Below are 230,686 nucleotides of genomic sequence, written 5' to 3'. Positions count from 1 at the left end.
GGTCGGAGACGGCGACCGTGGGGCGCATGCCGTCGAGGTTTCCGAGATCCCCGGGCAGGTCGAGGTTCTCGTCGCCACGGAGGTGACCGAGCGTCTCGCCGAGCACGCCCGCGAGACCGGCATCACCTTCAACACCATGCTCCAGGTGAGCTGGGCCATCGTCCTCGCCCGACTCGTGGGTCGCGACGACGTCGTGTTCGGCACCACCGTCTCTGGTCGCCCGCCCGAGGTACCCGGCGTCGAGACCATGCTCGGACTGTTCATCAACACCGTCCCCGTGCGGATCACGATGCACGACTCCGACGACGTCGCCGCGCTCTGCAAACGCGTCTCCCACGAACAGGCCGAGCTGCTCGACCACCACACCACCGGTCTCGCCGACATCACCGCGGCCGGCGATCTCGACGTCCTGTTCGACACGATGATGGTCTACGAGTCCTACCCGCTCGACCGCGAGGCGCTCGCCGCGGCGGCATCGGTGGACGGGATGACCGTCACCGACGCCGATGTCGTGGACGCGACGCACTATCCGCTGACCGTCATCGCGATCACCGACCCGGACCTGCGGTTGTCGGTGAAGTACCTGCCGTCGATGGTCGACGCCGACCGTGCGCGCTCGGTGCTCGACATGCTCGTCCGTGTTCTCACAGGTGTCGCCGACAGCACGACATCGCGCGCCGTCGACATCGACGTGCTCTCCGCCACCGACCGCGCGGAACTGCTCTCGCGCAACGGCTCCGGTGAGGTCCCCCCGGCCCGTCCGCTGGCCGGTCTGCTAGCCGACGCGGCTCGCGCGGGTGCGGACCGGGCCGCGGTGGAGTCGCCGGACGGATCGATCACCTACGACGACCTCGACGCACGGTCGAGCGCGCTCGCCCGCGTCCTGATGGCTCGGGGCATCGGCCCCGAGCAGATCGTCGCCCTGGGCATGGGACGCTCGGTGGAGTTCATGGTGGGACTCTGGGCCGTCGCGAAGACCGGAGCCGCATACCTCCCGGTGGACATGCGGTACCCCACTGAACGCATCGAGCACATGCTCACCGACTCGAGTGCGGTCGTGGGCATCTCGACGAGCGGTTGGGCGCAGGTGCGACCGGCGACGGTGGAATGGCTCGACCTCGACGACCCGGCGACCGCCGAAGCGATCGCGGCACAGTCGACCTCACCGGTGACCGACTCCGATCGCGTCGCGCCGGTGAGCGTCGCGAACCTCGCCTACATGATCTACACGTCGGGGACGACGGGTGTCCCCAAGGGCGTCGCGGTCACCCACGGCGGGCTGGCGGCCCTGATGGCCGAGCAGTCCGACCGCTTCGTCCTCGGCCCGGAATCCCGCACACTGCATTTCGCCTCCCCGAGCTTCGACGCGTCGGTCCTCGAGGTGCTGCTCGCCCTCGCCCACGGGGCGACCATGGTGATCGCCCCGACCGAGGTCTACGGCGGTCAGGACCTCCACGACCTGCTCGCGCAGTTCCGGGTGACGCACGCCTTCATCACCCCCGCCGCACTGGCGTCGTTCGATCCTGCCGGACTCGAGGACCTGCAGTCCGTCGTCGTCGGAGGAGAGGCCTGCCCGCCGGAATTGGTTGCCCGCTGGGGCGTCGGGCGTCGCATGTTCAACGGCTACGGGCCCACCGAGGCCACCTGCTTCGCCGACATCGCCGGCCCGATGGTGCCCGGCGAACCGATCACGATCGGCCGCCCGGTCCGCGGACTGACGTCGATGGTCCTCGACCGTCGACTCCAGCCCGTCCCACCCGACGTCGACGGGGAGCTGTACCTGTCCGGTCCGGCGCTGGCACGCGGGTACCACGACCGGCCCGGGCTCACCGCCGACCGGTTCGTCGCGAACCCGCACGGCGACAACGGCTCCCGCATGTACCGCACCGGTGACGTGGTGCGGTGGGTCCGCGCTGCCGACGGCGGCTGGGAGATCTTCTACGTCGGTCGCAGCGACTTCCAGGTGAAGGTCCGAGGCTTCCGCATCGAACTCGGTGAGGTCGACGCTGCCGTCGCGACCCACGCCGACGTCGCGTTCGTGACCACCGTCGGGACGCCCATGCCCGCCGGGACCACGGCCCTGGTGTCCTACGTCGTACCCACCCCGGGGGCGACGATCGATCCGGCCGCGATCCGGGAACACGTGGGCCGCACGCTGCCGTCGCACATGGTGCCGTCGCTGGTGATCGCGCTCGACGAGATCCCGCTGACCCGGACCGGGAAACTCGACCGGGCCGCCCTGCCGGCACCGGACCCCGCTCAGATGGCGGGCACCGGCGAGGCGGTCGCACCGCGTACCGCCGTCGAGTCGCGGTTGGCCGAGGTCCTCGCCGACGTGCTCGGTCTGCCCGAGATCGGTGTCACCGACTCGTTCTTCGACCTCGGCGGCAACTCGCTGGTCGCCACCCGCGCCGCGGCGCGACTGTCCGCGGAGGCCGGACGGCGGGTCGCCGTCCGCGAGATCTTCGACAACCCCACCGTGGAATCGCTCGCGACGGTGGTCTCGCTCGGCGAGCCCGGCTCCGACGCCGTCGCCGGCGAACCCGCTCTCGTCGCCGGAATCGCCGGTGAGAGACCGCCTCTCGCGCCCCAGCAGCAGCCGCTGTGGTTGATCAACCGTCTGGCCCCCGAGGTCGCTGCCTACAACATCCCCCTGGTGGTCCGGATGCGGGGCCCGCTCGACCGGGCTGCGCTCCGTGCCGCGGCCGGCGACGTCGTCGCGCGGCACGAGACGCTGCGTACCGTGCACCCCAGCGGCAGCGACGGTGTGTTCCAGGACGTCCGACCACCGACGACCGTCGCGTTCGCCACCGAGGACGTCACGGCCCACGACATCGGTTCCGCCGTGAGGCGTCTCGCAGGCGAGGGATTCGACCTGACCACCCAGACGCCCGTTCGCTTCGGGCTCCTGCAGATCGACGATCAGGACGCCGTGGTCGTGGTGGTGGTCCACCACATCGCGGCCGACGGGGCGTCGATGGCGCCACTGGCCCGCGACGTCATGGCGGCCTATGCGGCCCGGACGGCGGGCATGGAGCCGACCTTCGCCCCGTTGCCGCTGAGGTACGCGGACTGGGCACAGTGGTCACGGGATCGCCTCGGGTCGGTCGACGACGACGATTCCCTGGCGCGCAGGCAGATCGATCATTGGCGCGGCACGCTGGCCGGCCTCGCCGAGGTCGTCGACCTGCCGACCGATCGCCCCCGTTCGGCCCGCCGGTCCTCCGAGGGTTCCGCCGTGCTGTTCGACATCGACGAGGCGCTGTATCAGGCCATCGTGGACGTGAGTGCGTCGACGTCGACCTCGGTGTTCATGGTCGCACACGCCGCGCTGGCGCTGGTGCTGGCGCGAACGGCCGGTGTCGAGGACGTGGTGATCGGGACGCCGCTGGCGAACCGGGCGCGGCCCGAACTCGCCGAGATGGTGGGCATGTTCGTCAACACCGTCGCCCTGCGGACCGCCGTGGATCCGGATGCCTCGGCCGATGACCTGCTCGCGACCGTCCGTCGCGCGGACCTCGATGCCTTCGACAACGCCGACGTCCCCTTCGACGCCGTCGTCGACGCGCTCGGGATCCCCCGGTCGACCGCCTTCACGCCGGTGTTCCAGGTGATGCTCGCCCTGCAGAACACCGAGCGCGTGACGTTGTCCCTCGGCGACGTGACCGCCGAGATCGGCGAGGAGAACACCACCGGCGCAGCGCAGTTCGACCTCTCGGTCGGCCTGTCGGAGGTCTTCGGCGACTCCTCGGATCGACCCGTGTCGCTGCGCGGCACACTGACCTTCGCCACCGACATCTTCGACCACGCGACCGCCGAGGTGTTCGCGACGCGCTTCGTCGCCGCCCTGCGCGCCATCACGGCGTCGCGGACGACCGCGGTCGGTGATCTCGACATCTGGGGCGAGCCCCCCGTCGTCGAGGCGGTCGCGGCCCCCGAGCCCGCGAGCAGGGCCACGGTTCTCGACCTCGCCCTCGCCGCGGCGACGCGTTCACCGTCGGCGACAGCCGTCGCACACGGTGATGTCGAGGTGAGCTTCGGCGAACTCGCCGATCGCCTGCGCCCGCTGCTGCCCATGGCGCAGAGCGGTCTGTCGGGTGACGCCGTGGTGTCCGTGGCGCTGTCGACCATGGTGCCCGACGCCGCGGCGAACGGATCCCTGCTCGCGGTGATCGACGAGATCATCCGGCGTGCACAGGAACTCGCGTCCCCCGACAGCGGTGCGCAGACCACCGACGACACCCTGTGGACGTCGTTCGTGCGTCGATGCGAGACCGATCCCGATGCGGTCGCCTTCGTCGCCGACGACGTCGAGTACTCGTTCGCGGAGATGCGGCGACGTGCCGAGACCCTCGGGCGGCGACTAGTCGAGATCGGGGTCGGGCCGGAGGTGACGGTCGCCGTGGCCATCCCGCGAGGCATCGACATGGTCGTCGCCGCCTACGCGACCCTCGCCGCCGGCGGCGCCTACGTCCCCATCGACCTCGACCACCCGACGAACCGTCTCCTGCACATCCTGCGGACCGCCGCGCCGGCGTGTGTGCTGATCGGGACCCGTGGGCTCCCCGGCGATCTCGAGGTCGACGTCCCCGTCCTGACCGTCGACCGACCGAGCGCCGACGACACGGCCGGCCTCCCCGCAATCGTGCGGTCGCCCGACCATCTCGCCTACGTGATCTTCACGTCGGGATCGACCGGGATGCCCAAGGGCGTGGCCGTCACCCATCGGTCGGTGGTGTCCGAACTCGCCTGGCAGGCGGACTTCTTCGCGCTGGGCCCCGACGACGTCGGGTTCTTCAAGACCACGCCCACCTTCGATGCCTCGGTCACCGAGATCTTCGTCGGCGCGGTGAGCGGCAACCGGGCCGTCATCGCCCCCGAGGGTGTCCACCTCGACCCCGTCCGCATGCTCCGCATGATCCGCGAGCACGCGGTGACGTTCGTCCAGTTCGTGCCCTCGGTGCTCCGACAGGTGCTCGCGGAGGCCGATCCCGACGATCTCGTGTCGGTCCGTGCGCTCGTGTCGGGCGGCGAGGCCATGGACGGCGCACTGGCGCACCGCTGGCGCGAGCTCACCGACGCCCGGCTCTACAACCTCTACGGGCCGACGGAGACGACCATCAACGCGACCCGGTCGCTGGTGCGGGTGGAGTCGGTGTCGGTGGCCACGGCATCGGTGCCGATCGGGGACCCGGCGCCGGGTGTGACGGCCTTCGTCCTCGACGGGCGGCTGCGCTCGCTGCCCCAGGGCGTCGTCGGTGACCTCTACATCGCGGGGATCCAGGTGACGCGGGGGTACCTGCGTCGGCCCGATCTCACCGCCGGTGCCTTCGTCGCGGCACCCGGCTGGCTGCCCGGGGTGCCGCCCGGCGCACGGATGTATCGCACCGGCGACCTGGTGCGGATCAGGACCGACGGGGAGATCGACTACCTCGGCCGCAGCGATCTCCAGGTCAAGCTGCGCGGTCTGCGCATCGAGCTCGGCGAGATCGAGTCGATCCTGGGCTCGCTGCCCTCCGTCGCCGGCGCCGCCGTCGCCGTCGCCGGGGAGGGTGACGGCCAGCGACTCGTGGGATACGTGGTGACTGTCGACGGTGCGGAGCCGGACGTACCGGTCCTGCGCCGACAGCTCGCGGAGAGCCTGCCCGACTACATGATCCCGACCACCTACGTCCGGATCGACCGGATGCCGGTCACCGCCAGCGGCAAGTTGGACCGTCGCGCACTCGAGGCCGTCGACATCCGCGTGGAGCCGGCGGAGCACGTCGAGCCACGTACGCCCACCGAGGCGGCCATCGCCGCCGCGATCGCCGACGTCGTCGGGGTCGAGCGCGTGGGTGTCACCGATTCGTTCTTCGCGCTCGGCGGGAACTCGTTGTCCGCGGTGCGCCTGACGTCGGCCCTCGCCGACGCCACCGGTGTCGAGGTGGCGATGCGCGACGTGTTCGAGGCGCAGACGGCGGAGACGCTGGCGCAACTCGTCGAGTCGCGGCGTGGCGAGGGGCCCGGGACGTCGAGGACGGTCCGGTTCGCGGTCCCCGACGGCCCACGGCCGGAGCGTGTCCCGCTCTCGCTGGCGCAGCAGCGGCTGTGGTTCGTCAACAGGTACGACCCGACATCCGGTGCCTACAACATCCCGATGACGGTGACCTTCCGCGGACCGCTCGACATCGAGGCACTGCTCGCGGCCGTCGTCGACGTGGTCGATCGGCAACACGCGATCCGCACCATCTACCCGGAGGGCCGCGACGGTCCCGAACAGCAACTCGTCCCCACCATCGAGGCGCTGCCACCGTTCGTCCTCGACACGGTGGCCCCCGATGCGCTGTGGGATCGGCTGCTCTCCATCGCCTCGCCCGGGTTCGACGTGACGACCACCGTCCCGTTCCGCGCCGCACTCCTCGAGGTCGAGTCGACCGACGACGACGATCTCCGCACCTATGTGCTGTTGGTGGTCATCCATCACATCGCCTCCGACGGCCTGTCGATGGGTCCGTTGGCGACCGATCTGATGACCGCCTACAGCGCGCGGCACGCCGGACGGAACCCCGACTGGGCGCCGCTGCCCGCGCAGTACAGCGACTTCGCCATCTGGCAGAACCGGGTGTTCGGTGACGGGTCGCCGGACGGTCCCGGTGCTCGGCAGCTCGATCACTGGCGTCGTGCGCTGACCGGACTGCCCGAGGTCATCGGAGTGCCCACCGACCGCCCACGGCCCCCCGTCAGGGACGGCGCCGGGGGATCACGGGTCTTCTCGGTCGACGCCGAGATCCACCGGCGGCTGACCGATCTCGCCGGTGCCCGGAAGCTGTCGGTGTTCATGGTGGCCCACGCCGCGCTCGCGGTCGTGCTGTCGCGGTCGGGTGCCGGTGACGACGTCGCGATCGGCACCCCCGTCGGTGGACGGGTCGGGCCCGAACTCGACGGTCTGGTCGGCATGTTCGTCAACACGCTGGTGTTGCGGACCCCGGTTCGCGCGGAGGTCACGTTCGCGGATCTTCTCGACGCCGTCCGGCGGATCGACCTCGACGCCTTCGCCAACGCCGAGGTCCCGTTCGAGCAGATCGTCGACGCCGTCAGCCCCCAGCGCAGTGGCTCCTACTCCCCACTCATCCAGGTCGTCCTGGGCGTGAACAACAGTGCCGCACCGACGATCGAGGTGGACGGGCTCGAGGTGATCCCGGGTGCCGTCGACACCGAGCTGAGCAAGTTCGATCTCGCGTGGGAGCTCACCGAGCAGCACGACGACCTCGGGGCGGCCGCCGGGATGTCGGGCTTCCTCGGCTTCGCGACCGACATCTTCGACGCGGACACGGCACAGGCGCTCGCCGACCGTCTCGTGGCGGTCCTCGCGGCGGTGAGCGTCGACCCCGACGTGGTCGTCGGCGACATAGACCTGATGGGACCCACGGCGGCGGCAGAACTCGTCCCGGTGCGAGGACGCGAGCCCGCGCCGCCGCGGACCCTGATCGAGATCCTCGACGACGCCGTCCGTCGGGGCGGCGACGGCGTCGCCGCGGTGTGCGGGGACGAGTCGATCACGTACCCCGAGATCGACGCCCGCTCGAACCGACTGGCGCGCGCCCTGATCGAGCGTGGTGCCCGGCCGGAATCGGTGGTCGCGATCGGTGTCGGACGGAGTATCGAGTCCCTCGTCGCGCTGTGGGCCGTGGTGCGCAGCGGCGCCGCGTTCGTCCCCGTCGACCCGACCTACCCCGCCGACCGGATCGCGCACATGGTGACCGACTCGCGCGCGATCGTCGGACTGACCCGACGCGCGGACGCGCCCGGACTGCCGGACTCCATCGAGTGGATCGACGTCGCGGACCCCGACCTCGACGCCCGTGACCCCGGCCCGGTGACCGACGAGGACCGTCTGGGCCCGGTGCGGATCGCCGGATGCGCCTACATCATCTACACCTCCGGCACCACGGGTAAGCCCAAGGGCGTGGAGGTCACCCACGCGGGACTGGCGCCGTTCTCCGACGAGCAGCGCCGTCGCTACGAGACCCGGACGGATTCGCGGGCACTGCATTTCGCGTCACCCAGCTTCGACGCGTCGATACTGGAGCTGCTCCTGGCCACCGGCGCCGGCGCCACACTGGTGATCGTCCCACCCGGCATCTACGGGGGCGAGGAACTCCACGACCTGCTGGCCCGGGAGAAGGTCTCACACGCGTTCATCACCCCGGCGGCCCTCGCCTCGGTGGACCCGGCGGGACTGCCCGCGCTGCGCGACCTCGCGGTCGGTGGAGAGGCCGTGCCCGCCGACCTCATCGACAGGTGGTCGCAGGGACGACGTCTCTACAACGGGTACGGACCCACCGAGACGACGATCATGACCAACATCGGCGATCCGCTGAGCCCGGGTCGGCCGATCACGATCGGTGGGCCCGTGGCGGGTGTCGCCGCCCTCGTCCTCGACGAGCGACTCCACCCGACGCCCGTCGGGGTCCCGGGGGAGCTGTACATCAGCGGACCGGGGGTGTCGCGGGGCTACCGCGACCGCCCGGGTCTGACCGCGGCCCGGTTCGTCGCGAACCCGTACCTGCCCGGCGGTGAGCGCATGTACCGCACCGGTGACGTGGTCCGGTGGGTCCGCACGCCGCGCGGCGACGGGACGACGACTCTCGAGATCGCCTACATCGGCCGCTCCGACCTGCAGGTGAAGGTGCGCGGGTTCCGTATCGAACTCGGTGAGATCGATGTCGTCATGGCGAGTCACCCCGCCGTCGACTTCTGCGTCACCCTCGGCGTGCCGGGTCCCTCCGGCGACACCGTGCTCGCGTCCTACGTCACCGCCGCCGGCCGCTCCGTCGTCGATCCCGACGACCTCGTCGCGCACGCGTCGCGATCGCTGCCCGGACACATGGTCCCGTCGGCGATCACCGTCCTCGACGAGATCCCCCTGACGCCCGTGGGCAAGGTCGACCGTCGAGCCCTGCCGACACCGGAGTTCATCACCGCCGGCGGCGAATTCGTCGAACCCCGGACACCGATGGAACACGTCGTCGCGACCGCCTATGCAGACGCGCTCGCCGCGGATCGGCCCATCGGCGCCACCGACTCGTTCTTCGACCTCGGCGGCAACTCGCTCGGCGCGACCCGGGCGATCGCCCGGATCAACGAGGCGCTCGGCGTCCGGCTCGGTGTGCGCATGCTGTTCGAGACACCGGTCGTCGCGGACATGGCCGCGGCGATCGAGGCGTCACCGGACCTGCACGCGATGCCGGTGGCCCCGCTCACGGCCGGCCCACGCCCCGACCGCATCCCGCTGTCGCTGGCGCAGCAGCGGATGTGGTTCCTCAACCGCTTCGATCCGACCGCGGCCGACTACAACATCCCGCTCGGGCTCGCGCTGCGCGGCGACCTCGACGACGCCGCGCTCACCGCCGCCCTGCGCGACGTCGCGGCGCGACAGGAGATCCTGCGGACGGTGTATCCCGACTCCGTCGACGGGCCCTATCAGCGAATCCTCCCCGTCGACGCGGTCGACCTGCCGTTGCGCCGGCGCACGGTGACCGCGCGGTCGCAGATGTACGAACTGTGCATGGACGCCGCGGCGGAAGGCTTCGACGTCACGGTGGCCCCGCCCCTGCGGGCGTGGCTCTTCGAGATCGCCGAGACCCCCGACGGTGTCGCCGAACACGTCCTGCTGCTGGTGATCCACCACATCGCCGCAGACGGTTCCTCCCTCGTCCCCCTCGCCTCCGACCTCATGACCGCCTACAGCGCCCACGTCGCGGGGAACACGCCGCGCTTCCGTCCGCTGGGCGTGCAGTACGCCGACTACGCGATCTGGCAGCAGACGGTCATGGGGTCGCCCGATGATCCGACGTCGCTGACGGGCCGCCAGCTCGCGTTCTGGCGTGACCACCTCGCCGGGATGCCGGCGTTGCTGGAGATCCCGACCGATCGTCCACGCACGGAACGTCGGTCGATCGAGGGCGGTGAGGTGGTCTTCACCGTCCCGGCGGAACTGCAGGAGCGGTTGCACGCGATCGCCGCCGAGTCCGAGACGACCATGTTCATGGTCGTGCACACGGCCTTCGCGGCGTTGCTCGCACGGATGGCCGGGACCTCCGACGTCGCGGTCGGCACACCCACGGCGGGCCGGACCGCCTCGGCGGTCGACGGTCTGGTCGGGATGTTCGTCAACACCCTGGTCATGCGCACGCAGATCCCGGGGTCGGAGACCTTCCGCGCGGCGCTGTCGACCACCAAGGCCGCCGATCTGGAGGCGTTCAGCAACGCCGACGTCCCCCTCGAGCAGGTGGTCGAGGCGGTGGCACCGGTCCGCAGCCGCGCGTACGCACCGCTGGTCCAGGTCAACCTGACCATGCAGAACATCGACATCCCCACCGTCGAACTGCCCGGTCTCTCGGTCAGCCCGCTGCAGTGGGACGTGCGGTTCGCCAAATCCGATCTCGGTCTGACGGTGTCGGAGTCGTTCGGTGCCGACGGTCGCGGCCGGGGGATCGAGGCGATCCTCGACTACGCCCGCGACATCTTCGACGAGTCGACCGTGACCGCGATGGCCGAACGGTTCACCACCGTGCTGCGCGCCGTCGCCGACGACCCGGACGTGACGCTCGGGGACATCGACATCCTCACCGAGGCCGAACGCGAACAGATGGATCGGCGCGACGACACCGGCACCGGCGTCTCGGCGGTGTCGACCGACGGGCGGCCGCTCGACGAGCTCCTCGCCACCGCGGCACGGATCAACCCCGACGGCATCGCGCTCTCGCACGAGGGCACCGACGTCACCTACGCCGCGCTGCAGGCGAAGGCGGTCGAGCTGCAGACCACCCTCGCCTCGGTGGGCATCGGACCCGAGGCCGCGGTGACCGTCGCGCTGTCGACGCTGCTGCCCGGTCTCCTCGACGACGCCGGCGGCACCTTCGCCGACCGGTTCTCGGCGATGCTCGCCGCGGTCATCGCCGAGTCCGGCGAGGCGCCGGCCGCCGATGCCGTCACCCTCTACGACCTGTTCGTCGAGCAGGTCCACCGGACGCCGGAGGCGACGGCCCTGGTGTTCGAGGGCGAGTCCCTCGACCACGCCGGGTTCGCTGCGCAGGTGCACCGGCTCGCGCGGCACCTCATCGACGCCGGTGTGGGCCCGGATGTCCATGTGGCGCTGGCGATGCGACGCTCCTTCGACCTCCTCGTCGGCATGTACGCGGTCGTCGCGGCGGGCGGCGCCTACGTCCCGATCGACCTCGACCACCCCGCCGACCGGATCGCCTACATCCTCGACAGCGCGCGCCCGGCGGCCGTGCTGACCACCACCCGCGACGCGTTCGCGCCCGGGATCGACGTGCCGGTGCTGACGATCGACACCCTCGACCTCTCCGACCGCCCCGCCGGGGTGCTGACCGACGCCGACCGCAGGACATCACTGCGTCCCGACCACACGGCCTACGTCATCTACACCTCCGGCTCCACCGGTCGACCCAAGGGCGTGGCGATCACGCACCGCGCCATCGTCAACCGGCTGCAATGGATGCAGGCCGAGTACCCGATCGGCCCCGACGACGCGGTGATGCAGAAGACGCCGGCCACGTTCGACGTCTCGGTGTGGGAGTTCTTCTGGCCGTTGCAGACCGGCGCCCGACTGGTCATCGCGACACCCGACGGCCATCGCGATCCCGCCTACCTCGCGCGGCTCATCGACGAGACCGGTGTCACGACACTGCATTTCGTGCCGTCGATGATGTCGGCGTTCGCCACCGCCTCGGCCGACGACGGCGGGGCGTCGCTGCGCACCGTCCGGCAGATCTTCGCCAGCGGCGAGGCGCTCCCGCCGGGTGTCGCGGCGCGTATGGCGGCGGTGTCGGGTGCCGCGATCCACAACCTCTACGGACCCACCGAGGCCGCGGTGGACGTGACGTACCACGAGTACACCGCGGCCGACGTCGACACCGTCCCGATCGGTCGCCCGGTCGCCCACACCGGCGTCCACGTCCTCGACGACCGCCTGCGACCCGTCCCGCCGACGGTGTCCGGCGAGCTCTACCTCACCGGCGTGCAACTGGCGCGGGCCTACGTCGGTCGCCCCGACCTGACCGCCGACCGCTTCGTCGCCGACATCACCTCGGCGACCGGTGAGCGGATGTACCGGACGGGCGACGTCGTGCGTCGCCGGTCCGACGGCGAACTCGAGTACGTCGGCCGCTCGGACTTCCAGGTCAAGCTGCGCGGGCTGCGCATCGAACTGCCCGAGATCGAGGCGGCGATGACCGCCTTCGAGACCGTCACCGACTCGGTGGCCGTCGTGATCGAGGCCGCGGGCGACGCACAGCTCGTCGGCTACGCGACCGGTCCGATCGCCGCCGAGGCGCCGGGCGAGCTGCCCACCGCCCACCCCCTCTTCGACCATCTGCGGACACGGCTGCCGCAGTACATGGTCCCTGCGGCGATCGTCGCGATGGCCGACCTGCCGCTCACCGCCAACGGCAAGCTGGACCGCCGGGCCCTGCCCGCTCCGGCGTTCGCCGGCACCGAGGTGGAATACGTCGAGCCGTCGTCGGACACCGAGCGGACCGTCGCGCAGGTCTACGCCGATGTCGCCAAGCGCGACGCGGTCGGCGCCCGGGACTCCTTCTTCGACATCGGGGGCACCTCGCTCGGCGCCACCCGCGTCGCCGCGCGCGTGCAGGCCGCCCTCGGCGTCGAGGTGGGCGTGCGCGACGTCTTCGACCACCCCACGGTCGAGGGGCTCGCGACGCTGCTCGACGGCCGCGACCGGTCGGTGCGCCGCCCCGTGCTGGCCCCGCGCGCGAGGCCCGACGCCGTGCCGCTCTCGCCCGCGCAGGCACGAATGTGGTTCATCAACCAGTTCGACCCGTCGTCACCGGCGTACAACCTGCCGTTGCCGATCCGCCTGCACGGCACCCTGGACCTCGCCGCACTGCGGGCGGCGGTCGGCGACGTGGCGCAGCGTCATGAGTCGCTGCGGACGATCTATCCCGACTCCGCCGACGGACCGCGCCAGGTGGTCCATCCCGCCGACGAGGCGCTGGCCGCGATGTACCGCGAGGCCACCGTGCAGCCCGAACTCGTCGAACAGGAGATCGTGCGCGTCGCGACCGCCGGGTTCGACGTGACCGTCGGCTTCCCGGCCCGCGTGGTGGTGATGCGCATCGACGACGACAGCGCGCCCGAGGACACCGAATGGGTGCTCATGCTGGTGGTGCATCACATCTCGGCGGACGGCGCATCGCTGGCACCGCTGTTCCGCGATCTCGTCGTCGCCTACGAGACGCGTCGCTCCGGGGTCACCCCCACCCAGCGGGCCCTGCCGGTCCAGTACGCCGACTTCTCGCTGTGGCAGCACGACCTGCTGGGCGACGAGGGCGATCCCGAGTCGTTGGCGGCACGGCAGGTGGCCTTCTGGCAGCGCACCCTGTCGGGGATCCCCGAGACGCTCGACCTGCCGACCGACCATCCCCGCCCGGCGGTCGCATCGCTGCGCGGCGACGTCGTCCGGTTCTCCGTCGAGCCGGCGCTGCGACGCCGCCTCGCCACGGTGGCCCGCGACCACGACGTGAGCCTGTTCATGATGATGCACACGGCGCTCGCCGTGCTCCTGGAGCGACTGTCGGGGTCGACCGACGTCGCCATCGGCACACCGGTCGCCGGACGCGGCGAGGAGGCCCTCGACGAGCTCGTCGGCATGTTCGTCAACACCGTCGTGCTGCGGACCGAGGTCGATCCGGAACTGACCGTGGCACAACTCCTCTCGGCCGTGCGCACGAGTGACGTCGACGCGATGGCCCACGCGGACGTGCCGTTCGAGCGCCTCGTCGAGGTGCTCGACGTCCCCCGGTCCACCGCGCACCACCCGCTGTTCGGGATCGCGCTGTCCTTCGACAACAACGAGGCGCCCGAACTGCTCCTGCCCGGCCTGCGCGTCGAGGTCGTGCAGCCGGACTTCGAGGTGGCCAAGTTCGACCTGCAGCTCACAGTGGGGGACAACGCACCCGAGGACGAGCCGGCGCCCGCGACCCTCACCTACGCCACCGACCTCTTCGACGAGTCCACCGTCCGTGGTTTCGCCGACCGGTTCCTCCGCGTGCTCGACGCGATCGCCTCCGACCCGACGGCACGGGTGGGCGCCATCGACATCCTCGCCCCCGCCGAGCGCGCCGACCTGGTGGCCGTGTCGGGCCCACCGGCCCTCGACCCGCAGACCCTGCCCGACCTCCTGCGTCGCGGCGTCGCCGTGTCGCCCGACGGGCCGGCCGTGATCTACGGCGACACCACGCTGACCTACACCGAACTCGATGCGCTCACCGACGACGTGGCCCGCGCCCTGATCGCGCTCGGGGCCGGTCCGGGCGGGGTCGTCGCCCTCGGACTGCGACGGTCGCTGTCGTCCGTGCTGGGGATATGGTCCGTCGCGAAGACCGGTGCGGCCTACCTGCCGATCAACCCGGAATACCCCGACACCCGGATCAGCGGGATGCTCACCGACTCGCGCGCGGTCCTCGGCCTCACCGTCTCCGGTGATCGCGACGACCTCCCCGACGATGTCGTGTGGCACGATCTCGATGCGCTGGTCACCGAGGCCCGGGCCGGGGACGACCGGTCGCCGCGCCCGATCACCGACGCCGATCGTACTGCGCCGCTGCACATCTCGGACGCGGCCTACCTGATCTACACCTCCGGTTCGACGGGTGTCCCGAAGGCTGTCGTCGTCACCCACGCCGGGCTGGCGAACCTCACCGCCGACGTGGTGGAGCACTATGCGGTCCGCGCCGATTCGCGCGTGCTGCACGTCGCGCAACCCAGCTTCGACACCTCCGTCGGCGAGATGCTGGCCGCGTTCGGAGCGGGTGCCGCTCTGGTCGTCGCACCGCAGGACGTCTTCGGCGGTGACGAACTCGCGCAGCTGATCGCCGAGCAGCGCGTGTCGATGGTCGTGATGACGCCGACCGCACTCATGACCGTGGACCCGTCGGGGCTCGACGGGGTCGAGTCCCTCGTCGTCGGTGGTGACGTGTGCACCCCCGAGCTCACGGCACGGTGGGCGCCCCGGCTCCGTAACGCCTACGGCCCCACCGAGACCACCGTCATCACCACGATCACCCCCGGACTGCGGCACGACGACCGGGTCACCATCGGTGCACCGCTGCGCGGAGTCGCCGTGCGCGTCCTCGACACGCGGCTGCGGCCCGTTCCGCGCGGCGCCGTGGGCGAGCTCTACCTCGCCGGCCCGGGCCTGGCGCGCGGCTATCACGACCGTCCCGGCACCTCCGCCGAGAGATTCGTCGCCGACCCGTTCGGCGCCGCCGGGAACCGCATGTACCGCACCGGCGACCTCGTCCGCCTCAGCCTCGACGACAGCGTCGCCCCGAACTCGCTGGAGTACGTGGGCCGCAGCGACTTCCAGGTGAAGGTGCGCGGGTTCCGCGTCGAACTCGGTGAGATCGACCGCGCCCTCGCCGACTCCGCCGACGTCTCCTACGCCGTCACGATCGGCGCCACCGGACCCGACGGACAGACCGCACTGGTGTCCTATGTCCACCGATCGCCCGGTGCGACACCGGATCCCGACGCCCTGCGCGAGGCCGTCGCGGCACGTCTGCCGCAGCACATGGTGCCCGCGGTGATCACCGTGCTCGACGAGATCCCGCTGACCCCCGTCGGGAAACTGGATCGACGCGCCCTGCCCGCGCCGGAGTTCACCGTCGTCGAGCGCGAGTACCGGGCGCCGCGAACCGCGGTCGAGCAGACCCTGATCGACGTGTTCGCCGAGGTCCTCGGCATCGACCCCCACGGTCCGCACCCGGTGGGTGTCGACGACAGCTTCTTCGACCTCGGTGGCAACTCGCTGAGCGCGACGAAGGTCGTCAGTCGCGCATCGGCCGCGCTCGACACCACCATCGGCGTCCGTGAACTCTTCGCCGCGCCCACCGTCGCCGGACTCGCGGACCGTCTCGCCGCCGGCGAGGTCGGCCGCCCGGCCCGCCCGCCGCTCGTCGCCCGGCCCCGCCCGGACCGGATCCCGTTGTCGCTGGCGCAGACCCGCATGTGGTTCCTCAACCAGTTCGACCCCGGGTCGGCGGCCTACAACATCCCCGCCGCGGTCACTCTGCGCGGGGACCTCGACCTCGGCGCGCTGCGGGCGGCGGTCGCCGACGTCATCGCGCGGCACGAGTCGCTGCGCACGGTCTACCCCGACTCCGCCGCCGGCCCGCACCAGGTGATCCTGCCCGCCGACCAGGCGATCCCCGAGGTGTCGGTCACCGACGTCGCCCTGGCCGACGTACCCGAGACGTTGCGTGCGTTCCTCTCGGCCGGGTTCACCGTCACCGACGCGGTCCCCGTGCGGATCACCGTTCTGCGCGTCGCCGCCGACCAGCACGTGTTGGCGATGGCCGTGCACCACGTGGTCGCCGACGGGGAGTCGATGGCGCCGTTCGTGACCGACCTCGCGCTGGCCTACGCCGCGCGTGTCGAGTCCACCGCGCCGGCGTGGCACCGGCTCCCGGTGCAGTACGCCGACTTCGCGATCTGGCAGCGTGAGCTCCTCGGGGACGAGGACGACCCGACCAGCCTGCTCAGTGCCCAGATCGCCTTCTGGAAGACGACTCTCGCGGCTCTGCCCGATCAGCTCGAGCTGCCCGTCGACCGCCCGCGCCCACCGGTGCAGTCGCTGCGCGGCAGCCAGCACGCGTTCACCGTCCCCGCCGACGTCCACCACCGCATGGCCGACCTCGCCCGCGCCCACAACGCGAGCACCTTCATGGCGTTCCACACCGCGTTCGCGGTGGTGCTCTCCCGACTGTCGCGCAGCCGCGACATCATCGTCGGGACACCGATGGCCGGCCGTAACGAACGCGAGCTCGACGGCGTGATCGGCATGTTCGTCAACACCCTCGCCCTGCGTGTCGACGTCGATCCCGCCACGCCGTTCGACCGTCTGCTCGAGACGACCCGCGATCGCGACGCCGAGGCGTTCAGCCACTCCGACGTCCCGTTCGAGCGCCTCGTCGAGGTCATCAACCCGGTGCGGTCGACCGCCCGCCACCCGATCTTCCAGGTGGGGCTGTCGTTCCAGAACATCGACCGCGCCTCACTGGATCTCGCCGGTCTGCGCATCGAACCCGTCGAGCTGCCCGACGGCGTGGCGCAGTTCGACCTGCACCTGATCCTGTCGCCGGAATACGACGAGCACGGCGCACCGGCCGCGGTCGAGGCCGTGCTCACCTTCGCCGACGACCTCTTCGACAGGGAGACCGTGCAGGGCATCGCCGCACGGTTCACCACGCTGCTCGACTCACTCCTCGCGGCACCGGCCACCCCCGTCGGCGACCTGCCGCTGATGTCGCCCGCCGAGATCGAGAGCGTGGTCGACGGGCGCAACAACACCTCGGTCGTGTTGGCGCCCAGCACACTTGCCGACATCCTCGCGTCGTCGTTCGCGGCGTACCCGACGCGCGTGGCGCTCGACTCCGACGACGGTTCGCTCGACCACGCCGCGCTCGCCGCACGCGTGAACCGCCTCGCCCGTGCGCTCATCGACCGCGGCGTGGGACCCGAGGTCGTCGTCGGTCTGGCGATGCACCGGTCGATCGACCTGGTCGTCGCGATGTACGCCGTCACGGTCGCCGGCGGCACGTACCTGCCGATCGATCCCGACCATCCCGCCGACCGCGTGGCCTACATCCTCGACCACGCCGCGCCGACGCTGGTGCTGGTCTCCGACGGCACCCCCGAGGTGATCGGTGATCGGGTCGACGTCATCGACGTCGCCGAGGTCGACCTCGCCGCCTACGCCGCGACCGAGGTCGACGACTCCGAGCGACTGCAGACGTTGCGGCCGTGGAACACCGCCTACGTCATCTACACCTCGGGTTCCACCGGCCGACCCAAGGGTGTGGCCGTGCCGCACTCGGCCATCGTCAACCAGCTCAACTGGCTGTCGGTGGAATTCCGGCTCGCCTCCGACGACGCGTTGCTCCTGCGCACCCAGGCCACCTTCGACCTGTCGGTGTGGGAGTTCTGGTGGGCTGTCACCGCAGGTGTCCGGCTGGTGGTCGCCGGGCCGACCGCGCACCGCGACCCCGCCGTCCTCGCCGACCTGATCGAGCGACGCCGGGTCACGGTGACCACGTTCGTGCCGTCGCTGCTCGCGGCGTTCCTCGCCGACGTGCGACCCGAGCAGGTCGCCGGGCTGCGCCAGATCCTCTGCATCGGTGAGGCGTTGACCGCCGACGTCGTCCATCGACTGCGCGCGGTGTCGTCGGCGTCGGTGCACAACCTCTACGGTCCGACCGAGGCGGCGGTCAGCGTGACCCACCAGCCGGTGCCCGCCCACGTCGACGCCGTGGTGGGAATCGGACGGCCCGAGTGGAACACCCGCGTCCACGTCCTCGACGACCGACTGCACCCGGTCCCCGATGGGGTGACCGGAGAGCTGTACCTCGCCGGTGATCAGCTCGCCCGCGGATATCTCGCCCGCCCGGACCTGACCGCCGACCGCTTCGTCGCCGATCCCTCCGGACCGGCGGGCACGCGTATGTACCGCACCGGCGACCTCGTGCGGTGGGCACGCGTCGGCGACGACCCCGTCCCGACCCTGGTCTACATGGGGCGCAGTGACTTCCAGGTGAAGGTGCGCGGTCTGCGCATCGAGCTCGAGGAGATCGAGCGGGTGCTCGGTGCCGCGCCGTCGGTGCGCAGCGCCGTCGTCACCGTGTACCGCGACCCGCGGTCGGGCGAGCACCTCGTCGCCTATCTCGTGCCCGCTCCGGGGGCGACGATCGACGAACGCGCCGTCCTCGATGCCGCCGCCACCGACCTGCCGTCGTACATGGTCCCGACCGTCACGATGGTCCTGGAGACGTTGCCGCTCAACATCAACGGCAAACTCGACCGTCGTGCCCTCCCCGAACCGGACCTGCGCGGGGGCGTCGACCACACGCCGCCGAGCGGGCCGGTCGAGGAGATCGTCGCCGGCCTCTACGCCGACCTCACCGGTGTCGAGACGGTGGGTGCCCACGACAGCTTCTTCGCGATCGGCGGCAACTCCCTGTCGGCGACGCGGGCGATCGCACGCATCAACGCCGCGCTGGGAACGGACCTCACGGTCCGCGACCTGTTCACCGACCCGACCGTCGCCGGGGTCGCGGCGGCCGCCGAACGCAGCGCGTCGTCGGACCGTCCGCGCCTCGTCGCCGGACCGCGGCCCGCGCAGATCCCGTTGTCGCCGGCGCAGAGTCGGATGTGGTTCATCAACCAGTTCGACACCTCCTCGCCCGCCTACAACATCCCCTCGGTCATCCGGCTCGTCGGGGAACTCGACGTCGACGCGCTGCGGTCCGCGGTCGCCGACGTGGTGGCCCGGCACGAGATCCTGCGCACGCACTACCCGGCCGACGCGCAGATCGGCGGCAACGACCGCGCACCGCGCCAGTCGATCGCCGAGCACGACGACGCCGCGGCCCGGGATCTGTTGTCGGTGGGGACGGTCGCCGACCATGACGCGCTGCACGCCGAGCTGATCCGTCTCGTCTCCACCGGTTTCGACGTCGCCGCGCAGGTCCCGCTGCGCATGGCGTTGCTGTCGGTCGCATCCGGGGCCGATGCACCGTCAGGCGCCGGCGACGACAGCGAGGGTCCGCGTCGCGACGAACACGTCCTCGTGGTCGTCGTCCACCACATCAGCGGTGACGGGTCGTCGGTGACGCCGCTCGCGCGCGACGTGATGACCGCCTACAGCGCGCGTCGCGGCGGCGAGGCGCCCGGGTGGCCGCCACTGCCGGTCCAGTACGCCGACTACGCGCTGTGGCAGCGCGAGCTGCTGGGCTCGGAGGACGATCCCGAATCCCTCGCCTCGCGTCAGATCGACTACTGGAGCACGCGTCTCGACGGGCTGCCCGACGTCATCGACCTGCCGACCGACCGTCCGCGCCCCGCGGTCGCCTCCACCGCGGGAGCGAACGTCGAGTTCTCCGTCGACCCCGAGATCCACGCCGGCCTGCAGCGCCTGGCCGGCGCACACGGGGCGACGTTGTTCATGGTGGTGCACGCGGCGTTGGCCGTGCTGCTCGCGCGGTCGGGCACCACCGACGACATCGCCATCGGTACGGCGATCGCCGGTCGTGGCGACGCCGATCTCGACGACCTCGTCGGCATGTTCGTCAACACGTTGGTGCTGCGCAGCGAGATCGACCCGGCCGAGGCCTTCACGGACCTGCTCGAGCGGGTCCGCAGCACCGACATCGCGGCGTTCACCCACACCGAGATCCCCTTCGAGCGTCTGGTGGAGAAGCTCGCACCCGAACGCACCACCGCGTACTCGCCGCTGTTCCAGGTGGTACTGGCCTTCGGCAACACCGCGGGCGACGCCGAGTTCGAACTGCCCGGGCTGACCGTGTCGGGACTCGAGACCGACATCACGACCACCAAGTTCGATCTGCAGCTGACCGTCGCCCCGACCGCCGGGGCGTCCGGCGGCCTCGATGCGGTGTTCACCTACGCGACCGCGCTGTTCGACCGCGGGACCGTCGAGGCCATGGCGGAGCGGTTCGTCGCGGTCCTGTCTGCGGTGGTGGGCGATCCGACGGTGCCCGTGGGCGACATCGGTCTGTTGTCGCCGGCGTGGACCGCACAGCTGTCGTCGATGACCGGGACACCCGCGGCGCCGTCGCGCACCCTCGGCGTGATCCTCGACGACGCGATCGCCACCAACCCCGACGGCACCGCCGTCGTCGCCGACGGTGCGACGATCACCTACGCCGAACTCGACGGCCGCATCACCGATCTGGCCGCCGTGCTGCGTGCGCGGGGAGTCCGCACGGGCTCACCGGTGGGGTTGGCGATCGGGCGGTCGATCGAGTCGGTCGTCGGGTTCTGGTCGATCGTGCGGGCGGGCGGCGCCGTGGTGCCCATCGACCCCAACTACCCGGCCGACCGCATCGGCTTCATGGTCGACGACGCGGCCATCGAGATCGGCCTGACCGTCGACGCGTTGCGCGACCGCCTGCCCGACACCGCGCAGTGGCTCGCCCTCGACATCGAGGACACCGTCACCGCCGCGACCGCCGAACTCGCGCCGGTGGCCGTCCCGCACCTCGACGCGACCGCGTACGTCATCTTCACCTCCGGGTCCACCGGTCGTCCCAAGGGTGTCGCGGTGCCCCATCGCGGGCTGGCCGACGTCGTCGCGGAGATGAGGAACACCTTCGCCCTCGGCCCGGACTCCACGACACTGCACTTCGCCTCACCGAGTTTCGACGCGTCGGTCTTCGAGATGCTGTTGGCCGTGGCCGCGGCGTCGACGCAGGTCATCGCTCCCACCGACATGTTCGGTGGCGACGAACTGGCCCGGTTGCTCGTCGAACGTCGCGTCACCCACGCCTTCGTCACCCCGGCGGCGCTGGCGACGGTGCCGACCGACGGCGTCGAGCACCTGCGGGTGATCTGCGTCGGTGGCGACACCTGCCCTCCGGACCTGGTGCGGCGCTGGGCCGTCGGCCGCTCGATGTTCAACCTGTACGGGCCGTCGGAGGCGACGATCTGGTCGACGCGCAGCGCCGCGATGGACCCCGACCTGCCCCCGACCATCGGTGGACCCATCAGCGGTGTCCGCGCCACCGTGCTCGACGAGCGACTGCAACTCGTGCCGCCCGGCGTTCCCGGCGAGCTGTACGTGTCGGGCCCCTCGGTCGCTCTGGGCTACCTGACCCGCACCGCGCAGACCTCGGCGTCGTTCGTCGCCGACCCGTTCGGCCCGCCCGGATCCCGGATGTACCGGACCGGCGACCTCGTCCGCTGGCGCGCCGACGCCGACGGCCGGTGGGAGCTGGAGTTCAACGGACGCAGCGACTTCCAGGTCAAGGTCCGCGGCTTCCGCATCGAGCTCGGTGAGATCGACGCCGTCATCGGTCGCCAACCCGACATCGCGTTCACCACGACGCTCGGTGTGCCGCACCCGGTGTCGGGTCAGACGATGCTCGTGTCCTACGTCCGCGGCCACGGCGGTCGCGAGGTCGACACCGCGGACCTCACCGCACGGATCGCGCAGAGCCTCCCCTCGCACATGGTGCCGACCGCGATCGTGGTCCTCGACACCGTGCCGCTGACCCCCGCGGGCAAGTTTGACCGGAAGGCGTTGCCCGCGCCGACGTTCGTCGCGGCCGACCGTCCCGCGCGGGCCCCGGTCTCCGACATCGAGGAACGCCTGTGTGCGCTGTTCGCCGAGACCCTCGGGGTGCCCGAGGTCGGCGTCGACGACTCCTTCTTCGCGCTCGGCGGTGACTCGATCATGGCCATCGGGCTGGTGTCGCGGGCTCGCGACGCCGGCCTCACCTTCGCCCCGCGTGACGTGTTCGACCGTCGTACGGTCGCCGAACTGGCGCCGATCGTCGACACCGAGGGCGGCGCCGCCGACGCGGTGCTGCCCGAACTCGACGGCGGCGGTGTCGGATCCCTGCCGCTGACGCCGATCATGCGGTGGCTCGTCGACACCCGCGGGGAGTACCGCACCTTCTCGCAGGCGACCTTCCTGACGCTGCCCGCCGACCCCGGTCACGACCGACTGGTCGCGGCACTCGACGCGGTCCTCGACCGTCACGACGCGCTGCGGGCGCGCCTGGTCCTCGACGGCGACGGCGACGGTGATCGCCTCGAGATCCCCTCCGCCGGTTCGGTGGTCGCCCGCGACGTCCTCACCCGCGTCGTGGTCGACAGCCTGCCCGGCACCGCCGAGTTCACCGCCACGGTGCAGGCCGGGGCGGCCGAGGCGATCGATCGCCTCGACCCCACGGCCGGACGCATGATCTCGGTCGTCTGGTTCGATCCCGCCGAGGAGCTCGGTGCGGACGCACGCGGACGTCTCTACGTCGTGATCCACCACCTCGTCGTCGACGGTGTCTCCTGGCGGATCCTGCTGCCCGACCTCGCCGTGGCGTGGGGACTGTCGGGGCCGCACGGCGCGCCCGCCGACGCCGTCCGCCCGATCGGGACGTCGTTGCGCACCTGGGCCCACGCCCTGCCCGGCGCGGTACGGGCACGTCACGACGAGCTGCCCCACTGGACCGCGGTCGTGGCCGCCGCCGATCCCGACCTCGGCGACCGGCCGATGGACCCTGCGCGCGACGTCGCGGCGACACTGCGCCGCGTCGAGGTCGCCTTCGACGTCGACGTCACGCAGTCACTGCTGCGCGGCGTGACCGCGACCTACCGCGCCGGCACCGACGACGCGCTGCTCACCGCGCTGGCGTTGGCCGCGCGGCGGTGGCGGCAGGCACGGGGCGTCGACGCCTCGTCGCTGCTCATCGAGCTCGAGGGCCACGGTCGCGAGGAGGACGTCGTCGCCGACGGCGCACGCGCCGACCTGTTCCGCACCGTCGGGTGGTTCACCTCCAAATACCCGGTGCGGATCGATCTCGACGGCATCGACGTCGACGACGCCCTTGCCGGCGGGCCGGCCGCGGGCACCGCGTTCAAGGCGGTCAAGGAGCAGCTGGCGTCGGTCCCCGACAACGGCATCGGTTTCGGATTGCTCACCACCTTCGGCGGCGCCGATGCCGACGCGCTCCGCAGTCGCTCGGAACCGCAGATCGCGTTCAACTATTTGGGCCGCAATGAGTCCGGGGCGTCCGATTCCGCCACGGATGACGACACCGACTTCGGGTGGCAGGCCGCCGACGACGGTGGGCCCCTCGGTGGTGCGATGGACGACGCCATGGTGGTGCCTGCCGTGCTGACGATCAACGCGGTCACCGACGAGACCCCCGAGGGCCCGCGTCTGTCGGCGTCGTTCGCCTACGCCGGCGAACTCCTCGACCACGACGACGTCGTGGCGTTGGCGGACGAGTGGCAGCGTGCGGCGGCAGGTCTCGCGGCGCACGGGAACAGTGCCGGCGCCGGTGGGTTGACCCCGTCCGATGTGCCGTTGGTCCCGGTGTCGCAGAACGACATCGACGTCATCGAGGCCGCACACGGTGGTGTCGAGGACATCTGGCCGCTCGCCCCGCTGCAGTCCGGTCTGCTCTACCACGCCCAGCTCGCCGGCGAGGACGCCGTCGACATCTACACCGCGCAGGTGGTCCTGGAACTCCGCGGCCCCGTCGACACCGACCGGATGCGGGCCGCGGTCAGCGCCCTCGTCGCGCACAACCCGGTGTTGCGCAGCGCCTTCCACACCGCCGGCGACGGCACCCCGGTGACCGCGATCGCCGGTGCCGTCGAGGTGCCGTGGCGCGTCGTCGATCTCACCGGACATCCCGATGCCGCCGCCGAGGCCGACCGCCTGCTGCGCGCCCACCGCCTCGACCGGTTCGACATGGCGGCGCCGCCGCTCATGCGGTTCCTCATGCTGCTCGTGCCGCCGGGGGACGACGGGGCGCCGGTGGCGCGGCTGTCGATGACCAACCATCACATCCTGCTCGACGGGTGGTCGGGTCCGATCCTGCTGCAGCAGTTGTTCGCCCTCTACGCGATGGGCGGTGTCGACCACCTGCCGGTGTCCGACAACGACTATCGCGACTTCCTGCGCTGGCTCTCGCGGCGGGACCCCGCGGCCGCGATGACCTCGTGGCGCCACGCACTGAGCGATCTCGAGAGCCCGACCCTGCTCGTGGAGCGTCCCGCGTCCGGATCCGACGGTGCCGGTTCCGAACTGAGTCCGGACGACATCGTCCCGGTGGAGTACCCGCTGGCCATCGACCCCGAGACCGCGGCAGGCCTCGCCGAGCTGTCCCGTGAGCGCGGGCTCACCATGAACACGATGGTGCAGACGGCATGGGGACTGGTCCTGGCCCGGTCCACCGGCGCCGACGACGTCGTGTTCGGTGTCACCGTCTCGGGTCGTCCCCCCGAACTGCCCGGCATCGGCGGGATGCTCGGCCTGTTCATCAACACCATCCCGGCGCGGGTGCGACTCGATCAGCGCGAGACGGTGATCGGTCTGCTCGAACGCGTGCAGTCCGAGCAGGCCGGACTCCTCGAGGCCCATCACGTCGGACTGCCGGCGATCCAGCGCGACCTCGGCGTGCCCGCGCTGTTCGACACGCTCGTGGTGTTCGAGTCGTACCCGGTGGACCGCGAGGCGCTCGAGAGCGGCTCGCAGATCGACGGGATGTCGGTCGACGGCGCACAGATCAACGACGCCTCGCACTACCCGATGACCGTTCTCGCACAGTCGGATCCGCATCTCTCGATCTCGCTCAAGTACATCCCCGCGCTCATCGGCCACGACCGCGCCGAGGATCTCGGACAGCGCGTCGTGCGGGTGCTGCGCGCCTTCGCCCGGGCCGGCGCGACACCGGTGCGCGACCTGCACCTGCTCGACGCCGACGAGGTCGCGGGCCAGCTCGAGTCGTGGAACGACACCTCCGTCGCCGTCGGCGACGCGACGGTCACCGAGATGTTCGCCCGGCGCGTGCGCGAGACCCCCGACGAGGTCGCGTTCGTCGACGCGGAGCGGACGGTCACCTTCGCCGAGTTCGACGCGATGGCCAACCGCCGTGCCCGCGTGCTGATCGCGTACGGCGTCGGCCCCGACGACCTCGTCGCCGTGGCGATGCCTCGGTCGCTCGAGCAGCTCGCCACCGTCTACGGCGTCGGCAAGGCCGGGGCGGCGTACCTGCCCATCGACGTCGACGCCCCCGCCGACCGGATGACCACCCTCGTCGCCGAGGCCGGGGTGCGCTGCGTCGTCACCGACGCCGGTCGCCTGTCGGCGATCCGCACACTGGTGGCGCCGATCGCGTGCCTCGACCTCGCGGCGCCGGCGTTGCGCCACATCTCCGACGCGCCGGTCCGACCGACCGAGATGCGGGGCCGGGTACGCGCGGCGTCGCTCGCGTACGTCCTGTTCACCTCGGGATCGACGGGTCGTCCGAAGGGTGTCGCGATCACCCAGCGCGCCCTGGCCAACCAGGTGCGGTGGATCGCCGAGGAGTACGGCCTCGGCCGCGACGACGTCGTGCTGCTCAAGACGCCGTTCACCTTCGACGCCTCGGTGTGGGAGATGTTCGCGCCGGCACTGGCCGGTGCCCGCACCGTCATCGCCGGCCCGCGCGCGCACACCGACGCCACCGAACTCGTCTCCCTCGTCGAACACCACGCCGTCACGGTCGTGCAGTTCGTCCCGTCGGTGCTCGCGGTGTTCGCCGAGTCGGCGGGCCCCGACGCCCTCGACTCGCTGCGCACGGTCTTCTCCGGCGGTGAGGCGCTGCCGATCTCGCTGGCCCAGCAGGTGGCCTCGACGTCGGGTGCCCAGGTCGTCAACCTCTACGGACCCACCGAGGTCACCGTCGACGCGACGTCGGCGGTGGTCGTCGCGGCCGCCGGTGCCTCAGTCCCCGCGACGACCGATGTGGTGCCGATCGGCCGGCCGGTGTGGAACACGCGGGGCTGGGTCCTCGACCGGTGGCTGCGTCCGTGTGTACTCGGCGCCGTCGGCGAGCTGTACCTGTCCGGCGACCAGCTGGCCCGCGGATACCTCGGCCGCGCCGATCTGACCGCGGAACGGTTCGTGCCCAGCGTGTTCGGGCCGGCGGGCACGCAGATGTACCGCACGGGCGACCTGGTGCGTCGCCTGCCCGACGGGACGCTCGACTACGTCGGCCGCGTGGACTTCCAGGTGAAGGTCCGCGGACTGCGGATCGAGCTCGAGGAGATCGAGACCGTTCTCGCCCAGCATGATTCGGTGGCGCAGTCGGCGGTCATCGCCCACGAGACCGACAGTGGCACCCGCCTCATCGGGTACGTGATCGGCCACGGCGACGCCGAGGTCGACGCGGTCGGTGTCCGCGACCACGCGGGTCGTGTGCTGCCGCCGTACATGGTCCCCGACGTCATCGTCGTGCTCGACGAGTTCCCGCGCGGTCGCTCGGGCAAGATCGCCCGCCGCGAGCTCCCGTTGCCGGAGATCGAGCACGCGCCGCGCCGCGCGCCGGCGACCGAGTCCGAGGCCGTCCTGTGCGGCATCGTCGCCGACCTGCTGGGCACCGAGGTCGGTGCCGACGATTCGTTCTTCGACATCGGCGGCGACAGCATCGGCGCCATGCAGTTGGTGACGCGGGCGCGGTCGGCGGGCATCCGGTTCACCGCCCGCGACGTGCTCGAGAAGCGCACGATCGCCGCCCTCGCCGCCGTCGCGTCCACGCCGGAGCTGTCGACGACCTCCGATCTCGCCGGTGTGCACGCCGGTTCGGCACCGCTGACCCCGGTCATCGAGAAGATGCTCGAACGCGGCGGGGACATCAGCCGCTTCGTCATGCCGATGGTGTTCACCGTCCCCGCCGACGTCACCTCCGAGCAGATCGTCGCGGCGATGACCGCCGTGATCGATCGGCACGACGTGATGCGCTCACGGCTCGACATCGCCTCGCGGACACTGGAGATCGCCGCGCCGGGCACCGTCGACCCGTCCGCCGCCCTGACCCGGATCGATCTGGACGCCGGCGAGGTGCCCGGCACCGACGCCTACGCCGCGCGTCTGCGCACCGCCGTGGCCGACGCGATCGACGACCTCGATCCCGAGTCCGGTGCGATGCTGCGCCTGGTGTGGCTGGCGACGCCGTCGGGTGGGGCCACCGGGCGCCTGGCGGTGGTCGCCCACCACCTCGTCGTCGACGCGGTGTCGTGGCGGATCCTGCAGTCCGACATCGCCGTCGCGGGCAGTCAGGTGTCGGCCGGTCACGCCGTCGACCTCCCCGACGCGGGGACGAGCTGGATCGCGTGGAGCGCGGGACAGATGGCAGCGGCCGCGGGGCGTCGCGCCGAACTCGATCACTGGGTCGCCGTCCTCGACGGACCCGACCCGGCGCTGGGCACACGACGACTCGACCTCACGACCGACCGTGTCGACCGCCTGGCGCGTGCCGAGCTGGTGCTGCCCACCGAGATCGTGGGCCCGCTGTCCGCGAGCCTCGCGGCGACACAGGGGAGAGGGGCCGGTGAGGGGACGACGATGGCCGATCTGCTCGTCGCGGGTCTGGCCACCGCGGTCGTCGGATGGCGCCGCGACCGGGGGTACGACGTGACCTCGACGCTGCTGACCCTCGAGGGTCATGGTCGGGAGGAAGCCGTCGTCGACGGTGCCGACCTGTCCCGCACCGTCGGCTGGTTCACGTCGATGTTCCCCACCCGTGTCGACCTCGACGGACTGGACCTGCCGGAGATCTTCGACCGTCCCGAGGTGGCCCACGAGGTCGTCGCGCGCACCCGCGCCGCGATGACCGCCCACCCCGACCGCGGCATCGGCTACGGGATGCTGCGTCATCTCGATCCCGACGGTCGCGAGCGGCTCGGTGGGTTCGCCGACCCGCAGATCGTCTTCAACTACATCGGGTCGGTGCCCGGCTCCGATGTCGCCGGAGCCGTCGACGACGTGCCGTGGTTCCCCGACATGCGCGGACCGGAACTGCTCGACGTGAACGATCCCGAGGCGCTGGCGCGCGGCAACCGCATGCCCGCGCAGGCCGAGATCGACATCCAGTCGATGTCGACCGTGTCCTCCGACGGCCCGATCGTGCGAGCCCTGGTCACCTACCTCGACGACGCCATCGACCGCGGCGACCTCGACGAGCTGTTCGAGCACTGGATGCTGGCCCTGCGGGCCATCGCCGACCGGGCCTGACCTGACCGGCGGGCGACCGGCCCACCGAGTGACCGGCCGGGAGGGCTCAGCGGCAGGGTGCGGGGTGTGTCGCCCGATAGGTCGGGTCGAGGGCGTCGAGCACGATCCACACCGCACGGGCGTCGCTCGTCATCTGCATGTGGTCGACCTGCCGCGTCCCGCAACCGTCCTGCACCCAGGTGTTGCGGACCGTGGCGCCGGGACCGGCGCGCAGGAAGGTGCGTTCGGGCGGGGTGACGATGGTGTCGTCGCGGGTCCCGACGACCACGTAGCGGATGCCGGGTCGGGTGTCGCCGCCGGCGTTGAGCCGATCGAGGAACGGGGAGCCCACCATCTGTTCGACGTACGACGGGCCGACGGTGGTGGCGGCCAGGCGCACCACCGGGATGCCGAGCATCTCGCCGAGGGCGCCGATGGTCTGGTTCAGGTCGAAGGTGGTGCCGTGGTTGGTCCCCGCCAACGTGACCACGGTGTTCACGGTGTTGCGAGCGGGGTCGCCGGGCGCACCGCCGTCGAACTTCAGGTACTGCCGGATGACGAGGGCGCCCTGCGAGTGGCCGACCATGTCGACCCGCGCGCTGCCGGTCTCGCGGCGCACGCGGTCGACGAACCGCGCCAACGTCACGGCCGACCTGGTGATGGTGTCGCCACCCACCAGATCCATGAGGTTCTCGGTGCTGCCCGCCGCGCGGCGACCGTAGTCGACCGCGAACACGCAGTAGCCCTGTCCGACGAGCGCCGGGGCGAGGGTCTGCCAGGTCTGCGCCGAATCGGTCCAGGTCCCGTGGACCAGGATCACCGGGCGCGGATGCGCGGGAGCGGGTCGACACGAGGGGGAGTTGTACCCACCGACCGCGGGCGTCGACGGTGACGGACCCGGGGCCGCCCCGGCCGGAGCGATCGCGCCGAGCGGTCCGGCGATCGACACCAGGGCGATCAGGACGAGTCGGGCGAGGAATCCACGGTCAAACCCGAGGCTCACACGCCTCATCAGTACCTCCAGCAACATCAGCCCCAACCGCTCTCGAGGCTACCGGCGCGCGAGAGGGCTGCCCACCGCGGTCAGGGTGATGCACCGATTCGCGATCAGATGGTTGCGGAGACGTGATGTGGCGCTGAGGTGACGAGGCAGCGCACGGCGTTGTCGGGAGCGGCGGTCGGGTCAGTGGGCGCCGGCGGGAACCGGGTCGGCCTTGAACACCATGCGCGGCGTCTCGGTGCGCAGCACCGAGTCGTCGGCGAGACTGCGGACCTCGAAACGCTGTGTGACGACGTCGTTTCGCCACTTGTTGCCGTAGAGCTTCTTGAGCCCACGGGCCATGTCCTTACCGCCGAAGAACTTGTAGCGGCGTCGGCCGGCGACGGCGTCGGCGGTCTTGCGTCCGAAGTGGTTGAGGAAGCTGCGCTCGGTCGCGCAGATGCCGAAGCCCGCCGCGCGCAGGCGCATGCACAGGTCGAGATCCGCGCCCCATCCGAAGCGTCCGAAGCTGCGCTCGTCGAGACCGCCGGTCGCCACGAACGCGTCGCGGGTGAGCATGAGCGCGGTGCCGTCGACGGCCGGCAGTCGGCGGTAGGCGTCGCGCGGGGTGTAGTCGGCGGCCGGTCCCTCGTAGTCGGCGAGCAGGGCCGGGTGGGCACCGGCGTCGTCGTAGAGGCCGACGACTGCGCCCGCGTCGGACGGGAGTCGGTCATCGAGCAGGCCGGCGAAGTAGCCGTGGGACAGTCGGACGTCGTTGTTGAGCGTCATCGCGGCGTCGTACCCCTCGACGAATGCCGTGCGCAGCCCCAGATTGGAACCGCCCGCCCAGCCGGTGTTGGTACCGGGGGTGACCACCCGTTCGTCGCCGATCGGCTGATAGTCGCCCTTGTTGTCGACGATGAGGTAATCGGCCTTCTCACGCTCGAGGTCCTCCACCAGAGCGTGGGTGTACTCGATCTGGCCGTACACGGGAACGGTCACAAGGAGGGACTTCGACATATTGCACATTGTTTCGTACATGCGCACCGTAAGTCTTGCGAATTAGCAAGGTTCATCTGAACGGGCGAAGAAACCTTGACGTCTCACAGTCGCTGGAAGCCCGACAGCACCCCGGTGTACTGCTTCGCGGGGGGCCGCGAGTACTCACCACTGGCCGGTCCCGGGAACCCGGCGACCGGGACGAGCGCCTCGGACAGGCGGACGGCGGCCGCCACGCCGTCGATGACCGGCGCCCCGATCTTCGCCGAGATGCGTGCGGCCAGGTCGGCCATGCCGCCGCACCCGAGCACGATCGACTCCGAACCGTCGTCGGCGAGGGCGCGGGCGCAGGCGTCGGTCAGGACGACCTCGGTGTCGGGGTCGGTCTCGAGTTCGAGCACCGGGATGTCGCAGGCGTGCAGGCCGCGGCACAGTCCCGCGACCCCGTAGCGGTGGGTCAGTTCGTCGGCGCGACCGACGGTCCGCGACAGCGTGGTCACCACCGAGAAACCGCCGCCGACGAGGGCGGCCAGTGACATGGCGGCCTGCGCGATCCCCAGCACCGGCGCGCCGGCGATCTCGCGGGCCGCGTCGAGGCCGGGGTCACCGAAACACGCCAGAACATAGGCGTCGCACGGGGTCTCGCCGTCGCGGTCGGCGGCGATGGCCGCGAGCACGCCCGGTACGGCCAGAGCCTCGTCGTAGTGGCTCTCGATCGACGCCGGGCCCATCGAGGAGGTGACCCCGACGATCTCGGTACCCGGTCCCGCGGCCGCCCGCGCCGCCCGGACCATGAGATCGGTCATCGACGTGGTGGTGTTCGGGTTGATCAGGCAGATCCGCATGACCCCAGTCTGGCCTCTCAGGCGGACACGTCGGCGGCGGGTGCGGTTGTCGCGACCGGCGCGGGCGGGTTGTCGTGGATGAAGGTCGCGGGCAGGTACCGCATGCCCAGCCAGTAGATCGCGAATCCGAGTCCGGCACCGACGAACCAGGTGTAACTGGCCATGTAGGTGGTGCCCTCGACGACGATCGCGATACCCGCGGCCGCGGCCACGACGGTGGCGATGACGGCAACCGGGTTCACGCCGCCGCGGAACCAGTACCGGCCGGTCGGCGACATGCTGAACAGGTCGTCGACGACGATCTGCTTCTTCTTCACGAGGTAGAAGTCGGCGATCAGCACGCCGAACAACGGTCCGATGACCGCGCCGAGGGTGTCGAGTGTGTAGTGGATCGCCGAGGGGTTGTTGAACAAATTCCACGGGGTGATGAGCACCGAACCGATCGCGGCGATCATGCCGCCCATGCGCCAGCTGATCTTGGTCGGCGCCACGTTGGAGAAGTCGAAGGCGGGGGAGACGAAGTTCGCGACGATGTTGATGCCGATGGTCGCGATGGCGAAGGTGAGCACACCGAGGACCGCGGCGGTGGTGTTGTCGATGCGATCGACGATGTGCACCGGGTCGGTGATGATGTTGCCGTCGGCGTCGCGGCCGATGACGGTGGCGCCGGCGGAGACGGTGCAGACCACGAGGATCGAGAAGAACAGGAAGTTCACCGGCAGGCCGAGGAAATTGCCCTTCTTGACGTCGCCGAACGTGCGGCCGTAGCGGGAGAAGTCGCCGAAGTTCAGCATCGGCCCCGAGAAGTACGACACCACCAGGGCGATCGCGCTGATCAGTGCGGTGATCGACGCCCAGCCGCTCTTGTTCGGCCCCGACGAGAGGTCGAAGTGCACGTTGCTCCACCCGGCCTTGTAGATCAGGTAACCCGCGAGGATCACCATCACGACGTAGACCGCGGGACCGCAGAAGTCGATGAACTTACGGATGGTCTCCATGCCGTTCCAGAACACGATGGCCTGCAGGACCCACATCAGGACGAACCCGGCCCATCCCAGCAGCGACAGGCCGAGGAAGCCGTAGTCGTCGACGGAGTCGAACCTCGCCAACGACGGCCAGAACTTCAGGGCGAGCAGACCGAACGCGACCGAGGCGAGGTAGGTCTGTATGCCGTACCAGGCGACGGCGATGAGGCCGCGCAGGATGGCGGGGAGGTTCGCGCCCCGGACACCGAACGCGATGCGGGTCGTCACCGGATAGGGGACACCCGCCTGCTGGGACGGTCGGGCCACCAGGTTGCACAGGAAATAGACCATGAAGATGCCGACGAGCAGTGCGATGAGCACCTGCCACGCCGAGATGCCCAGCGCGAACAGGCTTCCCGCGAACACGTACCCGCCGACGCTGTGCACGTCCGACATCCAGAACGCGAAGATGTTGTAGGAGGTCCAGCTCTGCTTCTTCAGCGGGGCGAGGTCCTCGTTGGTGAGGTTCTGGTGGTAACCGACCTTGATGACGCTCTCACCCGCCGCGCTGACACGTGTCGGTTCGACGACGGCGTCCGGTGTCCTGATGTCGGTCATGGCATCTCCTGGAATCGATGAATTCCACTGAGATTAGGACCGAAGGATTTCTGATGCGTTACTTCGAGAGTATATTTTCGTCCGCCTCGACGGTGGCGTCAGCGCTGGTCGGCGATGTCCGATCCTGCTGCGGTGCCGACGATCATCGTCTCGAGCCGGGCGTGGTGCTCGCCGGCGGTCGTGATCAGCGACGCGGTGTCGCGCTCCGCCATCGCGGTCATCATCGCCTCGTGATCGGCGTGGAGTCGGGTCTGCATCTGCGGGGTCGCGGTACGCATCAGTTGGAACGGTTCGGTGATGTTCCAGGTCGACTCGAACATGTTGATCAGTCGGTGCATCCCGCACGGCGCGATCAGCGCCTGATGAAACCTACGCGAATTGATCTGGTAGGCACGCAGATCCGCTGCCGCCGTCGCCTCGAGGAGTGCGTCGTTGGCCGCGCGGGCCGCAAGGAGGTCGTCGGCGGTCACCTTCTCGATCGCGCGGCCCAGCGCCGCCCGCTCGAGAACGCCTCGTACGTAGTAGATCTCACGTAGTTCGTCGCCGGTCAGTTGCGCGACGAAGTAGCCGCCGTTCGTCTCGTGCCCCACGAGGCCCTCGCCGACGAGTGTCTTGAGCGCCTCACGCACCGGGATGGGACTGACGCCGAACACCCCGGCGACCTCGCCCACCGGGATCGGTGATCCGGGCACGGCGACACCGTCGAGGATCACCCTGCGCAGCCCGTCGAGGACGCTCGCCTGGGACGGGCCCGTCGGGATGGCCGACAGGGCGTCGAGCAACACGATGTGGCGGCCTCGTCCCGGCATCATCTGCGCTCCTCATCCGGTGCGACGACCGGCCGTCGCACACTCGACGATTGTCGCAACTCGCGCGGCCGGATGCCGGACGAAACAGAGCTACTTGGGCGTCACCCGGCAGGTGATGTCCGCTGGGGATGCCGTCGGAGGCCGGGGTGATCGGGCGAACGCTACTTCGGCGTCACCCAGCAGGTGATGTCACAGTGGACGACCTCGAGGCCGGCCTTGTCGGTGATGGCGATGGCCACCACGACGTCGGCTCCGGTGCCGATGGTGGCAGGGTCGATCGGCTCGTCGAGGGTGGCCACGGCGCGCAGTCCGGTGGTCGCCTTCGCGAGGTACTGCGACTGCATGCCCTTGGGCAGCCAGCGCAGGCCGTCGGGCACGGTGGCCTCCATCAGCATGCCCATCGCGCATTCGGCGATGTTGCAGGCGGCGATGGCGTGGAAGGTCCCGATGTGGTTGTGCACGCCGAACCACTTGGGTGCGGTGACGACGCACCGACCGGGCTCGAGTTCCTTCACCGACGGCACGATGGTGCCGAAGTAGGGGACGCGGGCGACCATGCCGAGCGAGAACACGGCGGCGCCGATCGCGTTCTGCGGCAGCCGACGCCACAGCGCGTAGGTCGAGTTGGTCGTCGCGGGGCGGACGGGGGTGGTGGAGGCCTCGGTCATGGCCGACACCGTACCGCTCACCGCGGCGCGCACGTCGTCTTCGGTGTGACGCCGGCTGCCCTCAGGGCGGTGCGGGCGTGCGCCCGGCCGAGGTCGAGGTCGGTCCACCGTCGGTTGTCGTGTACGTCGGCGGTGATGGCGGCGAGCGCGCAGTCGCGGATCGGCGCGGGGAGGTCCAGCAGTTCCTCGGTCGCGTCGGGTGACAGTCCGGTGAGGTAGTCGATGTCGATGCGGCCGGTGTCGGACCAGCGGTCGACGTTGGTCGCGGCGATGCGCGCGTCGGGGTTCGAGACGGCGAAGGCCAGTGCGGCGCCGATGGTCACCGCGGCGACGACCCGGGGCACGTGTCGGGTCCCGAGCCCGGCGCCGGCGGCCATGAGCACGAGCACGACGGCGGCGAACCACCACTCGACGGCGCTTGCGCCGATCCGTAGCCGGGTCGCGCCGAACGCCTCGGTGTAGAGGTCCATGCGGTGCAGGGCCGAGGCGACGACCGCCAGCGTCGCGAGACAGAGCCCGCCGAGGATGCCCCGGGCGAGGACCCGTTCGGCGCGGGTGTCGCGGGCGCTGCGGCGCCACGCGATCGAGACCACGACGATGGTGAGACCGGTGACGACGAACAACTGCCAGAAGCCCGACCGCGCGTAGTCGGCGTAGGTGAGGCCTGCGGTGGTCTGGACGTAGTCGTCGCCCCCGAACAGCGCCGGGGCCTGGGTGAGGAGGAAGGCGACGCAGATCGCCAGGACGGTGCCTGCGGGAACGGCCCACATCCAGGTGTCGCCCAGCGGTCGGGGTGCCGCCGGGCCGTGCACCGATCGCGGCCGCACCCAGCGCAGGTGGGCGCCGACGGCGACGATCAGTGCCGCCGCGAGTCCCACCACGATCTGCGGGCCGACATCCACCGGGCCGAGGTCGGGGGTGATGTCGTCGAGGAGGTCGGCGAATCGGGTGTCGGCGGTGGCGAACAGGGCTCCGAAGACCACCGCGAGCAGGGCCGTCACCGCGGTGACCGCGGCGACGCCCCGGACGTTCTCGACGCGTCGGCCCGCCCCGGCGTGGGCGACGGTCCGCGAGATCCACCGCAGGGCAAGCGGTACGAACACGATCGACGTGACGGCGCCGAACGCCGTCTCCCGCAGCGATCGGGCATCGACCACCATCGCGAGCGAAGTGACGACCGCGAGTGCGAGGCACACCGCACCGACCCACCCGGCGCTGCGCCACGCGGTGACCGACAGCAGGGCGAGCACCGCGACCACGGCGAGGACCCCGGCCACCGAGGGGCGGCGCGGCGATCCCACCAGCACCGCGGAGATCACGGCGAGGCCGATGAGCGGCACCCCGATCCCCGCGGCCTGCGACGGCATCGTCACCGCCGCCGCGATCGCGGCGATCATCACCACGACGCCGACGCGTGTCGGGGCCCGCGACGGGACACCGGGAGCGGTCTCGACGGCCCACCACCGCGTGTCGGCGGCGTACGGGTCGTCACCCCACGGGAGGCCCGGTGGTGGCATCGGTGCGTTGGTCCGGGGTGTGTCGATCGGGCCTGTTTCGGGCATGGGGGTATCGCCTCTCATCGAACGGGTGTGGTGGGTGCCGTCCGGAACGGGACGGCGAACGTCGGGGCGGAACGCCTCAGCGGGCGGCGGGGAGCCGTACCCGGATGCGGCAGCCGTCGGGATCGTCGACGACCTCGATCTCGCCGTCGTGGAGGGCGATCGCCCAGCGTGCGATCGCCAGTCCCAATCCGGTCTGACCGTCGCGCGACCCGCCGCGGGTGAACCGCTCGAAGATGCGGGTCCGCTCGGCCGGTGCGACGCCTGAGCCCTGATCGGCCACCTCGATGACCGTCGCCGCGGGTTCGGACCGCGCGGCGATCTCGACGGTGCCGCCCGGTGGGGAGTGGCGGGTGGCGTTGTCGAGGAGGTTGGCGAACACCTGGTGCAGCCGCGCCTCGTCGGCCTCGACGGTGAGGTCGGCGGGGACGGCGTTGCAGAACACGACGTCGGTGCGGGATCCGCCGCTGCTCAGGTTGCGGAGGCGACACTCTGCGACGGCGTCGGAGGCGAAGCGGTGCAGCGTGACAGGACCCCGGTGCAGGGCGACGGCGCCGCCCTCGATCCGCGACAGGTCGAGGAGGTCGGTGATGAGCCGGCCGAGCCGTTCGGTCTGGTTCAGTGCCAGTTCGAGGGTGTCGCGATCGGGGGTGCGGACGCCGTCGACGAGGTTCTCCAGCACGGCGTGCAGCGCCGCGACCGGCGTACGCAGCTCGTGGGCGACGTTGCCGACGATCTCGCGACGGTAGGTGTCGGTCTCGGCGAGGTCGGCGGCCATCTGGTTGAACGCGGTCGCGAGGGTGCCGATCTCGTCGCGGGAGGTGGCCCGCACACGTCCGGAGTAGTCGCCCTGCGACATCCGCCGCACCGCGCCGGTCATCTCCCGCAGCGGTGAGGTCATGCCGTGGGCCAGCACCCAGGTCACCACGAACGCGACCGCCAGGGCCATCAGCAGCGCGTACCGGAACTGCCACTGCGCGGTCACCCAGAACGACACGCTCGAGGTGAACAGCGCGGTACCGACCACCACGGAGGTCTTGAACTTGAACGACCGCATCGCGTCGAGCGGTCGCGGCAGCCCCGGCGTCACGTCCGGGCGGTCGCGTCGGGGCGGGCGTCGAGCGCGTAGCCGACCCCGTGCACGGTCCGGATGCGGTGCGCACCCACCTTCTGTCGCAGCGACCGGATGTGGGAGTCGACGGTGCGGGTCTCGCCGGCGTCGGCCCATCCCCACACCGTCTCGAGGAGCTGTCCGCGGCTCAGCACGGCGCCGGGATGGCGTGCGAGGGTGGCCAGCAGGTCGAACTCGGTGCGCGTGAGGTGCACGGCCGCGTCGGCGACGGCGACCTGTCGGGCGCTGTGGTCGATGCGCAGGTCCCCGAACGCCGCCACGTCCGCCCCGGCCGGGGTGACGTCGGGGGAGGGGTAGCGCTCGGCGCGGCGCAGCAGCGCGCGGGTGCGGGCGACGAGCTCGCGCATCGAGAACGGCTTGGCCAGATAATCGTCGGCACCCACCCCCAGACCGATGACGAGGTCGGTCTCCTCCGACCGCGCGGTCAGCATCAACACCGGTGTCGGGGTGTGGGCCTGCATCTGCCGGCACACCTCCAGGCCATCGATCCCGGGAAGCATGAGGTCGAGGATGACCACGTCGGGCACCGACTCGCGGTGTCGGTCGAGGGCGTCGGGGCCGGTGTCGGCGGTACGGACGTCGAATCCCTCCGCACGCATCCGCTCGGCGATGGACGTACGGATCACCGGTTCGTCGTCGACCACCAGCACCGACGGCCCCGCCGCGATCTCGCCTGCCGCGATCTCCTCTGGCTTCATGGCTGAGACGGTAGTGACCGGTTGTCGATGTGCCGCGCAGATCATGTGCAGACACTGTGAAGACCCGCTCGAGCGTGGGTCGCACGCCCGGTCGTCGGCCCCGTCGGAGCAATTTGGCCTCGACCGGCATCTGTTGCATACTGTTCGGGTTGCCCTGATCGGGTTCGCGTCTTCGTGCGGCCTCGATCAGGTTCGAGTGTGGCTGACGGAGCAAGCGGAGACGAACTGCTTCGGGCATCGGACCGCACTCGTTCGACAAGCACGGATTTCCGGTCTCGGCGCCATCATGTGGCCGGATCGGTGAGGTTCACGGCAGATGACGCAATCGCCCGAGCACGTCGCCACAGATGTGTTCGAGCGAACGACACGCCCGACCTCGGGTGTCGGAGAGATCCGCACCCGGCCAGCTCGACCAGGCCCGCATCGACGCATGTCATGGCGGGTCGAACGCACAACGACAGATGAACAGTGTCGATCACCACCGGCGAGGGTTCGCCGGCAGCGCGCAGGACGACTGCGCGCGGTGGTCATCTGTGGCCGCGCTCGCGCGGCGATCTGCCGACTAGACACCAGACGGAAGAGGACACAGCGTGGCGGGACAAAAGATCCGCATCAGGCTCAAGGCCTATGACCATGAGGCGATCGACGCTTCGGCGCGCAAGATCGTGGAGACCGTGACCCGTACCGGGGCTCGCGTGGTCGGCCCGGTGCCGTTGCCCACCGAGAAGAACGTGTACTGCGTGATTCGTTCGCCGCACAAGTACAAGGACTCTCGCGAGCATTTCGAGATGCGGACGCACAAGCGTCTGATCGACATCCTCGACCCCACGCCCAAGACCGTTGACGCCCTGATGCGCATCGATCTGCCGGCCAGCGTCGACGTCAACATCCAGTAGACGAGCCAGAGCGCCGAAGAGGGACTGACACAGATATGACACAGAAGAACGGAAAGGGAATCCTGGGCACCAAGCTCGGGATGACCCAAGTCTTCGACGAGAACAACCGGGTTGTCCCGGTGACCGTCGTCAAGGCCGGACCGAACGTGATCACGCAGATCCGCACGCAGGAGACCGACGGCTACGTGGCCGTCCAGCTCGCCTTCGGTGCGATCGATCCGCGCAAGGTGACCAAGCCGGTCGCAGGGCAGTTCGCCAAGGCCGGCGTCACGCCGCGCCGCCACCTGGCCGAGCTCCGCGTCGACGACGCGTCCTCCTTCACCGTGGGCCAGGAGCTCACCGCCGAGATCTTCGCCGACGGCGCCGTCGTCGACGTGACCGGCACCTCGAAGGGCAAGGGTTTCGCGGGCGTCATGAAGCGTCACGGCTTCAAGGGCCTGGGCGCGAGCCACGGTGCCCACCGCGTCCACCGCGCACCCGGCTCGATCGGTGGCTGCGCCACCCCGGGTCGCGTGTTCAAGGGCATGCGGATGGCCGGACGTATGGGCAACGAGCGCGTCACCACCCAGAACCTGACCGTGCACAAGGTCGATGCCGAGGCCGGCCTCCTGCTGATCAAGGGAGCGATCCCGGGTCGCAAGGGCGGCGTCGTGATCGTCCGCGACGCAGTGAAAGGCGGTGTGACCGTATGAGCGTCAACACCACGAAGTCGACGGGTGACGCAGCCACCAAGCTGACCCTCGACGTCAAGACGGCCGACGGCAAGACCGACGGCACCGTCGACCTGCCCGCCGAGATCTTCGACGCACCGGCGAACATCGCGCTGATGCACCAGGTGGTCATCGCGCAGCAGGCCGCCGCACGGCAGGGCACGCACTCGGCCAAGACCCGCGCAGAGGTCTCCGGCGGTGGCGCGAAGCCGTACCGCCAGAAGGGAACCGGCCGCGCCCGTCAGGGCTCGACCCGCGCACCGCAGTTCACCGGTGGTGGCGTCGTGCACGGCCCGAAGCCGCGTGACTACAGCCAGCGCACCCCCAAGAAGATGAAGGCCGCCGCCCTGCGCGGAGCCCTCTCCGACCGGGCGCGCAACGAGCGCATCCACGTGATCACCGAACTCGTCGCCGGGCAGGACCCGTCGACGAAGGCCGCGCGGACGTTCCTCGAGGCGCTGTCGGATCGCCGCAAGTTCCTGGTCGTCATCGGCCGCGAGGACACCGCGGCGTGGAAGTCGGTCGCGAACCTGCAGTACGTGCTGCCGATCACGCCCGATCAGCTCAACACCTACGACGTGCTCGATTCCGACGAGGTCGTGTTCAGCGTCGAGGCGCTCAACGCGTTCGTCTCGCGCGCGGTGAAGACAGACGAGAAGGAGGCCTGAGATGACTGTTGAGGCAGATCCGCGCGACATCATCCTCGCGCCGGTGATCTCGGAGAAGTCCTACGGACTGATCGAGGACAACGTGTACACGTTCATCGTGCACCCGGAGTCCAACAAGACCCAGATCAAGATCGCCATCGAGAAGATCTTCGATGTCTCGGTCGTGAGCGTGAACACCGCCAACCGTCAGGGCAAGCGCAAGCGCACCCGGTCGGGCTACGGCAAGCGCAAGGACACCAAGCGCGCCATCGTCACGCTGACCGCAGACAGCAAGCCCATCGAGATCTTCGGAGGACCGGTCGGCTGACGCCGCCGGTACCCCTGGGAAGAAGTAGAGGACAAGAAGACTCATGGCCATTCGTAAGTACAAGCCGACGACACCGGGCCGCCGCGGCGCCAGTGGCGCCGACTTCGCCGAGGTCACCCGTGACCACCCGGAGAAGTCGCTCGTCCGCCCGCTGCACGGTCGCGGCGGTCGTAACGCGCACGGACGCATCACCACCCGGCACAAGGGTGGCGGGCACAAGCGCGCCTACCGACTGATCGACTTCCGTCGCAACGACAAGGACGGCGTCAACGCCAAGGTCGCTCACATCGAGTACGACCCCAACCGCACCGCGCGCATCGCGCTCCTGCACTACCTCGACGGCGAGAAGCGGTACATCATCGCGCCGAAGGGGCTCAACCAGGGCGACGTCGTGGAGTCGGGGGCAACCGCCGACATCAAGCCCGGCAACAACCTGCCGCTGCGCAACATCCCGACCGGTACCCAGATCCACGCCGTGGAGCTGCGTCCCGGTGGTGGCGCGAAGATGGCCCGCAGTGCCGGCGCCTCGATCCAGCTGCTGGGCAAGGAGGGTGCACACGCCACCCTGCGTATGCCCTCCGGTGAGATCCGCCGCGTCGACGTGCGCTGCCGCGCCACCGTCGGCGAGGTCGGCAACGCCGAGCAGAGCAACATCAACTGGGGCAAGGCCGGCCGTATGCGCTGGAAGGGCAAGCGCCCCACCGTCCGTGGTGTCGTCATGAACCCGGTCGACCACCCGCACGGTGGTGGTGAGGGCAAGACCTCCGGTGGTCGCCACCCGGTCAGCCCGTGGGGACAGCCGGAAGGCCGTACCCGCCGCAACAAGCCCAGTGATCAGTTGATCGTCCGCCGCCGCCGTACCGGCAAGAACAAGCGATAAGCAGGAGGGAGTAGCAGATGCCACGCAGTCTGAAGAAAGGCCCGTTCGTCGACGACCACCTCCTGAAGAAGGTGGACGTCCAGAACGAGAAGGGCACCAAGCAGGTCATCAAGACCTGGTCGCGCCGCTCGACGATCATCCCCGACTTCATCGGTCACACCTTCGCCGTCCACGACGGTCGCAAGCACGTGCCGGTGTTCGTCTCGGATTCGATGGTCGGACACAAGCTCGGTGAGTTCGCACCGACGCGCACGTTCAAGGGACACATCAAGGACGACCGGAAGGCGAAGAGGCGATGAGTGCAGCCAAGAGCCCGGAGACTCTGAACCCGACGGCCAAGGCCACCGCGAAGTTCGTTCGCGTCACGCCGATGAAGGCTCGCCGCGTCATCGATCTCGTTCGCGGTAAGAACGTCGACGAGGCGCTCGACATCCTGCTGTTCGCGCCGCAGGCCGCGAGCGAGCCCGTCGCCAAGGTCGTCGCGAGTGCCGCGGCCAACGCGGAGAACAACCTGGGACTCGACCGGCGGACGCTGGTCGTCTCGCAGGCGTTCGCCGACGAGGGCCCCACGATGAAGCGTTTCCGTCCGCGTGCCCAGGGGCGTGCGTTCCGGATCCGCAAGCGCACCAGCCACATCACCGTGGTTGTCGAGAGTGTCACCGCCTCGGCCCCGTCGGGTCGCAGCCGGTCGAAGACACCCAAAAAGGCCGCCGCGAAGACAAGCAAGGGAGCTCAGTAGTGGGCCAGAAGATCAACCCGCACGGCTTCCGTCTGGGTATCACCACCGACTGGAAGTCGCGGTGGTACGCCGACAAGCAGTACGCGGACTACGTGAAAGAGGATGTCGCCATCCGCAAGCTCCTGGCCACCGGCCTCGAGCGCGCCGGCATCGCCAAGGTGGAGATCGAGCGCACGCGTGACCGCGTCCGCGTCGACATCCACACCGCCCGTCCGGGCATCGTCATCGGTCGCCGTGGCGCCGAGGCCGACCGGATCCGTGGCGACCTGGAGAAGCTGACCGGCAAGCAGGTGCAGCTCAACATCCTCGAGGTCAAGAACGCCGAGTCCGAGGCGCAGCTGGTGGCACAGGGTGTCGCCGAGCAGCTCTCGAACCGTGTCGCGTTCCGTCGCGCCATGCGCAAGGCGATCCAGTCGGCCATGCGTCAGCCCAACGTCAAGGGGATCCGGGTGCAGTGCTCGGGTCGTCTGGGCGGCGCCGAGATGAGCCGCAGCGAGTTCTACCGCGAGGGCCGCGTGCCCCTGCACACGCTGCGTGCCGACATCGACTACGGGTTGTACGAGGCCAAGACCACCTTCGGCCGCATCGGCGTGAAGGTCTGGATCTACAAGGGCGACATCGTCGGCGGCAAGCGCGAGCTCACCGCCGCGTCGGCCCCGGCCGGCGACCGCCCCCGCCGTGAGCGTCCGGCCCGTCCGCGCCGCAGTGGTGCCTCGGGCACCACCGCGACCAGCACCGAGGCCGGCCGCGCAGCAGCCGACACCGCGTCGGTCGCACCGGTCACCGAGGCCCCGGTCTCCGTGCCCGCGGGCGCCGATGTCCCGGCGACCCCGACAGAGAACCAGGAGGGCTGACCCATGCTGATCCCACGCCGGGTCAAGCACCGCAAGCAGCACCACCCCAGCCTCAAGGGGCAGGCCAAGGGCGGCACCAAGGTGACGTTCGGTGACTACGGCATCCAGGCACTGGAGAGCGCGTACATCACCAACCGCCAGATCGAGTCCGCGCGTATCGCGATCAACCGGCACATCAAGCGTGGCGGCAAGGTGTGGATCAACATCTTCCCCGACCGCCCGCTGACCAAGAAGCCCGCCGAGACCCGCATGGGTTCCGGTAAGGGTTCGCCCGAGTGGTGGGTCGCGCCGGTCAAGCCCGGTCGCGTGCTGTTCGAGATGAGCTACCCCGATGAGCACACCGCTCGCGAGGCCCTGCGCCGCGCGCAGCACAAGCTGCCCATCAAGACCCGCATCGTGACACGAGAGGAGTCGTTCTGATGGCACTCGGTATCGCTGCCGCCGAGCTCCGCGAGCTCGGTGACACAGAACTCCTCGAGCGTCTCCGCGAGTCGAAGGAGGAGCTGTTCAACCTGCGCTTCCAGATGGCGACCGGACAGCTCGACAACAACCGCCGTCTGCGGCTGGTCCGTCGCGAGATCGCACGCGTCTACACCGTGATGCGTGAGCGCGAGCTCGGACTCGCCGGCGGCCCCGACTCCGACGCGACGGTCGGTGACGACGCATGAGCGAGAAGGACACCACTGTGAGCACTCCCGAAACGAAGCCGCGCGCACAGCGCAAGGTGCGCGTCGGTTATGTCGTGAGCGACAAGATGCAGAAGACGATCGTGGTCGAGCTCGAGGACCGCGTGAAGCATCCCCTCTACGGCAAGATCATCCGCACCACCTCGAAGGTGAAGGCCCATGACGAGCAGGAGATCGCCGGCATCGGCGACCGCGTGCGCCTCATGGAGACCCGCCCGCTGAGCGCCACCAAGCGCTGGCGCCTCGTCGAGGTCCTCGAGAAGGCCAAGTAGGCCCTCTCGCATCACGACCCACGTAGAGCGGAACGACCCGCCACCGGATCGGCGGTGGCGGGTCGTTCTGTCTCTGCCGCAATTCTCAGAAATCGGTCGGTGAGCTCAGTCCGACCGCGACGATGAGCACGATCAGCAGCACCAGCAACACGAGGCTGATCGCCCCGCAGATGATCCCGGCCGTCGCCTGACCGGTCCCGCGGAAGCGGGCGGGCTCGCGGGTGATCTGGCCCCGCGCGAGGAAGCCGGTGATCAGTGCCGCGATCGCCAACGGCACCCCGAGGTAGCAGAGCAGCAGTGCCGGGATCGACAGGATGCCGGTGACCAGCGAGACCACGCCGAGCGTGTTGTTCTCCTGCGCACCGAAAGCGGGCACCCCGAATCCGGGCGCCCCGAACTGTGCCTGACCGAACTGCGGTTGGCCATACGGCGGCTGCTGTCCGTACTGGGGCTGGCCATACGGCGGCTGCTGTCCGTACTGGGGCTGCCCGTAGGGCGGCTGCTGTCCGTATTGGGGTTGCTCGTACTGGGGTTGTCCGTACGGGGACTGGCCGGGCGGAGGCGGATACACCGGTTCCGAGGCGCCGGGATACGGCGGGGGAGTCGATTTCCGGAGGTCGGGCTTCTCGTCGTCGTTCGACCAGGGGTCGTTCGGTGTGCTCATCGGAGCGTTGTATCACAGGACGATTGACCGACACCGGATTCGCGCGGGCGGCGTCGGTTACCATCGTTCGTCGTATCGGCGGGGGAGCCGATCGGGGAGGGGATGGCCGTGACCGAGGCCGTGGGAACACCGGAGGAGCCCGTCCTGTTCGGGCCCGACACCTTCGGATTGACGGCCGCCCAGGAGGAGATGTGGGCTGCCGAGCAGTTGCAGGACGACTACTCGGTGACCGTCGCGCACTATCTCGACATCGTCGACGACGAGGGCGATGGGGGACACCGCTTCGATCCGGAGGTGTTCCGCCGCGGCGTCATCGAGGGCGCACGGCTGCTGGAGACGGCGTACTCCCGCTTCGTCCTCGTCGACGGCCTACCGCGACAGCTCGTCGATCCGGACGTCCCGTTCGACGTCGCCACGGTGGACCTGCGCTCGGAGCCCGATCCCCTGGCCGCCGCGCAGGAGTGGATGCGCGCCGACCACACCGCACCGATGGACCTGACCGCCGATCCGATGGCGGTGTCGGCCTTCATCCGTGTCGCCGACAACCGCACCTTCTGGTACCTGCGCGGTCACCACATCGCCTTCGACGGGTTCGCGGCACTCACCTGCCTGCACGAGGGCGTCGACCGCTACAACGCGGCGATGTCGGGCCGGGAGTACGAGGTCGCGCCGCGGGCGACGCTGGCCGAGGTGACCGCCGACGACGAGCGCTATCGGTCGGGCTCCCGACGCGAGGCCGACGGCGTGTACTGGGCCGAGCGTGTCGCCGATCTGCCGGCTCCGGTGTCGTTGGCACGCGAGCACTCCGGTCGTCTGCACCCCGATCACGCGATCGCCGGCCGCGAGTTGTCGGCCGACACCCGCGCCGCGCTCGACGCGCGGGCCGAGCAGTTCGGCGGGTCCGCCGCGGCGCTGCTCGCGTCGGCCTTCGGCGCGTACCTCGCCGTGGTGACCGGCCGCGACGACATCGTCCTCACCCTGCCCATCACCGGGCGGGTGACGGCAAAGATCAAGCGCGCGGGCGGCATGGTCGCGAACATGCTGCCGGTCCGCGTCGACGACGTCGCACGCCACACGCCCGAGACGTTGGTCGCTGCCGTCGGTGCCGAACTGACCGGATGCCTGCGCCACCAGCGGTACCGGTTCGCCGACATCGCCCGGATCGCCGATATCGACGAGCGCCGCGTCACCTTCGGGCCCATCGTGAACCTCGTCTTCTTCGACAAGCCGCTGGACCTGCACGGTGCTCGGGTGAGCTACCACATCGTGTCCTCGGGGATCCTCGAAGACCTCCGTGTCAACCTCTATCAGGCCGGCGCGGGCCTGCCCATCCGCGTCGATCTGCACGGCAACTCGACCATGTACTCCCAGGCCGAGATCGCCGCCCACCTCGACGGTTTCCTGGACTTCCTCGACGAATTCCTCGCCCGGCCCGGTGACCCGATCGCGGCCATGGGCGTGGCGGCGAGGCGTGACGGCCTGACGGTCCGCTGAGAGTCACCTGTCAATCCCGGTGGCCCGGATTGCCGGACAACACCCATCTGCACAGATCGAACGTTCGGTGCCCATGAGGGTGATGAGGCATGTGATGCGCATGTGGCGCAATATGATTCGCCGCGCAAACGGCTGGGGACTCATGACACCATCGATGGCCTGTACCGGTACTGCGAACGAGTGAACTTTGGACAACTGCACAGTCGCGCTCGGTATGCTGACCGAGCCGGAGAGCGCAGGCGGGGGCATGCGTAGAGAAATCGACCCGAGCAATCGGTTACGTAGGTCCCGACAGAAACGATGAACAAACCAATGTGTGCGTACAGCGATGGGGGTGTGAGCCCCGGCACCAGCGGTCGAGGTGACCGCATCCCGATGACCGCGGCGCAGCGGGGGATGTGGTTCGCCGAGAACCTGCAGCGGGACTATTCGGTCACCGTGGCGCACTACCTCGACATCACCGACGTCGACCGCCCCCTCGACCGCGACCTGTTCCGCCGCGCCGTGCGCGAGGCCGCCCGTTCGCTGGAATCGGCGTACACCCGCATCGAGCTCGTCGACGACGTGCCGATGGTGCTCGTCGACCCCGACATCGACTTCGACGTCACCGAGATGGATCTGCGCTCCGATCCCGACCCCCTGGCCGCCGCGCAGGCGTGGATGACCGCCGACCACCGCCGCCCGATGGATCTCACCCGCGATCCGATCGCGATCTCCCGCCTCATCCGTGTCGCCGACGACCGGGCGCTGTGGTACCTCCGCGGACACCACATCGCGTTCGACGGGTACTCCGCGCTGAACAGCCTCCACGAGGCGGTCCACCGCTACAACGCGATGTCGCGCGGCGAGGAGTACGTCCACCCGCCGCGCGCGTCGCTGGCCGAGGTCGCCGCCGACGACGCCGCCTACGGCGACAGCACCCGTCGGGACGGCGACCGCCGGCACTGGGTCGAACGCGTCGCGGACCTGCCCGAACGGGTCACCCTCGCCCGTCGCGCCACATCGGCCCGACTCTCTCCCGCTAACGTGGTGGCCAGCACCCGCCTGGACCCGACGACACAGGGGGCGATCGAGGCCTCCGCCGCCGAGACCTCGAGTTCGGTCGCGACCGTGCTCACCGCGGCGTTCGCCGCGTATCTCGCCGCGGTCACCGGCACCGACGACGTCGTGCTGAGCCTTCCCGTCACCGGCCGCGCCGCGGCGAAGATGAAGCGCGCCAGCGGAATGGTGTCGAACATGCTGCCGGTCCGGGCTGGTGACCTCGGCACCATCTCCGGGCGCGCACTGATCCGCGACGTGCAGACCGAGCTGACCGGTGTCCTACGCCACCAGCGCTACCGCTACGAGGACATCCGCGGCCACGCCGGCCTCACCGACGCGAGCGCGGCATCGTTCGGTCCGATCGTGAACCTCGTGTTCTTCGACCGACCGATCGCGATCGACGGTGCGCGCACCGACTACCAGATCCTGTCCTCGGGGATCCTCGACGACCTGCGGGTCAACCTCTACTCCGCCGGACCGGGTGAACGGCTCGTCGTCGACCTGCACGGCAACCCGAACCTGTACTCCCACAGCGAACTCGACGAACACCTCACGCGTTTCCTGACGTACGTCGAACGACTCCTCGCCGATCTCGACCGACCCGTGCGCACAATCGAGCTGCTACTGCCCGGCGAACACGACGCGGTGCTCGATCTCGGACGCAACAACGCTGTGTCGCACACCGATTCGCCCGCCGCCGACACCCACCTGCTGGCGCCCTTCCTCCGCGGCGTCGCGCGCACCCCGGACGCGCCGGCGCTGGTGACCGACGACGTGGTGCTGACCTACCGCGCCGTCGACGACCGGCGACGAGAACTGGCCGCGCAGCTCGTCGACGCCGGTGTCGTACCGGGCGACCGTGTGGTGATCGCACTCGAGCGCGGTGTCGAGCAGGTGTGTGCGGTCTACGCGGTGCTCGGTCTGGGGGCGGTGTACGTACCGGTGGACCCCGACGAGGCGCGCGACCGCCGGACCGCGATCACCGCGATCGTGCAGCCGAGGGTGACCATCGACGGCGGCTGGACCCCGCCTCGCCCACCCGCCGAGCACGCGCGTCGCGTGGCCGATCGCCTCGTCGGCGTCGGACCCGCCTACGTCATCTTCACCTCGGGGTCGACCGGCGTCCCCAAGGGTGTCGTGGTCGACCACGCGGCGGTGCTCACGCGGCTGTGGTGGATGCAGTCCGACCACCCGGTGTCGGCGACCGACGTGATCCTGCACAAGACGCCGACCACCTTCGATGTCTCGATCTGGGAACTGTTCTGGCCGTTGATGACCGGGGCCACGATGGTCATCGCGCGCCCCGGGGGGCACCGCGACCCGCGGTACCTACACGAGATCATCTCCCGCCACGACGTCACCACCGTGCATTTCGTCCCCGCCATGCTCGACGTGTACCTCGACGCCGAGCAGGTCCTGCCCGCATCGGTGCGGCAGGTCTTCACCTCCGGTGAGGCGCTGTCGGTGTCGGCGGGGCGGCGACTGCTTGCGGGGTCGTCGGCGACGCTGGTGAACCTGTACGGCCCCACCGAGGCCGCGGTCGACGTCACCGCGCACACCGTGGACGGGCACGCCGACATCGTGCCCATCGGTCGGCCGGTCGCGGGCACCGACGTCTACGTCCTCGACCCGGCGCTGCGGGTGGTGCCGGTCGGCGTGGTCGGCGAACTGCACATCGCCGGACGCCAACTCGCCCTGGGCTACGTCGGCGCCCCCGACCGGACCGCCGAGCGGTTCGTCGCCGACCCGTACGGCGCACCGGGTGATCGCATGTACCGCACCGGTGATCTGGTGCGCTGGAACGACTCCGGCGTACTGGAGTACCTGGGTCGCGACGATCACCAGGTGAAGATCCGTGGACAACGTGTCGAGCTGGGCGAGATCGAGTCGGTGCTCGAGTCCGTCGACGGGGTCGACGCGGCCACGGTGATCGCCCGGACCGATCTCGGTCCCGCACCGCTGCTGGTGGCGTATGTGCGCGGTGACGCCGCCGCCGGTGACGAGCACCGGGTGATGGCGTCGGCCCGGCGCAGGCTGCCCGCCCACATGGTGCCCGGCGCCGTCGTCGTCGTCGACGAGTTCCCGGTCACGTCGTCGGGCAAGGTCGATCGTCGCGCGCTGCCCGAACCGACCGTCCGCACCGGGGTCGAGCACGCGCAGGCGGAGTCCGAGGTCGAGATCGCCCTCGCCGCGACGATCGCCGATCTCCTCGGGCGCGAGCAGGTCGGCATGCGCGACAACCTCTTCACGCTCGGCGCCGACTCCCTCGTCGCCGCCCGGCTCGTGTCGATGATGCGGTCCCGACACGGCCTCGACCTCGCCCTCACCGACGTCTTCGACGCCGCCACCATCGGGGAACTGGCCGAACGGGCCCTGCACGTCTCCGAGGTCGACGGGGCCGACGGGGTGGTCGCTATGGCACGACCCGCAATCCTGCCGTTGTCGCCGGCACAGACCCGCCTGTGGTTCATCAACCGGATGGCGCCGCACGAGCCGACCTACAACATGCCCGGCGCGCTGCGCCTACCCGGTGACACCGACACCGACGCCGTGATCGCCGCCGTCGGCGACGTGGTGGCGCGCCACGAGATCCTGCGCACCCGGTTCCCGTCGATCGACGGTGAACCGGCGCAGGAGATCACCGCCGCGCCGGAGGCGGTCACCGGCGTCACCGCCGACATCGGGGACGTCGTCACCGTCGCGGCCGACCGCCTCGACCACGCGATCGGCGAGATCGTCGGGCGTGGCTTCGACCTGACCCGCGAGCTGCCGGTCCGGGCGCGGCTGCTGCGGGTCCCCACCCCGGGTGTCGTCGACCACCCCGGCGTCGCCGAGTCGACCGCCACCACGGCCGACGAGAACTCCTCGCCGGCAACCGATGTCGTCGTGGTGGTCGTGGTCCACCACATCGCGGCCGACGGCCAGTCACTGCCGCCGCTGCTGGCGGACCTGATGACGGCGTACACCGCGCGCCGCGCGCACCGGGCGCCGGACTTCGCGCCGCTGACCCTGCAGTACGCCGACGCGACCCTGCGCAGTCGCGCGCGCCTCGGTGACGTCGACGACCCGACCCCGGCAGCCCGGGCCGAGCTGGACTTCTGGCGAAACGAACTCGAGGGCGCGCCGGAGATCCTGACGCTGCCGACCGACCGCCCACGCCCGCAGATCCCCAGCGGTGCCGGCGATCACGTCGACGCCGTGATCCCGGCCGCACTGGCCGACGGTGTCCGCGACCTGGCCGGCGACCTGTCGGTTACGCCGTTCGCCGTGGTCCACAGCGCGCTGGCCGTCGTCCTCGGCCGTCTCGCCGGCACCGACGACGTGTGCATCGGCACCGCCGTCGCAGGTCGCGACGACCCGGCCACCGCCGGACTGATCGGGATGTTCGTCAACACCGTCGTCCTGCGCAGCCGCATCGACCCCGTCGTGTCGGTCGCCGAGCACATCGCCGTCTCCCACCGCACCGCCGCGCGGGCGATCGCCCACGGCGCCATACCGTTCGAGCGGGTCGTCGACGCCGTCGCCCGGCGTCGTGGATCATCACACCCGCCGCTCGTCGGCGTCGCCCTCACCATGCAGGTGGACCCGCTGGCCGCGCTCGACCGGGTCGGGGCCATCCCGCTCACCGACCGATCCCGCGTCCGCGCCGCGAAATACGATCTGACGCTCACCCTGACCGAATCGGCGGACCGCATCGCCGACGCCGCCTACCGCCTCGAGATCACCTACGCCACCGACCTGTTCGACCGAGAGACCGCCGTCGAACTCGGACGGCAGCTGCAGCGGGTGCTGCAGACCATGGTCGACGCACCCACGCGGCCGGTCGGACGTATCGACCTCGTCGCGCCGGACCGCATCGCCGCTGCGGCCGCACCGCCGCTGGTGTCGGCGTCGCCGCAGCCGCTGCGGCATCTCCTCGCCACCGGTGCCCGGGTCGCCGATCCCGACGCCCCGGCCGTCTCCGGCGAGATCACCATGGCGTGGTCGGTGTTCGAGGCGTGGACCAATCAGATGGCGCGCGAACTCCTCGCGCGCGGCGTCGGGCCCGGGGACGTCGTCGCCATCGCCATCGCACGCTCGGCGCACTCGGTCGCCGCACTGGTCGCCGTGGCCAAGACCGGCGCCGCGTTCGTCACCATCGACCCCGCCAACCCGCCGGCCCGGCGGGCGCAACTCGTCGCCGACAGCGCCGCCGTCCTCGGGCTGACGGTGCGCGACGCCCTCGGCGAGAACACCGTCGAGGACTCCGCCTCCTCGGTGCCGTGGGTGGCGATCGACGACGTCGCCTTCGAGTTGGCGCTCGCGGGGTACAGCGGAGCGCCCGTCCGCGACGAGGAGATCCGCCGCCCGGTACGCATCGACGACCTGGCCTATCTGCTCTACACCTCGGGCTCCACCGGGCGACCCAAGGCCGCCGCGATCACCCATGCCGGGCTCACCGCGATGGTCGACGGACAGCGCTCCATCATGGGCGCGAACCCGGGTGGGCGACACCTGCACGTGGCGTCGCCGAGCTTCGACGTCTCGGTGTACGAGATACTCATGGCGCTGTGTGCCGGTGGCGAACTCGTCATCGCTCCGCCCGACGTGTTCGCCGGCGACGAGCTGACCGCACTGATGGTCCGCCACCGGGTTACCCATGCCGTGGTGACGCCGCTGGTTGCCGCGACACTCGACCCCGCCGCCCTCACCGAGGTGACGCTGATGGGGTTCGCCGGCGAGAAGGTCCCGCCGGAACTGGTCGCACAGTTCGACGCCCCGCACCGGTCGCTGTTCAACATGTACGGGCCCAGCGAGGCCACCATCTGGACCACGGTCGCGCGCCTGCGTCCCGACGCCCCCGTCACCATCGGCCGTCCCGTCCCCGGGTTCGCCGCGCTCGTCCTCGACGACTGGCTGCGGCCCGTGGCCGGCGGGGTGATCGGCGAGCTCTACCTGGCCGGCGCGGGCGTGGGCCGCGGATATCACGAACGTCCGGCGCTGACGGCGACGCGTTTCGTCGCGCATCCGTTCCTGCCCGGCGTGCGGATGTACCGCACCGGCGACCTCGTCTCCCGGCATCGCGACGGCGCACTCGTCTACCACGGCCGCAACGACTTCCAGATCAAACTGCGCGGCATGCGGATCGAACCCGGTGAGGTCGACGGCGTCCTGCGCCGCCACCCCGGTGTCGACCGTGCGGTGAGCGTCGGTGCCACCACCACCCACGGCGAGACCGTGCTCGTCACCTACGTGACGCCGAGCGACGGTGCGGTGCTCGTCCCCGAGCAGATCGTCGACCACGCCCGCCGACACCTCCCCGCGCACCTCGTGCCGCACACCGTGATGGTGATCGACGACCTGCCACGCAACCGCTCGGGCAAGGTCGACCGGTCGGCACTGCCCCCGGTGGAGCTGCGATCGGGACACGACTTCGTCGCCCCCCGCAGCGAACTCGAGACGATCGTGGCCGGGGTCATGGAGTCGGTCGTCGGCGTCGAGCAGGTCGGGGTCCACGACGACTTCTTCGCCATCGGCGGCAACTCGCTGTCGGCGACCAAAGTGGTCTCGCGACTCGAGCGACTGCTCGATCGTCGCCTCCCGCTGCGGATCCTGTTCGAGAACCCCAGCGTCGCCACGCTCGTCGGTGCGTTGGGATCGAGCGCGCCCGGGTCCGGCGCCTCGGCCGCGGGTGACGACGCCCCGCCGCTGACCACCCGACGTCGCTCCGAGGTCGTGCCGGTCTCCGGCGCCCAGCGCGGCATGTGGCTCGTCAACAACGCCGACCCGACATCCGGGTCGCACAACATCTCCCTGTCACTGCACCTCGCCGGTGCACTCGACGTCGAGGCGCTGCGCGCGGGCGTCGTCGACCTCGTCGCACGCCACGAGACGCTCCGCACGGTGTACCCCCTCGTGGGATCCGAACCCGCGCAGGTGATCCTGCCCGCCGAACTGGTCGCCTCCCACTTCGAGGTGTCGATCATCGACACCGATCCCGCCGAGGAGGCGTCCGCGGTGGCCGCACTGTGCGACCGTGGCTTCGACCTCACCGCGGAGTTGCCGGTGCGGGCGGCCGTGGTGCGCCGCGGCACCGACGACCACGAGCTGGTCTTCGTGGTCCACCACATCAGCGCAGACGGGGTGTCGCTCCGTCCGCTCGGACGTGACCTGGTGCGCGCCTACCTCGCCCGCCGCGACGCTGTTCCGCCGAGCTGGCCTGCGCTGCCGCTGCACTACGCCGACTACGTGTCGTGGCACCGAGAGCGTCTCGCGGCATGCGACGCCGACGGGGTGTCGCGCGCGCAGCGCCAACTCGACCATTGGGCGCGGCGCCTGCACGCCGCTCCCGGCCCGGTCGCGCTGCCCACCGACCGTCCCCGACCGGCCGTCGCGTCCGATGCCGCGGCGGCGGTCGATCTCACGATCCCGGCCGACCTCGTCACGACGCTGTCGGCCGTCGCACGGTCGACGGGCACCACGCTGTTCATGGTCGTCCACGCCGCCTACGCGGTCCTGCTGTCGCGGTTGAGCGGTCGGGGCGACATCGTCATCGGCACACCGTTCTCCGGTCGCCTCGATGAGGCACTCGACGATGTCGTCGGCATGTTCGTCAACACCCTCGCGCTGCGCACCGAGATCGATCCGGGGGAGCGGTTCACCGATCTCCTCGACCGTGTCCGCGCCGACGACCTCACCGACATGGCCCACGCCGACGTGGCCTTCGACGACGTCGTCGCCCGGGTGTCGGGTCCGGCGGTGACGGGGAGGGCGACAGGGTCACCGAACCCGCTGTTCTCGGTCATGCTCGCATTCCAGAACCTCGAGTTCCCGGTGGTCGAGGTCGAGGGTCTTCGGATCGCCCCGCAGGTCACCGACACCGTCGCGGCGAAGGTCGATCTCGAGCTCATCCTGTTCCCGACCGACCCCACCGGGCGTCGATCCGACGGGGCGATGACCGGGCGCATGATCTACGCGACCGACCTCTTCGACGACGAGACGGTGCGGCGGCTCGTCGATCGGTGGACACGTCTGCTCGCCGACATCGGTGCCCATCCCGACCGGGTGGTCGGCGATCTCGTGTTCTCCGACGGCCCCACGGCGGAACCGGTCGCCGAGGTCGATGCGCTGCCTGACCTCGTCGCCGTCGCGTCGTCGGTCGACCCCGACGCCGTCGCCGTCGAACTCGACGGCACCACGGTCAGTTTCGGCGAGATCGACTCGATGGCCGCGGCGATGCAGATCACGCTGCCCGACGGGGACGCCTACACCGCACTGACCGTCGCGCTCACCACGGTGGTGCCGGTCCTGGGCCAGGGTGACGTCAGGATCCTCGACGAGGCCCTCGATCAGTTGCAGTCGAACGCCCGCCGCGTCGCCGGTGTCGCGGATGCCCCGGCCTCACCCATGCACGGACACTCGTCGGACGGAACCGGCCGGGAGTGACGACCACCGGACCAGGCGTGCCCGGCGCGCCGGAACCTCGTCGTGCCGCCCCCACCACGACCGTGCGCGGCACGACTGCCCGTCTGTCGGACCCCCGGGCGGCGAACCTGCGTCCGCCGACGCCGCGACTCGTCGCACTCGCCGCCGGTCTCGAGCCCGACCGGGTGGTCGTCGACGGAGCCACCGGACCGGTCACCCTGGCCGCGCTCTCGGCGAAGATCACCGCCACGGTCCCGATGCTGACCGCGCGGGGCATCGGCGCCGAGGCGGCGGTCGGTGCCACGGTCACCGGTCTCCTTCCGCGACAGGGTCTGTCGCCGGCGCAGATCGGCTCCGCGACCGCCGCGGCGCTCGCACGGATCGCCGCGATCGCCGACGAGGTCGCCGGCACCACGGACTGGGGCTCGGTCCCCGGTCGCTTCCGGTCCGCGGTGCACCGCGCCGCGACACACGGTGCCGGGGGTGGGGGCCGGGTCGCGGTGTCGGACCTGCGCGGTGTGGCGCTGACCTATCCCGAACTCGACGAACGCTCCGACCGCCTCGCGCGTGGGCTGATCCGCGCGGGAGCGGGGCCCGAGACGCTCATCGGTGTGGCCCTGCCCCGCGACGTCGACCTCATCGTCGCGCTGCTCGGCGTCCTGAAAGCCGGTGCCGCGTACCTCCCGCTCGACCGCACCCACCCGGTGCGTCGATCGCAGACCATCGTCGCCGCGGCCCGACCACTGATGATCCTCACCGCCGACGACACCGCGTCGGACTGGTGCGCGGAGATCGGCGCGCCCACCGCGACGGTCGCCGACATCGCGCGCGAGAGCGACCGCGAATCCTCGCCGCCGCTGCCCGAACGCATCGACAGCCGCCACGCCGCGTACGTGATCTTCACGTCGGGATCGACCGGTGTGCCCAAGGGTGTCGTGATCACCCACGAGCAGATCGTGGCGATGCTCAACGCCCTCGACGAGCTGTACGACACCACCGCCGACGACGTCTGGACGATGTTCGCCTCGTACGCCTTCGACGTCTCGGTCGGCGAGATCTGGCCCGCGTTGGCCGCCGGTGGTCGCCTCGTGGTCCTCGACCACCTCACCACGCGGTCACCCGACGACATGGTCGCGGTCCTGACGCACGAACAGGTCAGCATCCTCAACCTCACCCCCTCGGCGTTCTACCAACTGGCCGCCGCGCTGCGCGGCGGGGGAGACGACGCAAGCGCGCCACGACTGTCGCCGTCGGTGCGCGAGATCATGTTCGCCGGGGAACGCCTCGACTTCGAACAGGTGCGGCGCTGGTACCGCGACCGCATCGCGATCGACGGCCACACCGGTCCCGCGCTGAACAACATGTACGGGCCCACCGAGACCACGGTGTACATGACGCGTCGGGCCGTGACATCCGAGTTCGCTGCGGCGACAACTGTGTCCGACATCGGTGTCGCGTTTCCCGGGACCCGGACGGTCGTGCTCGACGCGCGTCTGGCCGCGGTACCCGAGGGCGTGCCCGGGGAGCTCTACGTCTGTGGGCCGCAGGTCGCCCGCGGCTACCTCGGACGGGGTGATCTGACCGCGGGTCGATTCGTCGCCGACCCGTTCGGTCCGCCCGGTGCGCGGATGTACCGCACCGGCGACCTCGTTCTCGAGCGCAACGGGTCGCTGGAGTTCCTCGGCCGGGGCGACGACCAGGTCAAGCTGCGCGGTTTCCGTATCGAACTGGGAGAGATCGAGGCCGCACTCGCCGCCGTCGACGGTGTCGACGCCGCGGCGGCGGCGGTCCGCACCCGTGACGACCAGCCCGAACAACTCGTCGGTTACATCGTCGCGAAATCGGGCGCCGGTGAGAACACTGCGCCGCACCAGGATCCGCGCGACACCGACCGTGACACCGAGCTGGTCGCCGCGGCACGCGGCGCCGTCGCGGCGCGGGTCCCGGAGTACATGGTGCCGTCGGTCGTCATGGTCGTCGACGCGCTCCCGCTGACCGTCAACGGCAAGGTGGACCGCGACGCCCTGCCGACCCCGCAGGCGCCGGTCGAGACCGGACACACCGAACCGCCCGCCACCGACACCGAACGCGTGATCGCCGCGCTCGTCGCCGAGGTCCTCGGACTCGACCGGATCGGTGTCACGACATCACTGTTCGATCTCGGCGGCACATCGCTGGCGGTCGCGCGGATCGCCGCGGAGATCGGTCGACAGCTCGACGTCGACGTCAGTGTGCGCGACGTCTTCGCGCAGCCGACCGTCCGCGGTCTCGCCGGCGTGGTGACCGATCGCGGCGCCGCCGACCGGCCGCTGCTGCTGCCGGTCGAGCGCCACGACACGATCGGTCTGTCCGACGCCCAGCGCCGGATCTGGTTCCTGTCCCGCCTCGATCCCGACAGCGCCGCCTACGTGATCCCGTTGGTGCTGCGCTTCTCCGGTGACCTGCGGCCCGGCGCCCTCGCCGCCGCCGTCGACGACGTGATCGCCCGCCACGAGTCGCTGCGGACCCGTTTCGTCGCCACCGACGGCATCCCCGCGCAGGTGGTGATGCCCGCCGCGGGACACCGCAGCGACACGGTCATCGACCCGCCACGCGACCTCACCGCCGGCGATGTGCTCGCGATCGAGAGCGCGATCACCGAGATCGTCACCGCATCCTTCGATCTCGAGGCGCACCCACCGGTGCGGGCACGGCTGCTCCGGGTCGCGCCGGAGGACGCCGCGGGCACCGGTGGCGAGTACGTGTTCGTGCTCGTGGCCCACCACGTGATCGCCGACGCGGCGTCGCTGGCGCCGCTGGCCCGAGATCTGATGTCCGCCTACACCGCCCGGGTCGCAGGTCGTGCGCCCGATCTCGCGCCGCTGCCGGTGCAATACGCCGACTACACCGTGTGGCAGCGCGCGGTGCTCGGCGACATCGACGACCCGACGTCGACCGCGGCGCGGCAGTGGCACCACTGGCGCGAGCACCTCGCCGACCTGCCCGAGGTGACCGACCTCCCCGTCGACCGGCCCCGACCGGCCGTGGCATCCGGACGCGGAGCGCAGTACCACCTCGACCCGGCACCGGACGTCATCGGCGGTCTGCTGCACCTGGCGCAGAACCACGGGGCGACCCCGTTCATGGCGTTCCACGCGGTGTTCGCGGCCCTGCTCGCGCGGTCGGGTACCGACGACGACATCGCGATCGGCACCGCCGTCGCCGGTCGCGACGCCGCCGAACTCGACGACCTCATCGGGATGTTCGTCAACACCCTCGTGCTGCGCACCCGCGTCGACCGGTCGGCGGGCTTCGCGGCCCTCCTCGACGACGTGCGTGCCACCGACGTCGCGGCCCTCACGCACACCGACCTCCCGTTCGAGCGACTCGTGGAGCACCTCGCCCCGGATCGCAGCGCAGCGCACTCGCCGCTGTTCCAGGTGGCCCTCAACCTCGTCGACGCCGACCGCTCCGCCTTCGCCCTGCCGGGTGTCGACGTCCACGCCGTCGACCCGCCCGTCACCACCACGCAATTCGACCTGTCGCTCACGGTGTCCACCGGTGACGCCGATGGGGCCGGGACCCCGCGCATGGTGTTCACCTATGCCACCGACCTCTTCGACGAGGCCACCGTCGCCGACCTCGCCGACAGGTTCGTCGCTCTGGCCGCCGCCGCGGTCGCCGACCCCACCCGCCCGGTCGGCGACATCGACCTGATCGGATCCGACACGCAGGCGGGCCACGAACTCGCGACGCCCGGCGACAGCGCGCCGCGGACGTTCGCCGAGATCCTCGCCGACGCCGTCGCCGCGAATCCCGACGGTGTCGCGGTCGTCGACGCCACGACGCGCTGGACGTACCGCGAGCTGTCCGAGCATGCCGATCACGTTGCCGCGCACCTGCATCGCCGTGGTGTGCGTCCGGGTGACGTTGTCGCGTGTGCGATACCGCGATCGGCCGCGGCGACGCTCGCGCTCTGGGGAATCGTCCGTGCGGGCGGCGCGGTGCTGCCCATCGACCGCGATCACCCCGCCGAGCGCGTCGCACAGATGCTCGCCGACAGCGACGCACGCATCGGGGTGACGGAGTCCGGCGGCAGTGGTGTCCTGCCGTCGCACATCGAGTGGCTCGATCTCGAGACTCTCGCCCGGCCCGGCCCCCACGACCCCGGCACACCGACGACGGCGCGCATCGACGACACCGCCTACGTCATCTTCACCTCGGGATCGACCGGACGACCCAAGGGCGTCGCGGTCACCCACCGCGGCCTCGCGAACGTGGTGAGCGAGATGCGCGGTCGGTTCGCGCTCACCCCGACCGCGCGGGTCCTCGCGTTCGCCTCGCCCAGCTTCGACGCCTCGATCTTCGAGACGCTCCTCGCGGTCGCCGCCGCCTCGACACAGGTGATCGCGCCGACCGACATCGTCGGCGGCGACGAGCTGGCACGATTCGTCGCGACCGAGCAGATCACCCACGCCTTCGTCACACCCGCCGCGCTGTCCACCGTCCCCGCCGACGGTCTCGACGCGCTGGCGATCCTCTGCGTCGCCGGCGACACCTGCCCGCCCGAACTGGTGCGCCGGTGGGCGCCGGGACGGCGAATGTTCAACCTCTACGGCCCGTCGGAGGCGACGATCTGGTCGACGTCGACCGCCCCACTGCGCGAGGCGGACACCGACGACCGGCACGCGGGTGCACCGCGTGCGGTCCCCATCGGTGTTCCCGTCACCGGCGTACGCGCCCACGTTCTCGACGACCGCCTGCGGCCGGTGCCGCTCGGGGTCACCGGGGAGCTCTACCTGTCCGGGCCCGCGCTGGCACGCGGTTACCTCGGTCGGCCGGGGCAGACCTCCGAACGGTTCGTCGCCGATCCCTTCGGTCCGCCCGGCGGCCGCCTGTATCGCACCGGTGACCTCGTCCGACTGCGGCGCGGCGCGCCCGATGTCGACGACATGGCGACCCACGAATTGGAGTTCCGGGGTCGCAACGACTTCCAGGTGAAGATCCGCGGCTTCCGCATCGAACCGGGTGAGGTCGACACCGTCCTCGGCGCCCATCCCGACGTCGCGTTCGCGACCACGCTCGCCCGCACCGATCCGCGATCCGGGCAGACCATGTTGGTGTCGTACGTCCACCCGCGGCCCGGACGTGCGCTCGACACCGCCGACCTCGGCACCGGTGTCGCAGCACGCCTGCCGCGACACCTCGTACCGGCGTCGATCATGGTGCTCGCATCGGTACCGCTCACCCCCACAGGCAAACTCGACCGCCGCGCGCTGCCCGCACCGGTGTTCGCGGGATCGGGCCACGACGGCGACGTGGTCGCGCCGGCCACCGACACCGAACGACTCATCATCGCCGTGTACGCCGACGTCCTCGGTGTCGACGAGGTGTCGGCGACGGCCGACTTCTTCGAGCTGGGTGGCAACTCGCTCGCCGCGACCCGTGTGGTGGCCCGGGTGGGCCAGGGACTGCGCCGCGATCTGCGTGTCCGCGACCTGTTCGACGACCCCACCCCGCGCGGATGGGGGGCGGTCCTCGACGCCACGGCGACTGATCCCGCCGACAACCCGCCGGGGGCCGGGGGCGGCCTTGTCCCCGTCGCACCCCCGACACCCCGCGATCGCCCGGCCGAGATCCCCCTGTCGTACGCGCAGCGCCGTATGTGGTTCATCAACCAGTTCGACCCGACGTCGGCCGCCTACAACATCCCGGTCGTCGTCGCCCTGCGCGGACACCTCGACGTCGACGCCCTCCGCGAGGCCGTCAGCGACCTCGTCGAACGACACGAGGTGCTGCGCACCACCTACCCGACCGGTGGCGACGGCGCGCCGATGCAGTTCGTGGATGCGCCCGACCACGCACGGACACAGCTCGACTGGGCGATCGCGGCCACCGACGACGAGGCGCGGGTGATCATCGGCCGCGGATTCGACGTCGCGACCGACCTGCCGCTGCGCGTACGGCTGCACAGCGCAGATCCCTCGCGCCACCTGCTCGTCGTCGTCGTCCACCACATCGCGGCCGACGGCCAGTCCGCGCCGGTCCTGGCCCGCGACATCGCCCACGCCTACACCGCGCGTAGTGCGGGCGGCGTGCCCGAGTGGACGCCGTTGCACGTCCAGTACGCCGATTATGCTCTGTGGCAACGGGACCGGCTGGGATCGGCCGGCGACCCCGGATCACCGATGGCACACGATCTCGCCTGGTGGCGCTCCACGCTCGCGGGGTTGCCCGAGGTGCTCGGGCTCCCGACCGATCGGCCCCGTCCCCCCGTACCCGACGGCCGCAGCGGCACCGTCGAGTTCGGCCTCGACGCCGCGACCACGAGTGCGGTGCGACGACGCGCGGCCGCCGCCGGTGTCACCACCTTCATGGTCGTCCACGCGGCCCTGGCGGCGGTGCTCGCGCGCCTGTCGTCGTCGACCGACATCGCCGTCGCCATCCCGGTGGCCGGTCGCGGTCACGCCGACCTCGACCCGCTCATCGGCATGTTCGTCAACACCCTGGTGCTGCGGACCGAGATCGACCCCGCCACAACCGTCGTCGACCTGCTCACCGACGTCCGCCGCGTCGATCTCGACGCGTTCGCCCACGCCGAGGTGCCCTTCGAGCGTGTCGTCGACGCCGTCGACCCGGTGCGGTCGGAGGCGTTCGAACCGCTGGCCTCGGTGCTGCTCGTGCACGACACCGACGCACCGGTGTCGGCCGACCTCGGTGACATCGCGATGGAACTCCAGCCCGCCCGCGACGACGTCGCGAAGTTCGACCTGACCGTCGGCGTCACCGACAACGACGCCGAGCTGACGGGCGTGTTCCTCTATGCCGCAGCGCTGTTCGACCACGACACCGTAGAGTGGTTCGCCGCCGCCTTCCGCCGCGTCCTGACCGCCTTCGCCGACGACCCCGCGACACCGGTGGGGGACATCGCGATCCTGCACGACACCGAGATCGCCGCGCAGGTCGCCGCGTCGCGGGGCCCGGAGGTGTCGGTGCCCGCGAGCACCCTGGCCGAGGAGAGTCGCCGCCACGGCGACGCCCACGCCGACGCGATCGCGCTGGTGACCACCGACGGTTCCGGGCGCACGCTGACCCACGGCGAGTTCTGGGCGCGGGTGTCGATGCTGGCGCGCGATCTGATCGACGCCGGTGTCGGTCCCGACGACGCCGTCGCGCTGTGTCTGCCGCGCTCACCGGAACTCGTCGTCGCCGTCCACGCCGTCCTCGCCGCAGGCGGTCAGTACGTCCCCATCGACGTCGCGACCCCCGCCGACCGCGCCGAGTACATGATCGACACCTCCGGGGCGAGCGTCGTGCTGGTCGGCCGCGATCACCGTCCCGCCTGGGTGTCGCAGGCCGATCACCACCTCGCGGTCCTCACCGTCGACACCACGGCCGACATCGCCGGTGTCGACCACGGGACCGACCGTGTCGCGCCGGTCACCGACGCCGACCGACGTCGTCCGCTGCGGCCCGATCACGCCGCGTACACGCTGTTCACCTCCGGGTCGACGGGCCGCCCCAAGGGCGTGACCGTGACGCACCGGGCCGTGCTCAACCGACTGCGGTGGGGACTCGACGCCTTCCCCCTGGGGTCCGCCGACGCGGTGCTGCTCAAGACGCCCTACACCTTCGACGTCTCGGTACCGGAGCTGTTCGCGCCGTTGATGTCCGGCGCCCGGATGGTGATCGCCGTCGACGGCGGGCACACCGACCCCGAGCACCTCGTCGACGTCCTCGTGACCCATGCGGTGACGTCGGTGCACTTCGTCCCGTCGATGCTGTCGGTGTTCCTCGACGTCGTCGACACCGCGACCCTGCAGCACTGGACCGCGCTGCGTCATCTGTTCTGCTCCGGTGAGGCGCTGTCACCGGGTCTCGCCCGCGCGGCCCGCGCCGCACTGCCCCACGCCGCCCTCCACGATCTGTTCGGCCCCACCGAGGCCGCCGTCGAGGTCGCCCACCACACCCTCGACGTCGTCGGCGACGTGGTGCCGATCGGGCGACCGGTGTGGAACACCCGCACGGTGGTCCTCGACTCCCGGCTGCAGGTGGTCGGCCCCGGCGTCACCGGCGAGCTCTACCTCGGCGGACCGCAACTCGCCCGCGGGTACGCCGCCCGGCCGGACCTCACCGCCGACCGTTTCGTCGCCGACCCCGCCGGTGGTGGCGAGCGGCTGTACCGGACCGGTGATCTCGTCCGACGCAACCGCCGGGGCGACCTGGAATACTTGGGACGCAGCGACTTCCAGGTCAAGCTCCGGGGGCAACGCATCGAACTCGGCGAGATCGAGGCTGTGTTGGCCGGTGCGCCGGGCGTCGTGCACGCCGCCGCATCGGTCGTGACCGCGCCCGGTGGGGCACAACATCTCGTCGCCTACCTCGCCGGTCGCGACGCCGAGACCCTGGTGACGGCGGCGAGCGCCGCCGCGGAGACATCGCTCGCCGAGTACATGCGGCCCGGCATCTGGATCACCCTCGACGACATCCCGCGCAACGCCGCGGGCAAGCTCGACCGACGTGCCCTGCCCGCACCCGACTTCGGTGCGGCCGTCGCCGACCACGTCGCGCCCGCCACCGACGACGAACGGGTCATCGCCGACATCGTGGCCGCCGTGCTCGGTGTCGACCGCGTCTCGGTCACCGATTCGTTCTTCGCCCTCGGCGGCGACTCGATCCTCTCGATCCGACTGACGTCGCTGCTGCGCGGCGCCGGCTACGCGATCAGCCCGCGCGACATCTTCACCCATCGCACCGTCCGCGGCCTGGCCCACACCACCGCCGGCGACACCGCCGACACACTCGCCGAATACCCCGACGGTGCCACCGGACCCGTGGCGCCGACCCCCGGCGTCGGCTGGATGCTCGACCTCGTCGACCACCCCGACCAGTTCGCCGACTTCTCCCAGTCCGCGGTGCTGGTGCTCCCACCCGACGCCGACGTCGCCGAGCTGCGCGCGGCGATCGGTGCCGTCGCCGACGCCCACCCGATGCTCACCGCGTCCCTCACCGTCGACGACGGTCGACCGACGGTGCTCGCCGGTGCCGGGAACGTCGAGGACGTGCACGTCGAGATCGTCGCCGCCCCGGATGCGACGACCGACGCCGCGATCGGTGACGCACACCGCCGGGCGTCCGCCCGGCTCGACCCGTCGACCGGGCGTCTCGTCGCCGCGGTCGGGGTCCGTGACGCCACCGGGATCGGCCGACTCGTCGTCGTCATCCACCACATCGGTGTCGACGCCGTGTCGTGGCCGACCATCGTGTCCGGGATCGGCGCGGCGTGGTGGCACCTGCGCGCCGACCGGCCACCGACCGTCGCCACCACCGGCACCTCGTTCCGCCGGTGGGCCGGCGTCCTCACCGATCTGGCCGAGCGGGAATCGGAACTGGCGCTGTGGGATCGGCACCTACCCGCCGACGGCGTGCCGACGGCGATCGCGACCGATCGCCACCGTGACCGTCTGGGCACGGTCGAGACCGTCGGTGTGGTCGTGCCCGCCGCGGTCGCCGACCCGATCCTCACGTCGGTCCCCGAGGCGTTGCGCGCCCGCGTCGACACGACGCTGATCGCCGCGCTGATGCAGGCGCTCGCCGACGTGCGGGCGACCGGGGCCGACGCACCGGTCTCGGTGCTCCTCGAGAACCACGGCCGCGAGGAACATCTCGCACCGGGCGCCGATCTGTCGGAGACCGTCGGGTGGTTCACCAGCTTCGTCCCGCTGACGCTCCCGGTTGCGCCCGTCGACAATGACGCGGCCGGACCCGACGCGGTCGTCGCCACGGTGAAGGCGGTCAAGGACGCCGTCGCGCGGATGCCCGACGGGGGCATCGCCTTCGGACCGCTGCGCCACCTCCGGCCCGGATCGCCGCTGCGCCACCGGCCCCTGCCCTCGGTGAGCGTCAACTACCTGGGGGTGCGCTCCGGGCCGGGCGAGCCCGGTACCGCCCACGAGTCACCCTTCGCGCCGGTCGCCGGCACGCCGACCCTGCCGCCGTCGGTGCGTGCCGAGATGTCGGCGCTCGCGGCGCTCACCGTCACCATCGGCGCGGTCGTCCCCGCAGGCGACGCCACCGCCGGCGGCGGACGGGAACTGCAGGCCGAGTTCGCCTTCGCGCCGGGTGCGATCGACCGAGACGAGGTCGTCGCGATCGCCGACCGGTGGGCCGCGCACCTCGACGCGATCGTCCGGCGACTGGGCGAGGGTCCCGTCGGTCCCAGTGAGACCGATCTCGCGACCACCGGCCTCACCCAGTCCGAGATCGACGCGGTGCTCGCCGCGCACCCGGGTGCCGACCTCTGGCCGCTCACCCCGTTGCAGCAGGGCCTGTACTTCGAATCGGAGTTCGCCGGCGGCGCCGACGTCTACGTCACCCAGTCGACGATCACCGTCACCGACACCTTCGACACCGACACCGCCCGGCGGGCCGCGCAGACACTCGTCGACCGACACCGCGTGCTGCGCACGGCGTTCGTGCGCAGCAGCTCCGGCCGGCCTGTCGCCGTCGTCGCACCCGAGGCGACTCTCCATTGGCGCACGGTCGATCTCGGCGACACCGCACCCGCGGACGCGGTACGGCGACTCGAGCAGATCGCCCATGACGACCGCGTCGCGGGCTTCGACCTCGCCGGCGGCGGGCTCATCCGGTTCGTCCACGTGGCGCACATCGACGCAGACGCACACCCCGCGGTGTCGATCGTGATCACCGCCCACCACCTCGTCGTCGACGGGTGGTCGGCGCCGATCCTCCTGGGCGAGTTGCTCGCTCCGCTGTTCGGTGGCCCTGCCCTTTCCGCCGACCCGGTGCGTCCCGACTTCGGGGACCACCTCGACCGGCTCGCGACCCGCGATCGCGAGGCCGCGCTCACCGTCTGGCGCGACGCCCTCGCCGACGTCGACGGTCCGACGCTGGTGGCCCCGGGATACACGACGAGCATCGACGCCCCGCCCCGCGACCTGCGCGTGGACCTCACCCGCGACCTGACGGCGGCGTTGACCGATCGGGTCCGCGATCTCGACGCCACCATGGCGACGGTCCTGCAGGCCGCGTGGTCGATCCTGCTGAGCCGCATCACCGGACGCACGTCGGTGGTGTTCGGGGAGACGGTGTCGGGACGACCGCCCGACGAGCCCGGGGTCACGCAGATGATCGGGTTGTTCATCAACACGGTGCCCGTGGCCGCACGCGTCGACCCCGGCACCACTCCGGCCGATCTCGTCACATCCCTGCACCGCTCGAAGGCGGCGGTGCTCGACCATCAGTACGTCGGACTCGCCGACATCGCCGACGCGATCGGCCACCCGACGCTGTTCGACACCCTGACGGTCTACGAGTCCTACCCGGTCGATGCGGCCGTCGCCGCCGCGGCGAGTGGGGGAGCGGGTCCGGTGCGGGCCGTGTCGTCCACCGACGCGACGCACTACCCGCTGAACCTCGTCGCCGCCCCCGCCCCCACGTCCGCGTCCGACAGGGACACCGACGGGCCGGGGCTGACCCTCACGCTAAAATATCTGCCGTCGGCGTTCGACGACGACATGGTGGCCGTCATCGCCGACGCCATGATGGCGCTGCTCGCCGCGATCGCGCACGACCCGCACCGCCGCGTCGACGACATCGACCTGCTCTCACCCGCGATGGCCGAACGGATGCACGGGTGGTCGACCGGCGCCCCGCTGCTCTCGGGGGCCCAGACCTCCGCCGTACTCCCCGATCTCGTCGCGGCCCAGGTGGCCCGGACCCCGGATGCCGTCGCGCTCCGCGTCGACGGCACGTCGATGACGTACCGCGAGTTCGGGATCCGGGTCGATCACCTGGCCTCCGACCTCATCGGTCACGGGGTCGCGCCCGATGTCGCTGTCGGCATCGCGATCCCGCGATCGACGGAACTGCTCGTCGCCATCCACGCGGTCGTCGCCGCGGGTGGGCAGTACGTCCCGCTCGACCCCGACGCGCCCACCGACCGCATCGACCACATGCTCACCACCGCCGGCGCGCAGATCGTGCTCGTCCCGGCCGGTACTTCCCCGGTCGTGCCGGGCGACCGCATGATCATCGAGATCGACTGCGCCGCAGCGACCGTGCCCGACGACGCGATGTCGCGCGCCGTGGTCGAACACCGTCGCGGTGTCGGTGTCGACCACGCCGCCTACACGCTGTTCACGTCGGGATCGACCGGTCGGCCGAAGGGGGTGACGGTGTCGCACGCCGCCATCGTCAACCGCCTCCTCTGGATGCAGGAACAGTTCGCACTCACCGACACCGACGTCGTCATCCAGAAGACCCCGGCCACCTTCGACGTGTCGGTGTGGGAACTGTTCTGGCCGTTGATGACCGGAGCAAGTCTCGTGGTGGTTCGCCGCGACGGCCACCGCGACCCCCGACACCTCGCCGAGCTCATGGCCGCCGAAGGGGTGACGGTGGCCCACTTCGTCCCGTCGATGCTGTCGGTGTTCGCTGACGTCCTCGACACCTCGTCGCCCGCGGATCTGGCGGGCGTGCGGGCGGTGTTCGCCTCGGGGGAGGCGTTACCGGCCGCGGTTGCCGCGTCCGCATTCGCCGGTCTGCCGAACGCACGCCTGCACAACCTGTACGGGCCCACCGAGGCGGCTGTCGACGTCACCTGGCACGAGGTGCTGCGCGGCGACACGACCGTGCCCATCGGTACGCCCATAGCCGGGACCGTCACCCGCGTCCTCGACGACCGACTCCGCCCCGTGGCTCCCGGTGTCGTCGGCGAACTGCACCTGGGCGGTGTGCAACTCGCGCGCGGATACGCCTCGCGGGCCGATCTCACCGCCGAGCGGTTCGTCGCCGACCCGTACGGCCTGCCGGGCGAGCGTCTCTACCGCACCGGCGACCTCGTGCGCTGGACCGCCCACGGCGAGATCGACTACCTCGGTCGCGCCGACACGCAGGTCAAACTCCGCGGCCAGCGCATCGAACTCGGTGAGATCGAGGCCGTTCTCGCCGCGGCACCCGGTGTCGTGGCCGCTGCGGTCACCGTCGCCACGCGCCCCGACGGTGGTGACCACCTCGTCGCCCACCTCGCCGGTCATGTCGAGGGCCCCGAGGGCGTGTCCGACCTCACCGAGATCGTCACCGCCCACCTGGCCCGTGCCCTCCCGGCCTTCATGCGACCGTCGATCATCACCGTGTCCGAGACGCTGCCGACCACACCCTCGGGCAAAATCGACCGTCGCGCACTGCCCGAGCCGGTCTTCCCGGGCGCCGACCTCGAGATCGTCGCGCCCGCTGACGCTCTCGAGGCCACCGTGGCCGGGGTGTTCGCCGACGTCCTCGGTGTCGACGCGGTATCGGTGACCGACAGCTTCTTCGACATCGGCGGCAACTCGCTGTCGGCGACGCGGGTCTCGGCACGGGTGTCGGACGCCCTTGCGGTGCGGGTCGGCGTCCGCGACGTGTTCTCCGCACCCACCGTCCGCGCCCTGGCGGCGCTCGTCGGTGACATGACGCGGGGGAACGCGTCCGACGGCGTCGAACCTCTGCGTGCGCAGGCCCGCCCGGATCGCATCCCGCTGTCGCCCGCACAGCAGCGGATGTGGTTCATCAACCGGTTCGACCCGACGTCGCCGGCCTACAACATCGCCTTCGCGTTGCGCCTGCGCGGCACGCTCGACACGATGGCCCTGCGCGTCGCGGTCCGTGACGTGATCGTGCGCCACGAGACGTTGCGCACCACCTACGTCCAGGACACCGACGGCGACGCCCACCAGGTGATCGGAGACCCCGCATCGATCGACGACGACCGGTGGTGGTGCGAAGCCGACGTCGCCGGGTTGCCCACGCGGCCCTTCGATCTCGCCACCGAACTGCCCATCCGGGTGGGACTCGTCGCGTCGGACCGCGTGACCCCCGGCTCCACCGACACAGACCGTGTGGACACCGACCACCTCCTCTACGTGGTGATCCACCACATCGCCTCCGACGGGGAGTCCATCGCCCCGCTCGTCGCCGACCTCGTGACCGCGTACGCGGCCCGGGTCGCCGGAGTGGCCCCGACCTTCGCGCCGTTGGCGGTGCAGTACGCCGACGTGACCCTGTGGCAGCAGCGGGTTCTCGGCGCGGTCGACGACCCGACGTCACCTCTGGGCGCGCAGGTCGATCACTGGCGTGAACGCCTCGCGGGACTGCCCGACGTCGGTGACCTGCCGACCGACACGCCGCGCCCGCCGGTGGCGTCGATGCGCGGGGCGGCGGTGGACATCGATCTCGGGTCGGCCGTGCTCGCCGACCTCGAGGCGCTCGCCGCCCGGCATCGCGTCACGCTGTTCATGGTGCTCCACGCCGCCCTCGCGGTGGTCCTCGCGCGGTCCTCGGCGAGCACCGACATCGCCGTCGGCACACCGGTCGCCGGTCGTGGCCGGGCCGAACTCGACCCGCTGGTCGGGATGTTCGTCAACACCCTCGTGCTGCGGACCCGGATCGATCCCGCCGCGTCGTTCGCCGACCTGCTCGACCTCGTGCGCGACGTCGACCTCGACGCCTTCGCCCACGCCGACGTCCCGTTCGAACATCTCGTGGACGTTCTCGCCCCCACCCGGTCGGAGGCCTTCGCGCCGCTCGCCCAGGTACTGCTCACCCTCGAGCAGTCGGCGACCCCCTCCATCGACGTCGCGGGCGTCGAGATCACGCCCGTCGATCCGGGCGACCCGCCCGCGCGCTACGACCTCACCGTCGGGTTCACGGCGTCGCGTGACGACCGCGGCGCGCTGCGGTCGCTGAGCGGGTCGATCATCTATGCGACCGACCTGTTCACCGAGCCCAGCGTCGAACGCCTCGCCGAACGGTTGTGCGCGGTCCTGACGGCCGGTGTCGCGACACCCACGGTGCCGATCGGTGACATCGACATCGTCGCCCCTGCGGAGATCCGCCGGGTCGAGGAGTTGTCCGACGGGGGACCCGCGCCCCGGATCGACCCCGGCGCCGTCGATCTCGCCTCCTCCGTGGCCCGGCAGATCGCGGCGACCCCGTCCGCCACCGCGATCGTCGACGGCGACCGCGAGGTGTCGTACGCCGAATTCGGTGCACGCACCGCATCTCTGGCGCGCACCCTGATCGCACGCGGTATCGGCCCCGACGACGCTGTCGCGATCTGCCTGCCACGATCGGCGGAGTTGCTCGTCGCCGTACACGCGGTCGCCGCCGCGGGGGCCCGCTACGTCCCCGTCGATCCCGACGCCCCTGTGGCGCGTACGGCGTCGATGCTCGCCACCGCGCGGGTGTCTCTCACCCTCGTCGCCCCGGGGCCGACGCCGTCGGCGCTCGGCGACCATCCCGACGCGCTCGTCGTCGTGGACTGCTCGGGGCCGGTCGAGGGGGACACCCGCGCCGTCGCCGACAGGGATCGACGCGCCCCCCTGCGTCCCGACGACGCCGCCTACACCCTGTTCACCTCGGGATCGACCGGAGAACCCAAGGGCGTCACCGTCTCCCACCGCGCCATCGTCACCCGCCTGGCGTGGATGCAGGACCGGTTCACCCTCACCGCGGCCGACACCGTCGTCCAGAAGACCCCGGTCACCTTCGACGTGTCGGTGTGGGAGCTGTTCTGGCCGTTGATGACCGGCGCACGGTTGGTGCTCGCGCAACCGGGTCGGCACGGAGACCCGGTCCACCTGTGTGCACTCGCCGACCGCTGGGCGGTCAGCGTCGCGCACTTCGTGCCGTCGATGCTCTCGGCGTTCCTCGACGTCCTCGCGACCTCCGGCACTCCTGCGCCCCGGAGTCTGCGGCTGGTGGTCACCTCCGGTGAGGCGCTCGCCGCGCCCACCGCACGCGCAGCCCTGGCCGCGATGCCCGCCGCGACCCTGCACAACCTCTACGGACCCACCGAGGCCGCCGTCGACGTGACCCACCACGTGGTCACCGGCGACGAATCCGTCGTTCCCATCGGCCGTCCCGTGCCCGGCACGACGACCGTGGTCCTCGACGACCGGTTGCATGTCGTGCCCGTCGGTGTCGCCGGGGAGCTGTACCTCGGGGGTGTGCAGCTCGCCCGCGGATACGAGTCACGGCCCGACCTCACCGCCGACCGCTTCGTCGCCGATCCGGCCGGCACCGGCGAGCGGCTCTACCGCACCGGCGATCGGGCTCGGTGGAACCGCTCCGGTGAGCTCGAGTACCTCGGACGCAACGATCTCCAGGTGAAGCTGCGCGGGCAGCGCATCGAGCTGGGCGAGATCGAGGCGGTGCTCGCCGCCGCGCCCGGGGTCCGCGGTGCGGTGGTGTCGGTGCTGAACGACGCCACCGGCGACGACCACCTCGTCGCCCACGTCGCCGGCGCGTTCGACCCCCCGGTGCCGACCCCGCTGGTCGACGCGGTGCAGGTGCTGCCCGCGCACATGCGGCCGACGCGGTGGGTCGTCCTCGACACCCTGCCGCTGACCTCGAGCGGCAAGGTCGACCGACGTGCGCTGCCGGCCCCCGACCTCGCCTCCGACGCGGGCGCGTACACCCCACCGGCCGATGCGACCGAGGAGATCATCGCCGCGGTCGTCGCCACGGTTCTCGGCCTACCGACGGTGTCGGTGACCGAGGGGTTCTTCGATCTCGGCGGTACCTCCCTGTCGGCGACACGCGTCGCCGCGCGCGTGGCCGATGCGCTGGGCGCCGACATCGGGGTCCGAGATGTCTTCGAGGCACCGTCGGTGCGGGAGCTCGCGCAGCGCGTCGCCGACGCCTCCGTCACCGAGGCCGGGCCCGCGCGGCCGCTGCGGCCTATGGCCCGGCCCGAGCGGATCCCGTTGTCGGCGGCGCAGCAGCGGATGTGGTTCATCAACTCCTGGGACCCGTCGCAACCGACCTACACCATCCCGCTGGCGCTGCGCCTGCGCGGTGACCTCGACATCGACGCCCTGCGTGCGGCGTTCGTCGATCTGGTGACCCGCCACGAGGTGCTGCGCACCCTCTACCCGGTCGGCACCGACGGTGCCGTGCACCAGCAGATCCTCGCCCCGGACACGCTCTCCGGGCCCCACGGCGTCGACGTGGCGGTCGTCGACTCCGAGGACGAGGCGATGGCCGTGGTGCGTCGTGGTTTCGATCTCACCACCGACCTGCCGCTGCGCGCGCGCATCGCGGGGTCGGGGGGCCACGCCGTCGTGGATGAGGCACTGCTCGTGATCGCGCTGCACCACATCGCCGCCGACGGCGAGTCGATGCCCGTGGTGGCCCGAGACCTGATGACCGCCTACGCGGCTCGACGGACCGGGGCAGCACCGGACTGGCCACCCCTGGCCGTGCAGTACGCCGACCACACCCTGTGGCACCACGAACGCGACGGCGCGCCCGACGGTGCGGGCGGGTCCGCGCACCGCGCCCGCCTCGACCACTGGGCGCAGGTGCTGGCCGGGGCCCCCGCCGTCATCGACCTCCCCACCGACCACCCCCGCCCACCGGTCGCCTCGACCGACGGCGCGACCGTCGACATCCACATACCCGCCGACATCGCCGACGCCGCAACCCGATTCGCGCGCGAGCACGGCGTGACCGTGTTCATGCTGCTCCACGCGACCCTGGCCGCGGCGTTGGCCCGCATCGCCGCCACCGACGACGTGGTCATCGGGACACCGGTCGCCGGGCGGGGCCGCGCCGAACTCGACGACCTCATCGGCATGTTCGTCAACACCGTCGTGCTGCGCACACCGGTCGACCCGACGACGGAGTTCACCGACCTGCTGGCGCAGGTGCGCCGCATCGACCTCGACGCCCTCGCGCACGCCGACGTCGACTTCGACGACCTCGTCGACCGACTCGACCCGGTGCGCTCGGAGGCCTTCGCCCCGCTCGTCCAGGTCCTGTTCACCGTCGGCGACGGCGGCGGCGCCACGCGCGTCGACGGCGCCCGTGACCTCGGCGACGGGATCGTCGTGGAGTCGGTCGACCTCGAGATCACCACCGCCAAGGTCGATCTCACCATCGGTGTGCAGACCCCGCCCGTGGATGCCGAGGGCGCCCACGCGTGGCGGGGGAGCATCACCTACGCCACCGCGCTGTTCGACGAGTCGACGGTGCGGACCTTCGTCGATCGGTGGACGCGCCTGCTCGCCACCGTCCTCGACGCCCCGCGCAGCACCGTCGGTGACATCGACATCCTCACCGACGCCGAGCTTCTCGCGGTACACGACGTCGATCCGGTGCCCGGTCCGATGCTGCTGGCCGACATCCTCGCCGCCTCCGCGACCCGCGATCCGGCCGCCCTCGCCGTCGTCGACGACCGGATGGCGCTGACCTATGCCGACCTCGACCGTGTGAGTTCGGCACTCGCCCGCGATCTCATCGCCGCCGGCATCGGCCCCGACGACGTCGTCGTGAGCGCGATCCGTCGCTCCGCCCACGTACAGATCGCGCTGTGGGCGATCGCGAAGGCCGGAGCGGTGTACTGCCCGATCGACCCGCGGTACCCCGCCGACCGCATCCGCCAGGTCGTCACCGACAGTTCCGCGCGCATCGGGTTCGTCGGCGGCGACGTCGCATCCGACGCCACGGCCATGCCGCCCGGTCCACGGTGGATCACCCTCGACGACACCATGATCGCCGCGACCACCGCCCGGATCGACGCGGGTCGGGTGTCGGGTGCGCCGGTCACCGACGCCGAGCGCATCGCGGCGCTGCGACCCGACAACGGCGCCTACATGATCTTCACGTCCGGATCGACCGGCGTGCCCAAGGGTGTGCTCGTCACCCACACCGGACTGGCTGGCGTCGCGCAGACCCTGCGCGACCACCACCGCTCGGAGCCGTCGTCGCGATGGTTGGGTATCAGCTCCCCGGCGTTCGACGCCGCCATGCTCGAGGTGCTCGGCACCTACATCGCCGGCGCGACCATGGTCGTGACCCCGCCCGACATCGTGGGCGGTGACGAACTCGCCGAGTGGATCACCACGAACGCGGCCACGCACGCGTTCCTCGTCCCCTCGGTCGCGGCGTCGCTGCCGGACCCCGCGCGGGTGTCGTTGACCCACCTGCTCGCCGGCGGTGAGGCGGTCACCGACGCCGAGATGGCCCGGTGGGCGGGCACGCGGGAGTTCTTCGACGCCTACGGCCCCACCGAGGCGACGATCATCTGCATCACGTCCGCACCGTTGACGCCGGGATCACCGGTGCCGCTGGGCCTGCCGATGCCCGGTACCCACGCGATCGTGCTCGACGACCGCCTCCGGCCGGTGCCGACCGGGGTGCTCGGCGAGCTCTACCTGATGGGGCCGTCACTCGCGCGGGGATATCACCGCCGCCCGGGCCTGTCGGCGGAACGATTCGTCGCGGCACCCTTCGGCACACCGGGCAGCCGCATGTACCGCACCGGAGACCTCGTGCGCCGCAGCGCCACCGGTCAGCTGTCCTACGCCGGGCGCTCGGATTTCCAGGTCAAACTCCGCGGCCAGCGCATCGAACTCGGCGAGATCGAGTCGGTGTTGCTGACGCACCCGCACGTACGTCGTGCCGTCGTCGTCGGCGCCGGCGTCGGGGTCGGGGTCGGCTCGCAGATCTTCCGGGGGAGCGGCCCCATCACCGCCCTCGCGGCGTATGTGGAACACGACGGTGCGGTGCCCGACACCGACGACGTCCGTGCCCATCTCGCCGCGGCGCTGCCCGCGCACATGGTGCCGAGCACCATCACCGTCCTCGACGCGATGCCACTGACGCCGGTGGGCAAGATCGACCGCGCCGCACTGCCGGCACCCGACCCCCGCAGCGCCGCCGCCGACGTGGTCGAACCTCCCAGCGGGGACGACGAGGTCGCGGTCCGCGCGGTCGTCGCCGACGTCCTCGGCACGGACGCCGACGCGGTGGGGGTCACCGCGGACTTCTTCGCCCTCGGCGGCAACTCGCTGTCGGCCACGCGGGTCACCGCCCGTGTCGGCGACGCGCTGGGTGTCGCCGTCGGTGTGCGTGACCTGTTCGAGGCACCGACGGTGCGCGGACTCGTGGCGCGTCTGCGTGCGGCGACGGGTGGTCCCGAGGCGGGGGTGGCCACGCCACCGCTGCGGCCCATGCCGCGCCCGGCGCACATCCCGCTGTCCGCCGCGCAGCAGCGCATCTGGTTCCTCAACCGGTTCGCACCGACGTCGACCGCCTACGTCATCCCGGTGCTCGCCCACCTGCACGGTCCCCTCGACGCCGCCGCGTTGCGACAGGCCCTCCTCGACGTGCTGGACCGCCACGAGATCCTGCGCACCACCTTCCCGGAGACGAACGGGCGCCCCGGACAACGGATCCACGATCTCGAGGTCGCCGAGTCGATGCTCGACTGGGCCGAGGCCGGGACGGGGGCCGGCGCAGAGGACGAGATCGAGGCCTTCCTCGACACCGGGTTCGACGTCACCGAGGACCTCCCGGTCCGCGCGCGGCTGACCGCGCTCGGCCCCGACCACCACCTCCTGGCACTGTCGGTGCACCACATCGCCGTCGACGGTGAGTCCCTGACACCCTTGATCGGGGATCTCGCGACCGCCTACTCCGCGCGAAGGGTCGGCACACGTGCCGACACCCCGCCGCTGTCGGTGCAGTTCGCCGACGTGGCCCTGTGGCAGCAGGAGGTCCTCGGTTCCGCCGACGACCCGACGTCGATGCTGGGACAGCAGGTCGCGTACTGGCTCGAGCATCTCGCCGATCTCCCCGACGTGCTCACCCTGCCCACGGATCGACCGCGACCGACGCCTGCCTCGCAGAACGGCGGCCGCATCACGTTCTCGATCCCTGCCGACGTCGCCGACACCGTCCGTACCTTCGCCCGCGCCCGCGGCGCCACCGATTTCATGGCCGTGCACACCGCGCTCGCGGTGGTGCTCGCGCGACTGTCGGCGACCGACGACATCGCGATCTCCACCCCCGTCGCCGGCCGCGGCCAGGCCGCGCTCGACCCCATGGTCGGGATGTTCGTCAACACCCTGGTGCTCCGCAACCGCATCCGCGGCGACCAGACGATCGGCGCGGTTCTCGACGACATCCGCACCGTCGACCTCGACGCGTTCGCCCGCGCGGACGTCGCCTTCGAGCACCTCGTCGAACTCCTCGCCCCCACCCGGTCGGAGGCGTTCGCGCCGCTGAGCCAGGTGATGCTGTCGGTCGCCGCGTCCGACGGACCATCCCGCGGCATCGAGGCCGGCGGACTGCGTATCGATCTCGCCGATCCCGGAACGCCACCCGCCCGACTCGATCTCGCGGTCAGCGTCGGTACCGCCCCGAGCGGATCGGACTGGCAGGGCGAGATCGTCTACGCCGCCGACCTGTTCGACGAGGCGACCGTGGAGACCCTGGCCGACCGATTCGTGGCGGTGCTCCACGCCGCGGTCCGCCCCGACACCCCGGTCGGCGACATCGACCTGCTCACCGCCGCCGAACGCGCCGCCATCGCCGTGCGCAGCGTCGGCCCCGACGCCGACCTGCCGTCGGAGACGCTGGCCGACGTCGTCGCCCGCCGGATCGCCGCGACACCCACCGCGACCGCACTCATCCCCGACACCGACGCCCCCGCGTCGGTCGAGAGCGGTGCCGCGGCAATGGACTACGCCACCTTCGGTGCCCTCGTGAACCGACTGGCCCGCCGCCTCGTCGCCGCCGGTGTCGCACCGGAGACGGCCGTCGGCATCCGCATGGACCGCTCACCGGCGATGGTCGTCGCCGTCCACGCCGTGATCGCTGCGGGTGGGCAGTACGTGCCCATCGATCCCGCCGCCCCCGCCGACCGCGTCGCGTACATGGTCGACACCGCCGCCGTCCGCCTCGTCCTCGTCGACGCGACACCGCCCGACGCCACCCCGACCGATCCCGCGCAGCCGGCGCCCGTCGGTGTCCCGACCGTGGTGGTCGATCTCGCAGACACCACCGACCCCGCCGAGGCAGGGCCGGTCACCGACGCCGAACGGCACACACCGCTGCGACCCGACCACGCCGCCTACACCCTGTTCACCTCGGGATCCACCGGTCGCCCCAAGGGTGTGACGGTGTCCCACCGGTCGGTGCTCAACCGCCTCCGCTGGGGGCTCGCGACCTTCCCGCTCGACGCCGACGACACGGTGATCCTCAAGACCCCCACCACCTTCGACGTGTCGGTGCCCGAGCTGTTCGCGCCGCTGATGGCCGGCGCTCGGATACTGGTCACCCGGCCCGGCGGTCACACCGACCCCGATCACCTCGCCGACCTCCTCGCCCGGCACCGGGTGTCGTCGGTGCACTTCGTGCCGTCGATGCTGTCGGTGTTCCTCGACGTGGTCGACGCCGACCGGCTCGACCGGCTCATCGCGCTGCGATACGTGTTCGCCTCGGGCGAGGCACTGTCGCCGGGCGTGGCCGCACTGGTCCGCACACGCCTCCCGGGGGCGGACCTGCACGACCTCTTCGGCCCCACCGAGGCCGCGGTCGAGGTCACCCACCAGCCCATCGACACCGTGGGTGCGGTGATCCCCATCGGCCGTCCGATCGCCAACACCGTCACCCGTGTCCTCGACGACCGACTGCGTCCGCTGCCGGTCGGCGTCCCCGGCGAGCTGTATCTCGGCGGTGTGCAGGTGGCCCGCGGATACGCCGCGCGGCCCGACCTCACCTCGGAGAGGTTCGTCGCCGATCCGCAGGGGCCGGCCGGTGCCCGTCTGTACCGCACGGGCGACCTCGTCCGGTGGAGCGCCGACGGCGCGTTGGAGTACCTGGGACGCACCGATTTCCAGGTGAAACTCCGCGGTCAGCGCATCGAGCTCGGCGAGATCGAGGCGGTGATGACCGCGGTGGACGGGGTGGTCCACGCCGCGGCGTCGGTCGTCACCGGTGACGTCTCCGACCCGACACACCCGATGGCGACCCAGCATCTCGTGGCGTATGTCGCCGGGACCCCGGGAACACCGCCCGACGTCGACGCCGTGCGCGCCGCCGTCGAATCGGCCCTCCCGGAATACATGTGGCCGTCGATCTGGGTGACGCTCGACGACGTGGTGCTGGGCAGCGCCGGAAAGCTCGACCGCCGCGCACTGCCGCGCCCGCGGTTCGACGAGACCGACGCCGACCACGCACCGCCCGCGACCCCCGACGAGCGGGTGATCGGTGAGATCGTGGCCGCCACCCTCGGTGTCGAGAAGGTCTCGGTCACAGCCTCGTTCTTCGCCCTCGGCGGCGACTCGATCATGTCGATCCGGCTGTCGTCGCTGCTCCGTGCGGCGGGGTTCGCCATCAGTCCCCGCATGATCTTCGAACACCGCTCCGTCCGCGCGCTGGCCGCGGCGACCGGCGCCGGCGTCGTTCTCGACGAATACCGTGGTGGCGCAACCGGACCGATGCCCATCGGGCCGGCGATCGCCTGGATGCTCGACCTCGTCGACACCCCGACCGATCACGCCGACTTCTCGCAGTCGGCGTTGCTGTCGCTGCCCACCGAGGCCACCGAGGCCGATGTGCACGCCATCGTCTCCGCGGTGGTGGCGACGCACGCCATGCTGTCGGCGACGCTGCGGCGGGTCGTGGGGGAGTGGGAGCTCACCGCGGGCGCGGGATCGGCCGACGACGTGTTCGTCCGGATCCTCGAGCAACCCGCGACCGCCCCGGCCGGCGCCGACCCGCATGCCGCCATCCGCAGAGCCCACGAGATCGCGCTGGCCGCACTCGATCCCGAGGTCGGGCGACTCGTCGCCGCCGTCGGTGTGCGCGACGTCGATCCGTCACGTCCCGGTCGACTGGTGCTGGCGATCCACCACATCGGCGTCGACGCCGTCTCGTGGACGACGGTGCTGACCGCAGTGGCCACCGCATGGTGGCAACATGGTTCCGGCGAACCGATCCGCGTGGTCCCGCCCGTGACGTCGATGCGTCGCTGGACCGGGGTGCTGACCGATCTGGCCGACCGCGACATCGAGATCCCGCTGTGGGCCGAGCATCTCGCGGTGGCGACCCGCTCACACGGACGCCTGGAACTCGACCGCGACCGCGACCGGCAGTCGACCGTCATCTCGAGCACCGTCGATGTCCCCGCCGACGTCAGCGACGCGATCCTCGGATCGGTACCCGATGCCTATCGTGCCGGGGTCGACGCCGTGCTCGTCGCCGCGTTGGTCACCGCGCTGCAGGAGTCGTTCCCCGACGACGCGGGTGTCTCGGTGCTCCTGGAGAACCACGGCCGCGAGGAACAGGTGGCGCCCGGAGCGGATCTCTCGGGCACCGTCGGCTGGTTCACCGCGTTCGCGCCCCTGTCGGTGTCGGATCGTCTCGGATCCGTGGACCTCACCGTCAAGGCGGTCAAGGACGCGCTGGTGCGGATGCCCGACCGCGGCGTCGCCTTCGGACCCCTGCGATACCTGCGAGACGGGTCGCCGCTGCGCGACGCCGCCCTGCCCCCGGTGACCCTGAACTACTTCGGCAACACCGCGAGCGACGCCCCCGGCACCGCCGGCGGCTTCGCGCCGGTGGCCGACGGCCCGGCACTGCCCCCCTCGATCACGGGCGCGATGGTGGCGACGTCGTCACTCACCGTGTCGGTCAGCACGATCGCCACCGCCGAGGGTCGCGTGCTGCGCGCCGACTTCGCCCACCCCGCAGCCCTCCTCGAGCGCGACGAGGTCGCCGCCCTCGCCTCGCGGTGGTCGTCGGCTCTCGCCGAGATCGCCGCCCTCGTCCACACCGTCGGCGATCCCGGCCCCAGCGAGACCGACCTCGCCGCCACCTCGATGACGCAGTCCGAGATCGACACCCTGCGCGCGACCGAACCCGGCGCGACACTCTGGCCGCTCACGCCGCTGCAGCAGGGTCTGTATTTCCAGGCCGAGATCGCGGCCGGCGCGCACCTCGCGGACGACGCCGACCCCGGTCGGCGCGACGAGATCGACGTCTACGTCACGCAGTCGGTGGTCACTTTCGGTGGTCCGGGCGCGACCGGCGACGACGCGGACGAGGCGATGCGCGCGGCCGCACGACTCCTCCTGCGACGCCACCGTGTGCTCCGGTCCTCGTTCCGGCGCACCGCGGCCGGTCATGTCGTGGCCGTGGTCCCCGCGATCGTCGAACCGAACTGGCGCGTCGTCGATCTCACCGACCTCGAGGCCGATGCCGCGGTCGTAGAGGTGGACCGCATGGCCCGCGCTGAGCGGGCGACACGCTTCGACCTGGCCGTGCCGGGCCTGATGCGGTTCGTGTGGGTCCGACACCGCCTCGACACCGACGGCCGCGCCGCCGCCCTCCCGGAGATCGGTGCATCGCTCATCATCTCCGCACACCACCTCCTGCTCGACGGATGGTCGGCGCCGCTGGTGCTCGGCGAACTGCTCGCCGCGCGCGGTGACATCGATACCCGCCCGCCCGTCGACACCCGCCGACTCGACGGTCGTGATTTCGCCGTGTACCTCGACTGGCTGTCGCGTCGTGACCACGCCGCCGCGCTCGTGGCCTGGCGCGACGCCCTCGAACCGGTGGACGGATCGACCCTCGTCGCGCCCGGTGCCCGGCCTCGTACCGACGTCGCGCCCGCGGAACGGTCGCTGCACCTGCCGACAGACACCGTGCGTGGCCTCAGCGCGGCCGGTCGCCGCGCCGGCGCCACCACCTCGACGGTGCTGCAGGCGGTCTGGGCGATCCTCGTCGCCCGCATGACCGGCCGCGAGACCGTCGTGTTCGGTGAGACGGTGTCGGGCCGTCCTCCGGAGATCGACGGCGTCGAGACGATGATCGGTCTCTTCATCAACACCCTGCCCGTCCCGGTGACCGTCCGCCCCGACGACACCGTGACCGATCTGCTCGGTGCGCTCCAGCAGTCGAAGGCACGCCTGCTCGACCACCAGCACGTCGGTCTGGCCGAGATCGCCTCGGCCGTCGGCGATGCCGCGGTGTTCGACACCCTCGTCGTCTACGAATCGTTCCCCGTCGACCGAGTCGCGATCACGGCTGCGGGGGGAACCGGCACGTCAACATCGGGACTCGACATCCGTGGCGTCACCTCCGCCGACGCGACCCACTACCCACTGACCCTCGTCGCCGTCCCCGACGGCGAGGAGATGGTCGTGCGGGTGAAGTACCTGCCGTCGCTGTTCGACGACGACCGGATCGCACAGATCACCGACGCGGTGTCCACGCTCATCGAGGCGGTCGCCCACCGCCCCTCGGCGATGATCGCCGACCTCGATCTCATGACGCCCGACGTCGCCGCCCGTGTCGACGCGTGGTCGGCGGGACCGATCACAGCGATGCCGTCGACGTCCACCGGTTCGGTGGTCGCCGGTCTGCGCCGGCAGGTCCGCGACACCCCGGACGCGATCGCGCTGCGGTCGGGTGGACGTGCGGTGCGCTACGCCGAGTTCGGGTGGCGTGTCGCCGCGCTCGCCGCGACCCTGCGCGCCCGGGGTGTGCAGCCCGGACATGCGGTGGCCGTGGCGATCCCGCGGTCGGTCGAGATGGTCGTCGCCATCCACGCCGTCCTCGCCGCCGGCGGACACTACGTCCCCCTCGACACCGATGCCCCGCGCGACCGCATCGCCTCCATGCTCGACACCGCGGGCGCCGCCCTGGTCCTGGTGGGACCCGACGGTGCACCACCGGCGGTCGCCGCGATCGCCGGCGACCTCCTCACCGTCGACGCGGGCACCCCGGTCGCGACCGACGCCGCCGGGACGGACGACACCGAGGACCGCGACGACGCCCAGGTCCGCGACGACGACGCCGCCTACACCCTGTTCACCTCCGGGTCGACGGGTCGACCCAAGGGCGTCACGGTGTCCCACGCCGCGATCGGCAACCGCCTGGCCTGGATGCAGGACCGGTTCCCGATCACCGGCGACGACGCTGTCCTGCTCAAGACCCCGGTCACCTTCGACGTGTCGGTGTGGGAGCTGTTCTGGCCGGTGATCACCGGGGCCACCATGGTGATCGCAGACCCCGACGGGCACCGCGACCCGCGGTACCTCGCCGACCTCATCGAGCGGACACACGTCACCACCGTGCATTTCGTGCCCTCGATGATGGCGGCCTTCGTCGACGTGCACCGGGACGCGGTGCCCGCGGGGGCGCTGCGGTCGGTGCGGCAGGTGTTCGCCTCGGGTGAGGCGCTGCCCCCGGCCACCGCCCACGCGATGGGCGCCCTCACACCGGCGGCGCGTCTGCACAATCTCTACGGGCCGACCGAGGCCGCGGTCGACGTCACCCACCACGAGGTCATGGGCGACGACCTCACCATCCCGATCGGTCGTCCGGTCGACAACACCGTCACGCGGGTGCTCGACGCACGTCTGCGACCGGTCGCCCCGGGCATCGTCGGCGAGCTGTACCTCGGCGGTGTGCAGCTCGCCCGCGGATACGCATCGCGCCCCGACCTGACCTCCGAGCGGTTCGTCGCCGACCCGCTGGGGATGCCCGGTGAACGGCTCTACCGCACCGGTGATCTCGCCCGCTGGACCCCGCAGGGTGACCTCGAGTACCTCGGACGCAGTGACTTCCAGGTCAAGATCCGCGGCCAGCGTCTCGAACTCGGCGAGGTGGAGGCGGTCCTCGCCGCGGCGCCCGGTGTGGTGGTCGCGGCCGCGACCGTCGTCGGCGGTGGCGGGGACGAACGCCTGATCGGCTACCTCGGTGGCGCCATCGACCTCGACGCCGTCGACCGGTACGCGCGCGCCGAGCTCCCGACCTACATGTGCCCCGACACCTACGTCGTCGTCGCCGACATGCCGCTCACCGTGACCGGCAAGATCGACCGCCGGGCGCTGCCCGCCCCCGATCTCGCCGGTGGCCCCGACGGCAGTGCTGCGCGTACCGAGCCGGCCACACCGACGGAGAGGGCGATCGCCGAGGTCGTCGCCGGCGTCCTCGGCACCGACCGGGTGTCGGTGACCGCGAGCTTCTTCGACATCGGTGGCAACTCGCTGTCGGCGACCCGGGTGGTGGCGCGGGTGTCCGACGCCGTCGGGGTACGGGTCGGCGTCCGCGACCTGTTCGATCACCCGTCGGTGCGGTCGCTCGCCACGCGCGTCGACGTCGCGCGGGCGAGTTCGGCTACAGCAGCAGTCAGTTCGGCGCCGTTGGTCCGGCGGGCCCGTCCCGACGCTGTTCCGCTGTCGCCTGCGCAGCAGCGGATGTGGTTCATCAACGTCTTCGACCCGACGTCCCCGGCCTACAACATCCCGTTCGCGCTCCGCCTGCGCGGCACCCTCGACGTCGACGCGCTGCGCACCGCACTCCACGACGTGATCGCCCGCCACGAGACACTGCGCACCGTCTTCCCGGCCGACACCGACGGCGTCGCGCACCAGCACATCCTCGACCCGCACACCGTCACCGACGACCTCGTGTGGCGCACCGACGGGGTCGAGGACCTGCCGTCGGAACCGTTCGACGTGACGCGTGAGCCACCGATCCGTGCCGGTGTCGTCGCGACCGGTCCGGACGAACACCTGCTGATGGTGGTGGCCCACCACATCGCCTCCGACGGCGAGTCGATCACCCCGCTCGTCACCGACCTCCTCACCGCCTACACCGCGAGGATCGCCGGTGCGGCCCCGACCTTCGCCCCGTTGCCGGTGCAGTACGCCGACGTCACGCTCTGGCAGCGGGAGGTGCTCGGCGCGGCCGACGACCCGACGTCGGTGCTCGGTGCGCAGACCGAATTCTGGCGCGAACGCCTCGCCGGACTGCCCGACGTGCTCGACCTGCCGACCGACCGACGTCGGCCCGCGGTCGCGTCGCTGCGGGGCTCGGGGGTCGCGATCAGCATCGACGGCGACCTCGCCGCCGCGCTCGACCGGTTGTCCCGCGCCCACGACGCGACACTGTTCATGGTCCTGCACGCAGCACTCGCCGCGATGCTCGCGACACTGAGCGGATCCGACGACATCGCCGTCGCGACACCGGTCGCCGGGCGCGGGCGCCCCGAACTCGATGGTCTCATCGGCATGTTCGTCAACACGCTGGTGTTGCGCACCGCGGTCGCGCCCACCGACGACCTCGCCGCACTGATCACACGCGCACGCGAGGTCGACCTCGACGCGTTCGCCGCGGCCGACGTCCCGTTCGAGCACCTCGTCGACGTCCTGTCGCCGGTGCGGTCGGAGTCGTTCGCGCCGCTCGCACAGGTGATGCTGACCCTCTCCCAGCGCGGCGACGACACCATCGAGGTCCCCGGGCTCATCGTGACGCCGGAGGATCCGGGTGTGTTGCCCGCGCGATTCGATCTCACCGTCGGACTGTCGACCATCCGCGACGCCGACGGGACCCTCACCGCCCTCGACGGTCGACTGGTCTACGCGACAGACCTCTTCGACCTCGATACCGCGACCGCGATCGCCCGGTCCTACGTCGAGGTGCTGCGGGCCATGGTCGCCGACCCCGGCGCCGCGGTCGGCGACATCGATCTGGTGTCGCCGGAACAGCATGCCGCGGTGCATGTCTGGTCGCGGGGCGTGCGGGTGTCGATGGCACCCGAGACGCTCGCCGACATCGTCGTCCGACCCGTACTCACTCCCGATCACCCGGCGCTCGTCGTCGGCGATCGACATCTGACCCGTGGCGAACTCGCCGCGCACGTCGCCACGACCGCGCGCAGGATGATCGCCCACGGTGTGGGACCCGAGGTGGGGGTGGCGATCTGTATCGACCGGTCGGTGGAGTCGATCGTCGCCGTGCACGCCGTCGTCGCCGCAGGTGGGCGTTTCGTCCCTGTCGACACCGACGCCCCGCCGCAGCGCGTCGCCGACATGATCGGCACCGCGGCGGTGTCGTTGGTACTCGTCGGACCCGCCGCCGAGCCGGTGGCGTTGCAGGACACCGCTGTCCCTCGCATGGTCGTCGACTGCACCGAACCGGCGGCCGACACCGCATCGCTCGCATCCTCGGAACGTCTCGGCGTCGTCACAGCCGACTCGGGCGCGTACACGTTGTTCACCTCCGGCTCGACCGGACGTCCGAAGGGCGTGACGGTGTCGCACGCCGCCATCGTGAACCGTCTGGCGTGGATGCAGGCGACGTTCGTGCTGACCGGGACCGACGTGGTGCTGCACAAGACGCCCACGACCTTCGACGTGTCGGTGTGGGAACTGTTCTGGCCCCCGATGTCCGGCGCGACGCTGGTGGTCGCCCGGCCCGACGGCCACCGCGACCCGCGATACCTCGCCGATCTCATGACGCGCGAACGGGTGTCGGTCACGCACTTCGTCCCGTCGATGCTCGCCGCCTTCTGTGAGTCGGTCGGCGGCACCGACGGCGCCGACCTGTCCGGTGTGCGTGCGGTGTTCGCTTCGGGGGAGGCGCTGCCGCCGGCGACCGCGGCGGCGGCCGTGGCGCTGATGCCACGAGCGTTGCTGCACAACCTCTACGGTCCGACCGAGGCCGCCGTCGACGTCACGTGGCACGAGGTCCGTGACGGCGCGGCACTCGTCCCGATCGGGCGCCCGGTGTGGAACACCGACACCCGTGTTCTCGACGCGCGGCTGCGTCCGGTGGGCCCCGGCGTCGTCGGCGAGCTCTACCTCGGCGGGGTGCAGCTCGCGCGCGGATATGCAGGGCGTCCCGACCTCACCGCCGAACGGTTCGTCGCCGACCCGTTCGGCGCCGACGGAGCGCGGTTGTATCGCACCGGCGACCGCGTCCGCTGGACCCGCGACGGTGAGCTCGACTACCTCGGCCGCAACGACTCGCAGACCAAGATCCGTGGCCAGCGCATCGAACTCGGTGAGGTCGAGGCCGTGCTCGCGACGATGCCCGGCGTGACCGGCGCCGTCGCCTCGGTCCGCGACGACCGGCTCGTCGCGCATGTCGCCGGCGCCGCCGTCGATCTCGACGACATGCGTGTGCAGGTCGCCCGTCTGCTGCCCGCCGCGATGCGCCCCACCGCCTGGGTGCGTCTCGACGCGTTGCCGCTGACCGGCTCGGGCAAGGTCGACCGTCGACGGCTCCCGGCGCCCGGTCCCGCGACCGCAGCGGACATCGTCGCCCCGACGGACGCGACCGAGGCCGTGGTGGCGCAGGTGTTCGCCGACGTGCTGGCATCCGACGCGGTGTCCGTGACGGACGGCTTCTTCGACCTCGGTGGCAACTCGCTGTCGGCGACGCGTGTGGCCGCCCGTGTCGCCGACGCCCTGCGCGCCGACATCGGTGTGCGCGACGTGTTCGAGGCGCCGACCGTGCGCGAGCTCGCACACCGCGCCAGGGCGGCGACGGGGGCATCGAGCCTCGTCGAGCCGCTGGTGGCAGCCCCGCGTCCCGACCGTATCCCGCTGTCGGACGCCCAACGCCGCATGTGGTTCATCAACACCTTCGACCCGACGTCGCCGGTGTACCTGATCCCGTTCGTGCTGCGACTGCGGGGAACTCTCGACGTCGATGCGCTGGCCGCCGCGGTCGGTGACCTCGTGGCGCGGCACGAGACCCTGCGCACCACCTACCCGCAGGCCCCCGACGGCACGGTGTGGCAGGAGATCTGGCCGGCCGACCGGGCGATGGCGTCGATCGACTGGGCGGTGGTCGCCGACGACACCGAGGCGCTCGCCATCACCGGACAGGGCGTCGACACCCGCACCGAGATGCCGATGCGTGCCCGCCTCGCGGTCGTGACCGCCGGGGAGGCGCTCCTCGTCGTCACCGTCCACCACATCGCGGCCGACGGTGAATCGACCCCGATCCTCGCGCGAGACCTGTTCGCCGCGTACGCGTCCCGCCGTGCCGGCGCCGCCCCGCAGTGGGCACCCCTGGCGCTCCAGTACGCCGATCACGCACTGTGGCAGAACCGTGCGCTGGGCCACGACGGCGGGTCCGCCGCGGATTCCATGGCGGCGCACCTGGATTACTGGGACACCCAGCTCGCCGGGATCCCGCCGCTGCTCGAACTCCCCACCGACCGGCCACGCCCGGCCACGGCGTCGATGCGTGGTGCTGCGGTCGACGTCATCATCCCGGACGAGGTGTCGCGCGCCGCCCGCGTCGTCGCGCGGCGGTACGGGCTCACGCCGTTCATGCTGCTGCACACCGCGCTCGCCGTGGTGCTCGCGCGGTCGAGCGGCACCGACGACGTCGTCGTGGGCACCGCGGTCGCCGGCCGCGGCAGGCGCGAACTCGACGACATCGTCGGCATGTTCGTCAACACGCTGGTGCTGCGTACCCCGGTCAGCGGTGCCGCGCGGATCGACGACCTGCTCGCAGAGGTCCGTCGCGTCGACCTCGATGCGATCGCCCACGGCGACGTCCCGTTCGAGGACCTGGTGGACCGGCTCGACGCGACGCGTTCGGGCGCCGTCCGATCGGGCGCGTTCGCCCCGCTCGCGCAGGTGCTGCTGACGGTCGCCGACGCCGCCGCGGACGCCGACGCCGAGCTCGTCGCGGCATCGACCGGGCTCGACATCGAGGTCCTCACCACCGAGACCACCACCGCCAAGGTCGATCTCACCGTCGCTGTCACGACCGGCGACACCGAGCCGTGGCGGGGGACCGTCGCCTACGCGACCGACCTCTTCGACGAGTCGACCGCCGCGGTCTTCGCCGAGCGTCTCGTACGGGTGCTCGCATCGATCGTCGCCGACCCGACCGGCCGGGTGGGCGACGTCGACATCCTCACCCCCGACGAGACGACCGGTCTCGTCGCGCCACTCGAGCCGGCCGCGCGGCCCGTGCTGCTGCCCGACCTGCTCGCGTCGGCCGCCGCGCTGCGGCCCGCATCGGTCGCCGTCGTCGATGCGCATCGGTCGATGACCTACGCCGACCTCGACGCCGTGAGCTCGGTCCTCGCCCGTGACCTCATCGCGCGGGGGATCGGCTCCGAGGACGTCGTGGCGAGCGTGCTGCCCCGTACCGCCCTGGTGCAGGTGTCGCTGTGGGCGATCGCGAAAGCCGGTGCGGTGTACTGCCCGATCGACCCGCGATACCCCGCCGCGCGGATCGCTCGGACCCTCGCCGACAGCGGCGCCACGCTCGCCCTGCGGGCCGAGCCGATCGGGGTGGAGACGACGCACATCGGTTGGATCACGCTCGACGACACCATGATCGCCGACCTGCGGGCACGGGCGACGCAGGACCCGTCGCTCGCGGCACCGGTGACCGATGCGGACCGCCGTACAACGGTGCGTGAGAACAACGCCGCCTACCTCGTCTTCACCTCCGGATCGACCGGCGTGCCCAAGGGCGTGTGCGTGAGCCACACCGGCATCGCCGGCATGGCCGCGACGCTGCGCGACCGCCACCACAGCGATGCCGACGCACGGTGGCTGGGTATCAGCTCACCGAGCTTCGACGTCGCCATGCTCGAGGTGCTCGGCGCGTTCGGTGGCGCCGGCACCCTTGTGGTCACCCCGCCCGACATCATCGGCGGGACCGAACTCGCCCGGTGGATCACCGACCACGACGTCACCCACACCGCCATCGTCACCAGCGTGCTGGCGTCGATGCCCGACCCCGCGCGGGTGTCGCTCCGTCACGTCCTCGCCGGCGGCGAGGATGTTCCCGACGCGGAGATGCGTCGGTGGGCGTCGACGCGAGCGTTCTACGACTCCTACGGACCGACCGAGACCACGATGGCGTGCCTCACCTCGTATGCGATCGCCCCCGACGACACGGTGCCCCTCGGGCATCCGATGCCGGGGTCGGCGGTGGTGGTGCTCGACGAGTTCCTGCACCCGGTTCCCGTCGGGGTCGTCGGCGAACTGTACGTGCGCGGAGCGGCCCTGGCCCGCGGCTACGCGGGACGTCCCGATCTCACCGCCGAGCGCTTCGTGCCCGACCCGTTCGGTGACAGTTCGTCGGGGGCGCGCATGTACCGCACCGGCGACCTGGTGCGCCGCACCCGATCCGGGGAGCTGATGTACGCGGGCCGCACCGACTTCCAGATCGCGATGCGCGGCCTGCGCATCGAACTCGGCGAGATCGAGGAGGCGCTGCGCACCCACCCGGCCGTCCGGACCGCCGGCGTCGTCGGGATGGGCGACCCTGTGACCGCACTCGCAGGGTTCGTCGAGACCACCGATCCCGACCTCACCCCGCGGACGCTGCGCACGCACCTCACCGAGCGACTCCCGAGCCACCTCGTGCCCGCGACACTGACGGTCCTCGATGCGTTGCCGCGCACCCCGGTCGGCAAACTCGACCGGACGGCACTGTCGACGCTCGACGTCGGCCCAGCCCACGACCTGCCCGTCGAGCACCCCGCCGACGACGACGAACGCCTGCTCGCCGGCATCGTCGCCGACGTGCTCGGCCGACCGGTCACCGAGATCGGTGTCACCACACCGTTCTTCGACCTGGGCGGCAACTCGCTGTCGGCGACCCGCGTCACCGCGCGGGCCTCCGAGGCGTTCGGGACCGCCGTGGGTGTGCGCGACCTGTTCGACCATCCCGACGTTCGCGGGCTCCTCGGTGTCATCCGTTCCGATCACCGCGCCGGCGCGATCGTGATGCCGCTGGTGGCCGACGAGCGGCCCGATGTCATCCCGCTGTCCAACGCGCAGCAACGGATCTGGTTCCTCAACCGGTTCGACCCCGACTCGACCGCGTACACGATCCCGGTGGTGTTGCGGTTGCGCGGCGCCCTCGACATCGGCGCCCTCCGCGCCGCGCTGCTCGACGTCGTCGACCGCCACGAGGTGCTCCGCACGGTGTACCCGGCGACCGGCGGATCACCCCGTCAACAGATCCTGGACATCGACACCGCGGTCGACCGCCTCGACTGGCACGTCGGCGACGACGAGACCGCGCTCGCCACGCTGCTCGTGCGCGGCTTCGACGTCACCACCGATCTCCCGGTCCGCGTCCGCGTGGTCGCCGTCGCGGCGGGGCCGTCGCGAGGCGAGGAGCATCTCGTCGCTCTGGCCATGCACCACATCGCGGTCGACGGGGAGTCGATCCGTCCGCTCGTGTCCGACCTCGTCGCGGCCTACGGCGCGCGGTCCGCGGGCACCCCGCCGACATGGGCCGGACTGCCCGTGCAGTTCGCCGACCACGCGGTGTGGCAGCAGCGGGTCCTCGGTGCCGCCGACGACGCCCACTCCGCTCTCGCACGCCAGATCGATTGGTGGACCTCGCGGCTCGACGGCATCGCCGACAGCATCGATCTGCCGTCGGATCGACCGCGCCCACCGGTCGCGTCCCACCGTGGACGGCGTGTGGCGTTCACGGTGCCTTCCGCGCTCGCCGACGCGATCCGGCGGACGGCCCGCGCGCATCGGGCCACCGAGTTCATGGTGGTGCACGCCGCGCTGTCGGTTCTGCTCGCCCGCCTGGCGGCCACCGACGACATCGTCGTCGCGACACCCGTCGCCGGCCGTGGCCGCGCCGAACTCGACGCCCTGGTCGGCATGTTCGTGAACACACTCGTGCTGCGCGCCCGCGTCGATCCGGACGACACCCCGACGGCGATCCTGAACGCCCTGCGCGAGAACGACCTCGACGCCTTCGCCCATGCCGACGTCCCGTTCGAGCTCCTCGTCGACCGGCTCGCCCCCACCCGGTCGGAGGCCTTCGCCCCTCTGGCGCAGGTGATGTTGTCGGTCGTCCAGCCCGCGGGTCCCGCGTCGCACGGGCCCGCGACGGGCGACCTCGTGATAGAGGAGGTCGACCCCGGCGATCCCCCCGCGCGCCTCGACCTCACCGTCACGGTGACCACCACCCCCGCCGGCGGAACGTGGACCGGCGAGATCCTCTACGCCACCGATCTGTTCGACCACGACACGGTGTCGGCGATGACCGACCGCCTCCTCGCCGTCCTCGCTGTGATGACGGCGCCGTCGCACACCCACGTCGCGGTCGGCGACATCGACCTGCTCGACGCCGACGAACGGACACGGATCGCCGCGTTCTCCACCGGCTTGTCGATGTCGTACCGGGAATCAGGGGCGGACGGCGGAACCGGCGACACGCTCATCGACCTGCTCACCGCACAGCGCGCCGCCACCCCGGAGGCACCCGCCGTCACCATCGGGGACCGAACGCTCACCTACGCCGAGTTCGGGACGCACGTCGACGCACTGCGCGCGCGACTGTGGGCACAGGGCGTGGCGCCGGACGACGCCGTCGCGGTCTGCATCGACCGGTCGGTGGAGATGATGGTCGCGATCCACGCCGTCGTCACCGCCGGCGCGCAGTACGTCCCCGTCGACGTCGCGGCGCCGGTGGAGCGCGTCCGGTCGATGCTCGACACGGCGGCGGTGACCACGGTGCTCGTCGCCGCCGGTACCGGTCCGCCCGCCGTCGCAGCAACCGACACGATGACGGTGCTCGAGATCGACTGCAGCGCACCGATGCCTGTGGCGCAGGCGCACACCCCGCACGGTCGCGTCACCGCCGACAGCGGCGCCTACACCCTGTTCACCTCGGGCTCGACCGGCCGCCCCAAGGGCGTGACGGTGTCGCATCGCGCGATCGTGAACCGACTGCGATGGATGCAGTCCGATCATCCGATCGGCAGTGCCGACGTGGTGCTGCAGAAGACACCGATCACGTTCGACGTGTCGGTGTGGGAGCTGTTCTGGCCGTTGATCGCCGGCGCACACCTCGTGCTCGCCGAGCCGGGTCGGCACGGGGACCCGACCCATATCGCGGGACTCGTGGCCCGCCACCGGGTGACCACACTGCACTTCGTCCCGTCGATGATGGCCCTGTTCGTCGACGTGCTCGGTCCCCACGACGTCGGGGACCTCGACTCGCTGCGGTACGTGTTCGCCTCGGGTGAGGCCCTGCCGTCGGCGACGGCGCACGCGATGGCCGCCACGGTTCCGCAGGCGAGCGTCCACAACCTCTACGGCCCCACCGAGGCCGCCGTCGACGTCACCCGCCACACCGTGGTGGACGGCGAGACGACCACGCCCATCGGCGCACCCGTCACCGCGACCACGACGTGGGCGCTCGACGGACGTCTGCGGCCCGTCCCGATCGGTGTCACCGGCGAGCTCTACCTCGGCGGCGTGCAGCTCGCCCGCGGATACGCCGGCCGGCCCGATCTCACCGCCGATCGCTTCGTCGCCAACCCGCTGGGCGCGCCCGGTGACCGGCTCTATCGCACCGGCGATCTCGTGCGGTGGAACCGTGACGGTGAGCTGGAGTATCTGGGCCGCAGCGACTTCCAGGTCAAACTGCGTGGACAGCGGCTCGAGCTGGGGGAGATCGAAGCCGTGCTCACCGGGGTCGTCGGCGTCACCCATGCCGCCGCGGCGGTCGTGGCGACACCGGCCGGGGACATGCTGGTCGGCTACCTGGTCGGGACCGCCGACGATGCCACCGTCGCCGACGAGGCCGCGCGGTTGCTGCCGGGGTACATGCGCCCGACGCGGTGGGTTCGTCTCGACGAGTTCCCGCTGACCAGCTCGGGCAAGGTCGACCGCCGCGCCCTGCCCACACCGGGTGCGGTCGACTCCGCGCCCACCCCGCCCGCCGACGCTGTCGAGGCGGCCGTCGCCACGATCGTCGCCGACGTGCTGGGGGTGTCGGCGGTGTCGGTCACCGCCGGCTTCTTCGACCTGGGCGGGAACTCGCTGGCCGCGATGCGGGTGGTCGCCCGCCTCGACGAGATGTTCGGCACCGACCTCGGTGTGCGCGAGATCTTCGACCACCCCACGGTGCGCGAGCTGGCACCGCGCCTGCAGACCTCGCGCCCCGCGTCGGTCGACCTGAGACGTGGCCCCCGGCCCGACGACATACCCCTGTCGTTCGCGCAGCGACGCATCTGGTTCATCAACCAGTTCGACGTCACCTCCGACGTCTACACCATGCCCGTCGTCCTCGACATCCACGGGGCGCTCGTCCCGGAGACGTTGCGCGGGGCGGTGATCGACGTCCTCGGCCGACACGAGGCACTGCGGACCACCTATCCGCTCACCGACGACGGACGACCGGTGCAGTGCATCGCGTCGGTCGAGGAGGTGGAGCGAGTGTTCGCATGGACGGCACTCGATCCCGCGCCGGCGGACATCGATCCCGCGCTCGACCGCGCGATGGCGCTGTGCCACCAGGGCTTCGACGTCACCATCGACCTCCCGATCCGCGCCGCGGTCGTCCGCACCGCCGCCGACACGCATCGACTCGTCGTCGTGATCCACCACATCGCGGGCGACGCGGTGTCGCTGCAGATCCTCGCCCGCGACGTCCTCGACGCCTACGGTCGACGCCTCGCCGGGGCGCCGCCCGCGGAACCGACCGCGGTCGGCTACGCCGATCACACACTGTGGCAACACGAGACGCTGGGTGATCTCGACGACCCGGCCTCGGTGCTGGCCGCGCAGGCGCACTACTGGTCGGTGCGTCTCGCCGGGATCCCTGATCGCATCGACCTGCCCGTGGACCGTCCCCGACCGCCGGTGATGGACACGACCGGCGGCCGGATCCCCCTGCGGCTGGGCGCCGATCGCAGCGCGCGCATGGCCGACCTCGCAAGGCAGACGGGTGCGACGACGTTCATGGTCGCGCACGCAGCGCTGGCGGCTACCGTCGCGGCGCGTGCCGGTGTCGCCGATGTCGTCATCGGTACCCCGGTCGCCGGACGTGGTCATGTCGCTACGGCCGACGTGATCGGCATGTTCGTCAACACCCTCGCCCTGCGCACCGAGCACCGGCACGACGACACGGCGACGACCCTGCTGGGCCGGGTGCGCCACGACGACGTCGATGCCTTCGCGCATGCCGATCTGCCGTTCGAGGTGCTGGTCGACCTGGTGACGCCGACCCGATCGACCTCCCACGCCCCGATCTACCAGATAGCGTTGAACTACCTCGTCGACGGCGACAGCGGCACCGATCCCGACGGGGCAGATCGTGTCGGGGCCGGTTTGCGCGTGGTGCCCGTCGACCCCGGATCGGAGCCCGCCAAGGTCGATCTCGCGGTGGGACTCGCGCAACGCACCAGCAACGGTGTCACCGAGATCGACGGCTCCATCACCTACGCCACCGCACTGTTCGACGAGGCGACGATGCGGGACCTGGCCGCGGAACTCGTCGCCATGATCGACACGATGACCGCGGACCCGGATGCTGTCCTGACCCCGGACGTGCCCGCCGGAACGCGTCCCGAGCGGTCGTCGATCCCGACGATCAGCCATGGTCGGCGGCCCGAGTTCGTCGCGCCCACCGGTCATCTCGAGGAGCTGATCGCCGGGGTGATGGCCGAGGTCACCGGGGCGTCACGGGTCGGTGCGACGGACAGTTTCTTCGACCTCGGCGGCAACTCGCTGGCCGCTGCGCGTGCCGCCGCACTCATCCGTCGCCGCACCGGCCTCGAGGTGGAGTTGGCGTGGATGTTCGCCGACCCGACGAGCCGCGGGTTGGCCGGACGCATGGCCGACACCTCGGGTCCGCGACTGACCGACGAGGTGCTGATCGCGTTGCGTGCGAGCGGAACCCGTGCGCCGCTGTTCTGCGTACACCCCGCCGGTGGCCTCGCCTGGTTCTACGGCGGCCTCGCGCCGTACCTGGCCGACCGTCCGATCTTCGGTTTGCAGGACCCGCACGTGGTGGGCGGCGAGCACGCCGCGGCGTCGGTCATCGACCTCGCCGCGCGGTACGTCGCCGAGATCCGGCGGGTCCAGCCCAGCGGTCCCTACCACCTGCTGGGGTGGTCGGTCGGTGGGTACATCGCGCAGGCGATGGCGACGCACCTGCGTTCCGCGGGAGACGATGTGGCGTTCCTCGGTGTGATGGACGCGGCCCTCGACGCCCCCGATGCCCCGGGCGCAGACGCCTCCGGTGAGGCGTCCGATGCGGGGGCGGCGTCGGGTGTCGCGGACCTGCTGGGTGGGTGGCGGACTCTGTTCGACATCGACGAGTCGATCTCTGCGGCGGACACCGATCAGGTGGCCACCGTGGTCCGCGACCAGATCACTGGACTGGGTCTGCTCTCGAGCGATCAGGTCGACCGCATCATGACCAGCTTCGACACCTCCGCACGCATCGTCGCCGCGCACCGGCCCGACGTGTTCGACGGATCGATGCTGGTGTTCGTCGCCACCGCCGACAAGGACGATCCGGTCGCGGTGGGCGAGAGCTGGCGCCCGTACGTCACCGGTACGGTCACCGCGGTCGACGTCGACACCCACCACCTCGGCATGGCCGACACCGCATCGCTGCGCGTCATCGGGCCCGAGATCGCTCGTCGACTCGACTGACCGAACCCCGCCGACTCGGCCGGGTCAGCTGCTCCCGAACTGCGGGGCCGTGGCCGGGGTCGAGGCCACCGGGGTGGTCGGCTGCGACGACGTGCTGGGTGGGGTCGAGGTGCTGGGCGGTGTCGACGTGCTGGGTGGGGTCGAGGTGCTGGGCGGGGTCGAGGTGGACGGGGGAGTGCTCGCAGCCGTGAAGTCCTTGACGGTCTGATAGGACTTCTTCGGCGTGAAGTTGTTGCGCAGCAACCCGAAGTTCTGCTCGATGTCGTTGGTGTTCGTCCCGGTGTCACGGATGTTGTAGATGAAAGCCGGTCCGACCCAGGCGGTGTCGCGTGCCGAGGCGAGCAGGATCTGGATCGTCTGGGCCTGCACGTCCTCGCTCACGGCGACCGAGTTGGTGCCGGTGGGGGCGCCGGACTCGGTCATCCACAGGAGTTTGCCGCCGTCGCCGTTTGCGGTCATGAAGTCGTGCATGTCCCACATCCGCTGGAAGGTGCTGTAGGAGCGGGTCGACGGATCGTTGGGCAGTGCGGGAAAGGTGTACGGGTGCACCGCGACCGCGTCGAACGTGTTCTTCAGGTTGGCGGTGTAGAGCGCCTTGAGGAAGGTCAGCGGTGCGATGTCGCGGCCGTTGTCGACCGCCGGCGCGAGTCCGCCGCTGATCACCGTGGGCGCCGGCGACAGCGTGCGCAGCGCCGCCGAGGCCGCCGAGAGCAAGCGGCCGTAACCGGCTGTGTCGGGTGCCGGCTTGTAGAAGATGTTGAGGTTCGGTTCGTTCCAGATCTCCCAGATCCCGATCGAGTTCTGGTAGCGGATCGCGGCGTCTTTGGCGAAGGCGGCGAAGGTCGCCGGGTCGGCGGGCCGGAAGTGGCTGTCGGTGGGGTTGTCCGAAGAGTTTTGCGCCCATCGCGGGGTGTAGGCGACGACGCCCGTCGGGCACATCCCGAGGCTGGTGATCTTGTTGACCACGCGGTCGAGGGACGTCCACGTCCGGGCGCCTCGCTGCGGTTCGATGACCGACCAGTCGACGTCGACGCGGACCAGCCCGACGCCGGCGTCGCGGGCGGCAGTGAGTTCCCTGGTGAGGTCGGAGTCGTTGAGGCCCAGGATGCCTGCGCCCGGCGAGACGCCGACGCGTCCCTTGGCGGCTGAGCCCTGACACGTCGAGGGAGCGGCGGTGTGTGCGGTCGGCACGAGAACGGTTGCGGCGCCCACGGTCAACGCCACGATAAGGGCGGCCCGGGCGACAAGGGAGCGGCGAGAACGAGCGGGTCGTGCAGTGGACATGGGGACCTCTCCGGTGCGGCTGCATGGGCGTCTACTGCAGAGGTGGTGGCCCAGTCCCCCCGAACACACCGGCCACAACCTTCTCGAACGAAAGCAATAGTCACATCAGTCACAGCACATATCGGCGCCGGTGACCGAAACTGAGCCGATCCGAGAGCGTTTCGTGACCACTTCTGGATACTGAAGAACGGACATCCGCTCGTTCCGGTCGCGTGAAAAGTCGGTGGTGCTGAGTGTGTGGAAAGTCGAGCCGAGTGTGCTGACCACTCCACGCGAGCCGACAAGCAGACAACGCACACTCGGCGAAGGCTTTCCGCACAGTCAGCGGCGGTAAGACACCACCACAGCTCAGGCCGCCGGGTAAAGGTGAGCCCGCGGCCAGGTGATGTCGAACGCCCGACTCAACGCAAGGACGGCCTCAGGTGGGTTCCGGTACCGCTCGAGGAGTTCGTCGATCCGGTGTAGCTGGTTGGCGCGGAGGGCGTCGGGTGGGTCGGTGTTGTGTCGCCAGCCGTAGCGGCCGCGGTCGGGTCCGTCGGTGATCTTCTCGGTGGTCCACTGGTGGGGTTCGTTGCCGACGGCCCGGTTGTGCGGTCCGCATGCGGGTGCCATGTGCGACGAGTCGGTGAGTCCGCCGTCCGCCCAGTCCTGTTCGGCGTGGTGCATTTCGGTGTGGGCGAACGGGACCTGGCAGTTGTCTTTGCTGCAGCCGCCGTATTTCGCGAACGCCATCAGCCGTTGCGCGGGTGAGGCGAGGCGCCGGGACCGGCCGAAGAAGAGTGGCTCGTTGGTGACGTCGCTGAACACCGCGAGATGGGTCTGCGCGTTTGCGGCGAGCTTCACGACCTCCGAGATTGGGAGGTCGGTCCCGGTGGCGGTGCGTGCGACGCCTGCGTGCTCACGTAATTGGGCGTCGGTGATCGAGACGATGATCTGTGGCGGCAGTCCGCGATGCGACTGACCGAGGAGTCCGCCGGTGACGGCGGCGTCGAGGAGGGCTTTCAGCGCATCGTGATTGCGCTGGGACTGCGACCGGCAATCACGGTCAGCCGCTTGTTTCAGCAGCTCTGCATTGGCGTCGCCGTGATCGCCCTTGGGTGACTGGTCGTCGTCGGGGTTGTTCATGCCGGGTGCCGCCCATTTCGCGAGAACCACATCGAACAAGGCGCGCGTGATCGGATCCAGCGTCGCGGTGAGCTTCGACATCAACTGGCTGTCCTGGCAGCCGACGTTGAGTTTCCGATTCCGTGCTCGGTCACGGTCGTCGGTGAGGGTTCCATCGGGATCGAGGTGAGCGAGGATCCGCACCCCTGCAGCGGCGATCTCTTTCGGCGTGAGCGTCGTGGCGAACTCGGCCAGCGTCTTCTCCGCGAACGCCCGGTGCTCAGGGTCGACCGCGGTGGGGATCTTGGCCATCACGTCGAGCACTGCGTGGACGTGGTCGGGGCCGATCGAACCTGCGGCCAATTCTCGTGCGGTGTTCGGGCATACCGGTGGGAGTTTCTCGCCGGTCAGCGCGTGCATCGGTTCGAGTGCCTGTACTTCTTTGAGACGCTTCTTCGGTTGTGTGATGCGCAGTTTCGTCTGCAGGAACTCGGTGAGGGTCACGCATCCAACGGCGCGGTGCGCATCGCGGTCGGAGACCTCGAGAATGCGGCGATTACCGATTGCCTCCATCCGCCGGGTGATGCGTTCGTGACGGATCGCTACCTCGGCGACGGTCGCCTCGTTGTAGGTGTCGGAGGAGGAATCATCCACCTGGTCCAAGAGTTGCTCGAGGGCAGCGTATTTCGCCAAGAGATCACTCACCGCTGCCCCCTCCCCAGGTGGTTCTGTACATCCAGGTTAGCACGGATGTTCGAGGGATGGGCGATTGATTTCAGTGAATAGTGTTGAACGCTGGTGTATTTCGCTCTTCTGGTTGCGATCTACTACCGCTGACTGTGCGGAAGCCGGTCGTCGAGTGTGCGTTGTCTCGCCGTCGGCTCACGCAAGGCGGTGAGCACACTCAACGGCCGTTTCCACACAGTCAGCACAGCCAGCGCGACTGTGGACTGGTCAGCGCTGGGGGCGGTGGGGGAGGATGACCTGCTGGTCGTCGATGAGCGACACCGTCATCGGCAGACCGTATGTGGTGGTGAGGAGTTCGGCGGTGAGGGTGGATCGCGGCGGTCCGCTCGCGACGACGCGACCGTCGGCGATCACCACCACGCTGTCGCTGTAGGCCGCGGCCATCGTGAGGTCGTGGACGACCGCGACGACGGCGTCACCGCGGGCGGCACGCTCGGTGACCAGGGCCATGACGGTCTCCTGGAAGTGCGGGTCGAGCGCGGCGGTCGGCTCGTCCAGCAACAGGACCGGCGTCTGCTGGGCGAGGACCCGCGCCAGTGCCACCCGCGCACGTTCGCCGCCCGACAGCGTCGCGAACGGGCGGTCGGCGAAGTCGACGACATCGCACTGCGTCATGGCGTCGGCGACGGCGGTCTCATCGTCGGCGTTGGCGGGGGTGCGGTTCCACGGATGTCGTGCCATCTGCACGACCTCTCGGCAGCTGAACGTTCCTCCCACCACGTGGTCCTGCGGGAGCACGGCGCGCCGACGGGCCTGCTCGAGGGTCGACAGGCGCGCGATCGGGTCACCCTGCAGCACAATGCGTCCCGCGTCGAGCGCCACCGACCCGGCCAGCGCCGAGAGCAGCGTCGACTTGCCCGCGCCGTTCGGACCGACGATGCACAGCACCTCGCCGGCGTCGACCGTCAGATCCACGTGGTGCAGGACCGGCCGGCCGGATCGGCTGACCGACACCGACTCCGCACCGATCAGCGGTGCGACCGTCATGCCCATCCGCCCTGACGGGAACGGGTGCGGCGCAACAGCAGGAGGAACACCGGACCGCCGACGAGGGCCGTCAGCATGCCGATCGGGAGATCGGCGTAGTCGACGAGTGTGCGGGCGGCGAGATCGGCGAGGACCAGCAGGATCGCACCGGCCAGGGCGCTCGCGGGCACCAGCACCCGATGCGCGGGGCCGACGACGATGCGCATCAGGTGCGGGATCACGAGACCGACGAACAGGATGATGCCGCAGAACGACACCGCGGCGGCCGTGAGCACGGCGACGATGACGACGGCCACACGTCGCAGCCCCTCGACATCGACGCCGAGGTGACGCGCGGAGTACTCGCCCAGCGCCAGCAGGTCCATCCGGCGGGCGATCGTCAGCGACGCAGCGATGCCGACCACGACGAGTCCGACCACCAGGTACACCTGATCCCACGTCGCCCGATTGAGACTGCCCAACTGCCAGAACACGATCTGGTCGCGTGCTGTCGGGCTGGCGCTGAACGTGAAGAACGCGATCAACCCGCCGGCAAAGGCGTTGACCGCGATACCCGTCAGCACCAGCGTGACGACCTCGGTACGCCCCGCCGATCGCGACAACAGGTAGACGATCCCGGTGGTGGCGAGTCCGGCGGCGAACGCGCCACCGGCGACCGCGTAACCGGCGACACCGAGCCCGCCCACGGCGATCACCCCCGACGCGCCGGCGGCAGCACCCGACGACACCCCGATCACCCCGGGTTCGGCGAGGGGGTTGGCGAACACACCCTGCAGCACCGCGCCCGCGCATCCGAGAGCGGCGCCGACGAGCAGCGCCAACACCACCCGCGGCAGTCGGACGTTCCACAGGGTGTTCTCGCCGACCTGGTCGGGTAGCGGGCCGATCGCGAGGTGCAGGTGGTGCAGCAGTGAGCCGAGCACCTGCAGCGGCGGGATGTGGTTCTGTCCGATACCCGCGGCGACGACCACGGCGACCGCGAGGACCACCAGACCCACCGGTGCGACGACGGCGAGCGGTACCCGGCGCAGTGTCGGCACGCGTTTCCCGCCGCGGACCGTGCGAAGCCGTTCGGCGAGAGCGGGACTCACGAGCGCCCGTAGAGGGTGCGAGCGAGCGCCACGGCGACATCGCCGGTGCGCGCCCCGAACGACAACAGCTCACCGTCGTCCATGTCGACGATGCGTCGGTCACGCCCCGCCGGTGTCTCGCTGACGCCGGGGATCTTCTCGAGCCCGTCGACGCCACCGACCGACGCCAGGCCGTCGGTCATCATCAGCAGGACATCGGGCCGGGACTTGATGAGCCCCTCGGAGGTGAGTGAGGTGAACGCGTCGGTGAGGCCGGCCGCGGTGCCCGCGTCCTCACCGCCGACGGTGTCGATGAGGGAGTCCGCACCCGAGCCGGGGCCGCCGAGGATGAGCAGGCCGGTGCCGCGGGCATAGACGAAAGCGATCCGTGGCCGGTCGGCGTCGCGGGGGACCAGGGCGCGGGCGGCCGCGATCTGCGCGTCGGTGCGGGCGGCGAGGGCGTCACCGGCCGCGGGGACCCCCAGTGCGGTGGCGATCGACCGCAGTTGTGCGTCGGTCCCGGCGACCGTGCGTTCAGGGGTGCCGGTGACCACGGGGATGCCTGCGGCGGAGAGCTGACCGCTGAGCACGTTCGCCGACGGCAACGAGGCGTCGGTCAGGACCACCGTCGGTCGGAGGGCGATGATCGCCTCGGCGTTCGCGTCGGTACCGCCGGTGGTCACCACCGGGATCGATGCGGCGGCAGGGAACTTGGTCGCGATGTCGCGTCCGACGAGGTTGCGGCCGAGCCCCAGCGCGAACACCGCCGTGCCGTACGTCCCGTAGCGGTCGAGGGCGACGATCCTGCTGACGTCGGTGACCGTGACGCGCCGGTTGTCGGCGGTGGTCACCGTCACCGGCAGCTGTGGTGCCGCGGTGGTCGACACCGGTATCGGATCGGCGGACGGGAGCCGCGCGGTGCGCGGACCGTCGGGGAGCGACACCGACGACGGCGACGCGCCCGAGGACCCGACGTCGAGTGGTGCGGTGGAGCACGCCCCGACGGCCGTCGCGACGACGACCGCCAGCGCGAGGATCGGCGCGACGACGCGCGCCGACAGCGGCGTCAGCGTGGTCCGCTCGCCATGCCGAGCAGAGCGGTGACCGCACTCGACGACAGCTTCCACGTGCCACCGCTCTTGGTGTAGCCGTAGTCGATGCTGACCGGTGCGGGGGTGTGCGGGCTGGCCACGGCGACCTTCGCGGTCGCGGCGTCGGTGCCGTCGGCGGCGACCGAGGTCACCGAGAACACGCCGGGGGTGTACCCGCCTGCGCTGGCGCCCTTGGCGAATCCGTTGAGCTTCTGGCCGATGGTCGGGTCGGTCGAATCGACCAGTCCGGCAACCTGTTCGGGTGAGCTGGCCGGGTCGACGACGGTGCGCAGGATCTGCTGCGCGGCGGCCGCGTCCAGATCGGCCGGCGCCTGGGCGGTCGAACTCGATGCCGTGTCGGTCGACGATGCGCCGGCGGCCACGCTGCTCGCCGCGGTGCTCGTCGAGTCGTCGCTGCCGCATGCGGTCGCACCGGTCACCACCACTCCGGCGATGACGGCTCCGATGGCGAGTCTCCGGATCTGCATGTGTGCGCCTTCCCTGTTCGGTGGTAAGGCAATACTAACCATCCGCCCGTCGCGGCTGATCAGGGCCGTGCGCCGGTGAGGACCTGTCGGAGGAGGTGGAGCGCCACGCTGGTCGAGCGGTCGCGGACGTCGGCCCTTGACCCGGGGAGCACGAGGGTGCGCGTCACCACGGTGCCGTCACCGAGCGCGATACCGAAACACACGGTGCCGACCGGCTTCTCGGGTGTACCGCCCCCGGGCCCGGCGATACCGGTCGTCGAGATCGCGGTGTCGGCCCCGAACCGCCGAAGCGCTCCTGTCGCCATGGCCGCGGCGACCTCTTCGGACACGGCGCCGTGTGCGGCGATGAGGTCGGCGTCGACGCCGAGGACCTCGGTCTTGATCTCGTTGGAGTAGGCGACGGCGCCACCGACCACATACGCCGACGATCCGGCCCGGTCGGTGAGTCGCCCGGCGACCAGTCCCGCGGTGCACGACTCGGCGGTCGCGATGAGTCGGCCCGAGAGCAGGTCGGCGACCTGGTCGTCGACCGTCGAGCCGTCGACGGAGAAGATCTGCCCGCCGTGTTCGGCCCGCATCAGATCGAGGAGTGCGGCGTAGGCATCGTCGGCGCCGGCGTCGATGCGGGTGACGATCTCGAGTTCGGCGCGGCGCAGGCACGTGGTGATCTCGAGGCGGTCGAAGCCGTCGATGGACGTCTCGGCGGTCCGCAGGGTGACGGCGAGCTCGGACTCGGGGACGCCGATCATGCGGACGGTCTCCTGGCGTTGCCGTGGCGCCGAGGCCAGGATCGCGGCCACGGCGGGGACCTCGACGATCGCCGGCCACATCGCCTGCAGCTCCGGCGGCGGACCCGGCAGGACCACCACGGTCGGGGTGGTGTCGGTGCCGGCGACGACGACACCGGGGGCGGTGCCCGTCGGGGTGACCCACTGCGCACCGTCGGGGATCATCGCCTGCTTGCGGGTCGCCGCGGCGACGGAGTCGAGTCCGCTCGCGTCGCCCCGCGCCGCCATCCAGCGGTTCACGATGGCGGTGATGGTCTCCTCGAGCGCGGTGTCGAGGACGAGGTCGCGTCCGGTGAAGCGCGCGACGATCTCGACGGTCAGGTCGTCGGCGGTGGGACCGAGTCCGCCGCTGGTGAGGATCAGGTCGACACCGTCGTCGGCGAGGAACCGCAGCTGCGCCTCCATGTCGGCTGGTCGGTCGCCGCAGACGGTGATGTGGGCCAACTCGATGCCCGCGTCACCCAACCTCCCGGCCAGCCATGGACCGTTCGCGTCGGCCACCCGCCCGGTCAGCACCTCGGTACCGGTCACCACGATTCCTGCGCGCACACTCACGATTCCCGAGCCTACGGGGCGGGATGCGACCGCTCGCCGACGTCGGCGTCGGGCCCGGTCCCGCCCGGCGAGGTCATTCCGCGCGATGCAGGAAGGTCAACACGGTCAGCGCGAGGATCTTGAGGTCGAGCAGCACCGACCAGTTCTCGATGTAGTAGTTGTCCCATTCGGCGCGATCGGCGATGGAGGTCTGGCCCCGCAGGCCGTGCACCTGCGCCCACCCGGTGACGCCGGCCTTCACGCGGTGGCGTTCGCCATAGCGGCGGATCTGCATGTCGAACAGCTCGACGAACTCGGGGCGTTCGGGACGGGGACCGACGAGGCTCATGTCCCCGCGGACCACGTTGATCAGCTGGGGCAGTTCGTCCATCGAGGTCGACCGCATGATCTTCCCGATCTTGGTCCGTCGATCGACGCCCTCGACGCCGCCCGGTGCGGCGCCGGCCGTCAGCTCGAAGGTCTTGTCGGCCTCGGTCGGGGGGCGCATCGACCGGAACTTGAGACAGCCGAACACCTTGCCGTTGCGCCCGACGCGCTGCTGCGAGAAGAAGATCGGGCCGGGTGAGCTCAACCGGACCAGCAGCATCAGGGTGAGGAACAGGGGGGAGATGAGGAGCAGACCGAGGGAGGCGGCCAGGCGGTCGACGCTGTGCTTCACCGCGAACTGCCAGCTGCGCGGGTTGACGCGCGGCAGGATCAGCAGAGGCACGCCGCCGAGGTGATCGACGCGTGCCCGTGCCCCGACCGCGTCGTGCGCCCGGGGCAACACCCACGCCCGGATGCCGCGCCGGTGTGCCGCGCGGACGACACGGGCGAGCTCGTCGTCGTCCATGTCCTCGGCCGCGACGACGACCTCCTCGGCGTGTGTCGCCGCGATCGCGTCGGCGATGGCCTGCGGCGGGCCGAGCCGGGGCACGTCGGTCGAGTCGGGGTCACCCGTCGCGACGTCACCGGCGAGCCGCAGCGGTGTCGCGGCGAGGATGCCCACCGGCCGTAAGCCGTACTCGGGCATGTCGCGCATGCGATTGATCAGCTGGTGTGCGATCGGCCCGTCGCCGATGAGGAGTGTCGGCGCGAGGGATCCGTGTCGGGTGCGCAGGTTGCGCTGGATCACGACTCGTGCGAACCGACCGCCGGTGACGAGGACGACGGCGCAGGCCCACACCTTCGTCGTCGTGACGCCGGTCTGGGACGCCTGGGTGAGGAACGTGACGATGAAGCCGAGGGTGAGGACCGAGGCGACGGCCAGGGTGGTCTGCACGCGGGGGAGTTCGTCGAGGAAGTTGCGGCGCAGCTGTTTGCGGTACATCTGCTGCAGCGCGAACGTCATGACGACCGTCGGGACGAACAGCCACAGGGACCACAGTGGCGGATGCACGTCCTGGGTGGCGTCGGCCCAGAGCGACCCGACGGCGACGGCGGCCGAGGCGGCGAGGACGTCGATGACGACCGTGACGATCGAGTGCCCCGGATCCCTGCGGATCTGGCGGAGGAAGCCGGAGCCGGCGTCGCGTGCCGGCGGCGAGGCCGAGGTCACCGAGGTGACGTCGGCGGTCTGCAGAGCCATGCGGGTGGCTCAGTTCCCGGTTCCGGACATGCAATTCAGTTTAGTGATACTTGTATTCGGTTTCTTGAATACCAAGAGATCCGGTGAGGGGATCAGTCGAGAACGTTCTCACCGAAGATCCGCTCCCGCACGATCGCCGCGAGATCCTCGAGGATCTGGATGTGGCCGGTGGTCCACTGCTTCGGCTTGTCGTCCCAGGCGCACAGCGTCCCGATCGCGTTCCCGGCGGCATCGGTGAGGGGGATGCCCGCGTAGGCGATGACGGTGCCGTCGGCGACGATCGGGTGATCGGCGAGGGTGGGATGCAGGCGGGCGTCCTCGAGGATGAGCGGCTCGCCCGACGAGACCGCGACCTGGCACAGCGAGCGGTCCAGCGACACGGTCCTGGTCTCGGCGAGATCGCCGGTGAGACCGGCCGCACTGCAGAACCACTGCTTCTCGTCGGAGACGAGCGAGACGCCCGCGCTGGGGACGTCGAGCGCGTCCACGGCCATGGCCGCGATGCGGTCGTAGGCGACGCCCGGCTGGGTGTCCATGAGACCGGTCCCGAACAGCACCCGAAGGCGTTCGGGGTCTTCGATGACCGCGTCTGCAGGCGTGCCCGCCGCGGGCCCGTGCAACCCGTTCCGGCGCAGCGAGGTGATGGCGGCGGTCAACTCGGGATCGTCGGACCCGAGAAGGTCGGCGGCGAGTCGTGTCGCGAGCGCACGCCCGATGTAGACGTCGAGATCCTCGCCGGCGGACCGGGCGGCGCGCGTGAGGACCGCGGTGACCACGGGATCGACAGCGGACGGTGTGTCGGACATGGGGTTCACGATAGCGAACCGCGGATGACCTGCGGGTGTGTCTCACGGCCCCGCGTCCGCCCGGGACGGAGAGGTGTCACGACCCCGAACCCTCGAGGGCGGCGACGGGGTCACGACACATGTCGACGAGGGCGGCGTGGACGGCGGCGGGCGCGAGGACGTCGGCGTGGAAGGTGGCCGAGAGGGTGCGTGCGCCCCCGACCTCGCTGACGAGCAACGTGAGCGCCTCGGGGCCGTCGGGATCGATGCCGGCGCCGAGTTGCGGGAGCGGCCCCGACAGACCGGGCAGGACGCCGTCGTAGAGGGGGATCCGGCCGATGTCGCTGACCGACAACCGGATCCGCGACGACGTGCGGACCGCCGCCGCCGTGTCGGCACCGGGGTCGGGGGTGCCGCGGTGCAGCCGTGCCTTCGTGGCGTTGACGCCGAGGACGGCGAGCGGCCAGGCGGATTCGGTGGCCGACCGGACGCGCTGTCGGACCGACGCCGCCGTCACCGGTGCGGGCATCCGGATGGGGAGCGCGATGGCGAGGTTGCCCATGCCGGCGTCGTCGCGACGCAGATAGCGACGGCAGTCCACGAGGACCTGCACCACGTCGTCGCTGGCGACACCCGCGCGGCGCAGCGCCGACACCCACATCGCGACCGTCGCCGACGCATCCGAGGCACCGTCGGTCGCCGACACCCGCTCCCGCAGCGCCGCGACGCCGTCGGGCGGCATGGTCGCCGACACGGTACGGACCTGTCGGGGGTCGATGTCGGCAGGTTCGGCGACGATGTCGGTGCGGGCATTGTCGGCGCGCAGTCGTCGGACCTCCGCGAGTCGCCGCGGATGTCGCAGGATCTGATCGGCGAGCGCACGGCGGACCGAACCGGCGGGTGCGTCGTGGGCGAGCGCGGCGTGCACGGCGGGTGGGGCGGAGTCGAGCAGAACCGCCTGCAGCGCGGGCGCCAGCCGCCCGTCGCCGAGCCCGTGGGAGTGGTCGACGACGAGGTGGTCGTCGCAGACGGCGACGCGCAACGGCACCGGATCCTGGTGTCGCACATGGGTGGCGATCACACCGAGGTGTCCGCCGGGGGTGTCGGGCAGGTCGCGCGGGGACGCCGGTGTCGCGAGGTCCTCGACCGCCAGCGTGTCGGTCCGTCGCGCCCACACCCCGTCCGGGGCGAAGGGGTCGAGTCGCAGACGCGGCACCTGCGCGGCGACCGACCGCAGGCGGACCGTCAGCAGATCCCGGTCGAGCCCGGGGAGCGGCCCGAAGACCGCGATGTTGCGGGAGTTCGCGAGAGCACGGTCGAGGGCACTCGGCCGGTGTTCGCCGATCTCGCTGTCGGAGCGGACGGCACGGCGGTCGGGCCGCGCCCCGGATCCCTCACCCGGCCTCCCGGATCCCTCAGACCGCGCCATCGACGACCTCGCGCATCCGGCGCCGGAACTCCGCGCGGGAGAACCCCTCGGCCCACCGTCGGACGGCGTCGCGGTCGAACGCCGCGGGGTCGAACCCGCGCATCGCCTCGGCGAAGCGGGCGACGATCTCATCGTCGGTGCCGGGGTCGATCAGCAGTCCCGTCTCGCCCGGCCGCACCGAGTCGAGGGCTCCGCCCTCCCCGAGCGCGATGACCGGGGTGCCCGTCGCCATCGACTCCACCGGCACGATGCCGAAATCCTCGATGCCGGGCATGAGCAGTGCGCGGGTGCGACGGTGCAGGTCGAGGAGCTGGGAGTGGGGGACCCGGCCGAGGAACGTCGTGCGCGGTCCGGCGATCGCGCGGCAGGCCTCCATCGCGCGCCCGTCACCGGCGACGACCAGCGGGACGTCGGCCGCGGCGGCCGCGCGGATGGCGATGTCGGGGCGTTTGTAGGGCACCAGACGTCCGGCGAGCAGGAAGAAGTCCTCGCGCTCGACCGACGGGTCGGGGGTGAAGCCCTCGGTGTCGACGGGTGGGTGCACGACGACGGCGTCGCGGCCCCACCAGGTGTGGATGCGCTCGGCCACGGCCGACGAGTTCGCGACGATCGTGTGCAGGCGGGGCGCCGCGGCGACCTCGCACCGCCGCGCCACCACCGACAGCGCGGTGAGGATCCCCGCCCCGACGGCGCCGCCGCCCTCGCCGGCGCGCAGGCTCGCGTCCCACGCCCATCGGGCGGGGCTGTGCACGTACGCGATGACCGGTGCCTGCGTCGCGAAGACGACCTGGGTGGCGAAGGCGTGATGGCTGGTGACGACGACCTCGGGCTCGCCGCCCGGGCCGCGGAGATCCATGTGCCGGAACGCCATCGGCATGAACGGCAGTGTCGGGGCGTACGAGCGGTGGCCGAGCGCGCGGTAGAGGCCGTTCAGCCACGTCGTGTGCGGCGGGTTGGGCAGGTCGCGGGGGATGCCCTGCTCGCGGGCGATCGGGGTGTGGACGCTGCCGTGCGGCCACTCGAGGGCGAGCTGCTCGACGACGTGTTCCGAGCCCGCGATCTCGGTGAGGCGTTCGTGGACGACGGCCACGTCAGTCGGCATCGGTCACCTCTGCGCTCCGGCCCCGCGACCCCTGTGCCCGCGCTCGCCGTCCGCGTGTCTGCAGGACGACGTATCGGGTCACCCCGAGATCGGCGAGCTGACCGAGAGCCGCGGCGGTGGCGGCACGGTCGCGACCACGGGTGGACAGGATCACGACGGCGACCACGAGATCGCCGAGATCGGCTGTCCGCCACCACTCGTCGTGGAGATCGTGGTGTCCGATGTCCTGTCCGCCCTGCTCGGCGGGACCCGCGGGAACCGTGACCGACGCGACGTCGGTCCGTTCGCCCGTCAGGATGATCGCCGAGCGACCGCGGCGATGGCGATGTGCCAGTTCGCCGTAGAGCACCCTCGACGGATCGAACCGACCGCCGCCCACCACCTGCAGACGAGCGCCGTGCCGGTGGGCGACGCGCCGGGCCCAGATGCGGTTGTTGGTACGACCGAGCCGGCCGCGGGCCAGTACGAGCAGTTCGGCCGCGACGAGGAACGCGACCACCGCGGCGACCAGTCCCTCCGACAACGGTTTCGGCGAGATGGGCGACGACGACGCGCTGGGCACCGACAGCACCGTGAGCTGGTTGCCGCCCGCGGCGGCGACCTGATCGCGTTGGGCACGTAGTTCGGCGAGCCGGACGTCGGAGGCGGTGCGGGCGCTGCTGCCGGCGGGCAGACGCGAGTTGCGGGCCTGTTCGGTGTCGATGGAGGTGTCTATCGCCTCGACCCGCCGCGACACGTCGCGCGCGGCGTTGTCCTGGCTGGCCTGCGCGACGGCGGCGACCACGGCCTGGGCCACCTGCTGGGCCGTGCGGGGGCTGCCCGCGGTGACCGCGAAGGTCAACAACGCGGGCGATGTGCCGGGGGTGAGTGTGAGGTGGCTGCGCAGGGTCCCGGTGTCCCAGCCGGTGTCGACGCGGGTGAGCGCCTGGGTCAGGACCCCGTCGTCACTCGCCAGCTCCTCGAACGGGGCCCGCAACTGCTCCACGAACGCGTCCCCGGCGACGATCTCCCCGGAGGTGGTGATCTGCGTGACGACCGACGCCGAGTACTCCTTGTCGACCAGGGTCGACCGTCCGACGAACACCGCGGCGCCGACGAGGGCACCGATGACCAGTGCCGGCAGCAGGACCCGCGCCAGGTCACGGAAGTGTCCGGCGAGGTCGATCGGTGGTGGTGCGTCGCGATGTGTCGTCGCGGACTCGACGGTCACCGATGAACTCCTTCACGCCGGACGCGCAGTGCACGATCACGAATCAAATGTTTGCCAATCATAACGATGGCCGGCCCCTCATCTGAGCAGATCGGCGAGCATGGCGGGCAGGGTCACCGACAGGTCGTGCCGCTCGGCGACGCGGCGACGGGCGTCGTCCACCATTCGGGCCCGCAGCGCCGCGTCGGACAGGACCCGCCGGAGGGCGTCGGCGAGCGCCGCGGGGTCACCGGGCGGGACGAGTACCCCGGCCCCGCCGGCGAGGAACTCTGTGGTGCCGCCGTGATCGGTCCCGATCACCGGTCGGCCGTAGGCCATCGCCTCGAGGACCGACAACGGCCCGGCCTCGGGTTCGACGCTCGCCGAGACGACGATGTCGAACCGTCGCAGCGCCTCGCACAGGTCGAGGTGGCCGAGGAACTGCACACGGCCGTCGAGATCGGGCTGCGCGGCACGCGCCCGCAGCGCGGCGACGTGGTCGACGTCGCCGGGGAAGTGACCCCCGGCGAACTCGACCCGCACCCCGGGCAGGTCGGCGACGGCGTCGAGCACCACGCGGTGGCCCTTCCACGGCGTGAGAAGCGCCAGCATCCCCACCACCGGCGGGGTGTGCAGGGTGTCGGGCAGGGCGTCGACGGGCCAGGCCACACCGTTGTGCCGGACGTCCACCGGGACCCGCAGTGCCCGCAACGGTGCGGCGGTCGCGTCGGAGACCGCGACCGCGCGGCGAATCCCGGTGCGGGAGAGGCGGATCACGGCGCGCTGGCGGCCGGTGATGACGGTGTCGTGGACCAGCCACGACATCCCGCGCGTCCCGGCGGCCAGCCGCACCGCCGGCAACGCGTTGAGCGAGTTGACCACGACGGACACCCCGGGGGACGCGGCGACCGTGCGCAGACGCCGGCCGGTCCGGAACCAGCGGGCGATGAGCTGCGTACCGCCGACGATGCGTGCAACGCCGCTCTCGCCGGTGAGTCCGAGGTGGTCGATGACCAGGTGGTCGACCGCCGGTGGGAGGCGATCGACGAGCGGACCCGCCGGGCACGCGACGGTCACGGCATGTCCGTCGGCCAGTGCCGCCCGTACGAGGTCGAGCATCACCTTCTCGGCGCCCGACACCTGCCCGGAGTGGGCGACGAAGACGATCGGTCCCCTCGGGGGAGTCGCGACGGGCTCGGTCATGACGTCATCGCCTGCACCTTCGTGTGTCGGCCGGGGGCTCGCGCCGATCCGCGCACCAGCGGCAGGGCGACCAGGGCGACGACGAGGGCCGCCGACACCGACACCACCGGCCACGGGATGATCCGGGCGGCGGGCGTGCCGACCACACACGCGACGGCGGTCACCGCCGCGAGCGTGGCCACCGTGCCGAGCGGGAAGAGCCCGACGATGGGCAGCGTCCGCACGATGACTATCCACAGCACCACGAGGATCGACCCCAGCGTCGCGACGGTGGCGATCGCGGCACCGTCGTAGGACATCCGCGGGATGAGGATTAGGTTCATCACCACGTTGAGGACCAGGCCGCCCAGAGCTACGAGCGGATAGCTGCGGGCGTGTCCCGCCGAGGCCAGCAGGTAGATCCCGAGCACGATGAGCGCGGTGAAGCAGGCCCCGAGGACGAGCATGCGGGCGGCGAACGCGCCGACCACGAACCGGTCGCCGTACAGCAGGCCGATCACCTGGGGCGCCGACGGCCAGAACGCCGCCACCGCGATCGCGCCACCGGCGCCGAACGCCGCGGCCGCCCCACGACACCGCCGTCGGAACACACCCGGCTCGTGCGGCCACGCCGCCACCAGCAACGTCGCGACCGGTCCCGCCGCGGCGAGGACGAACGTGTCGAGGATGTCGGAGAACTTGTAGCCGATTCCGTAGACGCCGACCGCGTCGAAGGTGTCGAGGATGCTGAGCAGGAGCATGTCGACCTTCTGCAGGGCCACGGTGAGGGCGAAACCGATGGCCAGCGGTGCGGCGTCGAGAAGCATCGGCCGCCACCGCGCGACCTCGATGTGTCGCGACGGTCGGAGCCCGCCGTCGCGTCGACTGATCCCGACAGCCTTGATCACCAGGGCGAGGACCTCGTTCACGACCGGGGCCAGCACGAAGATCAGCAGGTAGGGCGCGAACAGGGCGGCGGCGATGGTGAGCGCGAGTTGCACCGTCTGCCCGAGGCTCTCGGCCATGGCCGACAGCAGCAGTCGGTGGCGGCTCTGGAACACGACGGTCAACGCATGGCCGGGGGTCGCGACGACCACGACCAGACCCGCGATCGCCGTGGCCCGGATGACCTCACCCGGGTAGCCCAGCGCCACGACGTAGATCAGGGCGATCACGTAGCCGCCGAGGCCGAGCAGGAGACGCAGCGCGATGAACGCCGACGCGGTGCGCCTCACCTCCTCGGGGTCGTCGACGATGAGCCTGGCCATCACCGCGCGACCGACCCCGAGGTCGGTGAAGATCGCCATGAGCCCGAGCAATGCGAACACGAACGTGTAGTGACCCCACGCCTCCGGGGAGAGGATGCGCGCGATGATCACGCTGCCGGTCCATCCCAGGGCGGCGATCACGACGCGGCTGGCGAGCATCGCGCCCGTCGCCTTCGCCGCGGCCCGGCCATCCGAGGCCGCGCCCTGCGCCGAACCGGGGCCGGTCGGCTCGGGTGCGACGGCGCGCGGATCGGGCGGCGGGGTCGCGACCTGGTTGGCCGATTCCATGCTCACCGCGGTCCCGTCCTCACGGCGAGATCCCCTCGCGCCGGTAGACGTCCACCGTCGCGCGGGCGGTGCGCTCCCATGTCACCGTCTCCATCACCGCGACCGCGGCGCGGCTGAGCTCGGCGCGGGCCGAGGGGTCGTGCACGAGTGGCGCCATGGCGGTCACCCAGTCGGCGACGTCGTCGGCGGCCACCAGTCGCGCGCCGTCACCGACCACCTCGGGCAGCGCACCGACCGCACTCGCGACGACGGCGCCACCGCAGGCCATGGCCTCCACCGGCGGCAGGCCGTACCCCTCGTAGTACGAGGCGTAGGCGGTGACCGTCGCCGCGGCGTACAGCGCCGGTAGGTCGGCGACGTCGACGTAGCCGAGCCCGACCGCCGAGGCGGGGGCGTCGGGACCGGTCGACCCGGCGCCCGCGAGGACGCAGGGGATGCCCAGTTCGGCGGCCGCCGCGGCGACGAGGGCCACGTTCTTGCGCGGCTCGACCGTGCCCACCTGAAGGACGAACCGCTCGGGCAGCCGATGCATCGTACGAACGCGCTCGATGTCGGTCTGCGACGGCGGGCGCGCCCAGCCGGCGGGGGCGAGTTCCACCACATGCGCCTCGCGGCCCGTGACGGCGCGGATGCGCTCGGCGGTGAACGCCGACACCGCGATCAGGACGTCGGCCTTGCGGAGGGATCGGCGGACGAGGACGTTCTCGCCGGCGGCCCGGAACCGGCTCGACGCCGACGGCATGTCGATGACCGACAGGTCGTGCACCGTCGCGACGGTCGTCGTCGGTCCGGCGATCGGCAGGTCGACGTCGAGGCCGTGGAACACCGACGCCCGCAGCGGTGCGGCGCCGTACACCGCACGGCGGGCACCGTCGGACACCGGACGCGTGAGCGCCGTCATCGCCTCGGGCAGTTCGGCCACCGCATCGGCCTGGACGACCGCCGAGGTCGGTGTCGGTGCGAGGAGGTCGGGCATGTGCCTCAGGAGCTCGCGGATGTAGGTCTGTACTCCACTTCCGCCGGGTCGGAGTGCGAGCGCACCGAACGTGAATTCTGCTGTGCCGTTGCGCATCCCACCACTCCCAGGAGAAGCCAAAAATGAAGGTCGAGCGGAAAGATCTCGAAGTAGGTCGCGACGAGACTCGCGGCCATCGCCGCCACGATCGACGCGCTCACCCCCAGCGCCAGGGCGCCGTCGCGGCCGGGCAGCCGGCGTGCGGACTGCACGCACCACACCAGTGCGGTGACGACCACGGCCAGAAAGGCCCACAGCCCGATCGGTCCCAGTTCGAGCAACGTCTTGATGTAGTAGTTGTCGGGCTGATAGTTCGCCGACGTGGACTGCACGAGCCCGCCCCCCGACGCCGTGACCGTCTGCGGTGACTGACCCTGAGCCGTCGAGATCCGGTCGGCGGCAGCACCGCTCGAGCCCAGGCCGCGGCCCAGCGGGTGCACCAGGATGCTCGAGATGATGTCGCTCCACCCGGCCCCGCGTTGACCGAGGCTGCTGGAGGAGAAGAACACCGACGTCGTCGACGACGGGAGGAAGGGGAACGCCGCGACCGCCACGACCAGCAGCGCCCCGAGGGGAGCGAACAGAAAGCGGAAACGGATCACGGCGAGCCAGACGATCCCGACGAGAAGGCCGAGGATCGCCGCGCGGACGACGGAGGTGGCCATCACCACCGCCATCACCGGGGCGAGCCAGAGGAAGATCCGGTTGCGGCGGCGACGGGGTTCGGCCAGGGCCACGGCGCCGCCGACGAGCAACCCGACCATCACGTAGAGCCCGAACCCGAACGGCTGGTTGAAGGTGCTGAACGTGCGGAACAGGGGGCCGCTGGTGCGCACCTGCGTCCCGAAGTCGTAGCCGAACGACACGAGCCTGGCCGGTCCCACGATCTGCTGGACGATGCCGACCGCGCAGGCCACGATGCACATCACCATCACGACGGTGACGAGGTGGTCGCGGTCGCGGGCATCGAACGGTGCCCACCACAGCACCACCAGGACCAGCAGGTAGAAGAACGTGACCTTGGCGCCCACCAGCCCGATCGGCCCGTAGACCACCAGCGCCGAGACGAGGCCGAAGCCGACGAACACGACGATCGCGGGCCAGTAGGGGATGTGCAGCGGTGGTGAGGTGCGGCGCAGACCGCGGCGGGCGAACGCACAGAGGAGGGTCAGCGCGAGGAGCGCCTCCTTCCACGCGGCCGCGACACCGGGTACGGGCGCGATGACGAGGAGTCCGCTCAACGGGGTGAGAGCGGCGAGCAGCAGCAGACCTCGCTGGGGTCGCTGCCAGACGAATCGGACCACGGCGATGAACACCGCGAGGCCGATGACCGCGGCGGCACCGTAGGTGACGAGACGCACCGCGCACCACCTCTCCGCCAGACCGATCTGCATTCGCTGTTCATCATCGCGAATTCTTCGAGCGTTCGGGGGACTTCGGCGGGTCGTGGCGTCACCCACCCCCACTCCGTCGCCGCGGCGTACAGGCAATCGGCAGGTCACGCGGCAGGGAACTGCCAGCGTCGGTTCCTAGCGTCGTGGTTGTCATCCGGTGACGAACTCCGGGCGATGCGACACGACAACGAAGGTGGGTGGAACGCGATGCGTATCAAGAAGATCCTGATCGGCACGGTGGCCGCGGGCGGTATCGGACTGGCGTCGTTGGGCGCCGGGGCAGGGGTCGCATCGGCGGCGCCGACCGCCGTCGCGAGCCATCAGCAGACACAGAACCACGAACAGATCGGCTACTCGTCGCCGTCACGGCCGACCGCGGCCCCGGGACCGGTGCGCCGGCCCGACACCCGGCCGTTCGATTTTCGCGGTCAGCGTGTGACGCCGCAGTTCAGCGCCGACCACCACGGCTGGGGCTTCTGGTTCTTCGGCTTCTGGGTGCCGCTGGCCCTCTAGGCCGCCCCACCCCTCCCTGCGCGGGGCCGGATGCCCATCGGGTGTCCGGCCTCGTTGCGGTGGGTGTCGGGTCAGCGGCCGAGCAGACCGCCGAGTGCGCCGCCGACCCCCGACTGCTCGCCGGCACCGGTCCCGCCGATCATGCCGCCCGGCGGGAGCTCCGAGGGCTGCACGATGACGAAACCCTGGCCGGAGAACGACAGCGTGAACCGTTCACCCGTGCTGCGGCCGATGAGCGTTCCGAGGTTGAACGAATCGTTCTGTTTCACCCCGGTGCGCAGGCTCGACGACCACGCCACGGCCGCCTGCGGATCGGCGTAGGTCGGCTGGTCGACGTTGAGCACCACCGGCGTGCCGTCGGTGGTGATCGCGATACGCCCGCGTCCGGTGAACACACAGTTGAACAGGCCCGCGTTGCTGGCCATGGCCGCGCCCTGCACCCGCGCGATGTTGTAGGTCAGTGTCGATTCGAAAGCGAGCACGTTGGCGCCGTTGATGGTGAGCCCGTCGGTGCCGTCGAGATCGATGAGGTGCACGTCGGTGGATGCGTTGGCGAGGAACAGATCCCCGCGCCCGACGACCTTCATCAACGGCACACCTTCGCCGGAGAGCCGCTGGCGGATCATGTTGCCGATGCCGCCGGACCCGAGTGCCTCGAACTTGAGGTCGCCCTGGTAGGCGACCATCGATCCGGTGCGCGCCATCACGTCGCCGTTGAGGGCGACCTTGCACATCTTGCTGCCCTGCTTCTGGATGCCCGGCGCGCTCGCCTCGGCGTACTGGGGCGCGAACAGTTCGCTCTGCATGGGAGGTCCTCCGGGGGTCGAGACCATGGATGGGGCGGGTGATGCGACTGGTGGTGCAGAGGGTGCCGGCGGCATGGGGGCAGCCGGCGGCGGCGTGGGTGCGGCGGCGGCCGGGGGCGTCGTCGCAGGCTCGGGTTCGTCGTGGATGTCGATGCCGAACGCGGTGGCGATGCCGGCGAGACCGTCGTCGTAGCCCTGGCCCACGGCGCGGACCTTCCAGGCGTCGCCTCGGCGGTAGATCTCGACGCAGACCAGGGCGGCCTCGGTGGTCAGACCCGACATCGCGAACGTGAGGGGTTCACCGCTCGAGTTCACCGTCGCGGTGATCTCTCCGGCACCGGCGAAGGTGGCAGGCCCCGATCCGTCGAGGCTCGCGGTCACCACGACGGTGCTCACGTCGGCGGGCACCGCGGAGGTGTCGACGGCGACGACGTCGCCCGCGCCCCGACCGTGGCGGTATTCGACGCCCGGGCCGACGGGGTTGTTGAAGAACACGAGGTCGGCGTCGGAGCGGACCTTGCCGTCGTCGCCGAGCAGCAGGGCCGAGACGTCGACGGAGTTCGCCGACGTGACGGTGACGGCCACCGCCGATGCCGGCAGCGGACGGTTCTCACCGCGGGCCAGCGCGGTCACGATCGATTCCCCATCACGGCGACCAGTCTTGCAGAATCCCGGCGCGCGGAGTCGGGTGAATCGACGACCGGTGCCGGGTTACTTCTTCTCGCAGGCGATCTTGTCGTTGTCGCGATCGAGGCGGGTGTTGAGTTGGTAGGTGGCCGAGTCGACGGCGAAGTTCGTGACGGGTCGCTTGCTGCCCGACACCTTGTCGCGCGCGCCCGAGACGCCGACCCCGTGCGGGAAAGACTTGTTCAGCTGTGAGCAGTTGCCGAACGTGGTCGCCGCGGAGGCCGGTGGGGCGGTGACGACGGCGCCCAGCGCCATCGTCGCGGACACTCCGGCGACGGCGATCATGCGGATGACTCGGTCACGGTTCACGCTGGGCTCATTTCTCGACGAGGGGTGGGCGTGATGATGATCAGGCCACCATCACCCTTCCGCGTCGGAAATGTCGGTTTGTCGTGCGATCGGCCGACATTCCGATCGACCGGCGGTCAGTCGTCGGCGGTGGCCGGGGCGGTGCCGGTGACCGCGGCCAGGATCTCCGGACCGCGCTGGGCGACGAGGGTGACCGCCCGCCGGTGCGCCCAGATCGTCAGCGGCACGGCGACGACCACCTCGACGGCCACCGCGAGATACGACAGCGGGGTCGGGAGCAGCAGTCCGAGCGCGATGCCGGGGGCGCACACCAGCGCCATCGCGGGGATCGCCGCGAGCGACCACCGCACGCTGTTGCCCGACATCGATCCGCGCGAGTTCATCGACGAGATCGACGAGCCCTCCGGCACCCGATACGGGGCGAGAGCGGGGAGCAGGGCGGCCACCGACGACGCGGTCGCGGCGCCGCCGACGATGACCGCCATCGCGACCGGCCAGGTGGCCGGGTCGGTGTGCCGCACGGTCCGCGCCACCACGGTGCCGACGATGCCGACGGCCAGGGCCAGCAACGCCGCCAGCGTCATGCGCGCGCGGATCACCAGGGCCGCGGCCGAGGGCGCCGTGATCAACACCGCGAACGCCCACCGGTCGAGGCCGAAGGTGTTGGCGAGCATCGACCCGCACATGAACACCACGAGCGGCGCGCCGAACTGCATGCCGTAGGCGTCGGTGCCCGAGAGCATCAGCACCACTCCGATCACGATGAACGCCAGCGGGAGGATGGCGAGCCCGAGCCGCTGGGGATCGGTGACGAGCATGCGGGCCTCGGTGCGCAACACCAGCAGCGTCGGTGACGCGGTGACCCGTCGCGCGTTCTCGCTGCGCCGCGCGCCCGTGGCCGCGGAGACAGCGTCGGAGTACATGGCCTGATCGATCCGTCGCGACCACGTCACGTAGAGGCCGCCCGCCGCGAGGACGAGACCGGCGACCACGAGCACCGCGAGCCACCACCGCCCCGCGGTGATCGACTCGCCGGCCACGACGGGCCAGCCGGTCGGCAGCACGCGCGCCACCACCTGCAGCACGGGGTTGCGCGGATCGATGGTGCCCTGCGACAGGAGCAGGTACACGACGTAGATCGCAGCCACCGCGACGACACTGCTCACCGTCGCGACGAGGCGTCCGGTCTGTGAGCGCATCGCCTGCGCGAACGTCAGACCCACCACGCGCGAACCGATCACCCCGAGTGCCGCGGTGGGCGGTATCGCGACGACGGCGGCGACGATCGCGGCCACGTCGAGGTCGGGGCCGGTGGCGACGGCGAGCGGAACGAGCAGCAACGCGACGATCGCGAACCGGAGTCCGGGGCCGCGCACCATCGCCCTTCCCGAGGCGGTACGTAGCGCGTTCGCCGACACCGGCAGGTGCCGGACATCGGTCGGCGAGACACCCGACGGCCGCGTCGCGATGAGCGGTGCGATCGCGAGCGCGCCGATCACGACGAGTGCACACAGGGCCGCGGTGGTGCGGCGCGGCGCTCCGGCGTCGGTGGCCATCGTGAGACCCACCATCGCGACCAGCAGCAGGACGGCGAACGCGCCCACCAGGATCCGTAGCCCGACGGGCGTGGGCGAGGCCCGTCGGATGGCGCGGTCGAGATCGAGCAACGCCGCGACGGTGTCGCGGGTCGGACGCGACACCGGCTCCGACGCCGGTCGCGACGTGTCGGTGCTCATCGCCCACCGGTCCCACCGTCGAGCCAGTCGAGTCCGGGGGCGGCGGTGTCGGTTCCGATTGTGGAGGATCGGTTCACGGTGTCGACGAGGATCGATTCGAGGCTCGTGCCCGCGCGGACCGCGGCGGTCTCGCCTGCGGTGACCAGTCGCCCCTTGTCGAGGATCGCGACGTGGGTGCAGATCTGTTCGATCAGCGACATGGAGTGGCTCGAGAGGACCACGGTGCCGCCGGTCGCGGTGAAGCGCTGCAGGATCTCGCGGATCGTGACCGCCGAGACCGGGTCGACCGCCTCGAGTGGCTCGTCGAGGACGAGCAGTCGCGGTGAGTGGATGAGCGCGGCGGCGAGGCCGATCTTCTTCTTCATGCCCGCCGAGTACGAATTGACGGGTTTGTCGGCGCTGCCGGCGATGTCGAACACGGCCATGAGGTCGCGGGCGCGGGTGTCGGCGACGTCGGTCGGGAGTCCCTGCAACACCCCGACGTGACGCAGGGCGACGTGGCCGGGCAGTGCCTCGGACATCGTGGGTCCGTCGGGGAGCAACCCGACACGGCCACGCGCGGCGACGGGGTCGGCCCACACGTTGTGCCCGTCGAGGAATGCCGACCCGTGCGACGGCCGCAGCAACCCGGTCGCCATCGACAGCCACGTCGTCTTGCCCGCGCCGTTCGCGCCGACCAGTCCGTACAGCGCGCCGCGGGGGATGGCGAGGCTGACGCCGGAGACCGCGACCTGGCCGTCGTGGATCGCCGTCTTCTCGCCGTAGACCTTCGTCAGGTCGCGGGTCTCGAGCGCAGGGACCGGGCTCGCTGCCCCGTCGGGGGTGCGGGGATGATCGGGGTACACGGGTGTCCTCTCGGGTCGACGTACCGGAATCTTTCGCTGTGCGAATCATATGTGCCGACGATGCCGGGCGGGACGAGAGGGATTTGTTCGCGACCTGCGGGTTCACCTACACTTGACCGGTTGCCTGCGGCACGGTTGTGTCGCGAACCCGAGCGCGAACCCTTCGCGGCCCTCATCGGCCGTGGTCAGGCGTGCGAACGGTGGCAACGGACCGCGTGCGTCGGGTCGGAATCCGGCGTACACACCCACCAGGTCTGAGGAGATCAAACAGTGATCCAGCAGGAGTCACGCCTGCGGGTCGCCGACAACACCGGTGCCAAGGAAATCTTGTGCATCCGTGTGCTCGGAGGCTCGTCTCGCCGGTACGCCGGCATCGGCGACGTCATCGTCGCCACCGTCAAGGACGCGATCCCCGGCGGCAACGTCAAGCGCGGCGAGGTCGTCAAGGCCGTCATCGTCCGCACCACCAAGGAGCGCCGTCGCGCGGATGGTTCCTACATCCGCTTCGACGAGAACGCCGCCGTCATTCTCAAGAACGAGAGCGATCCGCGTGGAACCCGCATCTTCGGCCCCGTGGGCCGCGAGCTGCGCGACAAGCGCTTCATGAAGATCGTCTCGCTGGCCCCGGAGGTGCTTTGACATGAAGGTCCACAAGGGCGACACCGTGATCGTCATCTCGGGCAAGGACAAGGGCGCGAAGGGCAAGGTCATCGAGTCCTACCCCACGCGCAGCAAGGTCCTCGTCGAGGGCGTCAACCGCATCAAGAAGCACACCTCCGCAGCGCAGTCCGAGCGCGGCGCCTCCTCCGGCGGAATCGTCGTCACCGAGGCCCCCATCCACGTCTCGAACGTGATGGTCGTCGACGCCGACGGGACCCCGACACGCATCGGCTACCGCACGGACGACGAGACCGGCAAGCGCGTGCGCATTTCCCGCAAGAACGGGAAGGACATCTGACATGACCACCACCGAGAACAAGGTGCAGCCCCGTCTGAAGGCGCGCTACCGCGCCGAGATCAAGGACGCGCTGAACGAAGAGTTCAAGTACGACAACGTCATGCAGATCCCCGGCGTGGTCAAGGTCGTGGTGAACATGGGTGTCGGCGACGCCGCCCGTGACGCCAAGCTGATCAACGGCGCGGTCAAGGACCTCGAGCTGATCACCGGCCAGAAGCCCGAGATCCGCAAGGCCCGCAAGTCGATCGCGCAGTTCAAGCTGCGTGAGGGCATGCCCATCGGCGCGCGCGTCACCCTGCGTGGCGACCGCATGTGGGAGTTCCTCGACCGGCTCGTGTCGATCGCGCTTCCCCGTATCCGCGACTTCCGCGGCCTGTCGGATCGTCAGTTCGACGGCAACGGCAACTACACGTTCGGTCTCAACGAGCAGTCGATGTTCCACGAGATCAACATCGACAACATCGACCGGCCCCGCGGTATGGACATCACGGTGGTCACCACGGCAACCCTCGACGACGAAGGCCGCGCGCTGCTCCGTCACCTCGGGTTCCCGTTCAAAGACAACAGCGTGAAGGACAACTGACATGGCAAAGAAGGCTCTGGTCAACAAGGCCAACGCGAAGCCGAAGTTCAAGGTCCGCGGCTACACCCGCTGCAACCGCTGCGGACGCCCGCACGCGGTGTACCGCAAGTTCGGCCTGTGCCGCATCTGCCTGCGCGAGATGGCGCACGCCGGCGAGCTGCCCGGTGTGCAGAAGTCGAGCTGGTGACACCGCGCCACCGCTAGAACTGCACCACTGATCCACCCGAGAGGGGCCCGAGTCCACCAGGACTCGGGCCCTTGTCATCGGTGCGACGTCACCGTTTCCGCTTGCGCCGCTGCGCTCGATTGGGGCCGGTCGGTCGGGTGATGAATCGTGGACCGACGTCGCGGGCGAATCCTTCGACACCCTTGAGGTACTGGTCGGCCGGGCGCAGTGAGTACGCCTCCTCCCAGGGATAGGCGCCGTTGTCGTCGGACCAGACCACTTGCAGCACGGTGCTGTTCGGGAACAGTGCGTGGTGGACGCGGAAATCGGTGGTGTCGACGGCCTCGACGAGTCGCACCGCGAGGTCGACGTTCTCGGTGTAGATCTCGGTCTCCTCGGCCACAAGGCGCTCCCACGGCCACATGTCGAGTTCCTCGGCGACGTCGCAGAGCACATCCACGGCGTCGGAGGCGCCGAGCCCGTACACCGCGAGTTCCGGCTCGCCGATGAGCGACCTGCCGCTGGTGTACGCGTAGGGACACGAGGCGGCGACGGCTTCGGGGTCGTTCGCGTGCGTGGCGCAGAGTCCCTCGGCGACGGTGATCGCCATGCCGACGTTCCGGATGCGGTGGATCGTGTCGCGCACCTGGGGGTCGGCGTGCCAGCGAGGCAGGCCGGGCAATCTCGGTTGTGGATCGGTCACGTGGGGCTCCTTGGGTTCGAGGAGCCCGAGCTGACCATCGGCCGCCGACGGATCACGTCGTCCGGCAGCCGGCCCGGGGCGGGTTGTGCACAGTTCGGCGATCATCGACATCCAGCCGTGGAGACCGTCGGGATTCAGGCCACCGTGGTCGTCTCGCCCACTACGGCCCGCGGATCGGACGATCTCCGTAGGTTCAGACGATGGTCAAGTTCATGTACGCGGTGTGGGGGAGCGGTGTCGCCGCCGCGGGCATCGCTGCCGATCTTCGCGCTGCGGGCGCCGATCGCGTGCAGATCAACATCGGCGGGACGCCGGAACTCGAGGGCGCGATGACGCTGTCGACGTTCGCACCGCCGATCGCCGCCGTGATCAGCGTGTGGACCGACGACGACCCCGCCGGGGTGACCGACGTCCTTGCCGGGAAGACCGAGCGCATCGTCGGGTGGGAGGTCGTTGAACGCCGACCCATCGACCCGCCGCCGACACCCGACGGCGAACCGGCCGAGGCGATGGCCAACGTCGCCTTCCTGCGCCGACCGGCGTCGATCGACCGCGATGAATGGCTCCGACGCTGGCTCGACGACCACACGCCCGTCGCGATCGCGACCCAGGCCACCTCCGGCTACATCCAGAACATCGTGCAGCGACCGGTCACCGAGACCCCGGAGCACGTCGACGCGATCGTCGAGGAGCTGTTCCCGCTCGCCGCGGCACACGATCCGCACGCGTTCTACGGCAGCGGGGGAGACGACGCGGAGCTGACGCGTCGGATGACGGCCATGCTCGACAGCGTCGTCGCGATCGGTGCCCACGAGAACATCGACGTGGTGCCGACACGACGCTTCGTGTTCGGCTCCTGACGTGCGATTTGGCGTGGTCGGCGCTCTTCCCTACACTTGAACGGTTGCCCGGACTCGGGTGCGTTGTCGCGCGCCCGTCATCGTTCGAGGTGACCACACAATTTTCGAACTCTTCCAGCTCGAAATTGCCGGTGGTGCTCACGCACCACCGGGGTACCACCCCTCACCGGCGATCGTCGGTGAGGACATGCACAACACGCTTCGTAGCAGGCCCACGACGTGACGTGAGAGGCCGCCGGGCGCCCCTGGGGCGACGACGGAACCGACACGCGCGTGCTGTATGGGAACCGCCACGAGAAAGGTTGACGGTCACTCATGACCATGACTGATCCGATCGCAGACTTCTTGACGCGTCTGCGTAACGCCAACTCGGCGTTCCATGACGAGGTGACCCTGCCGTCGTCGAAGATCAAGGTGAACATCGCCGAGATCCTCAAGCGCGAGGGCTACATCACCGAGTTCCGTACCGAGGACGCGGCGGTGGGCAAGAGCCTCGTCGTCACCCTCAAGTACGGCCCCAGCCGTGAGCGGAGCATCGCCGGCCTGCGCCGCGTCTCCAAGCCCGGACTGCGGGTCTACGCAAAGTCCACCAACATGCCGAAGGTGCTCGGCGGCCTCGGCGTGGCCATCATCTCCACGTCCTCGGGCCTGCTGACCGATCGCCAGGCAGCCAACCAGGGCGTCGGCGGCGAAGTCCTCGCCTACGTCTGGTAAGGGGCCAACACAATGTCGCGTATTGGAAAGAACCCGGTCGCCATCCCGGCCGGAGTGGACGTGAAGATCGACGGGCAGGCCGTCTCGGTCAAGGGCCCCAAGGGTGAGCTCTCGCTGACCGTGGCCGAGCCCATCTCGATCGCCAACGAGGACGGCACCATCGTGGTGACCCGCCCCAACGACGAGCGCCGCAACCGCTCGCTGCACGGCCTCAGCCGCACCCTCGTGGCCAACCTGGTCACCGGTGTGACCCAGGGCTACACCACGAAGATGGAGATCTTCGGCGTCGGTTACCGCGTGCAGCTCAAGGGCAAGGACCTCGAGTTCGCCCTCGGTTACAGCCATCCGGTGCCGATCGAGGCCCCCGAGGGCATCACCTTCGCGGTGGAGTCCCCGACCAAGTTCTCGGTCTCGGGCATCGACAAGCAGCAGGTCGGGCAGATCTCGGCCAACATTCGCCGCCTGCGGCGTCCGGACCCCTACAAGGGCAAGGGCATCCGCTACGAGGGTGAGCAGATCCGCCGCAAGGTCGGAAAGACGGGTAAGTGACATGACTGAAACCACTGTGAAGACAGCATCGGGCACCAAGCGCGTGCCGGTCGGCAAGGACGTGTCGACCCGTCGTCGTCGTTCCACCGGGCGCCGCCACTTCCGGCTCCGCAAGAAGATCAGCGGCACCCCGCAGCGACCGCGTCTCGTGGTCAAGCGGTCGTCGCGACACATCCACGTCCAGCTCATCGACGACCTGGCAGGCAACACCCTTGCCGCCGCGTCGACGATCGAGGCCGACGTGCGCAGTGCCGGCGGCGACAAGTCGGCGCAGAGCCGCAAGGTCGGCGAGCTGATCGCCGCCCGCGCCAAGGCCGCCGGCGTCGACACGGTCGTCTTCGACCGTGGCGGGCACGACTACCACGGACGGATCGCGGCACTCGCCGACGCCGCCCGCGAGGGAGGCCTGCAGTTCTGATGACCACCACACACACCAGCACTCTCAGTGCACACGGAAGGACCATCTGATGCCGGGACGTCAACGGCGTGACGGCGGAACCGGACCCGCCACCAGCACCGACCCCAACGCACCCGCGACCGCGGGCGCAGCCGACAACCGTGGCGGCGGCGATCGTCGCGGCGGCGGCGGCGACCGTCGTGGCGGTGGCCGCGACGGCCAGCGTGGCGGGCGCGAGCAGGACAAGAACCGGCTCGAGCGCGTCGTCGCCATCAACCGCGTGTCCAAGGTGGTCAAGGGTGGACGTCGGTTCTCCTTCACCGCTCTCGTTGTCGTCGGTGACGGCCAGGGCATGGTCGGTGTCGGCTACGGCAAGGCCAAAGAGGTCCCCGCCGCCATCCAGAAGGGCGTCGAAGAGGCTCAGAAGAACTTCTTCCGCGTCCCGCTGATCGGCTCCACCGTCACCCACCCGGTCCAGGGTGAGGCGGCGGCCGGTGTCGTCATGTTGCGTCCGGCCTCGCCCGGTACCGGTGTGATCGCCGGCGGCGCGGTGCGTGCCGTGCTCGAGTGCGCAGGCGTCCACGACGTCCTCGCCAAGAGCCTCGGCAGTGACAATGCCATCAACGTCGTCCACGCCACCGTGGCCGCACTGAAGATGCTGCAGCGTCCCGAAGAGGTCGCGGCCCGCCGCGGCCTGCCCATCGAAGACGTCGCACCCGCAGGCATGCTGCGGGCGCGCGCCGGACAGGGAGTGTGACCGACATGGCAGAGCTGAAGATCACCCAGATCAAGGGCACGGTCGGAACCAAGAGCAACCAGCGTGACAGCCTGCGGACCCTCGGACTGAGGAAGATCCGTCAGACCGTCACCCGCGAGGACACCCCGGCCAACCGCGGCCTCATCAACGTGGTGCGCCACCTCGTGACAGTCGAAGAGGTTTAAGCGATGACCATCAAGCTCCACCACCTTCGTCCCGCACCGGGCGCGAAGACCGAGAAGACACGCGTCGGTCGCGGTGAGGGATCCAAGGGTAAGACCGCCGGTCGCGGCACCAAGGGCACCAAGGCGCGCAAGAACGTCCCCGCGGCCTTCGAGGGCGGGCAGATGCCGATCCACATGCGGCTGCCCAAGCTCAAGGGCTTCACCAACCGCAACCGCGTCGAGTACCAGGTCGTGAACCTGGGCGACATCGCGCGGCTGTTCCCCGAGGGGGGCACCATCGGCGTCGACGACCTCGTCGCCAAGGGTGCGGTCCGCAAGAACGAGTTGGTCAAGGTCCTCGGCGACGGCGATCTGTCGGTCGCCGTGCAGGTCACCGCCAACAAGTTCTCCTCCTCGGCAACCGAGAAGATCAGCGCAGCAGGTGGCAGCACCACGCTGCTGTGACACCGCCGGTCTCCGCGGTGCCCGATGTTCGACCGGGCACCGCGGGGACCACTGTTAGAGTTCAAGAGTTGTCTGGTCGCCGCCCGACACCCGAGATCTTCGGGGCCGGAACGGAGACCACCGTGATCACCGCCGATCCTCCTCGCGCCCCGCGCACGGAGTTCGGCCGACCATAACGACTGATCACCCCTGTGCGACTGCGTCGACCACGGTTTACCGGGTCCGACGTGATGCCGCAGGCAGGCGCGTGCTCGTTCGGCAGGAGGAATTAGTGCGTTCCGCCTTTGTCTCGGCCATCCGGACACAGGACCTGAGACGGAAGATCCTCTTCGTCATCGGGATCATCATCCTGTACCGCCTGGGCGCGACCATCCCCTCACCCGGTGTCGACTACCGCCAGGTGCGTTCCTGCCTCGACGAGGTCTCGCGCGGCGATTCGGCCGGCATCTACTCGCTGATCAACATGTTCTCCGGCGGCGCGCTCCTGCAGCTGTCGGTGTTCGCGATCGGCATCATGCCGTACATCACCGCCAGCATCATCGTGCAGCTCCTCACCGTGGTGATCCCCCGGTTCGAGCAGCTGCGCAAGGAAGGCCAGTCCGGCCAGGCCAAGATGACGCAGTACACCCGCTACCTCACGGTGGCGCTGGCCCTGCTGCAGTCGACCGGCATCGTGGCGCTGGCCGACCGTGGTGATCTGCTCCGTGACTGCTCCACCGGCAGCGAGATCCTCCGCGACAAGTCGATCTTCGGCCTCATCATCATCGTGCTCGTCATGACCGCCGGCGCCTGTGTCGTCATGTGGTTCGGCGAGCTGATCACCGAGCGCGGCATCGGCAACGGCATGTCGCTGATGATCTTCGCCGGCATCGCCGCACGCATCCCCTCCGAGGGCAAGCAGATCCTCGACACCCGCGGTGGCCTCGTGTTCGCACTGGTTCTCGTCGCGGCTCTCGCCATCATCGCGGGAGTGGTGTTCATCGAACAGGGCCAACGCCGAATACCCGTGCAGTACGCCAAACGCATGGTCGGCAGGAAGATGTACGGCGGGTCCTCGACCTATCTGCCGTTGAAGGTGAACCAGGCCGGCGTCATCCCCGTCATCTTCGCGTCGTCGCTGCTGTACCTGCCCAACCTCATCGTGCAGCTCACGCAGAGCAGCACCGGCGAGCAGCCCACCTGGCAGCGCCTGATCCAGACCTACCTGGTCAACCCCAGCAACGGTGTCTACATCGCCGTGTACTTCCTGATGATCATCTTCTTCACGTACTTCTACGTGGCGGTGACGTTCAACCCGCAGGAACGTGCCGACGAGATGAAGAAGTACGGCGGCTTCATCCCGGGTATCCGCCCGGGTCAGCCGACGGCCGACTACCTCGGCTACGTGCTGAGCCGCATCACGCTTCCCGGCTCGATCTACCTCGGCGTGATCGCGGTCCTGCCCAACCTGTTCCTCGAGATCGGCAACAGCGGCGGTGTGCAGAACCTGCCGTTCGGTGGCACCGCGGTGTTGATCATGGTCGGTGTCGGACTCGACACCGTGAAGCAGATCAACAGCCAGCTGATGCAGCGCAAGTACGAAGGGTTCCTGAAGTGAGACTCGTGATCCTGGGCCCGCCCGGCGCCGGCAAGGGAACGCAGGCCGAGATGCTGTCGGAAAGCCTCGGCATCCCGCACATCTCCACCGGTGACCTGTTCCGCGCGAACATCACCGAGGGCACCCCGGTCGGCATCGAGGCCAAGAAGTACCTCGACGCCGGCAACCTGGTGCCGTCGGAGATCACCGTCGACATGGTGCGCGCCCGGGTCGCCGAACCCGACGCCACCGAGGGCTTCATCCTCGACGGCTTCCCGCGGTCGACCGAGCAGGCCGACGCGCTCGAGCACATCCTGTCCGACCTGGGCGGCAAGCTCGACGCCGTGCTCTCGTTCGAGGTCGACGAGGACGTCGTGGTCGACCGCATGCTCGCCCGCGGTCGCGCCGACGACACCGAGGACGTCATCCGCAACCGCATGCAGGTCTACATCAAGGAGACCTCCCCGCTGCTCGACTACTACGGCGAGCAGGTCACCGTCATCGACGCGATCGGCGACGTGGGCGAGGTCCACCAGCGTGTGCTGCGCGCGCTCAACCCCTGAGTCGGCTGTGATGGGTCTGCGTAAACAGAAGGTCGTCCCGTTCAAGTCCGCCGGTGAGCTCGACGCCATGGAGGCGGCCGGTCGCATCGTCGGACAGGCGCTCGCCGCGGTCCGGGAGGCCGCCACGGTCGGCGTGAGCACACTCGAACTCGACGAGATCGCCGAGACGGTGATCCGGGAGGCGAACGCCGTCCCGTCGTTCAAGGGCTATCACGGGTTCCCGGGCTCCATCTGCAGCTCGGTGAACGACGTCGTCGTGCACGGCATCCCGTCGAGGGACATCGTCCTCGCCGAGGGTGACCTGGTGTCGATCGACTGCGGCGCCATCCTCGACGGCTGGCACGGCGACTCGGCCTGGACCTTCGGTGTCGGAGACCTGAGCGAGGCCGACGAGGCGCTCAGCGAGGCGACGCGCACCTCCATGCTCGCCGGCGTCGCGGCGATGATCGCGGGCAACAAGCTCACCGACGTCTCCCACGCCATCGAGCTCGCCACCCGCGAGGCCGAGAAGACCCACGGTCGTCCGTTCGGCATCGTGGCCGGTTACGGCGGTCACGGCATCGGCACGCAGATGCACATGGAGCCGTTCCTCGCCAACGAGGGCAAGCCGAACCGCGGACCGGGACTGGTCGTGGGCAGCACCCTGGCCATCGAGCCGATGCTGACCCTCGGCACCGTCGAGACCTCGGTCCTCGACGACGACTGGACCATCGTCACCGACGACGGCTCACGCGCCGCGCACTGGGAACACACCGTCGCGGTCACCGAGGACGGCCCGCGCATCCTCACACCGCGGCCCGACACCGCCGCCTCGTAACCGGATCTGCGGGCTCACGCCCGCAGCCATCGCGCGCCGACGAAGTCGCGATTGCGACCCGTGCCCGCGAGAGTCCACTCCGAGCGCGTCGGCAGCACCGGGCGCCCGGAGCCCAACGTGCACGGCGCGAAGTGCACCCACATCTCGTCGATGAGCCCCGCCGCGACGTACTGCGCGGCGAGTTCCCCTCCGCCGACCACCCACACGTCTCCCGGACCGGCGGCGTCGAGCAGTCGGGGGTGGAGTTCGGCGACCTCCCCGGAGAACGTCGCCACAGCATCGTGGTCGGGACGGACGATCTCCGGTCGGTGCGTCACGACCCACGCGGGCATCTCGTACGGCCAGGCGCCGTTCTCGTGCTCGACGACCCACTCGTAGGTCGTCGCACCCATCACGATCGCCCCGACGCCGGCGATGAACGGTGTGTAGCCGTCGAACCCGTCGGTGTCGATGTCACGCGACGTCAGCCAGTCGAGGCTTCCGGCGTCGTCGACGATGAAGCCGTCGAGGCTCGATGCGGTGTAGTAGATCGTCGACACGGTGACGTCCTCACATCTCGATCCCGATGGTCACCGGTCCGTCGTTGACGCTGTGGACGCGCATGTGGGCGCCGAACCGGCCGGTGGCCACCGTAGCGCCGAGATCGGACAAAGCGGTCGCGAACAGGTCGACGAGCGGCTCGGCGACGCTGCCCGGCGCCGCGGCGTTCCAGGACGGCCGGCGCCCCTTCGTCACGTTCGCGTACAGGGTGAACTGGCTGATCACGAGTATCGGGGCGCCGAGGTCGGCCGCCGATCGTTCCCCGTCGAGGATGCGCAGCCGCCACACCTTGTCGGCCAACGCCCGCGCGATGTCGTCGGTGTCGTCGTGGGTCACGCCGACGAGCACGACGAGTCCCTGCCTCCCGCGGTCGAGGTCGAGCCGTCCGACGATCTCGTCGTCGACCTCCACATGTGCTTCGGTCACCCGGGTCACCACTGCGCGCATGAGCACCGACGCTAGCCCGGTGACATCCGACGGCGTCAAGATCTTGCGACCCGGCGTTGAGATCGCGTTCAGACCCTGGTGGGCGTGCGGGTGACGGGGCGACGGTGGAGACGTGACCACCGCGCAGCGCATCCGCCCGACCTGTACCTCCGACGTCGCGCTGTCGGCGCGCGGGGTGGTGGTCGTGCCCGTCGACGACGTCGGCGCACCGTGTCACGAGGCCATCGTGCGGGCGCGGTGCTTCGGACGCATGGTCCGTGCGGTGCACGTGTGCCCCGCCGGACATGACCACCCCGAGCTGCGGCGGTGCTGGCAGACCGAGCACCCGTTGGTCGACCTGGTCATCATCGACGCCGAACCGCACGAGCGGGCGGCGACGCTCATCGCCGAGTGGGTGAGCGTGATGAGTGCGGTCGACGACCTGCTGGTGGTCCTCGCCGACGGTCCCACGAACGGCGACGCCCACGCGCTCTCGACCGATCTGGCCCGTGCACTCGAGGCCGCGCTGGTCACGTCGCCGAGGGTGCTCGTCGCCCACCTGCACGCCGGTCGACCCGGTGGGCCGGCGGAAGCATACGACCCGACTCGGGGTTGACTGGTGACATGAGCACCGCGACCGGCAGACACGCATTCGGCACCCACGGCATCTGGGCCCCGTTCTCCGGTGTGACCGGCGAGCAGGCCGCCCGCATCGAACAGCTCGGGTACGGCACGATCTGGCTCGGTGGGTCGCCGACGTCGCTGACCCCGGCCCGTCGACTCCTGGAGGCGACCTCGGGCATCCGGGTGGCCACGGGCATAACCAACATCTGGAACACCGATCCGGCCGCGATCGCGGGCGAGTTCGCCGACCTCGACTCCGACTTCCCGGGCCGCTTCTACCTCGGCGTGGGCGTCGGTCACCGCGAGGCGACCCAGGAGTACGCGTCGCCCTACGACTCGATGGTCGACTACCTCGACGCCCTCGACGCGAACGGTCTGCCCGTCGAGCGTCGGGTGCTGGCCGCTCTCGGCCCGAAGATGCTCCGTCTGGCCGCCGACCGGTCGCTGGGCGCGCACCCGTACCTGACCACCCCCGATCACACGCGGTACGCGCGCGAGCAGATGGGCGACGCCGCGTTCCTCGCGCCGGAGCAGAAGATCGTGCTCGAGACCGATGCGGTCACCGCCCGCGAGATCGGCCGGCCGCCGGTGGAGAACCCGTACCTGCACCTGCGCAACTACGTGGCGAACCTGAAGCGCCTGGGCTACACCGACGCCGACATCGCAGACGGCGGCAGCGATGCGCTGATCGACGACCTCGTCGCCCACGGTGACGCCGAGACCGTGCGGGCGAAGGTCGATGCGCACCTGGCGGCCGGAGCCGACCACGTGGCGCTGCAGGTGCTCGGCGCCGACGACATCACCGACGTGCTGGAGATGTTGCCCGCGGGCTGACCTGCGATTTGGAGGGTCATGCGCAGGCAGCGTAAAGTGGAACGCTGGTGCGCTTCGCGCCGGTACTGCCGTGTCCACAGGTTGTTCGATGTGGGCGCGGTTCCGGCGAATCGACTCGGTGAACAGCAGTCTTGCTCACATCATCGGCCGACGTGCGTACCGACACGGTAAACGAGATGTCGTCGCTGCAGTGCGGTGACAGAGATTGTGGAGGACATGGCCAAGAAAGACGGCGCCATCGAGGTCGAAGGCCGCGTGGTCGAGCCCCTGCCGAATGCGATGTTCCGCATCGAGCTGGAGAACGGTCACAAGGTGCTCGCGCACATCAGCGGCAAGATGCGGCAGCACTACATCCGCATCCTGCCCGAGGATCGCGTGGTCGTGGAGCTCTCGCCCTACGATCTCGCCCGCGGTCGGATCGTTTACCGCTACAAGTAGCGACTTCCCGGGTATCCACCCGGGTGGCACCACCCTCCGACGGCGCGCTCCGGCGTGCCCGAGGAACCCCACCACCGAGAGGCACAACGACGTGAAGGTCAACCCGAGCGTCAAGCCGATCTGTGAGAAGTGCAAGGTGATCCGCCGCAACGGCCGGGTCATGGTGATCTGCGACAACCTGCGCCACAAGCAGCGTCAGGGCTGATCTGCACTCGATACGACCATCGCGTCGCATCACAGATCGCTTGAGTACGAACGACAACTGAACATCGAGCACCACCATGAAACTCCCAGCACCAGCGACCACAACCGCGTGATCGCCCACCTCTGGACGAAGGCCGGAGCCCCGAATCTCGATTCGCGGGGACGGACTGGGAGCAGACCTTCGAAACGAAAAGGAATGCCAGATGGCACGTGTTTCTGGTGTCGATCTCCCGCGCGAGAAGCGCTTGGAGATCGCACTGACCTACATCTACGGGGTGGGTCGTACCACTTCCAAGGAGATCTTGGCCGGCACCGGGCTCAGCCCCGACCTGCGCGCCAAGGACCTGACCGACGCCGATGTCGCGAAGCTTCGCGAGTACATCGAGGCCTCGGTGAAGGTCGAGGGTGACCTGCGTCGCGAGGTGCAGGGCGATATCCGTCGCAAGATCGAGATCGGCTGCTACCAGGGGATCCGGCATCGCCGTGGTCTGCCCGTCCGTGGACAGCGCACCAAGACCAACGCCCGCACCCGTAAGGGACCCAAGAAGACCATCGCCGGGAAGAAGAAGTAATGCCCCCCAAGTCACGTAGCGCGGGCCCCAAGAAGGGCACGTCGCGTCGCCGCGAGAAGAAGAACGTCCCGCTCGGCCAGGCGCACATCAAGTCCACGTTCAACAACACGATCGTGTCGATCACCGACCCGGCCGGAAACGTCATCTCATGGGCGTCCTCGGGCCATGTCGGCTTCAAGGGTTCGCGTAAGAGCACCCCGTTCGCCGCGCAGCTCGCTGCCGAGAACGCCGCTCGCAAGGCCCAGGAGAACGGCGTCAAGAAGGTCGACGTCTTCGTGAAGGGCCCGGGTTCGGGCCGAGAGACCGCGATCCGTTCGCTTCAGGCCGCCGGCCTCGAGGTGGGCACGATCTCCGACGTCACCCCCGCCCCCCACAACGGCTGCCGCCCGCCCAAGCGGCGTCGCGTCTAAGCGGGAAAGGTAAGGAAAAACCATGGCTCGCTATACCGGACCCGCAACCAAGAAGTCGCGCCGTCTGCGCGTCGACCTCATCGGCGGAGACCAGGCATTCGAACGTCGCCCCTACCCGCCGGGCCAGCACGGCCGCGCGCGCATCAAGGAGAGCGAATACCTGATGCAGCTGCAGGAGAAGCAGAAGGCCCGCTTCACCTACGGCGTGATGGAGAAGCAGTTCCGTCGCTACTACGAAGAGGCCAACCGTCGCAACGGCAAGACCGGTGACGAGTTGCTCGCCATCCTCGAGACCCGTCTCGACAACGTCGTGTACCGCGCGGGCCTCGCTCGGACGCGTCGTCAGGCGCGACAGATGGTCACCCACGGCCACCTCACCGTCAACGGTGTGAAGGTCGACGTGCCCAGCTACCGGGTGTCGCAGTACGACATCGTCGACGTGCGTCCGAAGTCGCTGCAGACCGTGCCGTTCCAGATCGCCCGCGAGATCCAGGGCGATCGGGTGGTGCCGGGCTGGCTGCAGGTGGTCCCGTCGACCCTGCGCATCCTGGTGCACTCGGTTCCGTCGCGTGCGCAGATCGATGTGCCGCTCACCGAGCAGCTCATCGTCGAGTACTACTCGAAGTAATGCGGTCCGATCCGCGTCGGGTTCCCCGGCGCGGATCGTCCCACCCCGGACGGCACACGCTGTTCGGTCTCTCGGGCGTCAAATAGCGGACGTCCACACAGGAGGAACACCCTTACATGCTCATCTCACAGCGACCCACACTCTCCGAGGAGATCGTCGCCGAGGATCGCTCGAAGTTCGTCATCGAGCCCCTCGAGCCCGGTTTCGGCTACACCCTCGGCAACTCGCTGCGGCGCACGCTGCTGTCGTCGATCCCCGGCGCAGCGGTCACCAGCATCCGCATCGACGGTGTGCTCCACGAGTTCACCACGGTCCCCGGGGTCAAGGAGGATGTCACCGACATCATCCTGAACCTCAAGGGCCTCGTGGTCAGCTCCGAGGAGGACGAGCCGGTCACCATGTACGTGCGCAAGCAGGGACCGGGTGCTGTCACCGGTGCCGACATCGTGCCCCCGGCCGGTGTCACCGTGCACAACCCCGATCTGCACATCGCGACCCTGAACGACAAGGGCAAGCTCGAGGTCGAGCTCGTCGTCGAGCGTGGTCGTGGCTACGTCCCCGCCGTGCAGAACAAGGCGTCCGGCGCCGAGATCGGCCGTATCCCGGTCGACTCGATCTACTCGCCGGTCCTCAAGGTGACCTACAAGGTCGAGGCCACCCGCGTCGAGCAGCGCACCGACTTCGACCGTCTGGTGCTCGACGTCGAGACCAAGAACTCCATCACCGCACGGGATGCGCTGGCCTCGGCCGGCAAGACCCTGGTGGAGCTGTTCGGTCTGGCCCGTGAGCTCAACGTCGAGGCGGAGGGCATCGAGATCGGCCCGTCGCCCGCCGAGGCAGATCACATCGCGTCGTTCAGCCTCCCGATCGAGGATCTGGAGCTGACCGTCCGGTCGTACAACTGCCTCAAGCGTGAGGGTGTGCACACCGTGGGCGAGCTCGTCGCCCGCACCGAGTCCGACCTCCTGGACATCCGTAACTTCGGTCAGAAGTCGATCGACGAGGTGAAGGTCAAGCTGCACGCGCTCGGCCTCGCACTCAAGGACAGCCCGGCCAGCTTCGATCCGTCGCAGGTCGCCGGATACGACGCCGCGACCGGCACCTGGTCGGATCCCGCCGCCTTCGGCGACGCGGACTCCGGCGAAGACTACGCAGAGACCGAGCAGCTCTAACCCACTTTTCTCGGTCTGCGCGTGACGCGCCGGACCGGACCAACAGGAGAAATCAATGCCCAAGCCCACGAAGGGGCGCCGCCTCGGCGGTTCGGCCTCGCACCAGAAGGCGATGCTGGCCAACCTGGCCACGTCGCTCTTCGAGCACGAGCGGATCACCACCACGGAGTCGAAGGCCAAGCGCCTGCGTCCGTACGCGGAGAAGTTGATCACCCACGCGAAGGCGGGCAACCTGGCCCACCGTCGCGAGGTGCTGAAGGACATCCGCGACAAGGACGTCGTCCACAAGCTGTTCGCCGAGATCGGTCCGTCGTTCGCCGAGCGTGAGGGCGGCTACACCCGCATCATCAAGACGCTGCCGCGCAAGGGCGACAACGCCCCCATGGCCGTGATCGAGCTCGTCACCGGCGCCACCGCGTCGAGTGAGGCCAGCCGCGCGACCCGTGTGGCCGCGTCGCAGAAGGCCGCCACCCCGGCTGCCGAGGCCGCCGAGGCCGCTGCCGCCGACGACAACAACGTGGTGGCACAGGTCGAGGCCGACGCCGACGACGCGGCGGTCGAGAACGCCGACGCCGTCGCCGAGGGCACCACCGAGGAGTCGTGGGCCGAGAGTGCCGCGGAGATCTCCGACGAGAAGTCTGCTGACGAGAAGTCTGCTGACGACAAGTGAGCTGATCGCTCGCAGATGATGTATCCCGACGAACCCGCCGTTGACACCGTCAGCGGCGGGTTTGTTGTCGGCTCCGCCGATCGCGTCCGCCTGAGACTCGACATCGGTTACGACGGGACGGATTTCGCTGGGTGGGCGCGTCAGCCCGGTCAGCGCACGGTGTGTGGCGAGATCGAGGCGGTGCTGACAACGATCCTGCGCGAACCCGTCGTGCTGACCGTCGCCGGCCGCACCGACGCCGGTGTCCACGCGATCGCGCAGGTCGCGCACTGCGACATCGCGGCGTCCGCGCTCGACACCCGCTCACTGCAGAACGACCCGTCGCAGCTCATCCGGCGCACCGCCCGCATGCTGCCCACCGATGTCCGCATCAAGGCCGCCGCGGTGGTGTCGACCGACTTCGATGCCCGCTTCTCCGCGCTGCGCCGCCACTACCGATACCGACTCACCGATGCCGCGTGGGGTGCCGAGCCGGTGTCGGCCCGCGACACCGCGACGTGGTCGCGGCAACTCGACGTGGCAGCGATGAACGCCGCGAGCGCGACGCTGATCGGCCTGCACGACTTCGCCGCGTTCTGCAAACGCCGCGAGGGCGCCACCACCGTCCGTGACCTACAACGGTTCTCGTGGACCCGCGACGACGCCGGGATCGCCGTCGCCGAGGTCGTCGCCGACGCGTTCTGTTGGTCGATGGTGCGGTCACTGGTGGGAGCGGTCGCGACCGTCGGCGAGGGCCGACGGTCGGTGGACTGGTGTGCTGGTCTGCTCGGGGAGACCTCCCGCGCGAGCGCGGTGCCGGTCGCGCCGGCGTGCGGATTGACGTTGGTCGGGGTCGACTACCCGCCGCCGGATCAGTGGGCCGCGCGCGGCGCGGTCACCCGCGAGGTCCGCGGCGCCGTCGGGTGCTGCGGCGACGAACCGAGGTCAGGGTCGTAGCACCAGTCCGCGGCCGTCGCGGGTCCCACCGGAGAGCATCGTGATGGAGTCGACGAGCGTCCAGGTCGCCAGCCCCAACAGGGCGTAGACGCCCAACGGGTGGGTCAGCGCGAGGTACCACGCGAGGATCAGGGTGAGCAGCTGCGCGACCCCGATCACCATGTGCCCCAGATAGAACCGGCCTGCACCGAATCCACCGAGGGTGAGCTGCAGCAGCCCTGCGGTCCGCTTCGAGCGCGACGACAACGGGGTGCCGGTCGCCGGGTCGCGACCCCACGGGGCCCACGGGTCGTCGACACCGGCCATCCCGGGCAGCGAGTAGCCGCTCGAGCCCTTCGGTGGGTGCGGTCGGAACTCGGGGCTGTCCCACCAGGGGTCCCAGTCGATCTCGTCCCTGTCGGCGTCGCGGTCGCTCATGTGGCGCTCCGCTCGTCGGCCATCGCGTCGAGGACGGCCATCTGTACCGCGGCGCCGCCGGTGAGGTCGTCGTCGACCGGGCCCTGCGCCAGCAGACGGCTCCACTCGTTCGAATCGTGGACCATCGGGGTGGTCCCGGCGATGAACGCCTCCACCGCGGACACGAACCGGTCGGGGTCGTCGTGGTATGGGAAATGCCCGGCGCCGGTGAAGGTCTCGAGCTGCGAATGCGGCATCGCCGAGTGTGCGAGGAGTGCGTGTTCGTAGGGGATCACGGTGTCGGCGGTGCCCCACACGAGCAATACCGGCAGCCGCTCGGTGAGATAGCAGCGGTCGAGCATGGTGACGACCTGTCCACGCCAGTCGACCACCGCGCGCAGGGTCCGCATGAACGCGGCGTGCGCGGTCGGGTCGATGAGACCGTTGACGATCCGCAGCACCTCGGTCGCATCGTGCAGCTGCGAGCGAACCGCGGTCGGTGCGGGAAGCGACTGCATGCGGGCGACGACGGTTCCGAGCACCGCGAGGCGTCCGACCGCCTGCGCGGCCGGCAACAGGCCCGGCATCCGCAGCCCGGCGATCACCTGGTGCACACCGGGCAGGGCCAGCACCCGCAGCAGGGGACTCACATCGCGGGTGACGCCACCGGCGGCCACCAGGACGAGGCGTTCCACCAGTTCGGGGAACTGGTAGCAGAACTGCATCGCGACACCACCGCCGAGCGAGTGCCCGATCACCGTCACCCGACGCACGCCGAGCACCGACATCAGGTCGCGCATGCCGTTGGCGTAGGCGGCGACGGAGTAGTCGGCACGCGGCTTGTCCGACAGACCGTGTCCGAGGAGGTCGGGCGCGATGACGGTGAAGTGCGGGGCGAGCAGGTCGATCACCTCGGTCCATGCCGAGGAGTTGTCGCCGATGCCGTGGATGAGCAGCACCGCCGGTCCGCTGCCCGCGGTGCGGTAGGCGCGACGGTAGCCGTGGATGGTGCGGTATTCGACCCGCTGTGTCTGCGCCCGCGTCGGGACCGGACGCAGCGACGACCGCCGCTTGCGCGTCACGATTCGGTTCCTGGGCTGCATCGACGACCTCTTCTGTGCGGAGCACACTGTGTGTCCTGCTGTTTCGAGTAAACCGCAGGTTGGGTCACTTCGCCGACCCATGGGGCGTTTCGGCGTCGATGACCACCCGGTGAACTCCCGATGGTCGGGTGGTGAAACCGCTCTCGCGGCCCGGGGTGGGGGCATGTGCGTGCGTATCGTCGGTGGGCGTGAACCCGTTCGACGTGGACTCTTTCCTGGCGACGGGCGGCCTCATCGGGCTCTGCGTCCTCGTGTTCTTCGAGACCGGGTTGCTCATCGGATTCGTCTTCCCCGGCGACTCCCTGCTGTTCACCGCCGGCATCCTCGCCGCCGCCCCCGACCCCTACGCCCCGCTGTGGCTGCCCTGCGTGGTGGTGCCGATCTCGGCGGCGCTGGGCGATCAGTGCGGCTACCTCATCGGCCGCCGCCTCGGCGAGGGCGTGATGCAGGGCCGGGTCATGCGGTTCATCGGACCCGAACCCGTCGACCGCACCCGCCGATTCTTCGACCGGTACGGCGCGCTGACGGTGTTCTTCGGACGCTTCATCGGCATCGTGCGCACCCTCGTCCCCGTCCTGGCCGGGTTCACCGGCATGCGATGGGCGGCGTTCACCGTGTTCAGCGTGCTCGGCAGCGCGTTCTGGGGCGCGGGCATCATCGTGCTCGGCTACCTGCTCGGCAACGTCTCGTTCATCGCCGACAACATCGACTGGATGATCCTGGCCTCGGCCTGCACCGTCGTCGTCCCGCTCTCGGCGCATCTCGTCCGCCGCGGAGTGATGCGCCGCCGAGCACGCAACGCCGACGCCGCCACGGCGCAGGCGTCGCCCGGGGAGGCGGCCGACGTCACAGTGGACGCCGGCCGCTGATCTCCCGATCTCGGCGCTACCGCAGGTAGGGCTCGGTGCGCCGCAGGTTGGTCGCCGAGAAGTCGTCGGCCACCGTGGCCGCGAGCTCCACGAACGATCGGTGCGCGCCCTTGCCCAGCAGATCGAGGTCCACCTCGGCACCCTCGGCGAGATGATCGTCGAAGGGGATCGACTGCACCGCCCGGCAGCGCGTGAGGAAGTGCTGGCTCAGCTGGTTGGTGTCGATCGTCGATGCACCCGAGCGTGACGAACTGAGCACGACGACCGCGCGGCTGACGAGGTGGCCGTAGCCGTGGGCCTGCAACCAGTCGAGCGTCGCCCCGGCGCTGCGGGCGCCGTCGATGGCGGGCGAGCTCACCAGGATCAGCGAGTTCGCGAGATCCAGAACGCCGTTCATGGCCGAATGGCTCAGTCCCGTACCGCAATCGGTGATGATGATGTTGTAGAAGCGCTGCAACACCTTCATGACGCCGCGGTAATCCTCCTCGCTGAACGCCTCCGCGACCGCGGGGTCGCGCTCGGAGGCGAGCACCTCGAGACGGCTCGGCGCCTGCGAGGTGTGTGCGCGCACATCGCTGTAGCGGTAGATCGAGTTGTCGGCGAGCAGATCGCGCACCGTCGACCGGGTCTGCTGCGGGATGCGCTGCGCCAGGGTCCCCAGGTCGGGGTTGGCGTCGACGGCGATCACGCGGTCGCCACGCAGCGAGGCGAAGACCGAGCCGAGGCCCACGGTGGTCGTCGTCTTGCCGACGCCGCCCTTCAGCGACAGCACCGCGATCCGGTAGTCGCCGCGCACCGGGCGGTTGACCCGCTCGATGAGCTGGTTGTGGACGAGATCGTCGGGGGAGTCGCCCGGGTTGATGGCACCCGCCGACATCCGGTGCACCGCGCGACGCCATCCGCTGTTCGGTGCGCGACGTGCCTTGCGCAACAGCGCCACCTGGTCCAGCGACGCCGTCCCGTTCGCGGGAGGGTACGGACCGTCGACACCCGGGGTCGTGTACGTGAAGCCCGACGGGCCGAATCCCGACTGGCCGTGAGGCGCGGGCGGGGGACCGGGCTGGGTGGGTGCCCCGTATCCGTTGGGCGCGTAGCCCTGCGGGGCGTAGCCCGGAGGCGGTCCGGCGGGCGCGAACCCGCCCGGCGAGGCGAGAGGATCCGAGGCCGGACTGATCGGCGGAGGTCCGGCCGGGCCCTGGCGGGGTGTCTCGAACTGCTGGGCCGGCTCGTACTGCTGGGGCGGCTCGAACTGCTGAGGTGCCTCGAACTGCTGGGGCGGCTCGAACCGGGGCTGGTGCTCGAACGGCGGCGGGCCCTGGAACTGCGGCGGGCCGTCGACGTGCTGTGCACCGTTGACGTGCGGTCCGCCGGTGAAATGCTGCGAGCCGTCGGGCCCGTTCGGGTCGAACGCCGGCGGTCCGCCGAACTGCGGGGGCGCGCCCTGGAACGGCGGCTGCTGATCGAACTGCTGGGGCGGGCCCTGAGGCGGCGGCCCGTCGAACTGCGGACCGCCGGTGAACTGCGGCGGCGCCTCGGTGTGCGGTGGTCCGTCGAACGGCTGGGCCGGGCCACCGAACTGCTCGGACGGGCCGGTGAACTGCGGGGGCGGGCCGGCGTACTGCGGCGGCGCCGGGGGCTGACCCCACGGAGCGGGTGGTGCCTGCGCGGGCCGCCGGTCGGCGTCGGGCGCGGCCCAGGGTGGCGGGGTCGACGGAGGCTGGGTCGGTGCGCCCGGCGGGGGGCCGAAGCCCTGCGCGGGTGCGGGCCCCGGGTCGGCCTGTGGGGCGGCGGCCTCGGAGGGTCCCCGGTCCCGGCTGTCGGGCGCCTGCGGCGTGGGAGCCGACGTGGTGACCCAACGGGTCGCGTCGGCGACGTCGTCGTCGGCGCGCTCATCCTGGGTGGGCGCGGGGTCGGGCGACCCGGCCAGCCACGAGGGCGGCGGGGGTCGGTGACCGGAACCGCGTCCCACCGCGGCCGCCGCGTCGGCGTCGTCGTTCGGTTCGTGATCGGTGTGGCGCCCGGCGGCGCGTGCGGCCGAGTCGTCGTTGCCGGTGGTGTCGTCCCGCGGTGGCTGCTGCAACCACGGCGGTGTCGACGAGATAGCGCTCTTGTCGTAGCTCAACGGACATCCCCTGATAGTCGTGCGGTCATCGGCGACGCCGCCGTCGGCTTCGACGACCACGTCGCTCGGTTCCTCCCCTGCCTGCGGCGCGAAGCGTGCTTCGCGCACAAGCGCCCACAGTTTACTACCGCACACCCTCGGTGCAGGAAGTGGAGTCTCCGCCCGGCAGTAGGGTCATCGACAGGTCGTGACGGCCGGAGCAGGCGGCCACGCCCGCGGTGAGCAGGAGGGATGTCGATGTCGGCAGAGGGTTCGAAGAAGGCGATCGTGGCCGCGCTGGCCGCCAACGCCGGGATCGCGGTCGCGAAATTCGTGGGTTTCGCCGTCACGGGCTCGTCGTCGATGCTCGCCGAGGCGGTGCACTCGGTGGCCGACACGTCCAACCAGGGACTCCTCCTGCTCGGTCAGCGTGAGGCCGCCAAGTCCGCCGACCGTCTGCATCCGTTCGGATATGGCCGGAGCCGGTACTTCTACTCGTTCGTCGTGGCCATGGTGCTGTTCACCCTCGGTTCGCTGTTCGCCATCTACGAGGGCTACGAGAAGATCGTGCACCCGCACGAACTCGAGTCGCCGATCGTGGCCGTGGTCATCCTGGGCGTCGCGATCTGCCTGGAGGGCTACAGCTTTCGTACCGCCTTCGGTGAATCGAAGCCGCTGAAGGGCTCGGCGTCGTGGTGGCGGTTCATCCGCAACTCCCGCAACCCCGAGCTGCCCGTGGTGTTGCTCGAGGACACCGGTGCACTCATCGGCCTCGCGTTCGCCCTCGGCGGTGTCGGACTCGCCACGCTGACCGGTGACCCGATCTGGGACGGCATCGGGACGCTCGCCATCGGCATCCTGCTCGGTGTCATCGCGGTCATCCTCATCGTCGAGATGCACAGCCTGCTCATCGGCGAGGGGGCCACCGCCGCCGACGAACGAGCGCTGTTCGCGGCGCTGGAGGCCGAACCCGGGATCGACCGCGTGATCCACATGAAGACCCAGTACCTCGGACCCGACGAGTTGCTCGTGGCGGCCAAGCTCGGCATCCCCGCCGGGGCGACGGCGGTGACCATCGCCGACACCATAAATTCCGCGGAGGCGCGCATCCGCGCGTCGCTGCCGATCGCGCGCGTCATCTATCTGGAACCCGACATTTATCGAGAACACACCGGGGACCGCGGAAACTGACACCGGACGGGCTCGGCGTGGCAATGTCGTCGACACCATGTCCCGTCCGTTTCGCACCCTTCTCGCTCGCATCCCTTCCCTTCCCTTCGCACCACCGTCAGGAGATCGTCGTGACGCGATCGCAGTCCTCCCAGCCGTCGCGGTCACTGCGACACTCCCTCACCCGGACCAAGTCGGTCGAGCAGTCGATGGCCGACACCGACGAGCCCGGTTCGCAGCTGAAGAAGAGCCTGTCGTGGTGGGACCTCACCGTCTTCGGTGTCTCGGTCGTCATCGGTGCCGGCATCTTCACCATCACCGCGTCGACCGCGGGCGACAAGGCCGGCCCCGCCATCTCCGTCTCGTTCATCATGGCCGCGATCGCCTGCGGTCTCGCCGCGCTCTGCTACGCGGAGTTCGCGTCGACGGTGCCGGTCGCCGGATCGGCCTACACCTTCGGCTACGCGACGTTCGGTGAGTTCCTGGCCTGGATCCTCGGCTGGGATCTGATCCTCGAGTTCGCCGTCGGTGCCGCCGTGGTGTCGAAGGGGTGGTCGAGTTACCTCGGCACGGTGTTCGGCTTCTCCGGCGGCACCGCCGAGGTCGCCGGACTCGACGTCGATTGGGGCGCCCTGGTGATCGTCGTGGCCATCACCGCGCTGTTGGTGCTGGGCACGAAGTTGTCGTCGGGCGTCAGCGCGGTGATCACCGCGATCAAGGTCACCGTCGTCCTACTGGTGATCGTCGTCGGCTTCTTCTACATCAAGACCTCGAACTACGGCCCGTTCATCCCGAAGTCCGAGCCGACCGAGAGTGGTGGGAGTTCGGTCGAGTCGACCCTGTTCTCCCTCATGACCGGCGGCGGCGACTCCAACTACGGCTGGTACGGCCTGCTCGCTGCGGCGTCGATCGTGTTCTTCGCCTTCATCGGCTTCGACGTGGTCGCGACCACGGCCGAGGAGACCAAGAACCCCAAGCGCGATGTGCCGCGCGGCATCCTTTTCTCGCTGGGCATCGTGACCGTCCTGTACGTCCTCGTGACGATCGTGGTCACCGGCATGGTCAGCTACAAGGATCTCGCGACCTCCGCCGGTGACGGTGAGGCCAAGAACCTGGCCTACGCGTTCGGTCTGAACGGCATCACCTGGGCCGAGAAGGCGATCTCCATCGGTGCCCTGGCGGGTCTCACGACGGTGGTCATGGTCCTCATGCTCGGTCAGTCCCGCGTGCTGTTCGCGATGGCGCGTGACGGTCTGCTACCGCGTGGTCTGTCGAAAACCAGCAAGTTCGGCACACCGGCACGCATCCAGCTCATCGTCGGTGGTGTGGTCGCGGTCGTCGCCGCGTTCTTCCCGATCAACAAGCTCGAGGAGATGGTCAACGTCGGCACGCTGTTCGCGTTCGTCGTGGTCGCCGCGGGCGTCCTGGTGCTGCGTCGCACGCGACCGGATCTGTCGCGGGGCTTCACCGTCCCGTGGATGCCGGTCATCCCGATCCTGGCGATCGTGTCGTGTGTGTGGCTGATGCTGAACCTGTCGGCGCTCACTTGGATCCGCTTCGTGATCTGGATGGTGATCGGTGTCGCCTTCTACTTCCTCTACAGCCGACGGCACTCGATGGTCGGCCGTCGTGAGCGGGGAGAGGTGGCGTCGGTCGACTCACCGACACTGTCGAAGTCGCCCCCGGGCTGACCCCGACGGCACCGGCCCGGCGCATCGACGTCGGCGGCCGGGCGGTTGTGGGTGTTCACAGGGGCGTCGACGGTCCACGGTCACCATCACCGGCGAAGCCGGTCGTTCACCGGCCGTTTTTCGCGCTTGAGCGGCGAGTTCGTTAGCCTCTAACGTGACACTCGGGCCCGACCGGTCCGATCGCCAACCAGGAGTAGTAGATGACATCGGTGCAGACAAGCCTCAGTGCGGACAACCTCGGCGGGATCGACTTCAAGGTCGCGGACCTGTCGCTCGCCGCATACGGCCGACTGGAGATCGACCTGGCCGAGGCCGAGATGCCCGGACTGATGGAGCTGCGTCGTGAGTACGCAGATGTGGCCCCGCTGAAGGGTGCGCGCATCTCCGGCTCGCTGCACATGACCACCCAGACCGCGGTGCTGATCGAGACGCTGACCGCGCTCGGTGCCGAGGTCCGCTGGGCGTCGTGCAACATCTTCTCCACCCAGGACCACGCCGCCGCGGCCATCGTCGTCGGCCCGCACGGCACCCCCGAGGAGCCCAAGGGCATCCCGGTGTTCGCGTGGAAGGGCGAGAGCCTCGAGGAGTACTGGTGGTGCGCCGAGCAGATGCTCACCTGGCCCGGCGAGCCCTGCAACATGATCCTCGACGACGGCGGCGACGCCACCATGATGGTGCTGCGCGGCGCGCAGTTCGAGAAGGCGGGCGTCGTCCCGCCGGTCGAGGACAACGACTCGGCCGAGTACACGATCTTCCTGAACCAGCTGCGCGAGCGCTTCGAGACCGACAAGACCAAGTGGTCGACGATCGCCGAGTCGGTCAAGGGTGTCACCGAGGAGACCACCACCGGCGTGCTGCGCCTGTACCAGTTCGCCGCCGCCGGCGAGCTGACCTTCCCGGCCATCAACGTCAACGACTCGGTCACCAAGAGCAAGTTCGACAACAAGTACGGCACCCGCCACTCGCTGATCGACGGCATCAACCGCGCCACCGACGTCCTCATCGGCGGCAAGAAGGTCCTCATCGCCGGATACGGCGACGTGGGCAAGGGCTGCGCCGAGTCGCTCGCCGGTCAGGGCGCACGCGTCCAGGTCACCGAGATCGACCCGATCAACGCACTGCAGGCGCTCATGGACGGCTACGACGTCGTCACCGTCGAGGACGCGATCGGCAAGGCCGACATCGTGATCACCTCGACCGGCAACCTGGGCATCATCACCCTCGATCACATGCGCCAGATGAAGGACAAGGCGATCCTGGGCAACATCGGCCATTTCGACAACGAGATCGACATGGCCGGCCTCGAGAACTCCGGCGCCAAGCGCGTCGTGGTCAAGCCGCAGGTCGACCAGTGGATCTTCGACAACGGCAAGTCGATCATCGTGCTCTCGGAGGGTCGTCTGCTGAACCTCGGCAACGCCACCGGTCACCCGTCGTTCGTGATGAGCAACAGCTTCTCGAACCAGGTCATCGCCCAGATCGAGGTCTGGACCAAGAACGACGAGTACGACAACGAGGTCTACCGCCTCCCCAAGCACCTCGACGAGAAGGTCGCCAAGATCCACGTCGAGGCGCTCGGTGGCACGCTCACCAAGCTCACCAAGGAGCAGGCCGAGTACATCAACGTCGACGTCGAGGGCCCCTACAAGCCTGATCACTACCGCTACTGATCGGCGGCGCGGTCTGATCTGACCGCTCCCGCGACCGCAAAACGCTCCCGCGACCGGAATCCCGGTCGCGGGAGCGTTTTTCGGTAGCGCGAGTGTGTCTACTCGGTGAGCAGATCATCGGCGACGGCGAGCGCGCCGGCGGTGTCGACCACCGACCACGGGGCCATCCAGTCGCGCCGCGCCAGAGCGCGATACAGCTCGTCGACGCGGTTCTGCAACAAGGTGTCGCGTTCGTAGGCGTCGCGGGCACGCGAGGCGTCGAGGTCGGCACGTGAGCGCGCACGACCCATCGCGACCTCGGCGGTCACGTCGATGAGCAGATGGTGATCGGGTACCGGCAGACCGAACCGGTGGTACTCGATCTCGGCGACCCACCCGACGGCCTCACCGTCGGCGTCCTGCTCACACCGCGCGGCGGTGTAGGCCGCGTTGGAGGCGACATACCGATCGAGGAGCAACACGTCGCACCCGGCGAGACGTTCGCGGATGAGCCCGGCCGCACCTCGCCGGTCGAGGGCGAACAACATCGCCATCGCGTACGGGCTCGAGCGGAGATCGCCGTGCTCACCGTGCAGGGCCTCCGCGGCGATGTCGGCGTGGACCGATTCGCCGTATCGCGGGAACGCCATCGTCGCCACGCGATGGCCGGTCGCGGTCCACCGCTGGGTCAACCCGTCGACCAGGGTCCGTTTGCCGGCGCCGTCGAGACCTTCCACCGCGATGAGAACTCCCACACCGCCGATGCTAGCCAGCCGCACACGGCAAGTGCGCTCACCTGCACACGGACGCGCCGTCATCGATGTGCGGTGACGTGCCGGTCGGAGACCCGCGGGCGTCGGCGCGCCACCCGCCCGTTCACCCGTCGCAATGTCACCATGGGTGACATGAAGCCCAGGATTCTCGTCGTCGACGACGACGCGGCGCTCGCCGAGATGCTCACGATCGTGCTGCGCGGTGAGGGCTTCGAACCGTTCGTCGTCGGCGACGGCACCCAGGCGTTGGCCGCGGTCAGGGAGATCCGCCCCGATCTCGTGCTGCTCGACCTGATGCTGCCCGGGATGAACGGCATCGACGTGTGTCGGGTCCTGCGTGCCGATTCCGGTGTCCCGATCGTGATGCTCACCGCGAAGAGCGACACCGTCGACGTCGTCCTCGGTCTCGAGTCCGGCGCCGACGACTACATGGTGAAGCCGTTCAAGCCCAAGGAACTCGTCGCCCGCGTGCGCGCCCGGTTGCGTCGCACCGACGACGAGCCCGCCGAACTGCTGTCGATCGGTCCGATCGAGATCGACGTCCCCGCCCACAAGGTGACGCGCGAGGGCAACCCGATCTCGTTGACGCCCTTGGAGTTCGACCTGTTGGTCGCACTCGCCCGCAAACCGCGCCAGGTGTTCACCCGTGACGTGCTCCTCGAGCAGGTCTGGGGATATCGGCATCCCGCCGACACCCGCCTGGTGAACGTCCACGTCCAGCGCCTGCGCGCGAAGGTCGAGCTCGACCCGGAGAACCCCGAGGTCGTGCTCACGGTGAGGGGGGTCGGCTACAAGGCCGGCCCGCCGTGATCCGCGCCAACCCCTCCCGGTCTGCCCGCATCGGGCGCGGTCGTCGCCGTATCAACCCGACCTTCCCGCGTTTCCTGCGGCGGTGGTCGGCGACAGGTCGCGTCACCGGACGTCTCTGGCGTCGGTCGCTGCAGCTGCGTGTGGTCGTGTCGACGATGGTGCTGTCCCTGGTGGTGCTGCTGATTCTCGGGTTCGTCCTCACGAGCCAGATCACCGACCGGCTGCTCGACCAGAAGTTGCGCGCGGCCACCGAGGAGATCGACCGGGCCCGCACCTCGGTCGAACGCGACCTCGCCGGCGGCGACACCAACGCCTCGATCACCAATCGGCTGCAGCAGACGCGCTCGATCCTCACCGACCGCGACGTCGGCACCACCCCCGCATCCGGCGTGGTCGGCACCTTCGACACCGTCCTCCTGGTGCCCGCCGGTCCGCAGGACTCGGCGTCGGTGGGGCCGGCCGACGAGATCCCCGACAACCTGCGCGCGATGGTGCGCGGCGGTCGGATCGCCTACCGCTACTCCTCGGTCGCCGAGAGCGGCGGCAAACGCTCACCCGCACTCATCATCGGCACCCCGACCGCGACCGGCGTCGCGGGTCTCGAGCTCTACCTGGTGTTCCCGCTGACCAACGAGGAGAGCACCGTCTCGCTGGTGCGCGGCACCCTGTTCACCGGCGGTCTGGTGCTGATCGTGTTGCTGGCGGCCATCGCCATGCTGGTGTCGAGGCAGGTGGTGATCCCGGTGCGGTCGGCGTCACGGATCGCGGTGCGCTTCGCCGACGGTCGACTCAAGGAACGCATGCCGGTGCGGGGTGAGGACGACATGGCACGGTTGGCGATGTCGTTCAACGACATGGCCGAGAGCCTCTCGAAGCAGATCAGCACCCTCGAGGAGTTCGGTGGACTGCAGCGTCAGTTCACCTCCGACGTCAGCCATGAACTGCGCACCCCGCTCACCACCGTGCGCATGGCCGCCGACGTCCTCTACGAGTCGCGCGACGACCTCGACCCGGTGAACAAGCGGTCGGTGGAGCTGATGAACAGCGAACTCGACCGTTTCGAGACGCTGCTCGGTGAACTCCTCGAGATCTCCCGCCACGACGCCGGTGTCGCCGAACTGGCCGCCGAGAAGATCCCGATGAGCATCCCCATCGACGGCGCGCTCGCCACCGTCCGCCACCTCGCCGCCGACACCGACACCCCGCTGGTTCTCGATCTCCCGTCCGAACCGGTGATCGCCGAGATCGATCCGCGGCGCGTGGAACGCATCCTGCGCAACCTGTTGGCCAACGCGATCGACCACGGCGAGCAGAAACCGGTGACGCTGACCATGCGCAGCGACGGCGACGCGGTGGCCATCACCGTCCGCGACCGCGGCATCGGACTGCGGCCGGGGGAGGAGAAGCTCGTCTTCAACCGGTTCTGGCGATCCGACCCGTCGCGTTTCCGCCGTTCCGGCGGCACCGGGCTCGGCCTGGCCATCAGCATCGAGGACGCGCGGCTGCACAACGGGCGCCTCGAGGCGTGGGGTGAACCCGGCTCGGGGGCGAGTTTCCGCCTGACGCTCCCCCTGGTCCGCGGGCACAAGGTGTTGGGAAGTCCTTTGCCGCTCAAGCCGATCGGCGCACGTAAGGTCACCGGACGTGAGTGATGCCCCACGACGGCGGCGTCGGCTCCCGGTCGCGGTGCTGGCCGCGATCTGCGTCGCGGTGACCGTGAGCGCCGGATGCGTGTCGATCCCGACCAGTTCGAGCCCTCAGCCGATCGGCACACTGCCCAGTCGGGCGCCGGCGGTGTCGGTGCCGAGTCCGTTGCCCGGGATGAGCCCCGAGGCGCTCGTCCGTGACTTCCTCAAGGCCTCGGCCAACCCCGGCTCGGGCCACCTCGCCGCGCGGCAGTACCTCACGTCGTCGGCGTCGGACGGATGGGACGACCGCGGCGGCTCGCTGATCCTCGACTCGATCAGCGTGCTCACCGACGGCCGCACCGACGACACCTTCACCGCCCGGCTGATCGCCGACAACACCGGTGTGCTGCAACCCAACGGCCACCTCATCCCCGCGACCGGCAAGGTGGAGTCGCGGCTGACGATGCGACTGGTCAACGGGCAGTGGCGGATCGACGGCGCGCTGCCCGCCGGCGCGATGGTCGATCGCACCCAGTTCGTGTCGAGTTACCGCGCGCGCAACGTGTACTTCCCGTCGGTGTCGGGCGACCGCCTCGTCGCCGACCCCCGGTGGCTGTACTCGACCGGCAACGACGTCAGCGACCAGTTGGTCGACATGCTCATCTCCGGGCCCTCGGACGAACTGTCCCGCGCGGTCGATTCCGCGTTCCCCTCCACGGCGGCGCTGCGGGGATCGATCGAGGGCATCGGATCGGGCGGGGTGCGGCTGCAGCTGACCGGGCTGAGCTCGCTGTCCGAACGCGACCGCACCCTCCTCGCCGCCCAGGTCGTGTGGTCCCTCGACCGCGCCGACGTCCCGGGCCCCTATGTCATCGACGCCGACGGCGCGCCGCTCAACGAGCGGTACTCGTCGGGATGGACCACCGGTGACGTCGCGTCACTTGATCCCTCGGGTGCCGCGCAGTCGTCGCCTGCGCTGATGGTCATCCGGTCGGGGTCGCTCGCCCGCGTGACGGGAACCGGCCTCACCCCGGTCGAGGGTCCACTGGGCACCTCCGGCGCACTGTTGTCGGCGTCGGTGTCGTCGGACGGCAAGCGCGTCGCCGCGGTCACCCGTGGCCCCGCGGGCGGTCCCGCGATGCAACTGCAACTCGGCGATCTCGGTGCGACACCGGTGACGGTGGCGTCGGGACGCACGATCTCGCGGCCGTCGTTCGGACCCGACGACGACACCGTGTGGGCTGTCGTCGACGGTCGCCTGCAGCGCTTCTCGCGCGACGCCACCGGCGCCCTGCAGGCCCCGCGAACCGTCGACACCGGCGCCCTGGCCCTCGTGGCGCGCGGCGACATCACCGAGGTCCAGGTGTCGCGCGATGGGGCGCGCGCCGCCGTGATCGTCGGCGGCACACCGATTCTCGCCGTCATCTCCACCACCGGACCGGACACGCAGGCGCTGACCGGTGCGCGCGACGCCGCGTTCAACATCGGCGGCGAGGCCGTCTCCCTCGACTGGGTGTCCGGCGACACCGTCGTCGTCGCCCGCAGCACCTCCGACTCCCCGATCGTGCAGGTCAGCGTCGACGGGACACCGGCGGTCGGTCTGCTCAGCGGCAACCTGACCCCGCCGGTCACCGCGGTGGTGGGGGACCGCTCCACGCTCTACGCCGCCGACAGCCGCGGCATCCTCCGGCTCGGCAGCACCGACGGCCAGCCCGACCAGTACTGGAACGAGGTCGCCCCGACGATGGGGTCGCAGGCCATCCCGGTCCTGCCCCAGTGATCGCCTGCTGACCGCGCCGTCGCCGACGCACGAACCGAACGCGCGCATCTGTGGACAACTGCTGCCCACCGCCGCGGCGGGACGAGGACGTCGTGTCGACGCGACGACGATGGCGGCATGTCGCGACGACCCGTCTGGCTCGAGGGGGCTCGCAGGGTCGCGTACGCCGCCGCCGATCTCGCGGTACCGCTGCACTGTGGCGGCTGCGCCCGCCCGGGCACGCGGTGGTGCGCGCGGTGCGACGCCACCCTGCGCGACGACCCCGTCGAACTGACCCCGCGCGTGCCACCACCGGTCACCACGTGGGCCGTCGGGCGCTACGTCGGCCCGTGTCGGGGCGCGGTGCTCGCGCTCAAGGAACACGGCCGCGGAGACCTGGTGCCGATCCTCGGTGCGGCCGTGGCCCGCGACCTCGTCCGGCTGGCGGCATGGTCGGAACTGCCGCGCGCGACCGGTTCGCTGATCCTGGTGCCGGCACCGACCCGCTGGTGGGCGGCACGTCGCCGCGGGGGTGACCCGGTGACCGCCATCGCCCGGGCCGCCGCCGACCTCCTCGGTCCCCGGGTGTCCGTCGTCGGCGCGTTGCGCACCTCGGCGTGGGCGCAGGACTCGGCCGGGCTGTCCGCGCGCGCCCGCGTCGACAACCTCGCACACGCGATCACCGTGACCGCGCGGCCCGCGGCACTCGCGCGACTGCGCGCGCCCGACACCGCGGTCGTCCTGCTCGACGACGTGCTGACGACCGGTGCCACCGCGACCGAGTCGCTGCGGGTGCTCGCCGCGGTCGGTGTCGGTGTCCACGCGGTGCTCGTGGTGGCCGGTGCATGAACCCGCGTGCGGGCCACCCCGGCAGCCGAACCCGACATCCCGGGCACGACACTCCGCGCGACACGCGATGAGGTCGACGGATCGACATGAAAACTCGATGAAATGTTGACACGCAAATCATGGCGACCGGATGGCCCAGCGACTACCTTGAGGAATCACACTCGTCGACATCGCGCGTCACGCCGAGGAGGTCGTGACGACCAGCCCGCGCCCGCGCGGTGCCGTCGGCGGTGATCTCGAACAGCATCGCCCGACATGTGGAGGTGAGGCCGCTCCCCCCAGAAGTGTCGTTGCGATGCAATCGATCTCACGCTCTACAGGTCACGAGCGATTGCGCGAGGAACGGAGGTCGGACACCGGCCCCCATCCGAGCAACGGCACCGACCCCGACCGTGGCCGTCCGCGATCCCTTTCGTGCGACATCTCGTCCGTGCGAGTCGCGACGCCCGCGGAACACCCCAGACCAGGAGGTAAACCGAGTGTCGACAGCAGTGAAAACCATTCGAGCAGGGCTGAACACGACCCCCCGCGCAGGAACCGATGCCGCGCCCCGGGCGAGCAACCCCGCCCAGCGTCCCGTACCGACGCCCCGCGAGCCGTCCACCCCGCACACACCGCCCCGAGCCGATCAGGCGCCGGCGGCCCCCGATCCCTTCGACCGCAGCTCGGCCTTCGTGTCCGCCGACCCTGACCACATCCCCGGTCAGCCGGTCGCGACCGTCACCGTCACCGGCCGCAATGTCGAGGTACCCGAGCACTTCCGTGTGCACGTCGGCGACAAGCTCTCCCGTGTCGAGCGATTCGATCCCACGATCTATGCCTTCGACGTCGAACTGCACCACGAGCGCAACCGACGCCAGTCCAAGGTCTGCCAACGCGTGGAGATCACCGTGCGCGGCAAGGGCCCCGTCGTGCGCGCCGAGGCGTGCTCGGAGAACTTCTACGCCGCGCTGGAATCCGCCGTCGACCGGCTGCAGTCGCGTCTGCGACGCACCAAGGACCGCCGCCGCGTGCACCACGGCCTGCGCACCCCGGTCTCGGTCGCCGAGGCGACCGCCGACATCGAGACCCTCGACCTCACCGACACGATGCCCGACACCACGACCGATCCCGCCGAGACCGCACTCGACGACCACGGGCCCGGGCAGGTGGTGCGCATCAAAGACCACGAGGCCGTACCGATGACCGTCGACGATGCGCTCTACGAGATGGAACTCGTCGGCCACGACTTCTTCCTCTTCCACGACAAGGAGTCCGATCGGCCCTCGGTGGTCTACCGCCGTCACGCCTTCGACTACGGGTTGATACGTCTCGCCTGACCACCCTGAGGACGCCCGAGAACGCAGCCGCGGCGGTGACAACCGTCGCGGCTGCGTCGCGTCAGGACCCCGTCAGTACCATGGTGGGGATCTGCGGCCGCACCCATCGGGGTGCGCGCGCATGCCACACGCCCACACAGCCACGAAATTCGGACAGAGGGATCAACAGTGCTCAACAGGATGCTGCGAGTCGGCGAGGGCCGGATGGTCAAACGTCTGGACGCGATCGCGACACACGTCGAGTCGCTGTCCGACGAGATCGAGGCGCTCACCGACGACGAACTGCGCGCCAAGACCGCCGAGTTCACCGAGCGATACACCGACGGCGAGTCGCTCGACGACATGCTGTCGGAGGCGTTCGCCGTCGCCCGCGAGGCCGCGTGGCGCGTTCTCGGCCAGAAGCCGTTCCACGTGCAGATCATGGGCGGTGCGGCACTGCACTTCGGCAACATCGCCGAGATGAAGACCGGTGAGGGCAAGACCCTGACCTGTGTTCTGCCGGCCTACCTCAACGCGCTCACCGGCGCGGGCGTCCACGTCGTCACCACCAACGACTACCTCGCCAAGTTCCACGCCGAGTGGATGGGACGCGTGCACCGCTTCCTCGGCCTGCAGACCGAGGTCATCCTCACCGGGATGACGCCCGACCAGCGCCGCGAGGCCTACGCCGCCGACATCACCTACGGCACCAACAACGAGTTCGGCTTCGACTACCTGCGCGACAACATGGCGCACTCGCTCGCCGACCTCGTGCAGCGCGGCCACGCCTACGCCATCGTCGACGAGGTCGACTCGATCCTCATCGACGAGGCCCGCACCCCGCTGATCATCTCGGGCCCGGCCGACGGGTCGAGCAAGTGGTACACCGAGTTCGCCCGGATCGCGCCGCACCTCAAGAAGGACGTCCACTACGAGGTCGACATCCGCAAGAAGACCATCGGCGTGCACGAGGCCGGTGTGGAGTTCGTCGAGGACCAGCTCGGCATCGAGAACCTCTACGACGCGTCGAACTCGCTGCTCGTCAGCTACCTGAACAACGCCATCAAGGTCCAGGAGCTCTTCGAGCGCGACAAGGACTACATCGTCCGCAACGGCGAGGTCCTCATCGTCGACGAGTTCACCGGTCGCGTGCTCGACGGACGTCGGTTCAACGAGGGTCTGCACCAGGCCATCGAGGCCAAAGAGGGCGTCGAGATCAAGGCCGAGAACCAGACCCTGGCCACCATCACGCTGCAGAACTACTTCCGCATGTACGAGAAGTTGGCCGGCATGACCGGTACCGCGCAGACCGAGGCCGCCGAGCTCGACCAGATCTACAAGTTGGGCGTGTTGCCGATCCCGACGAACAAGCCGATGATCCGCGCCGATCAGACCGACCTCATCTACAAGACCGAGGAGGCGAAGTTCGCTGCGGTCGTCGACGACATCACCGAGCGACACGAGAAGGGGCAGCCGGTCCTGATCGGCACCACCAGCGTCGAGCGCTCGGAGTACCTGGCGCGTCAGCTCACCAAGCGCGGGATCCCGCACACCGTCCTCAACGCGAAGTTCCACGAGCAGGAGGCGCAGATCATCGCCGAGGCCGGTCGGTCCGGCGCGGTCACCGTCGCCACCAACATGGCCGGCCGTGGCACCGACGTCGTGCTCGGCGGCAACCCCGATGTCATCGCCGACGTGCGCCTGCGCAAGCAGCGTCTCGACCCGGTGGAGACACCGGAGGAGTACGAGGCGGCGTGGGACGAGGTCATCGAGTCGGTGAAGGCCGAGGTCGCCGCCGACGCGGAGAAGGTGCGCGAGGCCGGCGGTCTCTACGTGCTCGGCACCGAACGCCACGAGTCGCGTCGTATCGACAACCAGCTGCGCGGTCGCTCGGGTCGTCAGGGTGACCCGGGTGAGTCGCGGTTCTACCTGTCGCTCGGCGACGAGCTGATGCGGCGGTTCAACGGCGCGGCACTGGAGTCGATCATGAACCGCGTCAACCTGCCCGACGACGTCCCGATCGAGGCGAAGATGGTCAGCAAGGCCATCCGCAGCGCGCAGACCCAGGTCGAGCAGCAGAACTTCGAGGTCCGCAAGAACGTCCTCAAGTACGACGAGGTGATGAACGAGCAGCGCAAGGTCATCTATGGCGAGCGCCGCACCATCCTCGAGGGCGAGGACCACCGTGAGCAGGTGCTGCGCATGATCGACGACGTGGTCACCGCCTACGTCGCCGGCGCCACCGCCGTCGGCTACGTCGAGGACTGGGATCTCGAGCAGCTGTGGACCGCCATGCGCACGCTCTACCCGATCGAGCTCGACTACAAGGAGATCGTCGGCGAGAACGAGTTCGGTGAGCGTGAGGACGTCTCGGCCGAGGAACTGACCGAGAAGCTGGTCGCCGACGCGCGCGAGGCCTACGCCAAGCGTGAGGCGGAGATCGACGCGATGGCCGGCGAGGGCGCGATGCGCCAGCTCGAACGGACCATCCTGCTCAGCGTGCTCGACCGCAAATGGCGCGACCACCTCTACGAGATGGACTACCTGCGCGAGGGCATCCACCTGCGGTCGATGGCCCAGCGCGACCCGGTGGTGGAGTACCAGCGCGAGGGTTTCGACATGTTCCAGGGCATGCTCGAGGGCCTCAAGGAGGAGTCGGTCGGCTTCCTGTTCAACGTCGCGGTCGAGGCCGCGCCGTCCGAGCAGGCCCCGGCTCCGGTGGCCGCCCCCGTCGCCCCGCCGGTCGCCCCGCGTCCCCTGCCCACCGAGGAGGCGCAGAGCGCGGTCGCGATGACCAAGTCGGCGGCCCCGACGGCGCTGCGGGCACGAGGCTTCGACGACGAGCAGCAGGATCTGGTCTACACCGGGCCCGCCGAGGACGGCAGCACGCGACAGATCGCCGACGGCGCGGACACCGCGGGCGTCTCCGCGAGCCGCCGCGAACGTCGTGCCGCCGCGCGGTCGGGTACCCGCACCGCGGGCACCAAACCGCCGAAGGCCCGCAAGAAGCGCTAGCCGGCGCCTCCCGCTCGACCGGTCCGCTCCCGCGACAGACACCACCGTCGCGGGGGCGGAGTCGTCTCGCGCGAACGCGCGGGGCGGGCACCGCCCGCGTCGTCACGGGAGCGATGCCGACATTTTTCGTGCATGCCGGAACCGGCGCCCCGGTCGCCGCGTCGTAAGAGGTGCGCGAACTCGACTCCTCGGCGGGAACACCCCGCCGGTCGGCTCGCCACGGACGATCGGTGGGGGCTCATGACGGACACAGGCAGAATCGCGGTGCGCGACCGCGAGGTCGGGACCGGGTGGCTGATCGGCCCCATCCCGCAGTGCGAGCCCGAGCCACTGTCGGTGTCGCCGCCGCCCGTGCACGCGGGGAGGACGAACACCGACCGACCATCGACTCCGCGGCGGCCACCGGCGCCCCCGGTGGGCGCCCCGGTCGCCGATCGCGTCGACCCGTCGGCGCGCACGTTCGCCGTCTCCGCGCTGACCCGTGTGCTCGAGGTCATCGACCGGCGCCGTCCGGTCGCCCATCTCGCCGCGGTGGCCGCGCCACACATCATCGATCAGGTCACGGCGCTGATGCACCGACCCGTCCCGACGTCGGCGCCGGGTCGGCGTCCGCCGACGGCGTCGTTGCTGCGCGTCCACCTGCAGTGGTCGGGTCCCGATGCCGCGGAGGTGACCGCGAGCTACGCGCGCGGGGACCGGGTCCACGCCGTCGCCGCGCGCGTGCAGCGGGTGCCCACCCGCATCCGCCCGTCGGTCCCGGGCGGTCCGCGCACCACCGAGCTGCGGTGGACGCTGGTCAACATCACCACCGTCTGAGCCGGGCGGCCGATCTGGGATGATGGGGTCGCACGCAGAACAGGAAGGCGGTGTGGACCCCGGTGAACCGACTCTCCCCACAGGACGCCACCTTCTACTACCGCGACGAAGAGGGTTCCACGACCCATCTCGGATCGCTGCTCGTCCTCGAACGCAGCGCCACCCACCTCGAATACCACCGTCTGCTGGCCACCGTCGAGAGCCGACTGGGCTCGGTGCCGCGGTATCGGCAGCGCGTCCGCGAGGTGACGTTGGGTCTCGGCCGCCCGGTGTGGGTGGACGACAACGACTTCGACATCACCTACCACGTCCGGCGCTCGGCCCTGCCGACGCCGGGGACCGACGACCAGCTCCACGACCTCGTCGCGCGGCTCATGTCACGACCGCTCGACCGGCACCGTCCCCTGTGGGAGATGTACCTCGTCGAGGGGTTGGCCGACAATCGGATGGCGGTGCTGACGAAGACCCATCGCGCACTGGTCGACGGGCGCGACGCCCTCGAGATCAACCAGGTCATCGTCGACGACGAGCCCGTGCATCCCGAGACGCCGCAGGACCTGTGGCTGCCCGACGCCGAACCCAGCAGCGGCGCACTGGTGGTCGGCGCGATCGCCGACGTGGTCACCCGGCCGTGGGAGCTGGTCGAGACCGTGCGGTCGGCGCCGGTCGCCCGCGTGGCGTCGGCCCCGGTCGCGACCGTCACCTCGGTGGTGGCCGGTTCGTTGCGCCGGATCGGCTCGGTGATGCAGCTGGCCACCGATTCCGCGCCGGACAGCCCGCTCAACGGCGCCACCACCGGCACGAGGCGGTTCACCGTGGCCTCGATACCGGCGGTGCGGTGCCTGCAGATCGCCCGCGCACACGACTGCGCCGTGAACGACGTCGTGCTCGCGGCCATCGCCGGCGCCCTGCGTCGCTGGTTGCTCTCGCGGGACCTCGCCGTCGACGCCCACGCGACCGTGCGGGTGATGGTGCCGCTCAGTGCCTACGTCGCCGGCGGCGAGGCCGGGTCGACGCGCTCCGACGAGTTGCGCAGTGACGCCGAGTGGATGGCCGAGGGTCTGCGGGGGTTCGTCACCGATCTGCCGGTCGGCGAGCCCAATCCGACCGTGCGCCTGTCGCAGATCGCGCACCTCACCGAACGGCACTCCCACTCGAGTCGTCGGGTGTCGATGGGGACGCGCGCCTGGCTGCCCGAGCTCACCGTCGCGGCGACCCAGCGCGTGGGACCGGCGACCTTCCACGCGATGAGCTCGCGTGCGGCGGCGTCGATGTCGGGGCGCTCGTTCAACGTCCCCATCAGCATCGCGCGCGGGCCCGGCGCCCCGCAGTACCTGGCGGGCAACCGCATCACCGAGATCTACCCGGTGCCCGCGCTGGTGCCGCAGCGCGCGCTCGCGATCGGGCTGAACTCCTACAACGGCGAGGTGTTCTTCGCCTTCAACGCCGACCGCGACATCATGTGGGATCTCGGTGCCATGACCGAGTTCCTCGCCGAGTCGTTCGACGAGCTGCCGGTGACGACCCGGTGAGCCGACAACAAACCCCGAGGAGAACAGTCGAGTGAGGGTGTACCTACCGGCCACGTTGGCGATGCTGGCGACGATCGAGGAGTCGGGGCAGTTCGACTCGGTCGGGGGCACCGCCTTCGCCCTCACCCCGGCGCTGCGGGAGTCCTACACCTCCGGTGACGACGAGGAACTCGCCGAGGCGGCGATGCGGGAGGCCGCGCGGGCCTCTCTGCGGCTGATGGCCGCCGAGGCGGACACGCGTGACCCCGACGAACCCGCCCTGCCGCTGCGGCGGGTGGTGGTCGCCGCCGACGTCGAACCGGTCACCCTCCGCCCCGACCTCGACGTCGCGGTGGTCAAGATCGCCCCCGCGGTGCCGCGCTCGGCGATCGCGTCGGTGCACGTCGACGTGGCCGAGGCGCAGCCCGCCGTCGCCGCGGCGGTCGAGGTGATCGACGACGCCGACCTCGGCGACGAGGACGCCGAACTCGCGATCGGCGACATCGACGATTTCGATCTCGCCTGGTACGCCACCCAGGAGCTCCTGTTCCTGCTCGAACTGCTCTGAAGTCGTCTGCGCTGCGGCGACGCGGCACCCCGGCGATGGGGCGCGACACCACAAACCCCCGGTCCGAGGTGTGTCCTCGTACACATCGACGGTGATCCCTGGACGCCTACGGTTGCGTAACCTACGCTTTCGTAGGTCAGTGTTTCCGGCGGCGAGAGGGCCATCGTGGCAGTCAAGAACGTCCCCGAGTACGCGCACCTGAGCGAGAGCGACGTGGCCGAGCTCGGCCGTCGTCTCGACGCCATCCGCGCCCGGATCGAGGAGTCGCGCGGAGAGCGCGACGCGAAGTACATCCGCAACACCATCCGGTTCCAGCGCGCCCTCGAGGTCACCGGTCGGGCGTTGACCGTGGGCGCGCGCCGGCGGTCGCTGTGGTGGCTGGGTGCCTCGGCGCTCGGTGTCGCCAAGATCGTCGAGAACATGGAGATCGGCCACAACGTCATGCACGGCCAGTGGGACTGGATGAACGATCCGGAGATCCACTCGACCGGCTGGGAGTGGGACAACGCGGGCCCCTCCGAGCACTGGAAGCAGACCCACAACTACATCCACCACAAGTACACCAACGTGTTGGGCATGGACGACGACGTGGGCTACGGCCTGCTGCGCGTGACGCGCGACCAGAAGTGGGCGCCGTTCTACCTCGGCAACCTCGTCTACAACACGCTGCTGGCGGTGGGCTTCGAGTACGGCGTCGCCGCGCAGTACCTCGAGATCGGCAAGATCGGCCGCAAGAACTTCGACCGTGCCGAGTTCGACCGCAAGCTGGGTGAGGTCGGGGAGAAGGTCGGCCGCCAGATCCTCAAGGACTACGTGGTCCATCCCGCGCTCGTCGGCGGGGTGACCCGGTCGCGGTCGGGATGGCGCGCCGCACTCACCTCGAACCTGATGGCCAACGCGATCCGCAACGTGTGGTCCAACGCCATCATCTTCTGCGGACACTTCCCCGACGGTGCCGAGAAGTTCGTCAAGCAGGACGTCGACTCCGAGACGCAGGGCGAGTGGTATCTGCGACAGATGCTGGGCAGCGCCAACTTCCACTGCGGTCCGGTGCTGGCGTTCATGAGCGGCAATCTGTCGTTCCAGATCGAGCACCACCTGTTCCCCGACCTGCCGAGCAACCGCCTCCGCGAGATCTCCCTCGAGGTGAAGGAACTGTGCGACGAGTACGACCTGCCGTACACGATCGGCCCGTTCCCGGTGCAGTACGCCAAGTCGTGGCGCACCATCGCCAAGCTGTCGCTGCCGAACAAGTACCTGCGCGACACCCGTGACGACGCGCCGGAGACCGCCTCGGAGGAGCGTTTCCGCGACGACTCCGCCGTGCGCCTGGTCGCGACCATCGACCCGGTGACGGGGAAGCGCCGCGGCCTGCGCAGCGCCATGGCCACCGCCCGGGCGCGTCGGCGGGACAAGGCCCTGGCGAAGGTGTCGCGTCTGGTCCCCACGTCGCGGGGAGCCGACCGCGCCGCCTGACCGCGGCGACACGCCCGAACCGGCCGCGAGCTGACACGACCGTGCCGAGGTCACGGTGGCGTCACGGCCGCGCGGTGTGGACAATGAAGCGAGCACCCGACCGCGCGTGCGTGCACATCAGTGCGGAGCACGCCACAAGGAGCAGCAAGGCCCATGGCCATCACCGACATCAACACCTACGCCCACCTCTCCGAGGACGACGTCGCCGAGCTCGGACGTGAGCTCGACGCGATGCGTCGTCGGATCGAGGCCGACCGCGGGGAACGCGATGCCAAGTATCTGCGGCGGACCATCACCGCGCAGCGCATCGTCGAGGCCGCCGGCCGACTCGTGCTGTGGAACAACAAGACCCGGTCGGAATGGGTCGTCGGCACCGCGTTGCTCGCCGCCGCCAAGATCATCGAGAACATGGAACTCGGGCACAACGTGATGCACGGGCAGTGGGACTGGATGAACGACCCCGAGGTCCATTCGTCGTCCTGGGAGTGGGACATGGTGTGCGCGTCCCCGGACTGGAAGCACTCGCACAACGTGGTGCACCACAAGTACACCAACGTGTGGGGCATGGACGAGGACCTCGGCTACCAGGTGATCCGGGTGACCCGCGACGAGCCGTGGAATCCCAAACACCTCGGCGGACCGTTCATCAACGTCTTCCTCGCGGCGACGTTCGAGTGGGGTATCGCTCTGCACGACCTTCATCTGGCCGACCTGGCGTCGGGCAAACGGTCGTGGGCCGACGCCAAGCCGGAGGTGATGCCGTTCCTGCACAAGGTCCGTCGACAGCTCGCGAAGGACTACGCGCTGTTCCCCGCGCTGTCGGGTCGGCGTGCCGGACGCACGTTGACGGGCAACCTCACCGCGAACCTCGCCCGCAACCTGTGGGCCTATGTCGTCATCTTCTGTGGTCACTTCCCCGACGGCGCCGAGAAGTTCACGCTGGAGTCGATCGAGAACGAGACCCCCGGCCAGTGGTACCTGCGACAGATGTTGGGCACGGCCAACTTCCGGGCCGGCAGGGTGATGGCGTTCATGAGCGGCAACCTCTGTTACCAGATCGAACACCACCTCTTCCCCGATCTACCGAGCAACCGGTACGCGGAGATGAGCCGAGAGATCAGGGATCTGTGCGAGCGCTACGACCTCCCGTACACCACCGGCTCGTTGCCGCGTCAGTACTGGCAGTCGCTGCGCACCATCTGGAAGCTGTCGCTGCCCGACCGCTTCCTCACGGCCACCGCCGACGACGCGCCCGAGACCGCCTCCGAGCGTCGTTTCTCCGTGCCCGCGGTCGGCGATCGCGGCGGGAAGATGCGCCGTGGTCTGAAGACGGCCATCGCCGAGGCCCGTCGCAGCCGCAAGGAACTGACACCGCAGGTTCGGTGACCTCACAGGGTTGGTCGGTATCGTAGTGAAATGCCCGATTCGACCGCCTTCTCGTGATGTTCGACCCGCGGCGTCGACGTCGCGGTGACCGCGCACTGATCTATCTCATCGGTCCGGCGGGCCATCCCAACTTCGGCGACGAATTCATCGCACGTACCTGGCTGCGTCATCTCGCGTCAGTGCGCCCCGATGCCCGTGTCGTCCTCGACTGCCACACCCCGGGACAGGCGTCGATCCTGCTGCACGGGGCGCATCCCGACGTCACCTTCGTCGACACGGTGTGGCGCCTGACCGCGGGACTCGAGGATCAGTCCTTTGTCACTGCCGTGGATTTCGCCGAACGTGTGGTCCGGCAGCCGGGAATCCTGCCCCTGCTCGTCGACGGCATCGAGTTGCTCCGTTCGGCCCGGTCGATCCACCTGATCGGAGGCGGATACCTGAACTCGTTGTGGCGCAGGCACCTGTCGATCCTGGCGGCAGCGGTGACCGTCCGTCGGGATCACGGTTGCCCGGTGTATCTGACCGGGCAGGGCCTGCTGCCGACCGGAGACGCCGAACACATCGCCATGCTGCGCTCGCTGGTCTCGCAGACCTCGAGGGTGGACGTGCGGGACCGGGAGTCCGGGGACCTGATCGGCGACGCGGCCGCCTCGCGGACCGTGACAGGTGACGACGCGTGGCTGGGCATCACCCGCCCCGGGGTCTACAGCACTGGGTCGATCGCCACCGATCGCACCTACATCGTCTGTGCGCAGACACACCTGATGGATCCCGGTACGGGTGTCGACGTGAACTCCACGGACCCGTCGGTGGTCGACCGCCTCGAGCGGGAGGTCGCGAGCCTGGCCGAAGCCTGGGGTATGACCGCGGCCAACACCTGTTTCGTGGAGGCGATGCCGGGCGACGACGGTGTGCTCCACCGGCGTTTCGCGGCGACGATGCCCGGACTCCCGCTGATCCCGTTCACCGAGCTGTGGCGTCACGGGTTCCCGGCGCGGCCCGAGCAGGTGTGGATCACGACCCGGTTCCATGCCCACCTGGTGGCCGCGGCGCGCGGGGCCTCGGGTGTCGTGATCACCGGCCGATCGGACTACTACCCGATCAAGCACCGTTCCCTGCTCGATCAGGGATCACGCTGGGAGGTGCATCCGTTGTCGGACGGCGCGAACGGCGTCGAGGTGCCCGAGAGACCGCCATCGAGCGGCGGTTTCGCCCCGGACGTCGCGCGGGAGCTGACCGCGGGCAAACGGACCCTCGCCGACGCTCTCTATCCGCCCCGATGAGAATCGTGGCCCTCGGTGTGGACCACCGCACGCAGCAGTGCCCGGACCGCCTCGACTCGGCGCTGCGCTTCTCCGGTCAATGTGTCGAGCGCACACTCGGGATCGGTGGGTGGCCCCAGATGTGTACAGCCGCGCGGGCATTCGTCGATGGCGTCGCGTAGGTCGCCGAACGCGTCGACGAGGTCGTCGGGTGCCACGTTGGCCAGTCCGAACGATCGGATGCCCGGGGTGTCGATGACCCATCCCTGGTGCCCGGGCAGCTCGAGCGCCACCGACTGTGTCGAGGTGTGCCGCCCCTTGCCGACCCCCGACACCACGCCGGTCGCCCGGTAGGCGTCGGGCACCACGCGGTTGACCAGCGTCGACTTGCCGACGCCCGAATGCCCGATCAGCGCGCTCACGTGACCGCGCAGCGTGTCGAGGACGGGTTCGAGGGGGTCGTCGCGTCCGGCGACGAGCACGGGCAGGTCGAGGTCGGCGAACGCCGCGCGGAACTCGTCGGCGTCGGCGAGATCGGATTTCGTGAGACACAGGATGGGCGACAGCCCGCCGACGTAGGCGGCGACGAGAGCACGCTCGACGAAGCCGGTCCGCGGCGGCGGGTCGGCGAGAGCGGTGACGATCAGCAGTTGCGAGGCGTTGGCGACCACGACCCGCTCGTAGGGGTCGGTGTCGTCGGCGGTGCGCCGCAGCACCGATGAGCGTTCGTCGACGCGCACGATGCGCGCGAGGGTGTCGACGGTCCCACTGAGGTCGCCGACCACCCCGACCCGGTCGCCGACGACGATCGGGGTGCGGCCGAGTTCGCGGGCGCGCATGCAGACGACACGGGTGGCGTCGGGTCCGTCGAGGACGCAGCCCCACCGGCCGCGGTCGACCGAGATGACCATCCCCTCGAGGGCGTCGTCGTGCGCCGGCCGCGTCTTGGTGCGCGGACGGCTGCCCTTGCCCGGACGGATCCGGACGTCGGTCTCGTCGAGTTCGCGGCCGCTCAGGGCTGATCCGTCCCGGCGACGGCACCGACGTCCCCCATGGACCCGGCGAGCATCTGCTGCCACATCGCAGGGAAGTCCGGCATGGTCTTGGCCGTGCAGGCGATGTCGTCGACGGTCACGCCGTCGACGACGAGGCCGAGCAGGGCGCCCGCCGTCGCCATGCGGTGATCGGCGTAGGCGTGCCACGAGCCGCCGCGCAGGGGTGCGGGTTCGATGCGCAGTCCGTCCGCGGTCTCGGTGCACCGCCCACCGAGGCGGTTGATCTCGGTGCTCAGGGCGGTCAGCCGGTCGGTCTCGTGACCGCGCAGGTGCGCGATCCCCGACAGCACCGAGGTCGAGTCGGCCAGTGCGCACAGCGCCGCGATGGTCGGCGTCAGCTCGCCGATGTCGTGCAGGTCGGCGACGAGCCCCGAGAGCCGGCGCGGACCGCGGACGGTCAGGACGCCCCCGTCGTTCTCGTCTCGGTCGACCGATGCGATGGCGCCCATCTCGACGAGGACGTCGACGATCTGCGCGCCCGGCTGGGTCGTGTGGTCGGGCCACAGCGGGACGCAGATCTCGCCGCCGGTGGCCGCCGCGGCCGCGAGGAACACCGCGGCGTTGGAGAGGTCGGGTTCGATCCGGCGGTCGACGGCGGCGACCGGCCCGGGGGCGACGCGCCACGTGTTCGCCGCGCTGTCGTCGACGAAGACCCCGGCCGACCGCATCATCTCGATCGTCATGTCGATGTGTGGTTGCGAGGGAACGGGTTTCCCGACGTGGTGGATGGTGATGCCCGCGTCGAACCGCGCCGCCGAGATGAGCAGACCGGAGACGAACTGCGACGACGACGACGCGTCGATGGTCACCTCGCCGCCGCGCACGGCACCGGTGCCGGCGATACCGAAGGGGAGCGCGTGGCCGTCCACCGCGACACCGAGGTCGCGCAGCGCGGAGAGGATGGTGTCGACGGGACGCGCGCGCATCTGCTCGTCGCCGTCGACGGTCACCGTGCCGCGGGCGAGCGCGGCCACCGGCGGCACGAAGCGCATGACGGTCCCGGCCAACCCGCAGTCGATGTGTCCGCCGGTGAGCGCGCCAGGGGTGATGGTGACCGTGGTCGGGTCGGAGGGGTCGGGGGCCACCGTGACGCCGAGAGTGCCGACCGCGTCGAGCATGAGGTCGGTGTCGCGGCTGCGCAGGACGCCGGTCAGGGTGCTCGGGGCGTCGGCGAGTGCCGCGATCACGATCGCGCGGTTGGTGATCGACTTCGAACCGGGCACGCTCACCGTGGCGGCGACAGGGCGAGCGGCCATCGGTGCGGCGTACGGCGCGCGCGGGGTCGGTGAGCTCACGATCCGATTGTCCCACGCGGGGGTGGGGGAGAGGTCGTAGCATCGTCGCCGATGAGCACACCCGCGCAGAGCAAGGAATTCACGGTCGGACAACTCGCCGCCCGCAGTGGTGTGGCGGTGTCGGCGCTGCACTTCTACGAGCGCGAGGGCCTCATCACGAGCCGACGCACCTCGGGCAACCAGCGTCGCTACGCGCGCGACACCCTGCGCCGCATCGCGTTCATCCGTATCTCCGCACGCGTCGGCATCCCGCTGGCGCTGATCCGCTCCGCGCTCGACGAACTGCCGTCGGGTCGGTCGCCGACAAAACGGGACTGGGCCCGCCTGTCGCGGTCATGGGAGTCGGATCTGACGGCGCGGATCGACGAGATGACCCGCCTGCGCGACAACCTCACCGACTGCATCGGCTGCGGCTGCCTCTCGCTGAGCACCTGCGCGCTCGCCAACCCCGGGGATCGTCTGGGACAGAACGCGATCGGGCCCCAGCGGGTGTTCGACCCGCTGGAGCCCGATCGACGCGAGGCCTGAAGCCCGGCGGTCTAGAACGCCGGCTGGACGGATCCGAGCACGCTGACGGTCCAGACCGCGGAGTTGACCGAACCGGCCGGATCGTTCGGTGGCACCACGCCGTTGAGGGTCACCAGGCCGCCGTTGAGTCCGCGACCGTAGTTCGCCGGGAGGGCGAAGCCGCAGGTCTGCTGACGGGACGCGGTGCCGGGCAACGCGCTCTGACGGCAATGGCCACCGTTGGTGGTGGTCAGGTTGATGCCCCGGATGGAGATGGTGAGCATCGCGCCGAAGTCGGGGAGGCCCGGCCTCTGGTAGCAGATCGAGGCGTCGGCGGCGGTGGTCGCCGAGGGCTCGCCCGCGATCGCCCCGGTGGCCGCGTCGACCGAGATCGCGTGGATCTTCGTGGTGCGGACGCCGCCCGGGCAGCCGGCCTCGGCGCCGGCCGAGATCGAGTCGACCTCACGGCCGACCGAGTACTTCACCGACCCGGTGTCGGGGGCCTGCGGTGCCGTCGGGGCGTTCACCGGCGACTTCGGGGTGCCGGTCGTGTAGAAGGTCCAGAGCGATCCGGTGGTGCCGCCGGGCAGCCTGATGGGGTTGGTGACCGAGTTGCTGCTGGCCACGCCGCCGGTCACGCCGGTCGAGTTCGGGTTGATGCGTTGCACGCAGTCGGCGCCGCCGCGACCCTCGGCGATGTAGGGCGTCAGCCCGCAGGGGCCGCTCATCGTGAGCGGTCCGATACCCGGCGCGGTGGCGCGCGAGTACTGCTCGTAGATCGACTGTCCGTCGAGACCGAGTGTGCCGCAGACGTAGATCGGCCCGACGTCGGACTTCGTCGGGTTGGTCAGGAACCCGGTGGTGGGACTATTGGCGAAGGTGTAGAGCCGCGCGTCGAGGCGCTGGAGGACGGTGAACCGACGCGGGGTGCCGAAGTAGGCGTTGCACGCCTCGTCGTCGACGGCGGTGGCCTTCTTGCCGGTGTCGACGGTGCGATAGACGGCGAAGCTGCCCGGCCCGTCGGAGATGGATCCCAGCACGGTGGCCGGCGCGACCGTGGGTGCGGCGGTGGCCGTCCCGGTCACCGAACCGGCGAGGGTCATGGCGGACAACGCCACGACGACGGCGCGCGACAGCGATCTCATTGTTCTTCTCCCGACGATCATCTCCGACAGTGGTCGACGGTCACGATGCCAGAGACATGACAGTTGTTGAGAAAAGCTGTCAAACACCACAACCCGGTCTCGCGATGTCTGGGCGTCGGCGCAGAGACCGCGGGGGCACCCCCGGGGTAGCGTCACCGGTCATGACTCTCCGGGGCACCCAGCGAACCGTCGGTTCGATCACCACTTGTCTTGTCGCGGCAGCGATCTCCGTCGTCGCCTCGTTCGGCGTCGGCGCGGCACCCGCCGGTGCGGCGCCGCAGGCGGGACCGGCGTTGGCCTACGGTCAGGCCCGCGACTTCGCCCGCGTGCCGGCCCCGGGACAACCCGAGGGCATCGCGGTCGACCCCACCGACGGCAGCGTGTGGTCGGGCTCCAACCGGCCGAACTCCTCGGCCGACGTCTGGCACTACGACGCCGCCGGCACACTGCTCACGACCTACAGCCTGATCGGTCACCGCCCCGCCGAGCACGGTGTCAACGGCATCACCCTCGACGGTGACGGCCGGGTCTACGCCCTCGACTACAGCGGTGCGCGCATCGTGCGGATCGATCCGGCCACCGGCGCGCAGAAGGTCTACGCGACCTTCGCCGACCTCCCCCTGTGCTCGGCGGCGCGTGACCGGCCGTGCGAGCCCGGGGCTCTCGACCGCCAGGCATGGCCCAACTGGGCGACCTTCGCCGCCGACGGAACCCTGTACGTCTCCGACCTCGACCAGGCAACCATCTGGAAGGTGCCTGCCGGTGGCGGGGCCGCCCAGATCTGGTACCAGAATCCCGATTTCGCGTCGATCTACAGCCTCAACGGCATGCAGTTCGATGCCCAGGGTCGACTGGTGTTCGTGAACACCCTGTCGGTGTCGAGCCTGCAGACCGCCGGTCACGGCGTCGTCTACCGTCTGCCCGTCACCGCCTCCGGCGCCCCGGGACGACTCGACCGTGTGGCGATCACCGGCCTGGGGGACGGGCTCGTGATCGGGCGCAGCGGCAAGATCTACCTGCCGATCTCCAACCCGCTGGACAACTCCGTGACGGTCGTCGACCCGAACACCGGTGCCACCCTCGACGCGCTGCCGCCGCTGCCGCAGCGATACCTGCGTTCGACACCGTTCGCCACGCCGGCGTCGGCCGCCTTCCGCGGGACATCGTTGATCGTCACCAACCACGCGAACTTCCTCGGGGTGCAGAGCCTGTACGCGCTCATCGAGATCGGGGTCGGAGAGACCGGTCTGCCACTCCACTTCCCGGTCGGCATCGCCTGACCTCCGGGTGATCGCGACCGGTCAGGGCTCTCGACGGTCGCGGTAGATGGCGTCGTAGTCGGCACGCGTGGCGTCGCGGCGGCGTTGCGCTCGGGCGCCGACGAGTTCGGGATCGAGTCCGTTGCTGCGCAGGAGGTGTCGGCGATAGAACGGTGTCAGCGCGATCTGGAAGTAGATCAGCGGGAACAACAGGATGCCGATCATGCCGAGGCGGTAGACGACCGGCCCGGGCACGAAGGCGAACGCGACGAAGATCGGGACGAACGGGAGCAGCCCGCGGGTGACGTAGCGGCGCACATGCCCCGGGCCCACCACATCGCGCCGCACCCATCCCCGCATCGACTCCGGCAACGGCCGACCTGCGAGATAGCGCAGGAACGCGATCGGCCCCGGACGGGCGGGCGAGGGCGACGATGCGGGATCCGACATCGGCAAAACGATACGTCAGTGCGTGAGGATCACCTTCACCGCGACGATCGCCGCGGCCACCACCGCGGTCGCGACGCCGCCGACGAGCACACGCAGGGTCGGTCGCTGACCGCGGATCCGCCCGATCATGATCTCCACCAACGCCATTCGCAAGATCGGGCCGGCCCCGGCCAGCACGAACGCCCAGGTGGGCTCGAGTACGTCGAGCCATCCCAGCGCGAGGAAGAACGCGGGGAACGCGCCGGCCGACGCGATCGGCACGGCATCGCGCAGCTCCTCGAGCGCGACGCGTCGGCGTACCGGCTCCTCGAGGTGGGCCGTCGCCTCGGGAATGCTGTGGCCCGCGACGATCTCGGCGAACACGTGCGCGAGGAACGTCGTCGCGGTCGTGCCCAGCACCACGAGCACCGCCGAGCCGTTCTCGATGGCCGCGGGATCGACGACCACGACCGCGGCCAGCGCGAGCAGGGTGCCGTAGATGTAGGCCGACAGCCGCGCCGACGCCCGCTCCGGCGACAGCGGTCCGTTCGCGCGACTGAGGAGTCGGTGGACACCACCTGCTCGGCGCTGACGTCCGGCCGGTCGCGGTGACACCATGGAGCCCATGTGTGGACGTTATGCGGTGACCACCGATCCCGCGCTGCTCGCGGCCGAACTCGATGCCATCGACGAGGTCACCCCGAACCGACCCGCCTCCGACCCCCTCGCGAATGACGCCGGTTCGGACGCCGCCGCCGACGACCCGCGGCCCCCGGCGGCGCCCGGGGTGAACTACAACGTCGCGCCCACCACCACGGTGATGACCGTGGTGCGCCGCCACGACCACGACGACCCCACCGACGACCCGGCGCTCCGCGTGCGCGCGATGCGATGGGGACTGGTCCCGGCGTGGACGAAGGACCTCGCGAAGTCTCCGCTGCTGTTCAACGCCCGCGCCGAGAGCGTCGCCGAGAAGGCGTCGTTCAAGACCTCGCTGAAGGGTCGGCGGTGCCTGGTGCCGATGGACGGCTGGTACGAGTGGCGCAAGGGGACCGGGCCCGACGGCAAGCCGTCGAAGACGCCCTACTTCATGTCGCCGGTCGACGGGACGCGGCTGTTCATGGCCGGTCTGTGGACGACCTGGCGACCGAAGGACGCCGACCGCGACGCGCCCCCGCTGATGAGCTGCACCATCATCACCACCGATGCCGTCGGGCCGCTGCGCGACATCCACGACCGCATGCCGCTGGTGATGCCCAGCGATCACTGGGATGCCTGGCTCGACCCCGACAACCCGCCCCCGACCGCACTGTTGGCGCCGCCGTCGGCGCAGCTGGTCGAGGCCATCGACCGACGCGAGGTGGCCTCCTTGGTCAACCGCGTGGCCAACAACGGTCCCGAACTCCTCGATCCCGTCGACCCGTCGGGGGAGCAGCTCCCCGAGCAGGGAACCCTGCTCTAGCAGGCCTCAGGTGCAGATGTCGGCGACCACCGCGTCGGTCAGTCGCCGCAGGTCGGCGGGGGCGAGTTCGATCTCGAGTCCGCGACGCCCCGCGCTGCACAGCACCGTCGGCCACGCGAGTGCGGACGAGTCGATCACCGTCGGTGACACCGTCCGCCTGCCCAGCGGCGACACCCCGCCCAGCACATAGCCGGTCACCCGTTGCGCGGCGGCCGGATCGGCCATCTCCGCCCGGGAGACCGACGGATCCGACAGCGCGGCGACCACCGCCTTCGTCGACAGCCGCCGCGGGACGGGCAGCACCGCCACGGCGAATCGAGCGCGCTGTCGTGCCGCGGCCTCGCCGCCGGACAGTGTCAGGACGAGGGTCTTGAGGATCTGGCCGGCGTCGACCCCGAGGGTGTCGGCGAGATGCTCGACGGCTTCGTCGCCGTAGGACACCGCCCGCGGATCGGCTCGGTAGCGGTGGAGACGGTGTTCGACGCCGGCCCGCTCGGCGGCGGCCACCGCGGGGGTCATCGCGCTCATGGACGCAACGCTAGCGCTGCGGTTACGCGCGCGGTGAACGGAAACGGAACAATCGTGCGCGGGCACGGGTTGTAGCCATCGACATCGTTTCGAGGCGAACGCGGATGATCCGTTCATCGCGCCGTCACCGAATCGAGATGTGTGGACGTGTCGATCAGAAAGGGAGCGGATGAGCGTGCAGCTGATGGACCGCCCGGTGGAGAAGGGTGCGCCGGTGCTGATGTTCGTCGAGACGGGCCCATCGGTAGGCTCGGACGACGGGCGCGCGCACACCGTGGCGCCTCGGACGTCCCGGTACGGGGCAGATCGCGGAGGGACCCTCGTGACCGAATCCGATGCGTCGGTGGTGACAGACGGCGACTCGACACCCGAGGAGACCGCCGAGGAGCGTGGCGCCCGCTTCGAGCGTGACGCACTCCCGCTGCTGGATCAGATGTACGGCGCGGCCCTGCGGATGACGCGCAACCCCGCCGACGCCGAGGACCTCGTCCAGGAGACGTACGTGAAGGCGTTCTCGGCCTTCCACTCCTTCAAGGCGGGCACCAACCTCAAGGCGTGGCTCTACCGCATCCTGACCAACACCTACATCAACGGTTACCGCAAGCGTCAGCGGCAGCCCGCGCAGTACCCGACCGACGAGATCACCGACTGGCAGCTCGCGGCCACCGCGGAGCACACCTCGACCGGTCTGCGATCGGCGGAGATCGAGGCGCTCGACGCGCTGCCCGACGACGACATCAAGTCGGCGCTGCAGGCGCTGCCCGAGGACTTCCGGATGGCGGTCTACTACGCCGACGTCGAAGGCCTGCCCTACAAGGAGATCGCGCAGATCATGGACACCCCGATCGGGACCGTCATGTCGCGCCTGCACCGCGGCCGCAAGCAGCTGCGTGAACTGCTGGCCGACGTCGCCCTCGAGCGTGGCTTCCGCCGCGCCGACCCCGTGTCCGCCGACGGCGCGACGGAGGTGACCCGATGAGCGACACCGGACGGACCCACACCGACGAGCAGACCGCCGACGAGGCCGCCGAGTTCGAACAGCTCGACTGCTCGGCCGTGATCGCCGACGTGTGGCTGCTGCTCGACGACGAGTGCGACCCGCGCGCTCGCGAGCGGCTGCAGTCGCACCTCGACGGCTGTTCGAGCTGCCTCGAGCACTACGGCATCGAATCGCAGCTCAAGAGTCTGATCAGTCGTAAGTGCGGTGGCGATCAGGCTCCGAGTGGATTGCGTGACCGGCTCACCCTCGAGATCCGCAAGACCGTGATCGGGCGTGCCGTCGAGGGCTGATCGACCGCACGCACCGCCGACGACAACAGGGCCGGATCCACCGCGAGGTGGATCCGGCCCTGTTCGTGTCCGAGCTGGTCAGGCGTTGGGGCGCTTGCCGTGGTTGGCGGCATTCTTCTTGCGCGCGCGCTTCTTGCGTCCACGTTTTCCCATGGTGTTCTCCTTCCCGTGCACTGCGATGTGATGGCATCCGAGCGGCGCGACCCGCGTCGGTGGGTACAGGGGATCGATTCTCCCACGACCACCGCGTGAGACCCCAATCGCGCGCATGCGTGACACCGTCCGCCCGGCACCGATCGCCCCGTCGGGGTCTGCGATAGGTTGTCCTCGGAAGCGAGCGGGGGTTCGAGTCGCCGCCACCGGAGAGCCGAGAGCACTGGAGGTCGTCATGGCAGAAGAGGTCGTGGCCGAGATCGTCGCGAGCGTGCTCGAGGTGGTCGTGTCACCCGGACAGAAGATCGAGGTGGGGGACACCATCGTGTTGCTCGAGTCGATGAAGATGGAGATCCCGGTTCTCGCCGAGGAGGCGGGCACCGTCACCGACGTCAAGGTCGCCGTCGGTGACGTGATCCAGGCCGGTCACCTCATCGCCACCATCGACTGACGCACCGCCACGTGTCGGTGAGTGGGCCCTCCCGCGGCACGGGACCCCGGTAGATGTCGACCCTCACCGATCTCCTCGCCGAGCACACGTCGCTGTCGGGCGCCGATGCCGGCCACCTGCAGCGCGTGGTCGCCGAATGGCAGCTCATGGCGGATCTGTCGTTCGCCGACCTGCTGATGTACGTCCCCACCGATTCCGGTGCCCTGATCTGTGTCGCCCAGTGCCGGCCCAACACCGCCCCGACCGTGTTCCCCTCCGATCAGGTCGGTCGTGTCGTCGTCGAGGACGACGACACCTCGCCCGACGCCAACCCGCAGGTCCGCAGGGCGTTCACGAGCGGTCGGATCCTGCGCGAAGAGGACCCGACGTGGTTGGGGCACATCGCGATACGTCGCGAGGCGGTGCCCGTCCGGTTCTCCGGGGAGGTGGTGGCGGCGATCAGTCGGACCGCGAACCTCGCGCAGCTGCGGATGCCCTCGCACCTCGAACTCGCCTATCAGGACTGTGCGAACGACCTGTGCCAGATGATGTCCGACGGCGCGTACCCCCAGAACGAGGGCAACTCACGCGGTCTGTCGACGCCGCGCGCCGGCGACGGGTTCATCCGCGTCGACGACGAGGGTGTCGTGGTGTTCGCGAGCCCCAACGCGTTGTCGGCGGTCCACCGGATGGGATGGACGACGGATCTGACCGGTAATCACCTGACCGATGTCCTCGGTGAGCTGCTCACCGACCGGTTCGAGGCCGACGACACCGTCGCGATGATCCGTGAGGCCGTCGCCGGTGGCTCGGGTCGTCGGATCGAGGCCGATGCCCGGCGGGCCAGCGTCCTGATCCGAACCGTCCCGCTCCGTCCGCGCGGGCAACCGTCGGGGGCGGCGGTCCTCGTGCGCGACGTCACCGAGGTCAAACGCCGCGATCGCGCGCTCATCAGCAAGGACGCCACGATCCGCGAGATCCACCACCGGGTGAAGAACAACCTGCAGAGCGTGTCGGCGCTGCTGCGGCTGCAGGCCCGCCGCACCGAGAACCCCGAGGCGCGCGGCGCCCTCACCGAGGCGGTGCGACGGGTGGCCGCGATCGCGCTGGTGCACGAGCTCCTGTCGGGCAGTGTCGACGAGGAGGTCGATCTCGACGTCGTGGTCGATCAGCTGGTGCCGGTGATGGCCGACGTCGCCTCCGGGGACAGCAACGCCGTGGTCCGCCGGGGCGGCACCCTCGGGGTGCTGCCGTCGGACCTGGCGATGCCGATGGTGATGGTGCTGACGGAGTTGATCCAGAACGCCGTCGAGCACGGCTTCGGCACCGAGGACTCGCGTGAGGGCGAGGTGGTGATCGAGGCCGACCGCAACACCCGCCGACTCGTGGTCACGGTGCGCGACAACGGGGTCGGGCTGCCACCCAGCTTCGACATCCGCGCCTCGGAGCGGCTCGGACTGCAGATCGTCCACACGCTGGTCCGCATCGAACTGGGCGGGACGCTCGATCTCGCGCCCGCCGCCGGCGGCGGCACGGCGGCGGTCCTCACGGTCCCGCTGCGCTGAGATTGTCCGATGCCGGTTGCCCCCACACAGCACAGGGCCCGGCGGTTTCCCGCCGGGCCCTGGTGCGTGTGAAACGCGTCAGACCGTGGTGCTGCGCGTCCGGTTGCGTGCGTTGCGACGCTTGAGTGCGCGACGCTCGTCTTCGCTCATACCGCCCCAGACGCCTGCGTCCTGGCCCGACTCGAGTGCCCACGAGAGGCAGTCGGCGGTCACCGGGCAGCGGTTGCAGACGAGCTTCGCGTCGGCGATCTGGGCGATGGCCGGGCCGCTGGTCCCCACGGGGAAGAACAGCTCCGGGTCCTCATCGCGACAGATTGCATTGTGACGCCAGTCCATGTGCGTGCTCCTTCGATTTCGCGCGTGTGTGATCGCGCCGGTTGTCACTTGTCGTTCATCTGTGCGTACTCAATGTTTCCGCACTGTTGCTTGTGAATGCTTTCACGAATAACGATGAAGTCAATGGTGTCGCGTTAACACGTGGGCAATGTCACTGCGACAACGGGGGTCCGTGGCGAACTCCCTGCACCGTTGTACTACTGTCGGGAACATCCTGCGCTGTCTTCACGACTTTCATGCAGAAACTCACACCCGAATCGCGCTGGTCGGCGCATGTCCCGACTCAGGCGGACAGCGGTGGGGCGACGACCTCGAGACGGTCCGGCACGCACCCGAACGTCGCGGTGGTCCTCTTCCCGACGTGGTCACCGTCCATCTGCACGTCCATCGGGCTGCGCGCCGTCAGGCGGACCGACGCGACGTCGTCGTCGGTCAGGACGTGTCGCGCGTGGGGCCGACGTCCGGTCAACAGCTGCGTGAAGATGCCGAGGTTGCGGGTGACGCTCATCGAGGACGACGCGAACACACCGAGTCCGCACTCGTAGGTGGTGTCGGGATTGGTCCACACCGGCCGGGGGCCGATGAACGTCCACGGGTTGGCGTTGCAGACGAACACGAAGTGCACGTCGTCGATGGTGTCGCGCCCGGGCAGCGACACCGACAGTTGCGGGGGGCGGCGTGACGCGCTGATGAAGCGGCGCACCGTGGTCGCGATGTAGCGGGCGTCGCTGGCCGGTTTGCCCGCACTGCGCTGGTCCTCGATCGAGGCCACCACCTCGGCGTCGACGCCCATACCCGCGTTGAACAGGAACCACCGACCCGGCGCGGCGGTGCGGGGCTGTGTGGCCCCCGGACGTGCCGGGGCCTCGGCCGAGAGGTGCCCGAGGCTGATCCGACGCCGAGACCGTTCGGCCAGCAGCGTCAGCAGTTGTGCGGTGGCCTTCATGGGGTCGGGGTCGATACCGAGCGACCGCGCGAACACGTTGGCGCTGCCGCCGGGGATGACGGCCAGCGCCGGCGCCGGGTTCGGGCCGATCGGTTCCCCGGGCGCGTCGAGCAGACCGTTGACGACCTCGTTCACCGTGCCGTCGCCACCGTGGACGATCACGACCGGGCAGCCCTGCGCGCGGGCGCGCGCCGCGATCTCCCCGGCGTGGCCGCGGTGTGTGGTCAGTTCCACCGTGAGATCGATCTTCGCCGAGAGGGTGTCGGCCAGCGCGTCACGCCCCGCGTCGGTGGTCGACGTCGCGAACGGGTTGACGATCAGCAGGGCACGCACGATCTGCAGAGCCTAGAGGGTGCCGCGAGGGGTCACACAATCGTCGGAGGTCCGACGACGCTCGCAGACGATCGGCGTCCTCCCGGCGCGAGCGTCCGACGAACTACGCTGGACCGGTGAGTCGTACACCTGCCGAGAGTCGTCCGGACACCGGTCCTCCCACCGCGATCCGTCGCGCCGGACTCGTGGTCGCACTCGAGGGCGTCGTCGCCGTGGGCATCGCGATCGTGCTCGCGGTGCACGGCGCCACCGGCGCCGACGAGAGCTTCATCAGCAGCTACGGCACGGCCGGGTGGTTCGCCATCCTGGGTGCGGGCGTGGTGGCCGGTGGCGTCGCACTGCTCACCGGACGACGCTGGGGCCGTGCGATCGCGGTCGTCGCGCAGATCCTGCTGATCCCCGTCGCGTTCGCACTGCTCACCGACAGTGGTCAGCCGTGGTTGGGTGCGCCGCTGCTGGTGGTGGTGGTCATCGTGCTGGGTCTGCTGTTCTCCCCGAAATCGGTGCGGTGGCTCGCCGACGACTACGCGCCGGACGCGCCCGAGGTGACCGACACCCCCGACCCCGACCTCCGCGACCCCGACCTTTCCGACCCCGACGGGGCCGACCGACGCTGAGCGTCGTGGTCGCGACCGTCAGCCGACAGGCCGTGTGGGCCGACCCGCGTCGACGTAGTCCGCGCTGCGGTACCCGGTGATGCCCAACGCCGTGAGCTGCCGTGACTCGCCGTCGAACCCGAGGACGGCGATCGAGGCCGGCAGCATCGTGAAGTGGCGCCCCCGGGCGATCGGCGACCCGATCCATCGCGCCAGCAACGACCGCGAGAAGTGTCCGTGCGTCACCACCACCACGTCGCCCCGGTCGAGCAGCGGGGTGAGCGTGCCGATCACGGTGTCGACGCGGTCGCTCATCTCGTCGGGCGACTCACCGTCGGGGCCGCCGTCGGCGAAGACCGTCCAGCCGGGATCGTTCTCGTGGATCTGGGGACTGGTCAGTCCCTCGTAGTCGCCGTAATCCCATTCGACGAGCAGCGGTTCGACGGTGTCGACGTGCAATCCGGCGAGCTCGGCGGTCCGGCGGGCACGCAGTCGTGGGGAGCTGAGCACCCGCGGGTCGGTGAGCGACAACTCCTCGATGCGTCCGGTGAGGCTGCGGGCCTGTTCGACGCCGGTCTCGGTCAGGTCGATGTCGCTGGATCCGGTGTGCTTCCCGCTCTTGGACCACTCGGTCTCGCCGTGCCGGATGACGATGAGTCGGTGCGTCGCTGTGGCCACGCCGTCATCCTCCCACCGCCGCCGCGCCGCGACCTCGGGGGCATATCCTCATCTCACGAGCCGCCGCCGAGAACGTGCGCGGTGCGCACACACGGCCACCACGCGGCCACCGAGGGGAAATGGGACAGTCATGATCATCCTGCACACCGATCGGGCCCTGCGATGAGCAAGATCCTCGCCGTCGCCAACCAGAAGGGTGGCGTCGCCAAGACCACCACGGTCGCCTCCATCGGTGCCGCCCTCGCCGCGATGGACCTCTCGGTGCTGGTGGTCGACCTCGATCCGCAGGGATGTCTCACCTTCTCCCTCGGTCACGACCCCGACCACCTCGAGGTGTCGGTGCACGAGGTGCTGCTCGGTGAGAGCGACATCGTCGACGCGCTGGTGTCGACCGACGACGGCATGACCCTGTTGCCCGCCACGATCGACCTCGCGGGCGCCGAGGCGCTGTTGCTGATGCGGCCGGGGCGCGAGTACGCACTCAAGCGCGCACTGGCCCAGGTCACGCAGGACTACGACGTGATCCTGCTCGACTGCCCGCCGTCGTTGGGAGTGCTCACGCTCAACGGGCTGACCGCCGCCGACGAGGTCGCGGTCCCGCTGCAGTGCGAGACGCTCGCCCATCGTGGCGTGGGTCAGCTGCTGCGCACGGTCACCGAGGTGCAGCAGATCACCAATCCGGCGCTGACGCTGCTCGGCGTGATCCCGACGCTGTACGACTCGCGCACCACGCACAGTCGTGACGTGCTGGCCGACGTCTCCGACCGGTACGAGATGCCGGTGCTGAGCCCGCCGATCCCGCGCACGGTCCGATTCGCCGAGGCGTCGGCGTCGGGTGCGACCGTGATGACCGGCCGCAAGAACAAGGGGTCGCAGGCCTACCGCGAACTCGCCGACAATCTGTGGCAGCACTGGGACGGCGGCAAGGCACTCGCCACCCTCGAGACCGCGGTGTAGCGCTCAGTTCCCGATCAACATGTGCACGGTGCCGCCGTAGAACATCGCGACGTCGTCGCCGATGGGTGACAGCGTCACCGTGCCGCCCTCGTAGCCCGGTCGCGTCAGCGCGATCGTGCGCGACTGCCGACCGGTCGCCGCCTCGAGCACGGTGATCCCCGACGGCCCGGGCACGATGAGGTCGGTTCCCATGGCGGCCGCGGGTCCGAGCGTCCCCGGCACCTGGTAGCGCGGGGTGAGAGCCGAGGAGTCGAGGATGACGGTGCCCTTGCCGGTGAAGAACGACAGCAGACCGTCGCTGCGGACGGGCACCGAGTCGGCGGGTGCCTGCGCGTCACCGAGCACCTCGTGGGTGCTGCTGAGCACCGCGCCGGTGGTGAACACCTGGATCTGCGGGCCGCCGGCGCCGCCGGAGATGGCACCGCCGGAACCGAGGTACACCGCGACCGACGACGACGACACCGCGACCACTCGCGGTGGTGGCGACGCGGTGCCGCTCGTGATGATCCGCGAGCCGAGCTGCTTGACCTTCTCGTCCTTGTCCTGTGCGGCGGAGAAGATCGACAAGCGGTAGCCCGGTTCGTCTCCACAGCGCTCGATGACGGCGATCTGGTCGGAACCTGTCGCACTCGAGGACATGCGGCATCCGGCGCGCGGCTGGGTGCCGGGTTTCACCGGGGCCGAGACGCGGCCGTACTCGACGCCGCGCACCAGGGTCGACCCCCAGGACTCGAGACGTGTCGGTCCCTGGGAGATCACGTAGTCGGCGTTGGCCGACAGTCGGACCTCGTCGTCGGCGTCGCTGCTGCGGGTGTCGGAGCGGTGACCGTCGTCGGGGTCGAGTGAGGTGACCTCACCGCACCCGCGGCTGTTGCGGTACACCGCGACCACACCGGGGGCGGCCTCCCACCCGTAGATCGCGGCGCACAGGTCGAGGTTGCGTTCGTAACTCCACCGCACCATGCCGGTGGCCGGATCGTGGGCCTCGACGGTGCCGCGGTCGGCGGTGACGACCGCGCTGTCGGTCACGATCGCGGTGGTGCTCGCGCCCGAGGGCGCCGACCATCCCTGGGTGAAGCCCGCCGGGACGGCGACGGCCGGGGTGACCGGGGTGAGCGGGACACCGGCCTGGTCGGAGGTGGTGTGCCGGGACGGACTGACGTACCAGACGACCGCCGCGACGACGATCACCACGACGACGATCATCGCGCTGATCAGCAGGTCGAGGCGCGTGCGCCGTTCGGGCCGGATGGGTGCCCGTGCGGGACCATCCGACGGGGTCGTGGTGTCGGTCCGGGCGTCGCTCACTGCTCGGTGGAGCCCGCAGACGTCGACTCGCCGGCAGTGGCATTCGACGCCGATCCACCGCGACCGCGACGACGCCGACGACGCGGTTTCGTGCCGCCCGCGGAGTCACCGTCACCCGAGGCGCTCGAGGCGGCCGACGAGGACGAGGCGCCCGACGAGGCCGCCTCGGCCGAGGCGGTCTCGGCCTGAGCGGTGGCCGAGGCCATCGCCGCGCCGCCCGACCGGGTCCGGCGACGCTGACGGTCCGCCCGCGGCTCGCGCTTCTCGCGCGGCTCACGCTTCTCGCCCCGCGCGGCCCGCTCGTCGTCCGACGGCTTCGCGCCGGGGACGCGGCCGGTGGCGTCGGCGGGGATGTTCAGATCGGTCCGGAGGTGCTCGGAGCTCGAGTAGGTCTCGACCGGCTCGGGCATGCCGAGTCCGAGCGCCTTGTCGATGGCCGCCCACTTGTGCAGCTCGTCCCAGTCGACGAGGGTCACCGCGATGCCGGTGCGCCCGGCGCGGCCGGTGCGACCGATGCGGTGCACGTAGGCCTTCTCGTCCTCGGGGCACTGGTAGTTGATGACGTGGGTGACGTCGTCGATGTCGATGCCGCGGGCCGCGACGTCGGTCGCCACGATCACGTCGATGCTGCCGTCACGGAACCGTCCGAGGGCCTTCTCGCGCGCGACCTGACCGAGGTCGCCGTGCACCGCTCCGACCTTGAAGCCGCGCTCGCCGAGGTCGTCGGCGACCTTCTGCGCGGTCCGCTTGGTGCGGGTGAAGATCATCGTCGCGCCGCGACCCTCGGCCTGCAGGATGCGCGCGACGACCTCGGCCTTGTCGAGCGCGTGGGCGCGGTAGGCGTGCTGGGTGGTGCGTTCGTGCACCGCCGAGTCGCCCGCGTGCTCGGCGCGGATGTGCGTCGGCCGGTTGAGGAACGTGCGGGCCAGGGTGACGATCGGACCCGGCATGGTCGCCGAGAACAGCATCGTCTGGCGGGCATCGGGCAGGGCACGCATGATCCGCTCGATGTCGGGGAGGAACCCGAGGTCGAGCATCTCGTCGGCCTCGTCGAGGACGAGGATCTGCACCTTGCCGAGGATGAGATGGCCCTGCTGGGCCAGGTCGAGCAGACGGCCCGGGGTACCGACGACGACGTCGACACCGGCCTGCAGCTCGGCGATCTGCGACTCGTACGGGCGGCCGCCGTAGATCGACGCGATCGACAGCTTGCGCTTCGGGTTGGGCTGCGGATCGACGTCGATGCTCGATCCGGCCACCTGCAGGTCGCCGGTCACCTGGATACACAGCTCGCGGGTGGGGACGATGATCAGCGCGCGGGGCGTGCCGTCGAGGGGGCGCAGAGGACCGGTCGACCCGGGGGCGACCTGGGTGATGCGGTGGATCAGCGGGACGCCGAACCCGAACGTCTTGCCCATACCCGTACGGGCCTGGCCGATGAGGTCGTCACCGGCGAGCGCCAGCGGCAGGGTCAGCTCCTGGATGGCGAACGTGTGGGTCTTGCCGTCGGCCTCGAGCGCGGCGACGATCTCGGGGCTCACGCCCAGCTCGGCGAAGGTGGGGGCCACATGTGTCTCGGTGTCGACGACGGTGGTCTGCGGCCCGTCCTGTCCGTCACCGTCGAGGGACTGGGCCACGACGACCACGGGGTCCTCGGTGGTCTCGACGGTCGCGGTGGTGTCTGTCTGGCTGTCGGTACTGATGATGGGTGCCTTCCGATATCACGGAGCACGCACGAAAAGGCTTCACACCGCCACACGGAGAACGCGGTGGGCGGGAGCCGAAAAGATGTTTTGCGGCTCGAGATCGGGCAAGAAGTGCGCGCACATTACTGGGGACGCGCGGGCGGCGGCGCCGAGTGGCAGCGCCTGCACTGCACGTCGTCGCCCATGGTACGTGGTCAGGGGTGTCGACCACGCATCGGTGCCGGTCACCGGCGCCCGCCACGGGGTCGACCCGCCTCGCCTACGATCGGCCCCATGGCCGACCACCCCGTGACCCAGACCACTGGTACGCCCGGTTCCACCGCAGCGTCCTCCGGCGGCCTGCCCCCGTCGACCGCCGATCTCGCGCCCACCCACATCGCCGACGACGCGGAGTTGCCACCGCTGCCCGACGACCACCCCGGCATCACCTCGTTGTTCGGCGTGCTGCTCGCGGGGGAGATCGCCGCGTTCTACCGGCTGACCGCCGAGTCGCAGATGGCCCCCGACATCCGCGGGCGGGTGGCGATGGCGCAGATGGCCGGCGCCGAGATGGCCCACTTCGAGGTGCTCGCCGCCGAACTCGAGCGTCGGGGTCGTGACGTGGTCGACACCGTGGCGCATTACGCGCCGATCCTCGACCGCTATCACGGGTCGACGACCCCCAACTCGTGGTTGGAGTCGATGGTGAAGGCCTTCATCGGTGACGGTCTGGCCGCGGACTTCTACCTCGAGGTCGCCCACACCCTGCCCGGCGACGCCGAGGCGATCGTGCAGGACGTGATGGCCGAGACCGGCCACTCCGATTTCGCCTCCGCCGAGGTGCGGGCGGCGGTCGCCGCCGACCCGTCGCTCACCTCGCCGCTGCGCCTGTGGGGTCGGCGCCTGCTGGGTGAGGCGATCACGCAGGCCCAGCACGTCCTCGCCTCCGAGGAAGACCTGACCGGGTTGCTGTTCAGCGAGGCGTCGGACTTCACGCGCATCTCCACGTTCTTCGAGTCGATCCAGGACCGCCACGCCGCCCGGATGCAGGAACTCGGACTGGGGTGACCCCGTCGCGCCCGGTGCCGGCACCGGCTTTCCGCCCACAGCGGAGCGCGTGCGGTGTGCCGTCGGCGCTCCACTAACCTGGCAACGAAGGCGCCAGACATCCACAGCAGCAGGAGGACAACCGTGACGGTTGACGTGAAGATCGGCATCACCGAGAGCGCGCGCGAGCTGGTGGTGCAGACCGAGCAGACCAGCGACGAGGTCCACGCCGCCGTCGAGTCCGCGCTGTCGGGCAAGGAGGCGCTGCTGCGTCTCACCGACGACAAGGGTGCACGGTTCCTGGTGCCGGTCACCAAGATCGCCTACGTCGAGGTCGGCACCTCCGAGCGTCCGCGCGTCGGATTCGGCGCCAAGAACAGCTGACGGCGCCGACACCGGGTTCAGGACTCGGTGAGGCCGCCTTCGAGAAGCGGCACATGTGACAGCCCGCCCCACAGCAGTTCGACCGTCGTCTCCACGGCGTCGCGCTTGCTGATGGGGCGTTTGGCGTCGAGCCAGTAGCGTGCGTTGACCTGGCTGGCGCCGACGAGTCCGGCGGCGAGCATCCGCGACCGGTAGGGGTCGAGACCGGAGTCGTGCATGACGAGGCCGTAGACCGCGTCGACGCACGCCTCGGTGGCGCTCTCCACGCGGCGGATCGCGGCGGGGTCGAGGGCGTCGGATTCGAAGATCAGCCGGTAGCCCTGATGGTCCTGGTCGATGAAGTCGAAGAACGCCCCGACGGCCGAGCGCACACGCTGCTTGTTGTCGGTCGTGGTCTCGAGCGCCTTGCGCACCTCGGAGACCAACGATTCCGCGTGCTCCTCGAGCACCGCGAGGTAGAGGTCCAGCTTGCCCGGGAAGTGTTGGTACAGCACGGGTTTGCTGACCCCGGCGTGGACGGCGATCTCGTCCATGCCCGCCGAGTGGTAGCCGCGCTCGACGAAGATCTCGCTGGCGGCGTCGAGCAGTTGGACGCGCCGGGCACTGCGGGGCATACGGGTGTTGCGCCGACCGGCGTCGCCGCGGGTGCGTCCGGGGGCAGGGTGCACCGACGAGTCGACGGGTACACGATCAGCGGCGCCTGGCATGGGTAGACCCTACGCGTCACCCCTGCGAGGTGAGGCATGCTGTAGCGGTGTCGACCACCGATCGGACACCGTCCGTACCGCGCTCTCTGCGCGACCAGCTCGCACCGCTCGATCGCACGACACCGCTGTGGCCGGGGGAGCAGGTGACGGCGTCGGGATGGCGCCTCCACGTGCGGCGCGTGCCCCGTCCGGACCCGGTGCGTACGGGCCCCGACACCCCGGGTGTCGACGCCCCGAATGTCGATGCGCCGGTCGGGAGGGCGCTCTACGTCCACGGACTCGGTGGGTCGTCGCTGAACTGGACCGATCTCGGTGAGGTGTTGGCGCCGGTGCTCGACGGGTACGCGATGGACCTTCCCGGGTTCGGGTTCTCCGATCCGCCACCGGGCGGCGACTACTCGCTGACGATGATGACCGACGCGGTCATCGCGGTGCTCGAACACCTCGGCGGTGCGCACCTCGTCGGCAACTCCCTCGGTGGGGCGATCACCGCCCGCGTCGCCGCACAGCGGCCCGATCTCGTCACCACCCTCACCCTCATCTCGCCGGCGTTCCCGGACCTGCGACCCCGCATCAAACGTCTGTCGTTCGTGCCGCTGACCCTGGCGACGGTGCCGCGGGTCGGGCCGGCGGTGTTCGGCTATCTCGGTCGGGTCCACGCCGAGCGGCAGGTGGCGCAGACGTTGCGCGAGATCATGGTGCGTCCGCAGGTCCTCGGTCCGACCCGGATCGCGCAGGCCGTCGAGCACGCCGTCGATCGCGCCGAGCTCCCGTGGGCGCCGGCCGCGTTGTCGGGGAGCCTCAACGCGCTGGTCGCGAGTTGGTTGTGGATGTCGGGTCGCGACCACTGGCGCCGCGCCCGCATGATCACCGCGCCGACGCTGGTGATGTGGGGTGGCCGCGACAAGCTCGTGAGCGCGGCGATCGCGCCGCGGGTGATCCGCACCATCGAGGGGTCGCGGTTGGTGATGTTCGGCGCGGTCGGGCACGTGTGCCAGATGGAGATCCCGTTGGAGACCGCGCGGGAGATCGCCCGCCATGTCGAGATCGCCGATCCCGCCTCGTTGGTGGCCTGCTGAGACCGTCCGTCGGTCCGGGGCGACCCGGACCTGTGCACGTGGCCGCGCGTCCCGGGAACGCCCGCCGAGCTGTGAGATGGTGAACGACGTGAGTGCGCCAGGCGGGGGAGGACCGCCCAGACCGGGTGCGGGGTTCGGTTCGCCCGACCCGCGTGATGCGCCCATGACCGGCGCCCCGGGTCCCGGACAGCACCCCCACCCGCAGGTTCCGCATCCGTCGGGTCCTCTGCCAGCCGGCCGTATGCCGCCGCAGTACGGACCCTCCGGGAACCAGGCTCCGCCGATCCGGCCGTCGTCGCGGGACCGCACGTCGCGCGGGTCGAACGGCCGTGGCCGCCCGCAACGCGACGTGCGCCACGACCTGCTCGCCGACGTACCGTACGACCGCCCCACCGCACCCCGTCCCGACCGTCGACCGATCGAGCGGCAGGTGGCCGAACGCGGCCGACCCGGCGACGATCAGCCGTTGCGCGCGCACTGGGACCCGACGGCCGAGGACCCGCGTGGCCGCCGGGGCCCGCGTCCCGAGCGTCGCAAACGGAGTCGGATCGGGACGTTCGTCGCGACCTATGGATGGCGGGCCTACGCCGTGCCGGTGCTCGCGGTGCTCACCGTGGTCCTCGTCGCGGTGACGCTCGCGGGGACGAGTTCGCCCCCGACACCGGCCGCGCCGGCCCCCGACGCCGCGTCACGCAACACCGACGTCAACTCCGAGACCGCGCCGATCGGTGCCCCGACCGGTGCGGCCGGCGCTGCGACGCTGCCCGCGGGGCAGCTGCCCGACGGCGGTTCGTTCACCACCACCGGCGCGAAGTCGTGGCGCGTCGTACCCGGCACCACGGGTGTCGTGGGTACCGCTCCACGGGTGTACACCTACACCGTCGAGGTGGAGAACGGCCTCGCGCCCGCCGATTACGGCAGCGACTCGATCTTCGCGAAACTCGTCGACACGACGTTGGCCAACCCGAAGAGCTGGATCGGTGGCGGAAAGGTGTCGTTCCGGCGGATCGACTCCGGCACACCCGACTTCCGGGTGTCGCTGACCTCGACCGGGACGACCCGTGAGCTGTGCGGCTACCAGATCAAACTGGAGTCCTCGTGCTACTACCCGCCCGAGGCGCGCGTCACCCTCAACGAGGCGCGATGGGTACGCGGTGCGGTGTCGTATCAGGGCGACGACCTGCTCTACCGCCAGTACGCGATCAACCACGAGATCGGTCACGCGATCGGCTTCGAGAAGCACCAGCCGTGCGGCCAGGAGGGCGCGCTGGCCCCGGTCATGATGCAGCAGAGCTTCGGTGTCGCCAACAGCGACATCATGGCGATCGACCCGGACATGCAGGCCGACCGTGATCTGGTGTGCCGGGCCAATCCCTGGCCGTTCCCCGGGAGCTGAACGGCGTAGCGTCATCGGTGATCATGGCGCCCACCGACACCTCCCCGATGCCGTCCCCGCGGACCACCACCGAGCGGCCGTTGCCGCCGCTCGTCGAACCGGCCGCGGAGCTCACGCGCGCCGAGGTCGCGCGCTACAGCAGACACCTGATCATCCCCGACATCGGGATGACCGGGCAGCGTCGGTTGAAGAACGCCCGGGTCCTGGTGATCGGGGCCGGTGGGCTGGGTTCGCCTGCGCTGCTCTACCTCGCCGCCGCCGGCGTCGGCACGATCGGGATCGTCGAGTTCGACGAGGTCGAGGAATCGAACCTGCAACGACAGGTCATCCACGGACAGTCCGACATCGGGCGGTCGAAGGCGGCCAGCGCCCGAGACTCCATCGTCGAGATCAACCCGTTCGTCACCGTCGAACTGCACGAGCACCGGCTCGAGGCCGACGGGGCGGTGGCGCTGTTCGAGCATTACGACCTGATCGTCGACGGCACCGACAACTTCGCCACCCGCTATCTCGTGAACGACGCCGCTGTGCTGGCGCGCAAACCCTATGTGTGGGGGTCGATCTACCGGTTCGAGGGGCAGGCCTCGGTGTTCTGGGAGCACGCCCCCGACGGTCGCGGGCTGAACTACCGCGACCTCTACCCCCAGGCGCCGCCGCCGGGGACGGTGCCGTCGTGTGCCGAGGGTGGTGTGCTCGGGATCCTCTGCGCGTCGGTCGGTTCCATCATGGGGACCGAGGCGGTCAAGCTCATCACCGGTGTCGGTCGGACGCTGCTGGGTCGGTTGATGATGTACGACGCCCTCGCCATGGAGTACCGGACGATCCACATCCGCAAGGATCCCGAGGCCGCGCCGATCACCGAACTCGTCGACTACGACGCGTTCTGCGGCATCGTCGGCGATGAGGGCGCGACCCCCGTCGGTGCACACGGCGCCGGGTCGGACATCGATGCCGCGGAGCTGCGTCGGCTCCTCGACGCCGGTGAGCCGGTCGCGCTGGTCGACGTCCGCGAACCGGTCGAGTGGGACATCGTCCACATCGACGGCGCGACCCTGATCCCGCTGGGGGAGTTGCTCTCCGGTGAGGCACTCGCCGCGCTGCCGCAGGACCGTCCGACGGTGCTCTACTGCAAGACCGGCATCCGATCGGCGCAGGCGCTGGCCGTTCTGCACCGCGCAGGTCTCGCCGACGCCCGCCATCTGCGCGGCGGGATCGTCGAGTGGGCGCGAGCGACCGACCCGTCACTGCCGGTCTACTGACCATGATCACCCCCGCGCCCGATGCCCCACCGGCCGGTGCATCCGTGGCGCTGTCGTCGGCGCGCGGGCGATGGGTGGTCGCGTGCGCGGTCCTCGGGTCATCGATGGTCCTGCTCGACTCGACGGTGGTCAACGTCGCGCTGCCGCGCATCGCCGACGATTTCGAGGTGGGTCTCGCGCCCCTGCAGTGGACCGTCACCGCCTACATGCTGACCCTGTCGGCGCTCATCCTGCTCGGTGGATCGCTGGGCGACCGGCTGGGTCGTCGACGGGTGTTCGTCGTCGGCGTGGTGGGGTTCGCGGGCGCCTCGCTGCTGTGCGGACTGGCACCGAACGTCGAGGTGCTCGTCGCCGCGCGCGGTCTGCAGGGGATCGGCGGTGCGTTGCTGACACCGGGGTCGCTGGCGATGATCCAGTCGTCGCTGCGCCCCGGAGACCGCGCCCGGGCGATCGGCACGTGGTCGGGACTCGGCGGCGTCGCCGCGGCGCTCGGACCGTTCCTCGGTGGGTGGTTGGCCGACGGTCCCGGCTGGCGATGGGCCTTCCTCCTCAACGTCCCGGTCGCCGTGGTGTGCGTCGCCGTGGCCGTCCGCCACGTCCCCGAGACACGAGACCCGCACGCCTCGAAGCACTTCGACATCGTCGGCGCCGTACTGGGTGCGCTCACCCTGGCCGGTGCGACGTGGGCACTGATCCGCGCCGCGGGCGGCGGCAGTGCGGTCGAGGTCGCCGTGGTGGGGGTCGCCGCCCTCGCGGCGGGGGTGGCCTTCGTCGTGGTGGAGCGCCGTCAACCCGAGCCGATGGTGCCGCCGAACCTGTTCGCGTCACGACCGTTCACCGTCATCAACGTCATGACGTTCGCGGTGTACGCCGCCTTCGGCGGGTACTTCTTCATCGTCGCGCTGCAGTTGCAGGTCGTGGCCGGCTACTCGGCGTTCTGGGCCGGTGCCGCGCTCACGCCGGGGACCCTGCTGATGCTGCTGTTCTCCGCGCGGTCGAGCGCGTTCGCGGCACGGGTCGGCGCGCGGGGTCCGCTCACCGTCGGCGCGCTGCTCTGCGCGACCGGCCTTCTGCTGATGCTGCGCATCGGCCCGCACGCCTTCTATCCGACCGACGTGCTGCCCGGCGCCGCGATACTCGGTGTCGGGATGGTGTTGCTGGTGGCGCCCCTGACCTCGACAGTGCTGGCCGCGGTGGCCGACGACCACGCCGGGCTGGCGAGCGGGGTGAACAACGCCGTCGCGCGCGCCGCCGGTCTTCTCTCGGTCGCCGCGATCCCGCTGATCACCGGGACCCCGGCCGACGCCGGGCTCGGGCCGGCCTTCGACGACACCTTCGACCGCGCCGTCCCGGTGTTCGCCGGCGCACTGGTCGTCGCCGCGCTGCTCGCCTTCGTCGGCCTGCGTCCTGCGGGCGCCGGAGTCGGACGGCGGCATCGCGCCCGACGACCGACCGCCGCGACGGGTAACACGGCCGACCCGCACCTCCCCGGTTAGCAGGCACGAGGTCGGTAATCTCAGCGGTGTGAATGCCCCCGATCCGCCCGAACACGTCATCGCGACGTTCGGTCTCGCCGGATCGACCCCCATCGCCCTCACCCGCGAGTGGGAGGGCGGCTGGCGTATCGGCGAAGTGGTGCTATCGCTGGTACCCGATCACGCTCGCGCGGCGTGGTCGGCGAAGGTCCGCGAAGACCTCTACGTCGACGGAGTGCGCGTCGCCCGCCCGCTGCGCGGTACCGACGGTCGCTACGTCGTGTCGGGATGGCGCGCCGACACCTACATCGCCGGTTCGCCCGAGCCCCGCCACGACGAGGTCGTGTCGCTGGCCAACCGCCTGCACCAGGTGACCGCCGACCTCGAGCGTCCACGTTTCCTGCTGCAACCACCGGCGCCGCCCTACACCGACGTCGACGTGTTCAACGCCGCCGACCGGGCCGCCTGGGAGGACACCCCGCTGCGCTCGGCCCGTGCGGCCGGCTTCGGGGAGCCGACGTCGCCGGACGGGGTGAAGAGCATCGAGATGCTCAAAACTCTTGCCACCCTGCGCAAGCCCATCGAATCACCGTCCCAGCTCGTGCACGGCGACCTGTTCGGCACCGTGCTGTTCGCCGGCGCGGCCGCGCCCGGCATCACCGACCTCGTGCCGTACTGGCGGCCCGCCCCGTGGGCCGCGGCCGTCGTTGTCGTCGACGCCCTGGCCTGGGGCGGGGCCGACGAGGACCTCGTCTCCCGCTGGTCGGATCAGCCCGAATGGCCGCAGATGATGTTGCGCGCGGTCATGTTCCGGCTCGCGGTACACGCCCTGCACCCCCGGTCGTCGTCGGGCGCACTCGCCGGACTGTCCCACGTCGTCGACGTGGTGCGGTTGCTGCTCTAGCTCCACGGGCACAGGGCGCGTCACGCCGTCACAGCGCGACCGCGTGTCAGCGCAGCGCGACCGTGACCCCGCCGGAGAACAGCGAATCGTGCAACTCGATCTCGGCCGGGTCGACGCCGGTGGGAAGGTCGTAGGCGATCGTGAGCTGCAAGGCGTTGCCCGGATTGATCTGCTCGTAGAACACCGCGGCGTCGTCGACGGAGATCGTCGCCGTCGTGTTGGGGGAGAACTGGGTCCCCTTCGTCGAGAGCACCTTCTGCGACGAGACGTCGAGACTCTGTGCCTCGTTGCCGATGTTGCGGACGGTGAGGTCGACGAGCACGAAACGACCCTGTGCGCGTTCGGCCATGAAATCGGGTCCGATCGTCGTCCCACCGTCGCGGACCCCCCGCACGACGAACTCGAACTTGCCGTCCCGTGCGGGCGCACCGATCCCGGGCCGGGGCGCCGCGGCCGACGTCGGTTCCGCCGCGGCCGATCCGTTCGGGGTCGACCCGGTTGCCGTCGCCGTGCCGGCGCTCCCGGCGGTGTTCGAGTCCTCCGACGTCCCGCCCCCACCGGTCGCGGTCGAGATCACGACGATCAGCAGCACGAGGACACCGACACCGGTGAGCAGCTTGTGCCGGACGAAGAAGTTCTTCTTCGGGGCGGGCGGCGGATAGGGCGACCCGTGGGGGCCGGGCTGCGAGGATGCGAACGGGGGCTGATCGGGCGGGTTCTGACTCATGGCAGGACCTTTCGGTTGTCGATGTACGCGACCCACTCCAGCGTGTCCATCCGGCCCGACGCATCCTCCGATCGGTCGGTCACCTTCACCCCATCGGTCGGATCGGTGGTGACCGGGCCGCCCGATCGCCCGATGTGTCCTGTCGGTGGCCGCCCGTACCGTCGGCGCCATGATGCCTCCGAGCCCGGTGACGCCACCGCAGCTGCCGCCGTGGCTGCTGGAGGCGCCGGGCGGGTCGCCCGGTCACCTCCGGCGCCGTCGTACAACCGTTGGGCTGGTCTCCGTCAGCCTCTTCACGACCCTGATGACCGTGGGCCTCGCGGCCGGCGCCGGCACACCCGACGGGCTCGTGTTCTGCGGACTCGTGCTCAACGTCGCCGCGGCGGCGGCACTCGTGCGGCGGCACGAACACCCGATGCTCGTGCTCACGATCGCCGTCGCCGGGCCGTTGTTCTTCCCCACCGACGCCACCGCGGCGCTCGTCGCCCTCTACGCGGTGGTGTCGGGGGTGCGCGATCGGCGTGTCGTCGTCGCGACCGTTGTCGTGTGGGCGGCCTGCACGGTGTCGTTGACCTACGACGCGTTCCGCCGTCGCGACTACTCGGCGCTCACGATGGGTGTGCGGATCCCGGAGGGCGGTCCGGTTCCCGACTGGAATCTGCCCGTGTGGGTCGCCCCGCTCGTCGCGGCGGCGATGGTGACCCTGGTGGTGGTGGTGGCCGTACAGCGGCGCACGAGCAGCCAGTTGACCGCGGTCGCAACGGCTCTCGACGACCGCACCCGTGAGTCGGAGGTGATGCGCGCGGAGATGGCGGTCGCCGCCGACCGCGCGCGCATCGCCCGTGACATGCACGACACCTTGGCCGCGACGCTGAGCCGGATCTCGCTGACCGCCGGCGGACTCCAGGTCAACAGCACCGAGGGACCCGAACGGGTGGCGAACACCGCGTCGTTGATCCAGAAGACCGCCCACGACGGTCTCGACGAGCTCAAACGGATCATCGGAGTGCTCCGCGGTGGCACCGCGGCCGACGTGGGTTCGGGCGCACAGGATCTCGACGGTGTCACCGATCTCGTCGCGTCGGCCCGATCGGCCGGGGTCCACGTGACGATGCTCCTCGACGTGCCCCCGGAACCGTTGGGCCCGTTGGCGGGCCACGTCGCCTACCGCGTGGTGCGTGAGTCACTCACCAATGCCTCGCGGCACGCCTTCGGGTCACCCGTGCGTGTCTCGGTCCACGGGACACCCGACCGGGGCCTGGAGGTCGAGATCCGTACGGGCCGGACGGCGGCGGCACCCACACCGACCGGAACGGGGACCGGTCTGCAGGGGATCGACGAGATGGTCGGCGGCGCCGGTGGGAGATTCGGCGCGCGATACATCGGCGACGACTTCGTCGTGCACGCCTGGTTGCCCTGGTTCTCCTGAACCCCACCCGGGCCGATCCCGACGCATACGGGCCGGGGGTGTCGGGGTCGGTGCCTACGATCATCACCATCATGACCACACCCATCGACGTCCTCGTCGTCGACGACGACCCCTTCGTCCGTCGGGGACTCTCCGACATCCTCACCGCGGCGCAGGACATCCGTGTCGTCGCCGAGGCCGACGACGGCGATCAGGTGCCGTCCGCGGTCGCCCGGCATCGGCCCCATGTCGTCCTCATGGACCTGAAGATGCGCCGGGTCGGTGGTGTCGAGGCCATCACCGCACTGATGTCGCAGCCCGATCCGCCGCGGGTGGTGGCGATGACCGCGCTCGACGTCGACGACCTCGTCCTCGACGCGATCCGGGCCGGCGCCCACAGTTTTCTCCGCAAAGACGAGCCACCTCAGTCGTTCGGGATGGCCGTCCGCGCGGTCGCCGCAGGCACGACGTTGTTCAGCGAGCAGTCACTCCGGGAGATCGTGGCGGCCGCCGACGCACGCCCTGTCGGCGGTCACGTGGCGGCGCGGTCCGACGCCGAGCGTGCCGTCGGCGCCCTGTCGAGCAGGGAGTCGCAGATACTGCGGGCACTCGCCTCGGGTGCGACCAACGCCGCCATCGCGGGCGACCTCTACCTGAGCGAGACGACGGTGAAAACCCATCTCTCGCACATCTACACGAAGCTGTGTGTCACCACGAGGGTCGAGGCGGCGATGCAGGCGCTGCGCGGTGGCCTGGTGACGTGAGCCCCAGCCGGGGCGAGCGCGTCAGCGACGGTCAGCTGCCCAGGCAGAAGACGTTGCAGGGTCCGTTGTAGCGGATCGTCACCCGTGCGCCGCCCGGGGTGATCGTGGGCGGGACGTCGCTGGGGAACGCCGAGCCGCCACCGCCGCCTCCGGCGCGGAAACCGCCGGCGCCACCGAAGTAACCGCCGCCACCGCCGCCGCCGGACGTCGACACCGACGCCCCGCCGCCGACGCCGAGCCCACCGGGCGAGGCATCGCCGCTGGGGGTGCCGCCGCGGGCGGAACTGCCCGCGCCGCCGCCGGCCATGAACCCGTTGCTCTCACCCGGGCGTCCGCCGTCGCCGCCACGGGTGGTCGACGAACCACCGGCACCGCCGGCGACGACCAGTCGCGAGTTGAGCCCTGCCGGTGACAGTGCGGGTCCGCCGACCGTGCGGACGTCGCTGGCGCCACCACCGCCGTTCGGGATGCCGCGGCCACCGCCGTTGTAACCGCCTGCGCCGAAACGGCTGCCGGGCGCGTTGTGCTGTCCGTTGCCGCCGACATAGATGTACAGACGTTGCCCGCCGACGACCGGCGCGTAGGCATTGATCTGCAACGCGCGGGTCCGGTAGTTGCCCGACGCCCGCGTGTCGGCACCGCCGGCCCCGACCGCGGACACCAGGACGGTGCGCAGGCCGCGCGGCACGACGAAGACCTGCTGGGCGCCGGTGTAGCTCCAGGTGCACAGGACGGTCGACTGGAACAGGGCCTGGGTGCAGTTGCGGGGCAGCGGGGCCGCCGACGCGCTGGGCGCGGTCACGATCGCGGCCGCCAGGGCAGCCATCCCGGCCGCGATCATCGACAACCGCCTACGACTGAACATCTACGTATTTCTCCCTCGCGTGCCGGCAAAGCCTCTCGCGGTGACTCTACGATGCCGCACGATCACGCCCGGCATTTCCGCTCGTTTGCCCCTGCCGAACGATCCGCGGCGCCGCCTCGTCCCTCGACCGTCCGTCTCACACGGGTCCCCCTCGCCACGTGAGCACACTGTGATCGCCGGGTCACGCGCTGACAAGTCCCGGCAACACCGGCTTCCTACTGTTCGGTCAACCATCCCCGACACCCCGTCGGAATCCGTAGGGAGGACACCCGTCGTGACCGCACCGGCCCGCGCACGTTCGCACCACATCACCGATTGGGATCCCGAGGACCGGGAGGCCTGGGACAACGGCAACGCGAAGATCGCCAACCGCAACCTCATCTGGTCGGTGATCTGCGAGCACGTCGGCTTCTCGGTGTGGTCGCTGTTCTCGGTGTTGGCCCTGTTCATGGGACCGGCCTACGGCATCTCGCTCGACCAGAAGTTCGTCATCGCCGCCACCGCCACCTTCTTCGGCGCCTGCCTGCGCATCCCGTACACCCAGGCCACGGCCCGCTTCGGTGGTCGCAACTGGGCCATCTTCAGTGCCATCGTGCTGTTGATCCCCACCGGCCTCACCATGATGCTGATGCTCAACCCGGGTGACTTCGGGTTCGGCTGGTTCCTCACCGTCGCCGCGCTCACCGGCCTCGGCGGCGGCAACTTCGCCTCGTCGATGACCAACATCAACGCCTTCTTCCCGCAGCGACTCAAGGGCTGGGCCCTCGGGCTCAACGCCGGTGGCGGCAACATCGGCGTCCCCGCCGTACAGCTCGTGGGACTCGCCGTCATCTCCGTCGCCTCGGACCGTCCGGAGATCGTGTGTGCGATCTACCTGGTCCTGCTGGCCCTCGCCGGCGTCGGTGCGGCGATCTACATGGACAACCTCGACCACCAGACATCCAGTGGCAAGGCGATGATCGATTGCCTGAAGTACCGCGACACCTGGTTGATCTCGCTGCTCTACATCGGCACCTTTGGCTCGTTCATCGGTTTCGGGTTCGCGTTCAGTCAGGTCCTCAACATCAGCTTCACCGCATCGGGAGAGGCCAAGCCCGCGCTGGCGGCGGCGCAGATCGCCTGGCTCGGACCGCTTCTCGGTTCACTGGCACGCCCGATCGGCGGCAGGCTCGCCGACAAGGTCGGTGGCGGTCGCGTCACGATGTACTGCTTCGCGGCCATGGTCGCGGCCTCGTCGATCCTCGTGGTCGCCGGCATGTCCGCCGATGCGAACAACCACAAGATCGGCGGCGCGCAGCTCACCGGGTTCATCGTCGGATTCATCCTGTTGTTCCTGATCTCCGGCGTCGCCAACGGCTCGGTCTACAAGATCATCCCCGCTGTGTTCGAGGCGAAGGCCAAGGCCAACAAGGGACTCAACGCGCTGGGCAAGATCACCTGGTCGCGGTCGATGTCGGGTGCCCTGATCGGCATCGCCGGCGCGTTCGGCGGGCTCGGCGGGGTCGCCATCAACCTGGTACTGCGGGAGAGCTACAAGCAGAACAAGTCCGCGACCACCGCGTTCTGGATCTTCCTCGCCTTCTACGTGGTGGCCGGTGTCGTCACGTGGTGGTTCTACGCCCGCAACGAGAAGGCGACCAACGCGATCGCCGCGGAGAACGATGCGGCGGCCACGACCGACACGAGCTCGGATTCGGCGGTCGTCGCCTGACCGACAGGTGTCGCGGGTCCCAGAACTGCAGTGCGTGAGGAGAACTCGAAGATGAGCAGCAAAACCGTCGTCGTCATCGGACACGGCATGGTCGGGCACCGGTTCGTCCAGGGCCTGCGGGAGCGTGACGTCACCGACCAGTGGCACATCGTCGTCCTCGGCGAGGAACACGACGCCGCCTACGACCGGGTTGGGCTGTCGTCGTACGTCGGCGCGTGGGATCGGACGTCACTGGCGTTGGCGGGCAACGACTACGCCGGTGACGACCACGTCGACCTGCGTCTCGGCGTCGGCGCCGTATCGGTCGACCGCGACGCCCACGTCGTCGTCACCACCGACGGCGCCCGTGTCGGCTACGACGCGGTGGTGCTCGCCACCGGGTCGTACCCGTTCGTCCCGCCGGTCGACGGACACGACGGCGACCGCTGCTTCGTCTACCGGACCCTGTCGGACCTCGACGCCATCCGGACCACCGCCGACCGCGCGGGGACCGGTGCCGTCGGTGTCGTGGTCGGCGGGGGGCTCCTGGGCCTCGAGGCCGCCAACGCGCTGAAACTGATGGGCCTGACCCCCCACGTCGTCGAGTTCGCGCCGCGACTGATGCCCCTGCAGGTCGACGACGGGGGCGGCGCCCTGCTCGCGAGCCTCGTCACCGACCTCGGACTCACCGTGCACACCGGCGTCGCGACGACCTCGATCGCCGAACGTGCCGACGCGTCCGACGCCGAGGCGCTGCGCGTCACCCTCAGCGACGAGTCGCACATCGACGCCGCACTCGTGGTGTTCTCCGCCGGAGTGCGTCCGCGTGACGAGATCGCCCGCGAGATCGGACTTCCCGTCGCCGAGCGTGGTGGCGTGCTGGTCGACAGTCGCTGTCGGACAGATGATCCGGAGATCTTCGCCATCGGCGAGGTCGCCGCGGTCGAGGGCCGGTGCTACGGACTCGTCGCGCCGGGATACAGCACCGCCGAGGTCGTCGTCGATCAACTGCTCGGGGGATCGACGACCTTCGGCGGTGCCGACATGTCCACCAAGCTGAAGTTGCTCGGCGTCGACGTGGCCAGCTTCGGCGACGCGATGGCCGCCACCGAGGGCGCGCTCGAGGTGGTGTTCAGCGACCCCGTCGCCGGCACCTACGCCAAGGTCGTGGTCTCCGACGACGCCCGCACCCTCCTCGGCGGCATCCTGGTCGGGGACGCCGACGCCTACGCGATGCTCAAACCGATGGTGGGGTCGGCGATCCCCGGCGATCCGTCCGATCTCATCGCACCGTCCGGCGGTCCCGCGATCGGGCTGGGCGCGTTGCCCGACGCCGCCGAGATCTGTTCGTGCAACGCGGTGTCGAAGGGCGCGATCTGTTCGGCCATCGCCGACGGCGCCTGCGACGTGCCCGCGGTCAAGGCGCAGACCTGCGCCGGGACCACTTGTGGCGGGTGCCTGCCGAGCATCAAGAAGTTGCTCGCAGAATCGGGTGTGGTGCTGAGCACGTCGTTGTGTGAACACTTCGCCCAGTCGCGCTCGGAGCTGTTCGAGATCGTCTCCGCGACCGGAATCCGCACCTTCTCGGGACTCGTCGCGCAGTACGGGACCGGGACCGGTTGCGACATCTGCAAGCCCACCGTGGCCTCGATCCTCGCGTCGACCTCGAGCGACCACATCCTCGACGGCGAGCAGGCCGCACTGCAGGACACCAACGACCACTTCCTCGCCAACCTGCAGCGCAACGGCTCGTACTCGGTGGTACCGCGCATGCCCGGTGGCGAGGTGACCGCCGATCAGTTGATCGTGATCGGGCAGGTGGCCAAGGATTTCGGGCTCTACACGAAGATCACCGGTGGTCAGCGCATCGACATGTTCGGAGCGCGCGTCGAGCAGCTGCCCGAGATCTGGCGTCGACTCGTCGACGCCGGCATGGAGTCCGGACAGGCCTACGGCAAGAGCCTGCGCACGGTGAAGAGCTGTGTCGGCAGCACCTGGTGTCGGTACGGGGTCCAGGACTCGGTGGGCATGGCCGTCGATCTCGAGAAGCGGTATCGCGGGCTGCGCTCGCCGCACAAGATCAAGTTCGGGGTGTCCGGCTGCGCCCGCGAGTGCGCCGAGGCGCGGGGCAAGGACGTCGGGGTGATCGCCACCGAGTCGGGCTGGAACCTCTACGTCGCCGGCAACGGCGGACAGAGTCCGGTGCACGCGCAACTGCTGGCGTCGGGACTCGACGACGCGACGTTGGTCGCCTACATCGACCGCTACCTGATGTTCTACATCCGGACCGCGGACCGCCTGCAACGCACCGCCCCGTGGCTCGAGTCGCTCGAGGGTGGTCTCGACCACCTCCGCGAGGTCGTCGTCGACGACAGTCTCGGCATCTGCGACCAACTCGAGGCCGCGATGGAGGCACACGTGCGCGGTTACCGCGACGAGTGGTCGGCGGTGCTCGAGGACTCCGAGAAACTCAAGCGGTTCGTGTCGTTCGTCAACGCCCCCGCCGAGGCCGATCCGACCATCGATTTCGACTCCTCGACCGGTCGCAAGGTGCCTGTGTTGCTCGGCTCGCCGGCCATGCCGTCGCGGACGTGAGTGGCGAACGGCACCCTCGAACCTTCGCGAGCTGCGGGTTTACCGGCGGCCGACGTCGCCGAAACACGACATTCACATGACCTGACCACACTGGTACACGGCCATCCGACAGCCGAGCAGGAGCGACCCTCATGACCGTCATCGACCACCAGAGCGTGGATGTCGCCACCCACACCTGGACGCGCGCGTGCGCGCTGACCGATCTCGTCCCGGGACGCGGGGTGGCGGTGTTGCTCCCCGACGGCTCGCAGGTGGCACTGTTCCGCCTGCACGACGACGAGCTGTACGCCGTCGGCAACATCGACCCGTTCGGCCGCGCCGCAGTCATGAGCCGGGGCCTCGTCGGTGATCGTGGCGGCGAACCCACCGTCGCCAGCCCCCTGCTCAAGCAGGTGTTCTCGCTGCGCACCGGGATGTGCCTGGACGACGAGGGCGTCGGGCTCGGCACGTATGCGGTCCGCGTCGTCGACGGCGTCGTCGACGTGTGTTCGTGCTGACCGTCGGTCCCGACGTGACCGCAGACCCCGCCCCCTCGACGGCCGGCCCCTCGACACCGGCCCCGTCGGCACCCGCCGTGGCCGAGCGTCCCCTCGCCGGGTTCACCATCGGGATCACCGCCGCGCGTCGTGCCGACGAGTTCGAGGCATTGCTGGTGCGCCGCGGCGCCGAGGTCGTGCACGCGCCGGCGATCCGCATCATCCCGCTCGCCGACGACGCCGAACTGCAGCGCGTCACCGCCGAGATCGTCGCCGACCCGCCCGACGTCGTGATCGCGACCACCGGTATCGGGTTCCGTGGGTGGATGGAGGCCGCCGACGGTTGGGGAATGGCCGAGGACCTCGTCGAGTCGCTGTCGCGATCGACCGTGCTCGCGCGCGGCCCGAAGGCGAAGGGGTCGATCCGTGCGGCCGGGTTGCGCGAGGAGTGGTCGCCGCCCAACGAGTCGTCGAGCGAGGTGCTCGACCACCTGCTCGCCGGTGACGTCGAGGGCAAGCGGATCGGTGTGCAGTTGCACGGCGCCACCACGGAGTGGGAGCCCCTGCCGGATCTGTGCGAGGTGCTGCGTGAAGCGGGTGCCGTCGTGGTGCCGATCCCCGTCTATCGCTGGACCCCGCCCACCGACACCGGCCCGATGGACCAGATGATCACGGCCGCCATCGGTTGCGGCATCGACGCCATCACCTTCACCAGCGCCCCCGCGGTCGCCTCGATGCTGGGCCGCGCCAACGACACCGGTCTCCTCGAACCGCTGCTGCACGCGCTGCGCACATCGGTGGTGCCGATGTGCGTCGGCGCGGTCACCGCCGGTCCGCTGCATGCGTTGCAGGTACCGACGGTGCAGCCCAGCCGGTTCCGGCTCGGCGCCCTCGCGCGACTCATCGCCGATGAACTCCCGCGTCGCGCCACCGTGCTGCGGGTGGCGGGGCATGACGTCACCATCCTCAGCCGCAGCGTCGTCGTCGACGGCGAGGTCCGCACCCTGACCGCCGCCGGACTCGCGCTGCTGAAGGGGTTGTCGCGCACGCCCGGTCGGGTGGTGTCGCGGCAGGCGCTGCTGGCCGAGCTGCCCGGTGGGGGCGACGACACCCATGCCGTCGAGACCGCGATGGCCCGCCTGCGCACCGCCCTGGGGGATCCGAAGATGGTGCAGACCGTGGTCAAACGCGGGTACCGGCTGTCGGTCGATCTCGAGGACGAGGACGTCCGGTGATCGATCCCGCTGTCCCGCAGGGGTTCCCCGCAGGAGTGACTCCCATCGTCGTCGCGCACGGCACGAGGTCGTCGGTGGGGGTGGCCACGGTGGCGGCCATCGCCGAGCTCGTCGCGGCTCGTGTCGGTCCGACGCGCGTCGCGTTCGTCGACGTCCTCGGGCCGAGTCCCACCGATGTGCTGCGTGACCTCGACGGCCCCGCGGTCGTGGTGCCGGCGTTCCTCGCCTCGGGCTATCACGTGCGTGTCGACCTCCCCGACCACATCCGGGAGGTCGGGCGCGAGAACGTCGCCGTCGCACCGGCTCTGGGCCCCGACCCGGTGATCGCCGGCGTGCTCCTGGCACGGTTGAGGGAGGCGGGGTGGCGCCCCGGCGACGCCGTCGTGCTCGCGGCCGCGGGATCGTCGGACCCCGACGCCTGTGCCGACGTACGGCGTGCGGCGGACATGCTCGCCGACCTGACCGGGGACCACGTCGACGTCGGATACGTCACGACCGCGTCGCCCGCGGTGCCCGACGCCGTGGCCGCGGCGCGGGGTCGTGGTGCGCAACGGGTGATCATCGCGTCGTATCTGTTGGCGCCCGGGCTGTTCCACACCCGGCTCGCCGGGTACGGCGCCGACGCCGTCGCCGAGCCCCTCGGCGCCGATCCCGCGATCGCCGACCTCGTGGTGGCGCGCCTCGTCGCTGCGGCGCTCCCTGCGACCGTGCACTAGCCCCTTCAGGGTGTGGTGCGGGCGACGATGTCGCGGACGAGTCGCGCGGTGAGTTCCGGACGCGACAGCGGGACCATGTGGTCGCAGTCCTCGTGGGTCACCGTGAGGTGGTCACCCAGGACGGCGTGCAATGCGTGGAGGAATTCCGGCCGCACATACGACGGCTGCACGCGATCGGCGATCACCAGATGCGTCGGCACCGCGACGGTGGGCACCACGAACGGCCGCGCCAGCTCACTCCACGTCGCCGCGACAGCACCGGGATGCACCCGCCACGTGACGCGCCCCCGGCCGTCGGTGGTGAGGTGCTCGGCGATCTCGGCGGTCAGCAGCGCGTCGGGGACCTCCCACCAGGCCTCGGCGCGTTTGCGGTCCCACGCGTCCTGTGGGTCGGTGAGGTACCAGCTGTCGAGACTGGCCGCGGCGACCTCCGACATGCGTTCGCCGTCGAGGCCGATGGCGGGATCGAGGAGCACGAGGCCCCGTACCCGTTCGGGCGCGGTGCGGGCCAGGTGCACGGCGAGCGCCCCGCCGAACGAGTGCCCGACGACGACGACCGGCCCGGCGGTGGTGTCGCGCAGCACCTCGAGCAGTGCCCCCACCTGTCGCTCGATCGTCCACGGCGCCGCCCACGACGCATGCCCGTGCCCCAGCAGGTCCGGGGCCACGACCCGTAGTTCCGGGAGATGTCCGGTGGCGAGGTCGCGCCATCGCCGACCGTGTCCGGTGATGCCGTGCACCGCCAGAACGGTCGTGCCCTCGTCCGGACCGTAGACCGTGACCGCCATCTCGCCCATGCCCGCGATCTTGCCCGACCCGATCGCTCGGGTCGCGCCGGGCGGTGTCGGACCCGGATGATCTGATCGACCTGGCGCCACACACGGACCAGATCGGGCGGCGACAGACCGGGGGAGGGAGCGGCATGGCCGAGCAGGCGGCGCGCGCACGAGCGCGGACCGAGGTCCGCGCGTCGCTCGTCGCCGCACCGCCGAGACCGGCGGTCGCCCACGAGTGGGAGCCCGCGGCAGCCGCGCTGGTGGCCGTGCCGTCGGGGCCCGGCTCCGATCACCCCGGCTCCGATCACCCTCAGCCCGACACCGCAGGCGGCCGCGCCTGGCGGCCGGTGCGCATCACCGGCGGGCCGGGTACGGGGAAGACGTCGCTGCTGGTCGACATCGCCGTCGCCCGACTCACCGACCCCGGCGTGGATCCCGAGTCGGTCCTCGTCATCGCATCGGATCGTCGGGCCGCGGCGCGGCTGCGTGAGGAGATCAGTGGACGGGTGCTGCGCGCATCCGACACCGACAGCAGGGGACTGCGGCGTTCTACGCGGGAACCGTTGGTGCGCACGGTGCATTCGTACGCGTTCGCTGTGCTGCGGTTGCAGGCGTCGGCACAGGGCAACCCGCCGCCGCGGCTGATCACCGGGTCCGAGCAGGACGCCGTGCTGCGTGAACTGCTCGCCGGGGACATCGCCGACGGCGCCCGCAACTGGCCCACGCGGCTCCGCCCGGCCCTGGGGACCGACGGTTTCGCGCAGGCGTTGCGCGACCTCATGATGCGCGCGGCCGAACGCGGGGTCGGACCCGAGCAGCTCATCGCCCTGGGGCGCGACCACGGGCGCGACGAATGGGTGTCGGCCGGGATCGCCTACCGGCAGTACGAGCAGACGACGCTGCTGCGCGGCGCGGTCGGGGTGGAGGCACCGCAGGCGTCGGCCCCCGCCGTCGACGCCGCCGAGCTCATCGGATCGGCCCTCACCGCGCTCTCGACCGACGAGGTGCTGCTCGAACGCGAGCGCGCGCGGATCCGGCACCTTCTGGTGGACGACGCCCAGCACCTCGACCCGCATGCCGCGGCGCTGATCAGGCTGGTCGGCACCGGCACGGTGGAGACGGTCGTCGCCGGCGACGGCGACCAGTCCGTCTTCGGATTCCGCGGCGCCAGTCCACGATTCCTCGACGAGCTGGTGCGCAACGGCGACGACCATCGCGACATCGTGTTGCGCGTCAACCACCGCAGCGTCGACGAGATCGCCACCGCCACAGCCGACATCGCCGCGCGCCTGCCGCGCACGCGATCACCGCGACCGACGGTGGGGTCGGGCGACGACGCCGGCGCGGTCAGCGTGACCGCGTATGCGTCGGCGGCGAAGGAGGCGACCGCGATCGCCGACACCCTGCGACGGGCGCATCTGTTCGACGGTGTCGCGTGGTCGGACATGGCCATCATCGTCCGATCGGTCCCGCGCGCGATCGCCCCGCTGCGACGTGCGCTGCGGTCGGCGGGCGTCCCCGTCGCGACACCCGCGAACGAGATCGCACTGCACCGACAGCGTGCGGTAGCGGCCCTGCTGACGGTGATGCGTGGCGTCGACGACGTCCTCACCGCCGACAACGCGCTGATGCTGCTGTCGGGACCCGTCGGCGGAGCTGATCCGACGGCGCTGCGCCGACTCCGCCGTGGTCTGCGACGCGTGGACGCCGCGATCACCGATGCGGCCGGCGCCACCGACGGCGCCGCCGAAGACCCTGCTGCACAGCGTGACTCGCTCGACATCGTCGTCGACCTGCTGGCCCGGAACCCCGCCGAGACCACCGCGCACACCGATGCGCTGACCACCACCGAGCGCGCCCCGCTCACGCGGGTGCTCGAGGCGTTGGCGGCCGCGCGCGCCGAACGTGCCCGCGGGGGCGGTGTCGAGGATGTGCTGTGGGCGGCATGGCAGTCGACCGGTGCGGCCCGACGCTGGGCGGCGACCGCCCTGCGCGGCGGCCCCGCCGCCGATCAGGCCGACCGTGATCTCGACGCGGTCGTCGCCCTGTTCGACGTCGCGGCCAGCTTCACCGACAACCTGCCCGCCGCCACCGTCGGAGCCTTCGTCGATCACGTCTCCACCCTGCAGATCCCCGGCGAGCAGTCGCGGCGTGCGGTCGTCGCCGAGGCGGTCACCATCGTCTCGGCGCACGGTGCCGCCGGCCGGGAGTGGGACGTCGTCGCGGTGGCGGGTGTTCTCGACGGGCTGTGGCCCAGCCTGCGCAGCCGCGGGAGCATCCTCGCCACCCCGCAGCTCGTCGACCTGCTCGACGGTGTCGCGACCGAGGCTCTCGACACGGTCTCCCGGACGGCGTCGGCGCTCGCCGAGGAGCGGCGCCTGTTCCTCGTGGCGTGTTCCCGCGCCCGACGGCGGCTGATGGTGTCGGCGGTCGACGACGGCAGTGGTGACTCCGCCCCGTCGCGATTCGTCATCGAGATGGCCGCCGGTACAGACGGTCTCGACCCCGACACCGCCGTGTCGGCCGACGGACTGCTCGAGGTCGCCCCCGCGGTACGACGGGTCCTGTCGCTGCCGTCGCTGGTGGCGACCCTGCGGGCCCAGGTGTGTGCGTCCGAGACGTCCGGCGTCGTGACCGCCGAGCGCAAGGCCCACGCCGCCGACCTCCTCGCGCGCCTCGCCGACGCCGGTGTGCCCGGCGCGCACCCCTCCGAGTGGTTCGGGCTGCCCGACGCGAGCAGCGACGTCGGGTTGTGGGATCCCGACAGGGGGCCGGTGACGCTGTCACCGTCGTCGATCGAGGCGCTGCAACGGTGTTCGCTGCGCTGGATGCTCGAACGCAACGGCGGACGTGACGGCGATTCGGCGCCGGCGGTGGCGGGCACCCTGGTGCACACCCTCGTCCAGGCGCTGGCCGGGCAGATCGATCCGACGCACGTGACCGAGGCCCTGCACCGTGTGTGGGATCAGGTCGACGTGGGCGCGCAGTGGTTCTCGGCGCACGAACTCGACCGCGTGGAGGGGATGCTGACCCACTTCGCCGACTGGCTCGCCCGCTCGCGGAACGACCTCGAGGAGGTGGCGGTCGAGGTCGATGTCGACGCGGTCATCCCCGCCGACGATCCTGCCGACCCTGATGATCCCGCCGTACGACTGCGGGGCCGGATCGACCGCCTCGAACGCGACGGTCAGGGTCGACCGGTGGTGGTCGACGTGAAGACCGGCAAGACCATCGTCAGCCGCGACGACGCGCAGGTCCACCCGCAGCTCGCCGCCTATCAGCTCGCCCTGCACCTCGGGGGCGCGCCGGAGATCGGGCCGGCCGACCCCGGTGGAGGTCGGCTCGTCTACGTGAACAGCGGCTCGACGAAAACCGGTGCGACCGAACGGATCCAGCCCCCGCTCACGGCTGATCAGATCCAGGAGTGGATCGGTCTCGTCCGCTCGGCGGCGCGGGCGAGCGTCGGACCCCGTTTCGTCGCCACGGTCAACAGTGGCTGCGTGCGGTGCCCGCTCACCGCGTCGTGCCCGGCGTCGATCGCGGGTAAGGCGGTCACCGATGACTGACGCGACCGTGTCGCCGATTTCCACACGCATCTCCGCGCGGTCGCTGTCGGCGGCGCTGGGACTGCCCGCGCCGACCGACGAGCAGGTGGCGGTCATCGAAGCGCCGATGGAACCGCTCCTGGTGGTGGCGGGTGCAGGGGCGGGCAAGACCGAGACCATGGCCGCGCGGGTGGTGTGGTTGGTGGCCAACCGCATGGTGAGCCCCGACGAGATCATCGGCCTCACCTTCACCCGCAAGGCCGCGGCCGAACTCGCGGCACGGATCCGTCGTCGCCTCGCGATGCTCGCCGCGTCGTCGGCGATGATCGGGTGGGACCCCGACGGCTCGATGCGGTCGCTGTTGCGCAGCGCCGATCCGGAGGTCAGCACCTACCACGCCTACGCCGGTCGTCTCATCGCCGACCACGGTCTGCTTCTGCCGGTGGAACCGGCCGCGACCCTGCTCTCGGAGACCGAACTGTGGCAGCTCGCCTTCGGGGTCGTCACCGGCTGGTCCGACGAGCTCGAGACCCCCAAGACACCTCTCGGGGTCACCGAGTCGGTGCTCAAGCTGTACTCCGACGCCGCCGAACACCTCGTCGACCTCGACGACATCGACGGTGTCGGCATGGATCTCCATGCGCTGATCGACACGTTGCCGCCGGGGCCGCGTCAGCGTGCCGACCCGTCGAAGGAGCTGCGCGGGATCCAGGAGGTCATCGAGGAGCGCCACCGCTTCGTGCCGCTCGTCGAACGTCTCGCGGCGACGATGCGCGAACAGAACGTCCTCGACTTCGGCAGCCAGATGTCGTTGGCCGCCAGGCTGGTCCGCGATCATCCCGAGGTCGCCCACGCCGAGCGGCACGCCGTGCGTGCGGTGCTCCTCGACGAGTACCAGGACACCGGGCACTCGCAACGCGTGCTCCTGTCGACCCTCTTCGGACGGCCGCTCCCGGGTTCGAGCGACAACACCCCGGCCGACGGCCCGAAGAGCGAGACACCGACGTCGATCGCGGTCACCGCCGTCGGCGACCCGATCCAGTCCATCTACGGCTGGCGTGGCGCGTCGGCGGCGAACCTGCCCCGTTTCGCCACCGACTTCCCCGATTCGTCCGGTGCACCGGCGCAGCAGATGGAGTTGCTGACCAGCTGGCGCAATCCGCGGACGGCGCTGGAGCTGGCCAATCGGATCTCCGAGGACCTGCGTGCGGTCGGCATCGGAGTCAGCGTGCTCCGGCCGCGCGACGACGCCCCCGACGGTGCCGTCGACGTCGCCGTGCACCCGACCGTGGTCGACGAACGCACCTGGGTGGCCGAGGAGATCTCGGCGGAGTACGCCCGCGCCGAAGCGGTCGGTGAGGCTCCGCCGACGACCGCGATCCTGGTGCGCCGCAACGAGGACTCGGCCCCGCTGGCCGCCGAACTCGAGAGCCGCGGCATCCCGGTCGAGGTCGTCGGGATCGGTGGGCTGCTGTTCGTGCCCGAGATCCAGGACGTGGTCGCGATGTTGCGGCTGATGGCCGACCCCATGGCGGGCACGGCGGCGATGCGACTGCTGACCGGGGCACGGTGGCGTCTCGGGGCCGCCGATCTCGCGGCACTGTGGCGGCGGGCCCGTCACCTCGCCGCGGTCGAGTTCGCCGCGGTCACCGGGGTGGTGGCCGATCTCGCCGCGCTCGACGACGCACTGGACTCGGCGTTGCCGACCGACGCGGTCGACCAGGCCGGATTGGGTGACGCGATCGCCGATCCGGGGGACAAGGCCCAGTACAGCGTCGAGGGACATCGCCGGATCGTCGAATTCGCCGCGATGCTCGACGGACTACGCCGCCGCATCGGTCAGTCCCTTCCCGACGTGGTCGCCGACGTCGAGGCGACACTCGGTGTCGGGATCGAGACCCAGATCCGGGCACGCCGTATGCGCGGGACCATCACCGGGCGTGAGCATCTCGACGCCTTCGCCGAACACGTGTCGGCCTACGCCGAGCGGTCGGCCGCGACGCTGCCCGGTCTGCTCGCATTCCTCGAGTCCGCCGTGGCCATCGAGAAGGGCCTCGAACCCGGGGCCGTCGAGATCGCCGAGGACCGGGTGCAGATCCTCACCGTCCACGCGGCGAAAGGACTCGAGTGGGAGGTGATCGCGGTACCGCACCTGTGCACCGACATCTTCCCGGGTGGCCGCTCCGACGGGACGTGGATCGGCAGCGCGCGGGAGTTGCCCGCGGTGCTGCGCGGCGACCTCGCCGATGCCTCCGGCGTCGGGTTCCCCCGGTTCGACACCTCCGCGGTGACCGACCGCAAGGAACTCGAGACGGTCATCGCCGACCACAAGCAGGCCCTACGCGACCGCAAACTCGAAGAGGATCGGCGGTTGCTCTACGTGGCGCTGACCAGGACCCAACGGCGACTGCTCATCTCGGGACACCACTGGACGGCCAAGCACGACAAACCCAAGGGGCCGTCGGTGTTCCTCACCGAGATCGGCGAGATCGTCACCGAACTCGCAGACGGGCCGGGTGCGATGCCCGGGATGCATCTCGTCGAGTGGGCGCCCGACCCCGCCGACGGTGCGGAGAACCCGTTGTCGGCGCACGCGGTGACAGCGTCGTGGCCGCCGGATCCGCTCGGTGACCGGCGCGCGCAGGTACGGGCGGGAGCCGAACTCGTGCTCGAGGCGCTCCGTACCCGCGGCCAACCGACGCTGTTCGACGGCGGCCTCGACCCGGTCCCGACCGCGCCCGACGCGATCGCCGGCGATCGGGCCGGGAGCGATCCGGATGCCGACGAGCTCGACGGCGACGTGCTGCGACGCGAGGTCGACGCGCTGTTGGCCGAACGCGCGGCAGCGAACTCCATCGACCTCGAGGTGGTTCTCCCGCATCACCTCTCGGTGAGCGATCTCGTCGAGCTCGACCGCGACGAGGCCGCGTTCGCCCGCAGGCTACGGCGACCGATGCCGTTCAAGCCGAATCGGCTGGCCCGCCGGGGCACCGCGTTCCACGCGTGGGTGGAACGCCGCTACGGCGCGACGCGTCTGCTCGACATGGACGAGTTGCCCGGTGCGGCCGACGAGACCTCCGACACCGACGCCGATCTCGCGACCCTCCGGGACGCCTTCCTGGCCTCGGGTTGGGCGGCGCGCAACCCCGTCGAGGTCGAGGTGCCCTTCGAGACGGTCGTCGGCGACACCGTGATCCGAGGACGGATCGACGCCGTGTTCGCCGAACCCGGCGGCGGTGCCGTGGTCGTCGACTGGAAGACCGGCGCGCAACCCGATGCGGCACAGGCGACGTCGGTGCAGATCCAGCTCGCGGCCTACCGGATCGCGTGGGCCGAGCTGAGCGGGATCCCGATCGAGCGCGTGCGTGCGGCGTTCCACTACGTCCGCTCGGGTGTCACCGTCGAACCCGCCGATCTCCCCGATCGTGATCGCCTGGCGGACATGCTCGTCGGTGGTGCGCGGCGCTGATCGGTCACGCCACGAACGCGCCCGCGGCGATCGCGGCCAGAACGACCGCGACCGCGCGATCGGCATCGTCTGCTCCGGGAGGTGCGGTGGTGGTGAGGAACCGGTAGTAGAGCGGTGCCGACAGTGCCCGGATGGCCTCGGGCCCGTCGGTCCCGGCAGGCGCCTCGCCACGGTCGATCGCGTCTGCGACACAGGGAGCCCATTCGGCGACCCGGGTCTCGTAGAAGGTGGCCAGAGCCGTCGCGGTGGTGTGATCCATCGCCGCCGCGGCGATCATCGCCCGGAACAGCCTGCCCTGCCGGGCGTCCCCCAGGGTGTCGACGACCAGGTGCGCATTCGCGCCCAGATCCCCTGCCAATGAACCGGTGTCTGCGCGGGGTCGCGACGACGTGGCCATCTCCAGCAGCAGGTCGGCCACCAATGCCGACGCCGATCCCCACCGTCGGTAGACGGTCGTCTTCCCGACGCCGGCACGCGTGGCGACGGTGGGCAGATCGAGGGCGTCGAATCCGTGGTCGGCCACCATGTCGCCGACCACCCGGAGAACGGACTCGCGGACCTGCGCTGTGCGTCCGCCGGGACGAACGGTTCCTGGGTCGGTCACCCCGTGATCTTAACGGGATGCCAGTTCCTTTAAGTGTGCTAGCGTCGGCCGCGTCAGTAATGGAACTCACGACCCGTTAAGGATGGGCATGGACTATCGACGTGTAGGGGACTCGGGACTGATGGTCTCCGAGCTCGGTTTCGGCACAGCCACGTTCGGGGGTGTCGGCGACTTCTTTCGTGCGTGGGGATCGACCGACGTCGACGGCGCCCGGCGACTACTCGACATCTGTGGCGACGCCGGGGTCACCCTGCTCGACACCGCCGACGTGTACTCCCATGGCCGCGCAGAGGAGGTGCTCGGAGCGGCTCTGACAGGGCGACGCGATGACTTCGTCCTGTCGACCAAGGCTGCACTGCCGATGTCGGAGCGGCCCGGCGACCTCGGTACATCGCGGTCGCGCCTGCTGCGCGTGGTCGATGATGCGTTGCGTCGCCTGAGAACCGACCACATCGATCTGTTCCAGTTGCACGGCCACGACGACTCCACCCCGGTCGACGAGGTGCTGGCCACGCTCGATTCGCTGGTCGTCGCAGGCAAGATCCGCTACACCGGGGTGTCGAACTTCTCGGGATGGCAGTTGATGCGGTCGCTCGCCCACGCCGATCGACACCACCGCACGCGCCACATCGCCCACCAGGTCTACTACTCGCTGGTCGGTCGGGACTACGAGTGGGAGCTGATGCCGCTCGGTGCGGCCGAGGGGGTCGGTGCCATCGTGTGGAGCCCGCTCGGGTGGGGCCGTCTGACCGGCAGGATCACTGCGGGGCAATCGATCCCGGCTGGGAGCCGTCTGCACGTCACCGCCGACGCGGGACCCCCGGTCGACGACGCCGTGCTGCACCGGGTCGTCACGACACTGCAGGACCTCGCGGACGAGACGGGTCGGACCGTTCCCCAGATCGCCCTGAACTGGCTGCTGCGGCGTCCGACGGTGTCGAGTGTCATCGTCGGTGCCCGCACCGAGGCGCAGCTGATCGAGAACCTCGGCGCGGTCGGCTGGGAACTCGACGACGACCAGGTCCGTCGGCTCGACGAGGTCAGCACCGTCGAGGCGCCCTACCCGTACTTCCCGTACCGCCGGCAGGAGGGTTTCGCGCGATTGTCGCCGCCGATGGTGTGAGCGCGGACGGCGCGAGTCGGCTCAGGGGGTCGCGCGGTAGATCTTGAGTGCGCGGGTGATCATCGGCACCTGCAGAGGCAGTCGGGCGATAGCGCCGTACCGCAGGAGCGGCTTCTTCCACAGGACCCGCACCGAGTTGATGTTGGCCGGGAAGACCGCGACGTAGAGCGCCGCGGCGGCGAGCGCGGCGGGCTTGCGGGTGCGGGGGATCAACAGCCCGACGCCGATCGCGGCCTCCGCGACGCCCGAGGCGTAGGTCAGCGTGCGCGGGTTGCCGGGGATCTCCTGCGGGACTATCGAGTCGAAGGGGCCCGGGACCACGAAATGCAGGGTCCCCATGCCGATCAGCGCGCTGCCCATCACGGTGGCGTCGCGGCGCACGGCGTCGCGGCGGTGGGGGAGTCTGTCCAGGAGTGTCGCCATGGCGACCACTGTCGCACAATGCCCGGCCGCGGTGACGACGACGCGTCGGCCCGACCATGTGGCCACGAGCGGTCACGGTCGGTCCCGCGGCGATATATGGTCGCCGGTGATGCCTGGTCCACTACGTCGCCGTCTGCGGTCCGACGACCTCACCGGTAAACCCGATCACGCTCTCGTCGGCGTGGTGCGCATCCCCGAGATGCAGCAGAGCCCGGTTCGGGCGATCAGTCGACGAGTCCTGTTCGCCCTCGGCGCGCTGTTCGCGGCGGTGTTCATCGTCTACCTCGATCGCGACGGTTACCGCGACGTCCAGGACAACGAGTTGTCGTTCCTCGACTGCCTCTACTACGCGACGGTGTCGCTGTCGACGACGGGCTACGGCGACATCACGCCGTTCGCCCCCGAGGCGCGACTGATCAACGTGCTGGTGATCACCCCCCTGCGCGTGATGTTCCTGATCGTCTTGGTCGGCACGACCCTCGAGGTGCTCACCGAACGTTCGCGGCAGGCCCTGAAGATCCAGCGTTGGAGGAGCAAGGTGCGCAACCACACCGTCGTCGTCGGTTACGGCACGAAGGGCAAGACCGCGGTGAACGCGATGATCGGCGACGGCACCAAGCCGTCGGAGATCGTCGTCGTCGACTCCAACCAGACCGTCCTCGACTCCGCGGCAGCCAACGGACTCGTCACCGTGCGCGGCGACGCCACCCGCTCGGATGTGCTGCGGTTGGCCGGAGCCCAACACGCCTCGGCGATCGTCATCGCCACCAACCGCGACGACACCGCCGTCCTCGCCACGCTCACCGCCCGCGAACTGGCGCCGCGCGCCAAGATCGTCGCCTCGATCCGCGAGGCGGAGAACACCCACCTCATCCGCCAGTCCGGGGCGAACTCGGTCGTGGTGTCGTCGGAGACCGCCGGGCGTCTCCTCGGCCTGGCCACCTCGACCCCTGCGGTCGTCGAGGTCATCGAGGATCTGCTCACCCCCGACGCCGGGTACGCCATCGCCGAACGCGACGTCGAGCACGACGAACTCGGTGCCTCGCCCCAGCATCTCGTCGACATCGTCCTCGGTGTCGTGCGCTCGGGCCGACTGCACCGCGTCGACGACAGCGAGGTCGACGCCATCGAGTCCGGTGACCGCCTGCTCTATGTCCGCAAAGGCCCTGCCTGACAAGCAGAGTCGATGATGTCGCGCACGACGATCCGATGATCGACCCCCGGCGCGACGAGGCCCATCGCGCCGGTCGCGTTCACCATCGCCACGCCGTGCACGCCGCTCCACAGCACGGCCGCGCGGCGTTCGGTCTCGTCGAGTCCCAGCTCGTCGAGTTGTCGGCGTAGCCACCCGAACAGCGGACGCGACGTGGCTCGCAGGTTCTCGCCGCCACCGACGAGCAGATCGTGACGGAACATCAGCGCGAACATCGCCGGACGCCGCACCGCGAAGTCGACGTAGGACTCGGCTGCGGCGGCGACCGATGCGCGGCCCTCGAGATCACGTCCCGACACCTCGACCGCCGATGTGAGGTCGGCGAGTCCCGCGGCGGCGATCGCCGAGAGCAGGGCGCGATGGGTCGGGAACCACCGCCGTGGAGCCCCGTGCGAGACCCCGGCCCGGCGAGCGATCTCGCGGAGGCCGATGTCGACCGAGCCGCTCTCCTCCATCAGTTCCACGCCCACCCGCACCAGGCGGTCCCGTGTCGACTCCACGTAGACAGTGTCCACCCCTGCTGGTAGACACTGTCTATGCACCTTGCCCAGTGGTGGTGTCGACACGTACTGATCGGACCCGCACTGCGGGTGTGGCACCGGCCTCGGGTGATCGGTCGCGAACACCTACCCGGTGCGGGTGCGGTGATCCTCGCGGCCAACCACCTCGCCGTCTGCGACTCCTTCCACCTCGCCCTCGCCGCCCGCCGACCGGTGTCCTTCCTGGCCAAGAGCGACTACTTCGATCACCCGGGCGTGCGCGGCGCGCTACGCCGTCGGTTCTTCCTCGCGATCGGACAGATCCGCGTCGACCGCTCCGGCGGCGCGGGCTCGGCGCCGGCTCTCGAGGCGGCGGAAGAGGTGCTCGCGACCGGCGGGGCCTGGGCCATCCACCCCGAGGGAACCCGCTCGCCCGACGGGCGGGTGCATCGGGGCCGTACCGGGGCCGTGCGCGTCGCCGCCCGTACCGGGGCACCGATCGTGCCCGTGGCCATCACCGGCACCGTCGGCAGGCGGTGGCGACGACGACGCGTGACGATCAGTGCGCTGCCCGCGATCCGGATCGCCCCGGGCGACGACTTGCGTGCGCGAACCGACGAGCTCATGCAGACCATCGCGACGCAGGCCGGTGTGCCGTACGTGGATCGATACGCCCGCCCGCGCTCGGCCGCCGACGCCACCGCGAGCGCCGATCACTAAGCTCTCGCCCGTGGCCACATTCGAGTTCGTCGAGTCCCCTCTGCTATCCCGATCGACCATCGACAGGGCCGACGAGATCCGGCACGACACCGAGCTGTTGGCCGGGGCGTGGCCCCAGGCGAAGGTCCTCGAGATCGACCCCGAAGGCCGCTACGGCGTGGGGGAGGACGGCCTCCGATGGCGACCGGCACCCGATGTCGCCGCCGAGATCCCCTCGGACGCGGTCCTGTTGGGCATCGACGACGGCGTGTACCTCTGGGCGATCCGGGTCCCCGCGATAGAGGGACGCACGGCTGATGCGCGGCGGAGCGCGGGACGACTCAGCGGTGACGAGGCGGGTCTGGTCAGCACCGCTCTGGGAATGCTCAACTGGCATGACGCCGCGGCGTTCTCGCCGGTCGACGGCAATCCCACCGAGCCGATCAAGGCCGGCTGGACGCGACGCAACGTGGTCACGGGCCGCGAGGAGTTCCCGCGCACCGACGCCGCCATCATCACCGTCGTCCACGACGGCGCCGACCACGTGCTGCTGGGTCGGCAGTCGGGGTGGCCCGAGCGGTGGTTCTCCACCTTCGCCGGGTTCGTCGAGCCGGGCGAGTCCCTCGAGCAATGCGTGGTCCGCGAGCTGCACGAGGAGACCGGTCTCGACGTCTTCGAGCCGCGCTACCTCGGCAGTCAGCCCTGGCCGTTCCCGCGGTCGCTCATGCTGGGCTTCGAGGCCCGCGCCGACCGCGACCAGCCGCTGAACTTCCTCGACGGCGAGATCACCGAGGCCATCTGGTTCGCCCGCGACGAGGTGCTGGCGGCACTCGACAGTGGCGACGAGTGGCTCCGAGGTCAGGGGGACCCCGGGCAGGGCGACGCCGAAGGTCCCGACGCGCCACGACTGCGTCTACCGGGATCGATCTCGATCGCCCGGCAACTCGTCACCGCCTGGGCGCACGACAAGGACTGACGAGGCACGGAATCGAGGTCACAGGACGCCGGGGATCGTGAGGCCGACAACGCAACCGCCACCGAAGGTGCTCGCCTTCGACACGTTCGGCACCGTCACCGACTGGCACACGGGGGTGAGCGCAGTGCTCGCCGAGCAGTTCCCGGGCGTCGACGCCTCGGCTCTGGCCCGCGCGTGGCGCCGCACCTACGCCCCGGCGCTGGCCGAGGTCGAATCCGGCGTGCGGCCGTGGACACTCCTCGACGACATCCACCGCGAGACGCTCGTGTCGCTGCTCGTCGACCACGTCGAGGGCACACCGACCAATGCCGCGATCGACGCGGCGGTCCATGCCTGGCACACACTGCCCGGTTGGCCCGACGCCGTCGACGGCCTCCGCCGACTCACCAGCCGGTTCACCGTGTGCGCGCTCAGCAACGGCAATGTCGCGCTGCTGTCGGAGATGGCGAAACGCAACGGGTTCCCGTGGGATGTGATCGGCGGAGCCGATCTGTGGCGCCACTACAAACCCGCGCCCGAGGTGTACCTGGGCCTCGCCGGACTTCTTCAGGTCCAGCCGGGTGAGGTGATGATGGTGGCCACGCACGCCGACGACCTGGACGCGGCGCGCGCGCTCGGCCTCCGAACCGCGTATGTCGAACGGCCCCGCGAATGGGGGCCGGAGACGAAGTCGGTGACGCTCAACCCGCTCGACGACCACCATGTCGGCGACATCGGCGAACTCGCGACCGCGCTCGGGTGTTGACGAGGCCGGCCGAACGGCCGGCAAGTCTCGGCTCAGACGCCGAGCTTGGCCTTCACGTCGCGCACCGAGGGGTTGGTGGCGGTGGAGCCGTCGGCGAACTTCACCGTGGGCACCACGTGATTGCCGTTGTTGACGCTGCCGACGAACTCGGCGGCCGAGGGATCGGCCTCGATGTCGATCTCGGTCCACTCGATGCCCTCGCTGCGCAGACCGGTCTTCAGCCGGGCGCAGAAGCCGCACCACGAGGTGGTGTACATGGTCAGGGCGGAGTTCTCGCTGCTCATGGCCGGTCCAACGTCTCGGGGCGGTGTGCTTGTTCCCAGGTGGGCCGCCGCCTGCTCACGCGGTGCCCGCTGCCGGCTGTCGCACCCCGTTGCGATACTGGGTGACATGAGCACGCTCGACGGCCTCGACCCCGAACAACAGGCCGCAGTCCTCGCACCGCGCGGACCGGTCTGCGTGCTGGCCGGCGCCGGGACGGGTAAGACGCGCACCATCACCCGGCGCATCGCCCACCTCGTGTCCGAGGGGCACGTCCGCGGTGGTCAGGTGCTCGCTGTCACGTTCACCGCACGCGCCGCGGGGGAGATGCGCGGTCGGCTGCGGTCGCTGGGCCTGAGCGAGCCGGGCAACACCGTCCAGGCGATGACCTTCCACGCCGCGGCGATGCGCCAATTGCGCTACTTCTGGCCGCAGGCCATCGGCGACACCCGCTGGGAACTGCTCGACAACAAGTTCCCCGTGGTCTCGCGCGCCGCCCGTCGCGCGGGCCTCGACACCTCCACCGAGACACTGCGCGACCTCTCATCGGAGATCGAGTGGGCCAAGGCCTCGCTCATCGGGTACGAGGAGTACGCCTCGACGGTCACCGCCCGCCGCCGCGAGACCCCGCAGGCGCCGGAGAAGGTGGCCGCGGTCTACGAGGCCTATGAGCAGGCGAAGATCTCCCACGACGGCGACCGTCTCCTCGACTTCGACGACCTGCTGTTGATGACCACTGCGATCCTGCGCGACAACAACGGCGTGGCCGAGGAGTTCCGCGACCGCTACCGCTGTTTCGTGGTCGACGAGTACCAGGACGTCACCCCCGCGCAGCAGGGTCTGCTCGACGCGTGGCTCGGCGCGCGCGACGATCTCACCGTCGTCGGTGACGCGAACCAGACCATCTACACCTTCACCGGGGCCAGCCCGAAGTACCTCCTCGATTTCACCCGCAGGTTCCCCGACGCCGAGATGGTGCGGCTCGAGCGCGATTACCGCTCCACCCCGCAGGTGGTCGGTCTTGCCAACCGCGCGATCGGCGCGGCGCGTGGTCGGGTGGCGGGCACCCGGCTGGCTCTGGTCGGTCAGCGTCCGCCGGGGCCCGAACCGGAGTTCGCCGAGTACGACGACGAACCGGCCGAGGCCGTCGGCGTCACGGCACGGATCAAGAAGCTTCTGGCGCAGGGGGTTCCGGCCGCCGAGATCGCGATCCTCTACCGGGTGAACGCACAGTCGCAGGCCCACGAGGACGCGCTGACGGCGGCCGGGATCGCCTACCAGGTCCGCGGCGGGGAGGCGTTCTTCCAGCGCGCCGAGATCCGGCAGGCGATGCGGGCGATCGCCACCGCCGCCGCCCGCAGTGACCTGCCCCCCGACGCGGACCTGGTCACACTGGTCCGCGCGGTGCTCGTGCCGTTGGGTCTCACAGATGAGGAACCGACGGGCACCCAGGCGCGCCAGCGGTGGGAATCGTTGCGCGCGTTGGTCACCCTCGCCGAGGATCTCCGTACCGACGTTCCCGACATCGACCTCGCCGGCCTGGCCACCGAACTCGCCGCCCGCTCGCAGGCCCGTCAGCCACCGACCGTCCAGGGCGTCACGCTGTCGTCGTTGCACGCCGCCAAGGGCCTCGAGTGGGACGCGGTCTTCCTCGTCAACGTCACCGACGGGTCGCTGCCGATCAACCAGGCCATCAACGGTGCCGACGAGGACGTCGAGGAGGAACGGCGACTGTTCTACGTCGGGATCACCCGTGCGCGTGAGCATCTGCACATCTCGTGGGCGCTGTCGCGCGCCGAGGGAGGGCGCAAGAGCCGGCGCCGCTCCCGGTTCCTCGTCGACCTCGTCCCCGACGACTCGCCGGCCTCGCGCATCGCCGAACCCGTGCGCCAGCGCAAGCGTCCGCAGTGCCGGGTGTGTGGCAAACAGCTGCTCGGAAAGACCGCGTCACTGCTCGGGCGGTGCGAGAGCTGCCCGAGCAACCTCGACGAGGACCTGTTCATCGCGCTGAAGGAATGGCGCAGCGAGCAGGCCAAAGAGCAGAAGGTGCCCGCATTCGTGGTGTTCTCCGACAACACCCTGATCGCCATCGCCGAACAACGCCCCTCCGACGTGGCGGCCCTCGTCGCGATCCCGGGGATCGGCGCGAAGAAACTCGATCAGTACGGCGAGATGTTGCTCGGTCTTGTCGCCGCCACCGGCTGACCCCCATAACCGCAGGTCAAAAAAAGGTTGTGCGATCGGCGAACGATCTTCTAGTCTTTCTCACATCAGTACGGGAGAGATCGCATCGTCGATGTCGAGCGTAGAAGCGAACGCACAGAAGGGAGTGGATCAGTGAACAACGCAATCGTCACCATCGCGGCATCGAACGCGTCGGCACCTGCCTCGAACGCAGGCATGCGTCATCGTCACGTCCCCTCCTGGGTGTCCGCGCCTCGCGCGGCGGCATATGCCGCAGCCGGCGCACCGTGCTTCGCCCTGGGAGCAACCCATGACGCGCGAGCCGAGCGCCCGGTGATTCCCGTACCTCGACCACCTCTCACGAGCTGAGCACAGCTCGATCGAGAACACGAGGCCACGGCGAATCGCAGATGCGAACCCCGTGGCCTTTCTTGTGAATTGGTGAGAACACCCCACAAGTGACGCCCGGGTTGGCAACCACAACCCACCGAACGACTACGTCACACACAGTGGAGGAAACACCGATGACCGCGCCGACAACCACGTCGACCGATCCGACCAGTACATATCCGATGAGCGACTATCCGACAGGCGATCTCGCCGTGGCCCGCGCCGCGATCGCCACCGAGAGCCGTCTGCCCTGCCGGGTGGCCGACCCCGATCTCTGGTTCGCCGAGAGCCCGAGCGATCTCGAGCAGGCGAAGGCCCTGTGCAGCGACTGCCCGCTGCGGCGCGAGTGCCTCGATTCCGCACTCGACCGAGGCGAGCCGTGGGGCGTGTGGGGCGGCGAGATCTTCTCCGAGGGAGTCGTCATCGCCCGCAAGCGCCCGCGTGGGCGGCCGCGCAAGCACCCGGTCGCCGCGTGACAACGGCCCCGAGGGGCACGAAGAGATCACAGAGAAGTGGGTGTCAGGCCGACAGGCCGCAACTGTCTCAGGCCGACAGGCCGGGCACCCACTTCTCCATGATCCGGCGATAGGGCGCCTCGGCGTCGAGCTGCGCGGCGATGCCGACACAGCCACCGAGCACACGGAACACCATCACGTACTCCGGCGGCACGTTCAGATGCCGCGAGGTCTTGTACACATCGCCGCGCAGGTCGGTCGCCTTGCCGACCGCGCGCTGCAACCACTTTCGCGTGAAGTGGAACGAATCCGCCATCAGCGGATCGACATACGCCTTCAGATAACGCTCGATGTCCTGCGGCGTCACCTTGTCGCGGTTGCTGCCGAGGATGAACTTCGCGTCGATCATCGCCTGCACCAGACCGTCGAACTCCTGATCGCGCGCCAACCTCAGGATCTTCCCCGTGTCCGCCGGCAACCCGTTCGGATAGTGGCCCACCGCACCGAAATCGAAGACCGCCAGACGTCCGTCGTCGAGGATCTGGAAGTTGCCGGGATGCGGATCGCCGTGCAGCAGCCCCACGCGCGCCGGCGAGGAGATCTCGAACTCGGCGAGCTTGGCCGCGACCTCGTCGCGTTGCTGTTTGGTCCCCGAGGAGATGATCTGTGCCAGAGGTGTTCCCGTGATCCACTCGCTGACGACGACCTTCGGGGCGCTCGCGACGATCTTCGGGATCACGAAGTCGGGATCACCGTCGAACTCGGCGGCGAACGCTCGCTGGTTCTTCGCCTCGCCCTGGTAGTCCAGTTCGTCCTCGGTGCGCGCGATCAACTCGTCGACCAGTGCGCGAACATCGGTGCCCGGTGTCATCCGCTGCATCAGACTCGCCATGCGCGACAACGTCTTCAGGTCGGCCTTCAGTGCGTGGTCGGCTCCCGGGTACTGGATCTTCACCGCCACCTCGCGGCCGTCGGACCAGACGCCGCGATGGACCTGCCCGATGCTCGCCGAGGCAGCCGGGGTGTCGGAGAACTCGGTGAACCGCTTTCGCCATGCGGTCCCGAGTTGGGCGTCGAGGACCTGATGCACCTTCTTGACGGGCATCGGCGGTGCCTCGGCCTGCAGCTTGGTCAACGCCTCACGGAACGGCTCGCCGTACTCGTCGGGGACCGCGGCCTCCATGACCGACAGGGCCTGGCCCACTTTCATGGCGCCGCCCTTGAGTTCACCGAGGACCGTGAACAATTGTTCGGCGGCCTTCTCCATGAATTCCTGGTTGATCTCGTCCTTGTCGCCGCCGGCGAGGCGCTTGCCGAATCCGGCCGCGGCCCGACCCGCCATGCCCAACGGGAGCGTCGCGAGTTTGGCGTTACGCCGCCCGCGTCCCTCGGTGATGTCAGCCATGCACCTATCCCTTCCGACTGGCCTCCAGGATAGTTCACCGGCCGAACAAGCAACTGCACAGCGGGTGCGGCTCCCAGCGCCGAACACGCAACCGCGCAGGCTGCGGCAGGTATTCGAGGGTGTGGTCGATGATCTGCGGCGCCGAGGACTCGGCGCGGGGCCCGTCCGGTGTGCGCGGTGTCCGCCGCAGACCGTGCCCGACCTGTTCGATCTGTTCCATCGCCAACGCGGCCGTCGCTGCGATCGTCGCCGCACTCGCGTGCCCCACCTGGCCGATCATCTGACCCGCGACGAGCGGCCATCCCGGATCTCGGTCGGCCCGATGATGATCGGCGCAGCGCAGGCAGCTGGTGCGGCCGGGGAGGACGAGCGGACCGATCACCCCGCTGCCGTCGCGCAGACGGACGGGCATGTGGGCGATGCCGCGCGACATCAGGCCGCCGACGATGGCCGGGTCGTGCGACAGCGAGTCTGTGAGCACCACGAGCCCCTCGTCCCACGACGCCAACGGCGCGTCGGCCTCGCCCTGGGCCGTGCGCGGCCGCTGCGCGGACACCGTCACCGGGATGGATGCCTCCCGCAGCAGTGTCGCCAGGCGTGTGGTGAGCGGGCCGCGGCCGTGCAACCGCACCCGGAGCGACCGGGCGTGCTCGGTGGCGTCGGGTTCGGCGACCATCCCGGCGTCGCGGAGCCGATCGAGCAGATCGGTGACGACCTGCTCGTCGAGACGCCACCGTCGGGCGGTCCGTCGGATCTCGGTGGGTGTGCGCGCGGTGGCCAGGAACCGCAGGAACGCGACGACGTCGTCGGCGCGCAGGGCGATGGGCAGCTGGATCACCAGACCACGCTCGGGGTCACAGCCGACCTGGATGCAACCGTTGCCGCGGTGGACCACCGGGGTCCCCGTCCGCAGTGCGGTGAGGGTGTCGTGTCGTGCCATGGGCAGACGATGTCATCGCGGCACGACCGGAGGCCGCGACGACGACAGGTTATCCACAGGCCGGCGTCGCCGACCGCTGGTGTGGAGGGACTACCGGCCGGTGTTGCCCGAGCCGGTCGAATCGTCGCCGTCGGTGTCGGGATCCCTGGCGTCGGTGCCCTTCTCGGCACCGTCCTCCGAATTCCCGCCCCGTGCGTCACCGCTCGTCGCGTCCGGGGCCTTCGCCTCACGGGCGGCAGCTTCCTGCGCCATCGTCTTCTCGAGTTCGGCCATGGGGTCGTCGAACGAGCTGACGTCGCCGCCGATGACCCGGTCGATGAACCCGGCGGGGGAGTCGATGTCGTCGCCGTCGGGCATCAGGTCGGGGTGGGCCCAGATCCCGTCGCGGGTGGCGATGTCGCTGCTGGTGAGCAGCTTCTCCCACAGCTCGGCCGCCTCGCGGAGTTTGCGCGGGCGCAACTCGAGGCCGACCAGCGTCGCGAAGGTCTGCTCGGCGGGTCCGCCGCTGGCACGGCGCCGACGCACGGTCTCCGCGAGTGCTCCCGCGGCCGGGATGCGGTCGGCGAGCGCGTGGGCGACGACATGCTCGACCCAGCCCTCGATGAGCGCGAGCATCGTCTCGAGCCGCGCGAGAGCCGCCTTCTGTTCCGGTGTCGTGGTCGGCTCGAACGATGTCCCCGAGGCCATCAGCTCCTCGATCTTCGAGGGGTTCGAGAGCAGCTCGGTGGGGTCGATGCCGTTCGCGGCCTCCTGGATGCCGGAGAAGTCGACGGTGATCCCGCGGGCGTACTCCTCGACGGTCGCGAGCAGGCGCTGGCGCAACCACGGCACGTGCGCGAACAGGCGGACGTGTGCGGCCTCGCGGGCGGCGAAGAAGACGATGATCTCCTGCGCGGGCTGCTCGAGCCCGTCGGCGAAGGAGGCGATCGCCTCGGGCAGCAGTACCGCGGTGCCCGTCGGCGCGAGTGGCAGGCCGACATCCGACGAGGTCAGCACCTCTTTGGCGAGCTGTCCGAGCCCCTGGCCGAGCTGCGTGCCGAACGCCATGCCGCCCATCTGGTTCAGCATCCCCATCATGGGACCGGCGAACTGCTGGGCCTCGGCCGGGAGCCCCGCGCTCAGCGTGCCCGCGATCTGGGTCGCGACCGGATCACACAGCACCTTCCATGTGGGAAGGGTCTCTTCGAGCCACTGCACGGGCGTCCAGGCGAGCGAGGTCGAGACACCGGCCGGGAGTGTGGTCGCGCCGTCGAGCCAGACCTCCACGAGGCGGATGGCGTCGGTGACCGCGGACTCCTGCCCCGCGTCGATGGGGGTGAAGTCGCCGATCTGCTGACGGGCGAGGCTGGTCGCCACCTGGTAGTTGACCGGGCCGCTGCCACCCGGGCCCGGTCCGGCGCCCATGCCGCTGATCATCGATCCCAGCTGGGACAGCATCTGCCCCAGCGCATTCGGGTCGAAACCGCCGGCACCGCCACCGGCGCCGCCGAAGCCGAAGGGGTCCGATCCCGATGCGCCGCCCGACGACGAGTCGCCGCGTTTGCGCGCGGCGTCGTCGTCGCCGTCGTCGCTGGACGATCTGAAACCGAAGGGCAGGTCATTCATGGCGTCCACGGTACCGGCGAGAACGCCGCGACCGAGGTCACGAGCAGGCCGCAATCGGGGGTTTCGCTGTCAGCGGAGATGACGCCCGCGGGCCGCCGGTCACCTTCAGCGCGGACTGACCGTAACTGTTCTGCCCGGCTGCACGCGTCCGTAGGTTCATCGCGCAGTGCACCCAGCCGTCGATGACCGACGGCCTCGATAAGCGGAGAACCACACGTGAAGACCCTTTTCGACCTCTCCCGTCGCCGGCGGATAGGACGCCTGACGGCGCTCGCTGCCGCGACGGCGATCGTCGCGGCATCAGCTGGGCTGTTCGCCCCCGCGGCATCGGCGCAGCCGGTCGCTCTCGACGGCTTGTTCGCCCTCGACGGCGGCGTGTGCTCGGGCGGGTCGGTGACCGGCTCCTTCTTCCGCATGATCTTGCCCGCCGGGTCGACCAACGGTCCGTTCCTGTCCAACAGCGACTCGGGATGCTCCGACAAGACGGTGACCCCGCTCGCCGCGGGCACCGACGGCGGTCTCACCTCGGGCACCTACCAGGCTCAGCCCGCGCAGGCGTTCGACGGCAGTGGCAACGCCGTGTCGGGCCGCGTCACACGGCCGGTGAAGTTCTACGGCGTGGGGTTCGCGACAGCCACCAACCCGACCGATCCGCAGACCGGCTCGGCCGCCGCGCTCCCGCAGCTGCGCGCCGACGGCACCAGCCTCACCGGTGACCTGAGCAGCTTCGGCGTCACATGGAACAAGCAGGTGTTCAACCAGGGCGCGCCGAAGCCGGGTGGCGGACTACCGGGCAAGACCTCCGCGGTCCGCGGCACCATCGACCGCACCACGGGTGCGTTCGTCATCGAGTGGACGAGCCAGATCGTCGGAGGCCCCTTCAACAACTTCACCGGCTTGTGGCACCTCGCGGGCACCTATCGGGGCTCAGGCCTCGGCGGCGCGCCGGCGGCGGCCGCGCCGGCACCTGCCTCCGCCGCCCCTGCTCCCGGTGCCCCGGCGCCGACGCCGGCAGCCGCTGCCCCGGCACCGGGGACGCCCGCACCGGCGTCGGGCGGGGCCACTCCGGCCGCCGCGCCCGCTGCAGTGAGCGGTGACCCCGCGCTGGCCGCGAAGACGATCGAGGTGTCGGACTCGTCGAGCCCCCGATGGCTGTTGCCGCTGTTGGTGGTGGTGACCGCTATCGCGACCGCGCTGCTCACCAACGCCGACCGCCTGTTCCGTCGGCGCAGTGCGCGATGACCGCACACCCGCGGTGAACGTGACCGAACGGCGCGACGCCGTCCTGCCGTCGTATCCGGGGGAGAGGCGCAGTGACGCGGAGTCGGTGCCGACGCCGGTGCCCGGCGACGCGGTGGAACAGTTGCGCCGGTGGCCGTGTGTTCTCGTGCTGCTGCTCGGCGCCGTGCTGACCGTCGCGCCGCTCGCGGGGGGCATGTTCTACCCGGCAGCCCAGGGGCAGGCCATGATCGGCGCGTTCGAGCCCTACATGACCACCGACCGCCTCGACGGCTTCCGCGCCGACCTCGACCGACTCGCCGCCGTACGCGCGGCCACGGTGCGTCTCGACGCGGTCAACCGGATCGACGCCCGACGGTTCCCGCAGATCGCCGGGTTCCAGACGCGGTACGGCGACATCGACGCCGACATGACCGGACTGCTCGATCGGATCGATTCCGCACGTGGCGATTTCGAGGAACTGGCGGCGATGCGTCCGTTGGATGTCATCCCGTTCGTGCCGGTCGGCGCGGGACTGCTGCTGATCGGGGCCGGGGTGTGGGGACTGCGTCGTAGGCACACCGTGCCCGGGCGGATCGGCGCGGCCGCTCTCGTCCTCGCGGTCGCCGTCGGCCTCGTCGCCTACCCGGTGGCCACGTCGATGGTGTCGCACTCGCGGGCCGCGAGTCCGTTGCTCGACCGCTTCGACGGTGTTGTCACCGCCGAGAAGGTCCGCGACGTCCAGGGCTACTTCGTCGTCCTCGTCGGGGCGGTCGGACAGATCGACAGCAGCTATCGCGCCGCGGTCGACACCCCCGTCTCGTCGCGCGCCGACCTCGCCGGCGTCGACGATCTCAGTGCCTCGTGGCAACGGATGTCGTCGGATTTCGCAGGTCTGATCGGGACCCTGAACGACAACGTCGAGAACTACGCCGGCGTCACCCGGCTCGACCACCGCACCGACGCCCTCGGTGTGGGCGCCTTCGCCCTGCTGCCCTGGTTCCTCATCGGATCAGGCGTGCTCGCCGCCCTTCTCGGTGCTGCGGGCGCAATGGGCCGCACCGCACGACGCACGACAGGAGCACGATGACCATCTCCCTTCCCGCCCGGGTGCGACCGCGTTCGGCTCGGACGCACCATCGACGGCGATCGGTGCCGGCGTTCGTGATGGCGCTCGCGCTCGGCGCCGGCCTGCTCGCCGGATGTGGATCGAATCCCGGTGTGGCGGCGCAATCCGGTGACCTCGTGGGACTGCTGCGGCTGACGCCCGGTGCGGTGTCCGGCGACACGGTCACCGGATCGTGGTTCTCGATGGTGCAGCCCGGGGGTACGCCCGAGAAGGGACCGTTCATGCCCAACGGGGACTCGCCGGCGAAGGGTGGCACGGTCACCCTGCTGTCCCCGGGGAGCGAGGGCGGTCTGCGGGTCGGCGGCTACCAGTCCGAACCGACACCCGCCTTCCGGGACGGAAACGCCCTGGCCGGGTCGATCATGGCGCCCACCAAGTTCTTCGGCGTGGAGTTCGGCGCATCGACGAACCCGATCGATCCCCAGACCCGCAACGCGGTCGTGGCGCCGTCGGTGCGCAACGAGGGCGGGAAGCTCACCGCGAACCTCACCGCGTGGTCGGCATCGTGGAACAACCAGGAGTTCAACCAGGGCGCCCCGAAGGCCCCGGCGAAAGCCGGCCCGGCCGTGCCCGGCGTCGCGCAGGCCACGCGCGCCTGGGACTGGGTGTCGCAGAAATGGTTCGGGCAGAGTGCGGTGTCGGCAGGCGACGGCCCCCCGGCCACCGGTACCTACGACAGCGACACCCGCGCATACCGATTGGAGTGGACCAGCCTCATCGTCGGCGGTCCGTTCAACGGCTTCACCGGCGTGTGGCACCTCGAGGGTGTCTACGAACCCCAGGCAGCAGCCCCGTCGACCGCACCGCCGTCCGCGTGAGCTCCGCCGATCAGGTGGATGCCGCCGACCACCCCTCCGAGAGAGAGTCTCCAGTGCACCAGGACGATCCGATCACCGAGGAGATCCCGGCTCAGCTCGCGACCCGCCGCCGCCCGTCGGCGCCGACGGTGGTGCGCGCCCTGTCGGGGATCACGGTCCTCGCCGTACTGGCCTCGGCCACCTGGTACGCCGATGCCGGGCGGCAGGTGGTGGTCACGACGCCGGCCGCCGCGCAGCAGGCGGCAGTGGTGGCGCCCGCGTCACCGCCTGCCGGTGCTGCCCCGGGGGCCGCGACGCCGACATCGCCGCAGCCCGCACCGGCCGCGCCCTCCGCGAACGCCCCGGCCGCAGCGGTGGCCATCACCCCCGGCGGCGGTGGGCCGACACTGCCCGGTGCCACCGCGATCGCACCCGGTACCGGCACGACCGCGTCCACTCCCATCGCCCCCGGCGGTGGGGTCCCGGAATCGTCGACGCAGCTCGGTGCGGGCGGTTCCGGACTGTCGGTCGCGCCGATCGCGGACCAGGCCGTATGCCCGATCGGATTGCCGAAACCCGACAAGACCGGCGGACTGTCGTCGATCGTCGAACTCTCACCGATGTTCGGGCCGTTCGCGTCCGAGGTCTTCGCCCTCGGACCCGCGATCCAGCCGCTCATGCAGCTCGCCGGACCGTTCCTCGCCGAACTTGAACCGGTGATCCACCAGAACCTCCCGTGGCTCACCCCGATCCTGAACCAGATCGCCGGCGCCGGAACAGTTGTGCTGCAGGCGATCCTGCCGTTCTACGGTCCCTACCGCGAACAGTTCATCGCCGCCGAGGGGCGTTGGGCCGCCGCGGTCGCCCCAGCGCTCGCGTCGGCATATCAGTCGCCCGCCGCGGCCTGCCTCACCGCCTTCGAGGGGCAGCTGATCCGCTCGGCGAAGGGCAACCGGGTCACGGCGCCGTCGCTGGCGCACCCGGGGCGCGTGGTCACCCTCGGACCTCGACGCTGACGGGCGGGTCGCGCGCAACCTCTACTGTGGTCGACGTGAGAGTTGTCCCGGCGAATCGGCGAATGGTGACGCTGGCCGTCACCCTGGTGCTGCTGGTGGTGTTGGTCGTCGTCGGCGCATTCGTGCGGGTGCCCTACGTGAGCCTCGGTCCGGGCCCGACCGTGAACACGCTCGGCGCCGTCGGCCAGACCCCCGTGGTGAAGATCTCGGGCGCCCCGGTGCGCGACACCGACGGCCACCTGAACCTCACGACCGTGTCGGTGACCGATCAGCTCACTCTGTTCCAGGCCATCGGCATGTGGTTCTCGGGTCGCGACTCGCTGCAGCCGCGGGAAGAGGTGTTCCCCCCGGGGCAGAGCACCGAGGAGACCCGCCGCCAGGACCAGCAACAGATGGGCGGGTCGGAGGACTCGGCCACCATCGCCGCGCTGCGCTACCTCAAGCGGCCGACGGCACTCACCGTGACCGTCGACCCGAAGGGCCCCGCGGCGGCGAGCCTGAAGACGGGCGACCGGGTGGTGAGCGTGAACGGCGCGGCGGTGTCGACGTCGGACGAACTGCGTGATGCCGTGTCGAAACTGAAGCCTGGCGCCGTGGTGACCCTCGGTGTGCCGAACTCCGCCGCGAGCGTGCCCGCCGGAACCCCCGCGCCGGTCGAGCAACGCCGCGTCACCATCGGCTCGCGACCCGACGACAAGGCCAAGGGCTACCTCGGCGTGACCCCCGAGGTCGTGAACGCCGATCCCTCGCTGCGGATCGACTTCAACGTGGGCGACATCGGCGGCCCCTCGGCCGGGTTGATGCTCACCCTCGCCGTCATCGACAAACTCGGCACCACGAACCTGACCGGCGGGAAGTTCATCGCCGGCACCGGCACCATCAGCGACGACGGCGAGGTCGGTGAGATCGGCGGCATCACCCACAAGACGCTCGCAGCGCGTGAGGCAGGTGCCACCGACTTCCTCGTGCCCGCCGGCAACTGCGCCGAGGCGCGATCGGACATCCCCGACGGACTGCGTCTGGTGCGGGTCGACACCCTGTCCGACGCGATTGGCGAACTCGCCGCCATCCGCGACGGTAAGGACGTCACCCGGTGCTGAGCTCCGGTCGCGTCGGGGACTCAGAAGTCCTCGGGGTCGTTCTCCAGCGTGGTGGTGAGCGCGGCGATCAGGTTCGGGGCGAGTTCGGGGTGCGCGAGCAGTTCCACCGGGGCGTCCTCCTCGCCGAGCGGCGGCCGCAACTGCAGAAGGCAGAGGTTCTGTCCGCCGCGCAGCACGGCGGCGACCAGGCGTGCCTCGTTGGCCTCGGGGTGCTCGAGCGCGGTCTGCCGAGCGGCCTCGTCGGCGGCGTCACGATCGGCGAGCAGCGGCACCAGCGCCTCGTCGAGGTCGGTCTCGGCCTCGGGCGGCAACACGATGATCTCCTGCACCAGCACGCATCCCGCGACGGTGCCGGGCCAGCTGGTGGTACCGAGGACGTGTTCGAGCTCGGTCATGCCGCTGTCCTCGGAGATCGGCAGCGGGTCCTGCTCGACGAGCGTCAACTCGGTCTCGTCGAGAGTGTCGACGAGGTCGGGCTGTGCCTGCATCACCAGTGCGGTGGGCACGAGCGCGAACAGCAGGGGAGGCTGTCCCCATCCGTTGGCGTCGACGAACTCGACGACCTCGCGGACGGCGACACCGAGGGCGTCAGATGACAGCGGCGGCAGACTGTGGTCGGTCACCGGCCCATCCTGTCACCGCGAACGCGGCGGGTCGGTCACCGGCGGTCGCGAGCGCGAGGCGTCCTCGCCGACGTGGCCGTCAGTAAAGTGTTGGCAAAGCAGCTCCGTGGCCGTCCGGCGCGGGACCATGAGTGGGAGTGTGAAGCGTGAACGTACGGGGTCCGGCAGGAATGCCGACACTGTCGAGACGGAGCAAGGTACTGATCGGGGTCGCCGTCGCCCTCCTCGTCATCCTCCTGGTGGGGCCGCGTCTCGTCGGGCTCTACACCGATCTGCTCTGGTTCGACGATCTCGGCTACAGCAACGTCTTCTCCACCATCATCTGGACGCGGGTGGCGCTGTTCTTCATCGTCGGACTCGTCGCCGCGGCGATCGTGTTCACCGGCCTGGCGTTGGCCTACCGGTCGCGTCCGGTCTTCGTGCCCACGAGCGGTCCGGGTGACCCGATCGCGCGCTACCGCGCGGTGGTCATGACCCGTATCCGCTGGTTCGCGATCGTGCCCGCGCTCATCATCGGTCTGCTGTCGGGGCTGGTGGCGCAGGGGTCGTGGGCGACGGTCCAGACGTTCCTGCACGGCGAGTCGTTCGGCGTGAAGGATCCGCAGTTCGACTACGACGTCAGCTTCTACGCCTTCGATCTGCCGTTCTTCCGTTTCGTGCTGAACTTCCTGTTCGTGCTGCTGGTCGTGGCGTTCATCGCGAGTCTGGTGACGCACTACATCTTCGGCGGCATCGCGCTCAACGGACGCAACGGCACGCTCACCAAGGCGGCCCGTATCCAGTTGGCCGTCATCGCCGGACTCTTCCTGCTGCTGAAGGCTGTCGCGTACTGGTTCGACCGGTACACGCTGCTTTCGAGCACCCGGAAACAGGAGATCTTCACCGGTGCGAGCTACACCGACATCAACGCGGTGTTGCCCTCGAAGCTCATCCTGCTGGCCATCGCGGTCATCTGTGCCGCGGCGTTCTTCGGTGGCATCGTGCTCCGCGATCTCCGCGTGCCCGCTCTCGCGACCGCGTTGATGCTGTTGTCGGCGTTGGTGATCGGTGTCGGGTGGCCATTGGTGATGGAGCAGTTCTCCGTCAAGCCCAACGCCGCGCAGAAGGAATCGGAGTTCATCGGTCGCAACATCGCCGCCACCGAGGCGGCGTACAAGATCGGCGACGACAACGTCAAGTATCAGACCGACTGGACCCAGCAGCCCGCGGTGCAGCAGGCCGTCGACAACGACCGTGCGACGCTGTCGAACATCCGACTGCTCGACCCGAACGTGATCTCCGAGGCGTTCACGCAGCTGCAGCAGGGCGCGAACTTCTACGGGTTCCCGTCGCAGCTGGCGATCGACCGGTACCGGGTGAACAACGAACTGCGCGACTACATCGTGGCGGTGCGTGAGCTCGATCCGAGCCGGTTCGCCGAGAACCAGCAGAACTGGATCAACAAGCACACCGTCTACACCCACGGCAACGGTTTCGTCGCCTCGCCGGCGAACCGGACCGCGCAGGCGGCGTCGTCGGGCACCGACGTCAACAACGGCGGACAGCCGGAGTTCGACGTCAGCGACCTCGAGAACATCAACAGCGACGACTACAAGGCCAACGCGCCGATCAAGGTCACGCAGCCGCGAATCTACTTCGGCGAGTTGATCTCCAAGGTCAACCCCGACTACGCGATCGTCGGTGCCGACGGCGGCCAGGGCGTCGAGTACGACACCGCCAACTCGCCGCGCTACACCTACACCGGTGACGCCGGCGTCTCGCTGGGCAACATCTTCAACCGCCTCGCGTACTCCATCAAGTACACCGAGCGGAACATCCTGCTCTCGGGTGCGATCAACAAGAACTCGAAGATCATCTACAACCGTGACCCCCGCGACCGCGTGAAGAAGGCGGCGCCGTGGCTCACGGTCGATTCGAAGACCTACCCGGCCGTGATGAGCGACGGGTCGATCCAGTGGATCGTCGACGGGTACACCACACTCGACAACTACCCGTACGCGCAGAAGACGTCGCTGCAGGACGCCACCACCGACGCCCAGGAACTGAACCAGGGTCAGACGGGGCGCACGCAGATCAACAAGCAGATCGCCTACGTCCGCAACTCGGTGAAGGCCACCGTCGACGCCTACACCGGCAAGGTGACGCTGTACCAGTTCGACGACAAGGACCCGGTCCTCAAGACCTGGATGAAGGTGTTCCCCGGTTCGGTCAAGCCGCGCTCGGATTTCGACAAGAACACCAGCCTCGTCGAGCACGTGCGTTACCCGGAGGACCTGTTCAAGATCCAGCGGACCCTGCTCGAGAAGTACCACGTGAAGGATCCGCAGACGTTCTTCCAGGGCAATGCCTTCTGGTCGGTCCCGACCGATCCGACCGACCCGAACGCCGTCACCCAGGGGCTCGATCAGCCGCCGTACTACTTCGTGGCCGCCGATCCCCGCACGGGTAACGCGACCTTCCAGTTGACGAGCGTGCTCAACGCCCTCAACCGAGACTTCCTGGCGTCGTACATGACGGTGTCGTCGAACCCGGACAGCTACGGGCAGATGACGGTGCGCGAGGTGCCGCTCAACCCGCAGCGTGAGGGCCCGAAGCAGGCGTTCTCGGCGATGTCGACGTTCGGTCAGGTCAACGAGGACCTGCGCAACCTGCAGAGCTCCGCCAACGTCCGGTTCGGCAACCTGCTCACACTCCCGGTGGGGCAGAACGGGATCCTGAACGTGGTGCCGCTCTACGCGCAGGCGAAGAACGACGCGACGTTCCCCCGTCTGTACCGCGTGATCGTCCGCTACCGCGCGTCGAGCAACCAGCCGATCACCATCGGTTATGCGCCGACGATCGGCGAGGCGCTCGCTCAGGCCGGCATCAGCCGCGCGAATGCGACCGATCCGAGCTCGGTTCCCGACGGTCAGGACACCGGCGAGCAGAACGGCCAGACGGGCCAGAACGGCCAGACGGGTCAGAACGGTCAGGCCCAGGTGCCCACGACCGCTCCGAGTTCGACACCGCCGTCGTCGAGCGCCGCACCCAGCGGTGGCTCGAACGCCGACCGTGACGCCGCGGTCGCCGAGCTGAACGGCGCCATCGACGCCCTGCAGCAGGCGCAGAGTTCGGGCAACTTCACCCAGTACGGTGCTGCGCTCGACCGCCTGCGTGCCGCGACCGAGAGGTACGAGGCACTCCCGAAGTGACCGCTGTCCCGGTTGCCGTTGTTCACACGGCGGCCGGGAACCGGTGTCGCTGTTCCTCTCCGCGCACGTGCGCCGGGAGTACGGGGACCTTTCCCACCGGGCTGGTGAGGTCGACGCGTGCATCAACGCGATGACGCACGCCGACGGGGGATGGAATTGCGAGTGGGTCGGGTCGAGGGCTCTCGGCGCTCGTCGTTCCATTCCACGCTCAATTCGCTGCGCGGCCTGCTCTCCTACGAGATGCAGACCGGTGACAGTGCGCGCGTGGCCGGCGAGCCATCCCCGTGGCTGACGCTCATCGGCACGCGCGTGTTCGCGTGGTGGGACGCCCACGACGGCTGACGTCGCAGGTCAGGGCGCGATTTGCAGTCTGCGCGAGCCGCTGTGTAACGTTGTGTTCACCCGACGCGGGGTGGAGCAGCTCGGTAGCTCGCTGGGCTCATAACCCAGAGGTCGCAGGTTCAAATCCTGTCCCCGCTACTAGGTGAGAAGGCCCTCGGAGTTCGCTCCGAGGGCCTTCTTCGTATCCGTGACCGCGTGTGGCTCAGCGACCGCGGGTCCCCTGGTAGGGCCGACCGAGTGCGGGCACGGCGGCGCCGAGCAGTCCACGCACCACCGCCTTCGCGATGTCGAGATTGTCGAAGTAGTCGCGCCACAAGGTGATTCGTCCGTTGCGCACCTCGAAGACCCCACAGACCCAGAACTGCAGTCGCACCGGGCCGAACGTCAACGCATCGGTGCGCTCGTTCATCACCGTCGATCCATCGACGGTCGATCGATGCACGATGACATCGAACGGCACGCGGCCCTCCATCCGTCGGAACAGGTTCAGCGTCTTGCGAGCACCGCGGATGGTCAGCAGGCCCACGTTCTGGTAGACCAGGTCGTCGTCGAGAAGCGCTGCGGCGGTGGGGAAGTCCTCGTCCCGCAGCGCGAACAAAAACCGGGTGACCACCGCCCGGGGATCATCGGTGGTCGTCGTGGTCGTCGTGGTCGCCGTTTCGGTGGTCGAAAGTGCGTCGTCCATGTCGATCTCCTGTCGTCGTGTCTCCACTGTCGCAGCTCGGGGTGGTCCTGCGCGAGAGGGTCGCTCACGCGGTGGGTGTCGGACACTCTTTTGCAGCGGTAAGAGAAATGGTACTGTCACGTACCGACCTGGCGGAGTGCCGGGTCATCGAAAGGAGTTCGGCATGGGAAGCATCGCGCAACTGATCGCCGCACCGTTCATCGGCATCGGCGCCATCGGGGCGATCGCAGCCGGTATCGCGATCCTCATCGGCGGTTACGTGTTCCACATCGGCTGAACCGTCATTGTCGTACCCCTGTTCTAGTCTTGCCTCATGGTCGACGGGGGTTGGTTCGGGGTGGATGCGGGGTTGGTGGGTTTGCTCACCGATCACGCTGCCGCGCCGGTGAACTCGTTGTTGGACAACATGGTTCACGCCGCGGCCGGGCAGGCATTCCTGGAATGGACCCGCTACCGCGACGCCGGAGAGCTACACCGCCAACTCGTGGTGCCGGAGGAAGCCTCGGACCGCCGCACCTTCGACGCCCTGATGCAGTGCGCAGCCCGGATCGCGGTCACCCACGCGATGTCCCAAGGCGCAGCCGAACGACTCGTGGACACCGCCGTCGCTCTGCGCGACCGCCTACCTGAGGTCGCGACGTGTCTCCGGGACGGGCGGCTCGCACCGCGCTACGTGCGGACCATCGTCGAACGCACCGACCTGCTCGTCGACCGCGAGGTCCAGCAGATCGTCGACGCTGAGATCGCGGCTGCTCTTCGTCGGCGGGGGTCGTGGTCGCCGTCGCGGATCCGGGACATGGTCGACCGCAGCGTCTACCGAGTCGATCCGGACGCCGTCCGCGCCCGCCGTAAAGCGGCGGTCGATGCCCGTGGGTTCTGGCTCGAACGCCTCGAGGACGGCATGGCCCGCGTCGAAACCACCAGCACTGCAGAGAAGGCCATTGCGATCTCCCGGCGGGTGGAGGCGTTGGCCCGCGCGGTCTGCGGCAACGACGACCGCACCCTGGCGGCGAGAAAATCCGAC

At 70.3% G+C, this 230,686-nt stretch carries 157 protein-coding genes, 1 tRNA gene and 1 pseudogene (1 of these 159 cut by a window edge); 97 read left to right on the top strand and 62 right to left on the bottom strand.

Going from position 1 to position 230,686, the window contains the following annotated elements; all coding sequences use genetic code 11:
* Positions 1–28,606, top strand: partial view of a non-ribosomal peptide synthase/polyketide synthase gene (locus ACQ7HM_RS00795; protein ID WP_434214349.1) — the 3' portion only. 5,264 nt of this gene lie to the left of the window's left edge; 28,606 of the gene's 33,870 nt are visible here — the last part of the coding sequence; its start codon lies beyond the left edge, outside the window; the stop codon is at positions 28,604–28,606.
* 46 nt (positions 28,607–28,652) lie between these two features.
* Here ACQ7HM_RS00795 and ACQ7HM_RS00790 read toward each other — a convergent pair whose 3' ends face one another.
* The 9 genes from ACQ7HM_RS00790 to ACQ7HM_RS00750 all read right to left on the bottom strand — a co-directional run bounded on the left by ACQ7HM_RS00790 (position 28,653) and on the right by ACQ7HM_RS00750 (position 37,857).
* Positions 28,653–29,597 carry an esterase/lipase family protein gene (locus ACQ7HM_RS00790; protein ID WP_434214348.1) on the bottom strand — a complete coding sequence of 315 codons (945 nt, stop codon included), beginning with the start codon at positions 29,595–29,597 and terminating at the stop codon, positions 28,653–28,655.
* A 171-nt stretch (positions 29,598–29,768) separates the two neighbouring features.
* Positions 29,769–30,566, bottom strand: a complete 798-nt coding sequence (locus tag ACQ7HM_RS00785) for a glycosyltransferase family 2 protein (protein ID WP_434214347.1) — start codon at positions 30,564–30,566, stop codon at positions 29,769–29,771.
* Positions 30,567–30,667: 101 nt separating this feature from the next.
* The gene (locus ACQ7HM_RS00780; RefSeq protein WP_434214346.1) at positions 30,668–31,408 is read right to left on the bottom strand and encodes an aspartate/glutamate racemase family protein; all 741 of its coding nucleotides are present in this window, start codon (positions 31,406–31,408) and stop codon (positions 30,668–30,670) included.
* Positions 31,409–31,425: 17 nt separating this feature from the next.
* Positions 31,426–32,991 (bottom strand): NCS1 family nucleobase:cation symporter-1, encoded by a 1,566-nt coding sequence (locus tag ACQ7HM_RS00775; protein ID WP_434214345.1) that lies wholly within the window; start codon positions 32,989–32,991, stop codon positions 31,426–31,428.
* Positions 32,992–33,089: 98 nt separating this feature from the next.
* A complete protein-coding gene (locus ACQ7HM_RS00770) occupies positions 33,090–33,800 on the bottom strand; it encodes a GntR family transcriptional regulator (RefSeq protein ID WP_434215589.1) in 711 nt (236 codons plus the stop codon).
* A 161-nt stretch (positions 33,801–33,961) separates the two neighbouring features.
* Positions 33,962–34,468 carry a hotdog fold domain-containing protein gene (locus ACQ7HM_RS00765; RefSeq protein WP_434214344.1) on the bottom strand — a complete coding sequence of 169 codons (507 nt, stop codon included), beginning with the start codon at positions 34,466–34,468 and terminating at the stop codon, positions 33,962–33,964.
* A 17-nt stretch (positions 34,469–34,485) separates the two neighbouring features.
* On the bottom strand, positions 34,486–35,985 hold the full coding sequence (locus ACQ7HM_RS00760; protein WP_434214343.1) for a DUF4153 domain-containing protein: 1,500 nt from the start codon (positions 35,983–35,985) through the stop codon (positions 34,486–34,488).
* A 121-nt stretch (positions 35,986–36,106) separates the two neighbouring features.
* Positions 36,107–37,084 (bottom strand): HAMP domain-containing sensor histidine kinase, encoded by a 978-nt coding sequence (locus tag ACQ7HM_RS00755; RefSeq protein WP_434215588.1) that lies wholly within the window; start codon positions 37,082–37,084, stop codon positions 36,107–36,109.
* Positions 37,085–37,113: 29 nt separating this feature from the next.
* Positions 37,114–37,857, bottom strand: coding sequence for a response regulator transcription factor (locus tag ACQ7HM_RS00750; RefSeq protein WP_434214342.1), 744 nt, complete (start codon positions 37,855–37,857; stop codon positions 37,114–37,116).
* Positions 37,858–38,447: 590 nt separating this feature from the next.
* On the opposite strand from ACQ7HM_RS00750, the gene rpsJ reads away from it, so the two are divergent.
* The 11 genes and pseudogenes from rpsJ to rpsQ all read left to right on the top strand — a co-directional run.
* The gene (gene rpsJ, locus ACQ7HM_RS00745; RefSeq protein WP_003938093.1) at positions 38,448–38,753 is read left to right on the top strand and encodes a 30S ribosomal protein S10; all 306 of its coding nucleotides are present in this window, start codon (positions 38,448–38,450) and stop codon (positions 38,751–38,753) included.
* Between the two features lie 35 nt (positions 38,754–38,788).
* A complete protein-coding gene (rplC, locus tag ACQ7HM_RS00740) occupies positions 38,789–39,445 on the top strand; it encodes a 50S ribosomal protein L3 (protein WP_434214341.1) in 657 nt (218 codons plus the stop codon).
* The gene (gene rplD / locus ACQ7HM_RS00735; RefSeq protein ID WP_434214340.1) at positions 39,442–40,131 is read left to right on the top strand and encodes a 50S ribosomal protein L4; all 690 of its coding nucleotides are present in this window, start codon (positions 39,442–39,444) and stop codon (positions 40,129–40,131) included. Before rplC ends, rplD begins: the two co-directional genes overlap by 4 nt.
* 1 nt (position 40,132) lies before the next feature.
* Complete coding sequence (gene rplW / locus ACQ7HM_RS00730; RefSeq protein WP_045823703.1) at positions 40,133–40,438, top strand: 50S ribosomal protein L23; 306 nt, start codon at positions 40,133–40,135, stop codon at positions 40,436–40,438.
* Between the two features lie 43 nt (positions 40,439–40,481).
* Positions 40,482–41,318: a 50S ribosomal protein L2 gene (gene rplB / locus ACQ7HM_RS00725; protein ID WP_045823702.1), complete on the top strand. Its 837-nt coding sequence runs from the start codon at positions 40,482–40,484 to the stop codon at positions 41,316–41,318.
* 17 nt (positions 41,319–41,335) lie between these two features.
* Positions 41,336–41,617, top strand: a complete 282-nt coding sequence (gene rpsS / locus ACQ7HM_RS00720; RefSeq protein ID WP_045823701.1) for a 30S ribosomal protein S19 — start codon at positions 41,336–41,338, stop codon at positions 41,615–41,617.
* Entirely contained in the window at positions 41,614–42,057 is a 444-nt protein-coding gene (gene rplV / locus ACQ7HM_RS00715; RefSeq protein WP_055792565.1) for a 50S ribosomal protein L22, read from the top strand. The genes rpsS and rplV overlap by 4 nt, the downstream gene beginning before the upstream one ends.
* Positions 42,057–42,911 carry a 30S ribosomal protein S3 gene (rpsC, locus tag ACQ7HM_RS00710; protein WP_434214339.1) on the top strand — a complete coding sequence of 285 codons (855 nt, stop codon included), beginning with the start codon at positions 42,057–42,059 and terminating at the stop codon, positions 42,909–42,911. The genes rplV and rpsC overlap by 1 nt, the downstream gene beginning before the upstream one ends.
* Before the next feature lie 3 nt (positions 42,912–42,914).
* Entirely contained in the window at positions 42,915–43,331 is a 417-nt protein-coding gene (rplP, locus tag ACQ7HM_RS00705; RefSeq protein ID WP_045823698.1) for a 50S ribosomal protein L16, read from the top strand.
* Positions 43,331–43,579, top strand: a complete 249-nt coding sequence (gene rpmC / locus ACQ7HM_RS00700) for a 50S ribosomal protein L29 (protein ID WP_045823697.1) — start codon at positions 43,331–43,333, stop codon at positions 43,577–43,579. The genes rplP and rpmC overlap by 1 nt, the downstream gene beginning before the upstream one ends.
* A gap of 23 nt (positions 43,580–43,602) precedes the next feature.
* Positions 43,603–43,869: pseudogene (rpsQ, locus tag ACQ7HM_RS00695) on the top strand (30S ribosomal protein S17); the annotation flags it as partial.
* Between the two features lie 85 nt (positions 43,870–43,954).
* Here the strand turns inward: rpsQ and ACQ7HM_RS00690 are convergent.
* Complete coding sequence (locus ACQ7HM_RS00690; RefSeq protein WP_434214338.1) at positions 43,955–44,533, bottom strand: DUF4190 domain-containing protein; 579 nt, start codon at positions 44,531–44,533, stop codon at positions 43,955–43,957.
* Positions 44,534–44,635: 102 nt separating this feature from the next.
* Here ACQ7HM_RS00690 and ACQ7HM_RS00685 point away from each other — a divergent pair, with 102 nt between their 5' ends.
* The 3 genes from ACQ7HM_RS00685 (at position 44,636) to ACQ7HM_RS00675 (ending at position 94,500) form a co-directional block, all read left to right on the top strand.
* Positions 44,636–46,027: a condensation domain-containing protein gene (locus ACQ7HM_RS00685; protein WP_434214337.1), complete on the top strand. Its 1,392-nt coding sequence runs from the start codon at positions 44,636–44,638 to the stop codon at positions 46,025–46,027.
* Between the two features lie 375 nt (positions 46,028–46,402).
* The gene (locus tag ACQ7HM_RS00680; protein ID WP_434214336.1) at positions 46,403–54,493 is read left to right on the top strand and encodes an amino acid adenylation domain-containing protein; all 8,091 of its coding nucleotides are present in this window, start codon (positions 46,403–46,405) and stop codon (positions 54,491–54,493) included.
* Between the two features lie 17 nt (positions 54,494–54,510).
* The gene (locus tag ACQ7HM_RS00675) at positions 54,511–94,500 is read left to right on the top strand and encodes a non-ribosomal peptide synthase/polyketide synthase (protein ID WP_434214335.1); all 39,990 of its coding nucleotides are present in this window, start codon (positions 54,511–54,513) and stop codon (positions 94,498–94,500) included.
* Positions 94,501–94,524: 24 nt separating this feature from the next.
* On the opposite strand, the gene ACQ7HM_RS00670 is transcribed toward ACQ7HM_RS00675, so the two are convergent.
* The 16 genes from ACQ7HM_RS00670 to ACQ7HM_RS00595 form a co-directional block, all read right to left on the bottom strand.
* Entirely contained in the window at positions 94,525–95,712 is a 1,188-nt protein-coding gene (locus ACQ7HM_RS00670) for a beta-xylosidase (protein WP_434214334.1), read from the bottom strand.
* 420 nt (positions 95,713–96,132) lie between these two features.
* Positions 96,133–97,593 carry a DUF222 domain-containing protein gene (locus ACQ7HM_RS00665; protein WP_434214333.1) on the bottom strand — a complete coding sequence of 487 codons (1,461 nt, stop codon included), beginning with the start codon at positions 97,591–97,593 and terminating at the stop codon, positions 96,133–96,135.
* Between the two features lie 249 nt (positions 97,594–97,842).
* The gene (locus ACQ7HM_RS00660) at positions 97,843–98,622 is read right to left on the bottom strand and encodes a heme ABC transporter ATP-binding protein (RefSeq protein ID WP_434214332.1); all 780 of its coding nucleotides are present in this window, start codon (positions 98,620–98,622) and stop codon (positions 97,843–97,845) included.
* Positions 98,619–99,662 carry a FecCD family ABC transporter permease gene (locus tag ACQ7HM_RS00655; protein ID WP_434215587.1) on the bottom strand — a complete coding sequence of 348 codons (1,044 nt, stop codon included), beginning with the start codon at positions 99,660–99,662 and terminating at the stop codon, positions 98,619–98,621. Before ACQ7HM_RS00655 ends, ACQ7HM_RS00660 begins: the two co-directional genes overlap by 4 nt.
* Before the next feature lie 47 nt (positions 99,663–99,709).
* A complete protein-coding gene (locus ACQ7HM_RS00650) occupies positions 99,710–100,753 on the bottom strand; it encodes a heme/hemin ABC transporter substrate-binding protein (protein WP_434215586.1) in 1,044 nt (347 codons plus the stop codon).
* A gap of 5 nt (positions 100,754–100,758) precedes the next feature.
* Entirely contained in the window at positions 100,759–101,271 is a 513-nt protein-coding gene (locus ACQ7HM_RS00645) for a DUF4878 domain-containing protein (protein ID WP_434214331.1), read from the bottom strand.
* Positions 101,272–101,330: 59 nt separating this feature from the next.
* Positions 101,331–102,614, bottom strand: coding sequence for a competence/damage-inducible protein A (locus tag ACQ7HM_RS00640; RefSeq protein ID WP_434214330.1), 1,284 nt, complete (start codon positions 102,612–102,614; stop codon positions 101,331–101,333).
* A gap of 73 nt (positions 102,615–102,687) precedes the next feature.
* Entirely contained in the window at positions 102,688–104,181 is a 1,494-nt protein-coding gene (locus ACQ7HM_RS00635; protein WP_434214329.1) for a sugar transferase, read from the bottom strand.
* A 92-nt stretch (positions 104,182–104,273) separates the two neighbouring features.
* Complete coding sequence (locus ACQ7HM_RS00630) at positions 104,274–104,987, bottom strand: GAF domain-containing protein (protein WP_434214328.1); 714 nt, start codon at positions 104,985–104,987, stop codon at positions 104,274–104,276.
* Between the two features lie 76 nt (positions 104,988–105,063).
* A complete protein-coding gene (locus ACQ7HM_RS00625; RefSeq protein WP_434214327.1) occupies positions 105,064–106,395 on the bottom strand; it encodes a hypothetical protein in 1,332 nt (443 codons plus the stop codon).
* Positions 106,382–107,497 carry a glycosyltransferase gene (locus tag ACQ7HM_RS00620; RefSeq protein WP_434214326.1) on the bottom strand — a complete coding sequence of 372 codons (1,116 nt, stop codon included), beginning with the start codon at positions 107,495–107,497 and terminating at the stop codon, positions 106,382–106,384. The genes ACQ7HM_RS00625 and ACQ7HM_RS00620 overlap by 14 nt, the downstream gene beginning before the upstream one ends.
* Positions 107,487–108,707: a hypothetical protein gene (locus tag ACQ7HM_RS00615; RefSeq protein ID WP_434214325.1), complete on the bottom strand. Its 1,221-nt coding sequence runs from the start codon at positions 108,705–108,707 to the stop codon at positions 107,487–107,489. The genes ACQ7HM_RS00620 and ACQ7HM_RS00615 overlap by 11 nt, the downstream gene beginning before the upstream one ends.
* 78 nt (positions 108,708–108,785) lie before the next feature.
* On the bottom strand, positions 108,786–109,889 hold the full coding sequence (locus tag ACQ7HM_RS00610; protein WP_434214324.1) for a glycosyltransferase family 4 protein: 1,104 nt from the start codon (positions 109,887–109,889) through the stop codon (positions 108,786–108,788).
* Positions 109,886–111,424, bottom strand: a complete 1,539-nt coding sequence (locus ACQ7HM_RS00605) for a flippase (RefSeq protein WP_434215585.1) — start codon at positions 111,422–111,424, stop codon at positions 109,886–109,888. Before ACQ7HM_RS00605 ends, ACQ7HM_RS00610 begins: the two co-directional genes overlap by 4 nt.
* Before the next feature lie 19 nt (positions 111,425–111,443).
* Positions 111,444–112,400, bottom strand: a complete 957-nt coding sequence (locus ACQ7HM_RS00600; RefSeq protein ID WP_434214323.1) for a glycosyltransferase family 4 protein — start codon at positions 112,398–112,400, stop codon at positions 111,444–111,446.
* Positions 112,401–112,405: 5 nt separating this feature from the next.
* Positions 112,406–113,800, bottom strand: a complete 1,395-nt coding sequence (locus tag ACQ7HM_RS00595) for an O-antigen ligase family protein (protein WP_434214322.1) — start codon at positions 113,798–113,800, stop codon at positions 112,406–112,408.
* Between the two features lie 240 nt (positions 113,801–114,040).
* On the opposite strand from ACQ7HM_RS00595, the gene ACQ7HM_RS00590 reads away from it, so the two are divergent.
* Complete coding sequence (locus ACQ7HM_RS00590; RefSeq protein ID WP_434214321.1) at positions 114,041–114,346, top strand: hypothetical protein; 306 nt, start codon at positions 114,041–114,043, stop codon at positions 114,344–114,346.
* 71 nt (positions 114,347–114,417) lie between these two features.
* On the opposite strand, the gene ACQ7HM_RS00585 is transcribed toward ACQ7HM_RS00590, so the two are convergent.
* From ACQ7HM_RS00585 to ACQ7HM_RS00570, 4 genes are all read right to left on the bottom strand, one after another.
* The gene (locus ACQ7HM_RS00585) at positions 114,418–115,785 is read right to left on the bottom strand and encodes an AIM24 family protein (RefSeq protein WP_434214320.1); all 1,368 of its coding nucleotides are present in this window, start codon (positions 115,783–115,785) and stop codon (positions 114,418–114,420) included.
* Positions 115,786–115,863: 78 nt separating this feature from the next.
* Entirely contained in the window at positions 115,864–116,148 is a 285-nt protein-coding gene (locus ACQ7HM_RS00580; RefSeq protein WP_434214319.1) for an excalibur calcium-binding domain-containing protein, read from the bottom strand.
* A gap of 116 nt (positions 116,149–116,264) precedes the next feature.
* Positions 116,265–117,884, bottom strand: a complete 1,620-nt coding sequence (locus tag ACQ7HM_RS00575) for a hypothetical protein (RefSeq protein WP_434214318.1) — start codon at positions 117,882–117,884, stop codon at positions 116,265–116,267.
* Positions 117,881–118,729: an ABC transporter ATP-binding protein gene (locus ACQ7HM_RS00570; RefSeq protein ID WP_434214317.1), complete on the bottom strand. Its 849-nt coding sequence runs from the start codon at positions 118,727–118,729 to the stop codon at positions 117,881–117,883. Before ACQ7HM_RS00570 ends, ACQ7HM_RS00575 begins: the two co-directional genes overlap by 4 nt.
* Before the next feature lie 270 nt (positions 118,730–118,999).
* Here ACQ7HM_RS00570 and rplN point away from each other — a divergent pair, with 270 nt between their 5' ends.
* Genes rplN through ACQ7HM_RS00550 form a run of 4 tightly spaced genes read left to right on the top strand, consistent with a single transcriptional unit; the run spans position 119,000 to position 120,457 of the window.
* A complete protein-coding gene (gene rplN, locus ACQ7HM_RS00565) occupies positions 119,000–119,368 on the top strand; it encodes a 50S ribosomal protein L14 (protein WP_045823676.1) in 369 nt (122 codons plus the stop codon).
* 1 nt (position 119,369) lies between these two features.
* Positions 119,370–119,687: a 50S ribosomal protein L24 gene (rplX, locus tag ACQ7HM_RS00560; protein WP_045823675.1), complete on the top strand. Its 318-nt coding sequence runs from the start codon at positions 119,370–119,372 to the stop codon at positions 119,685–119,687.
* A gap of 1 nt (position 119,688) precedes the next feature.
* Positions 119,689–120,270: a 50S ribosomal protein L5 gene (rplE, locus tag ACQ7HM_RS00555; protein WP_055792507.1), complete on the top strand. Its 582-nt coding sequence runs from the start codon at positions 119,689–119,691 to the stop codon at positions 120,268–120,270.
* Between the two features lies 1 nt (position 120,271).
* Entirely contained in the window at positions 120,272–120,457 is a 186-nt protein-coding gene (locus ACQ7HM_RS00550; RefSeq protein ID WP_434214316.1) for a type Z 30S ribosomal protein S14, read from the top strand.
* An 88-nt stretch (positions 120,458–120,545) separates the two neighbouring features.
* Here the strand turns inward: ACQ7HM_RS00550 and ACQ7HM_RS00545 are convergent, their stop codons facing one another.
* Positions 120,546–121,139, bottom strand: coding sequence for a DUF4262 domain-containing protein (locus ACQ7HM_RS00545; protein ID WP_434214315.1), 594 nt, complete (start codon positions 121,137–121,139; stop codon positions 120,546–120,548).
* Between the two features lie 200 nt (positions 121,140–121,339).
* Between ACQ7HM_RS00545 and ACQ7HM_RS00540 the strand changes: the two genes are divergently transcribed.
* The 10 genes from ACQ7HM_RS00540 to map all read left to right on the top strand — a co-directional run bounded on the left by ACQ7HM_RS00540 (position 121,340) and on the right by map (position 128,001).
* A complete protein-coding gene (locus ACQ7HM_RS00540; protein WP_434214314.1) occupies positions 121,340–121,999 on the top strand; it encodes a hypothetical protein in 660 nt (219 codons plus the stop codon).
* 315 nt (positions 122,000–122,314) lie between these two features.
* On the top strand, positions 122,315–122,713 hold the full coding sequence (gene rpsH / locus ACQ7HM_RS00535; RefSeq protein ID WP_045823670.1) for a 30S ribosomal protein S8: 399 nt from the start codon (positions 122,315–122,317) through the stop codon (positions 122,711–122,713).
* A gap of 12 nt (positions 122,714–122,725) precedes the next feature.
* A complete protein-coding gene (gene rplF, locus ACQ7HM_RS00530; protein WP_045823669.1) occupies positions 122,726–123,262 on the top strand; it encodes a 50S ribosomal protein L6 in 537 nt (178 codons plus the stop codon).
* A gap of 1 nt (position 123,263) precedes the next feature.
* Positions 123,264–123,680: a 50S ribosomal protein L18 gene (rplR, locus tag ACQ7HM_RS00525; RefSeq protein WP_434214313.1), complete on the top strand. Its 417-nt coding sequence runs from the start codon at positions 123,264–123,266 to the stop codon at positions 123,678–123,680.
* A 49-nt stretch (positions 123,681–123,729) separates the two neighbouring features.
* Positions 123,730–124,416, top strand: a complete 687-nt coding sequence (gene rpsE / locus ACQ7HM_RS00520; protein WP_045823667.1) for a 30S ribosomal protein S5 — start codon at positions 123,730–123,732, stop codon at positions 124,414–124,416.
* Positions 124,417–124,421: 5 nt separating this feature from the next.
* Positions 124,422–124,601: a 50S ribosomal protein L30 gene (rpmD, locus tag ACQ7HM_RS00515; protein WP_045823666.1), complete on the top strand. Its 180-nt coding sequence runs from the start codon at positions 124,422–124,424 to the stop codon at positions 124,599–124,601.
* A 3-nt stretch (positions 124,602–124,604) separates the two neighbouring features.
* Positions 124,605–125,045, top strand: coding sequence for a 50S ribosomal protein L15 (rplO, locus tag ACQ7HM_RS00510; RefSeq protein ID WP_434214312.1), 441 nt, complete (start codon positions 124,605–124,607; stop codon positions 125,043–125,045).
* Positions 125,046–125,316: 271 nt separating this feature from the next.
* Entirely contained in the window at positions 125,317–126,642 is a 1,326-nt protein-coding gene (gene secY / locus ACQ7HM_RS00505; protein WP_434214311.1) for a preprotein translocase subunit SecY, read from the top strand.
* The gene (locus ACQ7HM_RS00500) at positions 126,639–127,184 is read left to right on the top strand and encodes an adenylate kinase (RefSeq protein WP_434214310.1); all 546 of its coding nucleotides are present in this window, start codon (positions 126,639–126,641) and stop codon (positions 127,182–127,184) included. The genes secY and ACQ7HM_RS00500 overlap by 4 nt, the downstream gene beginning before the upstream one ends.
* A 10-nt stretch (positions 127,185–127,194) precedes the next feature.
* Positions 127,195–128,001, top strand: coding sequence for a type I methionyl aminopeptidase (map, locus tag ACQ7HM_RS00495; RefSeq protein ID WP_434214309.1), 807 nt, complete (start codon positions 127,195–127,197; stop codon positions 127,999–128,001).
* A gap of 14 nt (positions 128,002–128,015) precedes the next feature.
* On the opposite strand, the gene ACQ7HM_RS00490 is transcribed toward map, so the two are convergent.
* Positions 128,016–128,540 (bottom strand): dihydrofolate reductase family protein, encoded by a 525-nt coding sequence (locus tag ACQ7HM_RS00490; protein ID WP_434214308.1) that lies wholly within the window; start codon positions 128,538–128,540, stop codon positions 128,016–128,018.
* 10 nt (positions 128,541–128,550) lie between these two features.
* Complete coding sequence (gene dtd, locus ACQ7HM_RS00485) at positions 128,551–128,988, bottom strand: D-aminoacyl-tRNA deacylase (RefSeq protein WP_434214307.1); 438 nt, start codon at positions 128,986–128,988, stop codon at positions 128,551–128,553.
* Positions 128,989–129,100: 112 nt separating this feature from the next.
* On the opposite strand from dtd, the gene ACQ7HM_RS00480 reads away from it, so the two are divergent.
* From ACQ7HM_RS00480 to truA, 10 genes are all read left to right on the top strand, one after another.
* The gene (locus ACQ7HM_RS00480) at positions 129,101–129,583 is read left to right on the top strand and encodes a hypothetical protein (RefSeq protein ID WP_434214306.1); all 483 of its coding nucleotides are present in this window, start codon (positions 129,101–129,103) and stop codon (positions 129,581–129,583) included.
* An 8-nt stretch (positions 129,584–129,591) separates the two neighbouring features.
* Positions 129,592–130,425: an LLM class F420-dependent oxidoreductase gene (locus ACQ7HM_RS00475; RefSeq protein WP_434214305.1), complete on the top strand. Its 834-nt coding sequence runs from the start codon at positions 129,592–129,594 to the stop codon at positions 130,423–130,425.
* A gap of 216 nt (positions 130,426–130,641) precedes the next feature.
* On the top strand, positions 130,642–130,863 hold the full coding sequence (infA, locus tag ACQ7HM_RS00470) for a translation initiation factor IF-1 (protein WP_007616247.1): 222 nt from the start codon (positions 130,642–130,644) through the stop codon (positions 130,861–130,863).
* A 91-nt stretch (positions 130,864–130,954) separates the two neighbouring features.
* Positions 130,955–131,068 (top strand): 50S ribosomal protein L36, encoded by a 114-nt coding sequence (rpmJ, locus tag ACQ7HM_RS00465; RefSeq protein ID WP_013127970.1) that lies wholly within the window; start codon positions 130,955–130,957, stop codon positions 131,066–131,068.
* A gap of 202 nt (positions 131,069–131,270) precedes the next feature.
* Entirely contained in the window at positions 131,271–131,639 is a 369-nt protein-coding gene (rpsM, locus tag ACQ7HM_RS00460; protein WP_045823657.1) for a 30S ribosomal protein S13, read from the top strand.
* Positions 131,639–132,049: a 30S ribosomal protein S11 gene (gene rpsK, locus ACQ7HM_RS00455; RefSeq protein ID WP_434214304.1), complete on the top strand. Its 411-nt coding sequence runs from the start codon at positions 131,639–131,641 to the stop codon at positions 132,047–132,049. The genes rpsM and rpsK overlap by 1 nt, the downstream gene beginning before the upstream one ends.
* A 22-nt stretch (positions 132,050–132,071) precedes the next feature.
* Positions 132,072–132,677 (top strand): 30S ribosomal protein S4, encoded by a 606-nt coding sequence (gene rpsD, locus ACQ7HM_RS00450; protein ID WP_045823655.1) that lies wholly within the window; start codon positions 132,072–132,074, stop codon positions 132,675–132,677.
* 116 nt (positions 132,678–132,793) lie between these two features.
* Positions 132,794–133,849, top strand: coding sequence for a DNA-directed RNA polymerase subunit alpha (locus tag ACQ7HM_RS00445; protein WP_045823654.1), 1,056 nt, complete (start codon positions 132,794–132,796; stop codon positions 133,847–133,849).
* Between the two features lie 55 nt (positions 133,850–133,904).
* Positions 133,905–134,519, top strand: coding sequence for a 50S ribosomal protein L17 (rplQ, locus tag ACQ7HM_RS00440; RefSeq protein WP_434214303.1), 615 nt, complete (start codon positions 133,905–133,907; stop codon positions 134,517–134,519).
* 15 nt (positions 134,520–134,534) lie between these two features.
* Positions 134,535–135,455, top strand: a complete 921-nt coding sequence (gene truA, locus ACQ7HM_RS00435) for a tRNA pseudouridine(38-40) synthase TruA (protein ID WP_434214302.1) — start codon at positions 134,535–134,537, stop codon at positions 135,453–135,455.
* On the opposite strand, the gene ACQ7HM_RS00430 is transcribed toward truA, so the two are convergent.
* Entirely contained in the window at positions 135,444–135,872 is a 429-nt protein-coding gene (locus ACQ7HM_RS00430; RefSeq protein ID WP_434214301.1) for a TM2 domain-containing protein, read from the bottom strand. The genes truA and ACQ7HM_RS00430 overlap by 12 nt on opposite strands.
* Entirely contained in the window at positions 135,869–136,933 is a 1,065-nt protein-coding gene (locus tag ACQ7HM_RS00425; RefSeq protein ID WP_434214300.1) for an alpha/beta fold hydrolase, read from the bottom strand. The genes ACQ7HM_RS00430 and ACQ7HM_RS00425 overlap by 4 nt, the downstream gene beginning before the upstream one ends.
* Positions 136,934–137,142: 209 nt before the next feature.
* On the opposite strand from ACQ7HM_RS00425, the gene ACQ7HM_RS00420 reads away from it, so the two are divergent.
* On the top strand, positions 137,143–137,823 hold the full coding sequence (locus tag ACQ7HM_RS00420; RefSeq protein WP_434214299.1) for a DedA family protein: 681 nt from the start codon (positions 137,143–137,145) through the stop codon (positions 137,821–137,823).
* Positions 137,824–137,839: 16 nt separating this feature from the next.
* Here ACQ7HM_RS00420 and ACQ7HM_RS00415 read toward each other — a convergent pair whose 3' ends face one another.
* Complete coding sequence (locus tag ACQ7HM_RS00415) at positions 137,840–140,053, bottom strand: AAA family ATPase (RefSeq protein WP_434214298.1); 2,214 nt, start codon at positions 140,051–140,053, stop codon at positions 137,840–137,842.
* Between the two features lie 129 nt (positions 140,054–140,182).
* On the opposite strand from ACQ7HM_RS00415, the gene ACQ7HM_RS00410 reads away from it, so the two are divergent.
* From ACQ7HM_RS00410 to ahcY, 3 genes are all read left to right on the top strand, one after another.
* A complete protein-coding gene (locus ACQ7HM_RS00410) occupies positions 140,183–141,115 on the top strand; it encodes a cation diffusion facilitator family transporter (RefSeq protein WP_434214297.1) in 933 nt (310 codons plus the stop codon).
* A 188-nt stretch (positions 141,116–141,303) separates the two neighbouring features.
* Positions 141,304–142,785: an APC family permease gene (locus ACQ7HM_RS00405; protein WP_434215584.1), complete on the top strand. Its 1,482-nt coding sequence runs from the start codon at positions 141,304–141,306 to the stop codon at positions 142,783–142,785.
* A gap of 200 nt (positions 142,786–142,985) precedes the next feature.
* Positions 142,986–144,455, top strand: a complete 1,470-nt coding sequence (gene ahcY / locus ACQ7HM_RS00400) for an adenosylhomocysteinase (protein ID WP_434214296.1) — start codon at positions 142,986–142,988, stop codon at positions 144,453–144,455.
* Positions 144,456–144,553: 98 nt separating this feature from the next.
* Here ahcY and ACQ7HM_RS00395 read toward each other — a convergent pair whose 3' ends face one another.
* On the bottom strand, positions 144,554–145,189 hold the full coding sequence (locus tag ACQ7HM_RS00395) for a dTMP kinase (protein WP_434214295.1): 636 nt from the start codon (positions 145,187–145,189) through the stop codon (positions 144,554–144,556).
* A gap of 141 nt (positions 145,190–145,330) precedes the next feature.
* Between ACQ7HM_RS00395 and mtrA the strand changes: the two genes are divergently transcribed.
* The 12 genes from mtrA to ACQ7HM_RS00335 all read left to right on the top strand — a co-directional run bounded on the left by mtrA (position 145,331) and on the right by ACQ7HM_RS00335 (position 161,606).
* On the top strand, positions 145,331–146,017 hold the full coding sequence (mtrA, locus tag ACQ7HM_RS00390) for an MtrAB system response regulator MtrA (protein ID WP_434214294.1): 687 nt from the start codon (positions 145,331–145,333) through the stop codon (positions 146,015–146,017).
* A complete protein-coding gene (gene mtrB, locus ACQ7HM_RS00385; protein WP_434214293.1) occupies positions 146,014–147,669 on the top strand; it encodes an MtrAB system histidine kinase MtrB in 1,656 nt (551 codons plus the stop codon). The genes mtrA and mtrB overlap by 4 nt, the downstream gene beginning before the upstream one ends.
* Positions 147,662–149,425 carry an MtrAB system accessory lipoprotein LpqB gene (gene lpqB / locus ACQ7HM_RS00380; RefSeq protein WP_434214292.1) on the top strand — a complete coding sequence of 588 codons (1,764 nt, stop codon included), beginning with the start codon at positions 147,662–147,664 and terminating at the stop codon, positions 149,423–149,425. The genes mtrB and lpqB overlap by 8 nt, the downstream gene beginning before the upstream one ends.
* A gap of 117 nt (positions 149,426–149,542) precedes the next feature.
* On the top strand, positions 149,543–150,253 hold the full coding sequence (locus tag ACQ7HM_RS00375; RefSeq protein ID WP_434214291.1) for a ComF family protein: 711 nt from the start codon (positions 149,543–149,545) through the stop codon (positions 150,251–150,253).
* 674 nt (positions 150,254–150,927) lie between these two features.
* Positions 150,928–151,572 (top strand): ribosome hibernation-promoting factor, HPF/YfiA family, encoded by a 645-nt coding sequence (gene hpf, locus ACQ7HM_RS00370; RefSeq protein ID WP_434215583.1) that lies wholly within the window; start codon positions 150,928–150,930, stop codon positions 151,570–151,572.
* Positions 151,573–151,740: 168 nt separating this feature from the next.
* Positions 151,741–154,566 carry a preprotein translocase subunit SecA gene (secA, locus tag ACQ7HM_RS00365; protein WP_434214290.1) on the top strand — a complete coding sequence of 942 codons (2,826 nt, stop codon included), beginning with the start codon at positions 151,741–151,743 and terminating at the stop codon, positions 154,564–154,566.
* Between the two features lie 240 nt (positions 154,567–154,806).
* Positions 154,807–155,382 (top strand): Rv3235 family protein, encoded by a 576-nt coding sequence (locus tag ACQ7HM_RS00360; protein WP_434214289.1) that lies wholly within the window; start codon positions 154,807–154,809, stop codon positions 155,380–155,382.
* A gap of 62 nt (positions 155,383–155,444) precedes the next feature.
* Complete coding sequence (locus ACQ7HM_RS00355) at positions 155,445–156,914, top strand: wax ester/triacylglycerol synthase family O-acyltransferase (RefSeq protein ID WP_434214288.1); 1,470 nt, start codon at positions 155,445–155,447, stop codon at positions 156,912–156,914.
* Between the two features lie 31 nt (positions 156,915–156,945).
* The gene (locus ACQ7HM_RS00350) at positions 156,946–157,461 is read left to right on the top strand and encodes a DUF6912 family protein (RefSeq protein WP_434214287.1); all 516 of its coding nucleotides are present in this window, start codon (positions 156,946–156,948) and stop codon (positions 157,459–157,461) included.
* 165 nt (positions 157,462–157,626) lie between these two features.
* Positions 157,627–158,937 carry a fatty acid desaturase family protein gene (locus ACQ7HM_RS00345; RefSeq protein ID WP_434214286.1) on the top strand — a complete coding sequence of 437 codons (1,311 nt, stop codon included), beginning with the start codon at positions 157,627–157,629 and terminating at the stop codon, positions 158,935–158,937.
* 153 nt (positions 158,938–159,090) lie between these two features.
* Positions 159,091–160,323, top strand: a complete 1,233-nt coding sequence (locus ACQ7HM_RS00340) for a fatty acid desaturase family protein (RefSeq protein WP_434214285.1) — start codon at positions 159,091–159,093, stop codon at positions 160,321–160,323.
* A gap of 56 nt (positions 160,324–160,379) precedes the next feature.
* On the top strand, positions 160,380–161,606 hold the full coding sequence (locus tag ACQ7HM_RS00335; RefSeq protein ID WP_434214284.1) for a polysaccharide pyruvyl transferase family protein: 1,227 nt from the start codon (positions 160,380–160,382) through the stop codon (positions 161,604–161,606).
* Here ACQ7HM_RS00335 and rsgA read toward each other — a convergent pair.
* Together rsgA and aroA are read right to left on the bottom strand one after the other, a co-directional pair.
* Positions 161,591–162,601 carry a ribosome small subunit-dependent GTPase A gene (gene rsgA / locus ACQ7HM_RS00330; protein WP_434215582.1) on the bottom strand — a complete coding sequence of 337 codons (1,011 nt, stop codon included), beginning with the start codon at positions 162,599–162,601 and terminating at the stop codon, positions 161,591–161,593. The two genes, ACQ7HM_RS00335 and rsgA, sit on opposite strands and share 16 nt — an antisense overlap.
* Entirely contained in the window at positions 162,598–163,896 is a 1,299-nt protein-coding gene (gene aroA, locus ACQ7HM_RS00325) for a 3-phosphoshikimate 1-carboxyvinyltransferase (protein WP_434215581.1), read from the bottom strand. Before aroA ends, rsgA begins: the two co-directional genes overlap by 4 nt.
* Positions 163,897–163,986: 90 nt before the next feature.
* Between aroA and soxR the strand changes: the two genes are divergently transcribed.
* Positions 163,987–164,463 (top strand): redox-sensitive transcriptional activator SoxR, encoded by a 477-nt coding sequence (gene soxR / locus ACQ7HM_RS00320; RefSeq protein WP_434214283.1) that lies wholly within the window; start codon positions 163,987–163,989, stop codon positions 164,461–164,463.
* Positions 164,464–164,474: 11 nt separating this feature from the next.
* On the opposite strand, the gene ACQ7HM_RS00315 is transcribed toward soxR, so the two are convergent.
* Complete coding sequence (locus ACQ7HM_RS00315) at positions 164,475–165,587, bottom strand: hypothetical protein (protein WP_434214282.1); 1,113 nt, start codon at positions 165,585–165,587, stop codon at positions 164,475–164,477.
* Between the two features lie 161 nt (positions 165,588–165,748).
* Between ACQ7HM_RS00315 and ACQ7HM_RS00310 the strand changes: the two genes are divergently transcribed.
* Positions 165,749–166,867 (top strand): SMP-30/gluconolactonase/LRE family protein, encoded by a 1,119-nt coding sequence (locus ACQ7HM_RS00310; RefSeq protein ID WP_434214281.1) that lies wholly within the window; start codon positions 165,749–165,751, stop codon positions 166,865–166,867.
* Between the two features lie 21 nt (positions 166,868–166,888).
* On the opposite strand, the gene ACQ7HM_RS00305 is transcribed toward ACQ7HM_RS00310, so the two are convergent.
* Together ACQ7HM_RS00305 and ACQ7HM_RS00300 are read right to left on the bottom strand one after the other, a co-directional pair.
* Positions 166,889–167,296: a DUF5313 family protein gene (locus ACQ7HM_RS00305; RefSeq protein ID WP_434214280.1), complete on the bottom strand. Its 408-nt coding sequence runs from the start codon at positions 167,294–167,296 to the stop codon at positions 166,889–166,891.
* 15 nt (positions 167,297–167,311) lie between these two features.
* Positions 167,312–167,902: a hypothetical protein gene (locus ACQ7HM_RS00300; RefSeq protein ID WP_434214279.1), complete on the bottom strand. Its 591-nt coding sequence runs from the start codon at positions 167,900–167,902 to the stop codon at positions 167,312–167,314.
* Between ACQ7HM_RS00300 and ACQ7HM_RS00295 the strand changes: the two genes are divergently transcribed.
* Entirely contained in the window at positions 167,901–168,737 is an 837-nt protein-coding gene (locus ACQ7HM_RS00295; protein WP_434214278.1) for an SOS response-associated peptidase, read from the top strand. The two genes, ACQ7HM_RS00300 and ACQ7HM_RS00295, sit on opposite strands and share 2 nt — an antisense overlap.
* 6 nt (positions 168,738–168,743) lie before the next feature.
* On the opposite strand, the gene ACQ7HM_RS00290 is transcribed toward ACQ7HM_RS00295, so the two are convergent.
* A complete protein-coding gene (locus ACQ7HM_RS00290) occupies positions 168,744–169,265 on the bottom strand; it encodes an aminoacyl-tRNA deacylase (RefSeq protein WP_434214277.1) in 522 nt (173 codons plus the stop codon).
* A gap of 169 nt (positions 169,266–169,434) precedes the next feature.
* Here ACQ7HM_RS00290 and ACQ7HM_RS00285 point away from each other — a divergent pair, with 169 nt between their 5' ends.
* Both ACQ7HM_RS00285 and rsrA read left to right on the top strand, forming a co-directional pair.
* Positions 169,435–170,244: a sigma-70 family RNA polymerase sigma factor gene (locus ACQ7HM_RS00285; protein WP_434214276.1), complete on the top strand. Its 810-nt coding sequence runs from the start codon at positions 169,435–169,437 to the stop codon at positions 170,242–170,244.
* The gene (gene rsrA, locus ACQ7HM_RS00280; protein WP_434214275.1) at positions 170,241–170,555 is read left to right on the top strand and encodes a mycothiol system anti-sigma-R factor; all 315 of its coding nucleotides are present in this window, start codon (positions 170,241–170,243) and stop codon (positions 170,553–170,555) included. Before ACQ7HM_RS00285 ends, rsrA begins: the two co-directional genes overlap by 4 nt.
* A 78-nt stretch (positions 170,556–170,633) precedes the next feature.
* Here the strand turns inward: rsrA and ACQ7HM_RS00275 are convergent, their stop codons facing one another.
* A complete protein-coding gene (locus ACQ7HM_RS00275; protein ID WP_369758845.1) occupies positions 170,634–170,708 on the bottom strand; it encodes a 50S ribosomal protein bL37 in 75 nt (24 codons plus the stop codon).
* A gap of 235 nt (positions 170,709–170,943) precedes the next feature.
* Between ACQ7HM_RS00275 and ACQ7HM_RS00270 the strand changes: the two genes are divergently transcribed.
* Both ACQ7HM_RS00270 and ACQ7HM_RS00265 read left to right on the top strand, forming a co-directional pair.
* Positions 170,944–171,159, top strand: a complete 216-nt coding sequence (locus ACQ7HM_RS00270; RefSeq protein ID WP_055792405.1) for a biotin/lipoyl-binding carrier protein — start codon at positions 170,944–170,946, stop codon at positions 171,157–171,159.
* A 53-nt stretch (positions 171,160–171,212) separates the two neighbouring features.
* A complete protein-coding gene (locus ACQ7HM_RS00265) occupies positions 171,213–172,703 on the top strand; it encodes a sensor histidine kinase (protein ID WP_434214274.1) in 1,491 nt (496 codons plus the stop codon).
* A gap of 78 nt (positions 172,704–172,781) precedes the next feature.
* Here ACQ7HM_RS00265 and ACQ7HM_RS00260 read toward each other — a convergent pair whose 3' ends face one another.
* Both ACQ7HM_RS00260 and ACQ7HM_RS00255 read right to left on the bottom strand, forming a co-directional pair.
* A complete protein-coding gene (locus tag ACQ7HM_RS00260; protein ID WP_045823614.1) occupies positions 172,782–173,039 on the bottom strand; it encodes a WhiB family transcriptional regulator in 258 nt (85 codons plus the stop codon).
* Between the two features lie 283 nt (positions 173,040–173,322).
* Positions 173,323–174,318, bottom strand: coding sequence for a diacylglycerol/lipid kinase family protein (locus ACQ7HM_RS00255; RefSeq protein ID WP_434214273.1), 996 nt, complete (start codon positions 174,316–174,318; stop codon positions 173,323–173,325).
* Between the two features lie 116 nt (positions 174,319–174,434).
* Between ACQ7HM_RS00255 and ACQ7HM_RS00250 the strand changes: the two genes are divergently transcribed.
* Positions 174,435–174,935, top strand: coding sequence for a hypothetical protein (locus tag ACQ7HM_RS00250; RefSeq protein ID WP_434214272.1), 501 nt, complete (start codon positions 174,435–174,437; stop codon positions 174,933–174,935).
* Between the two features lie 18 nt (positions 174,936–174,953).
* Here ACQ7HM_RS00250 and ACQ7HM_RS00245 read toward each other — a convergent pair whose 3' ends face one another.
* Positions 174,954–175,592, bottom strand: coding sequence for an acid phosphatase (locus tag ACQ7HM_RS00245; protein ID WP_434214271.1), 639 nt, complete (start codon positions 175,590–175,592; stop codon positions 174,954–174,956).
* Positions 175,593–175,754: 162 nt separating this feature from the next.
* Between ACQ7HM_RS00245 and ACQ7HM_RS00240 the strand changes: the two genes are divergently transcribed.
* Entirely contained in the window at positions 175,755–176,549 is a 795-nt protein-coding gene (locus tag ACQ7HM_RS00240; protein ID WP_045823610.1) for a ParA family protein, read from the top strand.
* Positions 176,550–176,552: 3 nt separating this feature from the next.
* Here the strand turns inward: ACQ7HM_RS00240 and ACQ7HM_RS00235 are convergent, their stop codons facing one another.
* Together ACQ7HM_RS00235 and ACQ7HM_RS00230 are read right to left on the bottom strand one after the other, a co-directional pair.
* Complete coding sequence (locus tag ACQ7HM_RS00235; protein WP_434214270.1) at positions 176,553–177,857, bottom strand: Rv3212 family protein; 1,305 nt, start codon at positions 177,855–177,857, stop codon at positions 176,553–176,555.
* Positions 177,854–179,494, bottom strand: coding sequence for a DEAD/DEAH box helicase (locus tag ACQ7HM_RS00230; RefSeq protein WP_434215580.1), 1,641 nt, complete (start codon positions 179,492–179,494; stop codon positions 177,854–177,856). Before ACQ7HM_RS00230 ends, ACQ7HM_RS00235 begins: the two co-directional genes overlap by 4 nt.
* Positions 179,495–179,836: 342 nt before the next feature.
* Here ACQ7HM_RS00230 and ACQ7HM_RS00225 point away from each other — a divergent pair, with 342 nt between their 5' ends.
* Both ACQ7HM_RS00225 and ACQ7HM_RS00220 read left to right on the top strand, forming a co-directional pair.
* Entirely contained in the window at positions 179,837–180,610 is a 774-nt protein-coding gene (locus ACQ7HM_RS00225; RefSeq protein WP_434214269.1) for a ferritin-like fold-containing protein, read from the top strand.
* 123 nt (positions 180,611–180,733) lie between these two features.
* Positions 180,734–180,973: a DUF3107 domain-containing protein gene (locus ACQ7HM_RS00220; RefSeq protein ID WP_434214268.1), complete on the top strand. Its 240-nt coding sequence runs from the start codon at positions 180,734–180,736 to the stop codon at positions 180,971–180,973.
* Between the two features lie 17 nt (positions 180,974–180,990).
* Here the strand turns inward: ACQ7HM_RS00220 and ACQ7HM_RS00215 are convergent, their stop codons facing one another.
* Positions 180,991–181,680, bottom strand: a complete 690-nt coding sequence (locus ACQ7HM_RS00215; RefSeq protein WP_434214267.1) for a TetR/AcrR family transcriptional regulator — start codon at positions 181,678–181,680, stop codon at positions 180,991–180,993.
* Between the two features lie 47 nt (positions 181,681–181,727).
* On the opposite strand from ACQ7HM_RS00215, the gene ACQ7HM_RS00210 reads away from it, so the two are divergent.
* The 5 genes from ACQ7HM_RS00210 (at position 181,728) to ACQ7HM_RS00190 (ending at position 187,793) form a co-directional block, all read left to right on the top strand.
* Positions 181,728–182,759 (top strand): alpha/beta fold hydrolase, encoded by a 1,032-nt coding sequence (locus ACQ7HM_RS00210; RefSeq protein ID WP_434214266.1) that lies wholly within the window; start codon positions 181,728–181,730, stop codon positions 182,757–182,759.
* Between the two features lie 163 nt (positions 182,760–182,922).
* A complete protein-coding gene (locus ACQ7HM_RS00205) occupies positions 182,923–184,155 on the top strand; it encodes a DUF3152 domain-containing protein (protein WP_434214265.1) in 1,233 nt (410 codons plus the stop codon).
* Between the two features lie 23 nt (positions 184,156–184,178).
* Positions 184,179–185,414, top strand: coding sequence for an adenylyltransferase/sulfurtransferase MoeZ (gene moeZ, locus ACQ7HM_RS00200; protein WP_434214264.1), 1,236 nt, complete (start codon positions 184,179–184,181; stop codon positions 185,412–185,414).
* A 2-nt stretch (positions 185,415–185,416) separates the two neighbouring features.
* Positions 185,417–186,910 (top strand): MFS transporter, encoded by a 1,494-nt coding sequence (locus ACQ7HM_RS00195; protein WP_434214263.1) that lies wholly within the window; start codon positions 185,417–185,419, stop codon positions 186,908–186,910.
* Positions 186,911–186,938: 28 nt separating this feature from the next.
* On the top strand, positions 186,939–187,793 hold the full coding sequence (locus ACQ7HM_RS00190; RefSeq protein ID WP_434214262.1) for a TIGR02569 family protein: 855 nt from the start codon (positions 186,939–186,941) through the stop codon (positions 187,791–187,793).
* Between the two features lie 46 nt (positions 187,794–187,839).
* On the opposite strand, the gene ACQ7HM_RS00185 is transcribed toward ACQ7HM_RS00190, so the two are convergent.
* Positions 187,840–188,520 carry a DUF4352 domain-containing protein gene (locus ACQ7HM_RS00185; RefSeq protein ID WP_434214261.1) on the bottom strand — a complete coding sequence of 227 codons (681 nt, stop codon included), beginning with the start codon at positions 188,518–188,520 and terminating at the stop codon, positions 187,840–187,842.
* Positions 188,521–188,689: 169 nt separating this feature from the next.
* Here ACQ7HM_RS00185 and ACQ7HM_RS00180 point away from each other — a divergent pair, with 169 nt between their 5' ends.
* Positions 188,690–189,949: a sensor histidine kinase gene (locus ACQ7HM_RS00180; protein WP_434214260.1), complete on the top strand. Its 1,260-nt coding sequence runs from the start codon at positions 188,690–188,692 to the stop codon at positions 189,947–189,949.
* A gap of 71 nt (positions 189,950–190,020) precedes the next feature.
* Positions 190,021–190,692 carry a response regulator gene (locus ACQ7HM_RS00175; RefSeq protein WP_434214259.1) on the top strand — a complete coding sequence of 224 codons (672 nt, stop codon included), beginning with the start codon at positions 190,021–190,023 and terminating at the stop codon, positions 190,690–190,692.
* Between the two features lie 31 nt (positions 190,693–190,723).
* On the opposite strand, the gene ACQ7HM_RS00170 is transcribed toward ACQ7HM_RS00175, so the two are convergent.
* Positions 190,724–191,557 (bottom strand): glycine-rich protein, encoded by an 834-nt coding sequence (locus tag ACQ7HM_RS00170; RefSeq protein WP_434214258.1) that lies wholly within the window; start codon positions 191,555–191,557, stop codon positions 190,724–190,726.
* A 274-nt stretch (positions 191,558–191,831) separates the two neighbouring features.
* Between ACQ7HM_RS00170 and ACQ7HM_RS00165 the strand changes: the two genes are divergently transcribed.
* The 5 genes from ACQ7HM_RS00165 (at position 191,832) to ACQ7HM_RS00145 (ending at position 198,269) form a co-directional block, all read left to right on the top strand.
* Entirely contained in the window at positions 191,832–193,268 is a 1,437-nt protein-coding gene (locus ACQ7HM_RS00165; protein ID WP_434214257.1) for a nitrate/nitrite transporter, read from the top strand.
* Between the two features lie 51 nt (positions 193,269–193,319).
* Entirely contained in the window at positions 193,320–195,842 is a 2,523-nt protein-coding gene (nirB, locus tag ACQ7HM_RS00160) for a nitrite reductase large subunit NirB (RefSeq protein ID WP_434214256.1), read from the top strand.
* A 131-nt stretch (positions 195,843–195,973) separates the two neighbouring features.
* On the top strand, positions 195,974–196,339 hold the full coding sequence (gene nirD, locus ACQ7HM_RS00155; RefSeq protein ID WP_434214255.1) for a nitrite reductase small subunit NirD: 366 nt from the start codon (positions 195,974–195,976) through the stop codon (positions 196,337–196,339).
* 14 nt (positions 196,340–196,353) lie between these two features.
* Positions 196,354–197,553 carry a uroporphyrinogen-III synthase gene (locus ACQ7HM_RS00150; protein ID WP_434214254.1) on the top strand — a complete coding sequence of 400 codons (1,200 nt, stop codon included), beginning with the start codon at positions 196,354–196,356 and terminating at the stop codon, positions 197,551–197,553.
* Positions 197,550–198,269, top strand: coding sequence for a sirohydrochlorin chelatase (locus ACQ7HM_RS00145; protein WP_434214253.1), 720 nt, complete (start codon positions 197,550–197,552; stop codon positions 198,267–198,269). Before ACQ7HM_RS00150 ends, ACQ7HM_RS00145 begins: the two co-directional genes overlap by 4 nt.
* A gap of 5 nt (positions 198,270–198,274) precedes the next feature.
* On the opposite strand, the gene ACQ7HM_RS00140 is transcribed toward ACQ7HM_RS00145, so the two are convergent.
* On the bottom strand, positions 198,275–199,066 hold the full coding sequence (locus tag ACQ7HM_RS00140) for an alpha/beta fold hydrolase (RefSeq protein WP_434214252.1): 792 nt from the start codon (positions 199,064–199,066) through the stop codon (positions 198,275–198,277).
* A 125-nt stretch (positions 199,067–199,191) separates the two neighbouring features.
* Here ACQ7HM_RS00140 and ACQ7HM_RS00135 point away from each other — a divergent pair, with 125 nt between their 5' ends.
* Together ACQ7HM_RS00135 and ACQ7HM_RS00130 are read left to right on the top strand one after the other, a co-directional pair.
* Positions 199,192–202,611: an ATP-dependent helicase gene (locus ACQ7HM_RS00135; protein ID WP_434214251.1), complete on the top strand. Its 3,420-nt coding sequence runs from the start codon at positions 199,192–199,194 to the stop codon at positions 202,609–202,611.
* Complete coding sequence (locus ACQ7HM_RS00130; RefSeq protein WP_434214250.1) at positions 202,604–206,059, top strand: ATP-dependent helicase; 3,456 nt, start codon at positions 202,604–202,606, stop codon at positions 206,057–206,059. Before ACQ7HM_RS00135 ends, ACQ7HM_RS00130 begins: the two co-directional genes overlap by 8 nt.
* Before the next feature lie 4 nt (positions 206,060–206,063).
* Here the strand turns inward: ACQ7HM_RS00130 and ACQ7HM_RS00125 are convergent, their stop codons facing one another.
* Complete coding sequence (locus ACQ7HM_RS00125; protein WP_434214249.1) at positions 206,064–206,663, bottom strand: TetR/AcrR family transcriptional regulator; 600 nt, start codon at positions 206,661–206,663, stop codon at positions 206,064–206,066.
* An 88-nt stretch (positions 206,664–206,751) separates the two neighbouring features.
* Here ACQ7HM_RS00125 and ACQ7HM_RS00120 point away from each other — a divergent pair, with 88 nt between their 5' ends.
* Positions 206,752–207,786, top strand: coding sequence for an aldo/keto reductase (locus tag ACQ7HM_RS00120; protein WP_434214248.1), 1,035 nt, complete (start codon positions 206,752–206,754; stop codon positions 207,784–207,786).
* 21 nt (positions 207,787–207,807) lie between these two features.
* Here ACQ7HM_RS00120 and ACQ7HM_RS00115 read toward each other — a convergent pair whose 3' ends face one another.
* A complete protein-coding gene (locus tag ACQ7HM_RS00115; RefSeq protein WP_434215579.1) occupies positions 207,808–208,146 on the bottom strand; it encodes a DoxX family protein in 339 nt (112 codons plus the stop codon).
* A 172-nt stretch (positions 208,147–208,318) separates the two neighbouring features.
* Between ACQ7HM_RS00115 and ACQ7HM_RS00110 the strand changes: the two genes are divergently transcribed.
* Positions 208,319–209,383, top strand: coding sequence for a potassium channel family protein (locus tag ACQ7HM_RS00110; RefSeq protein WP_434214247.1), 1,065 nt, complete (start codon positions 208,319–208,321; stop codon positions 209,381–209,383).
* Here ACQ7HM_RS00110 and ACQ7HM_RS00105 read toward each other — a convergent pair.
* A complete protein-coding gene (locus tag ACQ7HM_RS00105) occupies positions 209,359–209,922 on the bottom strand; it encodes a TetR/AcrR family transcriptional regulator (protein WP_434214246.1) in 564 nt (187 codons plus the stop codon). The genes ACQ7HM_RS00110 and ACQ7HM_RS00105 overlap by 25 nt on opposite strands.
* A gap of 36 nt (positions 209,923–209,958) precedes the next feature.
* On the opposite strand from ACQ7HM_RS00105, the gene ACQ7HM_RS00100 reads away from it, so the two are divergent.
* The 3 genes from ACQ7HM_RS00100 to ACQ7HM_RS00090 are packed head-to-tail and all read left to right on the top strand — an operon-like array spanning position 209,959 to position 212,321.
* Positions 209,959–210,621: a lysophospholipid acyltransferase family protein gene (locus ACQ7HM_RS00100; RefSeq protein WP_434214245.1), complete on the top strand. Its 663-nt coding sequence runs from the start codon at positions 209,959–209,961 to the stop codon at positions 210,619–210,621.
* 10 nt (positions 210,622–210,631) lie between these two features.
* Complete coding sequence (gene nudC, locus ACQ7HM_RS00095) at positions 210,632–211,576, top strand: NAD(+) diphosphatase (RefSeq protein WP_434214244.1); 945 nt, start codon at positions 210,632–210,634, stop codon at positions 211,574–211,576.
* Between the two features lie 37 nt (positions 211,577–211,613).
* A complete protein-coding gene (locus tag ACQ7HM_RS00090; protein WP_434214243.1) occupies positions 211,614–212,321 on the top strand; it encodes a haloacid dehalogenase type II in 708 nt (235 codons plus the stop codon).
* A gap of 32 nt (positions 212,322–212,353) precedes the next feature.
* Here ACQ7HM_RS00090 and ACQ7HM_RS00085 read toward each other — a convergent pair whose 3' ends face one another.
* The gene (locus ACQ7HM_RS00085) at positions 212,354–212,605 is read right to left on the bottom strand and encodes a mycoredoxin (protein WP_434214242.1); all 252 of its coding nucleotides are present in this window, start codon (positions 212,603–212,605) and stop codon (positions 212,354–212,356) included.
* Positions 212,606–212,711: 106 nt separating this feature from the next.
* On the opposite strand from ACQ7HM_RS00085, the gene ACQ7HM_RS00080 reads away from it, so the two are divergent.
* Both ACQ7HM_RS00080 and ACQ7HM_RS00075 read left to right on the top strand, forming a co-directional pair.
* On the top strand, positions 212,712–214,787 hold the full coding sequence (locus ACQ7HM_RS00080; protein ID WP_434214241.1) for an ATP-dependent DNA helicase UvrD2: 2,076 nt from the start codon (positions 212,712–212,714) through the stop codon (positions 214,785–214,787).
* Between the two features lie 551 nt (positions 214,788–215,338).
* Positions 215,339–215,632 (top strand): WhiB family transcriptional regulator, encoded by a 294-nt coding sequence (locus ACQ7HM_RS00075; RefSeq protein WP_434215578.1) that lies wholly within the window; start codon positions 215,339–215,341, stop codon positions 215,630–215,632.
* Between the two features lie 67 nt (positions 215,633–215,699).
* Here the strand turns inward: ACQ7HM_RS00075 and ACQ7HM_RS00070 are convergent, their stop codons facing one another.
* The 3 genes from ACQ7HM_RS00070 to ACQ7HM_RS00060 form a co-directional block, all read right to left on the bottom strand.
* Positions 215,700–217,016: an ABC1 kinase family protein gene (locus ACQ7HM_RS00070; RefSeq protein ID WP_434214240.1), complete on the bottom strand. Its 1,317-nt coding sequence runs from the start codon at positions 217,014–217,016 to the stop codon at positions 215,700–215,702.
* A gap of 34 nt (positions 217,017–217,050) precedes the next feature.
* Positions 217,051–217,956, bottom strand: coding sequence for a hypothetical protein (locus ACQ7HM_RS00065; RefSeq protein WP_434214239.1), 906 nt, complete (start codon positions 217,954–217,956; stop codon positions 217,051–217,053).
* A 90-nt stretch (positions 217,957–218,046) separates the two neighbouring features.
* Positions 218,047–219,561 (bottom strand): zinc-dependent metalloprotease, encoded by a 1,515-nt coding sequence (locus ACQ7HM_RS00060; protein WP_434214238.1) that lies wholly within the window; start codon positions 219,559–219,561, stop codon positions 218,047–218,049.
* A 216-nt stretch (positions 219,562–219,777) separates the two neighbouring features.
* Between ACQ7HM_RS00060 and ACQ7HM_RS00055 the strand changes: the two genes are divergently transcribed.
* The 5 genes from ACQ7HM_RS00055 to ACQ7HM_RS00035 all read left to right on the top strand — a co-directional run bounded on the left by ACQ7HM_RS00055 (position 219,778) and on the right by ACQ7HM_RS00035 (position 224,821).
* Complete coding sequence (locus ACQ7HM_RS00055; RefSeq protein WP_434214237.1) at positions 219,778–220,803, top strand: hypothetical protein; 1,026 nt, start codon at positions 219,778–219,780, stop codon at positions 220,801–220,803.
* Positions 220,793–221,869 carry a hypothetical protein gene (locus tag ACQ7HM_RS00050; protein ID WP_434214236.1) on the top strand — a complete coding sequence of 359 codons (1,077 nt, stop codon included), beginning with the start codon at positions 220,793–220,795 and terminating at the stop codon, positions 221,867–221,869. The genes ACQ7HM_RS00055 and ACQ7HM_RS00050 overlap by 11 nt, the downstream gene beginning before the upstream one ends.
* The gene (locus ACQ7HM_RS00045; RefSeq protein WP_434214235.1) at positions 221,866–222,726 is read left to right on the top strand and encodes a hypothetical protein; all 861 of its coding nucleotides are present in this window, start codon (positions 221,866–221,868) and stop codon (positions 222,724–222,726) included. Before ACQ7HM_RS00050 ends, ACQ7HM_RS00045 begins: the two co-directional genes overlap by 4 nt.
* A 53-nt stretch (positions 222,727–222,779) precedes the next feature.
* Positions 222,780–223,721 (top strand): hypothetical protein, encoded by a 942-nt coding sequence (locus ACQ7HM_RS00040; RefSeq protein ID WP_434214234.1) that lies wholly within the window; start codon positions 222,780–222,782, stop codon positions 223,719–223,721.
* A gap of 62 nt (positions 223,722–223,783) precedes the next feature.
* Positions 223,784–224,821 (top strand): YlbL family protein, encoded by a 1,038-nt coding sequence (locus ACQ7HM_RS00035; RefSeq protein WP_434215577.1) that lies wholly within the window; start codon positions 223,784–223,786, stop codon positions 224,819–224,821.
* A 20-nt stretch (positions 224,822–224,841) separates the two neighbouring features.
* Here the strand turns inward: ACQ7HM_RS00035 and ACQ7HM_RS00030 are convergent, their stop codons facing one another.
* A complete protein-coding gene (locus ACQ7HM_RS00030) occupies positions 224,842–225,444 on the bottom strand; it encodes a PPA1309 family protein (RefSeq protein ID WP_434214233.1) in 603 nt (200 codons plus the stop codon).
* A 170-nt stretch (positions 225,445–225,614) separates the two neighbouring features.
* Between ACQ7HM_RS00030 and ACQ7HM_RS00025 the strand changes: the two genes are divergently transcribed.
* From ACQ7HM_RS00025 to ACQ7HM_RS00015, 3 genes are all read left to right on the top strand, one after another.
* Positions 225,615–228,635, top strand: coding sequence for a UPF0182 family protein (locus tag ACQ7HM_RS00025; protein WP_434214232.1), 3,021 nt, complete (start codon positions 225,615–225,617; stop codon positions 228,633–228,635).
* Positions 228,636–228,752: 117 nt separating this feature from the next.
* Complete coding sequence (locus tag ACQ7HM_RS00020) at positions 228,753–228,977, top strand: hypothetical protein (protein ID WP_434214231.1); 225 nt, start codon at positions 228,753–228,755, stop codon at positions 228,975–228,977.
* Positions 228,978–229,041: 64 nt separating this feature from the next.
* Positions 229,042–229,115, top strand: a tRNA-Met gene (locus tag ACQ7HM_RS00015).
* Between the two features lie 64 nt (positions 229,116–229,179).
* Here the strand turns inward: ACQ7HM_RS00015 and ACQ7HM_RS00010 are convergent.
* Positions 229,180–229,662 (bottom strand): limonene-1,2-epoxide hydrolase family protein, encoded by a 483-nt coding sequence (locus tag ACQ7HM_RS00010; RefSeq protein WP_434214230.1) that lies wholly within the window; start codon positions 229,660–229,662, stop codon positions 229,180–229,182.
* Between the two features lie 313 nt (positions 229,663–229,975).
* Here ACQ7HM_RS00010 and ACQ7HM_RS00005 point away from each other — a divergent pair.
* Positions 229,976–230,686: DUF222 domain-containing protein (locus ACQ7HM_RS00005; protein ID WP_434214229.1), on the top strand; the 711-nt coding region annotated here is incomplete at its 3' end.

The organism is Williamsia sp. MIQD14 (assembly GCF_051025635.1).
Classification (GTDB): Bacteria; Actinomycetota; Actinomycetes; order Mycobacteriales; family Mycobacteriaceae; genus Williamsia_A.
The sequence above is the reverse complement of the archived record's forward strand: the minus strand, read 5'-3'. Positions and strand labels throughout refer to the sequence as shown.

What these genes read in the sequence shown, in the direction of transcription:
- ACQ7HM_RS00025 (WP_434214232.1), top strand. Translation starts at nt 225,615, where the DNA reads ATGCCGACACTGTCGAGACGGAGCAAGGTACTGATCGGGGTCGCCGTC.
- rplD (WP_434214340.1), top strand. Translation starts at nt 39,442, where the DNA reads ATGAGCGTCAACACCACGAAGTCGACGGGTGACGCAGCCACCAAGCTG.
- ACQ7HM_RS00135 (WP_434214251.1), top strand. Translation starts at nt 199,192, where the DNA reads ATGGCCGAGCAGGCGGCGCGCGCACGAGCGCGGACCGAGGTCCGCGCG.
- ACQ7HM_RS00610 (WP_434214324.1), bottom strand. Translation starts at nt 109,889, where the DNA reads ATGACCGAGCCCGTCGCGACTCCCCCGAGGGGACCGATCGTCTTCGTC.
- ACQ7HM_RS00375 (WP_434214291.1), top strand. Translation starts at nt 149,543, where the DNA reads ATGTCGCGACGACCCGTCTGGCTCGAGGGGGCTCGCAGGGTCGCGTAC.
- ACQ7HM_RS00445 (WP_045823654.1), top strand. Translation starts at nt 132,794, where the DNA reads ATGCTCATCTCACAGCGACCCACACTCTCCGAGGAGATCGTCGCCGAG.
- truA (WP_434214302.1), top strand. Translation starts at nt 134,535, where the DNA reads ATGATGTATCCCGACGAACCCGCCGTTGACACCGTCAGCGGCGGGTTT.
- ACQ7HM_RS00645 (WP_434214331.1), bottom strand. Translation starts at nt 101,271, where the DNA reads ATGCAGATCCGGAGACTCGCCATCGGAGCCGTCATCGCCGGAGTGGTG.
- ACQ7HM_RS00755 (WP_434215588.1), bottom strand. Translation starts at nt 37,084, where the DNA reads ATGCGGTCGTTCAAGTTCAAGACCTCCGTGGTGGTCGGTACCGCGCTG.
- rplR (WP_434214313.1), top strand. Translation starts at nt 123,264, where the DNA reads ATGACTGAAACCACTGTGAAGACAGCATCGGGCACCAAGCGCGTGCCG.
- rpsD (WP_045823655.1), top strand. Translation starts at nt 132,072, where the DNA reads ATGGCTCGCTATACCGGACCCGCAACCAAGAAGTCGCGCCGTCTGCGC.
- ACQ7HM_RS00590 (WP_434214321.1), top strand. Translation starts at nt 114,041, where the DNA reads ATGCGTATCAAGAAGATCCTGATCGGCACGGTGGCCGCGGGCGGTATC.
- ACQ7HM_RS00620 (WP_434214326.1), bottom strand. Translation starts at nt 107,497, where the DNA reads ATGCCGACTGACGTGGCCGTCGTCCACGAACGCCTCACCGAGATCGCG.
- ACQ7HM_RS00405 (WP_434215584.1), top strand. Translation starts at nt 141,304, where the DNA reads ATGGCCGACACCGACGAGCCCGGTTCGCAGCTGAAGAAGAGCCTGTCG.
- ACQ7HM_RS00630 (WP_434214328.1), bottom strand. Translation starts at nt 104,987, where the DNA reads ATGTCCGACACACCGTCCGCTGTCGATCCCGTGGTCACCGCGGTCCTC.
- ACQ7HM_RS00265 (WP_434214274.1), top strand. Translation starts at nt 171,213, where the DNA reads ATGTCGACCCTCACCGATCTCCTCGCCGAGCACACGTCGCTGTCGGGC.
- rplE (WP_055792507.1), top strand. Translation starts at nt 119,689, where the DNA reads ATGACCACCACCGAGAACAAGGTGCAGCCCCGTCTGAAGGCGCGCTAC.
- ACQ7HM_RS00780 (WP_434214346.1), bottom strand. Translation starts at nt 31,408, where the DNA reads ATGCGGATCTGCCTGATCAACCCGAACACCACCACGTCGATGACCGAT.
- ACQ7HM_RS00130 (WP_434214250.1), top strand. Translation starts at nt 202,604, where the DNA reads ATGACTGACGCGACCGTGTCGCCGATTTCCACACGCATCTCCGCGCGG.
- ACQ7HM_RS00170 (WP_434214258.1), bottom strand. Translation starts at nt 191,557, where the DNA reads ATGTTCAGTCGTAGGCGGTTGTCGATGATCGCGGCCGGGATGGCTGCC.
- rpmC (WP_045823697.1), top strand. Translation starts at nt 43,331, where the DNA reads ATGGCACTCGGTATCGCTGCCGCCGAGCTCCGCGAGCTCGGTGACACA.
- nirB (WP_434214256.1), top strand. Translation starts at nt 193,320, where the DNA reads ATGAGCAGCAAAACCGTCGTCGTCATCGGACACGGCATGGTCGGGCAC.
- ACQ7HM_RS00775 (WP_434214345.1), bottom strand. Translation starts at nt 32,991, where the DNA reads ATGACCGACATCAGGACACCGGACGCCGTCGTCGAACCGACACGTGTC.
- ACQ7HM_RS00635 (WP_434214329.1), bottom strand. Translation starts at nt 104,181, where the DNA reads ATGGCTCTGCAGACCGCCGACGTCACCTCGGTGACCTCGGCCTCGCCG.
- ACQ7HM_RS00765 (WP_434214344.1), bottom strand. Translation starts at nt 34,468, where the DNA reads ATGACCGAGGCCTCCACCACCCCCGTCCGCCCCGCGACGACCAACTCG.
- ACQ7HM_RS00260 (WP_045823614.1), bottom strand. Translation starts at nt 173,039, where the DNA reads ATGGACTGGCGTCACAATGCAATCTGTCGCGATGAGGACCCGGAGCTG.
- rsrA (WP_434214275.1), top strand. Translation starts at nt 170,241, where the DNA reads ATGAGCGACACCGGACGGACCCACACCGACGAGCAGACCGCCGACGAG.
- ACQ7HM_RS00685 (WP_434214337.1), top strand. Translation starts at nt 44,636, where the DNA reads ATGGCCGTGACCGAGGCCGTGGGAACACCGGAGGAGCCCGTCCTGTTC.
- ACQ7HM_RS00140 (WP_434214252.1), bottom strand. Translation starts at nt 199,066, where the DNA reads ATGGGCGAGATGGCGGTCACGGTCTACGGTCCGGACGAGGGCACGACC.
- rplF (WP_045823669.1), top strand. Translation starts at nt 122,726, where the DNA reads ATGTCGCGTATTGGAAAGAACCCGGTCGCCATCCCGGCCGGAGTGGAC.
- ahcY (WP_434214296.1), top strand. Translation starts at nt 142,986, where the DNA reads ATGACATCGGTGCAGACAAGCCTCAGTGCGGACAACCTCGGCGGGATC.
- ACQ7HM_RS00625 (WP_434214327.1), bottom strand. Translation starts at nt 106,395, where the DNA reads ATGGCGCGGTCTGAGGGATCCGGGAGGCCGGGTGAGGGATCCGGGGCG.
- ACQ7HM_RS00285 (WP_434214276.1), top strand. Translation starts at nt 169,435, where the DNA reads ATGAGCGTGCAGCTGATGGACCGCCCGGTGGAGAAGGGTGCGCCGGTG.
- ACQ7HM_RS00045 (WP_434214235.1), top strand. Translation starts at nt 221,866, where the DNA reads ATGACCATCTCCCTTCCCGCCCGGGTGCGACCGCGTTCGGCTCGGACG.
- ACQ7HM_RS00240 (WP_045823610.1), top strand. Translation starts at nt 175,755, where the DNA reads ATGAGCAAGATCCTCGCCGTCGCCAACCAGAAGGGTGGCGTCGCCAAG.
- ACQ7HM_RS00760 (WP_434214343.1), bottom strand. Translation starts at nt 35,985, where the DNA reads ATGCCACCACCGGGCCTCCCGTGGGGTGACGACCCGTACGCCGCCGAC.
- ACQ7HM_RS00790 (WP_434214348.1), bottom strand. Translation starts at nt 29,597, where the DNA reads ATGAGGCGTGTGAGCCTCGGGTTTGACCGTGGATTCCTCGCCCGACTC.
- ACQ7HM_RS00690 (WP_434214338.1), bottom strand. Translation starts at nt 44,533, where the DNA reads ATGAGCACACCGAACGACCCCTGGTCGAACGACGACGAGAAGCCCGAC.
- ACQ7HM_RS00770 (WP_434215589.1), bottom strand. Translation starts at nt 33,800, where the DNA reads ATGCCGGGACGAGGCCGCCACATCGTGTTGCTCGACGCCCTGTCGGCC.
- ACQ7HM_RS00180 (WP_434214260.1), top strand. Translation starts at nt 188,690, where the DNA reads ATGATGCCTCCGAGCCCGGTGACGCCACCGCAGCTGCCGCCGTGGCTG.
- ACQ7HM_RS00120 (WP_434214248.1), top strand. Translation starts at nt 206,752, where the DNA reads ATGGACTATCGACGTGTAGGGGACTCGGGACTGATGGTCTCCGAGCTC.
- ACQ7HM_RS00225 (WP_434214269.1), top strand. Translation starts at nt 179,837, where the DNA reads ATGGCCGACCACCCCGTGACCCAGACCACTGGTACGCCCGGTTCCACC.
- ACQ7HM_RS00410 (WP_434214297.1), top strand. Translation starts at nt 140,183, where the DNA reads ATGTCGGCAGAGGGTTCGAAGAAGGCGATCGTGGCCGCGCTGGCCGCC.
- rplQ (WP_434214303.1), top strand. Translation starts at nt 133,905, where the DNA reads ATGCCCAAGCCCACGAAGGGGCGCCGCCTCGGCGGTTCGGCCTCGCAC.
- ACQ7HM_RS00315 (WP_434214282.1), bottom strand. Translation starts at nt 165,587, where the DNA reads ATGAGATCGCTGTCGCGCGCCGTCGTCGTGGCGTTGTCCGCCATGACC.
- rpsE (WP_045823667.1), top strand. Translation starts at nt 123,730, where the DNA reads ATGCCGGGACGTCAACGGCGTGACGGCGGAACCGGACCCGCCACCAGC.
- ACQ7HM_RS00360 (WP_434214289.1), top strand. Translation starts at nt 154,807, where the DNA reads ATGACGGACACAGGCAGAATCGCGGTGCGCGACCGCGAGGTCGGGACC.
- ACQ7HM_RS00340 (WP_434214285.1), top strand. Translation starts at nt 159,091, where the DNA reads ATGGCCATCACCGACATCAACACCTACGCCCACCTCTCCGAGGACGAC.
- ACQ7HM_RS00195 (WP_434214263.1), top strand. Translation starts at nt 185,417, where the DNA reads ATGATCACCCCCGCGCCCGATGCCCCACCGGCCGGTGCATCCGTGGCG.
- infA (WP_007616247.1), top strand. Translation starts at nt 130,642, where the DNA reads ATGGCCAAGAAAGACGGCGCCATCGAGGTCGAAGGCCGCGTGGTCGAG.
- ACQ7HM_RS00550 (WP_434214316.1), top strand. Translation starts at nt 120,272, where the DNA reads ATGGCAAAGAAGGCTCTGGTCAACAAGGCCAACGCGAAGCCGAAGTTC.
- ACQ7HM_RS00310 (WP_434214281.1), top strand. Translation starts at nt 165,749, where the DNA reads ATGACTCTCCGGGGCACCCAGCGAACCGTCGGTTCGATCACCACTTGT.
- rpsK (WP_434214304.1), top strand. Translation starts at nt 131,639, where the DNA reads ATGCCCCCCAAGTCACGTAGCGCGGGCCCCAAGAAGGGCACGTCGCGT.
- rplW (WP_045823703.1), top strand. Translation starts at nt 40,133, where the DNA reads ATGACTGTTGAGGCAGATCCGCGCGACATCATCCTCGCGCCGGTGATC.
- ACQ7HM_RS00475 (WP_434214305.1), top strand. Translation starts at nt 129,592, where the DNA reads ATGAGCACCGCGACCGGCAGACACGCATTCGGCACCCACGGCATCTGG.
- ACQ7HM_RS00575 (WP_434214318.1), bottom strand. Translation starts at nt 117,884, where the DNA reads ATGAGCACCGACACGTCGCGACCGGCGTCGGAGCCGGTGTCGCGTCCG.
- ACQ7HM_RS00750 (WP_434214342.1), bottom strand. Translation starts at nt 37,857, where the DNA reads ATGAAGCCAGAGGAGATCGCGGCAGGCGAGATCGCGGCGGGGCCGTCG.
- rplB (WP_045823702.1), top strand. Translation starts at nt 40,482, where the DNA reads ATGGCCATTCGTAAGTACAAGCCGACGACACCGGGCCGCCGCGGCGCC.
- rpsM (WP_045823657.1), top strand. Translation starts at nt 131,271, where the DNA reads ATGGCACGTGTTTCTGGTGTCGATCTCCCGCGCGAGAAGCGCTTGGAG.
- rpsS (WP_045823701.1), top strand. Translation starts at nt 41,336, where the DNA reads ATGCCACGCAGTCTGAAGAAAGGCCCGTTCGTCGACGACCACCTCCTG.
- dtd (WP_434214307.1), bottom strand. Translation starts at nt 128,988, where the DNA reads ATGCGCGCAGTGGTGACCCGGGTGACCGAAGCACATGTGGAGGTCGAC.
- ACQ7HM_RS00010 (WP_434214230.1), bottom strand. Translation starts at nt 229,662, where the DNA reads ATGGACGACGCACTTTCGACCACCGAAACGGCGACCACGACGACCACG.
- ACQ7HM_RS00115 (WP_434215579.1), bottom strand. Translation starts at nt 208,146, where the DNA reads ATGGGCAGCGCGCTGATCGGCATGGGGACCCTGCATTTCGTGGTCCCG.
- ACQ7HM_RS00290 (WP_434214277.1), bottom strand. Translation starts at nt 169,265, where the DNA reads ATGAGCGCGATGACCCCCGCGGTGGCCGCCGCCGAGCGGGCCGGCGTC.
- ACQ7HM_RS00305 (WP_434214280.1), bottom strand. Translation starts at nt 167,296, where the DNA reads ATGTCGGATCCCGCATCGTCGCCCTCGCCCGCCCGTCCGGGGCCGATC.
- rplV (WP_055792565.1), top strand. Translation starts at nt 41,614, where the DNA reads ATGAGTGCAGCCAAGAGCCCGGAGACTCTGAACCCGACGGCCAAGGCC.
- ACQ7HM_RS00600 (WP_434214323.1), bottom strand. Translation starts at nt 112,400, where the DNA reads ATGCCCGACCTCCTCGCACCGACACCGACCTCGGCGGTCGTCCAGGCC.
- ACQ7HM_RS00430 (WP_434214301.1), bottom strand. Translation starts at nt 135,872, where the DNA reads ATGAGCGACCGCGACGCCGACAGGGACGAGATCGACTGGGACCCCTGG.
- ACQ7HM_RS00065 (WP_434214239.1), bottom strand. Translation starts at nt 217,956, where the DNA reads ATGGCACGACACGACACCCTCACCGCACTGCGGACGGGGACCCCGGTG.
- ACQ7HM_RS00035 (WP_434215577.1), top strand. Translation starts at nt 223,784, where the DNA reads ATGGTGACGCTGGCCGTCACCCTGGTGCTGCTGGTGGTGTTGGTCGTC.
- ACQ7HM_RS00680 (WP_434214336.1), top strand. Translation starts at nt 46,403, where the DNA reads ATGACCGCGGCGCAGCGGGGGATGTGGTTCGCCGAGAACCTGCAGCGG.
- ACQ7HM_RS00080 (WP_434214241.1), top strand. Translation starts at nt 212,712, where the DNA reads ATGAGCACGCTCGACGGCCTCGACCCCGAACAACAGGCCGCAGTCCTC.
- rplX (WP_045823675.1), top strand. Translation starts at nt 119,370, where the DNA reads ATGAAGGTCCACAAGGGCGACACCGTGATCGTCATCTCGGGCAAGGAC.
- ACQ7HM_RS00205 (WP_434214265.1), top strand. Translation starts at nt 182,923, where the DNA reads ATGACCGGCGCCCCGGGTCCCGGACAGCACCCCCACCCGCAGGTTCCG.
- ACQ7HM_RS00075 (WP_434215578.1), top strand. Translation starts at nt 215,339, where the DNA reads ATGAGCGACTATCCGACAGGCGATCTCGCCGTGGCCCGCGCCGCGATC.
- aroA (WP_434215581.1), bottom strand. Translation starts at nt 163,896, where the DNA reads ATGGCCGCTCGCCCTGTCGCCGCCACGGTGAGCGTGCCCGGTTCGAAG.
- rplP (WP_045823698.1), top strand. Translation starts at nt 42,915, where the DNA reads ATGCTGATCCCACGCCGGGTCAAGCACCGCAAGCAGCACCACCCCAGC.
- ACQ7HM_RS00070 (WP_434214240.1), bottom strand. Translation starts at nt 217,016, where the DNA reads ATGGCTGACATCACCGAGGGACGCGGGCGGCGTAACGCCAAACTCGCG.
- moeZ (WP_434214264.1), top strand. Translation starts at nt 184,179, where the DNA reads ATGGCGCCCACCGACACCTCCCCGATGCCGTCCCCGCGGACCACCACC.
- ACQ7HM_RS00605 (WP_434215585.1), bottom strand. Translation starts at nt 111,424, where the DNA reads ATGGAATCGGCCAACCAGGTCGCGACCCCGCCGCCCGATCCGCGCGCC.
- soxR (WP_434214283.1), top strand. Translation starts at nt 163,987, where the DNA reads ATGAGCACACCCGCGCAGAGCAAGGAATTCACGGTCGGACAACTCGCC.
- rplC (WP_434214341.1), top strand. Translation starts at nt 38,789, where the DNA reads ATGACACAGAAGAACGGAAAGGGAATCCTGGGCACCAAGCTCGGGATG.
- rplO (WP_434214312.1), top strand. Translation starts at nt 124,605, where the DNA reads ATGACCATCAAGCTCCACCACCTTCGTCCCGCACCGGGCGCGAAGACC.
- ACQ7HM_RS00110 (WP_434214247.1), top strand. Translation starts at nt 208,319, where the DNA reads ATGCCTGGTCCACTACGTCGCCGTCTGCGGTCCGACGACCTCACCGGT.
- rpmD (WP_045823666.1), top strand. Translation starts at nt 124,422, where the DNA reads ATGGCAGAGCTGAAGATCACCCAGATCAAGGGCACGGTCGGAACCAAG.
- ACQ7HM_RS00300 (WP_434214279.1), bottom strand. Translation starts at nt 167,902, where the DNA reads ATGGGCTCCATGGTGTCACCGCGACCGGCCGGACGTCAGCGCCGAGCA.
- ACQ7HM_RS00175 (WP_434214259.1), top strand. Translation starts at nt 190,021, where the DNA reads ATGACCACACCCATCGACGTCCTCGTCGTCGACGACGACCCCTTCGTC.
- ACQ7HM_RS00335 (WP_434214284.1), top strand. Translation starts at nt 160,380, where the DNA reads ATGTTCGACCCGCGGCGTCGACGTCGCGGTGACCGCGCACTGATCTAT.
- mtrA (WP_434214294.1), top strand. Translation starts at nt 145,331, where the DNA reads ATGGGTGACATGAAGCCCAGGATTCTCGTCGTCGACGACGACGCGGCG.
- ACQ7HM_RS00100 (WP_434214245.1), top strand. Translation starts at nt 209,959, where the DNA reads ATGCACCTTGCCCAGTGGTGGTGTCGACACGTACTGATCGGACCCGCA.
- ACQ7HM_RS00085 (WP_434214242.1), bottom strand. Translation starts at nt 212,605, where the DNA reads ATGAGCAGCGAGAACTCCGCCCTGACCATGTACACCACCTCGTGGTGC.
- map (WP_434214309.1), top strand. Translation starts at nt 127,195, where the DNA reads ATGGGTCTGCGTAAACAGAAGGTCGTCCCGTTCAAGTCCGCCGGTGAG.
- nirD (WP_434214255.1), top strand. Translation starts at nt 195,974, where the DNA reads ATGACCGTCATCGACCACCAGAGCGTGGATGTCGCCACCCACACCTGG.
- ACQ7HM_RS00185 (WP_434214261.1), bottom strand. Translation starts at nt 188,520, where the DNA reads ATGAGTCAGAACCCGCCCGATCAGCCCCCGTTCGCATCCTCGCAGCCC.
- ACQ7HM_RS00215 (WP_434214267.1), bottom strand. Translation starts at nt 181,680, where the DNA reads ATGCCAGGCGCCGCTGATCGTGTACCCGTCGACTCGTCGGTGCACCCT.
- ACQ7HM_RS00540 (WP_434214314.1), top strand. Translation starts at nt 121,340, where the DNA reads ATGGTCAAGTTCATGTACGCGGTGTGGGGGAGCGGTGTCGCCGCCGCG.
- ACQ7HM_RS00660 (WP_434214332.1), bottom strand. Translation starts at nt 98,622, where the DNA reads ATGACGGTCGCACCGCTGATCGGTGCGGAGTCGGTGTCGGTCAGCCGA.
- ACQ7HM_RS00295 (WP_434214278.1), top strand. Translation starts at nt 167,901, where the DNA reads ATGTGTGGACGTTATGCGGTGACCACCGATCCCGCGCTGCTCGCGGCC.
- ACQ7HM_RS00060 (WP_434214238.1), bottom strand. Translation starts at nt 219,561, where the DNA reads ATGAATGACCTGCCCTTCGGTTTCAGATCGTCCAGCGACGACGGCGAC.
- ACQ7HM_RS00270 (WP_055792405.1), top strand. Translation starts at nt 170,944, where the DNA reads ATGGCAGAAGAGGTCGTGGCCGAGATCGTCGCGAGCGTGCTCGAGGTG.
- rpsH (WP_045823670.1), top strand. Translation starts at nt 122,315, where the DNA reads ATGACCATGACTGATCCGATCGCAGACTTCTTGACGCGTCTGCGTAAC.